The sequence below is a fragment of the Reichenbachiella sp. genome, assembly GCF_039969095.1.
Lineage (GTDB): Bacteria > Bacteroidota > Bacteroidia > Cytophagales > Cyclobacteriaceae > Reichenbachiella.
Genome location: NZ_JBDVOL010000011.1, coordinates 1 through 230,686 on the forward strand (window position 1 = coordinate 1; position 230,686 = coordinate 230,686).

Annotated in this window: 195 protein-coding genes and 1 other RNA gene (1 of these 196 cut by a window edge); 81 read left to right on the top strand and 115 right to left on the bottom strand. The window is 37.6% G+C overall.

Annotated features, from left to right (window positions below; translation table 11 throughout):
• The 3 genes from ABJH98_RS08570 to ABJH98_RS08580 all read left to right on the top strand — a co-directional run.
• Window positions 1-3,415, top strand: a 3,415-nt coding sequence (locus ABJH98_RS08570) for a gliding motility-associated C-terminal domain-containing protein (RefSeq protein ID WP_348307249.1), incomplete at its 5' end; no start/stop codon positions are given.
• A 6-nt stretch (window positions 3,416-3,421) separates the two neighbouring features.
• Window positions 3,422-4,351 (top strand): type IX secretion system membrane protein PorP/SprF, encoded by a 930-nt coding sequence (locus tag ABJH98_RS08575; RefSeq protein WP_348307250.1) that lies wholly within the window; start codon window positions 3,422-3,424, stop codon window positions 4,349-4,351.
• Window positions 4,352-4,464: 113 nt separating this feature from the next.
• Window positions 4,465-5,721 (top strand): Xaa-Pro peptidase family protein, encoded by a 1,257-nt coding sequence (locus tag ABJH98_RS08580; protein ID WP_348307251.1) that lies wholly within the window; start codon window positions 4,465-4,467, stop codon window positions 5,719-5,721.
• 4 nt (window positions 5,722-5,725) lie between these two features.
• On the opposite strand, the gene ABJH98_RS08585 is transcribed toward ABJH98_RS08580, so the two are convergent.
• Complete coding sequence (locus ABJH98_RS08585; RefSeq protein WP_348307252.1) at window positions 5,726-6,097, bottom strand: DUF6768 family protein; 372 nt, start codon at window positions 6,095-6,097, stop codon at window positions 5,726-5,728.
• Window positions 6,081-6,668, bottom strand: a complete 588-nt coding sequence (locus ABJH98_RS08590; protein WP_348307253.1) for a sigma-70 family RNA polymerase sigma factor — start codon at window positions 6,666-6,668, stop codon at window positions 6,081-6,083. The genes ABJH98_RS08585 and ABJH98_RS08590 overlap by 17 nt, the downstream gene beginning before the upstream one ends.
• 165 nt (window positions 6,669-6,833) lie before the next feature.
• Between ABJH98_RS08590 and ssrA the strand changes: the two genes are divergently transcribed.
• Window positions 6,834-7,229: a transfer-messenger RNA gene (gene ssrA / locus ABJH98_RS08595) on the top strand.
• Window positions 7,230-7,389: 160 nt separating this feature from the next.
• A complete protein-coding gene (locus ABJH98_RS08600) occupies window positions 7,390-7,641 on the top strand; it encodes a GIY-YIG nuclease family protein (RefSeq protein WP_348307254.1) in 252 nt (83 codons plus the stop codon).
• Window positions 7,642-7,731: 90 nt separating this feature from the next.
• On the opposite strand, the gene ABJH98_RS08605 is transcribed toward ABJH98_RS08600, so the two are convergent.
• A complete protein-coding gene (locus tag ABJH98_RS08605; protein ID WP_348307255.1) occupies window positions 7,732-9,528 on the bottom strand; it encodes a M2 family metallopeptidase in 1,797 nt (598 codons plus the stop codon).
• Between the two features lie 80 nt (window positions 9,529-9,608).
• Window positions 9,609-10,589, bottom strand: coding sequence for an SDR family oxidoreductase (locus tag ABJH98_RS08610; protein ID WP_348307256.1), 981 nt, complete (start codon window positions 10,587-10,589; stop codon window positions 9,609-9,611).
• Window positions 10,590-10,910: 321 nt separating this feature from the next.
• Here ABJH98_RS08610 and ABJH98_RS08615 point away from each other — a divergent pair, with 321 nt between their 5' ends.
• Both ABJH98_RS08615 and ABJH98_RS08620 read left to right on the top strand, forming a co-directional pair.
• Window positions 10,911-11,360 carry a hypothetical protein gene (locus tag ABJH98_RS08615; RefSeq protein ID WP_348307257.1) on the top strand — a complete coding sequence of 150 codons (450 nt, stop codon included), beginning with the start codon at window positions 10,911-10,913 and terminating at the stop codon, window positions 11,358-11,360.
• 100 nt (window positions 11,361-11,460) lie between these two features.
• Window positions 11,461-13,665, top strand: coding sequence for a radical SAM protein (locus tag ABJH98_RS08620; RefSeq protein ID WP_348307258.1), 2,205 nt, complete (start codon window positions 11,461-11,463; stop codon window positions 13,663-13,665).
• Between the two features lie 55 nt (window positions 13,666-13,720).
• Here ABJH98_RS08620 and ABJH98_RS08625 read toward each other — a convergent pair whose 3' ends face one another.
• Window positions 13,721-13,897, bottom strand: a complete 177-nt coding sequence (locus ABJH98_RS08625; protein WP_348307259.1) for a hypothetical protein — start codon at window positions 13,895-13,897, stop codon at window positions 13,721-13,723.
• A 216-nt stretch (window positions 13,898-14,113) separates the two neighbouring features.
• On the bottom strand, window positions 14,114-14,731 hold the full coding sequence (locus tag ABJH98_RS08630) for a histidine phosphatase family protein (protein WP_348307260.1): 618 nt from the start codon (window positions 14,729-14,731) through the stop codon (window positions 14,114-14,116).
• Window positions 14,732-14,841: 110 nt separating this feature from the next.
• Between ABJH98_RS08630 and ABJH98_RS08635 the strand changes: the two genes are divergently transcribed.
• Genes ABJH98_RS08635 through ABJH98_RS08650 form a run of 4 tightly spaced genes read left to right on the top strand, consistent with a single transcriptional unit; the run spans window position 14,842 to window position 18,687 of the window.
• The gene (locus ABJH98_RS08635; protein ID WP_348307261.1) at window positions 14,842-15,207 is read left to right on the top strand and encodes a hotdog fold thioesterase; all 366 of its coding nucleotides are present in this window, start codon (window positions 14,842-14,844) and stop codon (window positions 15,205-15,207) included.
• The gene (locus ABJH98_RS08640; RefSeq protein ID WP_348307262.1) at window positions 15,207-16,424 is read left to right on the top strand and encodes a chorismate-binding protein; all 1,218 of its coding nucleotides are present in this window, start codon (window positions 15,207-15,209) and stop codon (window positions 16,422-16,424) included. Before ABJH98_RS08635 ends, ABJH98_RS08640 begins: the two co-directional genes overlap by 1 nt.
• A gap of 3 nt (window positions 16,425-16,427) precedes the next feature.
• Entirely contained in the window at window positions 16,428-18,101 is a 1,674-nt protein-coding gene (gene menD / locus ABJH98_RS08645) for a 2-succinyl-5-enolpyruvyl-6-hydroxy-3-cyclohexene-1-carboxylic-acid synthase (protein WP_348307263.1), read from the top strand.
• 43 nt (window positions 18,102-18,144) lie between these two features.
• Window positions 18,145-18,687 carry a DUF4136 domain-containing protein gene (locus ABJH98_RS08650; RefSeq protein WP_348307264.1) on the top strand — a complete coding sequence of 181 codons (543 nt, stop codon included), beginning with the start codon at window positions 18,145-18,147 and terminating at the stop codon, window positions 18,685-18,687.
• On the opposite strand, the gene ABJH98_RS08655 is transcribed toward ABJH98_RS08650, so the two are convergent.
• Complete coding sequence (locus tag ABJH98_RS08655) at window positions 18,671-19,849, bottom strand: C40 family peptidase (RefSeq protein WP_348307265.1); 1,179 nt, start codon at window positions 19,847-19,849, stop codon at window positions 18,671-18,673. The two genes, ABJH98_RS08650 and ABJH98_RS08655, sit on opposite strands and share 17 nt — an antisense overlap.
• A 147-nt stretch (window positions 19,850-19,996) precedes the next feature.
• Between ABJH98_RS08655 and hisS the strand changes: the two genes are divergently transcribed.
• The 5 genes from hisS (at window position 19,997) to ABJH98_RS08680 (ending at window position 25,698) form a co-directional block, all read left to right on the top strand.
• Window positions 19,997-21,373 carry a histidine--tRNA ligase gene (gene hisS, locus ABJH98_RS08660; RefSeq protein ID WP_348307947.1) on the top strand — a complete coding sequence of 459 codons (1,377 nt, stop codon included), beginning with the start codon at window positions 19,997-19,999 and terminating at the stop codon, window positions 21,371-21,373.
• Window positions 21,374-21,482: 109 nt separating this feature from the next.
• The gene (locus ABJH98_RS08665; RefSeq protein ID WP_348307266.1) at window positions 21,483-23,330 is read left to right on the top strand and encodes a gliding motility-associated C-terminal domain-containing protein; all 1,848 of its coding nucleotides are present in this window, start codon (window positions 21,483-21,485) and stop codon (window positions 23,328-23,330) included.
• 4 nt (window positions 23,331-23,334) lie between these two features.
• Window positions 23,335-23,673: a YbaB/EbfC family nucleoid-associated protein gene (locus tag ABJH98_RS08670; protein ID WP_348307267.1), complete on the top strand. Its 339-nt coding sequence runs from the start codon at window positions 23,335-23,337 to the stop codon at window positions 23,671-23,673.
• Window positions 23,666-24,682, top strand: coding sequence for a glycosyltransferase family 2 protein (locus tag ABJH98_RS08675; RefSeq protein ID WP_348307268.1), 1,017 nt, complete (start codon window positions 23,666-23,668; stop codon window positions 24,680-24,682). Before ABJH98_RS08670 ends, ABJH98_RS08675 begins: the two co-directional genes overlap by 8 nt.
• Window positions 24,683-24,684: 2 nt before the next feature.
• Window positions 24,685-25,698: a DNA repair exonuclease gene (locus ABJH98_RS08680; RefSeq protein ID WP_348307269.1), complete on the top strand. Its 1,014-nt coding sequence runs from the start codon at window positions 24,685-24,687 to the stop codon at window positions 25,696-25,698.
• On the opposite strand, the gene ABJH98_RS08685 is transcribed toward ABJH98_RS08680, so the two are convergent.
• The 10 genes from ABJH98_RS08685 to ABJH98_RS08730 all read right to left on the bottom strand — a co-directional run bounded on the left by ABJH98_RS08685 (window position 25,695) and on the right by ABJH98_RS08730 (window position 39,296).
• Entirely contained in the window at window positions 25,695-27,155 is a 1,461-nt protein-coding gene (locus ABJH98_RS08685; protein WP_348307270.1) for a DUF5723 family protein, read from the bottom strand. The genes ABJH98_RS08680 and ABJH98_RS08685 overlap by 4 nt on opposite strands.
• On the bottom strand, window positions 27,148-28,752 hold the full coding sequence (locus ABJH98_RS08690; RefSeq protein WP_348307271.1) for a hypothetical protein: 1,605 nt from the start codon (window positions 28,750-28,752) through the stop codon (window positions 27,148-27,150). The genes ABJH98_RS08685 and ABJH98_RS08690 overlap by 8 nt, the downstream gene beginning before the upstream one ends.
• A 465-nt stretch (window positions 28,753-29,217) precedes the next feature.
• On the bottom strand, window positions 29,218-30,192 hold the full coding sequence (locus ABJH98_RS08695) for an NADPH:quinone oxidoreductase family protein (RefSeq protein ID WP_348307272.1): 975 nt from the start codon (window positions 30,190-30,192) through the stop codon (window positions 29,218-29,220).
• Window positions 30,193-30,208: 16 nt separating this feature from the next.
• On the bottom strand, window positions 30,209-33,325 hold the full coding sequence (locus ABJH98_RS08700) for a UvrD-helicase domain-containing protein (protein WP_348307948.1): 3,117 nt from the start codon (window positions 33,323-33,325) through the stop codon (window positions 30,209-30,211).
• A 105-nt stretch (window positions 33,326-33,430) separates the two neighbouring features.
• Complete coding sequence (locus tag ABJH98_RS08705) at window positions 33,431-34,774, bottom strand: efflux RND transporter periplasmic adaptor subunit (RefSeq protein WP_348307273.1); 1,344 nt, start codon at window positions 34,772-34,774, stop codon at window positions 33,431-33,433.
• A gap of 4 nt (window positions 34,775-34,778) precedes the next feature.
• Window positions 34,779-36,227, bottom strand: a complete 1,449-nt coding sequence (locus tag ABJH98_RS08710; protein WP_348307274.1) for a TolC family protein — start codon at window positions 36,225-36,227, stop codon at window positions 34,779-34,781.
• A gap of 6 nt (window positions 36,228-36,233) precedes the next feature.
• Complete coding sequence (sdaAB, locus tag ABJH98_RS08715) at window positions 36,234-36,908, bottom strand: L-serine ammonia-lyase, iron-sulfur-dependent subunit beta (RefSeq protein ID WP_348307275.1); 675 nt, start codon at window positions 36,906-36,908, stop codon at window positions 36,234-36,236.
• A 168-nt stretch (window positions 36,909-37,076) separates the two neighbouring features.
• On the bottom strand, window positions 37,077-37,871 hold the full coding sequence (locus tag ABJH98_RS08720) for a thymidylate synthase (RefSeq protein WP_348307276.1): 795 nt from the start codon (window positions 37,869-37,871) through the stop codon (window positions 37,077-37,079).
• 141 nt (window positions 37,872-38,012) lie between these two features.
• A complete protein-coding gene (locus ABJH98_RS08725) occupies window positions 38,013-39,005 on the bottom strand; it encodes an SMP-30/gluconolactonase/LRE family protein (protein WP_348307277.1) in 993 nt (330 codons plus the stop codon).
• Window positions 39,006-39,095: 90 nt separating this feature from the next.
• A complete protein-coding gene (locus ABJH98_RS08730) occupies window positions 39,096-39,296 on the bottom strand; it encodes a hypothetical protein (RefSeq protein ID WP_348307278.1) in 201 nt (66 codons plus the stop codon).
• A gap of 77 nt (window positions 39,297-39,373) precedes the next feature.
• On the opposite strand from ABJH98_RS08730, the gene ABJH98_RS08735 reads away from it, so the two are divergent.
• Together ABJH98_RS08735 and ABJH98_RS08740 are read left to right on the top strand one after the other, a co-directional pair.
• Window positions 39,374-40,189, top strand: a complete 816-nt coding sequence (locus tag ABJH98_RS08735; RefSeq protein ID WP_348307279.1) for a hypothetical protein — start codon at window positions 39,374-39,376, stop codon at window positions 40,187-40,189.
• A 53-nt stretch (window positions 40,190-40,242) separates the two neighbouring features.
• Window positions 40,243-42,261: a helix-hairpin-helix domain-containing protein gene (locus ABJH98_RS08740; RefSeq protein ID WP_348307280.1), complete on the top strand. Its 2,019-nt coding sequence runs from the start codon at window positions 40,243-40,245 to the stop codon at window positions 42,259-42,261.
• A 51-nt stretch (window positions 42,262-42,312) separates the two neighbouring features.
• Here ABJH98_RS08740 and ABJH98_RS08745 read toward each other — a convergent pair whose 3' ends face one another.
• A complete protein-coding gene (locus ABJH98_RS08745; protein WP_348307281.1) occupies window positions 42,313-42,546 on the bottom strand; it encodes a hypothetical protein in 234 nt (77 codons plus the stop codon).
• A 221-nt stretch (window positions 42,547-42,767) separates the two neighbouring features.
• Between ABJH98_RS08745 and ABJH98_RS08750 the strand changes: the two genes are divergently transcribed.
• Window positions 42,768-43,154 (top strand): hypothetical protein, encoded by a 387-nt coding sequence (locus tag ABJH98_RS08750; RefSeq protein WP_348307282.1) that lies wholly within the window; start codon window positions 42,768-42,770, stop codon window positions 43,152-43,154.
• 5 nt (window positions 43,155-43,159) lie between these two features.
• Here the strand turns inward: ABJH98_RS08750 and ABJH98_RS08755 are convergent, their stop codons facing one another.
• From ABJH98_RS08755 to ABJH98_RS08775, 5 genes are all read right to left on the bottom strand, one after another.
• Complete coding sequence (locus tag ABJH98_RS08755; RefSeq protein ID WP_348307283.1) at window positions 43,160-44,476, bottom strand: tetratricopeptide repeat protein; 1,317 nt, start codon at window positions 44,474-44,476, stop codon at window positions 43,160-43,162.
• Between the two features lie 63 nt (window positions 44,477-44,539).
• Window positions 44,540-44,698 carry a hypothetical protein gene (locus ABJH98_RS08760; protein WP_348307284.1) on the bottom strand — a complete coding sequence of 53 codons (159 nt, stop codon included), beginning with the start codon at window positions 44,696-44,698 and terminating at the stop codon, window positions 44,540-44,542.
• A 190-nt stretch (window positions 44,699-44,888) separates the two neighbouring features.
• Window positions 44,889-45,353, bottom strand: a complete 465-nt coding sequence (locus tag ABJH98_RS08765) for a DUF1987 domain-containing protein (protein WP_348307285.1) — start codon at window positions 45,351-45,353, stop codon at window positions 44,889-44,891.
• Window positions 45,354-45,502: 149 nt separating this feature from the next.
• Window positions 45,503-46,144 (bottom strand): response regulator transcription factor, encoded by a 642-nt coding sequence (locus tag ABJH98_RS08770; RefSeq protein WP_348307286.1) that lies wholly within the window; start codon window positions 46,142-46,144, stop codon window positions 45,503-45,505.
• Between the two features lie 2 nt (window positions 46,145-46,146).
• Entirely contained in the window at window positions 46,147-47,571 is a 1,425-nt protein-coding gene (locus ABJH98_RS08775) for a PAS domain-containing sensor histidine kinase (protein ID WP_348307287.1), read from the bottom strand.
• 260 nt (window positions 47,572-47,831) lie between these two features.
• Here ABJH98_RS08775 and hrpB point away from each other — a divergent pair, with 260 nt between their 5' ends.
• On the top strand, window positions 47,832-50,330 hold the full coding sequence (gene hrpB, locus ABJH98_RS08780) for an ATP-dependent helicase HrpB (protein ID WP_348307288.1): 2,499 nt from the start codon (window positions 47,832-47,834) through the stop codon (window positions 50,328-50,330).
• 45 nt (window positions 50,331-50,375) lie between these two features.
• Here hrpB and moeB read toward each other — a convergent pair whose 3' ends face one another.
• The 11 genes from moeB to ABJH98_RS08835 all read right to left on the bottom strand — a co-directional run bounded on the left by moeB (window position 50,376) and on the right by ABJH98_RS08835 (window position 61,559).
• Complete coding sequence (gene moeB / locus ABJH98_RS08785; protein WP_348307289.1) at window positions 50,376-51,515, bottom strand: molybdopterin-synthase adenylyltransferase MoeB; 1,140 nt, start codon at window positions 51,513-51,515, stop codon at window positions 50,376-50,378.
• Window positions 51,516-51,525: 10 nt separating this feature from the next.
• On the bottom strand, window positions 51,526-51,804 hold the full coding sequence (locus ABJH98_RS08790) for a MoaD/ThiS family protein (protein ID WP_348307290.1): 279 nt from the start codon (window positions 51,802-51,804) through the stop codon (window positions 51,526-51,528).
• A gap of 4 nt (window positions 51,805-51,808) precedes the next feature.
• Window positions 51,809-52,237, bottom strand: coding sequence for a M67 family metallopeptidase (locus tag ABJH98_RS08795; RefSeq protein ID WP_348307291.1), 429 nt, complete (start codon window positions 52,235-52,237; stop codon window positions 51,809-51,811).
• Between the two features lies 1 nt (window position 52,238).
• A complete protein-coding gene (locus tag ABJH98_RS08800) occupies window positions 52,239-53,168 on the bottom strand; it encodes a cysteine synthase family protein (RefSeq protein ID WP_348307292.1) in 930 nt (309 codons plus the stop codon).
• Between the two features lie 316 nt (window positions 53,169-53,484).
• Window positions 53,485-54,678 carry an L-2-hydroxyglutarate oxidase gene (lhgO, locus tag ABJH98_RS08805; RefSeq protein WP_348307293.1) on the bottom strand — a complete coding sequence of 398 codons (1,194 nt, stop codon included), beginning with the start codon at window positions 54,676-54,678 and terminating at the stop codon, window positions 53,485-53,487.
• Window positions 54,679-54,737: 59 nt separating this feature from the next.
• Entirely contained in the window at window positions 54,738-55,121 is a 384-nt protein-coding gene (gene msrB / locus ABJH98_RS08810) for a peptide-methionine (R)-S-oxide reductase MsrB (RefSeq protein ID WP_348307294.1), read from the bottom strand.
• A 2-nt stretch (window positions 55,122-55,123) separates the two neighbouring features.
• Complete coding sequence (locus tag ABJH98_RS08815; RefSeq protein WP_348307295.1) at window positions 55,124-55,999, bottom strand: hypothetical protein; 876 nt, start codon at window positions 55,997-55,999, stop codon at window positions 55,124-55,126.
• 6 nt (window positions 56,000-56,005) lie between these two features.
• Window positions 56,006-56,575, bottom strand: coding sequence for a hypothetical protein (locus ABJH98_RS08820; protein WP_348307296.1), 570 nt, complete (start codon window positions 56,573-56,575; stop codon window positions 56,006-56,008).
• Window positions 56,576-56,732: 157 nt separating this feature from the next.
• Entirely contained in the window at window positions 56,733-57,527 is a 795-nt protein-coding gene (locus ABJH98_RS08825) for a hypothetical protein (RefSeq protein ID WP_348307297.1), read from the bottom strand.
• 155 nt (window positions 57,528-57,682) lie between these two features.
• Complete coding sequence (locus ABJH98_RS08830) at window positions 57,683-58,819, bottom strand: response regulator (RefSeq protein WP_348307298.1); 1,137 nt, start codon at window positions 58,817-58,819, stop codon at window positions 57,683-57,685.
• 1 nt (window position 58,820) lies between these two features.
• A complete protein-coding gene (locus ABJH98_RS08835) occupies window positions 58,821-61,559 on the bottom strand; it encodes an ATP-binding protein (protein WP_348307299.1) in 2,739 nt (912 codons plus the stop codon).
• A 365-nt stretch (window positions 61,560-61,924) separates the two neighbouring features.
• On the opposite strand from ABJH98_RS08835, the gene ABJH98_RS08840 reads away from it, so the two are divergent.
• Complete coding sequence (locus ABJH98_RS08840; protein ID WP_348307300.1) at window positions 61,925-62,449, top strand: hypothetical protein; 525 nt, start codon at window positions 61,925-61,927, stop codon at window positions 62,447-62,449.
• 12 nt (window positions 62,450-62,461) lie between these two features.
• On the opposite strand, the gene ABJH98_RS08845 is transcribed toward ABJH98_RS08840, so the two are convergent.
• The 3 genes from ABJH98_RS08845 to pafA form a co-directional block, all read right to left on the bottom strand.
• On the bottom strand, window positions 62,462-62,833 hold the full coding sequence (locus ABJH98_RS08845; RefSeq protein WP_348307301.1) for a hypothetical protein: 372 nt from the start codon (window positions 62,831-62,833) through the stop codon (window positions 62,462-62,464).
• The gene (locus ABJH98_RS08850) at window positions 62,833-65,256 is read right to left on the bottom strand and encodes a penicillin acylase family protein (protein ID WP_348307302.1); all 2,424 of its coding nucleotides are present in this window, start codon (window positions 65,254-65,256) and stop codon (window positions 62,833-62,835) included. Before ABJH98_RS08850 ends, ABJH98_RS08845 begins: the two co-directional genes overlap by 1 nt.
• 164 nt (window positions 65,257-65,420) lie before the next feature.
• On the bottom strand, window positions 65,421-67,055 hold the full coding sequence (gene pafA / locus ABJH98_RS08855) for an alkaline phosphatase PafA (RefSeq protein ID WP_348307303.1): 1,635 nt from the start codon (window positions 67,053-67,055) through the stop codon (window positions 65,421-65,423).
• Window positions 67,056-67,169: 114 nt separating this feature from the next.
• On the opposite strand from pafA, the gene ABJH98_RS08860 reads away from it, so the two are divergent.
• The 3 genes from ABJH98_RS08860 (at window position 67,170) to ABJH98_RS08870 (ending at window position 71,898) form a co-directional block, all read left to right on the top strand.
• A complete protein-coding gene (locus ABJH98_RS08860; protein ID WP_348307304.1) occupies window positions 67,170-68,579 on the top strand; it encodes an HD domain-containing protein in 1,410 nt (469 codons plus the stop codon).
• Window positions 68,580-68,617: 38 nt separating this feature from the next.
• Window positions 68,618-69,322, top strand: a complete 705-nt coding sequence (locus ABJH98_RS08865) for a hypothetical protein (protein WP_348307305.1) — start codon at window positions 68,618-68,620, stop codon at window positions 69,320-69,322.
• Window positions 69,323-69,513: 191 nt separating this feature from the next.
• On the top strand, window positions 69,514-71,898 hold the full coding sequence (locus ABJH98_RS08870) for an ABC transporter permease (protein ID WP_348307306.1): 2,385 nt from the start codon (window positions 69,514-69,516) through the stop codon (window positions 71,896-71,898).
• A gap of 49 nt (window positions 71,899-71,947) precedes the next feature.
• Here the strand turns inward: ABJH98_RS08870 and ABJH98_RS08875 are convergent, their stop codons facing one another.
• The 4 genes from ABJH98_RS08875 to ABJH98_RS08890 form a co-directional block, all read right to left on the bottom strand.
• Entirely contained in the window at window positions 71,948-73,090 is a 1,143-nt protein-coding gene (locus ABJH98_RS08875; protein WP_348307307.1) for a hypothetical protein, read from the bottom strand.
• An 85-nt stretch (window positions 73,091-73,175) separates the two neighbouring features.
• A complete protein-coding gene (locus ABJH98_RS08880; RefSeq protein WP_348307308.1) occupies window positions 73,176-73,961 on the bottom strand; it encodes an outer membrane lipoprotein-sorting protein in 786 nt (261 codons plus the stop codon).
• Between the two features lie 56 nt (window positions 73,962-74,017).
• Entirely contained in the window at window positions 74,018-76,414 is a 2,397-nt protein-coding gene (locus ABJH98_RS08885; RefSeq protein WP_348307309.1) for an MMPL family transporter, read from the bottom strand.
• Window positions 76,415-76,548: 134 nt separating this feature from the next.
• On the bottom strand, window positions 76,549-77,010 hold the full coding sequence (locus ABJH98_RS08890; RefSeq protein ID WP_348307310.1) for a MarR family transcriptional regulator: 462 nt from the start codon (window positions 77,008-77,010) through the stop codon (window positions 76,549-76,551).
• Window positions 77,011-77,325: 315 nt separating this feature from the next.
• On the opposite strand from ABJH98_RS08890, the gene ABJH98_RS08895 reads away from it, so the two are divergent.
• Complete coding sequence (locus tag ABJH98_RS08895) at window positions 77,326-77,484, top strand: hypothetical protein (RefSeq protein ID WP_348307311.1); 159 nt, start codon at window positions 77,326-77,328, stop codon at window positions 77,482-77,484.
• A gap of 170 nt (window positions 77,485-77,654) precedes the next feature.
• Here ABJH98_RS08895 and ABJH98_RS08900 read toward each other — a convergent pair whose 3' ends face one another.
• Window positions 77,655-80,420 (bottom strand): phosphoenolpyruvate carboxylase, encoded by a 2,766-nt coding sequence (locus ABJH98_RS08900; RefSeq protein WP_348307312.1) that lies wholly within the window; start codon window positions 80,418-80,420, stop codon window positions 77,655-77,657.
• 243 nt (window positions 80,421-80,663) lie between these two features.
• Between ABJH98_RS08900 and ABJH98_RS08905 the strand changes: the two genes are divergently transcribed.
• Window positions 80,664-81,023 carry a response regulator gene (locus tag ABJH98_RS08905; RefSeq protein ID WP_348307313.1) on the top strand — a complete coding sequence of 120 codons (360 nt, stop codon included), beginning with the start codon at window positions 80,664-80,666 and terminating at the stop codon, window positions 81,021-81,023.
• A gap of 25 nt (window positions 81,024-81,048) precedes the next feature.
• On the opposite strand, the gene bglX is transcribed toward ABJH98_RS08905, so the two are convergent.
• The gene (gene bglX / locus ABJH98_RS08910) at window positions 81,049-83,301 is read right to left on the bottom strand and encodes a beta-glucosidase BglX (protein ID WP_348307314.1); all 2,253 of its coding nucleotides are present in this window, start codon (window positions 83,299-83,301) and stop codon (window positions 81,049-81,051) included.
• A 117-nt stretch (window positions 83,302-83,418) separates the two neighbouring features.
• A complete protein-coding gene (locus ABJH98_RS08915; protein ID WP_348307315.1) occupies window positions 83,419-84,108 on the bottom strand; it encodes a head GIN domain-containing protein in 690 nt (229 codons plus the stop codon).
• 113 nt (window positions 84,109-84,221) lie between these two features.
• Here ABJH98_RS08915 and ABJH98_RS08920 point away from each other — a divergent pair, with 113 nt between their 5' ends.
• A complete protein-coding gene (locus ABJH98_RS08920; RefSeq protein ID WP_348307316.1) occupies window positions 84,222-84,947 on the top strand; it encodes a pseudouridine synthase in 726 nt (241 codons plus the stop codon).
• Here ABJH98_RS08920 and ABJH98_RS08925 read toward each other — a convergent pair.
• The gene (locus ABJH98_RS08925; RefSeq protein WP_348307317.1) at window positions 84,936-86,153 is read right to left on the bottom strand and encodes an NAD(P)/FAD-dependent oxidoreductase; all 1,218 of its coding nucleotides are present in this window, start codon (window positions 86,151-86,153) and stop codon (window positions 84,936-84,938) included. The two genes, ABJH98_RS08920 and ABJH98_RS08925, sit on opposite strands and share 12 nt — an antisense overlap.
• Window positions 86,154-86,253: 100 nt before the next feature.
• Here ABJH98_RS08925 and ABJH98_RS08930 point away from each other — a divergent pair, with 100 nt between their 5' ends.
• From ABJH98_RS08930 to ABJH98_RS08945, 4 genes are all read left to right on the top strand, one after another.
• On the top strand, window positions 86,254-87,849 hold the full coding sequence (locus tag ABJH98_RS08930) for an ATP-binding cassette domain-containing protein (protein WP_348307318.1): 1,596 nt from the start codon (window positions 86,254-86,256) through the stop codon (window positions 87,847-87,849).
• Between the two features lie 112 nt (window positions 87,850-87,961).
• Window positions 87,962-90,199: a DUF5916 domain-containing protein gene (locus ABJH98_RS08935; protein WP_348307319.1), complete on the top strand. Its 2,238-nt coding sequence runs from the start codon at window positions 87,962-87,964 to the stop codon at window positions 90,197-90,199.
• Window positions 90,200-90,414: 215 nt separating this feature from the next.
• A complete protein-coding gene (locus ABJH98_RS08940; protein WP_348307320.1) occupies window positions 90,415-92,391 on the top strand; it encodes an OmpA family protein in 1,977 nt (658 codons plus the stop codon).
• Between the two features lie 85 nt (window positions 92,392-92,476).
• On the top strand, window positions 92,477-93,499 hold the full coding sequence (locus tag ABJH98_RS08945; protein ID WP_348307321.1) for a DUF481 domain-containing protein: 1,023 nt from the start codon (window positions 92,477-92,479) through the stop codon (window positions 93,497-93,499).
• Between the two features lie 4 nt (window positions 93,500-93,503).
• Here ABJH98_RS08945 and ABJH98_RS08950 read toward each other — a convergent pair whose 3' ends face one another.
• Window positions 93,504-94,199, bottom strand: coding sequence for a hypothetical protein (locus tag ABJH98_RS08950; protein WP_348307322.1), 696 nt, complete (start codon window positions 94,197-94,199; stop codon window positions 93,504-93,506).
• Window positions 94,200-94,459: 260 nt separating this feature from the next.
• Here ABJH98_RS08950 and ABJH98_RS08955 point away from each other — a divergent pair, with 260 nt between their 5' ends.
• On the top strand, window positions 94,460-95,317 hold the full coding sequence (locus ABJH98_RS08955) for a hypothetical protein (RefSeq protein WP_348307323.1): 858 nt from the start codon (window positions 94,460-94,462) through the stop codon (window positions 95,315-95,317).
• Between the two features lie 58 nt (window positions 95,318-95,375).
• Window positions 95,376-96,209 (top strand): hypothetical protein, encoded by an 834-nt coding sequence (locus tag ABJH98_RS08960; protein WP_348307324.1) that lies wholly within the window; start codon window positions 95,376-95,378, stop codon window positions 96,207-96,209.
• A 1-nt stretch (window position 96,210) separates the two neighbouring features.
• On the opposite strand, the gene ABJH98_RS08965 is transcribed toward ABJH98_RS08960, so the two are convergent.
• The 6 genes from ABJH98_RS08965 to ABJH98_RS08990 form a co-directional block, all read right to left on the bottom strand.
• Window positions 96,211-98,460 (bottom strand): tetratricopeptide repeat-containing sensor histidine kinase, encoded by a 2,250-nt coding sequence (locus ABJH98_RS08965; protein WP_348307325.1) that lies wholly within the window; start codon window positions 98,458-98,460, stop codon window positions 96,211-96,213.
• Between the two features lie 37 nt (window positions 98,461-98,497).
• Entirely contained in the window at window positions 98,498-98,671 is a 174-nt protein-coding gene (locus ABJH98_RS08970; RefSeq protein WP_348307326.1) for a hypothetical protein, read from the bottom strand.
• 42 nt (window positions 98,672-98,713) lie between these two features.
• A complete protein-coding gene (locus tag ABJH98_RS08975) occupies window positions 98,714-100,522 on the bottom strand; it encodes a tetratricopeptide repeat protein (RefSeq protein WP_348307327.1) in 1,809 nt (602 codons plus the stop codon).
• Between the two features lie 206 nt (window positions 100,523-100,728).
• Window positions 100,729-102,465: a DEAD/DEAH box helicase gene (locus ABJH98_RS08980; protein ID WP_348307328.1), complete on the bottom strand. Its 1,737-nt coding sequence runs from the start codon at window positions 102,463-102,465 to the stop codon at window positions 100,729-100,731.
• An 87-nt stretch (window positions 102,466-102,552) separates the two neighbouring features.
• Window positions 102,553-103,692, bottom strand: coding sequence for a saccharopine dehydrogenase C-terminal domain-containing protein (locus ABJH98_RS08985; RefSeq protein WP_348307329.1), 1,140 nt, complete (start codon window positions 103,690-103,692; stop codon window positions 102,553-102,555).
• Between the two features lie 261 nt (window positions 103,693-103,953).
• On the bottom strand, window positions 103,954-105,909 hold the full coding sequence (locus ABJH98_RS08990) for a sulfatase-like hydrolase/transferase (RefSeq protein ID WP_348307330.1): 1,956 nt from the start codon (window positions 105,907-105,909) through the stop codon (window positions 103,954-103,956).
• 288 nt (window positions 105,910-106,197) lie between these two features.
• Between ABJH98_RS08990 and ABJH98_RS08995 the strand changes: the two genes are divergently transcribed.
• Genes ABJH98_RS08995 through ABJH98_RS09010 form a run of 4 tightly spaced genes read left to right on the top strand, consistent with a single transcriptional unit; the run spans window position 106,198 to window position 110,686 of the window.
• Entirely contained in the window at window positions 106,198-106,929 is a 732-nt protein-coding gene (locus ABJH98_RS08995) for a glycosyltransferase family A protein (RefSeq protein WP_348307331.1), read from the top strand.
• Window positions 106,930-106,971: 42 nt separating this feature from the next.
• Window positions 106,972-107,433, top strand: a complete 462-nt coding sequence (locus ABJH98_RS09000; protein WP_348307332.1) for a hypothetical protein — start codon at window positions 106,972-106,974, stop codon at window positions 107,431-107,433.
• A gap of 23 nt (window positions 107,434-107,456) precedes the next feature.
• On the top strand, window positions 107,457-109,100 hold the full coding sequence (locus ABJH98_RS09005; RefSeq protein ID WP_348307333.1) for a cyclic peptide export ABC transporter: 1,644 nt from the start codon (window positions 107,457-107,459) through the stop codon (window positions 109,098-109,100).
• Between the two features lie 23 nt (window positions 109,101-109,123).
• A complete protein-coding gene (locus tag ABJH98_RS09010; protein ID WP_348307334.1) occupies window positions 109,124-110,686 on the top strand; it encodes a hypothetical protein in 1,563 nt (520 codons plus the stop codon).
• A 23-nt stretch (window positions 110,687-110,709) separates the two neighbouring features.
• Here ABJH98_RS09010 and ABJH98_RS09015 read toward each other — a convergent pair whose 3' ends face one another.
• The gene (locus ABJH98_RS09015) at window positions 110,710-111,342 is read right to left on the bottom strand and encodes an FkbM family methyltransferase (protein ID WP_348307335.1); all 633 of its coding nucleotides are present in this window, start codon (window positions 111,340-111,342) and stop codon (window positions 110,710-110,712) included.
• A 233-nt stretch (window positions 111,343-111,575) separates the two neighbouring features.
• Here ABJH98_RS09015 and ABJH98_RS09020 point away from each other — a divergent pair, with 233 nt between their 5' ends.
• The 3 genes from ABJH98_RS09020 to ABJH98_RS09030 all read left to right on the top strand — a co-directional run bounded on the left by ABJH98_RS09020 (window position 111,576) and on the right by ABJH98_RS09030 (window position 114,536).
• Window positions 111,576-112,304 (top strand): hypothetical protein, encoded by a 729-nt coding sequence (locus tag ABJH98_RS09020; protein WP_348307336.1) that lies wholly within the window; start codon window positions 111,576-111,578, stop codon window positions 112,302-112,304.
• A gap of 104 nt (window positions 112,305-112,408) precedes the next feature.
• Window positions 112,409-112,819, top strand: a complete 411-nt coding sequence (locus ABJH98_RS09025; RefSeq protein WP_348307337.1) for a hypothetical protein — start codon at window positions 112,409-112,411, stop codon at window positions 112,817-112,819.
• 124 nt (window positions 112,820-112,943) lie between these two features.
• The gene (locus ABJH98_RS09030; protein WP_348307338.1) at window positions 112,944-114,536 is read left to right on the top strand and encodes a capsule assembly Wzi family protein; all 1,593 of its coding nucleotides are present in this window, start codon (window positions 112,944-112,946) and stop codon (window positions 114,534-114,536) included.
• A gap of 58 nt (window positions 114,537-114,594) precedes the next feature.
• Here the strand turns inward: ABJH98_RS09030 and ABJH98_RS09035 are convergent, their stop codons facing one another.
• From ABJH98_RS09035 to ABJH98_RS09060, 6 genes are all read right to left on the bottom strand, one after another.
• Window positions 114,595-116,187 carry an NAD(P)/FAD-dependent oxidoreductase gene (locus ABJH98_RS09035; RefSeq protein WP_348307339.1) on the bottom strand — a complete coding sequence of 531 codons (1,593 nt, stop codon included), beginning with the start codon at window positions 116,185-116,187 and terminating at the stop codon, window positions 114,595-114,597.
• Between the two features lie 394 nt (window positions 116,188-116,581).
• Window positions 116,582-117,958 (bottom strand): glycosyltransferase family 39 protein, encoded by a 1,377-nt coding sequence (locus ABJH98_RS09040; protein ID WP_348307340.1) that lies wholly within the window; start codon window positions 117,956-117,958, stop codon window positions 116,582-116,584.
• The gene (locus ABJH98_RS09045; protein ID WP_348307341.1) at window positions 117,959-118,909 is read right to left on the bottom strand and encodes a hypothetical protein; all 951 of its coding nucleotides are present in this window, start codon (window positions 118,907-118,909) and stop codon (window positions 117,959-117,961) included.
• The gene (locus tag ABJH98_RS09050; protein ID WP_348307342.1) at window positions 118,906-119,730 is read right to left on the bottom strand and encodes a DUF1647 domain-containing protein; all 825 of its coding nucleotides are present in this window, start codon (window positions 119,728-119,730) and stop codon (window positions 118,906-118,908) included. The genes ABJH98_RS09045 and ABJH98_RS09050 overlap by 4 nt, the downstream gene beginning before the upstream one ends.
• Before the next feature lie 9 nt (window positions 119,731-119,739).
• A complete protein-coding gene (locus ABJH98_RS09055) occupies window positions 119,740-121,347 on the bottom strand; it encodes a cyclic peptide export ABC transporter (RefSeq protein WP_348307343.1) in 1,608 nt (535 codons plus the stop codon).
• A 33-nt stretch (window positions 121,348-121,380) separates the two neighbouring features.
• Window positions 121,381-122,307, bottom strand: a complete 927-nt coding sequence (locus tag ABJH98_RS09060) for a Stealth CR1 domain-containing protein (protein ID WP_348307344.1) — start codon at window positions 122,305-122,307, stop codon at window positions 121,381-121,383.
• 38 nt (window positions 122,308-122,345) lie between these two features.
• On the opposite strand from ABJH98_RS09060, the gene ABJH98_RS09065 reads away from it, so the two are divergent.
• Complete coding sequence (locus ABJH98_RS09065) at window positions 122,346-122,954, top strand: LicD family protein (RefSeq protein ID WP_348307345.1); 609 nt, start codon at window positions 122,346-122,348, stop codon at window positions 122,952-122,954.
• Here ABJH98_RS09065 and ABJH98_RS09070 read toward each other — a convergent pair.
• Complete coding sequence (locus tag ABJH98_RS09070; protein WP_348307346.1) at window positions 122,951-123,667, bottom strand: phosphocholine cytidylyltransferase family protein; 717 nt, start codon at window positions 123,665-123,667, stop codon at window positions 122,951-122,953. The two genes, ABJH98_RS09065 and ABJH98_RS09070, sit on opposite strands and share 4 nt — an antisense overlap.
• A 173-nt stretch (window positions 123,668-123,840) precedes the next feature.
• Between ABJH98_RS09070 and aepX the strand changes: the two genes are divergently transcribed.
• From aepX to ABJH98_RS09090, 4 genes are all read left to right on the top strand, one after another.
• Window positions 123,841-125,133 carry a phosphoenolpyruvate mutase gene (gene aepX / locus ABJH98_RS09075; RefSeq protein WP_348307347.1) on the top strand — a complete coding sequence of 431 codons (1,293 nt, stop codon included), beginning with the start codon at window positions 123,841-123,843 and terminating at the stop codon, window positions 125,131-125,133.
• Between the two features lie 4 nt (window positions 125,134-125,137).
• On the top strand, window positions 125,138-126,256 hold the full coding sequence (aepY, locus tag ABJH98_RS09080) for a phosphonopyruvate decarboxylase (RefSeq protein WP_348307348.1): 1,119 nt from the start codon (window positions 125,138-125,140) through the stop codon (window positions 126,254-126,256).
• An 84-nt stretch (window positions 126,257-126,340) separates the two neighbouring features.
• Window positions 126,341-127,420 (top strand): 2-aminoethylphosphonate aminotransferase, encoded by a 1,080-nt coding sequence (locus tag ABJH98_RS09085; protein WP_348307349.1) that lies wholly within the window; start codon window positions 126,341-126,343, stop codon window positions 127,418-127,420.
• Between the two features lie 135 nt (window positions 127,421-127,555).
• Window positions 127,556-128,362 carry a phytanoyl-CoA dioxygenase family protein gene (locus ABJH98_RS09090; RefSeq protein WP_348307350.1) on the top strand — a complete coding sequence of 269 codons (807 nt, stop codon included), beginning with the start codon at window positions 127,556-127,558 and terminating at the stop codon, window positions 128,360-128,362.
• Between the two features lie 56 nt (window positions 128,363-128,418).
• Here ABJH98_RS09090 and ABJH98_RS09095 read toward each other — a convergent pair whose 3' ends face one another.
• Complete coding sequence (locus tag ABJH98_RS09095; RefSeq protein WP_348307351.1) at window positions 128,419-130,149, bottom strand: hypothetical protein; 1,731 nt, start codon at window positions 130,147-130,149, stop codon at window positions 128,419-128,421.
• Window positions 130,150-130,340: 191 nt separating this feature from the next.
• On the opposite strand from ABJH98_RS09095, the gene ABJH98_RS09100 reads away from it, so the two are divergent.
• Both ABJH98_RS09100 and ABJH98_RS09105 read left to right on the top strand, forming a co-directional pair.
• Entirely contained in the window at window positions 130,341-131,684 is a 1,344-nt protein-coding gene (locus ABJH98_RS09100; protein WP_348307352.1) for an LPP20 family lipoprotein, read from the top strand.
• Window positions 131,685-131,700: 16 nt separating this feature from the next.
• On the top strand, window positions 131,701-132,273 hold the full coding sequence (locus tag ABJH98_RS09105; protein WP_348307353.1) for a hypothetical protein: 573 nt from the start codon (window positions 131,701-131,703) through the stop codon (window positions 132,271-132,273).
• A gap of 77 nt (window positions 132,274-132,350) precedes the next feature.
• Here the strand turns inward: ABJH98_RS09105 and ABJH98_RS09110 are convergent, their stop codons facing one another.
• The 4 genes from ABJH98_RS09110 to ABJH98_RS09125 all read right to left on the bottom strand — a co-directional run bounded on the left by ABJH98_RS09110 (window position 132,351) and on the right by ABJH98_RS09125 (window position 135,932).
• Window positions 132,351-133,322, bottom strand: coding sequence for a hypothetical protein (locus ABJH98_RS09110; protein WP_348307354.1), 972 nt, complete (start codon window positions 133,320-133,322; stop codon window positions 132,351-132,353).
• Window positions 133,323-133,429: 107 nt separating this feature from the next.
• On the bottom strand, window positions 133,430-133,882 hold the full coding sequence (locus ABJH98_RS09115; protein WP_348307355.1) for a DUF4440 domain-containing protein: 453 nt from the start codon (window positions 133,880-133,882) through the stop codon (window positions 133,430-133,432).
• 80 nt (window positions 133,883-133,962) lie between these two features.
• Window positions 133,963-135,297 (bottom strand): leucine-rich repeat domain-containing protein, encoded by a 1,335-nt coding sequence (locus ABJH98_RS09120; RefSeq protein ID WP_348307356.1) that lies wholly within the window; start codon window positions 135,295-135,297, stop codon window positions 133,963-133,965.
• Window positions 135,298-135,326: 29 nt separating this feature from the next.
• Window positions 135,327-135,932: a DNA-3-methyladenine glycosylase gene (locus ABJH98_RS09125; RefSeq protein WP_348307357.1), complete on the bottom strand. Its 606-nt coding sequence runs from the start codon at window positions 135,930-135,932 to the stop codon at window positions 135,327-135,329.
• A gap of 157 nt (window positions 135,933-136,089) precedes the next feature.
• On the opposite strand from ABJH98_RS09125, the gene ABJH98_RS09130 reads away from it, so the two are divergent.
• From ABJH98_RS09130 to ABJH98_RS09140, 3 genes are all read left to right on the top strand, one after another.
• Window positions 136,090-136,965: a DUF2911 domain-containing protein gene (locus tag ABJH98_RS09130; RefSeq protein WP_348307358.1), complete on the top strand. Its 876-nt coding sequence runs from the start codon at window positions 136,090-136,092 to the stop codon at window positions 136,963-136,965.
• Window positions 136,966-137,090: 125 nt separating this feature from the next.
• The gene (locus ABJH98_RS09135) at window positions 137,091-138,971 is read left to right on the top strand and encodes a hypothetical protein (protein ID WP_348307359.1); all 1,881 of its coding nucleotides are present in this window, start codon (window positions 137,091-137,093) and stop codon (window positions 138,969-138,971) included.
• A gap of 19 nt (window positions 138,972-138,990) precedes the next feature.
• Window positions 138,991-139,572, top strand: coding sequence for an FISUMP domain-containing protein (locus ABJH98_RS09140; RefSeq protein WP_348307360.1), 582 nt, complete (start codon window positions 138,991-138,993; stop codon window positions 139,570-139,572).
• Here the strand turns inward: ABJH98_RS09140 and ABJH98_RS09145 are convergent.
• Both ABJH98_RS09145 and ABJH98_RS09150 read right to left on the bottom strand, forming a co-directional pair.
• Entirely contained in the window at window positions 139,569-140,399 is an 831-nt protein-coding gene (locus ABJH98_RS09145) for a tetratricopeptide repeat protein (protein ID WP_348307361.1), read from the bottom strand. The genes ABJH98_RS09140 and ABJH98_RS09145 overlap by 4 nt on opposite strands.
• A 115-nt stretch (window positions 140,400-140,514) precedes the next feature.
• Window positions 140,515-142,680: a glutamine synthetase III gene (locus ABJH98_RS09150; protein ID WP_348307362.1), complete on the bottom strand. Its 2,166-nt coding sequence runs from the start codon at window positions 142,678-142,680 to the stop codon at window positions 140,515-140,517.
• Between the two features lie 233 nt (window positions 142,681-142,913).
• Here ABJH98_RS09150 and ABJH98_RS09155 point away from each other — a divergent pair, with 233 nt between their 5' ends.
• Window positions 142,914-143,627 (top strand): 16S rRNA (uracil(1498)-N(3))-methyltransferase, encoded by a 714-nt coding sequence (locus ABJH98_RS09155; RefSeq protein WP_348307363.1) that lies wholly within the window; start codon window positions 142,914-142,916, stop codon window positions 143,625-143,627.
• On the opposite strand, the gene ABJH98_RS09160 is transcribed toward ABJH98_RS09155, so the two are convergent.
• From ABJH98_RS09160 to ABJH98_RS09180, 5 genes are all read right to left on the bottom strand, one after another.
• Window positions 143,614-144,144, bottom strand: coding sequence for an acyl-CoA thioesterase (locus ABJH98_RS09160; protein WP_348307364.1), 531 nt, complete (start codon window positions 144,142-144,144; stop codon window positions 143,614-143,616). The two genes, ABJH98_RS09155 and ABJH98_RS09160, sit on opposite strands and share 14 nt — an antisense overlap.
• Window positions 144,137-144,664, bottom strand: a complete 528-nt coding sequence (locus ABJH98_RS09165) for a DinB family protein (protein WP_348307365.1) — start codon at window positions 144,662-144,664, stop codon at window positions 144,137-144,139. The genes ABJH98_RS09160 and ABJH98_RS09165 overlap by 8 nt, the downstream gene beginning before the upstream one ends.
• A 2-nt stretch (window positions 144,665-144,666) precedes the next feature.
• Complete coding sequence (locus tag ABJH98_RS09170) at window positions 144,667-145,080, bottom strand: hypothetical protein (protein WP_348307366.1); 414 nt, start codon at window positions 145,078-145,080, stop codon at window positions 144,667-144,669.
• A gap of 69 nt (window positions 145,081-145,149) precedes the next feature.
• Complete coding sequence (locus tag ABJH98_RS09175; protein WP_348307367.1) at window positions 145,150-145,662, bottom strand: gamma carbonic anhydrase family protein; 513 nt, start codon at window positions 145,660-145,662, stop codon at window positions 145,150-145,152.
• A 24-nt stretch (window positions 145,663-145,686) separates the two neighbouring features.
• Window positions 145,687-146,349, bottom strand: a complete 663-nt coding sequence (locus ABJH98_RS09180) for a pyridoxamine 5'-phosphate oxidase family protein (protein WP_348307368.1) — start codon at window positions 146,347-146,349, stop codon at window positions 145,687-145,689.
• A gap of 87 nt (window positions 146,350-146,436) precedes the next feature.
• Here ABJH98_RS09180 and ABJH98_RS09185 point away from each other — a divergent pair, with 87 nt between their 5' ends.
• The 10 genes from ABJH98_RS09185 (at window position 146,437) to ABJH98_RS09230 (ending at window position 157,614) form a co-directional block, all read left to right on the top strand.
• Window positions 146,437-147,876 (top strand): PLP-dependent aminotransferase family protein, encoded by a 1,440-nt coding sequence (locus ABJH98_RS09185; protein WP_348307369.1) that lies wholly within the window; start codon window positions 146,437-146,439, stop codon window positions 147,874-147,876.
• Between the two features lie 137 nt (window positions 147,877-148,013).
• Window positions 148,014-149,156, top strand: coding sequence for an FIST N-terminal domain-containing protein (locus tag ABJH98_RS09190; RefSeq protein ID WP_348307370.1), 1,143 nt, complete (start codon window positions 148,014-148,016; stop codon window positions 149,154-149,156).
• A complete protein-coding gene (locus ABJH98_RS09195) occupies window positions 149,153-150,034 on the top strand; it encodes a HAMP domain-containing sensor histidine kinase (protein ID WP_348307371.1) in 882 nt (293 codons plus the stop codon). The genes ABJH98_RS09190 and ABJH98_RS09195 overlap by 4 nt, the downstream gene beginning before the upstream one ends.
• Before the next feature lie 2 nt (window positions 150,035-150,036).
• Window positions 150,037-150,513 (top strand): VOC family protein, encoded by a 477-nt coding sequence (locus ABJH98_RS09200; protein ID WP_348307372.1) that lies wholly within the window; start codon window positions 150,037-150,039, stop codon window positions 150,511-150,513.
• 89 nt (window positions 150,514-150,602) lie between these two features.
• Window positions 150,603-152,312 (top strand): sulfatase-like hydrolase/transferase, encoded by a 1,710-nt coding sequence (locus tag ABJH98_RS09205; RefSeq protein ID WP_348307373.1) that lies wholly within the window; start codon window positions 150,603-150,605, stop codon window positions 152,310-152,312.
• 88 nt (window positions 152,313-152,400) lie between these two features.
• Entirely contained in the window at window positions 152,401-152,847 is a 447-nt protein-coding gene (locus ABJH98_RS09210; protein WP_348307374.1) for a KTSC domain-containing protein, read from the top strand.
• Between the two features lie 270 nt (window positions 152,848-153,117).
• Window positions 153,118-154,923 carry a helix-turn-helix domain-containing protein gene (locus tag ABJH98_RS09215; protein ID WP_348307375.1) on the top strand — a complete coding sequence of 602 codons (1,806 nt, stop codon included), beginning with the start codon at window positions 153,118-153,120 and terminating at the stop codon, window positions 154,921-154,923.
• Between the two features lie 199 nt (window positions 154,924-155,122).
• A complete protein-coding gene (locus ABJH98_RS09220; RefSeq protein ID WP_348307376.1) occupies window positions 155,123-155,689 on the top strand; it encodes a hypothetical protein in 567 nt (188 codons plus the stop codon).
• A gap of 66 nt (window positions 155,690-155,755) precedes the next feature.
• Window positions 155,756-156,406, top strand: a complete 651-nt coding sequence (locus tag ABJH98_RS09225) for a hypothetical protein (protein ID WP_348307377.1) — start codon at window positions 155,756-155,758, stop codon at window positions 156,404-156,406.
• Between the two features lie 509 nt (window positions 156,407-156,915).
• Entirely contained in the window at window positions 156,916-157,614 is a 699-nt protein-coding gene (locus tag ABJH98_RS09230) for a hypothetical protein (RefSeq protein ID WP_348307378.1), read from the top strand.
• 116 nt (window positions 157,615-157,730) lie between these two features.
• Here ABJH98_RS09230 and ABJH98_RS09235 read toward each other — a convergent pair whose 3' ends face one another.
• Window positions 157,731-158,900: a DKNYY domain-containing protein gene (locus ABJH98_RS09235; RefSeq protein ID WP_348307379.1), complete on the bottom strand. Its 1,170-nt coding sequence runs from the start codon at window positions 158,898-158,900 to the stop codon at window positions 157,731-157,733.
• Window positions 158,901-159,071: 171 nt separating this feature from the next.
• Here ABJH98_RS09235 and ABJH98_RS09240 point away from each other — a divergent pair, with 171 nt between their 5' ends.
• The 4 genes from ABJH98_RS09240 (at window position 159,072) to ABJH98_RS09255 (ending at window position 163,011) form a co-directional block, all read left to right on the top strand.
• On the top strand, window positions 159,072-160,619 hold the full coding sequence (locus tag ABJH98_RS09240; RefSeq protein WP_348307380.1) for a phospholipase D family protein: 1,548 nt from the start codon (window positions 159,072-159,074) through the stop codon (window positions 160,617-160,619).
• 100 nt (window positions 160,620-160,719) lie between these two features.
• Complete coding sequence (locus ABJH98_RS09245; protein WP_348307381.1) at window positions 160,720-161,373, top strand: hypothetical protein; 654 nt, start codon at window positions 160,720-160,722, stop codon at window positions 161,371-161,373.
• A 204-nt stretch (window positions 161,374-161,577) separates the two neighbouring features.
• Complete coding sequence (locus ABJH98_RS09250) at window positions 161,578-162,348, top strand: hypothetical protein (RefSeq protein WP_348307382.1); 771 nt, start codon at window positions 161,578-161,580, stop codon at window positions 162,346-162,348.
• Window positions 162,349-162,540: 192 nt separating this feature from the next.
• A complete protein-coding gene (locus ABJH98_RS09255; RefSeq protein WP_348307383.1) occupies window positions 162,541-163,011 on the top strand; it encodes a DUF4375 domain-containing protein in 471 nt (156 codons plus the stop codon).
• Window positions 163,012-163,065: 54 nt separating this feature from the next.
• On the opposite strand, the gene ABJH98_RS09260 is transcribed toward ABJH98_RS09255, so the two are convergent.
• Both ABJH98_RS09260 and ABJH98_RS09265 read right to left on the bottom strand, forming a co-directional pair.
• Window positions 163,066-163,362, bottom strand: a complete 297-nt coding sequence (locus ABJH98_RS09260) for a hypothetical protein (RefSeq protein ID WP_348307384.1) — start codon at window positions 163,360-163,362, stop codon at window positions 163,066-163,068.
• Between the two features lie 47 nt (window positions 163,363-163,409).
• Entirely contained in the window at window positions 163,410-164,240 is an 831-nt protein-coding gene (locus ABJH98_RS09265; RefSeq protein WP_348307385.1) for a hypothetical protein, read from the bottom strand.
• Between the two features lie 349 nt (window positions 164,241-164,589).
• On the opposite strand from ABJH98_RS09265, the gene ABJH98_RS09270 reads away from it, so the two are divergent.
• A complete protein-coding gene (locus ABJH98_RS09270; RefSeq protein ID WP_348307386.1) occupies window positions 164,590-165,156 on the top strand; it encodes a dTDP-4-dehydrorhamnose 3,5-epimerase family protein in 567 nt (188 codons plus the stop codon).
• On the opposite strand, the gene ABJH98_RS09275 is transcribed toward ABJH98_RS09270, so the two are convergent.
• Both ABJH98_RS09275 and ABJH98_RS09280 read right to left on the bottom strand, forming a co-directional pair.
• Entirely contained in the window at window positions 165,139-166,020 is an 882-nt protein-coding gene (locus tag ABJH98_RS09275; RefSeq protein WP_348307387.1) for a glycosyltransferase family A protein, read from the bottom strand. The genes ABJH98_RS09270 and ABJH98_RS09275 overlap by 18 nt on opposite strands.
• On the bottom strand, window positions 166,013-166,921 hold the full coding sequence (locus ABJH98_RS09280; RefSeq protein ID WP_348307388.1) for a Gfo/Idh/MocA family oxidoreductase: 909 nt from the start codon (window positions 166,919-166,921) through the stop codon (window positions 166,013-166,015). Before ABJH98_RS09280 ends, ABJH98_RS09275 begins: the two co-directional genes overlap by 8 nt.
• A 145-nt stretch (window positions 166,922-167,066) precedes the next feature.
• Here ABJH98_RS09280 and ABJH98_RS09285 point away from each other — a divergent pair, with 145 nt between their 5' ends.
• Window positions 167,067-167,528: a hypothetical protein gene (locus tag ABJH98_RS09285; RefSeq protein WP_348307389.1), complete on the top strand. Its 462-nt coding sequence runs from the start codon at window positions 167,067-167,069 to the stop codon at window positions 167,526-167,528.
• Here ABJH98_RS09285 and ABJH98_RS09290 read toward each other — a convergent pair.
• The 17 genes from ABJH98_RS09290 to ABJH98_RS09370 all read right to left on the bottom strand — a co-directional run bounded on the left by ABJH98_RS09290 (window position 167,525) and on the right by ABJH98_RS09370 (window position 187,532).
• The gene (locus ABJH98_RS09290; RefSeq protein WP_348307390.1) at window positions 167,525-168,835 is read right to left on the bottom strand and encodes a flippase; all 1,311 of its coding nucleotides are present in this window, start codon (window positions 168,833-168,835) and stop codon (window positions 167,525-167,527) included. The genes ABJH98_RS09285 and ABJH98_RS09290 overlap by 4 nt on opposite strands.
• A 352-nt stretch (window positions 168,836-169,187) precedes the next feature.
• Window positions 169,188-170,522, bottom strand: a complete 1,335-nt coding sequence (argH, locus tag ABJH98_RS09295) for an argininosuccinate lyase (protein ID WP_348307391.1) — start codon at window positions 170,520-170,522, stop codon at window positions 169,188-169,190.
• Between the two features lie 111 nt (window positions 170,523-170,633).
• Window positions 170,634-171,713 carry a M20 family metallo-hydrolase gene (locus ABJH98_RS09300; RefSeq protein WP_348307392.1) on the bottom strand — a complete coding sequence of 360 codons (1,080 nt, stop codon included), beginning with the start codon at window positions 171,711-171,713 and terminating at the stop codon, window positions 170,634-170,636.
• Window positions 171,701-172,483: an acetylglutamate kinase gene (gene argB, locus ABJH98_RS09305; RefSeq protein ID WP_348307393.1), complete on the bottom strand. Its 783-nt coding sequence runs from the start codon at window positions 172,481-172,483 to the stop codon at window positions 171,701-171,703. The genes ABJH98_RS09300 and argB overlap by 13 nt, the downstream gene beginning before the upstream one ends.
• On the bottom strand, window positions 172,483-173,424 hold the full coding sequence (locus ABJH98_RS09310) for an N-acetylornithine carbamoyltransferase (protein WP_348307394.1): 942 nt from the start codon (window positions 173,422-173,424) through the stop codon (window positions 172,483-172,485). The genes argB and ABJH98_RS09310 overlap by 1 nt, the downstream gene beginning before the upstream one ends.
• A complete protein-coding gene (locus ABJH98_RS09315) occupies window positions 173,421-174,548 on the bottom strand; it encodes an aminotransferase class III-fold pyridoxal phosphate-dependent enzyme (RefSeq protein WP_348307395.1) in 1,128 nt (375 codons plus the stop codon). Before ABJH98_RS09315 ends, ABJH98_RS09310 begins: the two co-directional genes overlap by 4 nt.
• 2 nt (window positions 174,549-174,550) lie before the next feature.
• Window positions 174,551-175,357 (bottom strand): pyrroline-5-carboxylate reductase, encoded by an 807-nt coding sequence (proC, locus tag ABJH98_RS09320; RefSeq protein ID WP_348307396.1) that lies wholly within the window; start codon window positions 175,355-175,357, stop codon window positions 174,551-174,553.
• 37 nt (window positions 175,358-175,394) lie between these two features.
• Entirely contained in the window at window positions 175,395-176,360 is a 966-nt protein-coding gene (gene argC / locus ABJH98_RS09325) for an N-acetyl-gamma-glutamyl-phosphate reductase (protein ID WP_348307397.1), read from the bottom strand.
• Window positions 176,357-177,541, bottom strand: a complete 1,185-nt coding sequence (gene argG, locus ABJH98_RS09330) for an argininosuccinate synthase (protein WP_348307398.1) — start codon at window positions 177,539-177,541, stop codon at window positions 176,357-176,359. Before argG ends, argC begins: the two co-directional genes overlap by 4 nt.
• The gene (locus ABJH98_RS09335; RefSeq protein WP_348307399.1) at window positions 177,538-178,164 is read right to left on the bottom strand and encodes a GNAT family N-acetyltransferase; all 627 of its coding nucleotides are present in this window, start codon (window positions 178,162-178,164) and stop codon (window positions 177,538-177,540) included. Before ABJH98_RS09335 ends, argG begins: the two co-directional genes overlap by 4 nt.
• Window positions 178,165-178,455: 291 nt before the next feature.
• On the bottom strand, window positions 178,456-179,433 hold the full coding sequence (locus tag ABJH98_RS09340) for a GSCFA domain-containing protein (protein ID WP_348307400.1): 978 nt from the start codon (window positions 179,431-179,433) through the stop codon (window positions 178,456-178,458).
• A gap of 89 nt (window positions 179,434-179,522) precedes the next feature.
• Window positions 179,523-184,229: a glycosyl hydrolase family 18 protein gene (locus ABJH98_RS09345; protein WP_348307401.1), complete on the bottom strand. Its 4,707-nt coding sequence runs from the start codon at window positions 184,227-184,229 to the stop codon at window positions 179,523-179,525.
• Between the two features lie 302 nt (window positions 184,230-184,531).
• Entirely contained in the window at window positions 184,532-184,975 is a 444-nt protein-coding gene (gene rplI, locus ABJH98_RS09350) for a 50S ribosomal protein L9 (RefSeq protein ID WP_348307402.1), read from the bottom strand.
• A 9-nt stretch (window positions 184,976-184,984) separates the two neighbouring features.
• Complete coding sequence (gene rpsR / locus ABJH98_RS09355; RefSeq protein ID WP_263050496.1) at window positions 184,985-185,236, bottom strand: 30S ribosomal protein S18; 252 nt, start codon at window positions 185,234-185,236, stop codon at window positions 184,985-184,987.
• A complete protein-coding gene (gene rpsF, locus ABJH98_RS09360) occupies window positions 185,233-185,589 on the bottom strand; it encodes a 30S ribosomal protein S6 (RefSeq protein WP_084370701.1) in 357 nt (118 codons plus the stop codon). Before rpsF ends, rpsR begins: the two co-directional genes overlap by 4 nt.
• Before the next feature lie 452 nt (window positions 185,590-186,041).
• Window positions 186,042-186,812, bottom strand: coding sequence for a 5'/3'-nucleotidase SurE (gene surE / locus ABJH98_RS09365; protein ID WP_348307403.1), 771 nt, complete (start codon window positions 186,810-186,812; stop codon window positions 186,042-186,044).
• Between the two features lie 93 nt (window positions 186,813-186,905).
• A complete protein-coding gene (locus ABJH98_RS09370; protein WP_348307404.1) occupies window positions 186,906-187,532 on the bottom strand; it encodes a DUF4136 domain-containing protein in 627 nt (208 codons plus the stop codon).
• Between the two features lie 175 nt (window positions 187,533-187,707).
• On the opposite strand from ABJH98_RS09370, the gene ABJH98_RS09375 reads away from it, so the two are divergent.
• The gene (locus ABJH98_RS09375) at window positions 187,708-188,913 is read left to right on the top strand and encodes a saccharopine dehydrogenase family protein (protein WP_348307405.1); all 1,206 of its coding nucleotides are present in this window, start codon (window positions 187,708-187,710) and stop codon (window positions 188,911-188,913) included.
• Window positions 188,914-190,041, top strand: coding sequence for a carboxynorspermidine decarboxylase (gene nspC / locus ABJH98_RS09380; RefSeq protein WP_348307406.1), 1,128 nt, complete (start codon window positions 188,914-188,916; stop codon window positions 190,039-190,041).
• On the opposite strand, the gene ABJH98_RS09385 is transcribed toward nspC, so the two are convergent.
• Together ABJH98_RS09385 and ABJH98_RS09390 are read right to left on the bottom strand one after the other, a co-directional pair.
• Window positions 190,042-191,934, bottom strand: coding sequence for a T9SS type A sorting domain-containing protein (locus tag ABJH98_RS09385; protein ID WP_348307407.1), 1,893 nt, complete (start codon window positions 191,932-191,934; stop codon window positions 190,042-190,044).
• Window positions 191,935-191,977: 43 nt separating this feature from the next.
• Window positions 191,978-192,835 (bottom strand): PASTA domain-containing protein, encoded by an 858-nt coding sequence (locus tag ABJH98_RS09390; protein WP_348307408.1) that lies wholly within the window; start codon window positions 192,833-192,835, stop codon window positions 191,978-191,980.
• A gap of 129 nt (window positions 192,836-192,964) precedes the next feature.
• Between ABJH98_RS09390 and ddlA the strand changes: the two genes are divergently transcribed.
• A complete protein-coding gene (gene ddlA / locus ABJH98_RS09395) occupies window positions 192,965-194,041 on the top strand; it encodes a D-alanine--D-alanine ligase (protein ID WP_348307409.1) in 1,077 nt (358 codons plus the stop codon).
• Between the two features lies 1 nt (window position 194,042).
• On the opposite strand, the gene ABJH98_RS09400 is transcribed toward ddlA, so the two are convergent.
• The 3 genes from ABJH98_RS09400 to ABJH98_RS09410 are packed head-to-tail and all read right to left on the bottom strand — an operon-like array spanning window position 194,043 to window position 198,503.
• The gene (locus tag ABJH98_RS09400; protein WP_348307410.1) at window positions 194,043-197,087 is read right to left on the bottom strand and encodes a choice-of-anchor J domain-containing protein; all 3,045 of its coding nucleotides are present in this window, start codon (window positions 197,085-197,087) and stop codon (window positions 194,043-194,045) included.
• Window positions 197,088-197,124: 37 nt separating this feature from the next.
• Complete coding sequence (locus ABJH98_RS09405; RefSeq protein ID WP_348307411.1) at window positions 197,125-197,388, bottom strand: NifU family protein; 264 nt, start codon at window positions 197,386-197,388, stop codon at window positions 197,125-197,127.
• A gap of 26 nt (window positions 197,389-197,414) precedes the next feature.
• Complete coding sequence (locus ABJH98_RS09410) at window positions 197,415-198,503, bottom strand: Mrp/NBP35 family ATP-binding protein (RefSeq protein ID WP_348307412.1); 1,089 nt, start codon at window positions 198,501-198,503, stop codon at window positions 197,415-197,417.
• Between the two features lie 130 nt (window positions 198,504-198,633).
• On the opposite strand from ABJH98_RS09410, the gene dnaG reads away from it, so the two are divergent.
• The 4 genes from dnaG to ABJH98_RS09430 all read left to right on the top strand — a co-directional run bounded on the left by dnaG (window position 198,634) and on the right by ABJH98_RS09430 (window position 203,008).
• Window positions 198,634-200,553 carry a DNA primase gene (dnaG, locus tag ABJH98_RS09415; RefSeq protein WP_348307413.1) on the top strand — a complete coding sequence of 640 codons (1,920 nt, stop codon included), beginning with the start codon at window positions 198,634-198,636 and terminating at the stop codon, window positions 200,551-200,553.
• Between the two features lie 11 nt (window positions 200,554-200,564).
• The gene (locus tag ABJH98_RS09420) at window positions 200,565-201,770 is read left to right on the top strand and encodes a bifunctional 3,4-dihydroxy-2-butanone-4-phosphate synthase/GTP cyclohydrolase II (RefSeq protein ID WP_348307414.1); all 1,206 of its coding nucleotides are present in this window, start codon (window positions 200,565-200,567) and stop codon (window positions 201,768-201,770) included.
• The gene (locus tag ABJH98_RS09425; protein WP_348307415.1) at window positions 201,763-202,374 is read left to right on the top strand and encodes a hypothetical protein; all 612 of its coding nucleotides are present in this window, start codon (window positions 201,763-201,765) and stop codon (window positions 202,372-202,374) included. Before ABJH98_RS09420 ends, ABJH98_RS09425 begins: the two co-directional genes overlap by 8 nt.
• A 121-nt stretch (window positions 202,375-202,495) precedes the next feature.
• Entirely contained in the window at window positions 202,496-203,008 is a 513-nt protein-coding gene (locus ABJH98_RS09430) for a hypothetical protein (RefSeq protein WP_348307416.1), read from the top strand.
• Between the two features lie 69 nt (window positions 203,009-203,077).
• Here the strand turns inward: ABJH98_RS09430 and ABJH98_RS09435 are convergent, their stop codons facing one another.
• A complete protein-coding gene (locus ABJH98_RS09435) occupies window positions 203,078-204,148 on the bottom strand; it encodes a hypothetical protein (RefSeq protein WP_348307417.1) in 1,071 nt (356 codons plus the stop codon).
• Between the two features lie 102 nt (window positions 204,149-204,250).
• On the opposite strand from ABJH98_RS09435, the gene ABJH98_RS09440 reads away from it, so the two are divergent.
• Genes ABJH98_RS09440 through ABJH98_RS09450 form a run of 3 tightly spaced genes read left to right on the top strand, consistent with a single transcriptional unit; the run spans window position 204,251 to window position 207,112 of the window.
• Window positions 204,251-204,865, top strand: a complete 615-nt coding sequence (locus ABJH98_RS09440) for an RNA polymerase sigma factor (protein WP_348307418.1) — start codon at window positions 204,251-204,253, stop codon at window positions 204,863-204,865.
• Window positions 204,852-205,676 (top strand): hypothetical protein, encoded by an 825-nt coding sequence (locus ABJH98_RS09445; RefSeq protein WP_348307419.1) that lies wholly within the window; start codon window positions 204,852-204,854, stop codon window positions 205,674-205,676. The genes ABJH98_RS09440 and ABJH98_RS09445 overlap by 14 nt, the downstream gene beginning before the upstream one ends.
• An 8-nt stretch (window positions 205,677-205,684) precedes the next feature.
• Window positions 205,685-207,112 (top strand): hypothetical protein, encoded by a 1,428-nt coding sequence (locus ABJH98_RS09450; RefSeq protein WP_348307420.1) that lies wholly within the window; start codon window positions 205,685-205,687, stop codon window positions 207,110-207,112.
• A 58-nt stretch (window positions 207,113-207,170) separates the two neighbouring features.
• Here the strand turns inward: ABJH98_RS09450 and ABJH98_RS09455 are convergent, their stop codons facing one another.
• Window positions 207,171-208,616 carry an aminotransferase class V-fold PLP-dependent enzyme gene (locus ABJH98_RS09455; protein WP_348307421.1) on the bottom strand — a complete coding sequence of 482 codons (1,446 nt, stop codon included), beginning with the start codon at window positions 208,614-208,616 and terminating at the stop codon, window positions 207,171-207,173.
• Window positions 208,617-208,787: 171 nt separating this feature from the next.
• Between ABJH98_RS09455 and ABJH98_RS09460 the strand changes: the two genes are divergently transcribed.
• The gene (locus ABJH98_RS09460; protein ID WP_348307422.1) at window positions 208,788-210,704 is read left to right on the top strand and encodes an ATP-binding protein; all 1,917 of its coding nucleotides are present in this window, start codon (window positions 208,788-208,790) and stop codon (window positions 210,702-210,704) included.
• Between the two features lie 3 nt (window positions 210,705-210,707).
• Here ABJH98_RS09460 and ABJH98_RS09465 read toward each other — a convergent pair whose 3' ends face one another.
• Genes ABJH98_RS09465 through ABJH98_RS09485 form a run of 5 tightly spaced genes read right to left on the bottom strand, consistent with a single transcriptional unit; the run spans window position 210,708 to window position 218,434 of the window.
• Entirely contained in the window at window positions 210,708-212,126 is a 1,419-nt protein-coding gene (locus ABJH98_RS09465) for a DUF4302 domain-containing protein (RefSeq protein ID WP_348307423.1), read from the bottom strand.
• 5 nt (window positions 212,127-212,131) lie between these two features.
• Window positions 212,132-213,025, bottom strand: coding sequence for a substrate import-associated zinc metallohydrolase lipoprotein (locus ABJH98_RS09470; RefSeq protein ID WP_348307424.1), 894 nt, complete (start codon window positions 213,023-213,025; stop codon window positions 212,132-212,134).
• Between the two features lies 1 nt (window position 213,026).
• On the bottom strand, window positions 213,027-214,535 hold the full coding sequence (locus ABJH98_RS09475; protein ID WP_348307425.1) for a RagB/SusD family nutrient uptake outer membrane protein: 1,509 nt from the start codon (window positions 214,533-214,535) through the stop codon (window positions 213,027-213,029).
• Between the two features lie 4 nt (window positions 214,536-214,539).
• Window positions 214,540-217,857, bottom strand: a complete 3,318-nt coding sequence (locus ABJH98_RS09480; protein ID WP_348307426.1) for a SusC/RagA family TonB-linked outer membrane protein — start codon at window positions 217,855-217,857, stop codon at window positions 214,540-214,542.
• A gap of 43 nt (window positions 217,858-217,900) precedes the next feature.
• Entirely contained in the window at window positions 217,901-218,434 is a 534-nt protein-coding gene (locus ABJH98_RS09485; RefSeq protein WP_348307427.1) for a lipocalin family protein, read from the bottom strand.
• A gap of 286 nt (window positions 218,435-218,720) precedes the next feature.
• Between ABJH98_RS09485 and ABJH98_RS09490 the strand changes: the two genes are divergently transcribed.
• Window positions 218,721-221,552, top strand: coding sequence for a PD-(D/E)XK nuclease family protein (locus ABJH98_RS09490; RefSeq protein ID WP_348307428.1), 2,832 nt, complete (start codon window positions 218,721-218,723; stop codon window positions 221,550-221,552).
• Between the two features lie 68 nt (window positions 221,553-221,620).
• On the top strand, window positions 221,621-222,160 hold the full coding sequence (locus tag ABJH98_RS09495; RefSeq protein WP_348307429.1) for a DUF2911 domain-containing protein: 540 nt from the start codon (window positions 221,621-221,623) through the stop codon (window positions 222,158-222,160).
• 63 nt (window positions 222,161-222,223) lie between these two features.
• Here ABJH98_RS09495 and trxA read toward each other — a convergent pair whose 3' ends face one another.
• From trxA to rlmD, 9 genes are all read right to left on the bottom strand, one after another.
• Window positions 222,224-222,547, bottom strand: coding sequence for a thioredoxin (gene trxA, locus ABJH98_RS09500; protein WP_348307430.1), 324 nt, complete (start codon window positions 222,545-222,547; stop codon window positions 222,224-222,226).
• Window positions 222,548-222,653: 106 nt separating this feature from the next.
• Window positions 222,654-223,235 (bottom strand): hypothetical protein, encoded by a 582-nt coding sequence (locus ABJH98_RS09505; RefSeq protein ID WP_348307431.1) that lies wholly within the window; start codon window positions 223,233-223,235, stop codon window positions 222,654-222,656.
• Between the two features lie 38 nt (window positions 223,236-223,273).
• Window positions 223,274-223,864, bottom strand: coding sequence for a TIGR04282 family arsenosugar biosynthesis glycosyltransferase (locus tag ABJH98_RS09510; protein WP_348307432.1), 591 nt, complete (start codon window positions 223,862-223,864; stop codon window positions 223,274-223,276).
• Entirely contained in the window at window positions 223,857-225,155 is a 1,299-nt protein-coding gene (locus ABJH98_RS09515) for a glycosyltransferase 87 family protein (RefSeq protein ID WP_348307433.1), read from the bottom strand. The genes ABJH98_RS09510 and ABJH98_RS09515 overlap by 8 nt, the downstream gene beginning before the upstream one ends.
• Window positions 225,148-226,602: a cellulose synthase family protein gene (locus ABJH98_RS09520; protein WP_348307434.1), complete on the bottom strand. Its 1,455-nt coding sequence runs from the start codon at window positions 226,600-226,602 to the stop codon at window positions 225,148-225,150. The genes ABJH98_RS09515 and ABJH98_RS09520 overlap by 8 nt, the downstream gene beginning before the upstream one ends.
• Window positions 226,603-227,301 (bottom strand): glycosyltransferase family 2 protein, encoded by a 699-nt coding sequence (locus ABJH98_RS09525; protein WP_348307435.1) that lies wholly within the window; start codon window positions 227,299-227,301, stop codon window positions 226,603-226,605.
• Entirely contained in the window at window positions 227,301-227,669 is a 369-nt protein-coding gene (locus ABJH98_RS09530) for a hypothetical protein (protein ID WP_348307436.1), read from the bottom strand. The genes ABJH98_RS09525 and ABJH98_RS09530 overlap by 1 nt, the downstream gene beginning before the upstream one ends.
• A gap of 118 nt (window positions 227,670-227,787) precedes the next feature.
• Window positions 227,788-228,498: a hypothetical protein gene (locus ABJH98_RS09535; RefSeq protein ID WP_348307437.1), complete on the bottom strand. Its 711-nt coding sequence runs from the start codon at window positions 228,496-228,498 to the stop codon at window positions 227,788-227,790.
• A 72-nt stretch (window positions 228,499-228,570) separates the two neighbouring features.
• The gene (gene rlmD / locus ABJH98_RS09540) at window positions 228,571-229,977 is read right to left on the bottom strand and encodes a 23S rRNA (uracil(1939)-C(5))-methyltransferase RlmD (RefSeq protein WP_348307438.1); all 1,407 of its coding nucleotides are present in this window, start codon (window positions 229,975-229,977) and stop codon (window positions 228,571-228,573) included.
• A 144-nt stretch (window positions 229,978-230,121) separates the two neighbouring features.
• On the opposite strand from rlmD, the gene ABJH98_RS09545 reads away from it, so the two are divergent.
• A protein-coding gene (locus tag ABJH98_RS09545; RefSeq protein ID WP_348307439.1) for a gliding motility-associated C-terminal domain-containing protein crosses the window boundary here: on the top strand, window positions 230,122-230,686 show its beginning. 2,009 nt of this gene lie beyond the right edge of the window; only the first 565 of its 2,574 coding nucleotides appear in the window; its start codon is at window positions 230,122-230,124; its stop codon lies off the right edge, out of view.

Here is a 230,686-nt window from a genome sequence, read left to right on the forward strand (position 1 = left end):
GGGTACCAATATCGGTAACGGTGACTTGACCGTACAAATCACTGGTGGAGCTGCTGTAAGTGACTATGCCTTCAGATGGTTCAGAGGTACCGATGTAACTGATACCGATAGTGAAATCACTGGAGCTGCATTCACTAACACCGACCAAGGGTCGGCTGTGATTACTGGTGGGGATGATGAAACTATCTCTGACCTCTCGCCTGGACAATACACCGTATTGGTCACTGACAACGATGGTAATGATACCGATGATGGATGTTTCTCTACTACTACATTCACTATCACTAATAATCCTTCATCACCTACTCTAGATGAGGCGAATATTGAATTAAACATCACGCATGTGGATGATTGTGGAGGAAGTAATGGATCTATAGTAATCTTAGATGCTGACGTGCCAACTGGAGATGTTACTGATTACGACTTCACTTGGTATTCTAACAGTCCACTAACAGACTTAGGAGTTGCTAGTACAACTACAACATTGAACAGTCTTGAACCAGGACTATATTATGTCAAAGCAACTAATCAATCTACTGGCTGTAGCACAGGTCAAGTTCCATTTGAAGTTGAAGATCAATCAGTAGCACCTGAAGTTACTGTCACTGTCAATACTATTGACACAAGTTGTGACTCTGATGCGAATGAAGGAAACGGTGCTTTGGATTGGGTAATTACTAATGACGACGGTGGTAACTACTCGTATCAGTGGTATGCAGGTACAACAGTAGCTACCGGAACTATGCTAACTGATGGAGGAAGTATTACGGGAGCGTCAGGTGCTGCAAGTACCACAACTAGCGGTACTCTATCTGGAATTGATGGAGGAGCATACATCATAGTTGTAACTGATGAAAGTAATCCAAGCAATACCTGTAGTACTGAAGCTACTCTATTGAATGGAGGTGAAGCGGATCTATTAGATGAAGATATAGCTGAATATGAAATTGTAGATGCTACCATAATGGCAAATACATTCTGTGGAAGTGGAAGCGGTTCATATGAAGTAACTGATATTGAAATTGATGGGGTTTCATCTGGTGTGGCTGGCTTCGATTTTAGCTATTCAAAAGCAGATGGAAGTGCACATGGAGGAACGCAGACAGGAACTGATCCATTGATTGAAGATTTAGAACCAGGCATTTACCAGGTAACTTTTACAAATACTGCTACGCAGTGCGAAGGAAATACAATTGACTTTGAGATTGAGGATGACTCGACAACACCTACGATAGTATTTACTCTCGATCGAGCTGATGAATATTGCACAGGTGGTAATGGTGAATTAACAATTGCTGCAACAGATGCAACCAGCATTGCCAATGGGGTTACCTATCTCTGGGGTGATGGCGAGACTACTGCACAAATCACCGGTCTGGATGAAGATACCTATACAGTCACGGTCACTGATGCTGTAACTGGATGTGCCACTACAGATAGCTATGTAGTACCATTTGATCCAATAGATATATTAATAGATGTCACGAATGATGTGGTAATTACACCTACAACAGAGTGTAGTACCAACGTCAACGGTAGTATTGAAATCACAGCTATATCGCCTGATAATGTAACTGATTACAATTACACATTACATACAGGTACTTATGTTTCTGGAGGAGGTTCTGCCGCAGGAAATACTGGATTGTTTGAAAATCTAGCAGCAGATACTTATTACGTAGAAGCTACAAGTACGCTATCTGGATGTATCTCTGATGTCTTTGAATTCATTGTTGAAGATGAGAGTACTCCTCCTGTAGTGGCTCAGACCGCATTTAGCCTTCAAAGCAATTGTGATCCAGACACTCCAAATGGTTCATTAACTGTAACCGCAGATGGTTCTTCTAGTTTAACAGATTATAGTTTCAATTGGAGCAGTGCATCTGGAACACCTGGACCAGTAAATAATCCTACTTATTCTGGATTAGCGGAAGGAACATATACTGTAGAAGTACAAGACTTAAACACCTTGTGTATCACCACAGAAGAATATGGAATGTCTGATGATCCTACCAACATTTTGATACTTAACAATACACTTACAGGTAATGAAAATTGTGATCCTGTAACTGCCAATGGTTCTGTAACTATTGATGTTGTCATTCCAGAATCAGGAACATTTGAGTATTACTTATTTGAAGGAGAAATCTCCAACCCAGATTTAGATGCAAGTAATCAACTTACTAGCAATAGAAGTAATACACTTGACGAAGGTGACTATACAGTTGTTGTTTTCAATTTGGACAACAATTGTGAATCTGATCCGCATTATGTGGAGATTGAATCTGATAAAGACGTCATGGAATTGTCTTTAATTGAAGACCATGCCTTAACTAAGTGTGACTTTGTAAATGTTCAAGCTGATGGACAAGCTACGGCCATACCAGGTCCATTGAGTGCTTCACGTTACTTCATCACATGGCATGATGGACCAAGTATCACTGATGCTGTTCTTGACTCTGCTTATACTGTGCATAATTTAATGGCCGAAACTTTTGCAGTGCAATTGACAGATAAAATCACTGGGTGTACGATTGATGATCAAATCACGATTAGCACAGATATCGAATTGGTTCCAGAACCATTGATCGAGTTGATTAATGATCTTACCAACTGTATCACTCCAAATGGTGCATTGTCTGCTTCAATCAATGAAGAAGTGTCAGGTTACACCTTTGAATGGCAAGATGGAAGTGGCACTGTGGTAAGTTCACAGTATAGTGTAGCAGGGCTTGATTTAGGAACTTACACTGTACGAGCGACAGATCTTACTTCTGAATGTGTGTCTGAAGGGATAAGTATGGAAATCCAGGACGGAAGAGTAATTCCAGAGTTTACCGTAACAACAACTGAATCAACTTGTTCTGAGCTCGCGTTTGGTTCTGAATCTGAATATGCAGGAAATGGTGAAGCAAGGCTAGTCTTCACTACAAATTCATCTATAGAAAACCAATATTGGGCCTTTGACACTGGTAGTCCTATTGACCCTGCAGATGAATCAAGTATTATCAGCACCAATGAAAGCATGAGTGGATTGAGCCCTGGAGATTACAGAGTAATGGTCATAGATGATCAGGACTGTTCTTCCGATGCAACATTCGAAGTGGATACTGATATTGAAATATTTAATGGAGTGTCTGACAATGGTGATGGTAAGAATGACTATTTTAGAATCTCTTGTGCAGATAGATTCGAGAACAACAGTTTGAAAATTTACACAAGATCAGGTACTTTGGTTTACCAAACTTCAAGATATGAAGATGATGTCAATGGAAATGTCTTTACTGGTAAGAGAAACACTGGAACAGGTGGAGGAAGTAATGGCTTGCCATCTGGAACTTATTTCTATATTTTTGACAAAGGTGAAGGCAACGACGGAGATGTTTACCAAGGATATTTAGAATTGGTCAGATAACAATAAATGAAACTGATAAAAGGAATTTTTGTAGGTGTATTGATGAGTATGAGTCTGCTGTCTTCAGCACAGCAGCGACCAGTATTTTCAACCTACCCATATAATGGTCTCGCACTGAACCCTGCTTATGCTGGGAGCTTAAATCTATTTTCAGCCATTCTTACCAATAGGAATCAATGGGTGAATATTGATGGAGCACCCGTGTACCAATCACTTACTGCTCACACCACACTTCGAGAAAAGAACGTGGGTGTTGGATTGAATGTGGTTAGAGACGTAGTGGGTGTGCATGAACAATACAGTGTGTATGGAAGTTTTGCTTATAAAATAAGAATGAGCAAAGGAATTTTAGCCATGGGATTGCAAGGAGGATTCGATCAAAGAACGTCCAATCTTGATCAAATCAATTGGTTTGAACAAGATGATCCGCTTTCTGTTTACACAAAATCGTTCAATCCAAATTTTGGGATGGGCATCTATTTTGCCAACAGAGATTATTTTATTGGAGCTTCTATTCCTTATTTTCTTACACCTGACGTAATTGATGGAGGTGGTGACAATGCTGTTCCATCTGAAGGTAAAGCTTCTAGATATTATTATGTTACAGCTGGATTTGTAAAGGATATCAATAGAAATCTTAAAATTAGTCCGTCCGTCTTATTAAGACTACAAGATGATTCTCCTGTCGCATTTGACATCAATTTGAATTTCATTCTCAACGAAATTATTTATGCTGGGGTATCCTATCGTTATCAGGATTCCTTTTCATTAATGACACAATTGGTTCTGAATGAAAATTTTAGAATTGGATATGCCTATGATATCCCCATAGGGAGTCTAGGGACATATACGGCTGGATCACATGAAATCTTCCTTAATTATCGAATTCCACTCAAATTCAGTAAAAAAGATGGCCTTTGTCCCGTATATTTTTAAAAATATCCAATCCCGCTTACTGCGGGATTTTTTATGACCATTCGTCACTTTTTCTATTTCCTTAAATCTTAATTTCACTAAATTGTTGATGAAAGAAACATTAACAACGAAAAGTGAATAGAAGAAAATTTATTGAAAACAGTGCATTAGCAGGGTCAGGTTTAGCAATCATAGGAGCTGCATCTTGCACAACAAAAAGCTCTACCGAAAATAAAATCAATATCCAGTCTATCATGGATGATGTTGAGTTCATTGATTCCGAAGACAGAAAAAAAAGAATAGAAAAAGCAGCATTGCTTATGCAGCAAAATAGCATAGATGCTGTTTTTATAGAATCAGGTACTTCGTTAGACTACTTCACTGGCATCAAATGGTGGCCAAGTGAACGGCTCACTGGCGTCTTAATTTTCTCTGACGGCACACTACAATACATTGGACCTGCGTTTGAAAAAGAGCGATTAGAAGAAATGATTACCATAAAGGGTGACGTGGCCAGCTGGGAGGAACATGAGAACCCTTTTGAATTAGTAGCAAAATTATTCAAAGCTAAAAGTAGTGCTACAGCCACTCTGGGAATGGAAGAAAACGTTCGGTTCTTTCAATCGAATGGTATCTCCTTTTACCTGCCTCAAGCTACTATTACTAATGCAAAACCAGTTACAGCTGGGTGTAGAATGATAAAGTCGCCTAAGGAGCTCGCGCTGATGAAAAAAGCAAATGAGATTACTTTAGAAGCCTATCGTATTGGGTTTTCACAATTAAAAGAAGGTATGTCTCAATATGATTTAAGTAGTATTGTCGCAGAAGCTAGTACAGCCCTTGGTGCTACAGAGGCAGGATGGGCAGGTGCTATGTTTGGAGCATATACAGCCTTCCCACATGGCAGTAAAACAGCACAACAATTACGAGAAGGTGATCTGGTGCTAATAGACGGGGGCTGCAAATTAGGTGGCTATCAAGCGGATATTACACGAACTACAATCTTCGGACAACCTACACAGCGACAACAAGATGTTTGGAATATTGTGAAAGAGGCTCAAACGGCAGTATTTGAGCAAGCCAAAGCTGGTGTTCCCTGCGAACTACTCGATGCCACAGCAAGAGCTGTTGTGAACAAACACGGTTTAGGCAACGGATACGAAAACTTCTTTCATCGGGTTGGACATGGAATAGGCATGGATTTTCACGAATGGGAATATTTAGTCAAAGGTAACTCCACTCCTATGCAACCTGGTATGTGTTTTTCCAATGAACCCGGTATCTATATCTATGGCGAATTTGGCGTGCGGTTAGAAGACTGTTTTTATATCACTGAAAATGGATATGAAGCCTTCACCCCGCAAAGCCCATCTATTGAAAGTCCCATTTAATCATTTAGTCATGATGCGCGATCAACAACTGCAACCGCTTCAATTCTCGCATCATGGCATTTTTGTTCATTTGACTCCAATTCCAAAGTTTTAACATGGTAGGCACAGACATGGCACCTATCAGCCCCAGACTCCAGCGAATCAATGAGTTAGTATTTTCTACTTCCAATACTTTAAATAAACAAAAAACAGACAGTGCGATAAAAGAAATTGAAACCAAGACATTTCCAATCGTCCACCATTTCATTTTCCCTTCAAATAATCCGCCAATCATTTCAAAAGGAGATTGCTCCTTTAAATCTTCATAGAAAGCAGCTTCCTCATTAGAAAGTGCGGTTTTAATCATCTCATCAATTTCATTACTTTGATTTTTCATAACTCTTTTGTTTTAAAATTTTTTTCAACTTTTCACGGGCATGGAATAAACGAGATTTGACTGTTCCTTTCGGAATGCACAGAATACTGGCAATGGATTCAATAGAGTTTGATTCTAAATAATACAGTACCAGAATTAGTTTACTCTCAGCATTCAATTGATTCAGGCTCATCTCCAATGCGTTCATCTCAGACCCATCATCATCAGTAGCACCATCAGTATAATTTGTAGCGCTAGTGTTATCAATTTGATCATTTCCATACGCGAATTTGTCTTGGTTTACTCTCTCCTTTTGATGTTTTCGTACCCAATCTATAGACCGTCGGTCTACAATGGTACGTATCCAAGAGCTGAATTTATTTACATCTTCTAGCCGACTAAGGTTAGTTACTAGCCACTGCCAAACATCCTGAACTATGTCTTCCGACTGTTCCCAATCTTTGGTTCTGATGTGAGACTGGTACAAGAGCTTCTTGTGCCATTTGACCACCAAGTGTTCGAAAGCTTCACGATCACCATTTTGAGATTGGAGTACCAGTAATTCGTCTAATATTTGTGACTTTTCATTCATTTCTCACTAGACAGTCGTAAAAAATTGGGATCGGTTCAATGTTATGAAAAAAAATTTACTTTCATCAATTTATAAAATCTAACATCCAGCATTCATATATTCTCGTATTATCAACTAAGTTTGCGCACGCAAAAAGCCAAGTCTTTTTGCCGTTCATTGATTTATGGGGTCGACCGGTTTTGACAGTAAGTGTGGATATTGTACTTGCATGTCGGGTGTTGAGTAAGCACACGTGATCAATTTACTCATATTCTATTTGGCGAATCTAATTACGCCATGGCTGCTTAATTTTTTGCGATAGCAAAAATTATTAATCTTGGCTAAGAGTCAAGACAGACACATCCCTCCAGGCTTTTGTCTTATGAGCAGGATCAAGGGGTGTCACCCAGTAAGACTAGCCTGAGGCAAAGTTGCTAACCGATGGCGAAGCTAAAGTAACTGGTAGGAAAAGTGGGTTGTTGAACGCCAGCTCTCCTATGAGATCCTAAGTTTCAACTATGCATGTAGACGGTCCAATATGACCTTATCTGGACGAGGGTTCGATTCCCTCCGACTCCACCTTCGCCCGCCGAAGCTCGACCAAAGGAAGAGCGCAGGCGGGCTATTTTAAAACCCTCTGAAGTAAATTATGCATAACTTGGCTCCGGCGGAGAATCTCCACTTTTCATATTAAGTTTGATGAAATCCAACTATTTTTAGTTCCATAACCTAACTCACAATCATGGATACTTGGACAGTTTACATGCTCAAATGTGCTGATGATACACATTATACGGGGTGTACTATGAACTTAGAGAAAAGACTGATCAGGCATAGGCGTGGTGAAGTAAAATACACATCAACCAGACTTCCTATTGAGGTGGAAACATACATCGTATTTACAGATAAGTACAAAGCCTTTTACTTTGAAAAGTATCTCAAATCTGGATCAGGAAGAGCATTTGCACTCAAAAGATTAATCGTCAAGAAATAAGTTGTTCCGACTCCACCTTCGCTCACCAAAGCTCCTTCCGTTCAATCGCAATTATATTGAGATTGTATCACATCAAGCTGTATTACAAATCTACATTGGCTTGTCGCCAAGGGTATGCTCTCTGCCTTCGTTTTGTTCTTGTAAATAACTCATCAAAGGCTCAAAGTATTTGAGCATGGCTTTTGCGCTGATTTCTTCACCAGTGTTTTCTTTCATCAACACTCTCCAATCTTCTGTAGCTCCTTTTGACAATATGCCTTGGAGGAATTCGCCAGCTTCTTTTGAACCAAAATAATTGGTGGCTCTAGGATCCTGTTTTAGGATATTTTCAGCAATATGGTTGTGCAATTGAAACAAGATGACAGTTGATAAGCTATAGTCATAGTATTGTGCTGGATCGTTATTGATGTGAGTTTTTGATGCTGCATCACAATACTCCTCACCTCTTTCTGTAGGTGGGACAATTCCTTGATATTTTTTCTTTAATTCCCACCACTTTTTATTGTATTGATCCATTGGCAGTGACTCAGCATAGAGACTGTTTTCAAATTGTGTCATCACACCAGAACCCCAAGGCATCACGACGACCATATCAAGTGCTTCCTTCAGCAACACCTGCATGTCATCCGTCTCCACCCCTTCATCTATCAGCCCAAGACCCTCTAAGAATGGCTTCTGCATAGCCGCTAATCCCATTTGTGATCCAACACCTTCATGAAAAGCACGGTTAGCGCCTCCTCTTAGAAGTGGTGGCACATCAGGATTTGTATATTCCATATAGTAGTAGATATGTCCTAATTCGTGATGTGTAGTTTCATACCACCTGGCATTGGGTGTCACGCTCATCAAACTTCTGACATCCTGTTGCAAGTCCATATGCCAGGCCGAGGCGTGATTATTCTTTTTGTAATCCGCTTCCTCTGGTAAAGGATATAGACTGGACTTATCATAAAAACTCTGTGGCAGTGGTTCAAACCCCATACTCACATAAAACAGTTCAGCTTGTTTCACCAACCATTCTGGACCTTTTTTTTCAAGAATAGCATCCAAATCAATGCCTTCTACTTCAACCATTGAGGACCAGCTCTGTCCCCACCTATTAGGCAGCCAGTGTGCAGGCAACATTTCTGGTACTTCTTGTTCATACTTGGTAGCTAATTCATAACGCGCATAGGTGTGTAGTTCTCTATACAGTGGCCAAATATCCTGAATCAACTGCTCACACAAAGCCAGCATTTCTTCTCTCGACATTCCATAGTCTGATACCTGATAGCTGAAGTAATCGTTATAATCCAAAGCCTGAACGGTTTGATTTCTAAGGTTGACTAAATTTCCTAAGCCATCTTTCAAACCAACTCCAACTTCTTTACTTGTATTCCATGCGGCAAGTCTTTCGTCTAGATTATCACTGGTTTTTAATATTTCATCAATTTCGTTGGTACTTACAGATTTTCCATCAATTTGGAAATCAAAACCAAACAAAGCTGCATTTTGCGCTGCATCAGCTTTAATTTTTTCTTCTACCAAATTTGAAACTGTCCCTGGATTAGATGCGGCTGCATATAGAATGGCCTCCAATTGTTTGATCTGGATATTTGAGAGTGATGTTTTATTCTGAAGAAATTTGGTGGCTTGTTCGATGTTTTCAGCGCTGCCAGTAAAAGAGGCATAGGCACCGCCTGCCTGAGTTACATTATATGAAGCTAAAGTGTCTCCTTCAATTATCTTGGTGTTGGCTTGCCATTCGGCCTCACTATATTCTTTGTACAAAGCAAGAAATTGCTCAGTATAAGAATTGAGAAATTGATCTACATCTGAAACCTTTGTTTCGGTTTTAGGATTACAGCCTACTGAGGCTATTAGTAACAAGAAAGCTAGCTTTTTCATAATTTTTTGGATCAATGGACAACTAAAATAGTGAAGTATGAATCAAGTTCCTAATAGAACTGTGTTGCGAAATTTATGTTCTAACGATTCTCCCAAAACCATTTCACAGTTTCCTCCAATCCTTTCTTGAAATCAAATTTTGGGTCATAACCCAACAATCGCTTCGCCTTATCAATACTCGCCAATGAATGCGGGATATCGCCTTGTCTGTTTGGGCCGTGTTTAATTTCAATACCATTGATTGCAGCATCGTATTCGCTGAGGTATTTCTGTAGCCAGTTTGTTAAATCGTTCAACGTATTTCGCTCACCGTACGCCGTATTGTATACTTGGTTCAATGCGTTAGGATCAGATGTGGACAAGGCCAACAAGTTCATTTGAACAACATTGTCTATGTATGTAAAATCACGAGAATGAAGTCCATCGCCATTAATTATAGGCGACTCATGATTAATCAGAGTTTTAATAAATTTCGGAATTACTGCTGCATAGCCACCATCTGGATCCTGCTTTCGTCCAAAAACATTGAAGTATCGCAAACCAATCGTATTTAACCCATAAGTTTTGTTGAAAATATCTGCATACAGTTCATTCACGTACTTGGTAATGGCATACGGTGACAGCGGCTTCCCGATCTTTTCTTCGACTTTTGGGAGCGCTTCTGAATCACCATAGGTAGAAGAACTAGCTGCATAAATAAATCGATCTACTCTTTCTTCTTTAGCTGCTACCAGCATATTGAGAAAACCTGAGACATTCACGTCGTTAGTAGTGACTGGATCATTGATAGATCTAGGTACAGAACCCAATGCCGCTTGATGCAATATAATATCAACTCCCGATACAGCAGCATGGCACACTGAAATATCCCTGATATCATTTTCTATTAATGAAAACTTCGAATCCTTGAGAAGGGATTCAATATTGCTTCTTTTTCCAGTTGAGAAATTATCCAAACAAACAACTGAGTTATCAAGGTCTAATAGCTTTTCGCAAAGGTTAGAACCAATAAAACCAGCTCCACCTGTGACTAATATTTTTTTTCCTCTCACAAATTCCATGATTGCAAATTAAGAAGATTATTCAGAGATAATCTTAAATAGAAAATATTCTAATCATAGGATAAATATCGAAGTTGATCGAAAAAAATTGAAGTATGAGTATAATTTTCTTCTATTAGCAAAAGAATCATTTACGTTTTGAATAATTCCCCAAACATATGAGGGTAAACAAATGATTTGTTGTTCTAAAAATATCCTGCTCAAAACATAATAATGGTATCATTATTGAGTTTTTAAAATGTGTTATGAAAAGATCTCATTTGAGATCAGTTAGTCAATCGATCGGTGGGTCGGTTTTTTGAAATAAAAAATGTTAAGCAGATGAAAAAATTAGTAGCCATGCTATTGGTCGGTGCTCTAGGAGCTACAGCGACCGCTCAGGAGATCTCCTCCTATTCCCAATACAAAATCAACGAAGGAGTAAGTGTTGATGTAAAAAAAATAAAACGTGTAGAACAATACGGATGGGACAACTTCGAAGTGACCTATCGCTTGAAAAACAATACAGAATTTGATTTATTCAAAGTAGATATCACTTTATATCTTGTCGATAAAAATGACAGAGAAGTAGGCATAGTAGAAATTCATGATTTTAAAGTACCTAAAAATTCTGACGAAGAATATCACTACGTGGATCTACAGTCACCATACGTCAATGAAAAGTACAATAAGATCGTAGTGGTGAAAAACAACATTGAAGTACTAGTTGATAAACCAGAAGCAATCAGCATCGCCAAAATTAATTGTGAGCCTAATTTCAGTATGAAATAAAAAAAATTAAACAGGTAATAAAGAGGGTGACTCATTTGAGTTTCCCTCTTTTTGTTTTAAGTCATGGATATTCAGTGACAATTGCGAACTTTACGCTTAGATGACTCCGACAATTAAAACATTACTTCTCACTCCTCCTTTCACTCAACTCAATACGCCATATCCTGCTACTGCCTATCTCAAAGGATTTTTAAACAGCATAAAAAAACCAGCAGCCCAAGCGGACTTAGGCATAGAAGTCATTCATTCTTTATTCAGTCAAAAAGGACTTTCAAAGTTGTTTAACTCGGTTTCAGCATCAGACAACTTACACACTCCCAATGAGCAAAGGATTTTCAGTTTGCGAAACGAATACTTAGCTACTATTACGCCTGTCATTGCATTTTTACAGAATAAGAATCCAACACTGGCCTATTCAATTGCCGAGCGAGATTACCTGCCAGAAGCGTCCAGATTCCAACAATTAGATAATCTTGAATGGGCTTTTGGACAGTTAGGCATTCAAGACAAAGCCAGGCACTTATCCACCCTTTATTTGGAGGATTTAGCTGATTTTATTAAAAATACTACAGACCCATTTTTTGGTTTTAGTCGATATGCCGAACGATTGAGTTTATCTGTTCAATCTTTTGATCCCTTGTATGAATCACTAAATAACACTCCAACATTTACTGATGAATTACTTTTTGAATGTTTGCATCATAAGATTAAAACCGAACAATCCGATTTAGTTTGTCTGTCAGTTCCATTTCCTGGAAACTTGTATGGAGCCTTACGATGTGGCCAATATATTAAAACTCATTTTCCAGATATAAAAGTGGCTATGGGAGGCGGATATCCCAACACAGAATTGCGATCATTGAAAGACTCGCGACTTTTTGAATTCGTGGATTACATCACGCTAGATGACGGAGAAAAGCCCATTGAACTGATATTAGATCATTTGGAAGGAAAGATTGACGCTTCTAACCTCAAGAGAACGCTATTACTTGACGGAAATTCAGTCAAATATATCAATGGATCTAAACATCAGGACATTCCTTTCAGTCAAACTGGAACTCCAGATTACGATGGACTTGAGTTGGATAAATATCTTTCAGTCATTGAAATCACGAATCCGATGCATCGGCTTTGGAGTGATGGACGCTGGAATAAACTCACCATGGCCCATGGATGCTATTGGAAAAAATGTACGTTTTGTGATATCTCATTGGATTATATCAAAAACTATGAGCCCATTAGTGCATCAATCATTTGTGATAGAATGGAAAATCAGATCCGACAAACTGGTGAGACAGGGTTCCATTTTGTAGATGAAGCTGCCCCGCCGGCTCTCATGCGGGAGGTTGCTATAGAAATTCTTAAACGTAACCTTAAAGTAACTTGGTGGACCAATATCAGATTCGAAAAAAGGTTCACACCAGATCTCTGTCGGTTATTAAAAGCTTCAGGTTGCATTGCAGTTTCTGGTGGTCTTGAAGTTGCTTCAGATCGACTGCTAGAAAAAATACAAAAAGGCGTAACAGTTGCTCAGGTTGCCCAAGTCGCTGATAATTTCACGGCAAGTGGTATAATGGTCCATGCCTATCTCATGTATGGGTTTCCAACTCAGACCGCACAAGAAACGGTAGACTCTTTAGAAATGGTTCGCCAACTATTCGAACTCGGAGTTATTCAATCCGGATTTTGGCATCAATTCGCCATGACAGCTCATAGTCCTGTTGGTATGACGCCAGAAGTATTTGGCGCCAAAGCACTATTAACTAAAGCTGGTGATTTTGCGCATAACGATATTCCTCATGAAGACGCTGAGGGAGCTGATCATGCTCTTTTCAGTGAAGGGCTGAAGAAATCCTTGTTTAACTATATGCACGGCACCTGCTTTGATTTCCACTTGCAAGAATGGTTTGATTTTGAAATTCCAACCACAACAGTTTCTGAATTTGAAATAGAAATGTCTATTCAAAACAATCCTGGTACGCCAATTTTAAAAAGTACGAAATTAGTGTGGATCCGTACCCAACCATCGGTTTCATATTATACTAAGAAACAAAAAGGGGAAAAACAGACAAAGTGCAAATTTGAAATACATACCAATCAGCAAATTGACATTGCCGTATTCTCTGAAAACCAAGGCAAAATTTTAAATCAACTCTTTGATGAATTAATGCCTAATTCCAATGCATTGTTGACCATTGATGAATTTTGCAAATCATATGAATCAAGAGGAATTGAGAGTTTTGAAAAACTAATGAAAAGCCAAGGTTGGCAAACTCTTAGAAAGTCTGGCTTACTTTACATATAGTTTCTTGATTAAAGGTCTAAGAATTGAATTGAGAATTTGAAAAATGTACCCAACGTTAGTATCGCTCTATGATTTTTAATATTTCAAAAATGTGTTTATCGACATCATGAAGATTTTTGACAGAAAACTTACGGATATCTTCATCTGACATATCTCGCACGGCCATGACTAGGGAGTCAGTTTTATGTTTGATCACCTCGTACTTTTCCTTTTTCTCTTTAAAATCAGGCATAAATCTATCAGTTTAGGTTGTGAGTTTCAGGGCATTTGGACAGGTGGGCTATAATAAACCAAAACCCGGCTTCACCGGGTTTTGGGCTGAGTCGGCTTTTTTAAAGATGGATTAAATCTCGCCTACTAACCATTCCAACCGTTCAAGGACGGCTTCGGTGAATGAAGTTAATCAATATTCAGAAGAAGATCAATGTAGATAATGATTATAAATTCATCATTTTTCTAAATGTTCAATATCTCCATGTTTTATTATTCTATACTGATTGTTGATATGCTTAAATTGATACAAACAAAGATTGGCATGTTCAAATGCATCCATTTTCTCCAGTGGGTAATTGAGCATCCAACAAACCATCATACGCAGGGCTCTACCATGAGTAGCGATCAGTATATTTTCTTCTGATTCATTGGACATGATGTGCTTGATCGCTTCTTTTTGTCTGCTCACCACTTCTATCGGAGTTTCGCCCTCTCCTACAGCCAACTCCAAGTTACCCTGTGCCCAGCCAGCTATAGTGTCCAAATAGATCTGATGCATTTCTGGATCAAATGGCTGACCTTCATGTTTTCCCCAACTAATTTCATCCAGCCCTCCATGGCTTTCAAATGGAATCCCTTGATCTATAAATTGCTGAACAGTCTCCTTGGTTCTCTGTAATTCCGATACGTAAATTTTATCAAACTTTATGTGATTATAATTTTCATAAAATCCATTCGCTTGTTTCTTACCCGTATCATTGATCGAGGAATCTATGCCTCTGCCTTGCACTTTATTTTGCAGATTGAAATCAGTCTGTCCATGTCGGATGATGTATATATTTTTGGTTTTCAAGCGAATTGTCTTTTTGTTTGTATCAGGTGAATATAACCCACGAATTGAAAGAAAGAATGTTCCTCCCATCATTTACCCTCGAAGGTATAAATGCCTTCTCAAAAAACACTATGACTGACCATATTGGTATAGAATTTACCGAAATTGGTGAAGACTACGTAAAGGCCACTATGCCAGTAGACAGTAGAACTGTTCAGCCACTCAGAATGTTGCATGGAGGGGCTTCAGTAGTTTTGGCTGAGACGTTGGGAAGTGTAGCAGCTACGATGACTGTAAATCCAAATGAGCAATATTGCGTTGGACTAGATATCAATGCAAACCACATTAAAGCGGTAAAGAAAGGGAAAGTGGAAGGTATTGCCAGACCACTTCATATAGGTAAAAAGACTCAAGTTTGGGAAATAAAAATTACCAATAAAGAGGATCAACTGGTGTGTATTAGTCGAATAACGATGGCCGTGTTAGATAAAAAATAATGGATTCAATTAAGCAAACTACTCACACAACCCCCAGTACTGCTTTTCTTGAAAAGCTAGAAATTTTCTTCAATACAGGAATAAAAATGGATCTTCCTTTTGCCATATGGAGGAATCCCAGGGAAACGGTTATTCATTCCACTTTGCAACTTGATCAGGATAATAGCGTACCTGAAGAAATTGAAAATGCACCTACAGGCTTTATGATGAGCCCTTTTGAAGTTTCTGAAAATCATCAAAGTCAATTTATCAAATCAGACGTTCTTTTTGATAGTGATCTAAACGAGATATTGCTTGCTCCAGGATTTAAAGACAATGAAGGGAGGTTTGACAAATTCATTGGCCAGTTTTCAGCACTAATAGAAGACAAACAATTTGACTACAGAGATTTCTTAGAAGCGCCAGTTGCTTTCAAAGCTACAAAAGATGCTTATCTCTCTTTAGTTCAAAAATGCAAAGAATCGATTGCTGAAGGATACTATCAAAAAATAGTACCCTCGCGAAGAGAGAAATTTAGAACGGAAAAAAACTTCCATCCGGTCAAAGAACTAATTAAACTTTGCGAAGCCTATGAAAACGCCTTTGTTTCATTGGTATACATACCTAATCAAGGGCTCTGGCTGGGTGCGACACCTGAGCTTTTGATATCCGTTGACGCTAACCAGAATTTTGAAACCATATCACTAGCAGGTACACAAGAAATTAGACCTGGGTTTGAATTGGCTCAAGTGAGCTGGACTCAAAAAGAAATTGAAGAGCAGGCACTTGTGAGTCGATATATTATCAATTGCTTCAAAAAAATCCGACTCAGAGAATTTGACGAATATGGTCCCAAGACAGTAAAAGCAGGGAACTTAATTCACCTAAAAACTACCTTCAAAGTAAATATGGAAGCTTTGAACTTCCCTCAATTGGGAAGTGTCATGCTAAAATTGCTTCACCCGACATCAGCTGTTTGTGGAATGCCTATGATTCCAGCGGCAAAATTCCTACAGGAAAACGAAGCCTATGATAGAGCATATTATAGTGGCTACTTGGGACCTGTGAATTACGATGGAAATACCGCTTTGTTTGTCAATTTACGCTGTGCAAAAATTTACAAAAACGATATGATATTGTTTGCTGGTGCAGGAATTACAGAAGATAGTGACCCTGAAAAAGAATGGACAGAAACTGAAATTAAATTTCAAACGCTACTTAATGTCATTCAATCCTAATACATGAATCTTCAATCTGTATTTGATCTCACTCAAATTTGCCACTTAAAAGGCATCAAACATGCTGTAATTTCTCCTGGGTCTCGCAATGCAGCCTTGACCATTGCTTTTGCCAGACATCCTGAGATTAAATGTTTTAGCGTTCCAGATGAACGATCTGCCGCATTTATTGCATTAGGCATGAGTTTGAAAACTCAAATTCCAACCGTTTTAATTTGTACTTCTGGCTCTGCCGCTTTGAATTATGCGCCAGCGGTTGCGGAAGCCTATTTCAATCAAATACCACTACTCATCTTATCTGCAGATCGACCACCTGAATGGATAGGTCAACGTGATGGTCAGACCATTTTTCAGGAAAATCTTTTTGGCAAGCATGTTAAACAAGCCTTCGTTTTTCCTTCTCTCTTGGATGACAAAAATTCAGTCAAACTAGGACACCAGAGTATTAGTAGTGCTATTGATATTTCGCTGACTGATGAGCCAGGACCAGTACATATCAACGTCCCCTTCAGAGAACCATTTTATCCTACAACTGCTGATGAATATAAATTCGACACGAGTTTATCCACCACAGAAAGAAAACCAGAATCTTTAATTGATTGGAAACAGGAACTTGACGTATTAAACCAATACAAGAAGGTTTTGATTGTTGCAGGACAGGAACGAAAGGATGTTGAAATAAATCAATTATTGAGTCAAACATCAGCTGAATATCAGATTCCAATAGTGGCTGACATTATCTCAAATGCTCATGAAGTTGATCGTGTGATTACGAGTCAGGATGTATTCTTAAAAAACCTTGAAAATACCGATTTGCAGCCAGACTTACTTATCACACTAGGTATGTCTGTCATAAGTAAGAATCTAAAGCTCTATTTACGCCAGCAAAAACCAAAGGCTCACTGGCATATTAGAAATGAGACCTATGCCCCAAATACTTACTTATCGCTTACCAAACACTTCAAAATAAATTCACGACATTTTTTAACTGAAATCAAGAATCGATGCTCTGTCAGTAATGATCAGAAAAACTATTATCAAGCATGGCAGCATATTGATACCACCACTAAAAGTCATATTCAACAATTTAACAACTCAACTTTCTCTGATCTCATTGCATACAAAAAAGTCCTCAATTCTTTGCCCTCTGGGTCTGATCTGCATTTAGCCAATAGTATGGCTGTCAGATATGCCAATGTCATTGGGTTGAATCACAATCAAGACATAGAAGTTTATTGCAATAGAGGCACTAGTGGTATTGATGGATCCAATAGCACGGCCATTGGCACGGCGCTGATGACCGATAAAACTACCTTTCTGTTGACTGGTGACATGGCATTTCTTTACGATCGTAACGCCTTTTGGCACAATCATCTACCAGAAAATCTGAGTATTGTGGTTTTCAACAATCATGGTGGTGGCATTTTCAGAATGATCGAAGGACCTTCGCAACAGCCAGAGCTCGAAGAATTTTTTGAAACCCGACAGCAGAAAGATGCCAAATTTTTGGCCAAAGAGTTTGGGTATGAATATTTGCCCTGCCATTCAATTCAAGATTTGGAACACCATTTGATGGTTTTTGTAAAAGGTGAAAAGAGAAGAATATTAGAAATTTTTACAGACGCAGAAGAAAGTAAGCAGACTTTCAAAGAATTATTTAGGAATTTACCTAAATGAACCGTTAACATTAATTCAAATACCTGAACCAGACACAGCTTTAATGTATAAAATATTTACTTGGATAGTTGTTTTGATACTTTTTCAAACTTGCGCACCACCCAAGGTGATCAAGTTTTTGAATGATGATCTGGACTATAGTAAGTACCTAACGTATCGCCTTATCTATTACAAAAGTGATGACAAGTCATTTTCATCCGAAGGAATGGCCTTTTATTCAGAAATAGAAATGGCGATTGATCAAAATATGATAGCCAAAGGTTACAAACCAGCTGATCGGCCTGACTTGATTGCTAGATATGAAATCATATCAACTACCGTTACTGAAACCAATACTCGAAATTATGATCCCTACGGATACAATAGCTACTACATACCTCAAAATGCAAAAAAGCATACCGAAGGTATTGTGCTCATTGAGCTAAGAGATCGCAGGCAAAAGAAGCTTGTTTGGCAAGGAAGTTTGGATTTGAAATCCACTATGAAGGGAGAAGTCAATCAAACCATATTACAATCGATCAACCGAATATTTGAGACCTACCCTTATCAAGCGGGTTCTAATGAGCGTATTATTTCTGAGAAGTAATACTGGACTTCAGATTCACAATATTTCCTTCCACCTTATCAAGGTATCTCCTACTCCCTAAGTAGCGGTTTTTGTTAAACTCATCGTAATTTGGAGAAGAAGGATCGATGGAGCTGATTCGGACTCTTTTTGAGGCGTGAATAAATTCATTGTTTTCTAACCAAATACCAACATGAGTGGTTCGCTGTTTGGTTGAGTCTGTTGCAGGCTTACCGAAAAATAGCAAATCACCTTTCTGTAACCCTTCAAATTTCAATTCAGTGTCTATTTCGAGACCAGCATTTATTTGTTGAGAAGCATCTCTTGGTATTACCAATCCATTCATAAAATAAACCGTTTTGGTGAACCCACTACAATCCATCCCTTTAGAAGATGTGCCTCCCCATAAATATGGAACACCCATTAACAACCGTGCATATGTTTCAATCAATACTCCAGAGGGTTCCATCATCGCCAACCATTCTCCATAATTCATCGCTTGGTTTTTATTGACTTCCCCAATCCTACCATCAGGAAAACGTACAACGAATGAAGTATCACTTTCACTCACCAATTCTAAAACATTTCCAAGAATCAAATCAGAAACTACATAGCGCTTGTCATCCGATACAACTGCATTGACATTAGTGATGATAACCTTATCTGAGTTTTCCCAATCTGCTAACCCTTCTGCTGACTTCAATTCTACCCCACCATGATCAACCCATGCGATATAATCATCTGGCGTTTGTACCAGATACCATTCTTGAGTTATTTTGAGCACCTTCAATACAGTACCCAAAGTAGCTTGTGTAGCTAGTTCAGATGAGTGCCTAGGCTTAGATCTCAAATTGGCTACAGAATTGTTTACTATGGCAAACCGATAAGGGTTAGTGGACTCGTCTGGCAATAGATTGATTTTATTATCAAAATCCTTAACCGAGAGTTTATTAATTAAAATTTCTAAAGCCTCTGGCTGATCAGTCTCTCCAGTTAGAACCAATCTGTCATTTTCGATCCCAGCTTCGACCTTAAATATCGCTACCCGACCATCTGGTGCATATTGTGTTTTCAGGCTATCAATTAGTGCAACAACCTCGTTGGGTATTATTGTTCGTGTATTTTGCTGACAAGCACATAGGATTAAAACAAGAATGGCTGGGATGAGTAGTCGATTAATCATAATTTTTAAAAGAATTGGATAGCTGCTAATCTATAAAACTATTATTTCTTGATCTGACAAATTCTGTTTTATCGAAATAATTCAATTAAATAGATTATTACATTGTTTTGAAGAGGGTCGATTCATAGTTTTGCTTCAAATAATAAAATTCAAATGCAGAAGCCTTCCATCCCTAGAGGAACACGTGATTTTGGTCCATTACAAATGGCCAAAAGAAACTACATTTTCAATACCATTCGTGAAGTATACGAACGCTACGGCTTTGCTCAGTTGGAAACCCCAACCATGGAAAATCTATCTGTGCTTACAGGTAAATATGGAGATGAAGGTGATCAACTGCTTTTTAAAGTATTGAACTCTGGTGATTTTTTATCAAAAACTCAAGAAGAAGATTATGCAGCAGGAAGCAAAACTATGCTTCCTAAGATTTCAGAAAAAGGTCTTAGATATGATTTGACGGTGCCTTTTGCCAGATATGTCGTGATGCATCGAAATGAAATATCATTCCCTTTCAAAAGATATCAGATTCAGCCAGTATGGAGAGCAGATCGGCCACAAAGAGGCAGGTATAGAGAATTTTATCAGTGCGATGCAGATGTAGTAGGTACAGACTCCTTGCTATGTGAGGCGGAAATTATAGCAATGATCAATGAAGTATTCACCGGATTGAAGCTTCCTGATTTCACCATCAAACTTAACAATAGAAAAATATTGGTGGGTATTACTGAAGTGATCGGTGCTGAAGGCAAAGAAGCTGACTTCTGCGTAGCGATAGACAAGTTGGATAAAATTGGGCTCGAAAAAGTCAATGAGGAGTTGATACAAAGAGGGTTTACCCAAGAAAATATCGACCTATTGAAACCTGTGTTTGAATTTGAAGGCTCAATCGGTGAGAAATTGGTTTTCTTGAAGGATTATTTTGGCGCAAGCGAAACTGGCATGCAAGGTGTGAACGAAACTGAAGAAATTTTAAGCTACTTAGATTCTTATCAACTAAAAAACGATCATCTAGAATTGGATCTGACTCTAGCACGTGGTCTCTCCTACTATACCGGATCTATCTTCGAAGTGAAAGCTAATGGAGTGCAAATAGGTAGCATAACTGGTGGAGGTCGCTATGATAACCTGACAGGTGTATTTGGACTAAAGGATGTCTCAGGCGTAGGAATATCATTTGGTGTGGATAGAATCTATGATGTGCTTGAAGAATTGAACTTATACCCTGAGTCTACAGCTACTCAAGTACAAGTCATGATTGTCAATTTTGGGGAAGAAATGATGGGCAAAGGAATAGCCTTGTTGCAAGAGTTGAGAAAAGAAGGAATTAGAGCTGAATCGTATCCTGACTCAGCTAAGATGAAGAAACAAATGTCTTATGCTAATAATCTTAATATTCCATTCGTTGTGCTCATAGGCGAAGATGAAATCGCCGCTGGTAACTATACCCTGAAAAATATGGTCGACGGAGAACAAGCTTCTTACAAAATCAATGATCTTATTTCTAAAATCAAGAATAGTCACTAGATTGATAACTTTTAATTGACAGTTCGTCATACCCAACAAGTAGACAATCAAATTGAAACCTCTCCACCATATATTAATCCTCATTTTGTGCCTGTACAGCCAGTTCGCTATGGCACAACATACGAGTATAAAAGGCAGGTTTGATATAGATTATATCAAAGGGTGTACAGGTATGACCATCAATGTAACCCCCAATATCACTTCTGCCGTTCAGTTTTTCTATGAAGGGTTCGATGGTAGTGGTGGTGATAATACTGACTTTACTTACACTTATACAACTGCTGGTGACTACTACGTAACCATGGGGTCTAATGACTTTGACGCAGAGGATAGACTAGATTCAATTTTAGTAGAAGTAAAAGAACCACAACTTCCGGAATTCACTATCCATAACTGTGCCTCTCACAATGTCCGAGTAGAAATTGAAGATGAGTACTATGACAGCTATTTCGTAGAATTCACTACAACTGACAATGAAGAAGTGGATCCTCTATCTTTTTCATCTGCCTATAACTACGGTACACAAAACACTTATAGAATTGACGTTTCAGGCAGATTCACTGACGCAAATAATTCAACCTGTGGTACAGATAACGAGGCTTTCAACAGTATCAATTCTATCACGAATCCTGTATTAACTTCAGTGGAAACAACCAACGAAGCCTCAGATGGTGAAATTCAACTTGGTTTTACCTTAGGAGATGATATTATTTATAATCTAGAGAGCTCAACAAATGGAACCGAGAACTTTGAGTTTGGGTCTATTATCACAGGTGCTACTGCAGTCATATCAGAAATAAATACTCAAGATGATTTTTACTGCTACCAAATCAACACTTATGATGCCTGCAACGAAGTGGCTATACTTTCAGATATTATTTGTTCGGTTTATTTTGATGTAAATGGCACTGATCAGGCCAATACCATCAGTTGGCAGACTGATACAGTAGAAGCTGAATCCTATAATATTATTAGAGACGGAGATTTATTAGTGAATATTACCAATTCATCTATTGTAAGTTACGATGATAGCCAAGTGATATGCAACAAAGAATATGTGTATAATGTTCAGCCCATTTTCGCATCTGGTTCTTCAGTTTCTGTAGATACAGCAGTTATTGCCAATAAATCTGCTGAACTCCCGGCAGTAAGCTATCCCGCATCTACAGTCAATATTGAGAATGATGTAGAACTCACCTGGGGGCCACCTGACACGGGCGAAATACCTTTTAGAAGGTATATCATTGAGAGAAATATAAGAGATCGATCCTGGAGGTATTATGATTCTTCGGAAGACACCACTTTTGTTGACACCGAAGCAAACTTCATTGGACAACATGCCTACAGAATAAGGTATGATGACGACTGTGGCAACCTCTCTACTCCTTCACCTTCTACCATCCCCATGATTATTCAGCAAGGAGGAACAAGAGGAAAAGAAGTGGATTATAGTTGGAGTAAATATGAAACTTGGATTGATGGCATTAGAAATTACACTATTGAGCGACTTGACGAGGCTGGTACAGTGATTGAAGAATTTCCAGTTTTTAGCGGTCGGGAAAAAGCTGTGACTTTTTCTACCAATGATTCTGAAAACAAGTACATAAGAGTACGTGCTGAATCGTTGAATGTAATTCCGGAATTTTCTTATTCGAATATTATCTTGACAGAGCTAAACACTACTATGTTTTTGCCCAATGTTTTCACGCCAGACAATGATGGACTGAACGATCGATTTGTAGCCAAAGGCCCAAAAGTCTTTAATTTTGAGCTGGAAGTCTATAGCAGGTGGGGCGCTCTGATTTTTACGACAACGGATAATTTTAATGGCTGGGATGGCAGAATAAATGATAAAGAAGCACCAGAAGGTACTTATATCTATAAAATATATTTTGAAGATGCTGAAGGTCGAAAATATGACCAATCAGGATCGATGTTACTCATGAGAAAAGGATAGTGATATGTTTGATATGATGAAAATGATGGGAAAAGTGAAAGAGGTTCAAGAAAAAATGAAAGAAGCTCAAAGCACACTATCTCAAATAGAAGTAGAAGGTGAATCAGGTGCCGGTTTAATAAAGGCCACTGTAAATGGACAAAAGAAGGTGATCAAAGTCACAATAGATGATTCTCTGGTCAATTCTGCTGATAAGGAAATCGTACAAGATTTGATAGTTGCAGCCATAAATAAAGCAATGGAAGAAGCTGACCTATTGGCCAAAGAGCATATTCAAAAGCAGACGGAAGGCATGATGCCCAATATCCCAGGATTCGATCTAGGCAATATGTTTAATGGCTAAAACAGCCATAGTCATATTAAACTATAATGGCGCTCAGTTTTTAGAGCAATTCTTGCCATCAGTTATTCAATACAGTAAAGAGGCAGAAGTGATTCTTGTAGACAATGCTTCTACAGATGAATCCCTTTTATTTTTAAGAAAGAACTATCCAGCTCTTAGAGTCATAGTATTTGAAGAAAACTTAGGATATACTGGAGGGTACAACGAAGCCATCAATAAACTTGACTATGAATACTGTATTCTACTCAATTCTGATATAGAAGTAACTCCCAACTGGATAGTACCTATAATAAACTTCATGGATGAGCATCCAGCAGTTGCTGCTTGTCAGCCAAAGGTTCTCGATTTTAATCAAAAGCAATATTTTGAATATGCAGGGGCGGCTGGTGGATATTTGGATTTTATGGGTTTCCCCTATTGCCGTGGTCGAATTTTCGAAACGCTCGAAGAAGATCAGAATCAGTATAATACTATTCAAAAAGTGGATTGGGCGACAGGTGCTTGCTTGTTTGTAAGAACGGCAGACTTCAAAGCAGCTGGAGGGTTTGATACAGATTTTTTTGCCCACATGGAAGAAATCGATTTATGCTGGCGCTTTCGCTCCATGGGCAAATCACTTTATTGTATTCCTGATAGCACAGTGTATCATGTAGGTGGTGGAACGCTTAACAAAATCAACCCTAGAAAAACATATCTTAACTTCAGGAATAATCTCTCTCTTTTGTGTAAAAATGAAAGAGTTATTAGCTTGTTCTGGAAATTACCTTTTAAACTAACACTAGATTGGGCTGCTGCACTAAAATTTGGGATGGATCAATCTTGGAATCACAGCTGGGCTATCTGCAAGGCACATCTTGATTTCATTCTTCTACTACCCAAAAACATTAGAAAACGAAGAATTATAAGAAAGCATGCCGTCAACAAAGTTCGGAACTCTCCATTCCTTTTACCGTATCAATACTTCGTCAAGGGACGAAAAACCTTTGATAATCTTCATCAAAACAAATAAATGTGACAGCTGAAAACATCAGCATTTTACTTTTCTCTGACACTCATATTGGGTTCGATCATCCGTCTTCCAATAAGCCCACTAAAAATCGAAGAAGAGGTTTTGATTTTTTCGAAAATTTAAAATTAGTCATAGACCAAGCCATAAATCAGAAAGTTGATTATGTCATTCACTGTGGAGATGTCTTTGAAAAGCAAAAAGTTCCCGCATTTTTAGTTGATCAGACTTATGAGCAATTTCTTAGATTAGCAACTGCGGAGATCAAACTTTTTATCGTACCTGGCAACCACGAAAAGTCAGTACTCCCGTCTTCAATTTTCCTAAACCACCCCAACATCCATGTTTTTGATCATGCATCAACATACAATTTACCACAGCTATCCATTTCGGGTTTTCCATATTACAAAGGAGACATCAGATCACTTTTCCCCAAATACAGGAACACACTAGAAAAAAGTATACATAAAAATGACTTTAATATTTTATGCGTCCATCATGCTATAGATGGAGTAAAAGCGGGAATTAATCATTTTGAATTTGCGAATAGAAAGGACACCCTTAATATAGATGACTTGCCTGGGAAGTTCGATTTGATCTTGGCTGGGCATATACATAAGCATCAAGTGATGTATGCTCAATCATCTGAAAATAAAAGGGTGCCTATTATTTATAGCGGTTCTACCGAACGGACCATGTTCGATGAAATAAATGAAGTAAAAGGATATCACACCTTCAAAATAAGTGGTAAGACCTTTGAGCATAATTTTCATAAGATTGAAACTCGACCCATGTATAGCATTGATTTGAGTACAGAATCTTTAACGGCAGATGATCTAATCATTTTTTTGACTGACCATATGAAATCCTATGAAAAGGATGCAATTGTTCAATTAATCTCCAAAGACGAAAACCTGCTCTACAATCTATCCAACTTGAGAACAAAAGGTTTTTTTCCTGAAACCATGAATATATCCATATCTGGTTTTTCGAGCTTGCACAAACGAAAATGGGATTAGTCTATCTCTTCTAAATGATCTAAATCATATTCATCAGGAAACGGACTGAACTTTTTCTTGGATTTCTTTTCTTTCGGTTGATAATCTATCTCATTACTCAAATCATCTTTCTGGATTTTCTTCTCAGAACGGCGACCAAACAATAGATTTATTCCGACTCGGACATTAAGATTTTGCATATTCCGAACATCATTAAACCCTATGGTATTATCTACAGAGGTGTACAATTGAACAATGCCCAACCTTGCAGCAAACCCTCCCCCTACAGCAATACCCTGCTTTGGTTTTCTAGATACTGTCGTAGAAACAGTCAATAAGCGGCTCACTTTATGCGTGTAACCTATTCCATACGTAAAGCTTTGACTACCTAAGTCATTTCTTGTCATTATTGTTCCCGTCACCGTGCCTTTTGGAATTACTTGATATGAACCAGATACAAATACTCTTGTATTCAGTTTAGATTTAAAACTACCTTCTCGGATTTCATTATAATCAAATAACTGCGTCAGTGTATCTTTTAATGATTCGCCAATATCATCAAAATCACTTAAATCCAATCCACCAAAAGTTGCCTCGGACTCCATCAATTCGTAATTCACCACCTCTTCTTTCCAAGTGATACTACCAATATCATTTACCGCTAGCGCGACATTTAACTTAGGAGAAATCTGAAAATCTGCTCCTATATCCATGCCATACCCAGTGTTATCATTGGACATCAGGTAGCTGGCATTATCCATTGATTCAATTCCGGCAGTTCTTAATACTGCTTGATTTGAACTAACAGTTACGGAATAATTGTCCTCATCCGTCATTAATCTAATTGAAGCATCTTCATCCACTTCGGCCTGAACAAACCCTTGAAGATATTTTAATTTCATACCTATTCGAAGCTTTTTACTTCCACCGATCATTAACTGATGCGTGTATCCAACACCATACTCTCGATAGTAAGTTCCTTGCCCTCTTAGGTTATTTTCTTCCACTTCTTGCCCTAAATATTCACCGTTTCCGTTGAGTAAATACTCCATTAACTGCTTCGGATAATACAACCTACTCTTCACTCTTTCATTCACAAAAACCTGCAATGCACTCGTCCTCCCAATATGAAACCCAACTTGTAATAAAGTAACAGATCCATCAAATGACATTCGATCTCCATCTTTTAAGTTAGACAGCAGCTTGTTTGAACTAAATTCAACAGAATCAGTACCGTCAATAGATGCAAAAACATCATCGTAAGAAATACTATTATTAAAATTGGTACTCACTCCAGAGATCACGGGTAATGAAATATAAAAATCTGCGTCTGGAAAAAAAACAGGGTTGTAGATACTACTTTGAGGAGTGATTTCACCCAAATGATAAAAAGTCAGATCACTTTGTCCTTTTGCCGAATGTACCAATCCTAAAATTGTGATCAACAATATCGATAGTCGTTGTTTAATTTTATTCATCAAGATCAATAGTTAATTCACCCTCAATTGACAATTCGATATTCAATTTATAATCAGCATATAGTTTTACATAGCGGTCTTTACTCGATTCGAAAGTGGTGAGGTTTGCAATTGCGAATATTGTATTTGCATTTAACAAAGCATCGATGGCCTCGGCGTCTAAATTTATTTCCGAGGTAGAAACTTCTGGTGTTGCTGTTTTACCACTTGCGTCTAGTTCAGGTGATTCTATAATTGCAGCATCCGTCATTGTATATAAAACATCACCGCCTTTATCAACAAACTCAAGATCAATACTTCCTGTAAAGGGTATCTCATTTGTAGCTACGATATTGAATATAATTTTCTCCGCCTGCTTGATATCTGACAAGTTCATTTCAAAATCAAAATCAACTGCGAATCCATCCATTTGAAATTGTAATGGAATTTCGATTACACTTATAACCTCGATTTGACTTTCACTCAATAAGAAATTGTTATCTCGCGTACTACTTATTGGATTTGGCACACCAGAAATATCAAAATCAATCTTGATAGGCGTGGAATTAAGTAATTCGTTGATGTTACTATTTTGTTTATTAAGTTCAACAGTATCACTTTTCACTTCACCTTCTTCACTTGGAGAAGAAACAAAGCCATCAATACCGGGAGAAGTATTTTCACTAAAAATAACCACACTGTTATCTGATGAAACTGCCTTTATTTCATCAAAAGACAACTCAAAATCCATCCCAAATGAATTATTGGTTATGAGCAATATTTTTGGATCTTCAAATTTTAAACCATCCCCAGAAAATTCTTCAAATGCAGAAATGCCAATCGATTGACTTTGAAGTTCAATTGGATCATTCCCAAAATAACCGTAGATTTTTGAAAAGGTAGGATCATTGAATGCCAAATTGAAAGTCATTTTATGACTAGGTAAGATCTCTGTTCCTTCTTCAAATGAGATTGTTCCTGTCACATGCACAGCAAATTCATTTTCATCAAGTGCATTCTTATAAAATTTTGATTTTAAACCATTAAGTGGTCTTGAGTAAGTATCAGTCACAGCTCCACCTGCGAATACTAATTCTTGAGTTTGAGTTAAGTCTTCGTTGGTTTCTACAATTCGGGTACCTTCAATCACCCATGTATAATCTATATCTCCTTTGAAAGAAGACTCCATAAAAAAATCCAGAGTACCAGAACTATAAAATAATGAATCAATCTCTTCTCCATTGTTAGCAGGAAAAGAAAAAACAAAAGTCTCTTCTATATTTATTTTGTAATCTATTGGAGTGGATGGAACATCCTCCGCTGGAGCAAATTCTTCTACATTGCTGACAGAACTAATGGCTATTAAAGATTCGGTATCATCATATATTGTACTGTCTCTAAAGAGAATGGACATGGATTGGTCGCTATCATCTACATCTAAAGATTCTTGATCTAAGTCTTCTAGTAATTCCAATACTGTGTATTCAGCATTGCCTAGGTTCAATACAAGGTGTGTGGAATGAGTGCCTAGTTTTTCTTTACCTAACTCGTCTATTTGACAAGAGGACAAAAGGCACATGTAGGACAAGACGGATGCCCCTAAAAAATACTTTCTCATAGTCTTAAAAAGGTCGAGCGCAATATTACCCTACCATTGATTAAGAAGTCATATTTTTAATTCAAAAAACTAACTGCAATTGAACTTTTTCGATGAATGATTGTATTCATAGGATAATTCAGGCGGTTTTATAGGATTAAAACATGAATTTACAAAATTGAATTATTATCTAGTTATTCAAATATTGTTTGAGAATTGTTGATTTAAAATTGGTGTGGTTGATTTTGCCTCTCGAATTGATTATTTTAGTTAAATCAAAATTTCAAATGCAACCAACTTAACATTTGAATTAATCCGTTTTTCAAATTCCATTCTGCTTTCAAGGTTGATGAAAAATTAGCTTTGGAACATCAATCTGAAGAAGTAGAACAAGAAAAAAAGAGTCGCTCATTGAGTGGCTCTTTTGCTATTAGATTTCATCTGATTAGCATTGATCACCTCCTTTTTCCAAAACTATTGTTTTTATTAAGGCTCAAAAATGATCTTGCCTTTCACTTTTTTACTTGTCAATTCAGCCATAGCCTCGGCCACTTTTTCCAAAGGATATTTTTTATGAATTTGAGCTTCTACTTTACCTTCTTCCAACCACTGAACAATGGTTTTAAAATTCTCAGCATTCACATGAGGTTCATTTCTAAAAAAACCTCCCCAGAACACACCAACTATTGAACAACCCTTGAGCAAAGGCAAATTGAGAGGAATTTTCGGAATATCACCTGCTGCAAAACCAACCACAAGATGTCTGCCCTTCCAAGCGATAGCTCGAAGTGCCTGTTCAGTATATTTATCGCCTATTGGGTCATAAATCACATCTACTCCCTTACCATCTGTCAACGCTTTGGCTTGAGCCTTTAAGTCTTCAGTGCTATAGTTGATAGTCAAGTCTGCTCCTATGGATTTGCAGTACGTTAATTTTTCATCCGTACTAGCCGCTGCAATCACCTTGGCACCCAGTGCTTTCCCTATCTGAATAGCCGCTGTTCCAACACCACCTGCTGCTCCTAACACCAGCAAGGTCTCTCCAGCTTTCAATTCTGCACGATTCACAAGAGCATGGTACGAGGTACCAAAAGTCATCATGGTAGATGCCGCTTGATCAAAACTAATACTATCAGGCAATGGGAAAACATTAGTCGCTTTGCCTCTAACTTCTTCTGCAAAACCACCCCAGCCAGTACCTGCCATAACCCGGTCCCCAATTTTTAAATGAGTAACACCTTCTCCTAGACTTTTAACAACACCGGCTACCTCACCACCAGGTGAAAATGGCATGTCGGGCTGAAATTGATACTTTCCTTCAATAATTAGCGTGTCTGGAAAATTTAAACCACTGGCCTTCACCACTATAATTACCTCTCCTTTATCTGGGATAAGAGCATCTATTTCTTTGATGACTAAATTTTGAGGAGGTCCATAAGACTCACAAAGCACTGCTTTCATAACATTTGAATTTAGTTTATACGGCTAAAACATCAGGTTCAGAAAGATAAATCAAGAATCCATCTACCCTTTCATACCCCATCTGTCCCAGTATGTTTTTGTATTCGTCCACTTGTCGTAAGTGACTATTAGATCGAGCACCTGTTTTATAATCTATTACAATGGCTTTGTTGTCCTTTACTATTACCCGATCTGGTCTTCTCAACTTACCATTAGTTAAAAGTATTGAGGATTCATTTTTCACCTCCCAACTCACATCAAACCAACTGGCTATTAGGGGTTTGTCCCATATTTCTCGCAATTTGAGTTTAATTTCTATCATTTCGTGATCAGATAGTCCAAATTTTATCTGAGCTTTATCTAAGGCAACTGTAAAGTCTTTTCGAGAATGAATCTTTGAAAAAATCCAATGAATAATTTCGCCATAATTGATCGACTCTAATACAGTTTCTTCAAGTATCCGAGCTTTTTGCCTGAGTTGCACCCTGTCAGCCGGTGGTGTGAAGTTCATAGCAGATAGAGTCATTGGACTGCTTAATTCCTTTTCATAGACGCTATATGGTGGAAGTTTGCCCAACGCTATAGCATTCAATTCGCCTTCCAGCAATGACTTATCTCTGGCATAATTCAAAAGGATATCTCCCACATTTGAAATTCCTTTCGAACTTAATTTTACATCAGATAGTATGAATAAAGCTTCTTCAGCACGAGTCAAGGCCACGTAAAGCAAATTCAAATTATCTAAATAAACATCTGATTTTTCCAAATAGAAATTCTTGGCAAAAATCGTTTGAGCCAGGTCATTTTTGTATCGCACGGGCAAATAAGGCACCTGCCCTAATACGGTCGATCCATCTGTTTCACACCAAAGCAATTGCTCGTTGGTTCCAGAATGGTCTAGTTTCCAATGACAATACGGTAGAATCACAGCTTTGAACTGGAGTCCTTTAGACTTATGAATCGTCATCAGTCGCATTGCATCCTGATCTTCTGACACTTGTATAGACCTATTATCATGATCGCTCCACCATACCTTAAAATCTATCAGACTGTCTTTTTCATATTTTAAATAATCCAAAATCAGATCTTGAAAAGCAAGCAGATAAGCATGGTCTGCCGCGTAATTAAATAATTTGAAATGGTGAATCACAGATTCTACCAAATAAGACATATTCATCTTACTCCAATTATCCCATTTCTCCATGAACGCAGCTGCTAGATTCGCTGTGCCCGTCCTTTCATGGTACTGTTCACTTGCGAATTTCAGCTGAGCTATGGTCAAGGACTGTTCTGGATTTGCAATCCAATCTAAGCATTGTAAAATGAGATGAACAGCTGAATTATTTTTAATGAAAAGTGATTCATTAGAAATGACATCGTATCGGTAGCCATCATCTCCCACTTCCAACTGATGCTGCATCAAACCTTGTGTAATTTTCCTTCCTTGAGGATTGGTTCTCACTAATATGGCAATATCATTCAGTTGATAATTGGCATCTTGAAGCTGCTGGATATATTTTACCAATTCGGAAATGACATAATCATCTGGCTCTTCCAGCTCCTCATTCTTTTCATAAAATTGAATGTTGATCAATCCATCCCCAGACTCATCATACAATTGCTGAGCACTTCCATCATATGCTGCATTCATATTTAAATTAGCCTGAATGGACTCTCCCAAATTAGAATCCAAATGGCTTTCCAGCATTTCAGGAGCGCTATTAAACAAGTCGTTGTTGAATTCTACAATATTCTGTTTACTACGTCTATTGGTACTCAGACCTTCATCTTTGATATGGCTTTCGCCAATGTCTTTTCTGATCTGCTCGAGAAGTATTTTCCAATTACCTCCACGCCAGCGATAGATGGATTGTTTGATATCACCTACCACCATCGAAAAGTTGCCAGCACTTAGCGTGTCTTGAATCAATGGTTTGAAATTGTTCCACTGCAATCCACTGGTATCTTGAAATTCATCAATCAGATAGTGCTTATACCTTGTGCCTACTTTTTCATAAATATATGGGGCATCACTATCATTGATGATGTCATTTAGAAAAACAGGAAAGTCAGAAATAAGCAACAAATCATTCGCCTCACGATAATCATTAATCTCCTCTGAAATTCTAGATAGCAACCCGAAAGTATAGATGTATTTAATGACCTGCTTTAAGGATTCGTATTCTTTGTTATGGTTGAAATAATAATCAATAGCGGATGACAGATGATCTGCCAGGCCATCTGCTATAGCGTTATCTATGGCTATATCTTTATCGGAACCTTTGCTGTACCACTTTCCTTGTTCTAGTGCATCATAGACTCGCTTGCCAGGCTCTACAAATTCACCAAGAATCAACTTGTCCATATAGCCACCTACACCAGCTGCTTTGTAGGTGAAATCATCTTTTGTCAATTGATGCGCTACCAATACGGTATTGATACACTGACCTAGAGCAATCATGCCCTGCTCTAATTGCTCTCGTCTTTGATTTAGTTTTTGAATAAAATCATTAATAAAGTTGGGTTTATTCAATTGATCAAATACTTTGTGCTTATTCAGCACAAGGAATTCACTGAACAATTCGCCAGATAGACTCTTTATGTCATTTCGAGTGTCCCAAGATTTACCTTGATTGATTTGATAAATAGCAAAATCAGTTAACCAGCGAATCAATTGTGGGTCTTCCGCCATTTCCATCAACATGTGATCAATGACTTCTGCAATAACTTTAGGCTGATCTAGCTCAATTTTAAAACCCGTCTGGATACCTATTTCGCGAGCAAACGACCTTACAATTTTTTGAAAAAACGCGTCTATAGTCGTTACTGCAAAAAAAGAATAATTGTGAAGAATGCTTCTCAGCAAAGCATCAGACCGTGACGACAGCTGTTGCTCATTAATATTCAGTTCTTTCACTAGATCAGAAGACATCGCATGCTCACCTTTGGCCAACTGCTCCAATGTCTCTAGGATTCGGGACTTCATTTCTTCAGTCGCTTTATTAGTAAAAGTGACCGCTAATACAGTTTTGAAGTAATCTGGGTACTGTAGTGCTAGACGAATATAATTATAGGTCAGAATGTATGTTTTCCCTGATCCGGCTGAAGCGCGATATATACTGAAGTTTTTGATAGAGTGAGACTGTTAATTCTACTCTAAGAAACAGTAAATGCAAGTGGCATACAAAAAAGGCGAAGAATAATTTCTTCGCCTTTTACAAATATCTAATCACAACATTTATTCTCTTCCTTTTCTATCTTCTTTATCCTCTTTTTCTTCAGCCTTTACCAAATCCCCTTCCTCTAGATTTTTAGATACCGCCAAATACGGACCACTTATTACTTGCTCAGATTCTGAGACTCCTTCTATAATTTCAATGTTGTCGAAGTCGCTTATTCCAGTTTTTACTACTCTCAATTCAGCTTTACCGTCTACATTAATGAAGACAACTTCCTTCAGGTCGTCATTACGATTTTTTTGAGCTGAATTCTCAGACTCCTCTTCGTCTTCACTTTTAGGGATTCTAGTAGTCACCGCCCCTAATGGAACAGATAAGATGCCTCGTTTTGTATTCGTTACAATATCTACACTCGCAGTCATTCCTGGACGAAATGGCACTTTATTACTTGCTACCAAATCCTTATACGAATCATTTAAAATTCTGATCTTCACTTCAAATTCAGTGACAGCATCTGACGAAGCTTTGGCGTTGGCAGTGTTGGCAATAGCAGTTACTCTTCCTTTGAATTTTTTATCCATATATGAATAGGCATCTACATCAATCTCAACTTCATTGCCTACCGCCACACGTACTATGTCATTTTCATTCACATCTACGCGTACTTCCATATTACCCAAGTCGGCAATGCGCATCATTTCCGTACCGGCCATCTGAGATGTCCCTACCACTCGCTCCCCTTTCTCTACGTCGAGTTTGGATACAATCCCACCCATAGGTGCTGTGATGGTAGTAAACATTAAATTTTCGTTGGCCTCTTTTACTGATGCTAAAGCACTCTGAACAATGTACTTTGAAGCTTCTACATTCTTTTCTGCTGATTTCAAATCTTGTTCCGCAATTTTAAAATTGGCTTCCGCTAATTCCATATCAGCTTTAGAAATAGCCTTTGATTCATAAAGTTGGTTCTGTCTGTTGTATTCTAATTCGGAACGCTTGAATGATGCCTTAGCCGAGGCAAGCCTCGCTTCTGCATCTGCCAAATTAGCTCTTTGCTGATTGAGAGATGCTCTGGTTCGATCCAGAGCAGATTTTAAGTTGTCAGGTTTCAGTTTGATCAACACATCACCGATAGTCACAGAATCTCCTTCCTCAACATTCAGTTCGATAATTTCAGCCGATACCTCAGGGCTAATTTTTACTTCTACAATAGGTTGAATCATTCCTGAAGCACTTACTTTCTCTGTGATGTCCACTTTCTTTACTTCTCCAAAAGTCACTTCCGTTCTTTCACGCTCTCCAATCCATCCTTTCTTCTTTCCGACAATTAGAAATATGATCAATAGTATTGCTCCACCAATCAATCCATAGATTAATTTATTGTTGTTTCTTTTCTTAGCCATGAGTTTATAATGTAATTGGTTTGCCCAAATAAAAATCAAGAATAACCTGTCTTAGCACGTAATCGAATTTTGTTCTGACCAGATCTGATTTTGCCATGTACAAGTTATTGTTAGCCACTTGATAATCCACAAAATTAACAGCCCCCAGGTTATATTGGTTTTCGATTACTCTAAAAGCTTCTTCCAAAGCTTCAACCTGTCTTTGATTGGCAGCATGTAGTTTGGAGGCTGCCTTCATATCATTGTAAGCTGTCTCAATATTCTGACGTAGTTGGTTCTTCACTTCCACAGATGTTACCTCGGCTCGTTGTTTAGTGAGCATAGATCGCTGAACATCAGATCTTGTTCGCATTTTATTGAATATGGGAATGCTTAAGTTGACGCCAACATATTTACTTATGTTTTCTTTAAACTGCTCTCCGACACCAATCCCAGGTTCTGTCCCAATCGGTGTTGGGACATCTCTATTCACGATGTTTGTTCGATCTGCCCCCACATATCCAATGGGCGCAGGACTCAATAGATTTTCGTCATATATGATCTGTTCCTGATCACGTAAGTAACTTGAATAATTCGAGTTAAATCCAGCAGAAACAGTTAAGACTGGCGAATAGGCAGCTTTTGATATTTTATAGTTCAGGTCTGCCTCTTCTATTCTTAAGTCTGCACTTTTTACTTCCGGCATGATAGATTCAGCTGTTTGATAAATTTGATTCGGAGTCAGTACATCTACTTCTTCAGGCTGCAAATCAAGTTCGGGCACCTCAATTTCAAATGGATCTTCTGCAGGAATTAACAGCGCTTGTTTCAAATCTAAAATTGAAAGGTTGTAACTATTCTCTGCATTAATCACATTCACCTCATTGCTAGCGGATTGAGCCTGAAGGTCAAGCAAATTGGTCACTGGTAACGCACCCGCATCTACCAGTTTTTTTGTTCTTTCAAGTTGTTGATTTGATGTATTCAGCTGATAGTTCGCATTGGATAATAGCTCTTTATTAAAAATAATATTGAGGTATGTGCTTGCAACCATCAATACAACGTCATTTTTAGTTGATTCCAACTCAGCTTTTGATGCTGCATAATTCACATTGGCTTGTTTGATTCCATTGTGAATCTGCATGCCGTTAAACACGGTCAAATTACTTCTTCCATTGATATTAGATGAATTGTTTTGCTGGGTTATAAAACTATTGGTGGTTGGGTCAATAGATCGTCCCCAGTTATTAGTAAAATTAGCACCCATGTTGAAATCAGGCAATCGTTCCAATTTTGACTGGTTCTTGCTAATCTCACTTACTTTAAGATCTAACTCACTTCGCTGAATGGTTAGGTTCTTCTCATAAGCCATGTTGATACACTCCTCCAAGGAATATATATGATCCTGAGCTTGAACTACGCTGGAGAGGCTAAATACAAAAACAAAAATGAGTTTAAATTGAAGTTTGTACATTATTTATTATTTATCAATGTCTGGGATATAAATGACATTTTTTATCCATTTTAGATTTCTTAAATATTCAAGTGTGATCTCATTGAGTCCAGAGTCCATTTCTAAAATCTGACAGGCCAAATCATTCTTCCCTTTTCTTGAAACTGTCATAGTAGCAATATTACAATCATCGTGCGCTATCACGCTGGTAATGAAAGTGATACTTCCTCTCCGATCATCTGCTTCAATAATGACAGTGTGTAAATTGGCAGAGAAACCAGCGTCAAATCCATTGACTTCCACGATCTTAACTACACCTCCGCCTCGGCTTTCGCCTTCCATGGTAACCGTCTTCTCTCCTTTTTTCAATTTGAGGTGAATGGTATTAGGATGCTTAGTTGATGCATTTCCAACAGACTTGAAACTGTATTTTAATCCAGCCTTTTTGGCTTCATCGAATGAAGTCTTGATCCGTTTATCATCAGTTTTATAATCCAATAGCCCGGCTATAATAGCTCGGTCACTTCCATGGCCTTCGTATGTACGCGCGAATGAATTATAAAAAATCACTTCAGCTTCATCAGGAATTCCTCCGAGCAATCTTACGCCTACTCTAGCAATCCTCACTACACCGGCGGTGTGTGAACTTGAAGGTCCTATCATTACTGGCCCTATCATATCAAATACACTGCTTTTTTCCACTAGATTTTAGATTGTATCATCTTTCGGTATAGATTCTCACAAATACTCATTAGACTGAGTTTATGAGATAATCGTTACATCAGGTGATTAGTTGTCTGAATATTATTTTTATTACAGCAATTTAGAAATTATTGTATTGAATTATTGAATAGCATTGAATTAGAGAATTCAAACTGCAACAGCACCCTTTATATGCGGATGAGGATCATAATTTTCTAATGCAAAGTCCTCATAGGTAAATCCAAAGATGTCTTTCACTTGGGGATTGATTTTCATCTGAGGTAATGGCCTAAACGCTCTGCTTAACTGCAATTCTGTTTGTTCCATATGATTAGAATACAAATGTGCATCACCAAGGGTATGCACAAAATCACCTGGCTCTAATTCGCATACTTGAGCAACCATCATCGTGAGCAAAGCATAAGAGGCTATATTGAACGGGACTCCTAAAAAAACGTCTGCACTACGCTGATACAATTGGCAACTCAACTTGCCATCAGCGACATAAAACTGAAAAAATGCATGGCATGGAGGTAAAGCCATATTCGCTACTTCTGCTACGTTCCAAGCATTGACTATCAATCTTCTGGAATTTGGATTGTTCTTGATATCGTGGATCAATTGACTGATTTGATCAATGGTCTCACCACTCTGCGTAGGCCAGCTTCTCCACTGAACGCCATATACAGGTCCCAATTCTCCATTTTCATCTGCCCATTCATCCCAAATGGACACACCATTTTCTTTCAAGTATTTGATGTTACTATCTCCTTTTAGAAACCAAAGCAATTCATGAATAATAGATCTTAGATGTAATTTTTTGGTCGTAACGACAGGAAAACCTTCAGATAAATCAAAACGCATTTGGTGGCCAAATACACTTTTTGTTCCTGTTCCTGTCCGGTCTCCTTTCTGAACACCTTCATCCAGAATTCTTTGCATCAATTCGTGATATTGCTTCATGGGTAGCTAAGATTTTTAAGATTGTTACTTGAAGCGATAAAGGTAATTGATACCTTTGAAATGCACGAATTTCCCAAATACTTCTATGCAAAAAAGGCCCACTCATAGAGCAGGCCTTTCACTTAGCATACAATTATATTTTTATTGGGCTCTTGGACCTGTTTGGTAAAAAGTACTTTCTACACCTGTTACGCCAGGCATTACCACAAACAAGCTACCAGCTAAAGGAAAATTCTCCAACTCATCCTCACTCATATCTACCCTTGCCGTGGTAATAATCAAAGAGTCAAGTTGAGCACCCACAAATGCACAAGATGTAATGTTATGAGCTGGCACATCTACTTTACCTATCAATTCACCACTCTGAGGATTCCATCTCCCGACCATATTACCGTTCCATAGTGCTATCCACAGCATGTCTTCCGAGTCGATAGCCATACCATCAGGGTATCCTAAGCCTCCTATTTCAATGACTATTCTTTCATTTGAAATTTTACCTGTAACTACGTCATAGTCATATGCTTTTACATTCTCATCTGGTGTATCGATATAATACATCGTTTTTTGATCTTTGGCCCAAACAATTCCATTAGATATGGTAATACTATCTAATTGTTGTTGAGCCTTACCTTGGTCCAAGCTATAAAGAGATGCTCTATAGGCTTCTTGCTCTAACCCCATAGAACCAACCCAAAGTCTTCCGGCTGGATCGCATTTCCCATCGTTAAATCTAATGTTGGATAAAGAATCCAGTGGATTAACTATTAAATCTTGAGTATTTGATTCAAAATCATAAGTAAAAAGACCATTTTGAAGAGCGACTACGGCCTGACCCAAATTATTCGGAACTATCGTACCTATTCTTTGCCCTACATCGAAAGACTTCTGTTCCTGAGTTTGAATATTGGTTGTAAAAAACTTTTTACCTTCAATATCAATATGCCAAAATTCATTGGTTTCATGATTCCAAATGGCACCTTCTCCTAATTGATTTTGCATTTCAAGATACACTGTTGCATTCCATTCTTGGATAGGGCTATCTGGAATGTTTGAATCAGAAGATTCACTTTTCGCTTGGCATGCTACAAGCGCGAAACTTAAGCTTAAAATGCCTAAAGCATTCAATAAATTCATTATTCTCTTACTTTTAAAATTCAAAAGTAAAATTGAATAGAAATGGCTTTATTCGAGATGGGCAAATATCACAAATAGGTAGGTCAAAGATTACTTTTCCCAAATACTGAAGTCTTTTCCTTTGCCATATCCTATCAATTCGGACATATTGTAAAACTCTAGTGTATTTAGGTCTTTGAGTAAAAATTCATTTGCAGATTTTATTTCAACTACTGTAAATTCGAATTGCTCGCCATAATTGGTGAGCACATAACTCTTGTTTGTCCGGATATTATCTAAGGCGATACTCATAGTTGAAATTCTATAGGCAATATTACATTATTGCAAAATGCCATGAATTGAAAATAAGAATTATTAGTTTGCATCTAATGAAAAAACTCATCTTACTTGGGCTTATTTATATTTTCATACAGCCTGAATCTCAGGCTCAAAATGGCAACTATGCCATGGGTGCAAGATCAGCCGCAATTGGAGGCACTTCAGTCACGCTGGGAGACGAATGGTCCTTGTTCAATAATATCGGTGGATTAGCAAATTTTCAAGAGAAAGCTATCTTTACTTCTTTCAAAAACAAGTACGGAATATCGGAGTTTACCAGTTTAGCCCTTGGTGCTGCCTATCCTATTTTAGGTGGAACAGCAGGACTAGGTATGTTTCGTTTTGGAGATGATTTGTACAATGAGCAACGACTCAATCTAGGCTTTAGCAACCAGTTTGGCATTGTTAGCCTAGGGTTAAATGTGAGTTATTATCAGCTCAATATCGAAGGTGCCGGCAGTAGAAAAACAGCGATGATTGATTTCGGAGGAAGAGCCGAGCTGACCGAACAACTCTATTTTGGCGCTCATGTATCTAACCTTAATCAGGCTAAACTTTCCACAGTTACAGATGAGCGAATTCCAACCATCATGAAAACAGGATTGAGTTACCGACCGAGTATGGATCTCATGCTCAATGCTGAAGTAGAAAAAGAAGTTGACAAAGATGCTGTACTCAGATTGGGTCTTGAATATAAAATTCTTGAAAATTTAAGTCTCAGAACTGGATTCAAAACCAAACCATTCGAAAGCAGCTTTGGCTTAGGTTTTTATCCTGGGAAGTTGAAAGCTGACTATAGCTACAACAACAATCCAGATTTGGGAGGAATTCATGAAATTTCAATTGGCTATATTTTAAGTGATTGAAAAAGCTTCTCACCATAGCGTTGTTAATGAGCTTTATGAATTTGCCATATCTCATGGCACAGCAGAACGACCGAAATGACATTGACATTCAAGAGTTTATCGAGGATTTGTTTCAAGTACCTGATGAAGACATCAACTACGAAGATCTATACGAGACTTTATATCAACTCTATTCAAATCCTATAAATCTTAATGAAACCACCAAAAACGAGCTCAACACCTTATTTCAGCTCAACATAAATCAGATAAATAATCTGATGGATTATTTGGAAACCAATGGTCCTCTTCTTTCTATATATGAGCTTCAGGTGATCGAAGGGTTTGATCGAACTACGATTAACAACCTTTTGCCATTTGTCGAAGTAAGGTCTCCAGGAGACCACTCCACTCGAGGGCATCTATTAAAAAGAATTGCATCAGAAAAGAACAACTACTTGATTGTCAGAACCGAAAGAATTCTAGAAAAACAAGAAGGATATAGAAGGTCTGACTCCTCTCGATACTTAGGTTCTCCACATAAAATTTACGGACGATTTCGATCCAGCCATTCAAAGGATTTTAGTATCGGTCTTACTTTTGAAAAGGATCCTGGAGAACAATTGGTTTTTGATCATGATGCCAAGCAATATGGCTTTGATTATTATTCATTTCATATGTTTTTATATGAAAAAGGCTCATTCAAAAGCGTAGCCTTGGGTGATTATCAAATGCAGTTTGGTCAAGGGTTAGTTCTCGGTTCAGGATTCAACCCTGGCAAAGGAGCAGAAACCATCACAACCGTCAAACGGGGCAATTCTGGATTGCGACCATACACCTCTGCCCTAGAAACCAGTTTTATGCGTGGAGCGGCTTTTACCTACACCATAAAGAACATTGAAATCACGCCATTTTATTCTAGACTCAATCAAGATGGCGTAATTCGGTCCCGAGACTATGAAGGAGATTACGAAGAATATATCACCGGCATACAAGATATTGGTATGCATAGAACATACAGCGAATTAGACTCTCGAAAGGGAATCCAAGAGCAATCTGCTGGTATGAATGTTACATATAATGATTTAAAAAACAGAAATTTACAGTTCGGTGCCACTTTCTTACACAACAGTTTTTCAATACCAATTCAAAAAACGCCGAACAACTACAACCAATTTGAATTCAAAGGAGACAACAATTATAATGCGAGTGTTTTTGCAAACTACAATTGGCACAACTTCTTACTATTCTCAGAGGTAGCTCGATCAAAATCCGGAGGAACAGCAATCGTAGGTGGGTTTATGGGCAGCCTTTCTCCCATTATTTCAATGAGTTTCATCTATAGAAATTATGCTAAAAATTACCACTCATTCTATGGCAACTCATTTGGTGAGGGCTCTAGGAATATTAATGAAGAAGGATTGTATTGGGGGATTAAAGTAACGCCTAGTAAACGAACTTCATTTTCGGCCTATTATGACAGATTTAAATTCCCCTGGCTGAGATTCGGAGTCAATTCCCCTTCTCAAGGTTATGAATATTTGATTCGAGCTGAATACAAGCCAACCAGAAAAATCAAACTCTATGCTCAACTTAGAGAGCAAGCCAAAGAAGTGTCAGTATCTACCGAAGATGGAAATTTGCACCTGCTCGAAAATGGTGTGAAACGAAATTATGCGGGTAATTTGGATTTTACAGCCAATGAAATCTTTACACTAAAGTCAAGAGTACAATTCAGCACATACGATCTATCCGGCAGTCAAACCAAAGGCATTGCTGTCATTCAGGATTTCAATATCAAAATCAGCAAATTTACTATTAGCACCAGATTCGCATTGTTTGACACAGAAGATTACGAAAATCGACAATACGTATTTGAAAAGGATCTGCTCTATGTATTTTCAATTCCTGCGTATGCAAATCAGGGCACTCGTAGCTATGTGATGCTACAATACAAGCCCACTAAAAAAATGACCGTTTGGGCAAGATATGGAAGATACGATTATAGGGATTTGTCCAGCATAGGTTCTGGACTAAATGAAATAGAAGGCCAAACCAGAAGTGATGTAAAATTTCAAATCAGATATAAATTTTAAATCCCCGTCTAAAATCTGACGAGGATTCAATCAATTATAGTCCAATTCATATCAACCGCACATTTCTCTTACAATAGACAATTCATTTCTATCCAACAGATCACCTTTGGCGTCTATCATCAAGGCTAACAACTCAGCTGGTTTATCTATAGGCACCAATTCTTCTTCAGCGTCTATCTGATTGAACCATTGCAATACGTTTTTTGTAGCTTTTTTTCTTGCTACTTCTGCTGTCAAGGCATCTTCAATAACCTTCAGTGACACATTAGGATTTTCAATATTCATGATTATTCAGTTTTAGTTAGAAATATGAACTCTAATCCAATTTCTATTCCATAACCACTAAAAAATCACTTAATTCAATTAAATGGGTATTATACCTAAGCGCTTATATCAGACACTTGTTAAAATTTAGACAGGTTAAAAATTAATATTTTCAATTCTGTTGATCTAATATATATAGCTTTTTAGGTAATTTCACTTCTCCAACTTCAGCCTATGAGAAAATGAAAATCATCCATCGAATTTTAAAATTTATCCAAAAGGAATCGATCAGTTCTGATCAATTAGATCAAACAATAGGTGTTGGACAAGAAGTACTTAAATCAGAAGTAGCTAAAGATGGGTCCGTTAGCACAGATATTTTAGAGCAAATTTGTGCTCGTTATCCTGAACTCAATCCCATATGGTTGATTACTGGAAAAGGTGAAATGCTGATAGATGACTATCATGAAGTAGGAAAAGCTATAGAAAATGTAGAATCCCAAGAAGGCATTTACAATGTGATTGCTGGAAAGGATATAGAGATTCAACTCTTGAAAGAGCACATAGAAGGACTCAACGAACTCATCAGAGTCAAGAATAAACTAATTGATGAGTATAAAAATGCATAAGAAAATCAGATACCTATTTTCTGATCCATCACTTTCTTCATCTCGTCTTTTTCCTTTTTGAACATATCGAGAAGGTAAACCATTTCGCTAGAATTTTTAATCAGTGCATGTCCCTTTTGAGATGATTTGTAATTGTAGATCTTCCACAGACGCATAGAAAGTACTCCTGAGACAAAAATGAACGTCATGATAAATGCCATCAACCAAGAGGTCTTCGCATATTGCTCCCTTTCGGACTTTTCCCTCTCGTAGTCCTGATATTTGGTCAGCAGGGCGATCTTCTCTTCTTCATCTTTTAACCAAGATTTGGTCTGTATCATAGGTAGAGCCATATCATTGATCAGCATGGTATAATGCATTAAACTATCTGGTTGATTCAATTTTTCAAAGGTTTTCTTTAAAGCATTATTGGTTATGGCCAATTCATTCATTTCACCCTTTTTGCTATTGTAAGCCAAACTTTGTTTAAAACAATTCCAAGCCTTTTGGTATTCTCCATTAGTATTATACAATTTACCCAAGTTATTATAGGTTACCCAAAGTTGGGTTTCATTACTGTTATATTCTAGCGCTCGTTTTAAGTGTTTTTCTGATTTGTCCAGTTGGTTTGTTTCAAGAGCCATATTTCCTATATTGTTGTTTGCCAACCATAAATACTTATTAGGATTATTGGTTATTGGTGCTAAAACAATAACGGCTTCAAAGTGGTTATATGCCAAATTAAAATTCCCAACTCTTCTCTGTAACTTTCCTAACTCGATATAGTCACCCGCGAGTGCATCATTGTTTCGCAATTGCTTATTAATTTCAATTGCATCAATTAAATAGTCCATGGCTTCGTCAAATCGATTGAGTTGTACAAGAGATTTCCCAACCCCAAAATTGTAATAAGCTCTATCTTGATACGTAGCTCTATCCGATTGTTCTAATGCCAACTTAAAATAGGTCAAACTTTGACCATAGAGTTCCCTTTCATAAAATATCTGTCCAATTTCATTATTAAGACGTGAAACCATTTTATTCTCGCCAAATGCATCTGCAATGTCTATGGCATCCAAATAATCCGAGTAAGCTTTTTTGGAATCGTTGCTTAAATAACTTATAAAACCTCTTAAATAGAATGCTTTTGAAACAAGCATAGTTCGATCCAAATCTTCATTGTTCAATATGAAATCTAGCTTTTCTACTGATTTTTCGTATTGCTTATTTTTGTACATCTCAGCTGCTTCCAAGTATAACTCTTCAGCATCGCGTTCGATAGAATCGTTGCAAGAAACAATTAGAATAGTTAAGAATATATATATGAACAGCTTCAACTTCATTGTTCAAAAATAAAAAGGGTTAGATTGGTTTAGGGAATTGTTATAAACATTTTAGGTCAATAATTACAACGGCCCTGAAGTTTGATGATCCGTTCCATCACCATCCTGGGTTTTTTCTGGCACTACATTATCATACACTTCATCTGCTTGTGCATCTACACAACTAGTTACTATTGTACTTAAAAATAAAACGACTAGTAAAAGTGAAATTAATTTTCTCATGACTTTGATTTTTTTGTATAACTGATTTGATTAAATTCTAGAGAAAGCCAAAACCAATTAGAAATATTTGAAATAGTGGTTGAAAAAATCCTGGAAGGTAGGTTAGAAAGACGGTTAGGTTGGTTTACCTTGAATTTCTTCTTTCAATATTTCCTCATGGTTTTGGTTCTAATTCATTATTTTTTCTTAATTAATATTTCATAGGTGAAGTTGGTATTAGCTTTAAATCTAACTGCGTATAGCTGCTAAAATTCTTGCCTGACAACAACATATCCTCATCGTTTATTTTATAATACCAGTTCACACTTACCTCCATCCCACTTTCTCGATGCTCCTTCAACTGAGTCATCAATAGGTACAAACTGCGAGCTGAACCAGTATTGAAATAATCTAAACTAAAATTTACTGTCAATGAGTTTCGTCCTTCAGCAATAAAGTATGCCAATAACTTATCTACTTTTTCATAAAACTCTTCTGGGTTTTCAGGACTTGAATTTCCTTTAATCAGCAGTGAACGATTGGCCATTTCTAGCGCAACAAAAGGTGTATGCCCTGTAGCTTTGATGATGTAATTCCTAAATCTTCTATGATCTAATGTTGTATTCAGATTCTCATTTCTTGGAATTGCAATTATACCATCCATAGCTAAACTCATAAATTCTAAAGGTTAAGTCAGTAACAAACTTTTAAATGTTTATTATAGATCAAAAGTAGATTGCTAAAAGGATGGTTGCAATAGGTACTGATACCCAAATTTAATCTAGGCAAATCACTTAGATAAACTCTATGGCTGTACCTATTGGCCTATATACCATGTTTGAGGGCAAATTTGGTAAGTCCAACAGCATTCTTCACACCTGTTTTCTGAAGCAAATTTCGCCTATGGGCATCGACAGTTCGGATGCTAATATGTAGCTGTTCGGCTATTTCATAATTGGATTTTTCTTCTACGATGAGCTTCAATACGTCGAGTTCACGGCTAGTTAAAAAATCAAGGGGGTTTTCCTTCATTTTTTCTTCCTTCGTTTTCGAAAACTCAGACATTATTACCTTTGTAATTTCTTTTCCATGATAGGCCTCACCCTTACGAATAGTGTCCAAAGCCTCCAGAAGTACTTTTTTTCCTGCGTCTTTAGATATATAACCATTAGCTCCAGCTTTTAGCATATTCACTATGTGTTGTTCATCCACATACATACTCATGGCCAGAACCAATGTAGATTCATTATTACTTTTAATTGCCTTCGTACATGCTACACCATCAAGGTTTGGCATATTGATGTCGATGACAACGATATCCACTTTATTATTAGCCAGATATTCTAATGCTTCTACCCCATCTGAGGCTTCTGCAACTACCTTATAGTCAGGAGATTCGGTAATAATAGCTTTAATTCCATCTCTCATGATCTTATGATCATCTACTAGCAAAATTTTTGTATTCATGGTTAAATTGATATTTCTATGGTTATGATTGATCCGTTATTTGACTCGAAGTCTATTTTACCTCCTAAATAGGCTACTCTGTTTGCCATATTCCTTAATCCTAATCCAGATACGTTTTCATTTTCTCCTTTTTGAGAAAACCCAATTCCATCATCTTCAATACTAACGTAAACATATTTTGGATGCCGAATGACCTGAACTGTTGCATTTTTTGCTTGGGAATGTTTCAAAATGTTATTGACACCTTCTTGGCAAATTCTATAAACATTGGTTTCAAAATCTTCTTCAAAACGCTCTTCAATGTTGTTATGAAAAAATGTAAAATTCACTTTTGAAGATCTATCCAGCTGACTAATCATGGTCTCCAAGGCTGGAATAAGTCCGTAATCAACCAATGCGGGAGGCATTAGATCATGAGAAATAGCTCGACTTTCTTGTATGGCACCTGCGATTAAACCTGAAACACTTTTGACCTTTTTCGAAAATAAATCGTCCTTTAAAAGCTCTGATAAGGAATCTAATTCCAAACGAGCCACAGATAGTGTTTGACCTAAGCTATCATGAATTTCAGAAGCTATCCTTTTTCTTTCATCATCTTTAGCTTTGATCATTGCTCTAATTTTTAGCATATCGGCCATTTTTTCCTGATGCACACTCTTCACTACTCCGATAACTCTTTCAGGTTTTCCAGCCTTATCATTATGCATCATACCTTCTATCCGCAACCAGTTAAATTTTTCAGCCAAATTCTCAAATTGAAAATCAACAAAAAACTTTTCATCAGACTTTTGATTCATGATCAATTTATCCTCAAGAACCACTCTATCTGATGGATGAACCTTACTTAGAAAAAAACTAAGTGACGTGCCCAAAACTTCTTTATGATATCCAAATACTTTAAATATTGCTCCAAACCAAAGAATTCGCTTTTTTTTAATTGAATAATCCCATGTCACTTCATCTAAAGATTCTAAAATAGTAGCGTTGAATTCACTTAAACTTTCACGCTCCTCAATGACTCTACTTTTTTCAAGTTCTACAGACAATCGTTGGCCTACTACATGTACCAATGAATAATTTTCATCCTTGAATTCCTTTAGTTTGACAATAGGAAGCAAGATTAATGCAATCATGTTGGAATGACTATCCATACATGGGAAAGCATAATAATGCGTCCCATCAACAATTTTAATTATATCTGTATCTTTAAAAACACTAGAAGAAATCAATGCAGGCTCTTTCAAATCAATGATAGCCTTATCTAATTCATCGGAATTTTGCATCGATTTTACTTTTCCTTTGGACAAGAATCGTTCGATTTTCAACCCCTTCTCTCCCACACTCAATATAGCAGCACTCTTCACATGGAGTAAATCCATGATAACTTTAAGAGTCTTGTCATATATGAGATTTATGCTTCCGCTCACTTGTTCTTAGTTACAGCACCATTGATAATATAGGAAATAGTTGACTGATAAAGATTTCGATAAGCATGAATGGGTTGAAAGCTGGTCATTCTAGTTGAACGGGGGATTTTGGTTTAGGAGCAGAAATTAGCAAAAACCAAAATATTATTTACCCGATCATCTAATTTTATTTGTAATGAAATTCTGGTTAAGTTTTTAAAAAACACAAATAATCAGTCTTGATTCTCCTAATTTCGCAATGTTTCAAAAAAGATCAAAGATTGACATTTGCATATAAAAACATAGACTTACCTATTACCGAATCCGTAGAGGAAATTCGAAATAATTTCACCGAACACAATACTCAAATCGTAAATGCTCCTCCTGGTGCTGGAAAGAGCACATTGCTACCCCTCACTTTTCTAGGACAAGATTGGCTCAATGGCCAAAAAATATTAATGCTAGAACCTAGGCGCTTAGCTGCAAGAACTGTGGCTATTAGGATGGCAGAATTGCTAGGAGAAAAGGTCGGACAAAGAGTAGGATATCGGATTCGATTCGAAAACAAAGTCTCTGACCAAACTCAAATAGAAGTACTCACAGAGGGTATTTTGACCCGTATGATTCACAGCGATAACTCGCTGGAGCGAGTTGGCGTGGTGATATTTGATGAATTTCATGAGCGTAGCATTCATGCCGATGTCGCACTTGCGTTGTGCAGGGAAGCTCAACAGGTACTGAGGCCTGATTTAAAAATACTCATCATGTCTGCGACACTTGATATGCCGCAGTTGAGCAGTATGCTTCAGTGTCCTGTGGTTAAAAGTGAAGGACGGCAATATCCAGTGGACATCAAATACGTTGGAGATACGGACATGACTTTACTTCCTGAATTGACTGCAAGAGTGATCAAACAGGCAGTCAAAGAGAATGAGGGTGACGTGTTGGCTTTTTTTCCAGGACAGGGAGAAATTAGAAAATGCGAAGAAATACTAAGAAGTAGATTAAAAGGTTTTGCCATTCATCCACTTTATGGACAATTGCCACACGGCAAGCAAATGGCAGCCATTATGCCTGACAGAAATGGCAAGCGGAAAGTGGTACTTGCTACATCAATCGCTGAAACAAGTTTAACCATAGAAGGAATCAAAATAGTAGTGGATACAGGATTTGGACGAACGTCGAAATTTGACCCTAAATCTGGACTTTCACGACTGCACACCATCCAAATATCAAAAGACTCCGCTGATCAAAGAGCTGGACGAGCCGGACGTCTAAGCGCCGGTGCCTGCTATCGCATGTGGTCTAAAGCCACTCAAGACAGACTGGAATTGCATGCCTCACCTGAGATTTTAGAGGTAGACCTTTCCGCTTTGGCTCTTGATTTAGCCAAGTGGGGTATTCTTGATCCTAATCAACTGACATGGCTTACTCCACCTCCTTCTGGAACCATGCAAAGAGCCCAAGCTTCTCTACACGAGCTCCATGCGTTAAATAATGGCAAAATCACTTCGCACGGCGAACGCATGCATTCGCTTCCGTGCCATCCCAGAATTGCTCACATGCTGATAGAAGCAGAAGATCAAGTGCTTTTGCCTTTGGCTACCGATATAGCCGCTCTTATTGAAGAAAGAGATCCTCTGGGACCTGAATCAGGAATAGACATCAACGAACGGATTATTGTACTTCGCCGACTCAGAGGAGAAAGTAGGCTCAGTAGAAAGTTCAGTCGAATTGAAAAAATAGCGGAGTCTTATCGCAGGATGTTTCAAATGGCGGAAGTGGATAATTCACCAGTAGATCCTTACGAAACAGGGCTTTTATTGGCTCAGGCCTACCCTGAACGAATCGCATTTGCCAGACCAGGTAACAATGCACAATTCAAACTATCTAATGGCAAGATTGCTATGGCAGGACATCGTGATGACCTAGCACATGAATCATGGTTAGCCATAGCACACATGGATGCCAGAGATGGTATGGGTAAAATATTTATGGCTTCACCTTTAAACCCCAAAGACTTGGCACCTATGGTCAAAAGCATGGAAGTGATAAAATGGGATACCAAGGATGGAGGCTTAATCGCCAATAAGGAATTGAGAATTGGAAGTATTGTCTTGCAATCAGTGCCTCTCCCCGACCCTGACCCAGAACATTTGGAACAAGCCATTTGTGATGCCGTGAAATCAGAAGGACAACACCTACTCAATTGGGACAAAGAAGTGATACAATGGCAAAACAGAATACTCAGCCTGAGGCGATGGAGTCCACAAGCAAACTGGCCAGATGTAAGTCAGGCTTACTTATTGTCTACAAATGAAGAATGGTTGAAGCCTTACCTGAATAAAATCAAAAAGCCAGAAGACCTAAAGAAAATAGATTTGAAGGAAGTACTTCACTATCACCTCCCAATCGAACAGCAAGGTTTATTAGATCAATTAGCACCCGAAAAAGTAGAAGTACCCAGTGGGTCAAATATTAAAATAGAATACTTTCAAGACGGTGCACCACCTGTACTCGCGGTCAGACTGCAGGAACTATTTGGTTTATTAGAAACTCCAAAGGTGAACAATGGAACCACTTCCTTGTTGATGCATTTGCTATCGCCTGGCTTCAAACCAGTTCAGGTTACATCAGATTTAAAAAGTTTTTGGTCTGATGCCTATTTTGAAGTTCGCAAAGAATTGAAAAGACGATATCCAAAGCACGCCTGGCCAGAGAATCCATTGGAAGCAAAAGCCATCAGTGGTGTCGATCGATCAAAAAAGAAAAAACCCTGACTACTGTCAGGGTTTCACTTGTTTAATATTTACTAGGAATACAATTTAGTACTTTGCCATTTCAGGGTCTAGTTCCTCAGCCCATGCTAAGATTCCTCCCTTCAGATTATAAAGGTTTTTGAAACCTGTTTTCTCCAATTGAACGATGGCATCTGCACTTCGTTTGCCACTTCGGCAATGTACCACCACATCTACGTCTGAGCGAATATCATTGACATGGTCTGCGATTTCACCCAGTGGAATCAACTCTCCTTCTAGGTTTGCGATTTCATATTCGTAACCTTCTCGCACATCAATCAACTGAAAGTCTTTCTTAGTTGCTTTCCACTGACTTAATTCTTCTACTGTGATTTCTTTTACTGTCTGTTCTTCTTCCTTTTCGCCTAATCCACAGAAGATTTCGTAGTCAATCAACTCGGTCACTGCTGGTGTGTTCTTGTTTTTATGAATTTTCATCACGCGCGTCTCAAAAGACAGTGCGTCAAACAAGAACAATCTACCTGCTAATGGATCTCCCACTCCACTTACAACCTTCAATACTTCATTGGCTTGCAAAGAGCCTATGATTCCGGGAAGTACCCCAATCACACCTCCTTCAGCACAACTTGGCACGAGCCCTGGAGGTGGTGGAGTTGGGAATAGATCGCGATAATGCGGACCATACTCACCATCTTCTTTTTTGTAATTAAAAACTGAAACCTGTCCTTCAAACCTAAAGATAGAAGCATACACATTCACTTTGTCCAAGATCACACAAGCGTCATTCACTAAATATCTGGTTGGAAAGTTATCGGTTCCATCAGCTACCACGTCGTAGTCTTTCACAATATCCAATGCGTTTTCAGAAGTCAGCATGGTATTATGCACGGTGAAATTCACATGAGGATTTAGTTTTTCCAATCTAGCTTTTGCCGCCACAGATTTTGGTTTACCTACATCGTCAACAGTAAATAACACCTGTCGCTGCAAGTTGCTATCATCGACTACATCAAAATCAAGGATACCAATATTCCCAACGCCCGCGGCTGTTAAATAGAGGAGCAAAGGACTTCCTAAACCACCTGTACCAACCACAAGCACTTTGGCTTCTTTAAGCCTTCTCTGGCCTTCTATATTAAACTCTGGAATAATCAAATGGCGACTATATCGTTCGAGTTCTTCTTTTGAAAAATTCACTTCTGCCATGGTTATGGGGTTATTGGGTTCCTCCTGCTATTGCGGGAATGATACTAATCACTGAACTGCTATCCACTTTGGTATTCTCTTTTTCCAATGCGTTAATATCCTCATCACCAACATAGATTCTGATGAATTGGCGGATTCTTCCTTCGGTATCAAAAATGTGTTTGTTCAAATCTGGAAATTGCTTAGCCAAATCTTCCACTGACTGTTGTACTGTAGACCCGTTAGATTCTACAGAGGCCTGATTGTTGGTAAATTTTCTTAATGGTGTAGGTATAATAATATTTGCCATGATGCTATTTATTGCTCTTTAATAATTCTTCTTCAAATTGATTTTCTTCATTCAGTTGCCAAGAAGTTGTCTTCTCAACTTTTGTTTCATTTACCGAAGCGATGATGTACGAAAAAAATGGTACTGCTTGCTTCAGGTCATGCTCTGACGGAATGGCCGGATGCAAAGGATGAGAATGATAAATTCCCAAAAGTTCCAGCTGATTCGACAAGGCATATTTTTCAGCTTTCATATAATCCAGTGGATTGACTTCAAATCGTCTGCGCTGATCCCCTTCCTTGCTATTTTCTAACGGTCCGTACTCCTTTACTGTTTTGGTATCACCTTCAGATTTTCCATAGAAAAATCCGACACATTCATTAGGGAAATCCGACAAAGCGTGTCTATGCATTTCTTCTAAGATTTCTTCAGATACTTGAATTTGTTTTTTCATTTTAAAACAATGACTTGATCACTTCACTGTATTTTTCTGCATTATCAGGGAATAAGGTCACAATTACTCCCTCGTCTAATTCTTCAGCCAATTGCAATGAACCTTTTAGGTTTGCCGCAGCTGAAGGACTAATCATCAAGCCTTCCTTCTTAGCTGCAAGCTTCAAGGTTTCGTAAGCATCAAAAGTATCCACATTCATGAACCGATCTGCAAGCGAAGGGTCATAGATACCTGGAACTTTAGCAGTTTCCATGTCTTTCCAGCCTTCCAGTCCGTGCAGTGCACCATCTGGCTGTAATGCGATGGTGGTGATGCCCTCATTTACTTCTTTCAGCCTTTTGCTGATTCCCGTAAACGATCCTGTCGTTCCCAAGCCCGTCACAAAATGAGTCAAGCTTCCATTTACTTTAGAGATGATCTCTTCACTGGTCGTATCATAATGCGCCTTCCAATTGTTCTCATTACCATATTGATCAGCCAAAAAATATTTGTTAGGTTCATTTTGAAAAAGCTCTAAAGCTTTCTCTTGTGCTTCATCCGTAGAGCCAAACTTGGATGTATAAACAATGGAAACGCCGAGGCCTTTCAATAGCATCTTACGTTCCCATGAAGCATTTTCTGGCAAACAGATTGTCACTGGTATGCCGAGACGTGCTCCAATAGTGGCATAAGCAATCGCTGTGTTTCCACTTGAAGCATCCAAGAGGATTTTACCATTTCCTAACTCGCCATTGAGTATTGCTTGTTTGATGATATTATAAGCAGGTCTCGCTTTCACACTTCCACCAAACTGCATCCATTCCAACTTAGCAAAAATTCGTACTGATTTCTTGGGCGAAATGTGTTGCAACTCATACAAAGGAGTATTTCCAATGTGATTTCCTAGAGCTAAAACACTTTCAACAATTTCTGATTCTTGACTGATTACCATTGTAGATATTGAGATTTTAAACGAAAAAGGCCTTACTCGATTTGAGAAAGGCCTTTTTTATATTTTTATCGTATGATATTTCTATAAATTATAAACTTTCCCATAAACACCAATTAGATGCACAACAGCAACAACATGCCATCATCGCGTTTTGAATTGTGTTTATGGTACTTTTAATTTTCAATGTCTGAATTTTGAATTCTTCAACGCAAGTCTCTGGGATAAGTTTATGAATTCATAATTTTTGATTAAAAAAATTATGCAATTGCTAATTATTTAACGTTTTGGTAATCAAACCCAACAGTTATTAACAATATTAGAATCTTTTGACCACTCGGCTAGCTATCTCATCACCGATTGCTAATGAGGAAGTCGCTGCTGGTGATGGTGCGTTACAGACATTCACGAAATGATCGTTTTCCAAAATATGAAAATCATCTAAGAGTCCGCCGGATCGATCACAGGCCTGAGCACGAACTCCTGCGCCCCCAGTTTCCAAATCAGATTCTCTGATATCTGGAATTAATTTTTGTAGAGCCTTAGTGAAGGCAGCCTTTGAAAATGATCTGTACATTTCACCAAATCCAGTTTTCCAATATTTCATAGCCACCTTTTGAAATCCTGGCCATGCAAGGGTTTCAAATAACTCACTAAGATTGATATCAGACTTACTGTACCCTTCACGAGCAAAAGCAAGGACAGCATTGGGACCTGCTTCAATACCTCCATTCATCATCCGAGTAAAATGAACACCTAGGAATGGAAAATTAGGATCTGGCACTGGGTAAATAAGATTCTTCACTAAATGCTTGCTAGATTCTTTGAGCTGGTAGTACTCACCTCTAAAAGGAACGATTTTCAAATCTGGTTTTAGTGGTGTCATTTTGGAAACCTTGTCGGAATAGAGTCCTGCACAGTTTACGATCAATTTGGCTTCGTATGCTTCGTTATCCGTTACCACTTCGCTTGAAGCACCTTGGTGATTGATTTTTCTTGCTTTTTCGTTGTAGAAGATCGCCACGCCTTCTTCGATCAGTTTACTTTCAAGCTTTTTACAAACTTCCTTGTAATCAATAATTCCAGTCTGGGGCACATAGATGCCTTTGACTCCAGTGACATATGGTTCATGCTCTTTGATTTCCTCAGGAGTTAGCCATTGCATATTGGTCAAACCATTCTGTTCTCCTCGCGCAAACAATGTTTCCAAATATGGAATTTCATGATCGTCAGTAGCTACTACTACTTTCCCACACAGATCAAAATCAACGCCTTCCTTTCTACAAAAATCTAGCATCAAATCATAACCTTTGATACAGTTGGTCGCTTTGAGACTTCCAGGCTTATAATAAAGTCCAGAGTGAATGACTCCACTATTGTTTCCTGTCTGGTGATGAGCAGTACCGGATTCCTTTTCTAGTATGGTTATGGTAAGATTAGGAGATTGCTGTTTGATTTGCCAGGCTGTAGCCAGTCCTACAATTCCCCCTCCTATTACAATGACATCTTTCATAGTAGCTTGCTAATGAGTGGCGAAAATAATTAATGAAAGACGGAATTCTTAGTAGGTTTCTACTTTTTGGTAAAATTCAAAGCCGCCGAGTTGATACAGTATCGCTGGCCTGTTTTTGTTGGCCCATCATAGAATACATGTCCTAAATGACCCCCACAATTTGAGCACGTGATTTCCGTACGCATCATCCCATGTGATTTGTCGAAAGACTCTTTGACGGCAGTTTTGCCAATAGATTGATCAAAACTCGGCCAACCACAGCCTGAGTCGAACTTGGCATCTGACTCAAACAATGCTTGCTTGCATCCCGCACAGATATACATTCCGATATCTTTATGGTCATTGAACTTTCCGGTAAATGGTCGTTCTGTTCCTTTTTGTCTTAGAATAAAGTACTCCTCTTCAGAAAGAATTTCCTTCCATTCTTGGTCTGATTTTTCCATGATTATAAATTAAAATAAACACCAACTTCGTAAGAAGGATTTGCAAAAATCAATTTGGCAGAATACACAGCTCCATAATTAACTGTAGCCCCAATTTTATTCGTGATATTATATGCTATCTCATAAGTATAACCTACATACTCCGCATTGTTCGAAAATATACTTGCGCCATTTTCAACCGTTGAATCTCCATTCTGCAACGAATTAAGCCATCGCAATTTGTAAACCAATATGAGTTTTTCCTTTATGACCGCTCCAAGTTCAAAGTTGACTCTAGTCTCATCTGAAAATCCGTTGGTTCGATTATTAAATTCCACACCCAAACTGGTGAAAGCATTGATATTACCGAAAGATTTAGCTGTGCTTGCCGTGAGACCAATAATTTGATTGAACTCACCATCTCCGGTAAGCAAAGGAACTGTATTGACATCGTTCGGATCAAAGTCACTTTTGCCCAAAGGAAGACCTAGCCATAAGTGAGCGCTAAGTACTACTGGTTTCCCAACGATCAACCCATATTTTAAACCAATATTAGTATCTCCAATGGAGTTGACTGCTCGACCAGCTATGCTCACAGCTCCAGTAGTACCAGAAACTACTTCATTATGATAAGATCGACTAAAGAACGGAAAATAGATTTGACCATTTAAACGATCTGTAATCCCGTACTCTCCGTAAATACTTGTATTGAAAGTGCCCATCGTCACGTTTGGATCTGTCTCTCCTGTATCTGTGTAGTGCTTATCTGCAACTACCCACCACTGGCTCAGCTTAAAATAACCTCGACCTTTGGAGTGAACCCATCCGCCACCAGCAATTGATTGATTTACAAAAAGTCCAACCAAGGCTATGGTCATTAATACTTTCAAAAATTTCATATAGGATCAGTCTAGGATTTCGCCATGTCCAACTTTCACATTGAATGGCTTACAAAAGTACAGGAGATAAGCGTAAGTATCTACTGTTAGGTTTTCTTCAGTGACTGTATAACCATGTGCTCCAGAGAATACTGTCACTTCTCCAATTTCAAGGGCTCCACTCACTGTACTTGGGTTATTGGAAAGATAAACATACAAGCCTGGTAAAGCTTCAGATGCTTCATAGTTGTTCGAAATCAATATTTCAACTCCACCTTCAGCATTATTGATCAGGAAATCTCCACTTAACTTGTAGCTGCTTGTACTGGCTATAGTGCCTGACTTATCTCCTGAAGAAAGTACAACAGTTTCATTTGAAACTTCGACAATTATTTTGTCCATTACTTCATCATTACTCACTAATACAACTGCAATTTCTGATTGACCCATTTGGTATGCCATAAGTGCACCATCGTTGTCAACTCCTAAAACAGCTGGATCACTTGTCTCCCATCGAACTTCAGTACCTTCGGGCATTCCTACATTATTCAAATATCTGAACATGAGATCATAAGATTCACCTACTTTAAGACTCATGAGTGGATTAGTTATTTCAATTTTCTCAGGCACTAGATCATCAATTGTATCTGTACCAACGCACCCTTGAAATAGAAAAGAAATGGAAATTATACAAAAACAAACTTTCATATCGATGGAAACAAAAATCAAATCAAATAGTTCCTTGAGCCTAGAATTATTCCTTCTCGAAATGATGACGTCTAAAAATATTATTTGGTGTCACCTTAAAACTGGAAGTTCCACGAACATTTTTGCATTTGACCTCTAAATCATCAAATCCAAATACGTAAACGTTCATTTCAACATTTAGGTCAATATTATGCGTAAATGCCTTTTTCAATAGACCCCAATGACTTTGAAAATCATCTTTTTCCCTTCGAGTCATTTCACCTACATTTTCATGAATTGTATTTGTAGAAATGAAGGTCTCATCAAGTTCAAGCTTAACTTCTCCCATAGAAGTCTTGGTTTCACTCAATGCCTGATCATAAATGTGTTCAGCGAGAAGGGCGTGATTTTTAATTGAGAGTAAACTTGATTTAATAGAATCATTTTTGAAATCATCATAAGGAAATTCCCTTTCGAGCCATACATTACTTACTTCCAAAACTGAAAACAATATGGTATCATAAACTGCTAGACTATAGATACTTATAGGAACCAAAATCATTGTGAAATTTTGGTGTTCGGTGAAATGTTTTACAAAAATATCAACATCTCCACCTATACTAATATCTCCTTTTTTTAGTCCCTCTACATCTGCATGAAGATGTCTTTCTTTTTCTAAGAATTGGTTCAAAAATTCCTTAGAATAAGCCAGTTTGTGAACGATATTTTCAACTTGTTCTAAGTGGTTCTCTCTAATATATTCTTCCATGGACTCACCCACTTCTTCATAGGCATGCTGTGCTTGAACATAAGTACAGCAAAATAAAAACACAATCAGAAGCTTAGTAAAATGATAGGCCATCGGTCAAATTATTTCCATCTATTCACGATTCAACTAAAGGAAGTAGATTTCCTATGGTTTGAAAAATGAATTCGTGAAAATAAACAAATAATCATCCTTAAAGCCAAAGCTTTAGATGAATATCTAAGATTGATAGATCGATGTATAATTCAAAGCTATGAAAGCTTAACAGCTACCATACATTTGGAGTTGTCGCCACTCAATTTTTCGTCAATACTAGTTGATTGATCTTTTAATGGCTTGGTGGAGTTACCCTTTAATAATTGAAGGAAGTTCTTGCCTTCCACTTTAGGATCATCAGATGGAACGATTTGATTAATCATATCTTTTGAAACCAAATAGATGATTGATACCTTTTCAAAGGTTTTTTGTTCGATATTTCCATCAAAATCATTTAGGTCAATGGCCTCGCTTGCTCCTTTTACAGATTTGAGTTCTCCATCTCCTTGTGCGCAATATATGTCCTGATTTGCACCGGCATAAGACACTCTATTGGATTTGTTGTCAACAGATACAACGGCAATATCAAAGGAGCCTATATCTCCATGTGCACCAAAACGGTTTTTAATGTTGTTGGCTAATTGTTTAATTATCTCTGTACTTTTAGTGAGGCCATCCTTGTAGATAATCTCCGTTAAGCTCATGTTAATATAGGAATTGAGTGCGATGGCATTCATTTTGGAATTAGCTCCATTGTAAAAAGCAGCGATGGCCTTATCTCCAATGTTACCAAACCAATAACCGTGTTTGTTAGCTTTGTTTTTATCATAAATCACAAAACCATCAACAAATATTTTCTTTAGATCGCTTGCATCAGGAAGAAAGGAAAAAGCCAAATCTTCAGCACCAAGACCTTCTTTCCCTGCTTTTGATTTATTTTCAAGATGCTTCTTTTCTAGTGCTTTATCGAATTCTACTTTTAGTTGATCTCTATCCCATGGTTTTACCAAATATTTATCAAGACCGAATTCGTTAACTGCCCTTATAATCGCACCAATATCACTAAAACCTGTCATTATCATCCTCACGATACTAGGATGCTTAGGAACTATTTTAGCCAATAAATCTACACCAGACATTCGAGGCATTTGTTGATCTGTAATAATTAGGTCAACTTTTTTATCATTTAGAATTTCCAAAGCATCAAAGCCATTCAGCGCGGTGAAAACGTTGTAATCTCTTTTGAATGCATGCTGAAAAATCCTAAGATTTACAGGCTCGTCGTCCACATACAGTATGCTGTATTTTTTTACGCTTTCTTTACGTTGCGGACGTTGTAATACTAATTCCATACTAACCTAATTTCAAGTTTTCTTCTTCTAAAATTTTATCGTCTAATTCTAGTTTTTTAGGGAGATTAATGATAAAAGTGGTTCCCACACCCATTTTACTTTCTACCCTAATTTTTCCTCTATGTTTTTCAATAATACCATGAGAGATCGATAACCCCAGCCCTGTACCTTTCCCAATTTCTTTAGTTGTAAAGAACGGATCAAAAATCTTGGCTTTTACATCTTCAGGCATCCCAGTACCATTATCTGAAATCCTTATTTCCACTTGTTCATCATCCAAATTAGTGGTTTTAATTTTAATCTCTCCACCCTCATCAATGGCGTCAATGGCATTATTTATCAAATTAACAAAGACTTGATTAAGCTGTCCTGGAAAGCATTGAATTTGAGGCAATGTCTCATCCATTTCTTTAACAATCTCTGTTTTATTTTTGTACTTGTTTTTAAGAATCAAAAGTGCAGAATCAAAACTTTCATTAAGATCAGTTTCTTTCACTTCCGCTTCATCATGTCTTGAGAAGCTTCTCAGACCATTCACAATCTCAGTAATTCTCAATATACCGTAGCGAACGTCTTCTAACAGCTCTTTGCTTGAGTCTTGAGTTTCTTTAAGGAAATCTTCATCTTCCTGCAAAACTGACGCGTACTTTTTGATCTCATTTAAATCGTCTAACGCTAAAACTTTTTGATAATTTTCAAGGAAACTTTCTATTTCACCAAAATTCTTGGTCAATGATTGAACTCCACTAGAAACAAAATTAATAGGGTTATTAATTTCATGTGCAATACCAGCTGTCAAAAGGCCTAGAGAAGACATTTTTTCAGCTTGCACTAAATGCACTTGCGTATTTTTTAAATCTAGATTTATTTTCTCCAACTGTTCTTTAGTCGCCTGCTCTTTTTTCAACAACACTTTCAAATTAACGTGTGCTTTTTTCAACTTATTGTTCATAGCCAACATGGCTTCTGAACTTTTCTTTAGTTGGATATTTCTGTTCAGAATTGTTTTTTGTTGTTCTGCTAGGTTTTGATTTTGTTCCCGGATCGTTTTACTGTTATTATAAGTTCTATAAAATGCCACCATCAAAATGGCTAAAATTAAAATCGTAGCTCCAATAGCCATAAAATAGAGCATCCGTGCTTGTCGGTCACTTTCAATTTTCTGTGCTTGAAGTTCAGTTTGTTGTCTCAGAATTTCACGTTCTTTTTCAATTAACTCTAGTCTTTTTTCTCGCTCTTCCTCACTGAGTTTTTGCAATTCTGCATCCAATTGAAGTCGTTCCAACTCAGCCTCTCTACTACTAGCCTCATTCGTTTTTTCAGTAATTAGTAGATCTTGTTTTGCTCTTTCGGCTTCTAATTTTTTCTTTTGTAATTCCTGAGCTTGTAGTCTAGCCTGCTGCTCAATTATTTCAATATCTTGGAGCTTTTGTTGTGCTTTTAATTTTTCTCGTTCTTGAGCAAGCTTTCGATTTTCTGTGGTTGATATTCTAGCTCTAGCTTCTTGTTCATAACTCTCCGCTAAATTCTCTTTTGCACGTGAAAGCTTATATTCAATTTTGTCGGGATCTCCAATTTGAAGTTTTACAGCTTCATGCATGGATCTATACTTAGCCTCCTGATCTTCATTTCCTTTCTCCTGATTGACTAAGGCCAACATCCTATAAGTATCTAACAATGTAATTCTGGTATTTCTCTCTATCCCGATGCTTTCCGCTTTAGCCAAATTATTACTTGCCACTCTTAAATCACCTCGATCAATTGCCAGTTCAGCCATCTGATTATAATTTCGAGCCATACCTTCTGGGTTTCGCTTTCTTTCATTTGACTCAAGCGCTTTTTCGAAACTTTCAATGGCTTTACTATTGTTGTCATTTGCAGCATATGCTTTTGCTAATGTTTCAAGCGACATAGAATTTTGCCCATCTATACTTACAGATATATTTGCAAATTTTAATGCATTCTTGTTATCGCCAGTTTTAATAAACTGAAGAGCCAAATTTCGAGTGGTATTGGATAGTGTGGCGCTATTGCCTTTGTCCTTTATTCTTTCATAATAAGACAAACCATATTTGGTAGCTTGAGCTGCATTATTAACTTTTATATTATCAAGAAAAAGCTGTTCTTGAGCAGAACTAATATAGGAGTATAAACTTTCTGAAATGGCTAACTTTAGAAGTGTCTCAAAGGTTGAAATAGATTTACTAAACTGATTAGAATTACTATAATTATAGCCCAGTGCCTGAATGGCGTTAGCTTTTTCTCGTTTTTTTCCTAGGGCTTCAAAGTTATCAATGGCTCTTTGGTAATAGTCGCTTGCTTTTTCATAAGCTCCCATATCGGAGAATGTATTCGCCAAAGCCAAATTTCCTTTACCCAAATTTTCTTGATCATCTTGGCGTTCAGCAGCAAGTATGATAGCTAAAAAAGATGAAACAGCATTTTTGTAATCATTTTTTGAAAGGTAAATTTCTCCTATAACTTCCTTGAACTGAATAATTAATTCTTGATTATTCAGCGTTTCGGCTTGATCCAAGCCTAATCTGGCGTGGCCTATGGCTCCTTCTAAATTTCCTCTTTTTTGATTGTATTTTGTTTTTTCTAGAAGTGACACAGCTTCATTGTAGCTTGCTTGCTGTGCTATTGATGGCATGCTGAAAGACATGACTAGCAATGTAATGATGACTGCCGAAATTCTCATAACTTCATTTTGCTTCTTAACTCTTTCATATTGAGTCAACCTCTTCAATCAATTTATAAATGAGCTGAATATCAATTTTCCAATATTTAGCCATACTTCTATTGACGATACAAGTATGATCTTTTTACTGACATATCAAAAAAATTATAGATAATATCTCATCAATATTCGACCAATATAACAAATACTTCTACGAATAAATTGGATACACGAAAGATTAAAACTCCCGATATATTTACTTTGATATATTAACTTGTATTATTCTAATATAATGAATAAAACTAAAAAGAAATCAATGACCTCTAGCCATATTGTATACCATATTTATGACATGCTATTTATTGTACATTTTTGATTTCTTACATATTCGGATTATGTTTAATTCTCAGAACTAACTTAAAATTATGAAACGTCTACTAATTCTTACGCTTGTATTACTAAGTACTCAATCTCTTCTCAAAGCCCAAGAAGAATCAGAAAACATAACGAACATCATAGATGAGTTAACAGCAAAATGGGATGGGGAGGCTGTTAAGTTAGGAAAATATGACGGACTAGCTGAGTATTGTCAAAATAGATCTTATAGAGTAGAAATGGTGAGGTTGCTAAACAAAATACATCACTATGACACAGTGCTATATCAAACCGTAAAGGCAAAATTTGATGAAAATAGTGACCAAGAAGCTAAAGCAACTTTAGCGGACATTGAACATGTTGAAGAAAAGTATACCACCAAAAACTTCCTTGACTTTCTTCACAAAGAATGCAACAAATTCAATGATGTTGAGAAAAACTACGGAAAGAAAGGTGGAAATAAATACATCAAAGAAACACAATCCTTAGAAAAAGAAGCAGGGAAGTATATAGAAGTTATTACCCAGAGAATAGACTTAATAGATGAACATGTCCATCATCTTACTGGTCTATAGTAACCTTTACCTTTATGCATAAAAGCTTTTTTCCTTCTTTTTAATGAAAATTTGGCGAAAGCTATTGCCACTGAAGGCTCCGAGTGCTCCAGCTAATCCTCCGATAACACCAGAAATAATGATTAGCATATTCACTTCATCAACTGGAAAGAGTTCGACCATTTTCTGAGACATAATAGAGTTGGTTTCTACATCTACCTTCCACGCCATAACCATCCAAATCAACCCCACTCCCATAAAACCACTCAGAAAAGCATTAAAATTATTCCCTGGTAGAAAAAATGTAATTACCGCCGCACACAAGATAGCTGACCACCAAGGTGCTACCAATGCTAAAAGGTATGTGACTACAGATATGAGTATAAGTCTGAATAAAAATAACATTAGTTCTCTTTTTGAATGGTTTGTGTAAATATTACTCTCTCAGAATTTTCTGATGACGAATTCAAGAAAAGCAGCGGAGAATAGTTTCCATCAGCCCAATTTTCTATCATATCTCCATAAGATGGATTACCCGGGTTACCAGTTTGACTTCCTGGATATACCCCCCAAGCTTTTGGCCCAGCTTGATCCAGTTCCACCACCATGCGCCAACTTGGGCCATGTCGACCACTCGCCGCGTTTACTATATTTTTATAGCCTCCTATTTTCACTTGCTCAAAAGAAAATGGATCCAAGCCAAGTAAATGTTTTATTCTAGTGTTTTTGTACTTATACCAAACATATTCTGACTCATTTTTGCTTTTCCAATTTTCCAACTTTTCCAAGGACGAATCAAATGAAGTGTTGATTAGATCTACGATGGTTTCATTTATTGGAGTAGATTGAATATCAAAATACTTATTCAAAGAGTCATTGGACATTAAGTGAATGGTATTAAAGACATGCGGTTTACTTAGTGCTAATGGTTGGTTGTCAAATTCATCCCAAATTAGATCGTACAGCTCATCCCACCAAACTTGATAGATTGTAGGCGCTATCCACTCAGCCTCGGCAAAATAATCCCATTGCTTGAGCAAATGGAAAGCTTTTCGTTTTTCATCAGTGAAACTAGCTGTATCCAAGCTAGCCAACATCAATGGTAAACTTTCGGAAGCCCTGTAATTATAATTATCATTTTGCAATCGGATCATGTCCTTCACTGTAACTCTATTCAACAAATTCAACCGATCATTGATTCTTCTGTTTCGATAGAATTCATAATTATAGTCATAAACATAGTATGGATAAGTAGAATCGACAGGATGTTGATTAGCGGAACTAACAAAGCCTCTTTCAGGATTTTTTATAGTGGCGTTTTGATCATAAGGAATAATGTCCGCCCACTCATTTCGAGAATCCCTGCCATCTAATAAGAACTTCCCTTGCCCCTGCCACTTTGCCGGAAATTTTCCTTGTATAGTCAGTGCGATATCTCCATGGGCACTTGCAAAAGCAAAATTTTGTGGTGGTCCTGTATAATATTTGAATGCCTCTATAAAGGCATCGTAATTCTCAGCTCTATTAACTTCGTACAAAGTTTTTAGGTCTTTTGAGCCTTCATGAGCGGTCCACTTCATGGCAAGGTTTACTTTGTTACTATCCCCAAGGAAGTTTCTATCATACGCCACTGGCCCATAGTGGGTGTAAACAATTGTATCACTGAAATTTTCCGCATCTCTGATTTCAAATCGTTCTATAATTTTTTCGGTCTTCAACCATTTGTCATCATATTGATACTCTTCCCTTTTTTCATTTCTGAATTTAATATGGTACCAATCAACAACATCTCTCTTTGCATTCGTCAATCCCCAGGCAATAGAATCATTGAACCCGATCACAACGTTTGGTGCACCTGGCAGCGATGCACCCATTGTATTTATACCAGGCGCATTGAGTTGAACTACATACCAAATGGATGGTAAATTTAAACTCAAATCTGGCTCGTTGGCCAATAATACTTTCCCGTTTGCCGTTCGATCAGCTGATACTACGAAATTATTTGAGCCGTTTCTTGGATCTGGCTTTTCTATAATCTCCTTGGTAAATATTTGAGGGAAATCAACATCCGGTTGTTCTATCGTCTTAACATCAAAATTCCATTGGGTCCCAACAGGAATTACAGGATCAATCTCATCAAAAGATTCTGGAAACAGTTTATTAAAATCTTCTAATCCAAAGACTTTCAAAGCGTTTGTATTCTCCAAATCATTTTCACCACGAGATAACATGTCAGCCATATTTTTCAATAATAACATGACCTTTAAATTCGACCATTGTTCTGGAGCGTAATCCAGTAATTTGTATTCTATAGGATAATCTGCATAGTCTAATTGATTGATCCAAAAGTTAATCCCATCGCTATAGGCTTGGATCATTTGCATTATTTCGGGATCCTTTTGAGCTACTTCCAAAGACCTCTTAGCTCCATAAACCAATCCCTTCCTTCTTTGAATTCTATCAAACCTTAATTGACTTTCTCCTACAACTTCAGCTGTACGACCAGCAGCCGCTAGCACTTGAAATTCCATTTGCCATAATCGATGATAAGCTGTCACATAGCCCTGAGCGAAATACAGATCATAATTGTTTTCTGCGAAAATATGAGGAATGAATTGATCATCGAATTTAATGATTACTGGAGCACTTAGCTGATCAGATTCCAATGTTGGAGGAATATTGAGCCCTTCTGCTTCTCCATTTTGCCAGAACCCTGTAAATGGGCTTAAGAAACTTCCCAACGCAGGAATTTTTCCTTGGTTAAAATTGAAATAAAAAAAGAAGGTAAGAGTGAGCCCTAGGGCGAAAATGAATCTGAATAGTTTCATATGATGTTATTACCAAAATGCTGGGTTGAAAAAGTCACTAATATAAAACACATCAGATAAGCAAGCAATTAAAATCTTAGGTGAAAGTAAAATTTCAAATAATTGATCATTTTCCAACATTCGAGTCAAATAACTAGCATGATGGCAAATTTTCATTTCCGAATTTAATCTAAAAGCTCAGGAGCTGGTTGTCCAGTGCAACCAGATGGCATCTTGATATTGAGTAAAGTTGAAATCGTTGGTGCTATATCTGTAATGGGGTGATAATTCACGGTGCTCCCCTTTTTTATGCCCCACCCATAAAAAATCATGGGGACATGAGTATCGTAAGAATAGCCAGATCCATGTGTCGTTCCTCCATTTTTCAAGTGCCATTCCCCTAACCAACCGGCTTGATGCGTGTATATAATATCTCCAGACATATGTGCATTCAGACCAGCTGCAATCATTTTGACATCCAAATCATGTCCTCCATAATTTGAAACATAAGCAGCATCAAAAACAGCACTCATGCCTATCATTTGGTTCATTTCTGAGATTATAAAAGACTTAACTTCTCTAAAGTCTAAATTCTTTTCTTCAATCAATTTTTTATTCAGAAAGATTTGTTGATTACTCACATTCTCTATTAAATCAGATGTTCCGAAGCGATCTTCAAGTTTTTGTAAAATAAAGTCTTTTTGTTCTCCGGACTTCAAATAATCCGTACTGTGTCCCAATTCCATTAAGTAGGCTGGAATATCAGCTACGGCATGATCTGCAGTCAGGAATAGAGTCCAATTACCTTCTCCAACCTTTTCGTCCAACGTCTGCATAAGTCTTGCTAATTCCAAATCCAATCTGATATAAGTATCCTGAATCTCTTTTGAGTAAGGACCGAATGCATGTCCTACATAATCTGGGCTTGAATAACTAATAGCTAAAAAATCAGTAACCTCATCTACCCCAAGTTGCTCCCCAACAATTGTAGCCAAAGCCATATCCGTTGTTATTGTGTTACCATGAGGAGTAACTTTCAACATTTCATTCAAATTGATTGATGAATCAAGACTATTAAAGTCATACGGGAATACTGGTGGAATACCGCCTAACTCTTTTCCCTCATAAGGCCTGTCGTCTCTTGCACTTTCTATATAAGTCTCTATCGGTTTGTACGTCTCCCACCCCATACTCATATATTTTTTAGCCAAATTCTGTTTGTTAAATTTCACCAACCATTTAGGAAGAGATTTCTTATAGAAAGTACTTGTGATAAAATTACCTGATATATCATCAAACCAATAGGCACCACTTGGTTGATGTCCAGCTGGTAAAATTGCTCCTCTATCCTTCAATGCAATACCAATTACTTTTGATCGATTTTGATAGAACAACCTCAATTCATCTGTGATACTAGTTGACTTCAAATTCTTTGGGGAGCGTCGACCTACCTTGCCTTTTCCTCCTACTGCTTCAACGTCATTGTCTTCTACGCAGTACATCGACTTTTTGTCATATTTATCATACCAATCATTGCCAATAATACCATGTACACGTGGCGTGGTACCAGTATATACTGAAGCATGACCTGGACCAGTATAGGTAGGGATATAGTTATAATGTGCGTTTTTGAATGAAAAACCATCTGAAAGCACCCTTTTGAATCCATCATCTCCATAATGATTCTCAAATCGATATAGATATTCATATCTCATTTGATCTACTACAATCCCAACTACTAACTTGGGTTTTTCAGAGTTTTGAGCGGAGAGAAAATAGGTCGGAATGGTTAGAAGAATAGAGAATAAGAATTTAATCATTATGTGTTTCTGTTTTGGCTTTGCTTTACAAGCTCGAAATTAATTCAACAATGACAAATCGTATTATCTCATTATTAAGAAATTAAAATTAATTTTGAAGCAAAGCTTTACGCATTGAATTTAAAATCACACCTTTTACCAGAAGAAATTTTCTCCTCAGTAGCCAAGTGCGCCACTAAAGTCAACCTTGATGCCTATGTAATTGGCGGATTTGTTCGAGACATCATTCTCAAAAGACCATCCAAAGATATAGATTTTGTTTGTGTTGGTAGTGGTATTCAATTGGCAAAACTTGTAGCCGAAGATCTAAAGAGTAACAATTTGTCTGTCTTTAAGAATTTTGGAACAGCTATGGTCAGGCATGAAACTTACGAATTAGAGTTTGTAGGTGCTCGAAAAGAGTCTTATCAGCGAGACTCACGCAAGCCAATCGTTGAAGATGGTTCATTAGAAGACGATCAAAACAGGCGCGATTTTACCATCAACGCTATGGCTATCAAACTCAGTAGTGAAGACTATGGAGAATTGATTGATCCATTCGATGGCATCAATGATCTGAAGAAAAAAATCATTAGGACTCCTCTAGATCCATCAATTACATTCTCAGATGATCCGCTTCGGATGATGAGAGCTATTCGATTTGCCAGTCAACTCTCATTTGACATAGAAGCTGACACCTTTGACTCAATCATCAAACAGGCGGAGCGTATCAATATAGTTTCCAAAGAAAGAATCATTGATGAATTAAACAAAATCATCTTATCTCCTACCCCGAGTTATGGGTTCAAACTACTTTTTCAAAGCGGCTTGCTTCACCATATTTTCCCTGAAATGGTATCCCTACATGGAGTAGATACTAGAGATGGGAAATCTCACAAAGACAACTTCTATCACACCTTACAAGTATTGGACAATATCTCAAAGAACACCAATTATTTGTATTTGAGATGGGCAGCCATTCTACACGATATTGCCAAACCACCAACTAAAAGATTTCACAAAAAAGCAGGTTGGACGTTCCATGGACATGAGGACAAAGGAGCCAGAATGGTACCTGGAATTTTCAAAAGAATGAAACTACCTATGAACGATAAAATGAAATACGTTCAAAAATTGGTCAAACTCCATTTGAGACCCATTGCTTTGGTAAGAGATGAAATTACAGATTCGGCAATCAGACGGCTTTTATTTGAGGCAGGAAATGATGTGGATGATTTGATGACCTTGTGCAATGCCGACATTACTACCAAGAATCCAACGAAAGTGAAGCGATATTTGGCCAATTTCAAAACTGTAAAGAAGAAACTGATAGAACTCGAAGAGCGAGATAAATTGCGGAATTTTCAACCTCCAATTTCGGGAGAGGAAATAATGAAACGTTATAATTTAGAGCCTTCAAGAATTGTTGGTGATATCAAAAGTGAAATCAGAGAAGCCATTCTGGAGGGAAAAATAGAGAACAATAAAGAGCAGGCAGAGATTTTTATGCAAGAAATTGCTAAAGCCAGAGGATTGGAAAATTAAGGTTTAGCTCGTAGCTTGCGCACTTTCAAAATATGATTATGAAGAAGATATTATTTTTATTAGTTGTTTGGGGAGGAATCCTATCGAGCAATAAATCTGTAGCTCAGTCGGCAGATTCTCTAAACTTTATTGACATTGATGTTCAAAAGAACGTCACAATATATCAACTAGCCATGCAATTCAACGACCCTCCAGTGGCGCGAATGGCACTATATAATCTACTCTTTTATAGCAACAATCAAACAGCCGTATTAGATTCCTTGGCCTATATGTATTATGACTTAAATCAGATGCCTTCTGTCGCGTTGGTTACGAGAGAAAATCTCAAGATTAATCCTGACAATCAAGTAGCACTAGAATTAGGAGCCATTGCTTTCAATCAACTCGGAGCCAAAGATCAGGCATTAGAAAACTATGAAAAGCTTTTTCTCAAGAACAATGATAGTCGCACACTGTATCAAATTGCATCTATGCAATTTGAATTGAAAAGATTCACAGAATCTTCTACTTCTGCGGATATTCTGTTAAAAAGATCTGATATTGATGAGTTGAAAATGAGTTTTTCAAAATTGGATAAAACGAAACAAGAGGTACCGATGAGAGCTGCAATTCTTAACATAAAGGGATTATTGGCACAAGAAAAAGGAGAAATCCAAAAAGCAAAAGAACTGTTCCTGGAAGCATTAAATGTTGCGCCTGGTTTTGAACTCGCTCAAGCCAATCTAAGCAAGGCAGGAAAATAAACGCAATAAAAGACTAAAACAGAAGCCAATCGAGCATTCTCGATTGGCTTTTTTTATGATCGTTTCTGAACACCTGCTGTCTCAATCACGAACAAAGTACATACAACTGAAAAGTGTAATTAACTGACTCAATGGCACTTAAGCTTATGGCATATTAGTTGACTAATCCAGCTTGCTAAGAACTTCAAATCATGATCACAAACTATTTCAAAACAGCATTACGCTATTTATCCAAACAAAAAGGTTACACTACGCTAAACATTATTGGTCTTACACTGGGTATTTCATCCAGTCTAATCATAGTGCTTTATTTATACAATGAGCTCAGCTTCGACAATCACCATGAAAAAGCGGATCTCATATATAGAGTCAGCTCGGATATTAAAGAAACAGATGACGCATTCAAATGGGCCGTTACACAAAATCCACTAGGCAGAAAACTAACTACTGAATTTGCTGAAGTAGATCAATATGTTCGTTTCTCAGATAATGGCAGAACAGAATTGGAAATTAATGACATCAGTTACTTCGAGGAACAAGTCTTTAATGTAGACTCAACGGTATTTGATGTATTCACATTTGAATTCATATTAGGTAATCAGGAAACTGCTCTTGATGCACCTAAATCCATTGTAATTAACAAAACAATTTCTGACAAAATATTTAAAGGAGCCAATCCCATAGGTCAATCCCTTCGGGTTGATGGTGGAGATCTTTTTCAAGTCACAGGTGTATATAAAGACATGCCCAAAAACTCTCATATTATTGCTGACGCGCTCATATCAGTTGATAATAGACCGAACATGGCCAATGAAAATTGGGGAGGCTTTAATATTTACACTTATGTGTTATTAAACCCAACAACCGATCCCATTCGATTCGAAACCAAACTTGATGAAATAATTCAGGAACATGTGGCTCCAATATTTGAGCAGTTTAATATTAAAATCAAATATGAACTGATAAACATAAAAGATATCCATTTGTATTCTGATTTTCAGGGCGAACCACAGCCTTTAGGAGATATCACATACATATACATTTTCTCTGCCGTTTGTATTTTCATGGTCTTTATAGCTTGTATAAACTATATGAACTTGGCTACTGCAAGGTCTGTAAAAAGAGCCACAGAAGTGGGCATAAGAAAAGTGATGGGTGCCGGACGCAAACTTCTCATCGGGCAATTTTTAACAGAGTCAATTCTAATTACACTTAGTGCATTTCTACTAAGTCTGGTCATCGTATTAATTTCAATTCCAATCATCAATGATGCTTTGAGTACATCCATGCAACTTTCAATGTTGGGTAATCCCGTCATCTTAATAATCATGCTTTCTATTTTAATCGTAGCAGGAATATTTGGAGGAAGCTACCCGGCATTTTATTTGTCAGCCTTCCTCCCTGCAGAAGTATTGAAAGGAGGCAAATCCAAACGTTCAGGTAATGCGTTTCTAAGAAAAACGTTAGTTGTGGTTCAATTCTCTATTTCCATATTCATGTTAATAGGCACGGGAATCATTTATGATCAAATGCAGTTTGTCAGCAATAAGGATTTGGGATTTGATAAGGATCAAATAGTTACATTCAACTTCACCAATGGTGATCAGCGAAGAAAATGGGATGTACTAAGAAGTAGTATTTTACAAGATCCTAATATAAAAAATGCTGCAACTACTGGATCAATTCCAGGTAATGGCTTTAGCAAAAATTTAATGAGAGCTGAGCTCGAAGAAGGTGGGTTTGACGAAAAAGGAATCAATATGTATTCTGTCGATTACGACTACTTCCCGACTCTAAGCATTCCATTTATTGAAGGGCGTAATTTCTCTCGTGAGTTCCCTTCAGATACTGCCACTTCAGTGATTATCAATGAAGCTATGGCCAAAAGGTTCAATTGGTCCGAGCCTATGGGCAAAAGATTTCAATCTATGGGTGGGCCAGACACGACTTCCTATTTCAAAGTTATTGGTGTAGTTCGAGACTTCCACCAACAGTCACTATACAATCCAATTGAGCCTTTGCTGTTTTTTCCAAATTTGAACAATGGTAATGTCGTTGTCAAAATTGATAAAAACGCTCAGGGTTCCATAGCGACTATCGAGAATAGCTGGCAAGAGGTTTTTCCTAATTTACCTTTTGAATATGCTTATCTAGATGAAGACTTTCAAGAGCAATACGAAACTGACCAATTGAGAGGTAATCTATTTTTAGGATTTTCTCTGATGACTATTGTGATCTCGTGTATGGGACTTCTTGGTTTGGCATCATTTACTGCCGAACAAAGAACTAAAGAAATCAGCATCCGAAAAGTATTGGGCGCCAATGTTTCAGGTTTGATTTCCTTACTTGTCAGAGATTTCTTAATTCTAGTTGGAATAGCTGCACTGCCTGCTTTTGGCGTAGCTTGGTATTTCGCTCAAAACTGGTTAGAAAATTTTGAATATAGTGTAGAAATCAACTTCTTGATATTTACAGCTGTACTATTCATTACGATGGTCATAACTATACTTTCAACTGGATTTTTTGCACTCAGAGCCGCCACATCTAATCCTGCCGAAAACTTGAAATACGAATAACCATTTGATTAAAGCGATATTCAATTCAGAATATCGCTTTAATCATTTTTTAGAAGTACCAATCTAATTCCAATTTCAGAAAATCATCTGCTCTGAATAAGTAAATAAATTCTTCGTCACTTACCTTACGAAATAAACGCATTTCTAGATTGGCTTTAAGCGACTCTCCAAATCGACGACTGCCTTCTAAACTAATTAGCTGAGTACTTCTGTTAACATCCAGTATAGTTCCAAACAAAATTTCTGTACTTTGGACATCATTAAAAGCTAATCTACTTCCAATGAAAACATCGCTTTGTAAGCTACTCAGAGCCAAATCTCCACGATCGTCATATAAGTATTCTCCCAAGAGTCCTAGGTCAATTCCACTTCCTCCAATGTTACCAAAAGTGTATTCGAATCCGACATCGAGCGCTTTCATATCTTGAATATCACTTCGTCTAATAATGGACTCAAACTTCCATAAAATAGGTCCGGTGGTAGCTTGCAAATCAATGCCAGCTTGCTTAATCACAGGATAAACACCAAACAAACTACCATCATCATTTATACCTACAATTGGTTCTCTACCATTGCCATAGAAATAAGAAAACCCAATATCCACCGGACCAAAATAATGCGACCAACGTATAGCTCCTTCTGGTCTGGTTTCATTCATTCCACTTTCAAAATCTAGTTGGCTGTCTGTAATCGGGTCTGGTGTTCGAAGTCTACCATCAACTCCTGGAAACTGCCTTTTACGAAAAAATGACATAGCAAACAGATCAAACGTTCCGAAGTTGGTCATATATGAATAATGCAGCATAAACTGCCCCAATTTCTGTTCGCCATCAAATGACTCTAGGTTATCCGTTTGATTGATAATATCTACCAAGTGTGCAGCTTCAGTAACTCCCCAATAGATTTTTTTTAGTCCAACACTCAATTCCCATTTGTTGTTAACCGTCTGCCAATAGAGTTCTCGTATATCCAAATGATTACGCTCAGGATCAGTGAAGTCCACACGACCGAATCCTGTGAAATTCAGGATATACTTTCCTCCTTGCCATTCTACATAATACTCAGGCTGAATACTAAAAGCAGGAAAATGATCCTTTTGCCCTGAGTACAGTCCTTCATTCATAAAGTACCTATACTCAAAACCCACATTTCCAGAAAATTCCGTATAAACCTCCTTTGATTGGGCTCTCATTTGAAAATTAGAAAACACAATTACAGCGAGCATTATGGCTCGCTGTAAAGTAATAAACCAACCTAAACTCCTCGTACCGTTCATTTTATCTTCCGGCCCTGATCAGGCTATTTTGAGAAAAATCAGCTTCTGCCAATCCTACTTTGAATCGATAATCTTCAAATTTCAAAGTGGTTTCTTTACCTGTCTGGTGATTCACCATCAGAAATTCTCCAGCTCTCCAATGCTTGCCCAGATAGACTTTGTAGTTTGCATAGGACAAAGTCTTAAGCAATTCATCCTTACGATCATAGAATTCGATCTTCTCTGGTCTATAATTAGATTTGTTTAGCCAAACCAGCTGACGGGTGTATCCAGACTTAGGGTCTACCGGGTCTCTTTCTATGACATAGGCGTTTTCACCATTTATGTTATCGTCTTTTATATACTTATAGGTGTATTTTTCTACTTCCTGAGAAGATAAATCTTCATAGGCAAATTCACTTCCCATAAATGGCCCCGACTTATTGTCAGAAGATATTCTTTTGACTCTTTTTATAGAAGGTAAATAGAGCCACTGATCGTCAGACACTTCCTTATGTGTATAGGTCAAAGTCGCTGTACCTTTCACATCCCTTGGACTATTGAATACAATCAATGACTTATCACCATCTTCAATCAATTCCAAAGTCTGGTTGGATAGAAATCGGACACTTTCCTGACCATGTTTATTTTTCAAAGTCATGGTCAGATTGACTTCTGAACTCTCGAATCCTTCATCATATTTAGATGCATCCTGAGCTATTTTCAATCCCTTTTGTTCGGGAGTTTGGGCCCATGTCATAGATCCTCCGATCAACAACAAGGCTATTGTTTTAATTGTCTTTTTCATAATTAATTGATTAGTTGAACCAGAACTAAGTCCGGTCCATTTTGGAATTATTGTAATTAGGCTGGGCTTAGTTGGCCAGCATCTACAGCATTAGATTGAGCATCGGATTTTGAGTTGGTACTTTTACCAACGTTCAACAGCAACGCTGGCAGTAGTAAGAAATCCAAGGCCAATGCAAATGTGATGATCAATACCGTCACCTTGGCCATTCCACTATTCATTCCGAAACTGGACTGAGCAAGAATCGCAAACCCGGCTACCAACACGATTGTCGTTACAACTAAAGCTTTGCCTACCGTATCAAAAGCGAATCGCACTGCTTCTTCTTTGCTCTTGTTGAGCTCACGTCTGGCTCTGAGATACTTGGACAAGAAATGAACAGAATCATCTACGATTATTCCCAATGTCATCCCAAAGACAATCGAGATTCCTACATTGATAATACCACTAGTGACACCCCATACGCCAAAACCAACTGCGACTGGCAAGAGATTCGGAATTAAACTGATCAATCCGTGCCTAAAACTTCTCAATACAAACATCAGAATTACAGATATCAAAATCAAAGCGGCGATACTGCCATTCATCATACTATCCACCTGCCGTTTGGTCAAATGTGAAAACATAGTGGCCGTACTAGTAGCGTCAGAATACATTTCACTAGGTGCATGGGCTCGAAGCCAGTCTTCTGCTTCTCCTCCAAGAGCAATAAACTCCTTAGATGATAAGTTGGTAGTGGTCGCGATCAACCTAGTTTCTGATTTGTCTACATTGATTTGATTGTTCAAATCCAAGCCAAATGGCAATGACATTTCGTAGAGCAGCAAGAATTGAGCGGCCTCTTCCCTACTATCAGGAACGCGGTAATAGCTCAAACTATCACCATGCATGCTCTTGTTGATACGTCGAGCAATTTCAGAAAAGGCACTGACATGCACTACCTCAGGTTTAGCTTCCAACCAATACTCAAACTCTTCCAATTTCTTAAGGTACGCTGGGTCATTAATACCTCCTTCCTCTCCTGATCCCAAGGAAAATTCCAAAGTGTATATTCCAGTCAGGTTTTCAGAAATAAAATCAGTATCTCGTCTGAATTGAACTTCCTGATCAAAATATTTTATAAACTCTTCATTGAATTCATTTTTAGTAATCAATAAAGTGATCAACAATGAAGCTGCCACTGAACCCCACAGTACTTTTTTATCATTGCGGATTACAAATTCAGCTAAGCGACCAAAGAAAGAATTGATTTGACCCTCCGAACCACTCGTGTCTTTCACTTTAACTCTTACAGGCAAAATAGCCATCAGGGCAGGTAATGTGAAAATCGAATAAACAAAAGCACCTAACATCCCCACGGATGTAATATTCCCCAAATCATGAAATGGAGGTGAATCGCTAAAATTCATGGACAAAAAGCCAATTACTGTAGTGAGACTGGTAATCATAACAGGCACAAAATTGACCCGAATACTTTCTACCAGCGCTTCATGTTTGCCTAACCCTTTTCTCATGCCTTGCATGAAAGTGATCAACAAATGAATACTATCAGCGACAGCTAATGTCATGATAATAGTAGTGGCTGCAGATGATGGTGGCGTCAGCATAATTCCAAACCAGCCTGCAAACCCCATTCCTGTCATGATGGACATAATAATCACCAACAATGTGGCGAAAGTCCCACTCAAAGTTCTAGTAGTGAGATAAATGGTGAAAATGACCACTAAAAACATAAGCGGCACCAAAGATTGCATATCTCCATACGCCGACTCCTGAAATGCGCCTGAAAGCATAATCATACCTGACAAGTACGTCTTTAAGTTTGGATTTTCTTCTTCAAATTGGCTCGTAAGGTCACGCACATGAGCAATTATTTCAGAACCTTCCTCCATGTTTTTTCCTGGAAGTTGAACTGTTATATTGACTGCTGTGAGATTTGACTCTTCATTGATCAAACGATCTTTCAACAAAATCTCATCAATGGCGATTTGCTTGACAGCTTCTATTTGATCTGGCGCATACTCCGCTGAATGCTGAATCAAATCATCCACGTACAAATCATCTGCTACAGCTTTAGTATACTGAAAATTGGTAATGGCATCTACGCGAGTGGAATATGGCGTTTGCCAAGAATCTGCTGTGAGTTTTTCGACAGCCGCTAACGTTTCTCTAGTGAATACTTTCCCATCCTTAGGTTCTATTACTATAAAAACATTATCATCCTTAGTGTATTTGTTTTGCAAGGCATCGAATGCCAGCATTTGAGGATTATCATCACTAAAGAATACATGATAATCGCTATTGAAGCCAACATTACGGCCTCCGCTTCCTATTAATGCAGTGATTGCTAAACTCACTACTAGTACTAACCACCTCCACTTAATTATCCATTGAGCGAAGCTGATCACTTTTTTCTGTCCCTTTTCCTGGAACTCATTGATTGCTTTTGTCATTAGTATCTGGTTATTGAATGAGTGGGCTTCTACTCAATAAAGTCATAGATCACCCTGTTTGGATGACTATTACGACTACCAAATACTATGGTTTCAATATATTACGAATTTCGTAATATATATTTATGGAAATGTTATTTTGCAGTAGGCACGTAATTAACAAGATTAGTAGCTACACGCTCCATCAATTGTATAAGATTCTTTTGCTCATCTTCAGACAGACCCGCGAGCATAGCACTACCCATGTGGTGCAATGTACTTTGGAGCAAATTATAAGAATCCATGCCGTACTTACTAAGGCCAATTTTAATCGTGCGTCTATCTTCTTTTGAATGGTATCTTTTTAAATAACCTTTCTCAACCAATTTATCTATCACACCAGTAGTAGTACTTACAGGAATACCAAGATAGGTTGCGATATCCCGCATAATGACATCCTGATTTTTACCAATAAAAATCAAGACGGTAAAATCACGTTTACTGATATCTTTGGAAAGCTCGATACAGGTATTGTCTGCCTCCTGCATTTTCATCATTAGTGCTTCCAAGCAATTAGTAAACTTACAAATCTTATCATCAAACAATTCTTCTTTCATAATCACTTTTGACTCACCTTCAAAATTCCATAAACAAGTTACAAAGATAACAGAAATGAATGTTCAAATGATTCCATCGAGTTTAGTCAATCAAAGAATCTCATAAACATTCCGAAAAAAACTCGAAATAAATTCTTTCCTCAAAACTCTGTTTAAATCCATTTAATTGGACTTTATAGATTAATAAGAGAAATATTCACACATATTTTGTCTTCAATTGTACTTTTTCAACATTTTATTTTCATTATTCAATATGATTATTTACATTTGTTTTATAATAATTTATAGTTACCGAAATACTTAAACCAATTACCGATGTTACAGGCACTATTTTCTCGAACTAAAGAAACCAGCAGATCACTTAAATTGAAATTCAACAAGGAGGACAAATCTTGGGTTGTATTAAAAGGTCATAGCATCATGTTTATAGGTGGAGAAGATCAATGTAAGACCTACATCAACAATTTTTCCTAACAAAGACATAAAAAAAGGGATCTTTCGATCCCTCATAATATTTGCTTCAATTGTCTATTTTGAGTTGCTCACTAGCTCAAAATAGACTTCCCCTCTTCCCACCTATCCAATTGCCTGACTTAAGACACATTTAAATGAATGTGTTTTTTTATGCAAAAAACTTAAGGTGATTATCCAGTATTCCGCATGGCACTTGCAATTGCATTGATAGTCAACATCAACTCTCTTTGCAGTTCATCCACATTTTCACCACTAGCCTTTTTCCTTCTCCAATGTTTGAGCAAGTCAATTTGTTTTTCATGCAAATGAACCATCAATGGTGCTCTTAAATGGTTTGAATAATGATGATTGACTCTTCGCACTTCTATTTCTTCACCCAACAAGTCTAGCAATAACTCGCGTGTTAGCTGTAGTTCTGAAAGGAACAAGTCAAGGAATTCCTTTTTGACCTCATCGTCCTCCACTAACTGTGCATACGCCGTAATTATACTTTCATCTGTAGCTGCCAAGCTTGTGTCTACATTGGTCAAAACGTATCTGATAAAAGAATCCTTCTTGGTGGCCTTTTTGAATTTTTCATAATCTTCTGGATTCGAATCCTTAAGATTATTTAGCGAAGTACCTACCCCGTACCAGCTGGTCATATGATATCTTGCTTGACTCCACGAGAATACCCATGGAATAGCTCTTAAATCATCTAAAGAATTTGCCCCGGTTCTTTTGGCTGGCCTTGATCCTATTTTACTTGTTTCGATAGCATCAATTGGAGTTGCTTGTCTGAAAAATTGTATAAATCCTTTATGATGCGTCAAAGCTTCATAGTGCTCCTTGCTTCGTTTGGCTAAATGATCCAGAACATTAGCTAATGGATGATAGACTCGTTTGCTTTTTTCATCTAAAATTGTTTTGGACAAAGAATTCGCCACAAGCAATTCCAGATTGTATTCTGCATTTACTTTGTTTTCATACTTCTGAGCAATAGTTTCTCCCTGCTCGGTTAATCGCACATTCCCTTGTATGGCTTGATATGGAAGTGCTTTGATGAAATAATGAGTAGGTCCAGACCCTCTACTGATAGAGCCTCCTTTGCCATGAAAGAATGTAATCTTTACTCCATTCTTTTCACCAATCTCACTTAGTTTAAATTGTGCTTTATACAGATTCCACTGACTGGCAATGATCCCACCATCTTTGTTACTATCACTATAGCCGACCATTACTTGCTGGCGAAGGTTTTTATAATTTCTTACACTTCTAAAATGTTCAAGACTGCGTCGAGTAAAATCGTGATTCAAAAATCCTTCTAAAATTTCAGGTCCATTTTCCAGATCCTCTATCGTTTCCAATAGCGGAACAACCGGAATTTCACAGATCAAACCTTCAGAAACCTCTTTGGTCAATCCAGCCTCTCGTGCCAAAAGGTAAACGGCCAATAAATCAGACAAAGAACGGGTCATACTCACAATGAAAGAACCAATTCCTTCACCACCATATTTAGAAACATGTGATTCAACTACTCGATAGCAAGACAAAACCGCCTTTGCATTTTCTCCTATTTCAGCACTTTGATGTGTGAATGGTCGATTGGATTTTAACTCCTTATTCAAGAAATCCAATCTTTTTTCCTCATTCCATTCAGAGAAATTGGTCTCTTCAAATTGAGCTGCTTGTAAAAGCTGTTCAATGGCCTTATCATGAAAAGCACTATTTTGACGAATGTCCAATTTGGCTAAATGAAATCCAAATGTCTGTACATTTCGTATGGTAATATTTACATCATCAAATGCGATGGCTTTTGCACCAAAATCCAATAAGCTTTTCTTAAGCAAATCCAAATCCTCCAACATCTGATAGGCAAACCTATAGCTACCTGGTTGCTCAGATAGTTGAGTAGCATGCCCTCGCTGTGTATCTACCGGTAGTTTGGCTAAAATTAAATTAGTAAACTGCCTGAATACTTCGCCCTTATTTCTTTCCAACGCTTCTGTACCCAGGCTACCTAGCTCTTCTACTATTTCTTCTATTCTAATTTTTAGTTCTGGGCTGCATTCCTCGAGTTCACAGGCAAAACTCAATTGTTTAACTAAGGCAATGAGTTTTCTTCTAACCACCACAAATGCATTCAAACGAAGCATTTCAAGAGTTTCGGCTGTAACGGTATCTGTCACTAATGGGTGTCCATCTCTATCTCCTCCAACCCAGTTACCAAAACTGATCTTTGGGAAACTATGATGATCGAGTAAATTCTGCTTTGACAAACCACAGGCCTTCCATGCCTGAATCAATCTTCTATCAAGTACTGGGATCACCTCAGGGAAAACATTCACCAAATAGTGGATAATATTTCTTAGCTCAGAACTCAAGTCTGGCTTCTCCATATAAATCTCACCTGTCTTCCATAACCTGTACAATGTAAGTTTGACATTGTGACGAATGTTCATCAACTCTTTGTCAGAATACATCTTGTTTTCCAGACTGACGAGCAACAAATACAAATCTCTATGATGATCAAGTACAGTCGCACGCTTCGCTTCTGTAGGGTGAGCCGTAAGCACAGGTTCAATCTGCATTTGAGGCATTTTGTCCAGGATATCACGTTCTGTCACCCCAGCATCCAATAAATTTTTGATATTGTTGGCAAACAAGCCACTCACTGAAGAGAACTCCTGCTCATTTTCTACTGCACGACGATGCTGAACTGCACCATTGACCTCGGCCATATTGACCAACTGAAAAACAAGTGAGTACATCTGAATATGCTTATCAGACATCTGAACACCGTTTTCGAATGGATATTTATTGATAAAAGGAATTTCATTAGCGATAGCTTCTTCACCATTCTCTACTAATACCTCTTTCAAACACTCTAGTAAGAACTCAAAATCCTCGTAAGGTTTTCCAAGTCTTTCTTTTACTTCTGCTAATATTGAATTCATCCCAATTAAATTATGAATATTATATAAAATTGGGGTAATTGTTGTTAAATGTTATTGCAATTTAAAGAAATATTGCAAGAGCTCATAAAATAATTAGACTTTGTTAAAAATTAAACATATCAAGATTGTATTGAAAAAATTCAAGACGAAGAACTAATTTGTGAAAGTAAATTTCGAATAGTTAAATAAATTGGTTAAGATTGAATTGCGTTTTTAATTAACACTACACCACCAAAGTAATTCATGGAGAAATATAGATGCGTTGCGATAGATGATGACTTGGTCTATCTTGAAATTTTTAAAAAATTGGCTGAGAAAGTTGACTGCATCGACTTAGTCGGCACGTTTAGCAGCGCAATAGATGGAGCGGTAGGCGTATCTAAATTGAAACCTCAAATTTTATTTCTTGACATAGAAATGCCATATCTAGATGGCTACGAGACTATTTCGACTCTGGAAGAAAAACCAAAGATTGTAATCGTATCCTCTCACTTAGAGTATGAGACGGATGAATTGAAAATTGACGTCAAGAAATACGTCAGAAAGCCATTCGAAGGGCCCGAGCAATTGGAAGAGATTGTAAAAGAAGTGATGGAGGCTTAGTCCATCACTTTTAATCTTTATTTCCTTATTTAATCCAAAAATCTTTTTTCAGAGTAGTGTTTGCGTTGGCTCCAACAAAAACTGAGAATTGGCCTGGTTCTACCACCAGTTTGTTTTCTGCATTGTAATACTCCAAGTCTGATTTATCAATTGTCCATTCCACTTTGACCTTGTCCTTAGGTTTTAGAGCAACTCTTTTAAATTTTTTGAGCTCCTTTACAGGTCTGGTAATCGAGCCATAATGATCTCTTAAATATAATTGAGCTACTTCCACTCCTTCATTTTTACTCGAATTAGTGATTTCAAATGTCACTGTCAATTCGTCATGCTTGCCCAACGAATCACTGGATATATTCAGATCAGTATAAATGAATTTGGAATAGGACAAGCCAAAACCAAATGGATACAACGGTTCAAATCCGTCATCCAGATAATGGGACTCATTACCCAAGGAACTCTGCCACGCACCAATCGGAATATCATCAATACCGACAAAAGATTCTTGGCTGGCGGGTCTCCCGGTTTGCTTATGATTATAATAAATGGGTATCTGCCCCACTGATTTAGGCCAGGAAACAGGCAGCCTTCCTGAAGGATTGGCTTTGCCAGTCAATATGTCTGCAATAGCTGGCCCCGCCATTGTTCCTGGATGCCAAGCCATGAGTATGGCATCTACTTCTGATATGATATTCTCTAGTACAATAGGTCTTCCGGCTTGAATAACCAGTACAATAGGCTTTTTTGTTTTTTTCTTTAATTCTTTTAAAAGATCTTCTTGCACTCCTGGCAGATTAATATGTGCTCGACTATGTGCTTCACCGGATAAAATAGCTTCCTCTCCTCCGAAGAACAAAACAACATCACTTTGCTGAGCTGCCATGATGGCTTTATCAAAATTAGCCTTCGACCGATCCCTACTATAATCTAATCCTTGGGAAAAATTTATTTGACCATTACCGAAAATTTCATTGAGAGCAGTAAGCGACGTGACAGAATTTTCTTTGTCACCATCAAAAATCCAAGTTCCGAGCTGATCTAAAGGTGCCTCAGCCAATGGACCAATGACTGCAAATTTTTGAGTTGATTTTAAAGGCAATAAATCGTTCTCGTTTTTCAATAATACCATACTTTGAATGGCAGCATCTTGTGCTTTTCGCAAGTGATTTTCAGAAAGTATCAACTCTTCATTATCCACTCGATAAGGTTGATCGAATAATCCCATTCTGAATTTCACTCTAAGAATGGCACGTACCATTCGATTAAGCTGATTGATGTCTAGTTGCCCTTCGCTGATTAACTCTTGAAGGTAGTTTTCAAAAGATTGACTGGTCATCTCCATATCTACTCCAGCACGAGCCGCTTTGAAAGCTGCGTCTTTCTCATCCTTACAATAACCATGAGCAATCATTTCAGTCACTGAATTCCAATCACTCACCACAAACCCATCAAAACCCCATTCTTGTCTTAATACTTGGTCAAGCAAAAACTCACTCCCTGAAACAGGAATCCCATTCAGTTCATTAAAGCCAGACATAAAGGTCTGAACACCGGCTTCCACCGCTTTTTGAAAAGGAGGTAGATAAACATTTCTTAAAAGTGATTCATGAATAACAGCAGTATTATAATCTCGTCCTCCTTCTGCTGCACCATAGCCAACAAAGTGTTTAGCACATGCGACCATACTCGTGGGATCCGACAAATCCTCACTTTGAAAGCCTCGTACATAAGCGGCCGACAATGCAGAAGCTAAATATGGGTCTTCGCCGGGTGATTCTGCAATTCTTCCCCACCTAGGGTCTCGCGCAATATCCAACATAGGCGCAAAAGTCCATCTTACACCATAAGAACTCGCTTCTACTGCTGCTATTCGAGCGCCTTCTTCCACCAAAGTTGGATTCCATGTAGCTGCCTGTCCAAGCGGGATGGGAAATATGGTTTTGAATCCATGAATAACATCTCTTGCAAAAATCAATGGTATGCCATTTGGGCTTTCTTCAACAGCAATGCGCTGGAGTTCATCCACAAATTCCTTATTCATCACATTGATTAAGGAGCCAATTCTTCCTTCTCTCACAGCATTCTTAAGATCATCTGACAGTTTTCCTTTTACACGACTTGAGGTTCCTCGCTGAGCAGTTTGTCCAATTTTTTCAACCAATGTCATTTTAGACATTAACGAATCGATTTTTTTCTCCAAAGGGTCTTCAGCAACTGGCTGATTAGGTTCACAGCTAAACAAACCGAGGGTTACAACGAATGGTAAAACTAGTCTTCTCATAATTTCAATTTTCATCAAAGTTCCAAAAATCACGAACTAACCTACCATGAGATTTATAACATAAAAAGGGGGTAATTCTCTAGAACTACCCCCTTTCTTAATTACAATTAAAAATTTCTATCTTTTTTGTATTCTTCCTCCCAGATTACTATCCGCTAGTACTTTTTCTGGATCACCTTTGTAGTATAATGACCCACCAGTTCCGGCATCTACCTCCAGCCTATCTTTCACGGATACTCTACCTGATCCTCCAGAACTCATATCGGCTTTAATAGTACTGCACACTAAATCATATCCATCAAAGTTTCCTGCAGAACTAGCATCTAAATCCATCGAAGTACAGGTTCCTGACAGTTCGATACTTCCTGCGCTACTTACATCTACTTCCAAATCCGCAACTTCCAATTCTAGTTCCATAGTTCCTGCACTACTTGCGTTTACTTCAAATTCTTCAGCCTTTATTTTTGATTTAGAAAAGACAGATGCCGCTGAGTTTACAGAAATTTCATCAATGTTTTTGTAAGTCAACCTTATCACTACTTCACCTTTGTTGTTAGTATTGTTCTTTCCTCTTGAGTCTCTTTCAATATTCAATTCCGATCCTCTAATCTCTGTAATTACCTCATCCAGATCTACATTATCCACTTCCACGATGGCCTCATTTTTATCTCCTTGTGTGATAATGAGTTCAATTGCTTCTCCAACTTCTATTGAATTGAAAATCTCGAGATTCCTAGTTTCTTTATTTTGTGCTATTCCTAAAAGAGTACCCGATAGGAATGCCATAAGCATGATTATCTTTTTCATATTTTTGTACTTTGAGTTTAAAATTTATTCAAAGACTTCAATGATCAGGAAGGGTTGCATAAAATGGATTTTATATCCTGAAGCCTATTGTTTGTCTTTCCGTAATGAATCAAATGACAACTGAGATAGAAAAACAATCACAAGATTTAGAAATATTATTTCAGGATGAAAACTATGTGGCCATCAATAAGCCACATGGGCTATTGGTTCATCGTTCTAAAATTGCCACCAATACCGATCTATTCGCAGTTCAGCAATTGAGAAATCAACTGGGGCAACACGTGTATCCAGCACATCGACTGGATCGAAAAACAAGTGGAGTCCTACTATTTGCACTTAATAAATCCGCTTTATCTGCCATTCGAGAAATTTTCGAAAAGGAAGAAATGAAAAAGACCTATTGGGCAATCGTAAGAGGCTATACTGATGCAGATGGTTTGATCGATTATGCACTTACCAACGACAAGGGAAAATCTCAGGAAGCTCAAACAGCCTACACCACCTTAGATCGATCTGAAATTGAAGTTCCTCATGGCAAATTCACCACTTCCAGATACTCTTGGATAGAAGCCAAACCCAAAACAGGTCGAATGCATCAATTAAGGAAGCACTTTGCACATATTTTTCATCCTATCATTGGAGATCGGCCGCATGGCTGCAACAAACAAAACAAACTCTTCTTAGAAAAATGGAAAATGGGAACCATGCTATTGCACGCGGTCGAATTGGGCTTTGTACACCCATATACCGAGCAGCAAATTACAATAAAAGCTAATGCACAGGCAGAGTTTGTCCGAATGGTAAATACATTAGGGTTTGATAGAAATTTACTGAGCTAATTTTCCTGCGACAAAACCAGTAGACCAAGCGGCCTGAAAATTAAAACCTCCAGTAATACCATCAATATCCAAGACCTCACCCGCAAAAAACAACCCTGGCAATTTTCTGCTTTGCATGGTGCTAAAATCTACTTCTGACAAATCCACCCCACCACAAGTCACAAACTCTTCTTTGAAAGTGGTCTTACCTGCCACAGTGTACTCGTCATTAAGCAAAGTATTGATCAAACGATTTTTGTCTTTTTTCTTCACTTCTGCCCAAATCGTATGGCCATCCAATTCGATCCTATCAAACAAATACTCCCACAACCGATTGGGTACATCCAAAGCCTTTGCATTTGAGATTTTCTTTTTTGATTCTGTTTCTGCGATTTTCATTACCTGTTGCCTCAGTTCTTCTTCGTTCATTCCTCCAGTCCAGTTGACCTGAGCTTTGAAATTATAATTCATATCAAACAACTGACGAGCTCCCCAAGCTGAAAGCTTGAGAATGGCTGGCCCACTCAGTCCCCAATGTGTGACTAAGACTGGTCCATCTTGCACCATTTTTGTTCCTTGAATTTTTACCACTGCACTCGGCACAGCTAATCCCATTAAAGCCTTGAGTTTCTTTTCTTCTGGAATATTGAATGTAAATAAAGAAGGTACTGGCTCTACAATCGAATGACCTAACTTTCTAAGCCAATCATATCCAGCATTTTTTGGACTTCCTCCAGTACCTACAATTACAAAATCAAAATAATCAGATATATCATTATCAAAAGTCATATCGAATCCACCATTCGCATGAGGCTTCAATTCTACAATTCCTTTTTTGTTGAACAAAGATATCCCCGAGCGTTCCACTTCATTTCTCAAACAATCTATGATCGTTTGAGAGTCGTCCGTGATTGGAAACATACGTCCATCAGCTTCTGCTTTAATCTTCACTCCTCTGCTTTCAAACCATTCCAAGGTATCATTTCTATTGAAATAGTTAAAGGTCTTCTTAAGCTGTTTTTGTCCCCTTGGGTAATGACGCAAAAAATCCGATTGCGGCTCGCAAACATTAGTCACATTGCAGCGTCCACCTCCAGACACTTTCACTTTTGCTAGTGTTTTGGATGATTTTTCAAAAATCGAAACATTGGCCTCAGGATGATGTTCTTTACATGAAATAGCCGCAAAAAAACCTGCAGCCCCACCACCTATAACTGCTACTTTCATATTCAGAGCGTATCTATATTGGAATAAAGCCAATATTAGAACTAATTTTTCTTTTGCCCATTAAAAGCAATAACTTTGCGCCTTCAAAATTTCAGTAGATATGATTTCAGTAAACAATATTTCCTTACAATACGGCAAACGAATTCTCTTCGACGAAGTAAATATTAAATTCACTCAGGGCAATTGCTATGGTGTAATTGGTGCTAACGGAGCTGGTAAGTCAACGTTCCTGAAAATTTTATCTGGTGAGATAGCTGCTAATTCTGGACAAGTAGTTCTTGACCCAGGAAAAAGAATGGCTGTTCTCTCTCAAAATCACTTTGCCTTTGATGAAGAAACTGTGATCCACACTGTAATGCAAGGCCATACGGAGCTTTGGGCGATCATGCAGGAAAAGGATGCACTTTATGCCAAGCCTGACTTTTCAGAAGAAGACGGCATCAGAACATCCGAGCTCGAAGAAAAATTCGCAGAGATGGATGGTTGGAATGCGGAACCAGATGCAGCTGCGTTACTCAGTGGCTTGGGGATCGTAGAAGATGATCATTTCCGATTGATGAAAGATCTTAATGGTAGTTTAAAAGTAAGAGTACTTTTAGCTCAAGCTTTATTTGGAAACCCTGATGTACTAATACTGGATGAGCCAACCAACGATTTGGATATCAATACCATTTCATGGTTGGAAGACTTTTTGTTGGAGTTCAAAAACACCGTTATTGTAGTTTCTCACGATAGACACTTCTTGGATACAGTTTGTACACATACAGCTGATATCGATTTTAATGCAATCAATGTATTCACAGGTAACTACAGCTTCTGGTACGAGTCGAGTCAATTGGCCTTAAACCAAAGAAGTTCAGCAAATAAAAAGGCGGAAGAAAAGAAAAAAGAACTTCAAGATTTTATCGCAAGATTTAGTGCCAATGCAGCCAAATCCAAGCAAGCTACCTCTAGGAAAAAGCTTCTGGAAAAAATCAACATCGAAGACATCAAACCTTCTTCCCGAAGGTACCCTGCCATCATTTTCAATCAAAATAGAGAAGCAGGCGATCAAATATTGGAAGTAAAAGGACTCTCCAAATCAGTAGATGGCAAATCGCTTTTTAGCAATTTGGATTTCTTTGTAAATAAAGGGGATAAGATTGCCTTTTTAGCCAAAGATGGGATGGCGACCACTGCCCTTTTCAAAATTCTGAACGAGGAACTCAAAGCAGATAGTGGTGAGTACAAATTTGGTCAGACCATTACTAAAGCCTATCTACCCAATGAGAACGAAGAATATTTTAAAGAGAAAGTAAACCTCATTGATTGGTTGAGACAATACTCAGATGGTGAAAAGGACGAAGTATACATCAGAGGGTTTTTAGGCAAAATGCTATTCTCAGGTGAGGAAACTTTCAAAATGTGTAATGTCTTATCTGGAGGAGAAAAAGTACGTTGTATGGTCTCAAAAATGATGCTAGCCGGTGGAAATGTCTTGATCTTAGATGAACCAACCAATCACTTAGACCTTGAATCTATCCAAGCATTCAACAATGCGTTGAAAGACTTTCCAGGAACTGTATTATTCACTTCTCATGACCACGAATTTGTACAAACTGTAGCAGATAGAATCATTGAATTGAAGCCTGATGGTTATGTAGACAAATTGAGCACTTTCGATGAATACATGAGCAGTATTGATCAAGCAAATTAATTTTTATCATCATTTAAGTTGACTCAAACCTGCAATCTACCGTTTACCAAATTGTCGCAATAAAAACTATCAACTCAGGTTTTATTTGCACCATAGGAAGAAACGCAGAACATTGACCAAAAAATTACTACTTACTCTATTATTAGCGTCGACGGTCTATAGTGTTATAGGACAGGACTTAGTCTATCTAATTCAAAAAACATCTTCCCCAATCAGGGTCGATGGCATTTTGGATGAGCCTATTTGGAATGAACTCAAAGCAGCCGAAAATTTCAACCAATATTTTCCAAATGACAGCTCAGAAGCAGACTCTAAGACCGAAATAAGACTCACCTATGATGATCAATTCCTGTACTTTTCTGCCAAAATGTACAATCAGTCAGAGGATAGAGAATATGTAGTTTCGTCACTTCGGAGAGACTACGAAGGTGATCAGGTTGATGGGATTTCACTTCTATTCGATACTTTTCAGGATCAAACCAATGCTTTCCAATTTGGTGTCAACTCTTTTGGGGCTCAGCGGGAAGGATTGATTGGAGGGGGATTTGGCGGTACTTCATGGTCTTGGGACAATAAATGGTACGCCGAAGCAAAACAATACCCGGGCTTTTGGATAGCAGAAGGCGCCATTCCATTTAAATCTCTGAGGTTTAAAGAAGGTAAAGATCAATGGAATATTAATTTTTATCGTCAAGACAGTGAGTTTGGAGAACAATCCACCTGGAACAAAATCCCCAGAAACTACAGTATTACTTCCCTAGCTTTTACTGGGGTTTTACAATGGGATGAGCCACTTAAAAAACCTGGTTCCAACATCTCCATCATTCCCTATACTGCGGCTGAAGTCAGTAGAGATTATCAAAACTCTGAACAAAAAGAACCAGAGTCTAAAATTAATGTTGGTGGTGACGCCAAAATAGCCATTGGATCAGGGTTAAATTTAGATCTAACTGTTAATCCGGATTTCTCACAAGTAGAAGTGGATCAACAAGTAACCAATCTGGATCGATTCGAATTGTTTTTTCCAGAAAAGAGACAATTCTTTTTGGAGAACGCAGACCTGTTTGCCAATTTCGGACATCCTTATTATGCCAAAACATTCTTTTCGAGACGCATAGGAATAGTGAATGATACAGTGAATGGTGGCATTAGACCCCACAAAATACTCTACGGTGCCAGACTCAGTGGCAAGCTTGATAATAACTGGAGAGTTGGTCTATTGAATATGCAGACCGAATCGATAGAGGATATTAATTTACCTGGATTCAACTATTCTGTAGCCGCCATTCAGCGAAAAGTATTTGCCCGATCCAATGTCGGAGCCATATTCGTAAACAAACAGAGCTTTGATGATCCAAATGACAATCCTGCTTTTGATCCTGATCATTTTAATCGTGTTTTAGGGTTTGATTATAACCTTGCAACCGCTGACAACAAGTGGGTTGGAAAAGCGATGTATCAGCAATCTTGGGATAGCGATAGTCTGGATTCTGAAGAATTTGCGCATTCCTTATGGATAGCCTACCAGGGTAGGAAATGGCGTGTAGATTGGGCGCATACCATTGTTGGTGAGAATTTCAATGCTGAGGTTGGATTCGTGCCAAGAAACGGACTATTCAGAATTGAAAACATTTTGGCTCGTAATTTTTATCCAAAATCTGGAAAAGTGAATTTTCACCAAAGCCAGCTATACCTCGAAACGCTTTGGGGTGTTACAGAAACATCAGGGGAAACTGTAAAATCTGATCAAGTAATGTCTTTTGATGAATATCTACAGTTCCAAAACACATCACAACTTAATGTATCTATCGGGAAAAGATACACCTATCTCTTCGAATCTTTCGATCCGACCAATACAAATGGCGAAAAATTACCAGCAGGTAGTTCTTATGATTATTACTTTGTTTGGGCACAATACAGCTCAGATTTAAGGAAGATATTCTCCTACTCTATTGTTGGTCAGGCTGGAGAATATTTTAATGGTAAACGTTATCGCATTGGTGGCGAATTGGGATATCGAATTCAGCCTTTTGCTGCCTTCAATATTAATTTTAATTACAACAAGCTCAATATGCCTGATCCGTATAACAGTGCTGATCTAGTATTGATCGGGTCCAGGATAGATTTGACCATGACTAAGAAGCTATTCCTTACTTCTTTTCTACAGTACAATACTCAAGCTGAAAACTTCAATATCAACACCAGATTACAATGGCGATTCAAGCCAGTATCTGATTTGTTTATTGTCTATACTGACAACTATGCTACAATGGATCACAATCAAGAATTTGTCTTTCAAGAAAAGAATCGAGCACTGGTAATAAAGCTCACTTATTGGCTAAACTTGTAGCAAAAAGTAGATTTAACTCCTTTATTGTTAATTGTTAATAATCAGTTAGATATGAACTTTTCTTTGTGTTTTTCCTAATCTGATAGTGGATTCTCATAATATCTCACTAAGAAATTCTCCTAAATCATATATAGCATACCCCTAAATCGACTATTCTGTCCAAAATTCAATGAATTTCTTACTAGGTTTGTTTACTTGATAAGTGATTAACCGGTATGAAAAGGTATTTAATATTTGCAATGGCACTTTGCCTAAGTCAATTGCTACATGGCCAAGCAGTTGATAAAAAATTGAACAAAAAACAGCTCATTGAACAGGCTGATTACTATTTCTTCAAAGAAAATTTCACCAAAGCATTGGAGTTGTACAATCAACTCATGGAGAATTATCCAAAAAATCATTATATCCAATACCATTCTTTTGTAGCCTACCACCTCTCTTCTGGTCGAGCTAGCGACATGACAGCATTAAAAGAATATGAAGAAAATGAAGGTGTAACTGACAAATTCTACAACTATTGGCTTGGACGAATGCATTATAGCAGATATGATTTCGAACTTGCTGAGAAACATTTTCAAGCATTCTTGGATATGGATATTTATAGAACCGTTGAGATCAAGAAAGAATCGGCAGACTTACTCAAACAAGCGCAACGTGCAAAAGCATTTTACAACAATACAAACGAATTTGAAGTAGAGTCGCTGGCCGCCCCTATCAATTCAGAATATGCCGATTTATCTCCGGCATTCTATGCAGGACACAACGAATTACTATTAGTATCCTCTCGACCAGCTGGATTAGTTACAGACAAGTTTCAGATCTTTTATAGCCTTAAATCAGATGATCGATTTAGCGACCCAAGACTATTAAGAAACTTGGGAGTTTTTGACCAAAACAATGCAAAAATAGAAGTGGTTAATAATGATGGTCGCTTATTTATGTACAATCAAGAAAATGGTGGTAACTTATATTTTTCTGAACCACTTTCTTCTGGATGGAGTAATCCACAAGAATTTAATGCTCAGCTCCACGAACATTTAGTAGAATCTCACTTCTTTATCAATGACGATGAAAATGTTATCTATTTTGTCTCTAAAAACACCAGTGGTCAATTAGATATTTTTCAGTCTATCTACAACCCATCCATTGATAGTTGGTCATCACCATTGCCTATTGCCGGGGAAATCAATTCTGAGTTCAACGAAGACCACCCATTTTTATCGCATGACGGTAAGACACTATATTTCAGTTCTGATAGACCAGAGTCAATTGGAGGGTACGATATTTTCAAATCTGAAATAGACCCAATCACTGGCCTGTGGAGTAGCCCTACTAATGTTGGTTTTCCAATTAATACCATTGACGATGAAATCAACTTTCAATTGAATGAAGATAACATTTCAGGGTTTTTAAGTTCAAATCGATTGCATGGACAAGGAGATTTTGACATTTATTATTTTCACAAACAAGGTAAGGTTCTAGCCTCTGGAAAAGTCTATGATCAACTCACACACGAACCAGTTCCACAAGCTCAAGTGGTTTTTCACCCTGTCAAATATCAGGATGAATCATTCTCGACATCTACTGATAACTTTGGAAGTTATAGTAAGGAAATATTCACAGAAGAAAGATTCTTGGTAGAGATTTTTGTTAATAATCAAAAACTCCATTCCACCAAAATCAAATCTTCACATGACGAACATCACAAGTCATTTGAACTAGATTTCTACATTAAAATACCTGATCAATTTGATCAAGAGACCAACTACACAACACTTTATCGTGGTGAAAATACTTCAAAGCCAAAATATGATAAGTTGGAAATGATGGGCAGTAAATTCAGATCTGGTGAAAAAGCCATTTTGAACAATATCTATTTTGACCTTGAGTCCACATCACTTAAAAATGAATCTTTGCCGACTTTGAAGAAAATTCAAGCTGTCATGGAAGACAACCCCAATCTGATTGTTGAAATTGGTGGTCATACTTGCAACATCGGTACGCATGAAATCAACATGCAAATCTCTGAAGCTCGTGCAGAAAGTGTAAAGTCTTACCTCACCTCACAAGGTGTAGCCCCAAATAGACTAATAGCAAAAGGCTATGGAGAGGCTCAGCCATTGGCTTCTAATGACGATGAGGAAAATGGCAGGAGTCTAAATCGCCGAATAGAGCTAAGAGTTCTCCAATAGTTTCTTTCAAAAATTTGGATAAAAATTAATTTCATTTGTTCTGAATTGAGTGGTTACTAACTTCGCAGTGTAACGCATCTCCTTTATGACAAGAAGTCTCTTACTTGGTTTATTATTGCTTATTTCTTTTCTTTCAGTAGGCCAGAATCAAGATACAGTCTACTTGAAAAATGGACATGTACTTATTGGGGAAATTAAAATTCTGGAAAATGGTGTTCTTAAAGTTGAAACTGAATACAGTGAAAATGATTTCACCATTGAATGGGAAAAAGTAAAATCCCTAAAAACTCAAACCAATTTTGTAATCATTCTTTCTCAAAAGCATAGATTTAATGGTACTTTATCCCCTGACCCAAACAATGAAGAAAACATCATTTTATATCCAAAGGAAGGCTCCAAGATGTTTGCCAAGACGTTGGATGTTGTATACCTTAAGTCTTTTGAAGACAAATTCTGGGATCGTGTTTCAGCTAATGTAGATGCCGGTGTTTCGATAACAAAAGCCAGCGACACCAAACAACTCAGTATTTCAGGAAGTGTATCCTATTTGTATACACAACTACAATCTGATCTGTATATCAATACCCTATACAATGTAGTGCAGGATACAATAGTGACTGAGCGTGACAATTATGGCACCAATTGGAAGCTATTCTTTACTCGAAGTTGGTATGTACTTGGAGCAGCAGATTTTCTAAAAAGTGACGAACAAAATCTTGATTTAAGAACCACTATTCAAACAGGAATTGGAAGAAATATCCTTAGAAACTACAAAATGTATATGGTCACAGCTGTGGGTGTAGCACTCAACTCTGAACAGTATACTATCAATGATGGCAATTCAAGTCAAAGCATTGAATCTTTCGGAGAGATAGAATATAAAATATATGGACACAAAGACATTACTTTGACAACCAAGGTTCAGTTTTTCAACAACCTTACTGAGACTGAAAGAAGAAGGCTTAATTTCACATTTGATGTGAAATTTGATCTGCCGATGGATTTTTATATTGGTGGAAACCTAACTTATAACTACGATACCAAAATGAATACGGAAGGATCCAATACTGACTACGTCATTAAGAGTAGTTTAGGGTGGAAATTTTGATCCTCTACAAAGAAACTTTAGAAACATCCCGATCCACTTTTTTATAGTGAAATTCTGTATTTCTAAATAAACTAAAATTTAAGGATAAGTAAAAAACGTTGCTATCAATATCTTGATATGGCATCACCTCTACTCCGTTTACAACTTCAGAATATGATTTATTATGAAAGTTGGTCAAGTAGTATTTGAACTTTAGACTAATTCCTGAATAAAATTGAATCCCTGCAAACAAAGCATGATAGAGAGATGGAACTCTGTCGCTGAAGTATACATTGAACTTGTCCTCTTTCTTTTCATTCACAAAAGTTTTTTCCTTGTAATTGAAAGGAATTTCCAATTCATAACCACCAAATAACATCATGCCATTTGAATCTCCTACCTTCAATCCTATAGGAATTCCCATATTGTAAGTCCTGAATTTTTTCCTGATTTGAGCACTGTCTGGATCGTCCCATATAAAGCCAACATTTCTAACGGCAAAGCCCGAATAAATACCAAAGTTATCACTTAGGTCTTTATTTACATTGATTTGAAAATTGACTACAGGACTAAACCTGATGGCTCCATCATTGTCAGTTCCACCAAACGAAAATATCCATTCACCTCCTGTGGTCACATAGGTATCTCCTGATTGAGCATGGATAGTTTGAACTAAAAATAATATTGGAATAATGAGCAGGTGTTTTAAAGTGAATTTCATGAATTGATTCTTGTGATACAATAGCAAATATATGAACAACAATTCCAGATACTAATCACTAAACAATAATTTATATCGCTATAAATCGCTCCAAAACATTGTAAAACATAGGAATTTCCCCTACTCTTCATCCGTTTAAACCCGTAATTTTCAGGCTTTTATCTTCTTATACGTTGCTATCCTATATTATAATTGGGAACTTTGCGCCTGTAATAATGAGGGCGCCCATTTTGCTGCTCTTCAGGAAAACAACTTTCGCTATGAATTATTCTACCTTAATCAAACTTACACTATTTCTTTTATTGCAATCTTCCATTGGCTATGCACAAACCGAAAACTTCGAAAAAGCCCTCGAGGCCATCGATGCCAATCGTTACCACGAAGCCATGTTGTGTTTTACGAAAGTGGTAGAAGATGAAAAGTATGAAGTATCCGGCAAAGATTTGTCTACCGCCTACGCATACTTAGCCATGATGCGAACTGCATATCTTAAAAAAGACTTGATAGATAGTGATTTCAACAATATTGTTAACAAACAAGGTCACATTAAATCTACGATACTCGAAATGGTTCGAGCAATCGAATTCCAGAGTAGCGGTACGAAAACCATGGTTGCCGACACCAAAAAAACATTAATTGAGATCTCAACAAGCGCGCTTCAAACCATTGGAGATTCTCTAATTACCTACGATGAAGATGAATCTAATCCCACAGCCACATATTTGGCGAATTTTGCTATTGGTCAATTTGGTGAACTAGAAAACATTGCAGTAGACAACTGGCAAATACACGACATATTGGGACTTGCTCATTATCACTTAGGGGAGAAAGAAAAAGCCATGGATGAATTTGACAAAGGCAGAGATCAGTTTTTTGCTTCAGGAGATCAACCTATGAGTCATTTGCACTTAAAAAACTACATATTAAGTGGCAGTTACTACTTCAAAGAAAAAAACGATACCAAAGAAGCTTACAAAATTTCGAAAGCAGGAAGCACCTATACATCAGCTATTATAAATGGATTGGGTGATGATCAAATGAATGAAATTCTTCGTTTAAATAAAATAGAAAATCGTTTCAGACAATACATTTCACAAATTGATGAATCTGGTAAATAACCAGAAACCAACCGTAACACAATATTTATTTTCGTTATACAATCCGAATCCCTAAAGAATGAGAATTCTCACTAAACTGCACTATTTTATCCTACTTTTTGGCTTATTATACTCCAAGTCTCTCCTAGCTCAGGATCAATATTATGAGAATGGCATGGCAGCTTATGAAAAAAAGGATTACGAAACTGCTCTTCTAAGCTTCACGCAAGCTTTGGATAATAAATACCTAATGAAAGGTAAGGACGTTCCTCGTGCTTATAATTATAGAGCTAAAACAGTTGCAGAATATTTTAGTGTAATGCTCAGCAACAACAATTCAGAATTTATCTCTAATAACCCTAACATATTGGTTAATGCCTTTGAAGATTTAGATCAAGCCATCCGATTTGATGACGGGAAATGCCAAGATTTGATAGCTGATACCAAAGGGGATTTACTAAATGTAACGTTCCAATTTGGTAAAACGATAGCTGATTCTTTAAGGATAGATCGAGGATCTAACGATCCAAAAACAGATAGTCTTGTGATTCTTGTAATCGATGAATTACTTATCCTTAAAGAACTCATAGGAGAATCATACGAAATCAACGACCTACTAGGACTTTTACAATACAAACAAGGAAACATAGAAGTTGCTACCAACTATTTTAAGGAATCTGAAAAGCTGTATCAACAAAATCCGCCAGCTTCAGCCGACTATAATCATGTCTACAATTACTACTATAGCGGATTGATTAACTACGCCAAATTACACGATTTTGATCAGGCTTTAGTAGATGTGAAAAAAGCCCGCAAATTCATCAGTGATAATTTTGATGGAAACGAAGAGGCATCAACCCTAGATGCAAAACTGGAAGCATTGGAATTTCAAATCAAGCTATTGAAGGAATAACTTAAACCACTTCTTGCTCTACTGCGGTTTTAAACCTAATGATAAAACTGGTTCCTTTCCCCACTTCACTTTCACATCTTATTTCTGCATCCATTGCATCTACAAACTTTTTAACGATTGAAAGTCCTAGACCTGTTGATTGTTCATTGTCTGTAGGTTTGGCACTCAATTTTTGAAATTTGGTAAACAGTCTCTTCTGATCTTCTTCGCTGATCCCAGGTCCCTCATCTCTGATGATCATAGTTTCATTTCCCTCCTCTTGAAAAACATTCAAAAATATATTTTTACCTGATTCTGAAAACTTAATTGCATTTGAAACCAAGTTTTCTATTACCTGTAGCAAGTAATTGTAATCGGCAAATATGAAGTGTTTCTCTGTTTCTATATTGCAATGAATTTTTATTGATTTTTTACTCGCCAATAGTTCGAAATTCCCACCTACAAAATTCATCGATTGACCTAAATCTACCTTCTTCAAATTGAGATTCACCTTCATGTCCTCGACTACACTGACATCTAACACTCTATCAATCATATCACGCATACGCTCCATGGTATCATCTACCAAATGGAAATAATGACTCTGCTCAGGCGAAAGGCTTGCATTTTCCATTTTCACCAGAGACATCAATCCCTTGATATTATTGAGTGGACTTCGAAGGTCATGAGCGACCACTCCCATCAATGTGTTTTTCTCCTCATTCAGCGCAGTCAATTTCTTGTTATGATTTTGCACCAAATAGTATGAACGCCCTAACGTAGCGGCAAGCAATAGTGTCAGTACCAGTACAACCAATATGCTATTTTGATAAGATTCTTTTTGCCGAAGTTGTTCATTGAGTCTCATTTCATCAGCCATTTGCTGGTATTCCAGTGACTCCACCTCTCTTCTAAAATCAAATTCAGCGGTCATTCTCGCAATTTTTTCTGTGGACTGAGAATTGAACAAAGAATCTTTCAAACTACTATAAAGCTGATGGTATTTCAATGCACTTTTATGATCACCGATCGTATTGTAAAAAATGTATAGCTCTTTAGTAGTCTCTTGCATTTCTGACAAATAACCAGCCTTTTCACCTAGTTTAAGTGATTTGTTTAACAGTGCGACCCCTTCTGTAGATTTTCTTAGCTTCAGAGCCAAAAGTCCCATATTTCGAAGAATGCTAGTCTGACTACCAGTCATTTCGCATTTATTTGCCCAGTTCATAGCTTTGCTATAATAGTACTTTGCTGAGTCGTATTTTTTTTGCCAAGTCATGACCTCGCCCAACCCCTCAAAAGAATAAGCTAAATCACAATTCAAACCTTCATTCATCTGAATTTCATGTGCCTTTCTTATAAGTTTCAAAGCACCTAGCGTATCTCCCTCTTCTGTATAAAGAATAGATAGGTTATTAAGAATCATGGCTTCATCTTGCTTGTAATTTGCTGCTCTTGCCATTTCCATACCTTGAGCAAAGTAATTCTTGGCTTCTTCATTTTTTCCTATCTCATGATAAATAGTACCGAGATTATTAGCCAAAATCATTTTCGCATCTTTATCGTCTTTGTTTTCTATGATTTCATAAGCTTTCAAATAATATCCTAACGCCTCTGGATAGAGTCCCATTTCATCATATACTATAGCTAAACTATTGTATGAAATCCAAGCACTATCTGCTCGTTCTGGAGCATTATAATACTCGTGAGCTATTTTCAGATGTTTTAATGCGCCTACGTTGTCTCCTTTTGTATTTAACAAATCCCCTAAATGCAGTCTATAATACGCTGAACTAGCATCGTCACCGATTGAATCTGAGAGTAGAATGGCCAAATGGTAACGACTGCGTGCGGAATCAAACAAATGTATTTGTTCGAATGCAATGGCCTGATAGTATAGGTTTTTAGCACTGTGCGTTGTGATTTCTAAACTATCAAAAATATCCTTTGATTGGGCAAGATAAATCAATGCTGAATCTGTTTGCTGTTCATTCACATAACTTCTTCCCAAACTTTGATATGCTTTTCCTTTTAGGAATAAGTCATCATTTTCATGAAGTTGATTGAAGGCAGATTGAGCATATTCAAGGGACACATCAGACTCATCAGCCACCAGAGATAGTTTTAGAAATATCTCTATTTTGCTTTCTCTGTCAACAGTATTGTTAAGTTCAAGTAGCAAACTATCTAGCTTTGGTTGGCTAAATCCTAAGAAATTACATAGCACAAAAAAAAGCACAAAAACTCTATGAAGCTGGTTCTCTTTTGTCATTTACTCAATATTGAATGATGGCTAAAAAGGGAAGAATCTATTTTTCATCCTTCTTCTTGCCTCTACTTTTGGTCCACTCAAGCGCTCCTTCATCAAATTCTTCAGCTACATTTCTGTCTAGCCCGCCAATTTTCGTAGGATCTACATTGGTGATTTCATTGTCATCCAAATTTTCCAGTGGATTTTCTATCTTATCTACTTTTTTACTCATAGTAATAGTATTTATCCAAATTGTTCATCAAGTATTTTCATATCAAATACCCAGATACTCCTTTTTCATATTGTCAAGGATAGGAAGTAAGATAACAAATTTAGTTCCCTTATTCACCTCACTGACAAGACTTACTTCCCCTTCTAATTTTTCAACTGCAGACTTCAAAATAAACATTCCCAAACCAGATCCTTGAACGTCGTCATTCGCCCTGTAAAACATATCAAAAACTTTTTCTTGATACTTTACATCTATACCTATCCCATTGTCTTCTACAATGACGCACATATAATCTTCAGCAGTTTGCTTAACAAATATTTTCACAAACGGATCATCTATATTTTGACGAGAATATTTAATACTATTTTCTATCAGGTTTTGAATGATCGTATTCATTAAGCTCCGGTCAGACTGAATTTTCAATTCATTATCGATCTCAATTTCAAAATTGATTTTTTCAAATCCAGGTATATAACTAAATGACTCAATACAGTCTGCTACCATTTCATCAAAATCAATCATAGTCTTGGATAACTGCCAATCTTTCACTTTTGACAATTCCAAAAGGTCTATTATCGTCTGATTAATTCGTGTTATCCGATGGTGGTATAGTTCAAAATATTTTAAAGCTACTTCATCTTCTATTTCAGATTTAACAACGTCATACAATCCCATCAACGAAGATATTGGTCCTCTAAGATCATGTGACACTCTAGATGAAAACTTATCTAGTTCCTCATTCTTTTTTTCTACAATTAGGTTATTTTCTCTTTGAATTCGAGCCTCAGATTCAAGTGACTCCATTTTCCACATGGACTCCAGACTTTTAATTTTACTTGTTGTCTCAGAATTGATTACCTCTTCTTTGTAATCATGGTATTTGATGTGATACGACAAGGCTTCAGATTCATTTTCTTCAGCCATTGCAATATTAAAAAGTTCAAAATAAGCTTTGTAAACAATCTGCTTATTATCAATTTCTCGACCTAATTCGATGGCTTGGTTTAAGTATTTTTTAGCTTCAGCTTTTCTGTTTGTGGTCATACAAACCTGTCCCAACTTTGTCAAACACATAGCTGCGCCCATTTTCTCACCAACTTCATTATGAATTTTCAAACTTCTTAAAAATAATTCAATGGCTTCTTTGTGTTCTTTAAGATGTAAATGAATCTTCCCTTTACCATACCATGAAAATGCCAACCCACGCTTGTCGCCTGTCTCCTTTTTTAAGCTAATACTTGTATTTATTGATTCCAGCGCATTTTTATAATCACCTTCTTTTAAATATAGGCCAGAAAGCGGATTGCAAGCATTAGATTCTCCATTTTTATCATTTATCAAATGGCTAAGTTCCCTGCATTTTACATAAGTTTCTTTAGCCTTTGCATATTCATTAAAAGCTTCATAAATGAACCCAATAGCTTTTAGGGATTTGGACTGACCTAATTTATCATCAATTTCTTCTTGCAATCTTAAGCATTCATATAAATGCTCTAAACCTTTATGATACTGCGTGGATTTATATTCGATGCTACTAATGTTATAAAGTGCATCTGCCATTCCTTGCTTATTACCTTGTTCAGTAAATGCTGCAAGCGACTCTTCTGAGTATTCGAGTGCTGCTACATGATCTCCCATAATCATATAAAATAACCCCAACTGACAAGCACATTGCGCTAAACCTTCAGCATAATCTAAAGCTTCACATTTTGCTTGAGCCTGCATAGTTAAATCCACAGAATCTCTGACACTACTTACTCTAGAGTCCATAGCATACTTGAGTGTAGATTCCACACTTTTTATTTGAGCCTTATAATCTGGGGATGGCTCCTTTTGGATGTTGGGTTGCATTATTTTATAATTTTGAAGATAATCTTCAATTTGTTATAATAAAATAATACAGATGGACTTTAAATATACATCTTAAAGCCCGTCCTATCAAACAGAAATTGAAATAAATATTGAAATATTTCAAGTCAATGTCCTAATTGTTCAATTATTGGCTAATTAAACCGTTGCGTGCAACAAGTTAGTGAAAATTGACCTGAAAAATAGAGCTATCTTCTACGACCGCCGCCTGATCTACCTTGACGACCACCTCCTGACGGTTTACCAGACCCAGACCTACCTTTTGAACTTCTTCTTTTTCTATCCTGATATCCTCTTTGAGAGGATCGTCCAGATTTAGGTGCTGAATCGTCTTGATTCACTCTGAGCTCCCTGCCTTCAAATTCGTATCCTTTGAACTTACCTATGACATCATTGGCTACGTCCTTTTCAACTTCAAAATAAGCTCTCTTCTGTTGAAGTTCAATTTTACCTATTTGACCTTTTTTTGCACCAGAAATATCACAAATCATGTGAAGTAATTCGGCATTGGAAATATCATCTATCTTACCCAAATTAATGAACAATCTAGCATGCTTTCCAGATTCACCTCCACGTTCGCGGCCTTCTTTTGAGCGACTATTTTCAGTCTGATTCAAGTCACCGCTATTGGATATACTTACCTTGGAGAGCTCTAATGCTAAAAGTTTATCAACTAGTTCTTCTTTTGACAAAGATTCAAACATATCCTGTGCTTGCTTCTTCAAGTCTTCTGGTAGTTCCTTCTTGATCTCATAGTCAGCAATCAATTTCAATGAATTATCCATTCGAGATGACATCACTTCATCTGCTGTCGGGATCAACTCTTTCTCAAATTTAATTTTGAGTCTTCTTTCGATCTCTCCAATTCGACGAACTTCTCCTTTGCTCACCAATGCAATTGAAATTCCCTTTTTACCTGCCCTAGCTGTTCTCCCACTTCTATGCGTGTAAAATTCCAATTCGTCAGGTAATCTGTGGTGAATCACATGAGTAACGTCATTTACATCAATACCTCGAGCTGCCACATCTGTAGCTACAAGCATTGACAAAGTACCATCTTTGAATTTTCTCATCACAGAATCACGCTGCTTTTGAGTAAGATCTCCATGCAAGGCTTCTGCTCTATAACCCGCTCTACTGATATCGTCAGCCAGATTTTGAGTATCAATCTTTGTACGACAAAACATCACTCCATAGAAATTAGGATTCACATCCAGCACTCTCTTGATAGCTTCTAATTTGTCACTCATTTTCACCACCAAGTACTGGTGAGAAATATTTTTGTTTACCTCTACCCCACTTTTCACCGAAACTTCCTTCGGATTATTCATGTAGGTATTTACTATATTTTTGATAGCAGAAGGCATAGTTGCTGAAAACAACCAAGTAGTTTTTTCTGCCGGAGTGTCTGCTAATATTTTATTCAGTTCTTCCTTGAACCCCATGTTTAGCATTTCATCTGCCTCATCCAATACCACATAATCGAGTGATTTCATACTAATAACCTTTCGGTTGATTAGATCTACCAATCGACCTGGAGTAGCCACTACCACTTGTGGTTTTGCCTTCAAGGCCTTGATTTGATTGGTGATAGCTGCACCACCAAAAACCACTTCAACTTTAAGTTTTGACTTGTTTTTGGAAAAATTCTTCAATTGTTCAGCGATCTGCTGAGCCAATTCCCTTGTAGGTGCGAGTACAACCGCCTGGCAAGTATTGGAGTCTTCGTTGACAGACTGAAGTAGCGGAAGACCAAAGGCGGCCGTTTTTCCAGTTCCCGTTTGCGCCAGGCCAATAAAATCCTGCATTGAGTCAAGTAAAATTGGAATGGCCTCCTGCTGAATCTGTGTAGGTTTAACAATGCCTAAATCGGTGAGCGCGTCAACCAAACGTGGTTCGAGCCCGAGTTCTGAAAAAGTATTCAATCTGAAAATATTATGATAAGATGCAAAGGTAGGCAATAAATAGCCCTGCGCTATCAATTGCCTATAAGATTCTTAGATTGACAGAAATTATCCCAAAATGGTCTCCTTTCGGTAAACCACTCCTCTTTCAGTCAAATACTTCAGAATGAAATCGAAACATCCTGCATGGTTGCTCACTAATTCTGGAGGAAATACGCCCGTATTATTGAATCTTTTTTCAAGAATCAAATTAACAGCTGCAGTCGCGGTATAGCCGGTTGTTCTTGCCATGGATGAAGTCTGTGTTTTCGGGTCATATGCATCATGGAGATGATAAATAATCGTTTCCTGATCGCCAGATTCATTTTTACCAGATACAGTTATGCGCATCACAGTGATTTCCTCTTCAGTTTCTCCTAGTTTCCATTCGTCAAACAAGACCTTACAGGTGAAGTCCAATGGGCTCACTGCTGTGCCTTTCACATCGATCGGTTGCTCATTAAAAAAACCACTCGATTTCAAGACCTGGATGTATTCTACATGCCCAGGATAGCGTAGCGTCTTCTCAATCATATTGGGAATATGTCCCATAGTAAATAATAATGAACGAAGACCATCAGAATTGAATGATTCCAAGGTACCTACTCCATCAAACTCCTCTTGCGCCACATCCGACAAAGCTGGCTTTATCAATATATGACTGTTCTCGACATACCTTGCTGGACGTGTGTACTCTTCTATCACGTCTATGGGTGAAAAAGGCGCTTTATAGGCAAAAGGCCACTTTTTTACTTTTGGCAAACCACCCACCAAGCACACGAAGTTTTCTATTTGCATGGATTCATTATGATAGCCTAGGACCAAATTACTCATCCCTGGTGCCACCCCACAATCCACAATAGCGGTAACTTCCATGGCTTGTGCTAATTCATTGAGCGCTAGAGCATCTTCTGGGAAAAACGAAATGTCTACCACGTCTTTTTTGGTTTCAATTATCCATTGCAATGTTTGATAACCAAGAAAGCCTGGTACCGCACACACCACTAAATCAAATGGTAATAGCAAATTCTTCAGTTCAGATTCTTTAGTGACGTCTAGCTGGGTGACTTCGATCTTGGGGGCTTTGTTTTTTAGTTTGTCTATTGCCGGTTGGTTGAAATCAGCAACAGTGACTTTATGATTTTTAGCGAGGTCAATAGCCATGGCACTTCCTACCATGCCACCGCCTAATACGATGATATTATTCATTTTTGATGTTTTGAGATTGTTATTAAATAAGAACCGTCATGTTCTGGATTATTCAGGACACCCGTTCGACAGATAGCAGAAGTAACTGCTAGCAGACACCCCGAACAAAACGGGGTATGGCGAGAAAATAAAGCTACAACCCAGGAATAAGCACCCAAGGCATTTGATTGGAAGAGGGTATGGAGATGTGTTTTCTCATTAAAAAGAGCAATTGGACTAAGCTAATTATTATTATTTAAATAGATCTAGACTCATAATCAATCACCTTTGATCTGGTGGCACCAATTTATCGGTCTCTGTCAAATAGGCACCATAATGCACTACATCAAAGACTTCTTTCGCTTTTTGAGACAAAGTTTCTGAGCGGAAATCATTACGATCATTAGATTCATCATAAAAGCTACTCGCCCAATAGTCATTTGGGTTATTTGAGTTTATGTAAAGTGAACTATCTCCCCAATTGTATCTCATAGTTCCTGGCCTTACCGAGATTGAAAATCGATCCTCTGCACGAGTCGTATCGAGCATACTTCTACCCCAGGAAGCATAACCAACTGGCAAATCAAGTAAATCAACTAAAGAAGGTAAGACATCTACCTGACTGGTAGGAAAATCTGCAACTCTAGGGTCTCCAATCAAACGTTCAGGTCCACTGATAATGGCAGTCGTTTGCATAAAAGCATTCATAGGGAAAAATCGAGTACCCGAATTAAATACCTCATCGGTTTCTTTGGCATGATCTCCAACCATCACGATAATCGTATTTGCTGCATTTTCACGTTGTGATAGAAATTTAAATAATTTAGCCAGTTGCAAATCTGTCCATTCTAAAGTTTCCCGGTAGAGAGGCCCTAACTTTTTATGGTTCATTGTGAATTCATTGTATTGATCCAATTGCTCTTTGCTTCCAAATCTATTATTAGCAGGGTCAAATGGATAATGTGTATCGTTATTCTGCAAATAAAATAGCAATGGCTGATCTGATTCACTTTCATCATATGCCTTAATTAGATTGATTGAATGATCAAAGAATTCAATATCACCACAATCACCACCAGACCCATACAACGATCGGCCCATTACGCTATCACATTGATAATGAAACTCCTCATACCATTTCGCAAACCATTTGCCCATATATTCTGATGGTCTCCCCGACCAATTGCCAAGGGCAAAATAGCCTTGACTTCTGAGTACATCTGGAATCGCAGTATACGTAGTATTATAATTGTCTCGGATATTTTTCTTAATGGTATGCGGTATTATAGAAGAATGCGTGGCAAACATCCCGTCGTCGGTTGGGTAGCCATTAGAAACGAATTCTGGAAACACAATGCCAGATGCCGCCAGACTATCAATATTTGGTGTATACACTGGATTCTTAGAATTACCTATTTTCAACTCCTTGCCTCTCAACGACTCTATCATTAAGAAAATCACATCCGGCTTCTTAAATATCGAATCTTGGGTATGTCCTTCATTTTTTTGGTATAAAGGGTAAGTTTCATCTTCGGCTATTTGCCGTCCTAAATAAGTTTGAAGCAACTTGTTACCTCGAGTTTTCAACTTCCCTCCATCTTCAATATTGTTTCCACCATAGGCATCAAAACTAAAAAAAGACAAATCAGAAGGCCTCGTTTGCAAGTAGTAATCAGATCTCAGATTTTGAAGCAACAACCATCCTACAACAAAAACCAAAACTAATAGAGACATTTTCTTCAATGAATATAGAAATGGAGAAGACCACTTCATGATGGGTCTATAGAGAAGAATCAAAATGACTAAAAACACCAAAATCCCTCCAAAAATCACAATTAGTATTGGGTTATGTTGAAAAGCCTTTCGCACATCTTCATGAATCATATACTCTAATCCATAGGTCCGTATTATAGATGGACCAAATCGCATGCCTGTTAGTTTTCCTAAAATAAGGTCAATTTGACAAAGCAAAATTGTAAATACGCCATATAAAAAGGACATAATCTCAAATAAAAATCTAAGGGGTTTGATCACTTGCCAAGCCATCAGAATTAGTATAAATATACCTCCTGTAAAAAAGGTATGATAAAGAATGGAGTACAACCAGCTATTAAATGCATCACCAATGGCTTCATCCGTCACATAATATTGAGTCAAACTTATCAACTTCACCAACAATGCCACTAAACCCATTCTCAAAATAGGGTTCTGATCTCTAAATCTATTTACTATATTCATAAGCACGCTTTCTGCGAAGTATTCTCATATTATTGAAATGCATATTGTTGAAAGATGACTTTTTTGGTACTCAACAAATACATATTTTTGCTGCGAAATTAATATAATTAAAATGAAAATTGGCATCTCAGATTGAGCATTGGACATTCAAAACCCATCCAATTTAAGTTCATATTAAAATCCCTATTCTGATTCACATACATGCTCTTCTTTAAAAGAAAATCAATTGCGCTCCCGCAATCATCTGACCTCACCGATGTCTCAAAAAAAAAGAAGGTTTCATTCTGTATGTCACACAAAAACAGGTTTGATTTCTTAAAAAGTACATTAGCCATCAACCTTTCTGACAACAAAAATTCCCAAGATATTATTGAATTTATTCTTGTAGACTTTGATAGTGATGACGACATCAAAGGCTGGGTGATAGAAAATTTCAAAGATGAAATCAAATCAGGGTATCTCAAATTCTATTCTTCCAATGAATTAAAAGAGTGGGATGCGTCGTTGGCTAAAAATACTTCTCATTATTTGGCTTCTGGTACAATAGTTGTAAACCTTGATTGTGATAATTATACAGGACAGCATGGCGGAAATTTTGTTCTGGACACGTTTTTAAAGAACGACAAAGACATTGTGCTGTGGCAATACTCAGGCAAAAAACTTGATGGCTCTTTTGGAAGAATTGCCTGCACTAAAAAGGCTTTCAATGAAGTTGGAGGATATGACCAAGAGTTTTTGCCCATGGGATTTCAAGATGGAGATCTAAGGGATCGTTTGAAAGCCAGTGGCCGACAACTTGTTCATGATAAAAACAGCAACTTTAACGGCGCCATTAAAAACGAAAAGTATATTCCTGCCAACATGACTTGGAAAAAAATGAACGAACATAACCAGAAGCTTTCTAAAGACAATATTAAAAATGGCAAGCTGATGGCAAATGATGGAATCTATGGTATCCGCCAAAACATTTATCAGCTATCTCCAATTTCTCTCGAAATGGAACCACACCAAAAACATTAAAAGTAGATTAATACCTACATCAAATAAGTAAGAAATTTACACATGAAGAAACTAGAAATTTTACGCCAATCGATAATTGTATTGTTTGCCATCCTATTGATTCAAGGTTGCGGCTCATCATCAAAAAGAAGTGAATTTGGAAAAAAGGAATTCCAATTAGAACCTATCGCAGATGGATACTCCATCATTTTTTACAAGTTGGATGATTTCGCAAGAGTTTACCTCAATGATGAAATGATCGTAGATACTGCAGAAAAATTCGGTATGGCACCAAAAAATGAAGTCCTTGTTGATTTAACTCCCTACTTAAAATCTGGCATTCAAAATCTAAAAGTTGAACTATACAATGGACAATGTGTGGATTGTAATTTAAATAGATGGGCCATCTTCTATGAAGTCTTTGTTGGAGATGAAAGTCTTGAATTTGTTTCAGAAGACTCTAATGATAAAAATGATGATCTTGGCCTAAAAGTGACCAATACTCATCAAATTGATGTTCCTTAGCCAATCGAAACTTTCAGATACACATGAAGCTCATTTACCTTCTCATTAGTTCATCTAAGAGATCATTTTTACTAGCAGTAATTTCTGGAACCATATCAGGCGCATCTTTGCCAATGATCATCAAATTAATCGGTGATGCAATAGAATATAAAATGCCTGACCAGAATCTATTCATTCTGCAATTCATCTGCCTTTGGTTGTGCTTCGGGATTTTCAATCAAATTTCTGTGTACACCTCTATTAAGCTTACAAATAATGCCATGTTTGAATTGCGAATGAGATTAGTGGATAGAGTCCTGAAATCATCTTTTCAGAAAATTGAACACGACATTCTCAAGGTAATTTCCGTATTTACGCATGATATAGTGACCATAACAATGACTATAAATAGAATGCCGGCATTATTGACTGCACTTGCAACCGTGCTTGGTTGTTTTGTCTATTTAATCATCCTTTCCTGGAAATTATCTATTCTAATTGGGCTATTGATTTTCGCCATTTACCTCACCATGAAAATCATATTACCAAAAGCCAAAATTTACGCAGACAAAACTAGAGGTGTTTGGGATCAGCTTTTTCATTACTTTGAAGGGCTGCTTTACGGCTTGAAAGAATTGATGCTCAACAGAGAGCTTAGACAATCATATTCTGGTGACTTTCTTCCAAATCTTTTCACTAAACAAAATAACTATAGCTTAAAGCAGAGTATGCTTTTTGCACTTTCAACAAGGTCTGTTGAATTGATTCTATTCCTTGGTATTGCAGCCATCCTAGTAGGAATCAACCAAACAGCATTTGTTGAGTTTGCCTTCTTTGGCAAGTTCCTAATGGTGATTTTATTTATTCTTTCTCCCCTAGCTACACTTTCCAATTTTATAAATGATTTCAAAAAAACTGAAGTTGCCATTACAAAAATTGAAAACATAGAGGACACATTGGCCAGTTCAATCTTCTTGGATGGCGAAATCAGGGAATTAGAAAAATCAAATGATGAATTGCCACTAATAGAATTGGTAGACATTAAACACAAGTATTACAATATAGAGGAAGATGAAAGCTTTGAACTTGGCCCAATCAATATGTCAATCAAGAAGAATGAAGTAGTTTTTCTAGTTGGTGGAAATGGAAGTGGGAAAACAACGTTGGCTAAAATTTTGGTAGGGCTTTATTTACCAGAAAGTGGAACTGTTCGATACAATGGGCAAACGCTTACCACTGACTTATACGATTCGTACAGAAGCAAAATTTCAGCAAACTTTACGGATCAATATCTCTTTCAAACGCTTTCACACATTTCTGATGAAGTTTTGAACGAACATGGTACCAAGTATCTTGAAAAGCTTGAGCTAACTAAAAAGTTGAAAATTGTAGACAAGAAGTTTTCAACTACTAGCCTATCGCAAGGCCAGAAAAAACGACTATCTCTTTTCGCTTCTCTGCTTGAAGACAAGGAAATATATCTTTTTGATGAATGGGCAGCCAACCAAGACCCTCACTTCAAAAATATATTCTACCACTATTTATTGCCTGATTTAAAACTGAGAGGAAAAACAATTTTGGTGATTTCTCATGATGAAAGTTATTTCGGCCATGGGGATAGAATCGTAGTTCTCGAAGATGGTCACGTCAAAGAAAAAATGCCTGTGAAGGAAAAGGCAAAGTCTTAAATTTTATTCATAGAGTCACAATTATGGCAAGAATAAGTATCATTATATTGACCATATTAATCACTTCATCGCTTGATGTAATTGGCCAGGTTCTTTATCCCGGTTCAGAATTGGTAGATTATTACAAGGTTCTTGAGCTGAAGAACAAAAAAATGGATCAGAGAATTAATATTTCTCCTGGTATATTATATTCCTATTCCAAAGACAGTTTGACATGGAATCCATGGACAATAGATTTTTCAAACTCAAATCAATCATCGTACTTTGAAGTTCTTCCTACCAGGCTAACCACTTCCTACAATTCTAAATATCCAAGAGGTTATAATGATGGTGCGCTTTGGCAAGGTAAAGGGCTTACATCCTCACTTCAAGGTGGAATAAGTGGAAAATATGGCAACCTAGAGTACACAATTGCTCCAATGGTTTATTTTTCTCAAAATGACAATTTCCAACTTTCTCCTGACAGGGACGAGAATTTCCCCTATAGATATGCCTACAATTCCAATATAGATTATGTGCAAAGATATGGAGAAGATTCATTCGTGAAATTCGATTGGGGTCAAATGGATATCAGAGCTGTTTTCAACTGGTTTACTATTGGAGCTTCAACTCAAAATATGGTCTGGGGGCCAGCTCAAGTTACTCCTATCATCATGGGCAATCAATCAGCCGGTATTCCACATGTTGACCTGGGCACACATAGACCTGTAGAAACTAAGATTGGAAATTTCGAAATGAAGGTATTCTGGGGCTTGTTGAAAGAGTCCGATTTTTTTGATGAGGATTCAGACAACAACAATCGATATTGGACAGGAGCTTCTCTGGGCTATAGTCCAAGTTTCATAAATGGACTTTATTTAGGCGTTAATAGAGCTTTTTACAAGCGAGGAAACGAATTTAGTGCAAAGGATCTTTTTGTAAGCGTATGGACATTTAAAAGTGTAGATGAAGAAGATAAAAACCCTAATACAGGTAATGATGAGTTCGATCAAATGGGTTCGTTAATGATTCGATGGTCTTTTGAAGAAGTTGGGTTTGAATCTTATTTCGAACTGGCTAAGAACGATTTTGGAGGAGGTTTTACAGGTTTAGAACCTGAGCATGCTAGAGCGTATACATTAGGTTTTATTAAATTAATTGACCTATCCAATGATAAACTAATCAAGCTTACTTATGAACATACTTCTCTGGATAGAGCTAAAACATCACTCTATCGAAATCATAATGAGTGGTTTACACATAATTATGTCAAACAGGGGTATACACATGATGGCCAATTGATCTCTGGCGGCATTGGACCTAGTTCTAATACAGATCATTTTGGGTTTCAGTATTATTCATCTAAAGGCAAGTTTAGTGCAACTGCACAAAGAATAAGGTTTGATGATGATTACTTCTTTAGCAATATAAATGTAAAAGAACTACATGATATGGAATGGGCAGGAGAATTAAACTACACCAGAATATATGACAACAATCGATTCAACTTACATTTTGGAATTGCCTACAGACAGAATATATATTACATTTTGGATGAAAATATTGTAAACCTCTCTGCAGGAATCAGCTGGACTCACCTATTTTAGAAGCCACCCACTACAATGATGCTCTAGATTTCGAAACAGTTATTACTTCTATAAAACACAGTAGTTGCATATCGTCTAAACCCAGTTGGTTTGAGTCCAGTGAAAATTAATTTCTTAAATCCTTTTTCTTTATAAAAGGAATATATTTCTTGATACCTTTCCCTATCACTATCATCCAGTATCAACACGCCATTATCGGATAGGAAATCGAAGGAATTCTTTGCACATTTCACTCGCTCTCTCCCATCGATTAATATAACATCATATTTACGTTCCTTTGCTTCACTACTTATAGCATTATCATATCCTTCTTGCAGCCCATAGTACTTTACCTCTGCATTTTTTTGCTCATTCAGTGTAGCGCCTATAAAATCAAACCAGCTGCTGTCATATTCAATTGAAGTTACTTCTTTCACCCGCTTTGCGAAGAAAAGTGTAGAATACCCCGAGCCATATTCAAACATCGATTGATTTGAATTTAATCGTTCATTTAGGAAATCGATTGCAGCATAGTTCATCCAAGGCACTGGCTCTCCATCTGTGCCTATTGGTTTTAAAGCTTTTGCTGATTTAGAAAAACCAGTCACTTTTAAATACGATTCTTCGTGAACTAAAAAATTGTAAAAGACTTCTAGAAGTCTGGTCCATTTAAACATAATCTATTGTTGATTTAACCTAGGCCTGAGTGAATTCTTCAATCAAACAGCTCGTAATTTCGCTTCTTTTTTTCTTTTAATTGATGTCATCGTAAAAAAAAACCAATTGTAATTGATCATCCGTACGAAGAAAACAAATCAATTACCGAATCGATAATCTCTAGCAATATTTCTCTTTTTTGATAACTTTCAAATATCTACTTTTGTCGCATATTAAATTTGACGAATAAGAGATGTTTATTGACTACGCAGCGTTAGTTACTACCCAAACTGATCCTACATTTTTAAAAAGTAAAACAGCCCACATTGAAAAGAACATGGGCTTTCCTGAAGGATTTGTAAAGGTTGTTCAGAATAAAAGAGATGCGGAAATTCCAAAGCGAGGACTATTCAACGCTCACCGTACTATTTATCAAACTGCAGTTGACAATAATTACAAGCACACGTTGCTTTTTCAGGACGATGTATATTTTCTTGAACCGATCAAAGAGGAAGAATACGCCAAATTCTTAAATGAAAGATCCCCAGAAGATTGGGATATCTTTTATTTAGGTCATAGGAGTGAATTGTGGGAACCACGGTATATAAAGAAAACAAACCACAAGAATGTAGTCAAAGTTATGACTAACGACCTACACGCCTATATCATCAGTCAACCCTGCGCGAAAAAAATGGCGGCACTGGAGTGGCAAGGAATATCAGCAGACTATACACTAAGATGGGCCACTGATAATAAAGCCTATGCATCATTTCCAATGAAGGCCATACAGGGAGGTAGAATAAGCAGCCCAGCTTTTATGAATGGGGTGTCTGAAAGGAATTCACAATACATCAGATACGTAACTAAAAAGCCTTTCAACTTTTTTGATTCAATATATTATACCTTCTACATGATTATCAATCAACCTTTATTTTTTCTTTCGAGTCTGTATATCGCATTTTTTCATAATAATGGAGAATGATAAAGCAAATACTCTTAGGAAAATGTATTATCAGGCAGGTATAAATAAATATACAATGTGTTAATTGGAATGATCTTTGTTATTAATCAATTTTCCTTAGAAGAATGAAATTTAGTATTCAAAAAATCATTTTAATATTAGTATTAATAATTGGTTACAATCAATTAATTATTGCTCAAACTAAACTTAGAAATTCAATTTTATTTTATGCAATTGATGATAGAATTGAAGTATATGTGGACGGAGAATTGGTTTTTGAAAAACTCGCATCCGCTGGGAATTTAGTAAATGAAGTGGAATTTGATTTAAATCCTCATGTATCAGATAAGATAGATCCTATTGTAGAAATAAGATTAATAAATTCAACATGTACAACATGTGAAAGTGGAAATGGGTGGCTGGTAGAATTTGAAATTTTTCAAGAAGGCAACTCTGTTGATTACATTATTGAGGAGGGAGATAGCTTAGGAGGCGACACAGTTTACACAATATCATACGAATGGGGATACATCTAAATTAAACTCAAAGGCGCACGAAATTTGAACGGGTATACTGATTGATTTTCCCAAAAAACGTCGAACTTTTAATTATATCAAATAACAATTAACTTCGACATCAAATCAATTAATGAGAGCTCAAATGAATAAAGTTAAGGCAGCCATATTTTTATTACATCTAAGTATTTCATCATTTGGCCAAGTACTTTATCCTGGAGATTACACTGAAGATTACTACAATTTATTAAAACTAAAGAACAGTAAAAATTTACCTTCCAATATTTCCTTTTTTCCATCAACTATTTATTCTTTACAACCTGACTCTGCTTTGAATTGGGATATTTGGAATGACAAGGTTAAAACGAGTTTTGCGAATGAAAAGCAAAAACTCAATTTTGAATTGCTGAATCCTCAAGTCAATTACATATACAATTCAACATACCCTAGAGGATACAATGATGGCCCTGTTTGGAATGGAAAAGGCAGTAACATGAATATTACTGCTGGTTTTTATGGAAATTACGGGATTTGGCACTTTACATTTTCTCCTATAATAGTTGGTTCAGAAAATAGAGATTTCCATATTCCAGAAAGCGAATATAACAAAAGTGAATATTCATTTCCATTCGAAAAAAATATAGATTGGGTAATGAGATATGGAAATGATCCATATTACAATTTTCATCTGGGACAAAGTGAAATTCGTATCATTCACAGAAACTTTACTTTTGCTGTATCCACAGCTAATTTTTCTACAGGGCCTGCAAGATATAATCCAATAATAGTTAGTAAGAATGCTGGTGGTTTTCCTCATATTGATTTGGGCACAAATCGACCCGCAAAAACAAAAATAGGAGAATTCGAATACCGAATGGTTTGGGGTGCATTTAATGAATCTGACTATTTCGATCAGAATAGCGATAATGACAGGAGGTATTTCACAGGTTTAACTATTGGATACAGACCCATTTTCATGAAAGGCTTAAATTTTGGTATCAACAGATATATGTATGCTACTTGGGGAAATGAAAATCTTTCGTTTGCTGATACTTTTGCAGCGTTTACTAAGAACTCGACTAAAATCGGAGCACAAAATGACATATATGATCAAATGGTATCTGTAACTATAGATTGGAAATTCCCATCCGTGGGCTTTGAAGCATATGTTGAATACGCCCGGAATGATTTTCCTACAAGTTTTTTTGAATTTATGGAACAGCCTGACCGTTCAAGAGCTCGTACAATTGGAATGATCAAAGACATTGACCTTAAGAATGGTGACCTTTTACAGTTTATTTATGAAAGTACAGTATTAGGAGCCAATCAAGTACAACTCATTACACCTGGTGGTAACCCAAATTATTACGCACATTCTGTAGTGACTAATGGCTACACAAATAATGGTCAAGTACTAGGTGCTGGAATCGGAACAGGATCACAATCTGATATTATTAAAATTTATTGGTATAAGCCCACTAGTAGATATGGACTTCATTTGTCTCGAATTCGTTTAGATGATGATTATTTTGTAAATGAATATGCTGGCGTTGGACTATTTGAGCCATATCCTACAGATTATGAGGTCAGTGGAGGACTTGATATTGTGAAGTTCTTAGGAAATTTCAGTATCGAGTCTAAGATACTTTATAGTGCACGAAGAAATTTTTTATACCAAGATGATCAAGAAATTCACAATCTTCAACTTTCATTTAAAACTACCTATTTAATTAAATAGTCCTAATTATATTTTTAGACTTTAGAAAAGTGACTTGATATTTTCATGTACAAAGAGGTTAACTATTGCCCTCTTCATGATATTCAACTTCTGTATTTACTGCCCAAATATTATCTTTTGCTATTTCTCCATTCACAATATTTTCAACTGCAACCATAGCAGTAAGCATCGAATGATCTTGGTTATTATACTTATGCATTCCATTTCTTCCAATTAGAAATAAATTAGATATTTGCTTAGTGAATTCAATTACTTTTTCAAAATCCTTATAAGAGCCAAAATAAGCCGGATATGTCTTTGGCATTCTAATAATAGTTGAATCCAGAACGTCTTCACTTTTTATAAAATCAATCTTCACAAGCTCTTCAATTCCGAATTGAATAAAATCTTTATCCTTCTTCGTCCATAATTCATCACCCTCATTGCAAAAATATTCTAGTCCAATCCAAACTTTATCTTTGGATTCAACCATATATGGACTCCAATTGTTAAATATTTGTAATCGACCAACCTTCACATCTGGCTCTTGTATGTAAATCCAATTATCCTTCACCATAGATTGAATATTCTTGCCTCTTCGAGTCTTTATATGCAATTTATCAAGTAATAGACCTACCGTAATAAAATCTCTATACTGCAACCCTTCTGCTACTTCCTGCACATCAGATGGAACAATATCTCTTTCAATAGAACCGATCAATTCTTTCACAGGCATGGTTGAAAAAAAATAATCTCCTTCGACAACCTCTTTTTCATTAGTCTTAATATTCAAAACAGTAACTGTTTTAACATTTTCACTTGAAATATTCATTGAAACAATCTGATGTCCTATATGTAATTCTCCTCCCATCTTTTTTATTTTCTCGGCGGTCAATTCCCACATTTGACCAGGACCATACTTTGGATAGAAAAATTTCTCTATCAAACTTGTTTCTGTACTTTTTTGATCAATTGAATTATCTTTTTGAATAATTGTTTTAATCGCATGGATTACAGTCTTTGTTATAGAAAGTCCTTTTATTCGTTGCGCACCCCATTCAGAAGAAATATTATCACATGGGGTTCCCCATACCTTTTCAGTATAATCCTTAAAAAAAGTGAGATATAATTCCTTTCCAAAACGATTAATCAAAAAATCTTCAAGAGTTTGCTCCGGTTTTATTGGTTTTAAAATTGCGATAACGTACCCAATCAATATTTTCACCATTCGAAATACACCAAGGTTTAAAACAGTATCAAATGATAAAGATATTGGATAGCTAAAAAAACTGCGTAGGTAAAATATTCTTGATAAGCGAGACCTAATCAACATGACCACATCTGATTGATGTGGATTAGGCCTATTGGTCTCAAGAACTACTTTTCTTTTCTTATTTTGATAAGATATTTCTATGTTTTCATCATTATTCTCTTCAACTGGCATCATATCTGTCCACCAGTTCATCACACGATCTGACTTCGAGAAAAACCTATGTCCTCCTATATCAATTCGATTACCTTTATAATTTACTGTCTTCGAAATACCACCAATATCAGAAGATGCTTCATAGACTATTGGAACTATATCAGTATTTTTAAGTAATTCGTAACCAGCAGTCAATCCAGCAGGGCCTGCCCCAATAATAATTGCTCTTTTTTTAGCAATATTCATTTTATCAGTAATTTAAATATTATTCATTCCTAACTATATATCCTTCGATAATAATTAGTTATACAATGCATTTTGAACAAGCACCTATTCCCAATTGAGTGATTCAAATAAATCTTTGCTAATTAATAAAGCTGAAATTAACATCAGACTATTTGATTAATCAAATTTCTTAACCAAATCAAGATTCTATTTAGCAGCATAGTTGAAAATTGTATTGAACCTAAATTCTAAAAATACACAATTAATTGCCATACTACGTCTAAGTATACTTTGGTTTATATTCAAAATCAATTTCAGCTCTTTTGGCCACTTGTTTCACCATTGGAATAGCATAGATTAACCTTTATAACCTTTCCTAAAATGTAACCTATCCATATTCATTTATGTATCCTTATTATTCATTTCTAATATACAAGTCAGGGTATTTCTTTGATTGAGTATAGTTACTTGATATAACTGGCTGAGTGATATTTTCTATAAAAAGGTCTGAAATTAGCTTTGGCTTCTTGTTTTCAATAATTTGATATATATCATAATCGTATTCTTGAAGGCTCATATACGTTTTTAATCCACCTTTATCAGGATCTGTACTATACCAAAAAAAATCAACATCGGCCCTGAAAACATTGAAATACACATCCCCATCATAAATCAAATCTCCATGGTTCGTTTTATTCAATACCCATTCAATCTTTTTTAACTGGGGCTGATTGGGATAAACTATTATAGTTCTCAAAAAATAAACCAAAGGAACTAACACAATCATTGTTACAAGGATATATCTCTGTTTTCGATATTGAATGGCCAAGAGTGCATAAGAAGATATTATACACATAAAAGGTATAAAAGGCATGAAATATTGCCTATATGGTGCTTTTACTAAGAATACTGACAGTAGGAGTAAAAAGCTTAAGAGCAAAACATCAAACTGTTTTTCTTTATAAAAACGTACCATTCCAAGAACAAAGAATATCCAAATGAAATGGTTATAACTAAATGATTCTACTAATGTGTTAAAAGCAGAAAACCCACCTTTAAAATTCATATTCAATGTCCAATTCCAAAAAAGGTAATTTTCAAATTGATTATAAGATATTAGATAAGCATAATACGGAGCAATAGTTAATACAAAAACGCACCAATAAATAAGTAATTCTTTAAACGAATATTTTTGTTGATAAACCCATAACAATTGAATTAGTCCTACGCTCGCGATGATGAAAATAGTTTTCTGCAAGAATAAAAATGACACTCCCAAACAAAACGCACTTAATGTAAGCCCGTTCAACCTATGATTTCTAATGTATCTAAATAATAGAAATATTGCAGTTAGACCCAGTAATGCTTGAGGAACATCTGGCCTAATCTCGATTGCCTTTTGGGTAAACATAGCCATAGAAGAAAGTAACACTATACATAACCAAGCAACAGATTTATCTTTAAATAAAGTGAGGGAAAATTTAAAAGTACCTGTCAAAAACAGAATAAACATAGAAAACATCAAAAACCTCAACACCAAAAGTGTAGCTGTAGAAGCTCCAAAGATATGGATAATAGGTATTAAGGAATAATAAAAAAGAGGGTGATGATGTTGAAAGAAATCAATATAAATCCGTTCACCATCAAGAATTTTCCATGCGCTATGTACAGCTTCAAGTTCATCGTGGTCAAAGTCCCTCAAGATAGAAGTAGCAATTCCAACAACAACCAATATGCTTAGTAGAAACTTGTAATAAAGAATTTCCTTAGACTGGTTTTTATATAAATGCATCTATTTCCATTTGTTTCGAAAATAATTCAACGCAATGGAGTTATTCCGATCTTCATCTCTCTCTTTCCCATGATTGTTGATCGATGCCAAGCTATTAGACTTGAAAAAATTTTCTGTCCAAAATGGAGTATAGCAAAATCTATTTGATGGGAAAACATACTTGGGTACTTTCGCATGAGCACTTACCCATACATCGTCGACATACTTTACTGCCTCAGGTTTGTCAGGATAATCCATTAATTCTTTCACATTAAAAAACTTCGGTCTTATCAGAAAACCTGAATAACCTTGTACAATATCAATTGGATAATAGTCTTTCACTCTAGTCGTAGGAATTGGAACAGGTGCTTGTTTAGTAATATTGGTCCAAAGTGTTGTGCTTCTATCAATCAAATCCGCTGGCACTCTCCATCCACTAGCTGCCATAATGCTATCAGGTTTTTCTCCAGAAGCTCTTACAAAAGCTTCGAGCATGCTGGAAGGATATATGTTATCATCATCTACTACGAGTATTTTTTGATCTGCGTCATGTGCTTCTATGGCTGGAATAAACTTTGTACTAGGCCCCCAATCCTTTTGAACACGTTTAACTTCAAAGCATTTCAGATCCAAAATTTCTTTTGGGATTTCATACTTCACCTTTTCTCTCATAGAAAAATCCGGTACATACAAATGTATTTTTTGCGGTGCGAGTTGCTGAGACAGCAAACTCTTCAAGGTCGGTACGATCTCCGTAATTCTACTCGGTATGGTAGAAAAGGAAACGATAATATTTGAGCGGTTAGGGTTGTTCGCACAATAATTATCCCAATAGTTCAGTGACTTTCTAGTAGTACTGAAGTAGTGATAATAATCTCTGATAAATTTCTTACCCGACAAGTAGTTATATATCTGAATTAATATGAATAAAAAAAATACAACAATTAGGAGAATGTAGTACAATACTGTCATAACCTTAATCGATTGACAAGGATATCAATCTTCCTTTGTAAGTTGAAATAAAAAACCGACAACCAATTCAAACTGTATGGAAATGTAGGCTTGAGTTTGTTTCTCACACTCAAATAATTTACAGGGTTAGGTGAACTTATATTCACTTCATCCTCTGTTAAATATACTCCCTTTTTCTCTTGAAACTGATAAAGCAATATTGTGAGTAGAGACTGATCATCTCGATGATTTTCTCGATTAGCACGGGCTGGCTTTATGCATTCATGAATAAGCGAATATCGCTCCCATTCTGAAACTAGTTCCTTCACGGCATCATTTTGGTAGCCAAAACCACACATGCAACCACATATATTCCTTTTCAAATAATAAGATGTGGGCACCTGCATATAATCCAAAGTTTCTTGAACCGTCCATTCTTTCAATGTACCAGATCCTCCAATAGGCGCATACAAACCATGCTCATCTATCTGGCCCCATACGTATTCCAATGATTTTAACAATATTGTAGCACTATCCAGCCACAATATATTTCCTTTCTTCTCTTCGAAAATCTCCTTCACTATTATAGGCTTGAATGAATAGGTTTTGAACTCGAGACCTACGAAAGGTGGATAATCAGAAAAGTCAAAAGTTCTAACAGACAGATAAGGGATAGCAGCAACAAGCTCAGCCAGATGCTGCTTTTGATCATCATTGAATCCTAAATCATAACATATCAGCTCGCTATTTTCATATTCTTTTTGAGATTTGAAAGTATGCACAAACTGACAAAATGTTCGGAAGTAAATTTCATCAGATGCCGTTAGAATTGTGTTTTTCATAGACATGGTTTAAACCAACTTTCCTTCCATCAGTTTAATCACACGATCGCCGTGGTCAAAATATTGTTCATCATGAGAAATGACAATGATAGTTTTTCCGGCCTTTTTCAAATCTTGCAAGATTATCTTATAAAATATTTCCTTGAAGTGTGGATCTTGATTTGCCGCCCACTCATCAAACATATAAATTCCTTTGTCCTCCAAAATAGAAACCATCAAGCCCAATCGTTTCTTCTGCCCTTCTGACAAACTCTTCGAACTAAATTTTTTGTTTTTAATCTTTACTTTCTTTGATAGCTCTAAAGTTTCAATCAGTCCTTGACCATATTTTTCCAACTTAGTATCTTCAATATGAACTAATTTATCAAACAAGAAAGAATCAACAAAAGTGGCTGCAAACTTATCTCTATAATTATCTACATAATCTATGTTTATGGTTTGTCCCTCATACTTAATATTTCCTTCTTTAGCTGGATATAATCCTAAAATAATTTTAGCCAAAGTAGTCTTACCGCTGCCATTTCCTCCCAACAGAAAAATGAGCTCTCCTTTTTTAATGGAAAGATTAATCGGCCCTAATTCAAAATGCTCATCCTCATCTGGATTATAATACTCATGTTTCACTCCTTCAAGCGTAATCAATTCATCCCCAGATTTCGCTTTATCATTTAGTGTTAGCTCCTTTTTATCGATTGGAACATCCAATGCTAGACCCACTTCATTGATTTTATCTAAGGCCACTTCTATCCGCTTTAAATTGGCCATAAAACCTGTAGCTGAAGACAAAGGCGCAATGGTCATCATAACTAAAATCAAGTATTGGCCGAACATCTCAGGACTTACAAAACCAGTATTGTATATCAATAAAATCAAAACACCAAACCCCAAAAGCAAAACCAAATCTGTAGATTTTGAAGCAATTGAAGTAGCCAGATTCTCTTTCACATTATATGAATTTTGCTTCTTGCTAGTAGGTACAATCAATTCATTTACATATATCTTTTTATAACCCTTATTCAACGTGAGCTCTTTTATACCAAATATCAATCCCTCAAAATGCTCGTACACATCATCCCAGAGCACTCTTGCATGCTCTGCATATTTCCTTACATAAGGCAGGGAAAATTTGGTAATTATCAATACTACTGAAAACAGTAAAATAGTACTAAGTGTAAGTATGGGTGAAAACCAGACCATATATCCTAATATTCCTATTACAGTGGCCAAACCAGTAGTTACGCTAGGCATTCTATCAATTGAATTAGCAATAGTTTTGATATCTTCTGTTAACACAGGGAGCAGCTTACTTTGGTTTCTTTCTATGGAAGAGAAGTTAGAACGTAAAATTCTTTCTGAAATATCCACTCTCAGTTTGTGAATAATGGATTGTGTAAGTAACGAGACGGAATAAGTGGATACTACAGCTAATACACCATATCCCACCCAAAAGACCACAAACATCACAATAAATTCAGATTGGTTGAATGCATCCGTACTTATAGCCTGGTGAACCTGTTTGATCACCATAGTTGAGCAGAAACCAGTCAATACACTTGAAATACTCGCAATCGTGAAATGCATTTTTGACGACTGAAGTAAGAGTTTTATTATTTTCATTTTACTAAACCCTAGAATGAATCTCCAAATTTTCTACTTCTCAAACGAAGATTTTATCGAATAATAATCTTTTAAAAAACCCTGTACCAATTTGACAACATCAGGGTCAGGGTTGTTTTTTTGATCATCATTAAAACAATAAAAGTTCGGTTTTTTTCTAGTAATTCGTGCCAATGCTTTTTGTTGCTTCTTTAAATTATTTGTGATCTTGTGAAAGATTTGCCACTTTTTTAATTCAAACACATTTACTGGACGGCAAATATGACGTTGGAATTTCAGCATATAATATTTATAGAGTTTATATGCCATGAAGTCATCATCTTGGCGGAACCTATGAAGCCTTTTTTCATGGGTTTTTTCAGGCCAAAGGTTATACATGGAATCCCAAAATTCTTTTTTGACTAAGATTGGACAATGCTCCACTAAGCCTAGACCCACAATGTCATTCTTAGCTTCGTAGATTCGCCAACTTGGATTCTCTCCCAGCAAAGTCCCGAAAATATTTATTTTACCCTCTTTTGATACAAAAGCTTCTAACGGTGTCTCTTTTCCAAATAGAAAATCATCATTCATGTATAAAAAATGCTCAGAAAGCCCAGGTATTTTATCTAAATAGCTTTCGATAACACTGGAACTGTAAGTCGGGAGATACTCTTTATCGAAAATATCTTCATGATGGACTATCTTGATTCTAGGATGATCAATGTCTAACCATTCTGGAACCTGAGGTTTTTGTGTTAGAATATAGATATTGCCCGCCCAGGGCACAAATTGCTCAATGGATCGTAAACTAAATTTGAGCATATCATAGACATCACGAAACCGCTCAGGGTTTACATCCTTTATATTTTCCGCAAATTTTTGACATTTTTTTATGTAAACTGGATCATCTCCATTCACCCAGGTGTAAACAATATCAATAGTCTGATTCGAAATAGCCAAAATTTGTTTGATTTGCACAATTAAAAAATGAGCGTAAAAATATGAATCTTTCCGTCATGGTACAAAATGTTTTGGACATCGCACAAAAAGTCCAGCGCTGGGTCATCGTGGCGTTTACCACTGTACCTTTTCAGTACAGAAAAAAGAGACTAAATATATTAAGACGCCTGTTTGTGGTTACGAATGAGTATATGAAAAGTACAGGTGCAACATATTGGATAGACTATGGTACTCTCCTTGGCCAATACAGAGAAAAAGACATTATTTCTCACGACATGGATATCGACTATGGAGTTCATGAAGATGAATTCGAAAAAATATGGAGTCAAAGACATAAACTCCCCAAAGGATTTAAACTATACAATACCTCCTTTCGTCATAGAGGACCAAAGTTGTATTTCAACTACAAAGGATTTGACGCCGACATCTACTTCTACGAAGCGAAAAATGGCACGCTCACTTCTTACGAGAATAGTAATTACCAAAGTGAAAAAACGCCTTATCCTAAAGATCTAGCCTTACCGACTCAAAAAGCTCAATTTTTAGGGGAGGAAACTTTCGTACCCGCACAACCCAAAGAATACCTGAAACACATATATCATTACCTAGGTCAAAATGGAAAGCGAGATTTATCTACTGGATACTGGTATGAAATAAAGAATTAACTGCTGAGTTTTGGTAATACTAGTGTGATTGCCCGATTTAAATGATGCTCATCATCGATCTCACACCAAACCAGATCTGACTGTTTTTCAACGTAAATATCTTCTTTAGGAGCAAGTACATTAAAAGCGTATTCGTATTTCATCTTTTTGATTGTAGACAATTCAATCATTTTTGAATAAAACTCTTGACTTAGTTTACAAATCCCAACTAATTCAGCATAGGAGTTAATTTTATCATTCCCATCCTGTGAAAGATACCGGAAATCTCCATTTTCAAATGCATGAAGATAAACTTCATCTCCTGAATTAGTAAACCCGCTTCCTAATATTACATCTTTATGATTTGACTTTAGGATGGTCTCCAGTGCAGAATTGTCATACAATAAATCCGATTCCAACAATAAAAAATTTCCTTTTATATGCGGAGCTGCGCACACTAAGGTGTACATACTTTCAGTTGTTGAATATTCATTATTATAAAAGATAGTAAGTCCATATTGTACGGCTATATCTTCATAGGCAGTTCCCTTGTGCCCTACTCCGACTATAATGTTATCAATTCCATTCCTTTTGAGCAATCGAATCGAGCGTTCTATCAACGTTTCTCCTCCTACTTCTAAGAAGCCTTTCGGCATTTCTTTCGTCCTATTTCCTAATCTAGTTCCACGTCCAGCTGCCAATATCACTGCCGTTTTGATGTTTTGATTACTCATTTTTTATTTTATGAATTTCGAATAGTTTTAATCGCGAAGATAGATAAAAATTGATTTGGGGGTTTGGGCAATATTATGAATCTTATTAGCTGATTGCAAGATTAATATTTTACTTTTGCCGTCCGGCCCAAAAATGAATTTCAATATAATTAAGACGTAAAATCAAGTTTAGCATGAAAAAAGTGTATGTCGGAATGGGTACTGATTTGGTACACCACGGCCACATCAACATCATTGAAAAAGCACGTGAATTAGGAGAAGTAACTATCGGATTATTGTCTGATGAAGCGGTTTCAAAATTCGCACGTGTACCTTTCCTTTCTTTCGATGAGAGAAAAACAATATTGGAAAACATCAAAGGCGTACACGAAGTGATTCCTCAGGAAGAACTTGACTACGAAAAAAATCTTAGAGGTTTGAAGCCTGACTATGTCGTCCATGGTGACGACTGGAAAACTGGACCTCAAAGACACATCCGAGACAAAGTAATCAAAACTTTAGCAGAATGGGGTGGTGAATTAGTAGAACCACAGTACACTTCTGGAATTTCATCTACAGGCTTGAGACAAGCTTTGAAAGAAATTGGCAATACACCAGACATCAGAAGAAGAATGTTGAGAAGAATGCTCGACAATAATCATTTGGTCAAAGTGATGGAAACACACAATGGTATCTCTGGTTTGATCGTAGAAGACACCAAAGTGGAATTAGATGGTGAAATTAGAGAATTCGATGCCATGTGGTTGAGTAGTTTGACCGACTCTACTGCTAAAGGCAAGCCTGATACCGAATATGTGGACAGAACTTCAAGGTTTGCCACTATTAACGACATTCTCGACGTCACAACTAAACCAATGATCTTGGATGGAGATACTGGTGGAGTAGCTGAGCACTTTGCTATGCTAGTTAGAAACATTGAGAGACTAGGTCTTTCTGCTGTTGTAATAGAAGATAAAGTTGGACTGAAACGAAATTCACTCTTTGGAACAGAAGTAGAACAAACTTTAGATACCATCGAAGGATTCTGTGAAAAGATACAAGCGGGTAAAAAAGCTCAGGTAACAGATGAGTTCATGATCTTCTCTCGATTGGAAAGCTTAATCGCAGACAAAGGGATGGAAGATGCCTTGACAAGAGCGAAAGCTTACATCGCGGCTGGTACAGACGGAATCATGATCCACTCACGTCACAAAGACGGAAAAGAAATCATGGAATTCATGAAAGAATATCAAAAATTCGAAGTGAAAGTTCCAGTTATCTCTGTGCCATCTTCATACAATCAGTTCACTGAAGACGAATTGAAAGCAGCAGGATTTAGTATTGTTATTTATGCGAATCACCTGTTGAGAACTGCATTCCCTGCTATGAAAAAGACGGCTGAGTCTATTCTGACTCATAAAAGATCGAAGGAAGTGGATGGGGATTGCATGTCTATTAAAGAGATTTTGACCATTTTACCGAACTAATCCTATGCTGAATACTGCAGAGTTTTTTGAGTTCATTACTGCAAAAGGCGTTGATTTTTCTACCGGAGTTCCTGACTCGTTGCTCAAGGATTTTTGTGCCTATGTGGCGGACAATAGCAATGACATCATTGCAGCCAATGAAGGAGCATGTATAGGAATAGCAGCTGGTTATCATTTGGCTACAGCTAAGATTCCATTGGTGTATATGCAGAATTCAGGTTTTGGTAACACGATCAATCCATTGACATCGTTGACAGACCCTGAAGTCTATTCAATCCCAATGCTTCTAATGGTAGGCTGGAGAGGTCGTCCTGGCGTTAAAGATGAGCCGCAGCACGTCAAAATGGGTAGAATCAATGAGGCCATGATCCAATCTTTGGAAATCCCTTATTGTATTTTATCGAAAGACATGACAGAAGCTCAAAAGCAGATTGATACAGCTTTTGAATTTATGCAAAAGGAGAAAGCTCCTTATATCCTATTGATAGAAAAGGAGACTTTTGAACCCTACAAATTGCTAAGTGCTAAGCCAGATACTTTCCCTATGTCCAGAGAAAGAGCCATCGAAGTATTGCTAGAAGAGTTGAATGATGATGACGTCATGGTTTCAACTACTGGTAAAACATCTCGTGAAGTTTTTGAAGTAAGAGAAGCTAGAAACGAACCACATTTCAGGGATTTTCTTTGCGTCGGTAATATGGGTCATACGTCACAAATTGCTCTAGGAATTGCACTAGGCAAACCTGAAAAACGAGTGATTTGTTTGGATGGTGATGGATCATTTTTGATGCACATGGGATCTGCTGCTATAGTTGGAGATCAATCTCCCGACAATCTAAAGTACATATTGGTTAATAATGGCGCTCATGAATCAGTGGGTGGTCAACCAACCGTAGGCTTTACGACCGATTTCAAGAAGATTGCGGAGGCTTGTAATTACAAGTCTACTTTTACTGCTTCTTCAGAAGACGAATTAAAAGAAATAATGCCTAAATTTTTAGCAAGTGCAGGGCCTTCCATGCTCGAGATCAATGTAAAAAAGGGGTCGAGAAAAGACCTCGGGAGACCAACGATCAAACCTGCTGACAATAAAGTAGATTTTATGAAGAATTTGGGCAATTAATTTATACCCAGATTTAATGAAAATATGTAAAGTCGTTCTGATCTCATCGGAATGACTTTATTTTTGCCTTAATAATCCAATACCATGACAAGAAAAATACTCCTCAACCCTGGCCCAGCCACTACCACCCAAAATGTTAAGGATGCATTAGTGGTAGACGATATTTGTCCTAGAGAAACAGAATTTGGCAATCTGATGCATGATATCTGCGATGGACTATTAGAGATTGGCAAGGGGCAAAACAACTACAATGTGGCGCTATTTGGAGCTAGCGGCACCGGTGCAATGGAAGCTACACTTACATCTGCCATAGGGAAAAATGACAAAGTGCTGATTTTAACCAATGGAGCTTATGGTATTCGTATGACTCAAATTTGTGACAACTATGGCATCAGTTATGGATCTTTATTTGAATACGGCGATTATACCGAACCCAACCAAGTAAAAGAAGCACTCGCTTCAGGTAGCTATTCTCACTTGGCTTTCATTCATCATGAAACTTCTACTGGCATGATGGATCCTGTGGAGGAATTGGTGGCTATTTGCAAAGAATTGAATGTAATCTCGATAGTAGATGCCATGAGTACGTTTGGAGCCTACCCATACAACTTGACTGAATTGGGCGTGGATTATATATTCAGCTCATCCAACAAGTGTATTCATGGCATGGCTGGTCTTTCTTTTGTTTTGTTTCACAACGGTCAAAAAGAAGCGTTAAAAGCCAACGGAAGAAGCTACTACTTTGACGTTTATAAGCAGTGGGATAATCTTCAAAAAAAGAATCAGCTTAGATTCACACCTCCTGTTCAAATCTGCTATTCATTCATGGCAGCCATCAGAGAGACACTTTCTGAAGGCATAGATGCTCGATGGGAACGATATAAAGCAAACTGGCAAATTCTTTATGACGGCCTGCTAGATTTAGGGTTCAAACCATTACTTCCCTTGGATCAGGAATCCAAGATTCTACTAGCACTTAAATTGGATGGAAAAGAAGGTTTTGACTTCGAACACTTTCATGATTATCTCTATAAAAGAAACATTACGATTTATCCTGGAGTTATGCCTGAAAAAGCAACTTTCAGAGTAGCTATCATAGGAGACCTATATCCAGATGATATGCATAAAGTAATGGAAGACATGACTAGCTACTTCAGCTCGTAAAACATAAAATTATGTATGGTATGACATCCGAAATCAAAAGGATATCGTAATACTACAGACTGCTTACTAAATCTATCAGCTGCATTTTGATCACAACATCATTTAAATAATGATGTATATTAATTACAAATTACCATGTCACAAGTAATTACCAAAACGCTATCCGAAGACCAACTCAATTTCTGGAAAGAGAATTCTTATATTCATATTCCAGGCCTATTTAAGCACAAGGCTATTGAAATGTCTGAATGGATCAATGAAATTTCAAATTGGAATCCAAGTATGGATCAATGGATGTGCTACTTCGAAATGGATAATCCCAATCAATTATCTCGTGTAGAGAACTTTATTCCTTATCACAAAGGGATGAAAGAAATTTTCACTGGAAGTGCTATTATTGATATGATTTCAGAATTGATGGGGGAGCCGGCTGTTCTATACAAGGAACGGATTAATTTCAAATCGCCAGGAGGTGGTCCACATGCTGCACATCAAGACGGGGTGGCTTATGAGCAAGGTGCCAATGCTTCTTTTGATCCCAATATCAAACCTTACTTATCTATATTGGTAAGCGTGGATGAAGCTACTGAACAAAATGGATGCTTGCAAGTTGCTCCTAATTGGCCTTTGGATAAGTTAGAGATTTTACCAATGGAAGCTCCTTACCCAGACAAACCCTCCTATATGAAAATCAGACAGGATGTGGAAAATAACTTGCCTTGGAAAAAACTACCTACACAACCTGGAGATGCATTGATTTTTACAGAAAGATTGCCTCACAGATCAGAACCGAATCATTCTGATAAAACCAGAAGAATCATATATGGTGTTTATAATCCATTGTCAGAAGGTGATAAAAGAGAAAAATACTATGCCGATAAACGTAACAATCCTAATGACGCTCGGTATATGGTAGGAAACCCTCATGCTCCCAGCATATAATATGTAATAAAAAAGGGTCTCTCTAGAGACCCTTTTTTATTACATATTTTCTATAATTATTCTTTCAAGATAGTAATACCCCAAAGTTCCTGATTGCTCGGAGGATCATCGTTCCACCTACGATAAGAATGAGAACCATCTGTTTCAAAATAGGCTCTATAAGTTCCTTTTTCAAGCATTAAAGTCTCGTTGAACTCTCGGTTTTTTCTAGCTCCTCCACCATGTTCTGAGTTACGGTAATCCATTTCCCAGACAATTTTACCGGTATCCATGTTTTTGATGAAACCATAATCATACATTTCTCCACCACTTCCCTCACCAAGTCCTAATACTCTTATTTTCGTATCAGAGTTGATTGAAAATGTTTTCTTCACTAAGGCACGGTCTCCTACCATTGTAATAACCGCCAGTTCATTTTTATTTTTGTATTCTTCTGGGTGAAAAGGAACCACATTTTTTATGTCAGACTCATTGGTCGCCCATACGGTAATGCCCCACATTTCAGGTTCATAAGGCTGGCTTGAATTCCAATCGCCATAAGCGTGCGAATCATCAGTAGCATAATAGACAATGTAGTCGCCAGGATCAAGTGTAATCACTTCTTCTACATATCGATTTTTATCTGCTCCACCACCATGTCTTGCTTTGTAGGGCTTCATTCGCCAAACCCTCTCTCGCGTACTGGCATCAACTATCCAACCAAAATCTGCCATATTATCTCCTCCAGCTATTTCTCCTAAGCAATAGATTCTTACATCCATTGACTTTTTAATTGAAATGCCTTTAGCTAACATTTCATCATCTCTTGCTCTGGTTAGAGCAACTATTGGCTTTACAGTTTTGGGTTCTTGATAAGCCACCACATTTTTCTTATTGCTGGCATCTGCCCAAACTGTAATTCCCCAAAATTGAATATCATCAGGAGGCAAGGCATTCCATTTTTCAAAAGAATGTGAATCATCTGAGCTATAATTCACTAAATAGCTGCCTGCTGGAAGTGTGATCTTTTCATTTACCATCAGATTTTTTCTAGCCCCACCTGCAAATCGAGCTTCTCTATAGTCCATTTCGAAAACTCGCTCTCTGGAATTAGCATCCATAATCCAGGCATAATCGAACATTTCTCCATCACTTCCTTCGCCTAATGCATAAACTTGCAACTCAGTAGAACCCATCAATGTAAAACCTTTTCTGAATCTTTCATTATCCCTAGATTTGACAATGGAAACAACGGCATCATTGGTTTTCTCGTCCAAGAAACTCCTTGCATCTTCAGACTTAATGCCTGAACCATCTAACTTAATAAACAGGTCATCCTGCGCACTTCTTCTATAGTTTTCTCTATCTCTCGATCCAAACAACCAGTCCATAGTATCACCTAAACCACTAAAGTACCAATCATTATTTCTATCTCTATTCCAATTTCTACTATCATACATGCCAGCAAAATAGAGTTCGTAATTGCCTTTTTTAAGATTGATTTTTGAATCAAATTCAAATGGCCCATCCATATCATCTTTATCCTCTTTCTTCATGTAATCAAAAAGATGCCAAACCACTTCCCTACTATCAGCGTCGATGATCCAACCATAGTAAATCAGAAGTTTCCAATCATCTTCGAAAACAGCACCTGTGCCAGTAATTTTAACATCACCGCTTTGTGCTACACTAAAGCCCTGGATTTTGACTTCTTTGGGATATACATCTCCAAGAGTCACGGATTGCGCCAAACTTGTGGAACACATGAGTATAGCCAGCGCAAGAGTATTTATTAATTTCTTATTCATAATGAGTTTTTTCTTTCACAACTAAGATGTAGGTCACTCAAGAAAAGTTTTAATATTCCCAAAAAAATTAATAAGTAAATGAATTAAACCAAAGTGATCAATATTTTTTGCTTGATTTATTTTCTTGGCAACAAATTTGTTAACTCTCTTAAAAAATGAATTAATTTTAAGCTTACTCTAAACCAAAGCCTATGCGAAACCTTGTCAATTTAGTTTTACTTCTCTTGCTTTTGAATATGGCTGGATGTGTAGCCGCCAGAACACCCAATTGGATCAAAAAGCGCCCGCTTTCTGATGAATACTATATTGGAATTTCCAGAGTGAGCACTTCAACACCTGATTTCAATCAAGTAGCAAAAAATAAAGCTTTGGCCGATATCATTTCTGAAATATCGGTAGAGCTTTCTTCCACCTCTGTTTTTCACCAATTAGAAGAAAATGATGTACTCAAAGACACTTACGAATCATGGACCAAAACAAAGATTGAGGATGATTTGGAAGGCTATGAGCTAGTAGATACTTATAATAAAAAAGGTGAATATTGGGTTTATTACAGACTAAATATTGCTGATTATAAAAGAATCAAAAGAGAGAAATTAGAGAAAGCTAAAAAACTCTCCATTTCCCTCTTAGAAAAAGCTCATGAAGAAAGAAATAAAGGAGAGATTGGAACGGCGCTACAACTTTACAGACAATCATTTGATGCCATCACTCCTCATTTAAAAGAAGATCTTTCGGCCTTTATTCATGAATATGGTAGGATTGATTTAGCCAATCACAACTATCAATCGATTGCTGAAACATTTGCGAATTTGTCATTTAAAGCAAGTACTGATCCAGTACTTTTTAAGCCTTTGAGTAATGGGGCTGCTCCTACAATTTTGGCAAAATATAAAGATCAGCCTGCCATGGATGTTCCTTTGTTGATTGGTGAATATGGAGAATCCATAGACACTTTCCAGGGAGCGAAAAGTGATGATAAGGGTACAGTGCAGTTACCTATAGTTGGTGCGGCTTTAAATAGTACAGCATCAATTGAAGTAGAACTTGATTTGTTTAAGATCTTTGGAAAGAAAACAACTGATAACATTATCGGAGCCATGTTTTCACAAAAGCACGACGCTCCTACAGATCGAGTAAATGTCAAAATAATTCCTCAATCTGCGAGTTTCAAAATAATAAAAAGGAAATCCGAAGAAGGTCAAGACTTGATTCTGAATAAAGCAGAGTCTATTCTAACCACTTACTTATTCAACAAAACAACAGATTCTGCTGCCTTTTCTGTAGAAATCGGTGGAAAGTGGCTGGAAAGTACACTAGATGAGAGATATAACCTCTATCGTGAAACGCTCAGTTACTCCATTAAAATAACTGACTTGACTTCTCAATCAGTCATATTTCAAACCTCAAAATCAGACTTGAAAGGGATGAAATCAGGCTCGCAAATGAAAGCTAGAGAAGAAGCACTTGACCAAATGGAATCTCAAATAAAGAATAAAATCATTCCTGAAATAAATCTCATTAAAATAGACTAATTAAAAACACACTATTATGAAAATCAATTATATCAATACAATAGCCATGGCAGGCATTGTTGGATTAATGATAGGATGTAAAGCAAATCCTAAACCAACTTATACAAAAGGGGAAAGCGACGTGGTGTTGCATTGTTCTGGCTCAGAATACAGAAGTGATAAGAAAAACTTCCGTGCCTACGCAACAGGAGAAAGTAGCGACTTAGAAATTGCTCGTAAAAAAGCTTCAAGTAATGCTAAGGCGGCATTAGCGGCACAAGTAGAAACTACTGTAAAGAGCACCACTGACAGTTATGTTAATTCAAGAGAATTCAACAATGTTGAGGAAATTGAAGAACGTTTCGAATCACTCAACCGAGAAGTTGTGGATCAACAACTTAATGATGTGAAAGTAATCTGTGAGAAATTAACGGAGAACAATAAAACGGGTAAATATAAATGCTACATGGCTGTAGAAATGAATGGAGATGCCGTGCAAAACGCAATTGAAACTCGTATTAAAAATGATGATCGATTAAAAATCGATTATGATTACGAAAAATTCAAAGAGACATTCGAAAAGGAAATGGAAAAAATGAGCAATAGATAAAAGTTAATTTTTCTAAAAGAAGGGCTGTTTTGATTTTATCAATTCAGCCCTTTTTTCTTTAACTAAATCTATAAACCTTACTGTTTTGGCAAGGCATCGAATGGAATGCTGTAGATATCGTCAAATCCATTTCCTGGACTATCCATCAAGCTTCTGAGTTCACCGATAGTAGCCGCTGCTTTTTTCGATTTTCTATTACTTGTAAAGTAGAAAGTCTTCCCGTCTGCTGAAACAAATGGGCAATAATCCAATTTTGATGAATTGATTTTTTCACCAAGAGGTATGGCAGGTTGCCATGTGCCATTGGACTGATAGGCGATATATAAGTCTCCCCCTCCTAAACCATCAGTTCTTTTATATGAACTAAAGACAATAAAACGTTCGTCAGGATCAATAAAAGCATTGAATTCGTATGTTTCCGAATTTACTGCGCTGTCCATAGAAATAGGTGATTCATACTTTCCTTCTTTCAACAAACTATAGTAGATATCCTCCTTTCCCTTGCTATCCGATCGAGTGGCTGTGAAGTATAAAGTGCCGCTATTAGAGACAGAAGGAAAAAACTCCTCTCCGTTCGTATTGATTAATGTATCTAAGGCTACTGGACTACCCCATCCAGTTTTCAATTTATCCACGTACCAAATATTGTAGTCTTTCGATTCATCTTCGATGTTCATTGGACGGTCAGAAGCAAAAAAGAGCCTTTTACCATCTGGCGAAAACATCGGTTCTATGTCTTTGTATTGACCAGAAAATGAAACCTCTTGTGCCTCACCCCATTTTTCTCCCTTTTTCATGATTTCTACAATGATTCGAGCATCATCATTGTAGCTATGAATAGAATAAAGCAAGTGATTACCATTGGGAGATATGGTCATGTCTCTTTCTTTGTATTGCGTAGATACTTTACCAGGCAAAAAAAGACTTGGATCTTGGGCTGCAAGATCAAGTGTAGAAAAAAGTAGGGCTAGCGACGCCAACCCATACTTCAGCCATTCTACCGAAGAATATTCAATTTTCATTCTGTATGTTGTTGTGGTAGATTTCATTTTAGTTTTTAATTATAAGTTTTATAATTCGTGTTTTTTATTATTTGAGGTGTTATTCTATAACTTCAATAACTGGAATCCAGACATTAAATGAAGGATTCCAAAAGTTACAATCCGTCATTACCAGCATCAAAAACGAATTTCCAGGATTGATCATTTTGTTGCTTCCAAATACTCACATAAGTGCCTACTCCAAGCGAATCACCTGTCATAGTCGAAACCAAATAAGTACCGTAAGTATACCCCAAATCACCAGATTTTGCTATATCAGCAAACATGGGCTCCCACGTCAATCTAAAAGTTGAATCGGGATTGCTAAAATGTCGACTGATCACTGAATCCTTTCCAACTATTGGCCACGAATTATTTCTTAATACCACTCCATCATTGGCGATATAGGTCTCAAAGGCATGATTCATCCCTTTTTCAAGTGATAGTTTTGAAAATGCTCTATCAATTTCTAGAAGTACATCAGGTTTTGTAACCTCACGGATTTCCTTGGATTGGCATGAAAATAAAATGAATGTGAGGATTAGAAAGTAAAATGGTGAATTGTTCATAGTTTGAATGTTTTTTGTGATCTAACAATCAATTTAAGAACATCACCTATCAGAAAAATACCGTTCATGTAATTATAGTACTATTCGGGATCTCCAAAATTCACATTCACCCCTTTTCCATAAAGAACAGTTAGTACCTCTTCATTTTGATCTGCATGAATTTTATCATCAATGCTATTTTCGAACTTATCAATACTCAAAATCTCAAGTTCATCCATTCCTTTCAGTTCAGCAGGAATTATTTTGATGTCATTATTACTCATATCTATGAACGTCAGCTGTTTTAATGACAACAACGATGGAGGGAATTCAGTGTACTGATTATAATTGAAACGAATCGTGTTTAAAGAATCTAAGAGACTTATGGAATTAGGCAAACTCGACAAATTGTTGTGATGGATATATATTTGATGGAGATTCATTTTGCCTAGCGACTCTGGCAAGTAGCTGATTTGATTAAAAGCTAAAAACAAGCTGTTCATTTGAGTTAAATTAGAAATTTCGTCAGGAATTTCTGTCAGCTGATTATAAAACAAATCCAGCTCTCTCAAGTCTTTTAGCTCAAACAATTCAACAGGCAGTTCACTCAATTCATTTTTATAAAATGAAAGCTCAGTTAGATTACTCAGTTGCGAAATACTTGGAGCAATATGTTTGATTTCATTCTCACGAACAATCAGCTTATTCAAATTTGTCATTTGATAGACATCATCCGGAATTTGTTCCCACCGCATACTTGAAGCATACAAAGCCTCTAGGTTTTTTAATTTCTTGGCAATTTTAAAATCAGATTTAAGTTCCTCATTCCTAGAAATATCTAAGGAATTAAGATGCTTAAATCGTTTAAAACGATTCGGTATGCGCTTGAAATCGTTATAACTCACATCTAATAATTTCAAATTCTTCAGTCGTTTTACTCTTCTCGGTACAGTTCGAAGCTCGTTGCTTTTTAGTGTTAACTCTGTGACATTCGTAAGTTTTGCAACTTTAATTTTATTTATTGACTGCACATTTTGATTCAATCTGATTTTTTTGAGCTTGGATAAATCATTCAATTCCTCTGGCAATTCTAAAATTGAATTCCCACTCAGATCTAAGGAGGTAATATTGATGCATTGATAGGCGAAAGAAGGAATCTCTGTTAGATGGCAATTGGATAAATCCAGTTCTTGAAGTGAATCCAACGTTTCTGAAGTGCGATAGGTCTCAAGTCTCTTTATTGCGCGTTGGTATCTGCGATAATCTATGAAGGCATCGTAAAATTTCCCTAATGAATCTTCACCATGTGTAGATCTTATTTCTTGAGTAATAGCTTCGATTTCTTCATTTGATTTTGAATATATACTGTCCTGAGCATATGATTCAAAGGCAGTAAACAATATTGAAAATCCTATTTTGAGAGTTTTATTAACCATGTCATTCATTTGATGTCAAATATACCTTTTCAAAATTTACTTACCCAAGAGTTGTCTTTGACATAGAATCGCCAAGGTAGTAACGCGTCTTCTTCTGCGTAGTCCACTCCTATTCTCGTAGTTGCAATGATTTGACTTTGGCTTACATTATTTCCATGCTCAATCCACAATAATTTTTCATCAAATGTGATACCTGTCAGTTGCGTTGTAATACCCATGGACTTTGCTAAAATCCCAGGGCCGTTTGTCAATTTTTTATTATTCGAGTTCAGTCGAGAAGCCATGATATCTAATCCCGCTAAAGGCTCAAGCGCTCGAATAAGAACAGCATCTGCAGACCCGCCCTGATTTGTAACTACATTAAACAAATGATGGATACCATAACACAAATAGACATAAGCTCTGCCTCCTTCCTGATACATGACTTCCGTTCGAGGTGTCCGCTTGCCATTATTAGCATGGCATGCCTTGTCATTCTTTCCACTATAAGCTTCCACTTCAACAATAATCCCTTTGCACAATTGTCCGTCTATAGTTGTACAAAGCACCTTCCCAAGCAAGTCTTTGGCTACTTCCAATACATTTGACCTTAAGTAAAAGTCGTTTGGCAAAATATTTAAACTATCTTTCTTCATTCGCAAACCTGAATTCAGGATGAACGTATAAAACCCCGTAATTTTACATGGAATCCATGAGACAATTTTCATTTGAAACGCTTTTAGTAGCCTTAATGCAAGTTATCGACATGGTAGTCCTAATAGATTTTATTTAACAATCAAAATGAACTTAATTATGTACAAAACCAAACTGTTCAAACTCAGTTTCGTAGCGGCACTTTTTGCCATCAGTTTTAACGGAACTGCTCAAATTAATACACCTGCACCAAGTCCCGCAGGTTCGGTATCGGCTACTGTAGGCCTCACCGAGATTGAAATCAACTACTCTAGACCTCAAATGAAAGGTAGAAAGATCTTCGGAGACGGCGATGTTTTAGTTCCAAATGGTCAGTTATGGAGAGCTGGCGCTAATGCTGGAACCACAGTGAAATTCAGTGACGATGTGAAAATCGCTGGAAAAGACTTAGCTGCTGGAGAGTATCTATTCTTAGCTACTCCAGGTGCATCTGAGTGGGAAGTAGTTTTTTATTCAGACATCTCACTAGGAGGAAATATGGCTGCTTATGATGACAGCAAAGCTGCCTTAAAAGCTAAAGTGAAGTCTTCTAAACTAACGGAAACTGTAGGAACATTGACCTACAACATTTCAGACATTAGTGAAGACAGTGAAAATGCGAACATTCAATTGGCGTGGGAAAACACAGCTGTTAATATACCTCTTCAGGTATCTTTCGATGAGGCTGTAATGAAGGCTATTGCCGAAAATACTGTTGTTGACCCTAGAAATTTAATGACTGCTGCCAGATATTATTTAGCAGCTGATAAAGATTTGGATCAGGCGTTAGCTTGGGTCAATACTTATTTGAGCACTGGAGACAACAGCACGCAATTCTGGAATGTGCATGTAAAAGCAAAAATCTTGGCTAAACAAGGCAACAAGAAAGAAGCTATCAAAATAGCGAAAGAATCAATGGAAGCTGCTAAGGCATTTGATGGTGGTGATTTTGGTTATATCAAAAGAAATGAGGACTTGATTGCCTCTTTGAAATAAGTCGTTCAGACAATTTTATGAAAGCCATCCCGATTGCCATCGGGATGGCTTTTTTATTCCTTTATAGTTGAAGCTAAGCTTTAGTTGATTGTATTATATTTACCAATCAAACAAACCTATCAGTATTGATCAAACTATACTTTTCTTCACTTGCACTTCTTATGAAAGCCGCTATATTTCTTTATTTCATTTTTCTATTACCGTATCTACCTAAGGCGCAATTGAGAATTGATAAAGTAATCCCACCTTCATTTGATGCGTCCGCACTGATCAAATATTGTGATCACCCAATAGGCTCAAAATATGGTATCCCAAAAGTGAAGTACCCAATCAAGACACTGGTAAATAAAGACTTGTACATTCCAATTTCACTAACCTATCACACCATTGGAATCAAAGTAGAAGAAGAAGCTACTTGGGTAGGTCTAGGCTGGCATCTAAATACAGGTGGTCTTATTACTAGAATAATCAGAGGAGAAAACGACTTTGCTGTCACAGAAGAGACTGATACCCAAAATGCTTTAGGGTACCCATTCGAGCATATCAAACCTTGCTTTGATGACTGCGAAGAAAACGAAAATGATAATTTTCATCAAAAAGTATGTGCAGGAGAAATCGATTCAGATCCTGATATATTCTTCTTTGATATCATGGGCATGAAAGGTAAATTTTTAATGACACCTGATCACGACCCAAACAAAGAATATATAGAGATTAATATGATCAAGCCCAGGAAAATTCAAGTTCGGTTTTATATAAAAGAGAACTTCTGGACGGCCACAGACAGTAGAGGTTTCTCCTATACATTCAAAGCCAGGGAGGTTACCAATTCCTTCGACAATTATTACGATTACCAAGTCGAATCACACAAACTGCACTTTTTAGAACATTTCAATCAAGCCACTACTTCCTGGTACCTCACAGAAGTAAAATCTCCTCAAGGAGCCACTGCTCAATTCGATTATGACATTACTTCAACTGGTAGTAGTCCATTTGTTAGTAATAGCACCAGCCATAAAATGAACATTAATGATGGGGATATTTGGGATCTACATTACTCTTCTTATTGTTTCCCATCAGGAGTAGAAAACGTACAAATTGTATCCGAAAACCAACATCGAGATGTTTATCTAAAATCCATTACAAATGGTGATTACACTGTGGTATTCAACAAATCTGAACAAGAAAATCAAAACGAGCTAAAAGTGAAAAAATCAGCTCTAGCTGATGGCAAATATTTAGCGCAAATACCTGAGGGATATGGTCGACAACAACTCGATGAAATTGTAGTTTCTAAATCTGGTGACATAATCACAACAAGTCAACTATTCTATTCCTACTTCAATGAGGAGTTATTTGGTAATGAAGCCTATTTATATAAAAGACTGAGGTTGGATAGCCTAAGTATGATAAATGACGAACAAGAAAAAGGGTACAAATTCACTTATGAAGAAGAAATAATGCTCCCTTCTAAAGAGAGCCATGCACGTGACTTGTGGGGATATTACAATGGTGAAGAAGATCTCTACAATATTACTCCTTCTGACTTTTACAACTACAGCCAACCAGAAAAACTACTGCAAGAAGAAGGTAAATCAAAACATTATTCATTGGAATACTTACAAGCTGGCATTCTGAAAAAAGTAGATCATGGGAATGGTCGCACGGTACAATTCGCATACGATCACCAGGAATTTGAAGAGATTGACGATGAGATATCAAATCACTTTTCTGAAAATATGAAGGACTCTAATTTCAAAGAACATCTAAACCCCTACTTATTTGGTGGGTTGAGAATCAGAGAAATCATCGATACCTATCCTACCGAACAAATTTATAAAGACTACAGATACGAAATAGAAGGCAAAGAATCAGGTAAACTTATCATTTCTCACTATAGTCATGACCATGACGGATATGGGCACAAAACCTCTGGAAATCATGGGGTGAAATACAGCAAAGTGAGGATAAAAACAGGAAAACTATTTCGAGGTAAAAAATTCTAAAAAAATTAACGATACTTAAATGAAAGCAATATTAGTCAGCATACTATCAGTAATTAGTCTTGGCATCGTTTCTGCTCAAGAGCTCACCGGAGTTTTTTACGACCCCAGAGATGGACAGGAATACGAAACGGTCATTCTGGAGTTTGAAATAAATGAAGCCACTATCAGCAGAGAATGGTTTACAAGTAATCTGAATTTTGAAAAAGAAGGCTCCTTCTGTTATAAAAATTACCAAGAATACTGTAATGCCTATGGCCGATTATATGCCTGGTCTGCAGCCATGGATGCTTGTCCTGCGGGTTGGCACTTATCCACCCAAGATGAATGGGATATGCTTACTACAGCCTATGGTGGAGTTAAATTCGCAGCTGCTGAAATCAAAGAAGGTGGTGAAAGTGGATTAAATATAATGATGGCAGGATTCGGAGAGCAAGATGGCTCTTTCATTGATATAGGTGTAAATGGATACTACTGGAATACTCCTGACCTAAAGGGTAAAGTACCAGGATTGATCACTTTTCACACAGGCGAAGAATATCTCAGTTCGGATCAAATCAATCAAACACATAGGAATAGCGTGCGTTGTGTAAGGGATTTCTAAATTTTAGATTTCAATAGTTCCAAATTCTCCTTCGCAGAAGTGTTGGTTGAGTCTAGTTGAAGACTTCGATCGATTAAAGAATCAGCTAACTCATAATTTCCTAACCTAATTTGAATCAACCCCTTATTATTCAAAAAGTACGGTTGATCCTTTATAAGCGAAATGGCAACATCTATCGTGGAGTCAGCTAATTCTAGCCTACCTTGTTCTAAGTATACTAGAGACAAAGGGTTCAATGCTTCAGGCGAATTTCCGCGAATACTCAAAGCCTTGGCAAACGCATGCTCGGCATCTTCATAAGCTTTTAAATGATAGTTCATAACACCTAGGTTCGTCCATGAATCAAATTGTTTGCCATCCTTCAATACAGCTTTCTCAAAGCTTTCCTTGGCTCGTTGATAATTTTCTTGCTGACCATAAACATAGCCTTGAATGCTATACACCAATGCCGTATCAGGGTACTGCTTTTTCAAAGTTTTCAAATCATCTAAAGCCATATCATATCTTGCCATAGCCAGATAAGTATAAGCTCGATTAAATAGTACATCATCGAAATCTGGGCGAGCTTGTCGGACTTCATTATAATCAGCCAAAGCCAGCGCATAGTGACCAGTTTCATAATAGGCTACGCCTCTATTCATATGCGCATCTATCACCTCGTGATCCATTTCCAATACCTTTGAATACAAAACAATGGCATCTTCATAATAGGCATCATTGAGCTTTTGAGTAGCTAGTTCGAAAGTTTTCTTAATTCGGTTCTGCTTGTTTATTGGGCTACAGGAAACGAAAAAGCAGATAGATACTAAAGTTAATAATGATCGCATGTCACTCGATTAGTTTAGTACAAAATTATCATAAGCCCAGAAACTTGAGTAGTACAAATAAAAAAAGCTTCGAAATGATTCGAAGCTTTTACTTAGTCCTGTTTATTTGATGTAATTATCTAATAAACAATAGTTCTCTATATTTTACAAGTGGCCAATCCTCATCATCCACAAATAACTCCAATTTGTCCACTGCATATCTGATCTTTTCGAAGAATTCGCCTTTTACATCATCGCAATAGGCAATAGCTCTTTCTCTACTTTCTTCAATGTCGTTAGCCTTCTTACGTGCCTCGATCATTGCCAAAGTATTAGATTTCACACTTGATGCGTATTCAGATATTTGCTTGATCGTTTCTACAACTTCTGTATTGTCCACACCTAGATCTTTCAACCCTTGTGCATTTTTGATCAACTTGTTTTGATAAGCAATTGTGGTAGGCAAGATATGATTCAATGCCAAATCACCCATCACACGAGATTCGATTTGAAGCTTCATGATATAGTTTTCCAACATAATTTCATGACGAGCATCAATCTCAATGTCAGTCATGATCTTATTGTTTTTGAATACCGCTTTGGCAGCATCACTCACATAAAAATCAAGAGCTCTCGCTGTATCTTTTACGTTTGACAATCCTCTTTTTTCAGCTTCATCTGCCCACTCTTGAGAATAACCATCACCTTCGAATCTAATCGCTTTAGATTGAAGAATGTACTCTCTCAACTCACCTATAATAGCTAATTTTTTGTCTACTCCTTCTTTGTCGATACGACTGGTTACCGTAGTGTAAAACTGGTTGAGTCTTTCTGCAACTATCGTATTTAGAACCGTCATTGGATTAGCCACGTTGGCATCTGAACCTACAGCTCTGAATTCAAATTTATTTCCTGTAAAGGCAAATGGAGAAGTTCTGTTTCTATCTGTGTTATCAAGAATGATTTCTGGAATTTTATCAATTCCCAATTTCATATATACGTTATCCCCTTTGTCTACCTGTACGTCTCTATTCTTTTCTAATTCATCAAGTACGCTAGTTAATTGCTCTCCGATAAATGCCGAAATAATAGCTGGAGGCGCTTCATTCGCTCCCAATCTATGATCATTTCCCGCAGAGGCAATACTTGCTCTAAGCAAATCGGCATGCTCATGTACCGCTTTCAGCGTACATACTAAGTATACCAAAAACTGTAAATTTTCTCTTGCGCTGCTGCTCGGCTGAAACAGGTTAATTCCAGTATCAGTAATTAAAGACCAGTTGTTGTGCTTACCACTTCCATTCAACCCTGCGAATGGTTTCTCATGGAAAAGCACTTTCAAGTCGTGCTTCAAAGCCACCTTATCCATCACATCCTTCAACAATTGGTTGTGATCAGTTCCTTTGTTTACTTCTTCGTACATAGGTGCACACTCAAACTGAGCAGGTGCCACCTCATTGTGTCGAGTCATCACAGGGATACCCAATCGCTGACATTCGTATTCGAATTCTTTCATAAATTCAAATACCCTTGGCGTAATAGTACCAAAATAGTGATCGTCCAACTGTTGGCCTCTTGCAGGGTTGTGACCGAATACTGTTCTTCCAGCCATCACTAAGTCAGGACGAGCTGCATACAATGCCTTGTCCACTACGAAATATTCTTGCTCCCATCCTAGCGATGCAGTTACCTGAGTCACATTTCGATCGAACAACTTACATACTTTAGTAGCCGCCTTATCTACTGCATCCATAGATTTCAACAACGGAGCTTTATAGTCAAGTGCTTCACCTGTGTAGGCCACAAAAATTGTAGGAATACAAAGTGTAGTATCAATAATAAAGATCGGCGAACTAGGATCCCATGCGGTATATCCTCTTGCCTCGAATGTACTTCTTATTCCACCGTTAGGGAATGAAGAAGCATCTGGCTCTTGTTGCACCAATGCACTTCCTTTGAATTGCTCCATGCCTTTAGATGGATCAAAGAAAGAATCATGTTTCTCTGCCGTAGCACCTGTCAATGGCTGAAACCAATGCGTATAGTGCGTAACTCCTTTGCTCATCGCCCAGGTTTTTACTGCAGCAGCTACTGCTTCTGCTGTCTCCGCATCTATTTTCTTACCTCTTTTGATGGCTTTATCTACTTTCTTAAAAACTTCCGAAGAAAGTGAAGCTCTCATTTGGTCTGAACCAAATGCCAACTCCCCGAAGAAATCAGAGATTTTTCCTTGAGGTAATTTGAATTCACTGTGTGCTCTGGATTGTACCGTATCGAGAGCTTTGAATCTTAAATGCGCCATATTATATATGTAGTTTATATTTCAATTTGAATGAACAAAAATAATTATTCCCTTCCGTTTTTAGTCTATACGGAGTGAGATTTCGTATTTTTTTATCTATACAGGTGTTTTTGACACCTGAATCGTAACTTTTTTCAGTTTTTTGAGCATTTTTTACATTATTACTAATTCTGAGCAAAGTGTAGCATTCATTAGCTTTCTACATTTTATTAATTTAGCCGAAAAGCAATCCTTTGAATTACTATTATCATCCCAATCCCAAAGAGTCCGCCGTTCTCAGCAATGAGGAATCAGCTCATATTGTCAAAGTACTCAGAGCAAAAAACGGAGATGAAATCGCTCTTATGGATGGAAAAGGAAACTCCTATTTGGCTAAAATCACTGAACCAAATCCTAGAAAGTGTGGATTCGAAATCCTGACTAAAACATCAAAAGCTCCAAAGGGCTTTCGTATTCATATTGCTATATCGCCCACAAAAAACATGGATCGTCTGGAATGGTTTGTTGAAAAGGCTTGTGAAATGGGAATAGATGAAATTTCATTAATTCAAACCCAAAGGTCTGAAAGAAAAAAAGTCAACTTAGAACGGCTCGAAAAGAAATCCATCAGTGCCATGAAGCAATCCAAGAACTTCTGGAAGTGCCAAATCAATGAATTGATGGACTTGAAGTCCTTCATAGCCAATAACAATCATGAGGGACAAAAATTTGCTGCCTATGTAGAGACAGGTCGTGAAGACTTACTGCAAAAAAAAGTTACACCGAATTCAGATTGTTTGATATTAATAGGGCCTGAAGGAGATTTTTCACCAGAAGAGGTAGAACTTCTCAACGCTTCAAATTTTGAATTGGTTAGCCTAGGTGCAAATGTACTACGTACTGAAACCGCAGGTATTGCTGCTGTACATACGGTCAACTTGATCAACCAAGGTTTTAAAAAATCTTAATGGCGGAATTTGCTACTTCATTTTTCAATTGACGAACTCGCATATCAAAATCAATGTCTTCATAATCAATATCGTCAAACGAAACTGAAGATAGAAACTCAACTAGTTTAGCTGGATGCGTGGTAGATTGCCCTTTTTCATTGACATAGCGTAGTTTGGTCCACATCATGGTCTTCAGCTCAGTTTCTTCATCATCAGTCATAAAGTACTCCACCACCATTGAATTATGATTGTGCCAAATGATTCTTGAGAATATCTTCACCCATTCGCCCATGCCTGCAGGTTTGATGTAGGCTATTTGATGATTGTACACCACCCAGATCGCGTCAAAAGCTTTATAAATTTCTGACATCTGCATGCCATATAGCTTAGGCACCTTGTCTTCTCTGGCATTAAAAAAATAATCGAAATACTTAGCGTTGTTCAAATGTTTCAAGGGGTCACAATCCTGAAAACGGATGACTGATCTTGATTTGGTGGTTTTTTGATACTTCTTAGAAGGGTCAAATTCAAACATGCTCTAAATATCTTTCGGTAATGATTTGTTTATGGTGGGCTAGATGCCCCGCAATTATAAATATAATTGCTCTAACCGAAATATCAGATCCATTGGCATTGCCAACACGCTCGTTAGCTTGGTTTGTGAAATTTGAAATCATCTGAATATGAGACGCTCTCAAAAACTCGAATTCAGCTAATAAGTCCTTCATTGTGTTTTTGGAATCATCTGCCATTTTTACGTACATCTGATCATCAAAACCAGGTAATTTAGACTGATCTCCCCTAGCGATTGACATAGCTCTAAAACCAAACATACGCTCTGCATCAATAATATGTCTTAGCAATTGTTTGATCGTCCATTTGTCTTCCGCATAGGCATAATTATATCGATCCTCTGGAATGGCACTAATGAAGGCTATAAATTCTTCTTTTTGTTGAGAGATCATCTGAATCACATCTCGATCACCCACTTGCTCTACATACCCTGCATAGAAATTATGGTATTCACTGGTTTCAGGTTTTGCAATTTGTATCATTGTTATTGTACTGTAAAAGCGTTTAGGAATGTGAAAATCTCATCATAGCTATAGGGTTTTAGTGCGCCATCCTTGTACGAAGCTTCAGTAAGTAATTGTTTCAGCACGTCAATTTGATCATCATCTACAAGCACAATCTGATTTTCATTTTTCAGTATATACAATGGTGTCTTTGCTTTTTTCACTTCAAGAACCACATACTCATTATTGACATACCAACGTCCTTTGGTTTTATTCGTTTTGGCTTGAAAGCCGTCAATTTCCTTTTTGAATTTTTTATTGGAATCGAAACTTATCTTGCTTTTACCCATGAGATCTATAGTTGCCCACTCAGTACCCATTAGTTCATTTTCTGTAAGAGTAGATTTGTGTTCAGCTAAAAATGTCTCCAAATAAACTGTCACCTGATCTTCCATAGTTTGACCAAATAAACTATGATTTATGATAAATAAGAATAGACAAATAGCGAATCGTGTCCTCATAACTTACTCTTGAAACCAACCGGCATATTTCACATAATTATCTGCAGTGCGCTCAATCATACCTAATCCCTTCTCTCCTATTTCTTTCACTTTTCGTGCAGGGTTACCCACATAGATCGAATTAGGCTCGATGATTGTATTTTCTAAAACAATGGCACCTGCTCCAATAATGGATCCGCTTTTTACCACCACATGATCCATCACAATAGCTCCCATACCAATAAGTACATTATCCTCTAGTGTACAACCATGAACAATGGCATTGTGCCCAATGGAAACACGGTTTCCAATAACTGTGGCCGCTTTTTGATAGGTACAATGAATAATAGCTCCGTCTTGGATATTCGTATAATCACCAATCGTAATGGAATTTACATCACCTCTTACCACAGCATTGTACCACACGGTACAATGATGACCCATGGTTACATCTCCAATCACAGCCGAGGTTTCTGCAAACCAACAATCGCTTCCATATTTAGGCGTTATGCCATTCAATTTTCTAATCAAACTCATTCTCAAGATTTGTTTATAACAAATCTATCCGTTTGAATTTTGCCATGCAAGTATCGCCGCGTCACTAACGACTATTCCATCGGCCAATTTTTGATCAGCTATCGGCTCATTAAATTTGTTATTGATAGGTAACACACCAGCCCAAACATCAAGATTATAATCATCTGCTTCGTCGACTGGATCTCCTGTTCTAATTTTAGCAGAAGCGGCATTTATCTTAAACTTCAGTACAGAAGTAATATCCAATTCCTTTTGACTCGGCACTCTGCATTCATCCCATCTGCCCTTCAGTATGTTTTCTGTTATGACAAACAAACCATGATTCTTATCCTCGTTAGATTCCACCTCTTCAGCAGTTCCAAACAGTACCACTGATCGATAATTGGCAGAATGATGAAATGCAGAACGAGCCAATACTAAACCATCTAAATGAGTAACAGCCATACAAACTGGAATCCCTTCTTTTACTGCTTTCATAGTCCTACTTTTCACCGACCCATGTACATATATAGTTTCGCCGTCGCGTCCGTAAGCTGTTGGAATAATAAAAGGTTCCCCATTCATTATAAAACTAATATGGCAGATACATCCCGCATCTAGAATGTCGAATACTTGATTTTTGTCATAGGTAGCTCTTTTAGCTCCTCTTACCACCTTGTTCTTGGCTGTCTTTTCGAATTGTTCCATTGTGATGAATTTTTATTCTTAATTCAAAAGTATAAACTTGCTGGATTATCATTGTAATCCATTTTACACAAAACAACTGGTCCAGTTATGTTACCTTGGAAATCCATTATCTCAATCAATCGAACGGATACTCGTCCTGTCTATTTGCAAATCTCTGATACCATCATCAGTGAAATAATGCAAGGAAGAATTCATAAAGGTTTTAAAATGCCTGGTAGTCGAACCTTGGCGGAGACTTTAGCATTAAACAGGAAAACCATACTACAAGCCTATGACGAGCTAATGGCACAAGGCTGGATGGAAATCATTCCCAAAAGAGGTGCATTCATCAAAGAATCGCTACCTGAAGTAAAGTCACAACCTTTAGGTGAATCCATCAAAGAAACAGTTCCTCTTTCCTCAGGAATCAAATCTAAATATGAAATACCTAGAAGTGAATGTGTGATAGATGATGGAACACCAGACTACAGACTCGCTCCTATCGATTCACTACTCAAAACCGCCAGATCAGTTTCGAAGGGTGCCATCGGCAAATCCGTACTATTAGGAAATCATTATTTTGGGGAAGGTACTTTAAGAAAAAACCTAGCTTCTTATCTTTCTACTACACGTGCTATCCATGGGACTATTGATAATATCCTAATCACACGAGGAAGTCAGATGGCCATCTATCTTGCTTTTGCAACCCTCCTCAAAAAAGGTGATCGTGTCATAGTTGGGCAATTGAATTACCATTCTGCAGACAAAGCCATCCAAAAAGCAGGAGGCACTTTAGTAAAAGTACCAGTCATTGATGTAGGACTCGATTTGGATAAGGTTGAAAAAGAGGCTCAAAGTAAATCTATTCGAGCGATGTACATTACTCCTCACCATCAATATCCAACAACTGTGACCATGCCAGTCGAAAACCGGATGCGCTTACTCGAATTGGCAGAGAAGTATGACTTCCACATCATTGAAGACGATTACGATTACGACTATCATTACAATCGCTCTCCTATATTACCTCTTGCCAGCATCGATCGAAATAATAGAATTATTTATATCGGGTCTTTCAGTAAAATTCTCGTTCCGTCTATTAGAATAGGTTATATGTATGCCAGTCCTTCCATTATTCAGAAATGTGGTGAACTGAGAATGATTATCGACAAACTGGGTGACCCTATTATGGAACGCGCTCTTGCCGAAATGCTTTCCAACAATGAGATTGATCGATTCCTAAAGAAAGCGGTAAACACGTATAAATCAAGAAGAGATTTGTTTTGTTCAATGCTAAAAGAGGAGCTGAAAGATGAAATACATTTTAAAATTCCTGAAGGTGGAATGGCTGTATGGGTAACTTTCAAAAATGTAAAAATCACCAAACTGATTGAATCAGCAAACAAACTGAAACTTGGTCTCAAAATAGATGTATATGAACATACTGAAAAGGCTTGTAGATTTGGGTTTGCCTCCATGTCTTTGGAAGAAATTGAGACCAACACCCGGCTACTGATTCAAGCCATTCAAGTCCTTTTAGCTAGATAAATTGCGCCATATAGAGAAATTAATTGGTTATTCGAATCAATCCTCGTTTGTTTAAATAACTTGTGATATATTTAGAATTACAACTGCCTTTCCAGCTAGCTATCTATAGTTTCTTACTTGAAGAAAAAGGTTATTGAATGCACGTAGAGCAACGAAAATGGAGTAATGGTAGTGGTTGGGAGATCCTTTCCGATCACAAATTGGGAGCAAAAGCACAGCTGGTATTTGTTTTTGGGTCTACAGATTTGGTTCAAGACCAAAAACTATTCGATGAAATACGATCTATTTACTCAAAGGCTGAGATAGTAGTGAGTTCTGCTTCTAGCGAAATCATGGCAGGAAAAGTAGCTCAAAACACCTTAAATGTGACAGCGCTACACTTCGAAAAAACCAAAATAAAAACTTTAGAAATTAATTTAGACGACGTTAAAGATAGTTTTGATGTCGGAGCACACATATCAGCTCATATAGATAAAGACGAGTTGTCCAATCTGATGATTTTTTCTAATGGAAATCAAATCAACGGCTCACACTTACTTACGGGCCTTCAATTCAACTTATCAGAAGCAGTACCCATTACAGGAGGGCTAGCGGGCGCTTACACCCCATTTTCATCTACCTATACTGGACTAAACAATATAGGCACAGATGGGAAAGTTATTGGCATTGGCTTTTATGGAGAACATCTTAAAATTGGTCATGCTTCGAAAGCTGGCTGGACGCCATTCGGGCCTGAAAGATTTATTACTAAATCGACCAACAATATACTCTTCGAACTTAATGATGAACCTATTCTGGATTTCTATAAAAAATACCTTGAAGGGCTCTTTGATAACATTGTCGAGGCTATTAGAATCTATCCATTAGGAATTAAAACTGAAAATGGTCAAGAACGATTGCTTAGGGCATTTTTAGATTACGACCCTAAAAATGGAGGCGCATTATTTGCAGGAGACATGCCTGAAGGAGCGAAAGTAAGAATGATGCGGTCGAATGTGAACTCTTTGATAGATGCTGCAGGAGAAGCAGCCGAATCCAGCTTACAACCCTATGAAATTGAAAATCCAGATTTAGCTATCTGTATTAGCTGTGTAGGTCGTCAGTTTGTATTACAAGATTGGATTAACGAAGAAATCGATAGTGTAACAGACATTTTTGGTTCAGATATTCCTATGACAGGCTTTTATTCGTATGGTGAAATTGCTCCTCAGGGACCCAGACAAAAAAGTGCACTTCATAATCACACCATGACTATCACTACATTTAAAGAGATTGTATGAAGCCAGAGTATAATAAAATATTGAATCGACAGATAAAAAAATACTCGAATGGCAGTGGTATTCCAGAAGAACTAAATCCACTTTTCAACAGTATCAGTAGGTTTTATGACAATTTTGAAAGAGATCAAAAACTAGTAGAAAGGGTTATGGATTTGAGTTCGGACGAATTGATGGATTCGAATGTAGAACTCAAAAAATTGAATGAAGAGATGGATCGTTTTGTATACAGTACCTCTCATGATCTGCGTGCTCCCCTCCTTTCTATTTTGGGGTTATTGAATATAATCGAAAGTGAAAATACCCAATACGATATCAAAGGCTATCTCAAATTGCTCAGAGACAGTACAGTCAAACTTGACCGATTCATCAGTGATATCATCGACTATTCGAGAAATACAAGATTAGAAGTCAATTGCGCTCAAGTAGACTTTACGTCACTTATCGACGATAGTTTTAAGCACCTAAATTATATGCCGGGCTGTTCTACACTTCTGAAATTGATCAATATTGACGACCATGCCAAACTATTTAGTGATGACCGAAGACTATCCATTATTTTCAACAACTTGATCTCAAATGCCATTAAATATCAAAAACCTGATATTGAAGATAGTTTTGTAAATATCGAAGCAGAAATTACCGCAACTGAGCTGAAAGTAGAAATAGAAGACAATGGTGTGGGCATCGACGAGCAATACCTGGATCATATTTTTGATATGTTTTATAGAGCATCGCCAGAAGCCAAGGGATCTGGGTTGGGTCTATATATTGTTCAAGAGACTTTGGATAAACTAAAAGGTCATATCGAAGTAGAATCGACCTTTGGGCAAGGCACTAAATTTACGGTGACCATTCCCAACATGATATTAGGTTCTTAATAGTGAAACACATCCTACCCATATTCTTCACGCTCCTTCTCACTTTTTCAAGCCATGCTCAAACTAGTTCACCTAAGGATTTAACCCCATATTTTACGGCTATCATTGTCAGCAATATGGACTCTTCTTTAGTCTGGTATCAACAAGTATTAGGATTTGACGTAGTGAACAACAAACAATTTCCAGAAATGGGCTTCAAGCAAGCCAATATGACTAGAGGATCAGCCAGTTTAGAATTGATAGAACTTAGCTCAGCTATAAATCCTCAAGAAGTCATCCCAAACTACAATGCTAAAACCAAAATTCAAGGCCTTTTCAAATTTGGATTTCAAGTAGATGATTTTGATAAATGGATTGAATATTTAGAAGAACAAAAAGTACCATTCAATGGTGGTGTAGTTACAGATGAATTAACAAACAAACGTATGGTAATCATTCTAGATCCAGACAACAATAGGATTCAGCTGTTTGAAAAGTAAACGATAATCCCGAACATTAGACCTCCCAAGTTGGGAATATTTTCAATCTAGAATTAATACCTAATACTTAATTTTCGGAAAAGATTATTATGACAAGGCATTTCTATTATTCTTTGATATTTCTCCTAGCAACTTTAGCTAATTGCGAATCTATTCAAAAGACAAGGGTCAAAGAACAGCCAAAAGACACATTTCCAAACCCAACCATAAGCGATCGCCCCAATATCCTCTGGATTGTTGCTGAAGATTTGAGTCCATTTATATCAGCCTTTGGTGACAGCACAGTAGTTACACCCAACCTCGACCGATTGGCCAAAGAAGGTGTATGCTACGATAAATTCTACTCTCCACATCCTGTATGTGCTCCTGCCAGAGCTTCTATCATCACAGGTATGTATGCCAACAGCATCGGTGCCAGCCATATGCGAACAGGCCCATGGTATGCAGGCCAAGCCTCTGAGGAATCAATAAAAAAGTACAATCAATTACAACCTGAAGGACTTGAGGCCTATGAAGCTGTTCCGCCAGCTGAGGTCAAAATGTTTACCGAATATCTTCGTGCCGCCGGATACTATTGCACCAACAACAGCAAAGAAGATTATCAATTCATTAAAACCCCTACTGCATGGGACGAATGCAGCAAACAAGGGCATTGGAGAAACCGCCCAGCAAATGCGCCTTTCTTTTCAGTTTTCAACCTTATGGTGACACATGAGTCCAAAATTTGGGATAAATCGAATGACTCCCTTTTGATTTCTGATGATTTGGAAGTACCCATCCCTCCCTACTTACCAGATGCTGAAGTCGCCAAATCAGACATCAGAAGAATGTATTCCAACATCATTGAAATGGATAATCAAGTGGGTGATATCCTAAGTCAATTAGAAGAAGATGGTCTATTGGATAAAACGATAGTCATCTGGTATACCGATCATGGAGGGCCTTTGCCCAGACAAAAGAGACTGCTATATGAATCGGGACTAGAAGTGCCGGCAATCATTCGATTTCCTAAGCAGCAATTTGCCGGGCAGCGCGACGATCGATTGATCAGCTTTGTTGACTTGGCTCCAACCATGCTTTCTATTGCAGGGATTGAACCGCCAGACTATATACAGGGACAAGCCTTCTTGGCCAATTATACTCGACAACAAGAACCTAAATATCTCTACGCAGCATCAGATCGATTCGATGAATACACCGACCGCATTCGCTCAGTTCGTGACCAACGATTCAAATACGTTCGCTATCTGATGCCTGAGCTTCCCATGTACGCAGATATTGCCTATCGCAATCAAATGCCAATCATGCGAGAACTAAAAAGACTTCGGGAATCAGATGAATTAACCCCAGAACAAGCCTTGTGGTTTAGGCTCACTAAACCAACTGAAGAGCTTTTCGATCTAGAAAACGACCCACATGAATTAAACAACCTAGCCGAAAACGTCAAATACGAACATAAACTAAACGAACTCAGAAAAGCTTGCGGCAAATGGATTACCGACATTAACGACACAGGCATTATTCCAGAAACAGAATTAATTGCTCAATTCAAACCCAATGGTACCCAACCTCAAACCATCAATCCAGTCATTCATAAAACCGATTCTTTAGTTATCATCACCTGTGATACGGAAGGCGCTTCTATAGGCTATAAGCGGATAAGTGAAGCTAACGTTCCAAATCAAATGAGTTGGTCAATTTATACTGAGCCTATCACAATTCCAGAAGGACATCAACTTCAGGTGATTGCGCATCGCATTGGGTATACGGCTAGTGAGGTTATTACCTTCTCTCATTAGCGTAATGGATAAAAATCGATTTCATACTGTACAGTACTTTTACTCAAATTAATCCCTAACTTTGCGCCTTCAAATAAAAGCACCCTCTATGAAGCGCGTCAAAGCATACAAAACACTATTTAATGTAGAAGCAGATACTGATTTGAAACAGTTGAAGTCTACTTATAGAAACTTGGTAAAAGAGTGGCACCCAGACAAGTTTCAGGACGAGGATAAAAAATCTCAGGCTGAAATCAAGAGTCAGGAAATCATCGATGCGTATCACTTCTTAGTGAGTATCGCACCAGAGACCAAAGCTGCCAACTTGCAAGACTATACGAAAACCACTACCGAATCAGGTATTGCCGATTTCAAACACAAAGGGTTGCTACTGGAAGTATCATTTACTGACGGTTCTACTTATGAGTATTTTGGGGTAAATAGAAACTTGTACCTCAAGTTTGTAAATGCTGAAAAACAATACCGCTTCGCCAAAAGAAATATCTTCAACTCGTTTCTTTATAGAAAGTCGAAGCGGGATTTGGAGACGGCTTAAGCAGCCACCTCTCAATTTTTTCTTTTTGGAATAGCACAACTGTGTTGTTTCCATCCCTATATTTAGCTATTCTTGTCCTAAGTCCATGCCTATGCAGCGGGTATCTCTAAACTTAAGCACAGCATTCCCAATAATAACCTATAAAAACTGATAAGGCGAATAAAATGCATTATGCACTTTATTCGTATGTTCGTTACCACGAGAAAGGAAAAGCCTAATTTGAAGTGATCAATATGATTTCATAGAAGCCCTAATAAGGTTTAGTAGAAAATGAGCAGCCATATTCCCATATCATCATCTAATAAGTCCATTGTGGTGCTCCCTTTCGTTAATATGAGTGCCGACGCTGAAAACGAATACTTTAGCGATGGCATTACTGAAGAAATAATCAACGCGCTTACCACGGTAAAAGGCCTGAAAGTCATTGCTCGTACATCGTCTTTTGCATTTAAGAATAAAAATATAGATGTGCGAGCCATTGGTGATCAGTTGGGTGTAAGTACTGTTTTGGAGGGGAGCGTCCGGAAAGTCAACAACAGGGTTCGCATTACAGCGCAGTTAATCAGTACTAATGACGGCACTCACTTCTGGTCAAAGAATTTCGATCGGAATTTGGAAGACATATTTGCAGTACAAGATGAAATAAGTTTACTCATTGCTGACCAGATCCGGGAAAATTTTGGTCACCTCAATATTCAGGAACATTTAATTGAAGCGCCTACACAAAATATGGAGGCCTACAACCTTTATCTTAAAGGTCGCTATCAGCATTTAATGTGGGATGGACCAGGAATCGCAAAAGCAACAGAACTCTATGAACAAAGCATAGCAAAAGACCCCTCATTTGCTTTGCCTTACTTTGGTTTGGCGTATTGTTATGCCATGTCCATATCATGGAGAAATAATAAAGGTTTATTGCAGATGACAAAAGAGAAACTCAGCAAAGGGTTTAACCTGGACAAACAATCCTTTGTAGGGTTTTTTAGTAAAGCGACTTTGTCTTTTTGGAGTCATTGGGATTTTATCAATGGGCATAAATATTTTCAAAAAGCAATAGAACTTAATCCATCCTATACGGAAGCAGAAGAAGGATTATGCGAATTGTATACAGCAGTAGGTTATTTCGAAAAAGCACTCTGGCATACTGATAATATTTTAAAAATCAATCCTTTTGCTACGAATCATTATTTTACCAAAGCAAATATTCATTATTTAAACGAGGACTACACCGAAGCTCTGGATTGTATAGAGATCTCCTTAAGCATCAATCCTGATTTCACACATTCTATCGCATTAAAACAAATCTGCTTAATTCTTACGAAAGATTACGAAAAACTAAATGACTTCTTAAGACAAACCCCTTTAGCCGAGAGACCAGAAGAATGCAGAGTATTGTATAAGCTGGTCAATGCAGAAGAAAAAATCGATATTGATATCAGCAGAGTGAGCTTAATGATAAAAGAGGATATTGGATCAGCACGATTTCCCTGGCCATTATTCTTGATGGTGCATATGGGTAAACACGAAATGGCATTGGACTTTTTGGAGGAAAAGATCAAAATGCGTACCGGTCAAATCATCAATTTCATGAATATTCCGCTGCTTCAACCTTTACACCAGTATCAGCGATTTCAGGATTTGGTACAAGCTGCTTTCCGAGTAGAACTATTGCCACCTAATCCCGAAATACAAATACAAATCACCCCGACTAAAGCTTTACTATCAGCTGCTGAAATTGATATAGCATTAGACATTATAGAAAAAGGAATGAAGGAAGAAAAGTGGTTTCAAAATCCTTCGTTATCCTTACGCGAACTAGCTAAAAACATGAATATTAGCAGCAACAAACTTTCCTGGTTGCTGAATGAACGAATTGGGCAAAACTTCAATGAATACATCAATGGTTTTCGGTTGGAGCGTTTTAAAAAAGATGCTTTAAATCCTGCCAATAGCCACCTTACCCTTTTAGCGCTAGCTTATGAAAGCGGTTTTAATTCTAAAACGGTTTTTAATGCCTTCTTTAAAAAAGTCGAAGGGATGACACCCAAAGCCTGGGTGAGAACTAGTCAAACTTAAGTCTGTATAAAAAGTACCAAATCTCACTATTAGGTACACAATTATAATTCAGTACGATTCACCTTCCTTTCGACTGCACCTTTGCATAATCAATCCGATCTGGAGTAGATGACCATTGGATGATGCTTTCTTTCCTTATCCTAAACGGACTAATAATAAGCGGAAGGTCTTTGTAAAAATTGAAATTCTAAAAATATACATGAAAAATTCATTATTAACCTTGACTTTGTGCGGACTAACTTTGATCGCCAAATCTCAAAACACAAGTGTTGAAAAATCAACATTCGGGCTACAAACTGGAGTTTTAGGAATCTGGGCATATAATGAAGCAAAACTGTCAAATACCATAGCACTAAGAACAGAGATTGGCTTTGATTTTGGTATTTGGGAAACTACTTATTATGATGATTATGATTCTCCGATTATCCTCACACCTGTTATAGTTGTTGAGCCAAGATTCTATTATAACCTCAAAAAACGCTCAGAGAATTCAAAAAGAATTGATGGAAATAGCGGCAATTTTATTGCTTTAAAAACTAGTTATCATCCAGAATTGGCTCTTTTCAATACTGACGATGCTCCGGTGGTAAGTGATTTCTCCATTATACCTACTTGGGGAATTAGAAGAAATATAGGGGATCATTTTAATTATGAAGCCGGTATTGGTGTAGGATACAGTTACACCTTTGCTAAACGCGCTGGTTATGCTGAGGACAAAGGTGAGATGGAATTAAATATGCACTTGAGAATAGGGTACAGATTTTAGCTTAAACAAAAACGATTCTCTACACTTTCTGATTAAAGCAGGAAGTAACTTTTAAATACTATTGTCATGAAAAATCTTTTTACAATTCTCTTATTTTCTTGCACGCTTAGTGCTTTTGCTCAAACTGATTCACTGGTGGATAATAAAACTGAAGTGGATTATAAGTGGAGGGTAAGTATGCCTTATTTTGTTCCTGAAGGACTTATCGTGGATTCCTGGAACGATCGAACCAGTACACAACACTTAGAGCTTCATATAAAACGTAACCTGGATAATAAGAACATCATAGGGTTGAAATTAGCCTCTTGGAGATTGTTTCAACCCATGGGAATCACATGGTGGGATGGTCTTTTAGATAAAATAGAGTCAGAAAGTGAATTCTACCCAGGGCATGTCCGAGAAACAGGAATAGGCATAACGTACCAACGTATGCTATGGAAAGGACTATTTGCAACTGTTGAAGTGCTACCTCAATTGCAAACCTATATGGATCTAGACGGAAATAAAATTGGAAATGATTTTAAACTTTATACGTCGTATCACTTGGGTTACCATATCGCATTTGGTAAGAAAAAGCATTTTTTCATAGAGCCACAGATCAATTGTATGTACTGGATGTTTGATAACAATGCTCCTGAAGGATTTAAGGAGTTGGACGATAAATGGAGAAATTACTTTCTTTTTGAGCCACAGATTTACTTAGGATGGAATTTTTAAACTTAGTCTGACAGGTCAGGATTTACAATTCTTAACTTGTCATACTATTTGAAGCTAATGGAGCTCACTCCCACCTTTGTTGGTCTTGTCCCGAAGGGATGCCTTTGGCGTGACCAACAAACTACCAATGCCAAATAATAGCCATCCATTTTTTTCGCCCGCAGATGATCCGCTTGGGATGTCTCGCGGTGCTTCGACATGACGGTAGGTTTTTCGGGTTTATTTCGCCAGTTTCGTTTTATTTACGGATGGTACGACGTACGATTATTTTGGGTAAATAGAAATCTGTACATCAAATTCGCAAACGCAGAAAAACAATACCGTTTTGCCAAACGAAACATGTTCAACTCCTTCCTTTAAAGAAAGTCGAAGCGGGATTTGGAAATGGTTTAAGATTTAGCCTCCAGTTTTCTTTTTTATTTGAATAGGTTAGATTAGCTCATATTATACTGGATATATGATAGACTAGTGGTTTATATCCAGATGTTTATCATAACATAATTTGAATAATGGAATTAATATGTACTAATTGTGATGCACCAATTAAGGTTGAGAATATAAATATTTCAGCGAATTTGGCCAAATGCGATCTCTGTAATTCAATAATGAAGGCGAGTGATCTTACTAATTCCAATTCAAAAGAGAGTTTGAAAAACCCTCCAAAAGGATCGAAAATTGAAATAAAAAAAAGCTTAAATGATTCAATTGAAATGCACTATCCTAAAAAAGGATTTTCAGCATCAGCAATTCCTCAACTAGCGTTTACTTGCTTCTGGCTAGGTTTCATAACTTTTTGGACATGGGGGGCATCTCAAGGAAGCATAATATTTGCATTATTTTCTATACCATTTTGGCTAGTTGGTTTTGGTATGTTATCAGGATTAATAAACTCCTTTTCTGAATCCCAGACTTTGAAAATTAACAGATCGTCGTTAACTCTTGATAAACAGAGGCCCATAAGACCGAAGTCAATCGCAATTCCCTTAGATGAGATTCAAGCAATTAGAATGAAAAACATGAAGATGAATGCATTTTCTATGTTCAACAATTTTCAATACATGTTAAAAGCTCAACGTTCTTTTGGAACAGGTCTAGAAATGCCAGCAATAATATCGGGAGTAAAGACAGAGTACTTTTTTGAAGATGCTAATGATGCAGAACAAGAATGGATTACTTCGACTCTTGACAATCTTATTAAAAGAATGTAATAAATAAGGATGCAATTCTATATGTCCACTACTCGTAGCATCTCGCTATGACCAAATCGCTCGACTAAAATACAATCGACAAATTGCTGACATTCCAAATAAGTAGCGACATAGGATCATGAGTCTTCACGTATTTCATCACCCACATAAGTATGGTTCTTGTCTCCATAGATCCAGCCATCATCATCTATAGGACCAAACGTAGCAAGATCCACACCTTCCATTCTTACACCCCAGTAATAAACGTAATTTTTATCTCTGGCATATTGAATATTGTCATAGAGCTCAAATGTTGCCCTATCTGCGCTATCAATTGTTCGACCATTACAAAACAGCTGATGCGCATCTTTGGCATAAGCATGAGCATCACCCTCAAATACTTCAAATGATTCTCGATCTGCACCTTCAATCAAGGCTCCATCATAGATCACTTGATTATCGAATAGTAGATAGTCCTCATGCAAAAAGTCAATGCTCTCAAATGATTCGTAGCTAAACTTATTGAGTTGGTTCACTTCTTCCCCATCGCTCCATGGTACAAAATCATAGATGAATTTCGCATCCGTCACGTATCTTTCATTGAGTGTTTTGAATCTTTGAGGATCTATCTCGCAGGGCACCAGTTCGAAGGATTTTCTGAGATAAACCTGATAATTATCCTTGCAGAATTTTTCATTGATGGGTGAAAAACTTTCGTAGTCCACGGCTATTTTTTTATACCCATAAAACCAGTTCTTGTCATCTTTGCCCCAAACCCAATCTTCGGTTTCTGAGTAGGTTTCGGGATCAGCACCTTCAATCACATACATCTTTTTTGAAGCATCCAGGGTATCCCTAATGGAATAGGCCATGAAATCTACAGGGACATACACGTGATCTTTATCAAACACCAACCTTTCCACCACGCTGAACGAGCTATAGTCCACTTCCTCGTCAATGATATGTTCTTTGAAGAAAATGTGATCCTTGTCCTTAGCAAACTCTCTGGCCACTGGCGTAAATGATGCAGCATCTGCCTCCACTTTCGTATTACCCAACTCAAACCAATTACCCATTGGACTGTAGCGGATCTGCTCGCCAGATTTTCCGTAGTAATAATTATCAGAAACTTCGGCATCAACCGCTCCTGAGAACGGACTACAAGCTTGTCCAATCAATGATACGATACTGGCAAGCATCCACCCGATAGGAGAGCTTTTTGATTTAGTAATTTCTTTAATGATAAAATTGAGCAACATAAGCGTAATGAATCCTGAAATATAAGGGTGGCTATAAATAAACTGCATGCTGCGAATATATATATCCTTTTCAAATACCTATCCCATTTGCACGTAGCCAGCTCCCATTATTTATCAACTTCACAATTGCTTTTGGAGAAAACTAGCTAGAAAATCAATGCAAAATTGAAATCTGATTATCTTGTTTCGGTTCTCGCTTTTTACAATTTATTCAACATTATGCGATCTATCCTCCTATTCAATACAGCCTTAGCCTACTCTATTTTCACAATCGCCCTTTTGCTATCGTCATGTGGTAAAAAAGTGGAATTGCTTTCATCCTCCTCAACTGACTATTGCGCCAAAAACCAACAAGCCGATACAATTAAAATGAGTGAGGTGCTAAATCCCATGCTGGATTTGATGAAAGATCAAACAGGTGTCTATGTGCTCGAAGATGGCGGCACTTCCCTCGCGGCTAGAGCATGGTTCACCTCCCATGCCGTACGCTCGATCGATATTCAATACTTTATTTTCTCTACCGATAATATAGGTTTGATCGGATGTGACTATCTCGTCCGAGCTGCGGATCGCGGCGTGAAAGTAAGAATCCTTATCGATGACATCATGGTGAATGCAGAATTGGATGACATTCTAAGAATAGATGCCCATGAAAACATCAATATCAAAGTATACAATCCAGGAACTAATTTAGGTAAATCCATTCTCAATAAAGTGACCAAACTCGCCACCGATTTCAGGTCGGCCAATCAACGCATGCACAACAAAACCTTCATTGTTGACGATCAAATAGTCATCACTGGCGGAAGAAATATTGCTGATGAGTATTTCGACTACGATCACGATTACAACTTCAGAGATCGCGATGTCCTAATGCTTGGGAAAGAATCCAAGAAGGTTGGTGCTTCATTCGATACCTTCTGGAATAATGAACTCAGCGTAGACTGCGAGTCTTTAAGTGACCAAACTATCGATACCACTGTCAGTTATGAATTGCTCCATCAATATGCCTGCAATCCTGAAAACTATTGGCCAAAGGTGAGAGCAAGTGTAAAAGCTTTTCCCACCATGCTCAAACACCTATATGACAGCAATCAAATAGTTTGGTTGGACAGCATTGAGTTTATATCCGATGATCCAGGTAAAAATGATGGGAAACAAGGATTGGCTGGTGGGGGTATCTCTACAAAAGCATTAATTGAATTGATTCAAAGTGCCCAATATTCCATCGACATCCAAACCCCTTATTTGATTACCACAGATTTGGGCAAAGGATTGTTCAAGTCAGCAGTAGAAAGAGGGGTGAAAATAAGAATTCTCACCAACAGCTTAGCCTCCACAGACAACGTGGAAGCATTTAGTAGCTATCAAACAGACAGAGAAGAATTGCTGAAAACTGGCCTTCGAATCTTTGAATGCAAACCAGATGCAGCGATTAGAAAGCAACTCATGTCTGGGGCGCTACAAAAGAAAATGGACTTCACTCCTATTTTTGGTCTACATGCCAAGTCGATGGTAGTCGATGGCAAAACCACAGTAATAGGCACTTTCAACCTAGACCCAAGAAGTGCCAATCTCAATACAGAATGTATCGTAGTGATGAAGGATGAAATCATCGCCAGTGGTGTGCTCGAAGGTATGGAAGCCGAGTACCAACCAGAAAACGCCTGGGAAACCACGCTCACCTTCAACCCTGACAAGGAGGTGAGCAGATCTAAGCGTGTCAAGACTTGGACAAGGAAGATATTGCCTAAGGCGATTCTTTAGATAGTATTTTCATTTCATTCAATTCTGTTAGATTTGGGAAAATATATAGTGGATAACACACATTATGTTAGCCACTTGTTAGATGCCATAAATACTTTCAATGAAGATATTACTAACTTTACTGTTTTGCCCATTACTTGGATTCGCTCAATCTGGTGAACTTGAAGTTATTAAGGCAGTCGCTAGCCTGAACTTTGCAAAGAATTTAGACCATGCACAGAACGGAGAACTTTGGGGATATCATTCTGGAAAAATTGGCATCCCAAGTGCATCAAGTACTTTGAAAGATCAAGGGGCTAACACTTATAATATTAGCAATACTCATGACTTAGACCTCAGAACAGCATGGATCGAAGGAAAGCGCGGTTATGGAATTGGCGAAACTATTTCTTTCAAAATGGATTATTCCTCCGATGCTGGATACGCTAAGGTTTACAATTTTGCAGGTGTTATTGAATTATTCAATGGTTACTGCAAGTCCGAAAAAGTTTGGAACGAAAATTCAAGAATCAAGACACTCATGCTTACCTTGAACGACACTCCCGTTTGTTTGATTGAATTAGTAGATACCTGGCAATACCAAAGTATAGATTTGCGCAAGTTATTTAAAGAGCCAAGAAAATTCCCTAATGCTGAGTTTGAAATAACACATAATGATGTTCTAAACTTTAAAATCATGGAGGTTTACGAAGGAACCAAGTATAAAGACACTGCTCTCTCAGAACTCGTATTCTCTAACATAATATCCAACTAAAACGGCATACAACATTCTGTAATCAATTCATGGCGGTTCAGTTGTAACTCAAGCTTCTTTGCTTTCTGGAAGCCCCGCCATATCTCAGATTAGCTCTATAGAATTGAAAAAGGGATAGACCAAATCAGAGATTTGGCTATCTTGTAGCCGAAACTTAAACTAAATCAAGCGCCACAAATGATACAGCGGCGTTACCTACCATAGATGGATAAAGAATCTCCCAATAATTTAAATAATCTAAAGAAACAACTGAAGGAGATAACTGAACAGTACAAACCTGTTTTTGAAAAATTTCGCAATCACAACCGTGAATTATTTGCAAGATTTAAGTTATCCAATACATTGTTTGATCCTTCAAACTTATTAACAGATACGACAAAACAATTGGCAGAATACGGATGGTTTATTCCAATGACGTTTTCAGTTAGACAAGTAAGTAATCTATCGAACGAACTTAATGCTAACAATATCAAGGAGGTTGACAAATTGATGATTGGTTATTACGACAAATATCTTAATGATGTAAAGGAATTAATTATAGAACGATTTCCATTAAGGAAAGAAGTACTTGAATCTGCCTTTATAGCACATAAAAAAAAAGAGTACAATTTGTCGATACCAGTTTTCCTTGCCCAGTCTGATGGTATTTGTAAAGAACTAACAAAAGTAGGTTTTTTCGAAAGTTTCAAGACTGGAGATAAAGAACATAAACCTCGAACATATAGATGGATTGCTGAATCTGAATTAGACTCCACTTATGATGTTATGCTCGAACCATTAAAACATAAAGGAGGATTTAGTAAGCACTTTTCAGTTGCAAACCCGATGGGAGTTTCAAGACACGAAATTCTTCATGGTGAATCGACTGACTATGGAACTCAATTAATAAGTTGCAAATCACTTTCGCTGCTAAACTTTGTTGGTGAATGGGTCTACAAAGCAATCGAAAGCACGAACAAACTAAAAGTCAGATAACATTCTGTGATCAAATCATTTCAGGCTAGCTGAATGTGAAAATTCTTTACTTTCTGAAGGATCCACCATTTCCACTAGAGCACATTACAACGTATTCCTTCAATTTAATCCTTGCCTTTGCCCTCATGATATAAGCATCCTAGACCATTCAGAAGTTTGGCTATTCAGCAATCGAAACACTAACTTCGCCCAATGGAGAATCTTTCGAATAGGGCTTTAATCAGCCGATTGTATAGCTCGGCTGATCAACAACTAGAGAACCTTGACTTTGATAGAGAGCGTTGGTCGCCATGGTACCAAGCAGTGCAAGGACTAGCGGGACCAGAAAAGCTGGTTTATGTGATCGTGAAATTAAATCAAACCGTAACGAATGGTGGCTTTTCCGAATTTTATGAATCCTCTCATGGTGTGTTTGCGCCAGAAATCATTCATGCACTCAACGAAATCAAAGCAGTAGCCAGTGCCGAAATTGTCACCGATTCTCTACCTATCGTAAATCCCACAGGGCTTTTGGATGAAGCTTACAAAGCGTTCGTCTTCAACATACAACTTTCAGAACAGCAACGCGAGCAACTCTACGCACTTGACGTCCGATACGACGGGTTACAAGACGAAGAGAACTTAGAGGATCTACTTGGAGGGTATTTGCAAGGGATGGTCTAGCACAGGATAGTATCGCAAAGAGCACAAACAAATACTTGCGCGAGTCGTGTTGAGTTAAGCAATTAACTTCCCAATCGCCTCCTCAGCCTTTTCAAACTCAAATCCTTTCAACACATTAGTCAGCTTTGTGTCTATTTCATCATTCGCGGGATTGCCTATGCTGCCGAGATGGGTGTGGTTGACGGATTTATTGAGGGCCTCTCCTCCTGCTTCGATGGCTTTGCCGACCTGGATGTAAGCATCACGGAAAGGCACTCCTTCATTCACCAGTCGATTGACTTCCTCTACACTGAATAGGTCATTGTACTTTGGGTCGTCGATGATGTCAGATTTCACTTCGATGTTTTTCATGGCGAAAGTGCAAACTTCTAGTGTAGACTTTATTCGTTTTTTACGCTTTACATATCATTCATTAAGATATAAAATTCCAATATTTTATTTCGGAAATTCCAAACCGTCAAACTAACAAACCAAAAATAAATCAGAAATTGACTCAATGGTTGCCTCAAAGAATTAGTTATGTACTTATCTCTAATCATGATCAAATAAGTCGCAGACATGATAAACATAAATAGAACGGACAATTTTCCATTGGTCAATATCAGCATTCCCAAATGAAACATTAAACCCAGAGCAAAGGCAATTTTTTTTCTCATCAAAAAAAGCACTCCTAGGGTTAGTTCAATAAACATACTAGAGATACTGAATACCTGAGCGACGATAAGTCCATTGAAATACTGGCTAGAAAATTCAAATAGTGGCATGGGGTGTCTAAGCGTTGCCAATGTATCAAAAAACCTTCCATTCCACCAATCAACATCGAGAGCTTTGTTGATGAAGGCGCCGATATATAAAAAAGAAACCTGAATATTGATTATATAACTTGATTTCAACGACAGACCTGAAAGTATTATAACTAGGCATGTAAAAGTTAATGAGTTAGAAAACACATTAATACTTGACATTATTAGAAAAAAAAGGATAAGGCCAAAAGTGGTTAGAGATATTGAAACATACTTCCCTAACAATACCAACAATGCCGAAACAAGGAAAGTCGGTAACAACATATATACATAAATCCAAGACGGGACAAAGTCTATGACGCCAATAAAAGGTGCAAATGGTAGTTCGAAGATGGTTTTTCTCCAGAGACCATTTGAAAACACTAGGACATACAATACAAGTGCTTTTAAACCAATCCCTTGATTATTTGACACAAATCCATTCATAATCAGGTGATTCTAATATCCAGAATTCTTCGTTTCGCTTATTCGTAGAGTAAATCAGTTCAACCCTTAGATCTTCATTACAAATTGTTGATTTCTCAACTGCAATAAGAAGGAATTTTAAATTATCGATATTTCTATTCTCAAACCCATTTGGGTTTTTTCGATACCTGTTATATATTTCGGCTTTACTTAACTTACCTCCATTGATGAAAACATTGATTTTATACTGTGAAATCTGATCATAGGGAGCCCAACAAAAAAATTTCTCGTCAGCGAATCGTGCGTATACGACAAAAAAAATCTGCAAAGCAAAAATTATACTAATAGCCAATCTTTTTATCATAATCAAATGTCAGTGTTTGTAAAAACAAAAGTTAACGAATCATCCCTTATTCAGGGTAAAACTATACATGAAAGCCGATTGGTTAAAATTGAAGAGCACTCAGATTATCGTGGATCATTTTCTGAAATATTTCAAAAATACTGGGGAACAGTTCTTGACCCTGTACAATGGAGTTTGGTAAAGTCTGAACCGGGTGTACTCAGAGGAATGCATTATCATCGCAGGCATGATGAATATTTTTGTTTGATTCAAGGCTCCTGCTATTTAGGGTTAAAGGATATGCGCCCAGACTCGCCCACGTACATGGAGAGTAACCTCTATTACCTTACAGAATCTGACTTGGCTGCATTGGTCTTCCCAAAAGGCATTGTACATGGTTGGTACTTTATTGAAAAATCCGTGCATGTTCAGTCAGTTTCAGAATCCTATCTTGATTATGGTTCTGAAGATAATTTTGGCTGTCGTTGGAATGATCCAGATTTGAACATTGAATGGCCATTCAATGAGGCCATTATTTCTAACAGGGCAGGTGAGCAGTTTCATGGAGTAAAAGATCTACCACTTTTTAAATAGTTTTTCCTTGAACTTTTTCAATATTCGGATCGGAACTGTTGACACACTCTGACCCTTTATGAGAATTGGTTCAACTAATAATTTTTCATACTCTATAATTAAATTTACAAAGGCCTTATTAGTCAAATCATTTATCTTTTTTTGATCGGAAAGGCAATTAAAATAGGCCGCTAATTCTTTCGCTCGTTGATGTGCCGATAGACCTGGATGATTCCCTCTTTTGAAGTATAAAATGGTAGAATCATGCGATGCAATCATTTCAATTTTCTTATCGTAGGAAATAAACTGTTCCCACATATAAATATCTGTTCTGTACTTACTTGGCGTGGTTCTCCATCCAAAAGGCAAATTCCTATATGACTCCAATGTATGCGACACAGGACTAAATAAAAAAAAGCCTCGAACCGATTCATCTTGTAACTTTTTAAAGTCATATTTCCCGCTAACCATTCTTCGGCAAAAAATCACTTTTCCTTGTTCGTCTAGATTAAGTCCTCTTCCCACATAAAAGCTGTGGTTTTTATTAATCAAATACTCAAAAGCGGTCTCCACATGATTGGACAAGTATAAATCTCTATCTAACAAGTAACAAACAATTTCACCTTTCGCATGATTCATTAAGGCATCATGCCGATATATCTCTCCTCTTCTGGGTCCTTTTGGGTGGTCAAAAAAAGTTATTCTGGTATCTTTCTTCTGTAGGTCATGAATCACTTTCCGAGTTGAATCATCTACCCCGTCTCCAATGATGAAAATTTCAATCTCTTTAACAGTTTGATTCAGCACACTCCCTACAGAATAGGGTAAAACTGGACCTCTACCCTTTGTGGTTGGGATGAGTATGGTCGCTTTCACATCATTCATTAGCTAAGCTTTCTATCTCAAAAAGATGCTCGATAAGCCTAAAACCTTCCTCTAATGAACACATAGGTTTTGATCCTCCTTTTAAATAGTTGATAAATTCATTTAACTCAATATCTAATGGCGGGGTGTTATCGAAAGCTATTCGATTTTCTGACAAAGATTTCAAATTAGAATGATCATCACCACGATAAACTGAGATATAGTCAACTTTTTCATCTTTTAGGGTAGCCACGCCATCAGTAAAGAAAAGCCGTATGTCCCTGTTTTTCTCAGGATACCTATTGGAAACTTCAAATGAGTAATAAGGATTTTTACCCATTAGCACTGTCGCTCCTCTTATTATACCATTGTGTTTTTCTGAAATCACCATTTTTCTTTTAGGGATTTCTCCTAAAATACTCTCACAAATTGATAAATCATGGATCCCTAGATTCCATAAACTGTTGGTATCGGTTCTCGGACTGGTCCAATTTGTTCTTCTTGACTTTACTCCCAGCAATTGACCCAGTTGACCATTTTTAGCAAAATCAGCTAACATTTGTACACCAGGATGGTATTTCCAGATGTGCATCATAAATACTTTTTTAAGGTTATACGATTTTAGTATAGAGATATCATTAAATAAATTTGTCAAAGGTTTTTCAACAAAAACAGGTTTCCCTAAAGGTGCTAAAGCATGCAGAATTTCTGTGTGACTGGAAGTGCTTGACGCCACTATATACCCATCAACATCGATACTCAAAAATTCATCAATGTTATTTATTAGCTTAGAATAGAGTACTGATAATTCAACTTCTTTAGAAAAAAGATCAAACACAACCGTATCTACTCCGATCCTGGACAAGGATTCAAGAATTTTTTTTCCCCATATTCCATTTCCGATTAAACCAATCCTTTTCATTAATACATTTAGATGATTAAAATCAAATCTAAAGAAATAAAAAATACTATTGTAAAACTTAAATTAGAGTTCATCTCGTCCTAATCATTAGTGTATGATCATTCATCTGTAAAAAGTACTTTGAGTTTTTCGCTATTTTTATCCAATGATAAAATCCAAACTTAAAAAAAGCCTAAAAAGAATTATAAAGAGATACACAAATCTTTATCAAGGTGAGAACATAAGAAAGGATTTGATAAAAATTGAAATTGATGGGAATTTAGAATTTTTGGTTTATTGGAAAATTCTTTCAATTGGTAAAGGGCCTGCTGTTGTCCTGAGCGCATTAGGGCAAGAACTATTGAAATTCGATTGTTTTGGAGAAAATCGAGGACATTATCATGTTATGCCAACCTATTCACAAAGAATTTTTTTCTATGAAAACACCAGAATGTCACAAATCCAGCGTACTATAAAGGAATTACGGCATAATACAGTAAAGTATCTCAAAATTCACCCTAAAGAGTCTATCAGAAAACTTACGATAAATCAAAAATTGTTGGAACGCGGGCTATTAAAAGTAGAACATCTTTTAATACAATATGAAAGTAAATTTACCGAAGACTAGTTTAGTCGTTTTTGTAGTAACTGGATTGGGTATATCACTCCTTTCACTTGAAGCAAAAAGAGGTCTCTTGTAGATTTGAACATTAAATACCCCCAGGTTGAGGAGAATGAATAGGAAATAATCGTTGCAATCGCAGCCCCATTCAATCCGTAGGATGTAATTAAAAACATATTCAGAAACACATTGAGCATAGCTCCTGAAAATTTCACTAGAAGTAGTTCTTTAAGTAAATTTTTCAAAACAATGATCTTAGCAGTTGGGACTCCAATGAAAATAAAAAGAATGGAAAATGCATGAATCTTCATGATATCAACCGCTCCGTAGAACTTATTACTGAACAAAATAGGTAGAATAATGGGTGCAAGAAAAAACACCCCTAAAGTGAGCATTAGTCCTAAATAAAAGAATAATGCATTATATGCTATTATATGACCCTTTATATTCTCTTTTCTATAATAATCCTTAATAATAGAGGGGAAAACAGTTCCAAAAATAACCCCTGGAATAAAAACTAATAATTCAGTATATTGAGCCGAGACCGCATAGATGCCCAATGATTCAAAGCCAATAAGTTCGGTTATGAATATTTGATCAATTTTAGAATTGATTAGATTAAAGCCATTTTTTAGTGCCAGTACAAGTGAGGCTATAGCAATCGTCTTGGTAATCGAAAAATCCACTCTCCACTGTAAAATACTTTGATTCTTAAGTCTGGAGTATATCATTACACTTATACATGCAGCAATTACCACCCCCAATAAATAGTTGAAAGCAAACCAATACAATGATTTTGTGAAATAAATCAGTACCAGGATTCCAATTGAAGAAATCAACCTACCAATTAGATTGCCTATAACGTTATATTTGGTCGATACCTTGGATTCAAAATAAGTATTAATCCCTGAAAAAACATTAGAGAAAACTGTAAGGCCAAGAATGGCTACAAGGAAAAAAATCTCCGTATCAAAAAGAAAATGACCGACAGCACAAATTATTGTATATATAATTAAGCTACCAAAAGTGTTTAACAAAAAGCCTGAGCCCAACACGTGGAACTTGCTTTTTGAGTCACCAATTAATTCTCTAAGTAATATGGTGGAATAACCTAATTGGGCAAATGGTGCCAGAAGAAGAACGAAGCTCATAGCGAAACTCCAACGTCCAAATAATTCAGGGCCAAGGTAATTGATGAAATATACCCCTATTGTGATTGAAAGGATGAAATACATCCCTTTTTCACCAATCAATGAAACATAATTCACTATTGATCTTTTTTTACCTAGTTGATCAAATATTTTCTCTCCCAAGATTTAAATAAATTGAACTATTCATAAATACTCAGAGTACTTTCTTGATGACGACAACAAGATTAAACAAACATTATCAAGTTTAACCGCAAGCATTCTGAATTTCAAAAAACAAAAATTTTCCATGATATCATGGACATTTAATTTTTGAACCGAAAATTAATAAAACTGATAGGAATATTTGAGGTTCAGAATACCTACCAAGGCATAACCATGACTTCTAACAAAAAAAACTCGGACATGATAATTTGTTGAAATTGGCACACATTTTCATCTATCAATCCAAACCTGCCACAGATGATCTACATCGAATGGTCTTGCGATGCCTCGAAATGACGCCTGTTTTTTTGGCTTATTTCACCAACTTCCCAATCGCCTCATTAGCCTTTTCAAACTCAAATCCTTTCAACACATTAGTCAGCTTTGCTTCTATCTCATCATTCGCGGGATTGCCGATACTGCCTAGGTGTGTGTGATGGACAGATTTGTTGAGGGTACTTCCCCCTGCCTCGATGGCCTTACCTACTTGGATGTAAGCATCACGGAAAGGTACGCCTTTGTTCACCAGTCGATTGACTTCCTCTACACTGAATAGGTCATTGTACTTTGGGTCGTCGATGATGTCAGATTTCACTTCGATGTTTTTCATGGCGAAAGTGCATACTTCGAGCGTAGATTTCAGTTCAGCGAAAGCCGGTAAGAAAGTCTCTTTGATGGTCTGCATGTCGCGGTGATAGCCTGAGGGCAAGTTCGTCGTGATGAGCGTTACTTCGTTAGAAAGTGACTGTAGTTTGTTCATCTTGGCACGAATCAGCTCAAACACGTCAGGATTCTTCTTATGCGGCATGATGCTCGAGCCAGTGGTCATTTCTACCGGCAGCTTGAGGAAACCGAAGTTTTGTGAGTTGTATAGACAGATATCCATGCTCATGCGCGAAAGCGTGGCAGCGAAACTGCTCATCGCAAAAGCTACAGACTTCTCTACCTTGCCCCGGCTCATTTGTGCATAGACCACATTATAGCTCAAGTCTTCAAAACCTAAGAGCTCAGTAGTCATCTTACGATCCAAAGGAAAGGAAGAACCGTAACCCGCACCAGAACCTAAAGGATTCTGGTTAGCGATCTTATAAGCCGCTAAGAGCAACTGTAAATCGTCTGTTAGGCTTTCAGCATACGCACCAAACCAAAGCCCAAAGGAAGACGGCATAGCGACCTGTAAGTGCGTATAGCCTGGGATGAGAATATCCTTGTGCTTCTTGCTCAGGCCGTTGAGGGTCTGAAATAGTTCTTCTACCAACTCAGAAATAGTTTGAATCTCGTTACGGATAAACAATCGCAAATCCACCAAAACCTGATCATTACGCGAGCGCCCACTATGGATCTTCTTGCCTACATCTCCTAGTTTTCTGGTCAAGAGCAGTTCTACCTGAGAATGCACATCTTCAATGCCGTCTTCTATAACGAAATCACCCGCTTTGATCACACCCAAAATGTTCTTGAGTTCAGCCAACAACTGCTCTAGCTCAGGCTTCGTCAACAGTCCAATGCTCTCGAGCATCGTAGCATGCGCCATCGAGCCATACACATCAAACGGCGCGAGAAGCAAGTCCAGTTCGCGATCACGGCCTACGGTGTAAGTTTCTATTTCTTTCGATACTTCGTTCGTTCCTTTATCCCAGAGTTTCATGTTTATTCACTTTGTTATTTGTCATTTCGACCTAAAGGGAGAAATCTAATCATCAATTGGAGATAAGATTTCTCCGCTTCGGCGGACCGCTACGTCGAAATGACAATAAAATTACAATTTCAAATCCTTCAGCAATTCTATATACCCCTTTATCCCAGCTTCAATCTCGTCGATCCCAATATACTCATCTGCGGTATGCGATCGAGCGGAATCACCCGGACCGATCTTGATGGTATCAAACGGCATCAATGCCTGATCCGACAAGGTAGGTGAACCGTACTTCTTCATACCCAAAGACTCACCACGCTTTACGACAGGATGGTCTTGAGACAAACCAGAAGAATTCAATCGAATCGATCGAGGCGTCACTGTTACATCCATCAGGTCATCTATAATTTTTACCGTTTCCGTATTAGAATAGGCATCGGTTGTTCGGACATCCACTACAAATTTGCAGCTATCAGGTACAACGTTGTGCTGCGTCCCAGCCTCTATGAGCGTAACTGTTTTCTTGATTGGGCCCAGGTAAGCAGATTCTTTTTCGAATTGAAAATTCTTCAATTTATCAATTTCGATGAGTGCTTTGTAGATGGCATTTTCGCCTTCATCTCGAGCCGCATGGCCACTTACCCCTTTGGCTTCGCAGTCCAATACCACTAACCCTTTTTCAGCAACAGCCATATCCATCAGCGTAGGTTCACCTACGATGGCCAGGTCTATTTTTCCTAAATCCTTTAGGATGGAAGCCACACCATTGGCACCGGAAATTTCTTCTTCGGAAGTTGCCGCCATAATCAGATTGTATGGTAAGTCCTCTTGATCCTGATAATGCAAGAAAGCCTGCATCAAACAAACCAAAGGCCCGCCTGCATCATTGCTTCCCAAGCCATACAGCTTTCCATCGATCACTTGCGCCTTGAAAGGATCAAGAGTATATGATGAAGCTGGCTTTACGGTATCAATGTGTGAATTCAGCAAAATGGTGGGCTTGGCTTCATCCCAATGTTTGGATTTGAGCCACAGGTTATTGCCGGAGCGAAAAGGGTTCAGGCCTTTATTAGTGAAAAATAAATCAACTACAGCCGCCACCTCATCTTCTTCTCTGCTGAAGGATTGGGTCTCAATCAAAGCAGAAAGAAGCGCCACCGCTTCTTGCGTTTTTGGGCTGTATGAATCATCTATTTTTGACATATCACAGTACCGGAATAGGCTTCAGATTGAATCGTATCAATGGCGTCAAAATGACAGATTTTCACTTGTCCAACGCCAGCGCGAATCGCATCAAAAGCATTGTCAATTTTCGGGATCATACCATCGCTGATGGTGCCATTTTTCTTCAACCCCTCATAGTCCTTTTTTACAATCAATGGAATAACCTTTTTGCTTTCAAAGTCACTCAATACTCCGGGCTGTTCAAAGCAGTAGACTAAGTCCACCTCATGGGTTTCGCTCATGCCCGTAGCCAAAGCAGATGCAATGGTATCTGCATTGGTATTGAGCAATTGCCCCTTGTTATCATGCGTTAGTGCACAGACCACAGGCGTGATATTAAGATTGATTAATGAGTTTAATATATCATCATTAACTTCCTCAATATCACCAACATAACCATAATCAATTACAACATTCATTCGCTTGTGTGATTTGATCAGGTTTAAGTCTGCACCAGACATACCCAAAGCCTGAGAGTTAAGCTTTTGTAGCTTGGCAACAATCTTTTTATTCAACCCTGAAAAAATCATGGTCACTACGTCGATCGCATCCCTATCTGTAATGCGTCGGCCTTCGATCATCTTGGGTTCTATCCCTAACTTTCGTTGCCATTCGGAGGCGATATTTCCACCGCCATGCACGAGGATTTTTTTCCCTTTTATTTGGGCAAATTTCTTCAAGAAACCGTCTAAAGCAACTTCCTCATTAATGACCTTTCCTCCAATTTTTACTACAGTTAGTTTATCCATTATCCAATCAATTTTCGTAGTACTAAATTCGCTGAAGTCACTCGGTGTGCTGCCTGTTGCATCACGATTGAGTTTTCACTGTCGATCACCTCATCGGATACAACTACGTTTCTACGAACCGGCAAGCAGTGCATAAACTTCGCATTGTTGGTCAGGTTCATTTTCATTTTATCGATCATCCATTTTTTGTCTTGCGACAAAATCTGTCCATACTCTTCATAAGACGACCAGTTCTTGGCGTAGATAAAGTCCGCCCCTTCAAATGCCTTTTTTTGATCATATTCCAAGGTAGCTCCTTGCATAAACTCTGGTGCCAGTTCATATCCTTCAGGGTGAGTCACAACAAAATCATAGTCCATCTGACCTGCCCACTGTGAAAAAGAATTGGCAACGGCCTGAGGTAATGCCTTTGGGTGTGGTGCCCAAGAAAGCACCACCTTTGGTTTTTTCACTTGAGCAAACTCCTTGATCGTAATCATGTCCGCCAATGACTGTAATGGATGCAAAGTCGCGGACTCCATATTAATCACAGGAATTGTGCAATGTTTTACAAATTGGTTGAATACCTTTTCTGTATAATCTTCTTCTTTATTGCTCAGGGAGGCAAAAGATCGCACGCCAATGGCGTCGAAGTAGCTACTCAATACGCCGGCAGCTTCTTTGATATGCTCGCTCGTGTAACCGTTCATGACGGTGCCATCCTCAAATTCCAACTGCCAACCTTCTTGATTCAAGTTGAAAATAAACGATTGGATGCCTAAATTAAAAGCGGCCTTTTGCATGCTCAATCTCGTCCTCAAACTTGGGTTGAAAAACAACAAACAAATCGACTTGCCTGTGTGCAATTTAGGACCGTAAGTCGCTATTTCCTTTTTTAATTCTAATGCTTCCTCGACCCACCCTTTGGGGTCATCCACATCATTTATTGAGCAAAAGTTCATGATAATATTTCTTTTAAAGCCTTCACAAATGTGTCTGCTTCTTGTTTTCCAATTCCCATCGGGGGTAATAATCGTAATACATTCGGGCTGGTGGCTGCTCCTGTAAATATTTTATATTCGGTTAGTAATTGGCTTCTTATGTCCTTTACAGGGTAATCAAACTCCAACCCTAAAAGCAACCCCTTGCCTCTAATTTCTTTGATAGCTTCTATTCCATCCAATTGCGACTTGATATATTCACCTATTTCTGCTGCATTGTGAATCAAGCCTTCCTCTTTGATCACATCCAATACTGCTAAAGCGGCAGCACAAGCCAAGTGATTACCACCAAAGGTAGTTCCCAGTTGTCCGTAATTGGCTTCAAATCTTGGCGCAATCAGCACGCCTCCAATCGGGAAGCCATTGCCCATTCCTTTGGCAACTGTCACCAAATCCGGCTGAATGCCCGCATATTGGAACGCAAAGAATTTCCCGGAGCGACCATAGCCTGATTGAATTTCATCCAAAATCAGCATGGTACCAGTCTTTTTGCAAATTTGCTCCAATGCAATTAAGAACTCATTGGTAGGTTTGTATATCCCACCAATACCTTGAATGCCTTCAATGATAACTGCAGCATATTCCTTGCTCTTCAAGGCTTTAGTCACTGCTTCTAGATCATTCAGTTCAAACAAGTCGATATAGTCTGTTGGATTAACAGGTGCCTGAATTTTTACATTATCAGTTATAGCTACAGCCAAGGATGTTCGTCCGTGAAATCCTTTTTTAAATCCCAACACCTTCTTTCTTCCTGTCTCGAATGAAGCCAGTTTCAAGGCATTCTCATTAGCTTCAGCACCAGAGTTACAGAGAAATAAATTATAATCTGGCATGCCAGATAATTCGCCTAGTTCGAGTGCCAATTCATCCTGAATTGGAATCTTGATGGAGTTAGAATAAAAGCCAATCTCCTGAACCTGTTTTGTGATGTTAGACACATATTTTGGATGAGAGTGGCCTATAGAAATCACTGCGTGCCCACCATACATATCCAGATACTTGGTACCATGATCGTCCCATACATAAGCACCTTTGGCTTTTACGACGTGAATATCGAATACAGGATAAACTTTGTAATTTTCCATGTTTATTTCTCTGAGATAATGTCTGAAATTTTATCGTAAGACTTCATCAAGCCTTTGATCAAAGCTGAACTCATACCCTCATGTTCCATCTCGTTCAAACCAGAAATGGTACAACCACGAGGCGTTGTTACTTTATCAATCTCTTCTTCTGGGTGACTATTTGAATTGAGTAAAAGGCTGGCTGCTCCCATACAAGCTTGTGTCGCCATATTTTTAGCCTCTGGGGCATCAAACCCTAACTGAATGGCACCTTGTGTGGTTGCTCGGATCAGACGCAACCAAAAAGCAATGCCGCTGGCGCAAATTACGGTAGCTGCCTGCATCATATTCTCTTCAATCACCAAAGACTGACCTAATGCGTCGAAAATTTGTTGGGCAATTTTCATTTGCTCCTTGCCTTGCTCATTGGCACTCAAACAAGTCATTGACTGCCCTACAGATATAGCTGTATTCGGCATGCTGCGAATGACAGCGATATCTTTCTTGATTACGGCCTCTATGTCTGCAATGGCACGACCTGTTACGGTAGAAATCAATACGTGCCGACCTTCCAACAACACCCCTTTGATCTCATTAAGGACGCTACTGATCTGACCTGGTTGAACACACAGAATGATAATATTTGACTGCTGAACGGCCTCGATATTACTTGAAGTCACTTTGACCTTGTTGCTGTCGAATTTTTCAGCCAAACCTGTGACGTTGCGTTTGGTAAGCGTCAGCTGGTCTACATGAAATCCCGCTTGCTCGGCAATGCCTTGAGCTATGGAGAATCCCAAATTTCCTACGCCAATGAGTGCTATTTTCATAATGCTTTATTCAAAAATTTTAATTCAAGGTTCAAGATTAAAAGCCACTGCTTTTTAGCCTCAGGCCTTCTTTTTGGTCCAATCTAAACATCAGATTCATGTTTTGGACTGCTTGTCCGGATGCCCCTTTGATTAGGTTGTCAATCACAGACGTGACCAAAACTGTATCACCATGCTTTTCAACCTGAATCAAGCATTTGTTCGTATTGACCACCTGTTTCATGTCAGGTGCTTCGTCCAATACATAAACAAATGCAGCATCTTTATAAAATTCTTTGTACCAGCTTACCACTTCTTCTTGACTGGCTTTGACTGTAGTGTACAAACTGGCAAAGATCCCTTTAGGAAAATTGCCTCGTACGGGCAAGAATTTAATATCGTGCGTAAAATCATTTTGCAACTGCTTCACCGACTGATTGATTTCACCCAAATGTTGATGGTTAAATGCCTTGTAGATCGACACGTTATTGTTTCTCCAGCTAAAGTGTGTAGTGCGACTAGGGTTTTGACCAGCTCCAGTAGAACCTGTTACTGCATTGACATGTACATCTTCAGTCAACACACCTTGAGCCGCCAAAGGCAAAATCCCTAACTGGATCGCTGTGGCGAAACAACCAGGGTTTGCCAGGTACTTCGCAGACTTGATGGCTTCTAAATTCAGTTCTGGCAATCCATAAACAAAGTCATTGCCTGCAGCCTCCAATCGGAAGTCATTACTTAAATCTATAATCTTGACATGAGCAGGCACGTCATGAGCATCCAAAAATTCCTGGGTCTTTCCATGCCCAGAGCAGATGAAAATTACATCCACATTTAGATCCAACTCTGGGGCAAATGTGCCATCCAGATCACCAATTAGATCTTGATGTACCGCATGGTATGGTTTACCTGCATTGCTACTACTCTGCACACAAGTCACCTCCACTTCTGGATGATTGGCTAGAATTCTCAACAGTTCACCAGCTGTATATCCAGCTCCTCCAACTACACCTACCTTGATCATGAGTTGATTGAGTTATATATTTTAGATTGATTCGCCAATATTTTTGTGAAGCCTTTTACATCTTCCCCAGACCAACCATTATTCATTTCGCCATACTGGCCAAACTCTGATTTCATCAGGTCTTTATCAGACGTAATTCCAACTACCTCAAATCGATAAGGGGCCAATTTCACAGTTACAGTTCCATACACATTTTTCTGAGTATTTTCTAAAAAAACTTCAATATCGCGCATCACGGGGTCCAAAAATTGTCCCTCATGCAAAAGCATACCGTACCAATTAGCCAACTGCTCTTTCCAGTGCTGCTGCCATTTGGTGAGTACATGCTTTTCGAGCGTATGATGCGACTTGAGGATAATCACTGGTGCTGCAGCTTCAAAACCTACTCGGCCTTTGATCCCGATGATGGTATCACCTACATGTACGTCACGGCCAATACCATATTTAGAAGCCATGTCATTCAACTTGAAAATTGCTGCTACGGAATCTAGCTTCTCACCATTCAATCCTACAAATTCACCCTTTTCAAACTGTAACTCAACTACTTCGCTTCCGTCCTTTTCCACCTGACTAGGAAATGCGCTTTCTGGTAGGCCAAGATTAGATGTCAAAGTCTCATCGCCTCCAACCGAGGTCCCCCATAGCCCTTTGTTTATTGAATATTTCGCTTTCTCCCAAGAAATATTTACGCCTTTTGTTGCCAAATAATCAATCTCTTCCTGACGTGATAATTTGTTGTCACGAATAGGTGTGATGATTTCAATATCTGGACAAATGATTTGGAAGATCAAATCAAAACGTACCTGATCATTACCTGCTCCTGTGCTTCCATGAGCGATATAGTGTGCATCCACTGATTTAGCATATTTGGCAATAGCTAAGGCCTGGAAGGCTCTTTCTGCACTTACTGACAATGGATAGGTATTGTTTTTCAACACATTACCATAAATCAAATACTTCAAACACTTCTCATAGAAATTTGAAGTCTCTTCAAGGCACTTATGAGAATCTACTCCATAAGACATGGCTCTTTTTTCTGTTTCCTTCAATTCCTCTTTCGAAAAACCACCTGTATTTACAATAACCGTATGGACATCTAGTCCTTTATCTTTGAGATAGAATGCACAATAGGTAGTGTCCAATCCTCCACTAAATGCCAATACTACTTTCTTATCACTCATTTCTTCTTATTCAATTTTCGTTTGTTTTTGAAATTAGTCAAGCGCTGAAATCGCTTGGCAATTACTCCCATAGGCTTTTCAACTTCTTTTACTTGTGATTTCTCATCGAACAACATGCCTGTACATAGGCAGTTGGCTCGATTGTTTCGCTCCAAAATATCGTGATTTGGACAGCTTTTACAGCCGTTCCAGAACGCATCATCTGTGGTCAACTCAGAAAAAGTGACCGGACGATAACCCAACTCATAATTGATTTTGAGTACGGCCAGGCTAGTCGTAATTCCAAATAGTTTGGTTCCAGGAAATTTCTCTCTTGAGAGTTCTAGGATTTTCTTTTTGATCGTTTTAGCTAGACCGAGGTTTCGGAATTTTTCGCTTACTACTAATCCAGAGTTAGCTACATACTGCTTATCCTGCCAAGTTTCGATATAGCAAAACCCGGCCAGCTCACCAGCGTAAGAAGCGATCACAGCCTGACCAGATTCGATTTTTTTTCGAATGTATTCGGGCTCTCTTTTTGCGATACCAGTTCCACGCGCCTTAGCGGCAGACTCTATAAGATCACAAATATCATGAGCATACTTGATATGCTCTATGGTTGCGTATTGCACATCCACGTTCATAACCAATGAACTTTAATGGTTTAAATAAATATTTTGAATAATGTTGGAATTGAGGTTACCGCATAGGTAACCCAGTACTATCAGACCCCTACGGGCCTGTTGTTCCTCCTTGGTGCAGGAGTAGCAGCGATGAATGCGATATGTACTTGCTTGTTGTTCATCTTAGTGACACAAAGAAAGTCAAAGGATTGACAATCACGCAAGTTTTTATGTTGATTTTTAACAAAACAGAGAATAATTAGAGATCATTCAATATTTCAGTTATTTATTGAATGAATTGCAACGTATAAATTAGATTAACTGCTGTTGAATGATCATCTTCTCACCTTCGACATTAAAATATTCAGAAAAGAGATCGAGCTTCTTGAATTGATTTTGCAGGAATTTTTGGTGACCATCAGATTCTGGATTGAATGGTCTGTGTGACAATGACGATTGTATCTTACTCCACTCTTTCACTACTTTTCTGGTTTGTTCTGAGAAATAAGTGTGTTGGAATTTGTCCCAAATGTAGTCTTCTGCCATCTCCGTTGGATGAATCATATCCGTCTTGTAAAATCGATAATCTCTAAGATCATCCATCATCATTTCATAAGCTGGAAAATAATCCACTTGATTTTCCTTGGCCAATTCATAGCAAAGCACTCGAAGTAGTGATTTACTCAATTGATTTTCTACAATACCATCTTTGATATGACGAACAGGGCTAACAGTAAAAATATATTGGATTTGTGGATTGATTTGACCCAATTTAGCTTTTAACTCATAGAAGGAAGTTGTCATTTCCTCTAAGCTTAATAATCTCTTTTTGAACTTTTTCTGAGGTATTTTATGACAATTGGCTACCACTTCACCACTTTCGATCCATTCATAAACAAAAGCACTTCCTAGCGTAATAAAAACTATTTGAGTTTCATTCAGGTAGTTGGTCAACTCCTTACATTTTAGATTCAACACAGTTTCCAAAGTCTTTTGATCTCTTCCAGTAAACTGGGAATGAAAATCTAAATGATAGAACTGACTTCCTACTTCTACAAATTTAGATTGATCCAATTTGGCTTGACCTAAAAGCTTAAAAATAGAAATAGGGTTGTAAACAGTACCTAAAGGATTGGCCAATATGGAAAATTTACTTTCTTGTAGTTTTTGGCCAATATTTTCTGAAAAGCATGAACCAATAGTTAATAGCTTAGTGGCAAACCCAATTTGATATTTAGAAGGCTTCGGATGATACTCTGTTCTGAAATTGTTTGCATTGTGAATGACCATAGACCAAAGATAAGGCAATAAAAAAACCAGAAACACCATTATCGGCATTTCTGGTTTTTATAAAGGACATTTGCCCAAGTATTATATTCCTAATGTTTGACCACTCTGTATGTGGTGACTTCGTCTCCAATTCCTAATCTAAACAGATACAATCCTTTTGGCATCTGGTTTGAGTCCCAAGTCACATCATGACTACCAAGGCTAAATAGTTCACCTTTGACTAAATCCATCACTTTTGCTCCAACTTGATTGTAGACAGCCAAAGTTACCTTTTCTTCTTCTCTCAACGTGAAAGACAGGTTTACTACATTACTGAAAGGATTAGGGTAAAATACCAAGGCGTCCATCTCTTCTTCGATCAAATCCTCACTTGAGTCATCGGACTGATTTGAACTTCTGGCACTTGTAGCACCTAACGCATCTAAATAAGGTCTGTGATTATTAGAGAATTCAAAGTTGTTGTATTCATCCCAATTAATCGACCACGTCATCAATCCTCTGAAATTCGGATACCCGTCTGGATTTACCATGGTATAATTGCCTCCGTAGGAAATACCCTTCACCAAATAATCGAGTGCTTGATGAACAGTTGCAGGAGTAGTATATCCACCACCCGCGGCTTGCGTAGAAGCGGGTAGACCAATAGCCACCTGATCTTGTCTCAAAGCAGGAAAATCGGTAGCATGTCCGGGTACAGGAAATCCCTGTAGTAACATCTCTGCCATCGCCACTTGAAAGTCAGCTGTACCCTGCTGATAGCAAGGGCTATTTTGACCTAATCCCAACATACAACCTGTATTGTAATGTTGTACATGAATATAATTCAAGCGATCCTTAAATGCATAAATTACTGGCAAATAAGCACCGGCTCCTCCTCCATAATTATTGAGTCCACCCTGAACATAGAGTGTTTCAGGTGCCGCAGTTAGAATCAACCCTGAGCCAAAATGGCTAAGAATGGTTTGTGTTCCATTGATAAAATTAACTATCTTAGGACTGGTTGGATTTCGAAAATCGCTATCTCCAGCGTCAAGCGAGAGGGAACTTCCTTCCAAGTCAATGTCCAATCCATCAAAACCATATTCTGTAATAATATCAATCATAGAACTGCTGTAATTTTGTGCATCAGAGGCATCATCTAAGTGAATAGCACCATTCGCTCCTCCTAATGAGATCAACACTTTTTTACCCTGACTCTGCAGTGCAGCCACATCATTTTTGAATTCTTGTACCGTAGGGTAGATAGCATTATCAGGTGTGAATACCATCGTGGAACCTAACTGTGTAGATGGCTCAGCAAATGATACATTGATCACATCCCACTTATCGGATACTTCGCTCAACTTCATCCCTCCTGCGCCATTGATAAAGTTGTGCCAGTACCCCACCAAGATCCGATCTGGTAAGTCTCCTGCTGGTGGCGTTACTGTGCCCACAGTAATAGTTACAACCGTAGATTCAGTTGATTCATTTAAATCATCTGTAGCTTTGGCCATGAGTTGATGACTACCATCTATCGAAGTCCATGAAAAGTTATAAGGCGCTGACAAATCCTCACCCACTTTTACCGCATTCACATAAAATTCTACTTTAGTTACCGTACCGTCAGCATCCGATGCTGAAGCATCGATACTTACCGTTGAACCTGAGTTGAAGTTGGTACCGCTTGAAGGCGAGGTAATAGACACTTCTGGAAGTTGATTTCCAGGAGGGTTAGTGCCACAGTCACCCAAATCATTCCAAGCATCTTGCCAATGAGCACCTACGCCAGGCTCATACGCCCATGCGCTACCGTCGCACCAGCCACTGTACGGATAGTCTTTACACTGATATTTTTTGCCTGCATTTTGTACTTCACTACCGGCTGAATATCCTCCATTTTCCTGATACTGAGGGACATTGCATGAGCCTCCTTCTGCCGTTACAGTAATATTAATGACGCTTGATGTGCTTGTCGCACTCTCGTCATCTGTAGCTATAGCAGTTAATGCATGATTTCCTTCAGTGCTCACCCAATTCAAACTATATGGAGAGGATAGATCTTCTCCTAGTTTAGTAGTTCCTGTAAAAAACTCTACTTTAGTTACACTTCCATCTGAGTCATTGGCATCTGCTGCGATCGTCACAGTAGTACCTTCAACAAAGCTTACGCCCTCACTAGGTGAGGTAATGCTCACAGTAGGTGGAACATTAGCCCCTGCCTCAGTCACTGTTATATTTACCGCAGAAGAGGTGGTGGTAGCACCTTCATCGTCAGTAGCGACAGTTGTTAACACGTAACTACCGGCAGTATATGCCTGTGCATAGCTATATGGGAAGGAACTATCCTCACCAACCTTGCTTCCATCTACAAAGAATTCAACTAATATCACTGAACCATCTGAGTCACTTGCAGAAGCATCGATTGTAATTGAACCTTCTTCAAATGAATCATTATCTGAAGGACTGGTGATAGAAACGCTTGGTGCTATATTACCCGGGTCTCCACATGGGCCTAGATTTATCCAAACATCATATTGTCTTGAATGGGTAGATGGATCGTCATTTTGCGTCCACCATTTAGCTTCATACAAAGTACCAAGATGCGATACTTGATCCTCCCCATTATAGACAGATGCGGCATCCCATGCCGGTACAGTACAACTACTAGGCGTAGTTGAAGATACTGTTATCTGATCGCTTGCAGTAAGAGCATCGTAATCAATAGCTGTAGCAACGATGGTATAATTGCCATCAGAAGTAGGTGTCCAGTCTACCGTATACTCACCTCCATTTAGCACAGCATTATAGTTTTGACCATTCACATCAAACACAACAGATGCAATGGTTCCATCACTATCTGACGCTGTGGCTGAGAGCGTGATGGTATTGCCAGTCGTAAGCTCAGCTCCTGAAGTTGGGTTAGAAATGGTCACTTGAGGATTTGCGTTTACAGTACTGTCAGACACAGTCACCGCTACGGCTATAGAACTTGCTGTAGCTCCTTGATCATCTATTGCTTTTGCGCTTAAATTATAATTTCCAATAGCAGGGTTGGTCCATGTATATGAATACGGTGAAGTAATATCTTCACCCAGTTTGTTACCTCCTTCAAAAAACTCAACTTTACTCACTATACCATCAGTATCAGATGCCGTCACATCCATAATTATTGGCTCCCCTACTTGATAGGTAGTTCCATCTTGTGGTGCGGTCAAGCTGACATTCGGAGATTGATTTGAGGGATCACTTCCTTCAGCAAATACCTCATTCACCGTATTGATCAAAACTGAATTTACATTAGACCAACGTTTAAGTTTAGACCCGAATGCCTGCATTGAACCGCTAATCTCTAAATCACCATACACAGTCCACACGATGGTTCCTGCAAGATTATTATCAATTACATATTGTGCTTTCAATGCTATAGATTGTTCATTATCGTAGCTCAAGAAATAGTTTCCTTTGGTAAGGTATGGGACTTTAGCTTGATCATCCCAATGCTCAGTCCAATCGCTTCCACTACCCAAAGCCTGCTGCTTGATATAATAGAAATTAGGTGTGCCGTCATATACATCTTTGGGCCAGTTGGTAAAATCTGCACAAGTAACAATTGGCCCGTCTGGCTGAACAGTTTCGTTGCGTTTCAAAGTAGTGGTATTTAGCGAAGCGGAACCATCAGTCACTACGCCTCTGCCATAGAAAGCAGATCCCATATTGATCTTATTGGCAGGAACACCTAAACCGATCAACCCGGTAAATGTATCATGCCAGTTGGATTCGGGTGCTTCAGCACCATCATACGCATAAAGGGGTGAATTGTGTCCCGCTTTATTGGACCATCCTCCATTATAGTCATAGGACATCATATTGAAGAAATCCATGGTTTGTGATAAGGCAGGCCAATCGAATCCTTGCAGTTTCTGAACAGATGCAGAAAAAGCGGCAGTAATTAGTTTGTCAGCTCCAATTGCATCTCTGATTTCTTGTACCAATGTTGTATAATTGGCATAATCTGCATTTGAACCTGTAAAATTCATTCCGGCAAAAGGTCCAGGGTACTCCCAATCTAAATCAATCCCATCAAATCCCATATTAATAAGTTTTTCACAATCGGCAATGAATGTGGCTCGTTTCACAGGATCAGCTGCCATTTCTGGAAAATGCTTACACATACTCCATCCGCCTATAGATGCCATCACTTTCACACCGTTGGCATGTGCCATATCCAACAATCCTGCTACACCGCCTTCCTTGGGTAGTGGCAAAGGCAAATTACCATCGAGTCCCCAACCAGGGTGACTCCATGAGTTACCTCCAACTTCTACAACATAACCGTAAGATTCGGCTCGTTGTTTGGTCTCTTCATTGATGTATTGCACAGCTTCTATTTCACCGAACAGTATATGAAAATCCCAGCTACTATATATATCAGTAAATAATATATCACTAGGTGCCTGAGTCTGACCTTCCTGATAGATATTTTTATTTCGGTGATCCCCACTATGCAAAGAACCATCTTCTGCTACTCCAAAAAAGGAATAGTTGAGAATCGTATACTTGGAGTAATCAATATTTAAGTGAGTCAATGCTCCCTGGGCAGGCAACCCCGCATTTTGAGCTTTCCATGCATCCCACTGCGTGATATAACCAATAATTTCTTTTGAATGATCAGCAGTTGTAGCAATTCCTCCGGTATTAACTTGGGCATTGATTACCGAAATGAAGAAAAATTGTAATAAAAAATACAAAAATAATTGATGCAGTCGACGATGGACACACCACTTCCAACTCATCTTTTGATATGAGTGTTTCATAGCTTTTTAGTTTAGGTAAATAATTAATTGAACTTTGGTATGCGCTTACCAATTTAGAATGTAGAAATTCTGTTAGAAGTTCAGTAATTATTTAGCTCAATGGGACGAAGCTGTAGCGGAATTACAAAAAACACCATGTGAGGCATGTTGCTCACCATAATTCAAATTTAGGTGGGGACTTGCCAGGAAAGGATTCTGTCAAGAACTATATTTTTTCTTTTAAAAATTCAATTTATGAAATGCTAAACAAAAAAAGCGACACTATCGCTAGCATCGCTTTTAATATTTTAAAGTTGAGTAACTTATTCAGCTACCACACTAATGTTTACATCGTGCTGAACTTCTTTGTGCAAATCCAAAGACACCTTGTAATCACCCACGTTCTTCACTTGTGTATCAAAACTGATTTTCTTTCTGTCGATTTCAAAACCTTTAGCAGCTAAAGCGTCAGAAACTTGCAATGCAGTAATTGCACCGAAAATTTTACCACTTTCTCCAGCTTTAGTTTTGATCTCCAATACTACCTCACCGATAGATTTAGCCAAATCTTCAGCATCTTGTCTAAGCTTCTCTGCTTTATGAGCTGCTTGTCTGATGTTTTCTGAAATCATTTTCTTGTTAGAAACGCTTGCAATGATCGCAAATCCCTGAGGGATCAAATAGTTTCTACCATACCCTGGCTTTACATCTACTGTATCGTTCTTATATCCAAGGCCTTTGATATCTTCTTTCAATATAATTTCCATGTCCTTGTCTTATTTAAGTGAATCAGTAACGTAAGGCAACAAAGCAATGTGTCTAGCTCTTTTGATAGCTTGAGAAACTTTACCTTGAAATTTCTGGCTAGTACCAGTCAATCTTCTTGGCAAAATTTTACCTTGTTCGTTTACGAATTTCAAAAGGAAGTTGGCGTCTTTGTAATCAATATACTTGATACCATTCTTCTTGAACCTACAGTATTTCTTCTTCTGATCGGCTCTGTTTATTGGCTCGTTTACTAATGTCATGATTTTGCCTCCTCTTTCTTTTTGTTAAATGCACCGCTTTTTCTCTTCACATTGTAAGCCAATGCATGCTTGTCCAATGCAGTCGTTAAGAATCTCAAGATCTTCTCGTCTCTTCTGTATTCAGTCTCAAGCGCGTCCACGATTGTTTCCTCTGCTTCAAACTCGAACAATTGATAAAACCCTGTTTTTTTGTGCTGTATCGGATAAGCTAATTTCTTAAGGCCCCAGTTTTCTTCATTGATGATTTTCGCACCATTGTCTACTAGTACCTTCTTAAACTTTCCGACAGCATCCTTCATCTGATCATCAGACAAAACGGGAGTTAAAATGAATACCGTCTCGTAATTTTTCATTATGAAATATTTAGTTTAAAAATTTTGAAGTGCAAAAGTAGAGTAATTGAATCCAAATGACAACTATCATCTAAGAATTATCCTTGTAGACAATTTTTATTTCATACTGAATTTTTACCCGACATCCATATTGATTAACTCGTTCTTCATCTTGATACCCGTCACAGGTTTCCTGGTGTTTAAAGCTCTCTTCGTTCCTTAATAGCATATCGCGAAGTTTGTTGGTAAAATCTATATAACCCTTTGTGCAGGTAGGGTTAATACAATCAAAATAGCAAATTACACTACTATCTGGACTAAGTATTCGCTCTTTTGGTTTTGATGCATATTCATCATTATCAGTATAACTCAGATTCACTTTAACGGATGAAATATTTTCATTTATCTCAGCAAGTGACTTATTCCTATGAATTCTATACAGATATTCTAATTTGTTCATTTTTCATCTCATATTACAAATCCCACTTTTCATTCAAATGACTGAAGGCGTGATGGCCTGTCAGATCAAACTGGCAAGGAACGATAGAGATGTAGTTATTGGCAATCGCCCATTCATCATTATCTTCTCCTTTATCATGATTCACAAAATTTCCAATCATCCAGTAGTAATCTCTTCCATGCGGGTCTCTTCTTTTATCAAACTCCTCTTCCCACCTGGCATTGGCCTGACGTGCTACTTTTATTCCTTTTATTGTCTCATTTTGTTTAGGAGGGATATTGACATTTAAAGCTATTCCTTCAGGCAATCCATTTTTCAACGCCTCATTGGCAATTTTCAAAATATATTCATCCACATGAGAGAAGTCCGCATGCCAGCTAAAATCACAAAGTGAGAACCCTATTGCTGGTGTACCCTCAATAGCTCCTTCGATAGCTGCAGACATAGTGCCTGAATACAGCACGCTAATACTGGTGTTTGATCCATGATTGATACCACTAACGACTAAGTCTACTTTTCTCCCTTTCAATACTTCATGTTTGGCCAATTTGATACAATCTGCTGGTGTACCTGAACATTTATACGCCTGAATGTCACCGAAAATATCTGTTTTGGACAAACGCAGTGTATCTCCAACTGTAATGGCATGCCCCATACCTGACTGAGGTCCATCTGGTGCAACTACGACCACTTCACCAATTTTTGACATCAAGTCAACCAATTTTCTTATTCCCTTAGAAGTTACTCCGTCGTCGTTTGATATTAAAATGAGAGGTTTTGACATAAATTTTTATTCTTTCGTTTAGACCAACAAATAAAGCAAAAAAAAGACCCAACATTCATTGGGTCTTGATCATTTCTCAAAGCTTATTAAAAATCAACCACCTTTGATTACATATCCATCAGCGATCAATCTAAATTCATTAAATATTTTTGAAGTAGCTACTTTAATATTCTTTTTGGCGTCTCTATTGTCTTTTGTGAATACACCGGAAGCATATCCTTGCCATACCGTTTGTTTCTTTTTTCTATCAAAGAAGACTACAAGAAGCGTCCCATCATTCATTTCGTAATTACTTACATTGTATTCTTCACCTTCCGCTGCGTCATCCTTAAAAAATTCATCCAGCTCTTCCTCATCCTCATCTTCAGCAACAATTTCATTATTCACCCAACTTTCAAAATGTGGCTGATTATACCCTCTGAGTGAAAAATTCTCATAGAATATTTTGTACATCACTAACAAGTCTGGCTTCTTCACATCCTTGAAATATCCTTGCGCCCCCATTCTTGAGGCTATCGTTTTTTCAAGAATTTCACGATGGAATAAGGTGTCATTTTCTGGACTAGTCATAAAACTATATGTTCTATACTTTTTAAATTTTCCACCGTAACTATAATCTGAATCTGTAATAAAATCCTTTTGAGAGAGGCAACTACCTAGCAGCACAATTGTGGCAAAAAGTAAGTAATTAGGGATTGATGTTGAAAATGCTTTTTTCATTGGTTTTTTGATTTACAATTGAAGCATCAATGCAATTACAAAAATGATTGAACTCTACAATTTATATAAAATTTATCTATTCTTAATACTAACACATATTAGAATTAATAAATTCTATTATAGACAAATAGATCGTAACGTTATATAAATTTGGACTAACAAAAACCTTATTACGATGTCTAGAATTTTAATCATTGGTGCTGGAGGAGTCGGCCGAGTAGTTGCTTTCAAATGTGCACAAAACGCAGCTGTTTTTTCTGATATATGGATGGCTAGCCGAACAAAATCTAAATGCGATCAAATCGCACAGGATGTTGAAAAGGATATAAAAGTAAAAATCAATACAGCTCAAGTAGATGCCGACAATGTCCCAGAATTAGTAGCATTGATCAACAAAATAAAACCAAAGCTAATTATCAATGTGGCCTTGCCTTATCAAGATCTTACTATTATGGACGCTTGTCTTGAGACTGGCGTCCATTATCTCGATACAGCCAACTACGAACCGAAAGATGAAGCCAAATTCGAATACAAATGGCAATGGGCTTATCAGGATAAATTCAAAAATGCTGGACTTACAGCCGTTCTCGGATGTGGTTTTGATCCTGGTGTCACTAGTATATATACAGCCTATGCGGCCAAACATCATTTTGATGAAATTCAATACTTGGATATTGTAGACTGCAATGGCGGAGATCATGGAAAAGCATTTGCTACTAATTTCAATCCTGAAATCAACATTAGAGAAATAACTCAGAATGGTAAATATTGGGAAAATGGAGATTGGGTAGAAACTGAACCATTTGAAATCAAACAGGAATTAAACTATCCAAATATTGGAAAGAGAGATTCATATGTCCTCTATCATGAAGAGCTCGAGTCATTAACAAAAAACTTCCCTAGCTTGAAGAGAGCTAGATTTTGGATGACTTTTGGTCAGGAGTATTTGACGCATTTGAGAGTGATTCAGAACATAGGGATGGCGTCCATTGTGCCTATAAAATATAAGGGTGTAGAAATTATTCCATTGCAATTTTTGAAAGAAACTCTACCTGATCCAGGCAGCTTGGGTGACAACTATGAAGGAGAAACTTCTATTGGTTGTAGAATCAAGGGTATCAAAGATGGAGAAGAGAAGACCTATTATGTCTACAACAATTGTAAGCATCAAGACGCCTTCAACGAAACTGGGGCTCAAGGTGTATCATACACCACAGGAGTACCTGCCATGATTGGTGCTATGATGGTTCTGACTGAACAATGGTCAGGAGCTGGCGTATTCAATGTTGAGGAGTTCAACCCTGATCCTTTCATGGACAAGTTGAACACCGAAGGATTGCCATGGCATGAGCAGCATGATGTTGATTTAGAGGTCAAGTAAATGAATAACACGGCCCCTTCTCCTTGTTTTGTACTAGATGAACAAAAGCTAGAGAACAATCTAAGTCTCATCAAGCGGGTAGCAGACCAAGCGCAAGTTGAAATCATCTTGGCCTTCAAAGGCTTTGCCATGTGGAGCGCTTTTCCAATCGTTCGTAAGTACATCACTGGCGCTACAGCTAGCTCTGTGCATGAAATGATGCTATGCAATGAACACATGAAAACTAAATCGCATACTTATGCGGTGGCGTATAAAGACGATGATATTGACCAAATACTTGAAGGTTCCAGTCACATTACATTCAATTCATTGAGCCAATTAGAGCGATTTGGAGAAAAAGCAAATGATTTAGGCGTATCTGTAGGCTTACGTGTAAACCCAGAATACTCTGATGTAGAGACGGATTTGTACAACCCATCCTCTCCTACTTCAAGACTAGGTGTGAAGTCAGAGAATATCATTAACGATCTTCCTGACTATGTTGAAGGTTTGCACTTTCACGTATTGTGCGAATCTAATTCTTACGCTCTGGAAAAAACATTAGCTTCATTCGAGGATAAATTTGGACACTTACTTCCAAACATTAAATGGCTCAATATGGGAGGTGGACATCTGATGACAAGAAAAGATTATGATACAGGTCATTTGATTCAAGTATTAAAAGCATTCAAAGCCAAACACAAACTACATTTAATTCTAGAACCCGGAAGCGCATTTGCCTGGGAAACTGGAACACTCAAAACCACAGTCATAGATTTAGTAGAAAATGGAGGCGTGAAGACTGCCATCATAGACGGCTCCTTTACATGCCATATGCCTGATTGTTTAGAAATGCCTTACCGGCCTAAATTAGCCAATGGATATCCTGAAGTTGATAAAGGACAATATAAATACCGATTGGGCGGAGTAAGCTGCTTGGCTGGAGATTTTCTTGAAGCTTATTCATTTGACAAGCCCCTAAATGTAGGTGATGAAATCGAATTTCTGGATATGATTCATTACACCATGGTGAAAACAAGCACATTCAATGGTGTACAACATCCGGCAATAGGGCTAAAAAAGAAAAATGGAGATTTTGAACTGATTAGAACATTCGACTATTCAGATTACAAAAAGCGCCTTTCTTAGTTAGTGGCGCACCACGATTTTTCTAGTTAATTGAGCTCCTTTACCTTTGATCTTCAGGAAGTATATTCCATTTTTTAGATCAGAGATGGTCAAATAATTTGAATTTCCTGATTTCAGTGTTTTACCAGACAAATCTAGTAATTCATAACTTTCAAACTCACCTTGAATATTGAGTTTATCATTGGCAGGGTTTGGAAATACCATCAACTGATCATCCAACTCATCAACAGAAGAAACCACAAAATCTGAGTCTTCGAATATGGCACGTACCATCACCATTCCTTCGACTTTATTGTTTGGGGTCCATTCATCTTCGGTATTGACAAATATCTTTTGAGTACCAATAAGATTATTGTTATCTAATCCTATACCAATATACTCATCGGTAAACTGCTGAAAGCTTAAGTAAAACTCTCCAGAAAGGATGGCCGGTAGATCAAAAGTAAAACGGTCAAATGCATTTAATTGTGCACTCCCAGGAATAATAAACTCTTGAGATCGAATAACGGAGTTTGGCGAACCAGACAGATCTTTCAGTACACTAAGAAGAATTTGTTTACCTGTTGGTGAAACTGGGTCAACATCAGACCTAGAGAATTGCGGGAAATGAATATCTATAGCCGTCAAAGTGTCTTCACTTGGAATGTTAAAATATATAGCCAACTGAGAATCATTTTTATTGAGTCCTGCAGCATACTCTGCGCCTCCATCATCGTAAGCCAGCGTGTGATGTACTTCATGGTAAGTTCTCACTGTGTCATTCAGTCTGTAGTTGTATTCATCATCCACAAGAAACTCTAGTCCACTATCGGTTACTTCCGAAACAAAATACTCGTCTTTAGAATTGAAAATCATTTCTAACTCTAAGTACAATGAGTCTGTTGACTCTGAACTCAACTGAGAAGCAGGAATTGGATCTGCCTCAAAAGTATTTCTTCCAAATGGAGTTAAAGAATTTCCACTAGTGGGTGGTGGATTGTAAATAACATTATCCAATAAAGTATCTCGAAGTATTAATGCTACCTCCACAACGTAGATACCCTGTACCAAACTAGATAACTCTACTTCAATTGGACTATATATCGTATCAGGAAAATTAAAAAGCACATCATAAGGAATCATGGTGTATTCACTGAAAATCGATGTCGGAATGCTTGCAATAGCCCCATCTCTTAATGACTCGCTATCCTCATGACGATCAATATTCAAATAGACATAGTCTATGTGCCAGGCATCATACGGTCCGAGACTATTTCCTGCAGCCCTGAAGCGAAACTGGAAACCAGAGTGGAAATACTTCTCTAAATCTATTTGCTCATATGCTTTGGTAAATGTATCATGCAAATTGTCTTTATGACCTATAAGTGTTAATTCTGTGATTTCGTTCCATACACTATCTACATCTAAGAACTCAACTTTCAAGGAATCACGTTGCTCGGGAGCCTCCGCTAAGCCACCCATTTGCCAATAAAACGAAAAATATACCGAGTCTCGTTTATCATTTGGAATGACTGACAAGTCAATAGGACTAGAAGTCAAAACGTCTACTGTTTCACTATTTACACCTGTGGGATTATGTGGATTTCCATAAATATCACTCCCATCAAAAGATACCACATTAAGCGTTGGCGATGACTTTCCCAAAGTTCCATTAATCAATGCACCAGTATTCGATTCCCATAACCTACTATCAGGGGTTACTGAAGAAAATGAAAAATCATCCCAAAAGGGTAACAAGATGGTATCACCAACCGCCTTTAATCTAGCATTTTCATGAACAGACTGTTGATTCGTAATTCGATTGATCGATCTCACTTGCAATTGTGCATAGCTAGTTTGTACAATTAGGGTTAACCCTATAATCAAACCCACACGACAAAAAATCAATTGCATATAACTATCAACGAATAATCGAACTATTATTTTAAAGCACCTGTTATTCTGAATCTAAATCCAAAGTAGGTGTCTCTTCCAGAGCAGTTGAGTCTACTTCTACAATCCAGAGATCTATCTCTTGACCAATTTTGGCTGTATTTTTAGCATTTGGCGAATGCTTGAAGACTCTCCCTGGTCGAGCATCTTTTGTTTCTATAATGACGTCACCATCAGAACCATCCTTTTCTTTGGAAATTTTGCCTTTTTTCTCATAAAAGACATCACCCAATTTTAGACCATAACCTCGCATCACGAAAACGGCTTCATCTAAGCCCATATCCGTAAGGTTGAGCATCTGAAAGGTCTGATTGCCCAACCCATCTCCTACTTCGAAGTCAATCTTAGACCCTTTCGGGATTTCATCTCCTTCTCGGATCTTCTTTCCATTATAATATTGCTCTAAAATAGTATTTAACGCAAAATCAGGTCTGTATCTTATATCACCAAGAACAAGCCCTAAACTTCTCAATTCTAACTGCGCATTTTTCAAAGAACGTTGAATCAAAGAAGGCATTTTTACGACAGGTGGCTGTGAAGCATTCAATGTGATATAAATTTTCCGCCCTTCTTTCACTTTAGCATTCGCTAAAGGAAATTGCTTGAGCACTGCCAATGCAGGGAATTTTGGGGAGTAGCCAGAATCAGGCTCTACCTCAAATCTTAAATCTCTTTCTTCCAAAAATTCATCTAAGTCCTCTAATAATATTCCTTCCAAATTTGGTACAGTCATGCTTTCCCCATGATTTGTGGTAAACGGCAGATAGACATAGAAAACAAACAGAAGTATAAAAATGGAAGCCACTCCGGCTAGCACAATGTGAATCAACAAGTCCTTCTTAGAAGGTTCGGATTTACTCATTTCTTTCTTTCAATAGGTGACGCGGCAAATTACATGGAATCATTGAAAAAAATAAATAAAAAGCCTTGATAAAAAGTCAAATAGATTATTGTCAACTTAAAATTCTTCTTTTATACATTTGCCATCGATATGGAGAATAAAATCAAAGTAGGCATCTTGTTTGGCGGCAAATCCGCTGAACACGAAATATCATTAAGGTCAGCTAAGAATGTGATAGAGGCACTTGATAAAAACAAGTATGAGCCCATACTAATCGGAATTGATAAAAATGGGCAATGGCTTTATAATAGAGACACTGCATTAATTCTCCACTCAGATGACATTGAAAAAATCAGCCTTAATCCTGAAAGTGACAGCGTAGCCCTAATTCCTCAGAGTGAGGGGCAATTGTCTGGTACTTCTCAAAAAATTGACGTGGTCTTCCCCATCCTTCATGGCCCCATGGGTGAAGATGGAACAATTCAAGGACTACTCAAATTAGCAAACATTCCATTCGTAGGTGCGGGAGTTTTAGGTTCTGCTGTAGGGATGGATAAGGACATCATGAAGCGTCTCTTGAGAGATGCTGGAATTCCAATAGGTAAATACATCACCATTCGATCGCATGAAGAGCGTCCTAGTTTCGAAACCGTAACTGATCAACTAGGATTACCTTGCTTTGTGAAGCCAGCTAATCTTGGCTCATCCGTAGGAATAAACCGAGTAGATACCACCGAACAATATCAAAGTGCATTAGATGAAGCCTTTTCATTTGACCACAAGGTCATTATAGAAGAATTCATAGATGGTCGAGAAATAGAGTGCGCCATATTGGGAAACGAAAATCCCAAAGCATCTATTCCAGGTGAAATTTCATTCACGCATAGTTTTTATTCCTATGAGGCCAAATATTTGGATGATCAAGGTTATAAAATTGATATTCCAGCCAAAATAACCGATCAGCAAATTGCCGAAGTACAAAAAATGGCGAAAGACACTTTTAAAGTATTAGAATGTGAAGGATTTGCTCGTGTTGATGTTTTCCTAACCAATGACAACAGACTTTTGGTCAATGAAATCAATACCATTCCCGGGTTTACTCAAATCAGTATGTACCCTAAATTATGGGAAGCTTCGGGTATAGCTTACACAGATTTGATAGATCAATTATTGCAATTGGCGATAGCCAGATTTGAAAAAGAGAAGCAAATCAAAAGCTCAGTCTAAACTAATGATTGATCAATATTTTATCTGACAATTTTGTATTGTCGCCAAGTACTTGTAACAGGTACATACCATTAGGAACACTGCTGATCTGATTCAATCGATAGACTTGATTGAGTGTGTTTGGAAAAATTTTCTCAGCGATTACCTCTCCCTGCAGACTTACTATTCGTAGTAAAATTTCTTCTTTTATATTAAAATTGAATTTGACTTCCACATACTCTTTCGCGGGATTTGGAAAACTTTTCATGCTCTCGACAAACGCTAGAGGCGGTCCAGCAGATTCATAGAATTCTATATTGTCTAAATAAAGGTTGTTTCCATTTTGATTGGTGACTACAAAAGCCAATCGTACTTCGGACGTACCTACAAAATCACTGAGATGAACAAACTCTTCTCTCCAATCCGTAATAGTATCTGGCAACCAAGCCGTTTCACTTTGAGTGACAGCTAATTCCCCTCCTTTTTTATTGTAGATTTCGAAAGGATAAGACTCCCCACAATCGATAGAAACTAATATTTTCAATTCGTCATTTCGCCCTACTTTGTTCGCATAAGAAAGGTCAAATGACATAGAAGCCTCATCGGTCGAGGAAAAATCTAAAACTGGACTCACCAGCCAATTTTCAATTCCTAATTCGACTATTTCATATCCGTTTAAAGTAGCTGAATAGTCTTTTCTAAATTCATCTTCGAATGTGGTAATCATCCAATCTGTTGGGGCCTCTGGGCGAATAAAACTCCAGTCTGAAGACTCAATGGCGCTAGAGAATTTCTCCCGAATTGGAATGATATCCGAGTTTTGATTAACAGCGAAAAAACTAGTGGCTCTATTGTTAGTAAAATCTCCATCCTCGTTTCCATTTGGATCAATCAACTGTATGGAAATTTCATAATCACCTTCTTCTACCTCTATATCATCTATTTCAAAGCCAAGTGTCTTCCCAGGTTCAAGGTTAACTCCGTTCAATTCAACACTTCTACTAAAAGAATCAAGGGAATACTGAACGCTAAAACTATTAATCAATTGCTTGCCATAATTTCTAACATCAAAACTAATTGGAACACTCTGCTCACAGCTCACAATTGGCAATTCATTAATGCTTACGATCCCAATATCATAGTCATGAGCCGCCGTAGAAAAAATTTCAACATCATCTACATAAATATTATTACCCCCTCCATTGCTCCCAATAAACGCAATAACGACCTCTGATCCCGAAAATTCATTGAAGTTTATCTCAAGTTCTACCCAATCGCTTGGGCCGTCGGGAACGAACGATGAACTAGTGGATGAAGTCGTAACCAATTCCGCTCCAATTTCCCTAAACAAAACTTGTTCCTCAGGGAATGTAGCCCCACAATCTGTAGATACCACCACGGAAAGTGCGTCGCTATAATTATCAGGATAACCGGAATATGCGTATTTGAATTTAAGATCGGCAGTGGATAATTCAGACAAATCAAACACTGGACTAATGAGATAATCTAATTCACCAAATGAATCGCTGCTAGACCCATGATAGGCAAGCGAGGCTGCCGTATTTATTACAGTAACATTTGGGGCATCTGCCAAATTCCATGAAGAAGTATTAGAACCACTATTTCGTCTTTTCCAGTCATCTAAATCCCAAAAATCCTCAACAAACGGAACGGCTTCATGCTCGGGAAAAAAAGTGGTTATCCATTGACAATCATTTTCATCATTTCCATCGGCGCCACCATTCACTTGGTTTACCTTAAAAGAAAAAGATTCAACATCAGTTGAAATGGTTATGGAAGAGAAATCTACAAACAACGTTTGCAGGGGTGTTAAAGTCTCCGTAAAGGTAAGTGTCTCCAGTAGCTCCTCATCTGCCAACAGATCAATGCTAAACTCATCAATATCATTTGTTCCATAGTTGCGCACCTCAATTTCCGGCTCGATCACCAAGTCGCAATTACCAAAACTTGGCGTTTCAATCGATTTTATACCCAAATCATTACTTACTTGATTGGGTTCTATCGCTCCTTTACTTTCCAGCAACTCTTTTCTTCTAGGGCTATTTTCTAGCACTATTCGCATTCTATCACTTTGGCAATCAGTAAAAAGATTCATGCATACATCATCCGTATAGTCCATGTAGTTTTGAAACATGTCAATTGTCGAGCAAGATTCTTGATCCTCAGAGGGACATCCAGAATTACTACCGCCTTGTGTTGGCGTATCATCACAAAAATCATCCACACTACATCCTCCATCTCCCCAGATGTGTCTCAACCCTAGCCAATGCCCTACCTCATGGGTCATGGTTCTACCTTTAGAAAAGGAAACAGCATTATAACCTGTCCCGAAATATTCAAAATCCATATAGACCCCATCTATCATTCGGTTGAGGTTAGGATCATCGTCCATTCCTGGTTCATTTGAAATTGGAAACTTAGCAAATCCCAATAGACCATCACCAGAGCCATATTTGAGGTCTGCAACCCAAACATTAAAATACTCTTCGGCTGGCCAATAACTATTGGACGCTAAGGCTTCAGCTTCATCAATAGTAAATCCAGTTTGATTTCCTTCGACTCTTACGATACCATTCGTGGCCAGTCCTTCTGGGTCACGTTTGGCCATCACGAATTCTATCTCCACATCAGCCGCCACATCCAAAAAATCCGCTGGTGTATCAGACTGATCTGCATTCATTCTTCTAAAATCTTCGTTGAGTGTGGTAATTTGAGATTCGATCTGCTCATCAGGAATATTGCCTTTACTGCCGTAGGCTTCTCCATTGTGGACGATGTGAACTACAACTGGGATTTGATAAACGGTTGCAGCTAAATGACCAGAAACTTTCATCTGGGAGGGAGTATTGTGTTTATTCTCGATGAGCCAACGCTCAAATCGATTTTTAATTTCCTCTGATTGCTGACCAACTGAGGTTTTATTAAATATTGTAGTACCACATTTTTCTTGCCCGAAGGATAAGAAATTTAGTCCTAGAAAAAACAAACAGCATATAAGTTTCAAAGCAAATCGTTTTCTATCAAATGACTTTGACAAAACGTTCATGATCTGAAATAATTGAGGAATTGGATTAGTTTTTAATTCAGCTAACTGATGCAATGTTGATCGCATTAATTGCTTTGACTTCTGGCGCCACTCTTTTTACAGCCTCTTCAATTCCGGCTTTCATAGTCATTGGAGACATAGGACAGGCTTCACATGCACCCAAAAGTTCAACCTTGACCACAAAGTCATCATCAATATCAACCAGCCTCACATCTCCCCCATCTGCCTCAAGATAAGGTCTGATGTTATTAATGGCCTGATCAATTTTTGCTAAAAGGTCTTTCTTTTTTTCTGCGTCCATATCGTCAATGACTTGATCCTGTAAATTTAGTTCATTTGAACAATCTTTGTCTTTTCTTTTGATGCATTTCTTATAGCCACTTGACGCGCTACTGTTTGTGCCAACTCGTTGAAAGCTTCTTCTGTCACTCCTTCTTTCATTACAGCAGGATAACCACTGTCTCCACTCTCACGAATGGACTGCACCAAAGGAATTTCACCTAGAAACGGTATCTCATACTTTTCGGCCATTTTCTTTCCTCCTTCTTTACCAAACAAATAATACTTACTGTCAGGCAATTCTTCTGGAGTAAAATACGCCATATTTTCAATTACACCCAAAAGCGGCACGTTAATCTGTGGCTGCTTGAACATCGACAAGCCTTTTTGTGCATCGGCAATGGCCACCTTTTGTGGAGTTGTCACAATAACTGCGCCAGTCACAGGTACTGATTGTACCAACGTCAAATGAATATCACTAGTTCCTGGCGGTAAATCAATCAACAAATAATCTAATTCCCCCCATTTCACATCACTGATAAATTGCTTTAAAGCAGAGCTTGCCATAGGCCCTCTCCAAATAATTGCATTGTCTTTTGGTGTAAGAAAACCGATGGACAAAATTTTCACTCCATACTTCTCAATCGGAATGAGCAAGTTCTTACCATTTTCCTCTACCATATTCGGTTGCTCATGCTCGCAATCGAACATGGTCGGCATGGAAGGCCCAAAGATATCGGCATCTATTATACCTACGCTAGCACCAGTTTTAGCCAAAGCCACAGCCAGATTTGCTGTCACGGTTGATTTACCCACACCACCTTTTCCAGAAGCCACGGCTATGATATTCTTTACATTTGGTAAGATCATCGACTTACTTCTAATACTCGTTACATTCGATGTCATGTCAATTTTTATACTCAAGCCCTTTGATATTGGCTCTAGCGCTTTCAAACAATCGTTTTTAATCACTTCCTTCAACGGGCACGCTGGAGTAGTAAGTACCACAGAAAAACTCAATTCGTCCTCAGTGATTTTAATATTTTCTATCATACCCAGCGTAACCAAATCTTTTTTAAGATCTGGATCCTGAACCTTACTCAATGCCTGCAATACTTCCTTTTCTGTGATTTTCAAGATTAAAAATGGCTTGTTCTACAATTTTTTGGCAAGTTAAGTGATATCCCTGTTTTTGTATCAAATAATCAAGCAAATTCGTTTTAGATTTGCACCCCCATACGGGCAAAATCAAAATCCTTAGAGTTAGTTGATCAAAAGTCAAACCATAGAAGAAATCAAAAGCAGGATGGACATCTATGAGGTAGTGAGTGACTTTGTTGCCCTAAAAAAATCAGGATCAAGCTACAAGGCACTAAGTCCTTTCACAAATGAGAAGACGCCCTCGTTTATGGTATCTCCGGCTAAAGGAATATTCAAATGCTTCAGTACTGGAAAAGGTGGAGATGCGATTTCTTTTTTAATGGAAGTGGATGGGCTGAGTTACATAGAGGCACTAAAATTCTTAGCCCAGAAATATGCCATAACGATTGAAGAAGACGAAGCAGATCCTAATTATTTAGCAGAACAGAGTATAAGAGAAAGCCTTTTCATTACGCTCAACTTTGCTAAAGAGCATTTTATTGAAAATCTCTGGAAAACGGACGAAGGGAAAAGTATTGGACTTTCTTATTACAAAGAAAGAGGATTTAGTGAAGAAACTATCAAAAGATTTGACTTGGGTTATGCCCTTGACCAATGGCAGGGATTGATTGATGCTGCAAAAGCTGCTGGACATAAAGACGAGTTCTTAGAGCAGACCGGACTTAAAATTGTAAAAGAAGACAAATCATACGATCGATTTAGAGGAAGAGTAGTATTCCCCATTCACAACATTACTGGAAAGGTAATCGCCTTCGGCGCTCGCACGCTGAAGAGCAATGAAAAAGGTCCTAAGTATATCAATAGCCCAGAAACTGAGCTTTACACGAAAAGTAAAATCCTCTACGGCATATTCCAGGCAAAAAACGAAATACGAAATCAAGAAAACTGCTACTTGGTTGAAGGTTATACCGATGTAGTATCACTGAGTCAAGCTGGCATTACCAATGTGGTTGCCTCTTCAGGTACTTCTCTGACCGAAGATCAAATCAAACTAATACAGAGGTATACCAAAAATGTCACTGTTTTATTTGATGGAGACAAGGCTGGCATCAAAGCTTCTATGCGCGGTATAGATATGATGCTTTCTGGCGGACTCAATGTGAAGGCGGTTCCATTTCCTGAAGGAGAAGATCCAGATAGTTACTCCAAACAACTCGGCGGTACGGCTTTCAAGGAATACTTAGATGAAAACGCTCAAGATTTCATTGCGTTTAAAACTGGTATTTTCTTAAAAGATGGCGGTGACGACCCCATCAAAAAAGCAGAAAGCATTCGTGAGATTGTACAAAGTATTTCTTTGATTCCAGATCCTATTCAAAGGACTGTATATATTCAAGAGTGTAGTCGACTCCTGCATGTAGATGAAGAAACGCTAATCAGTGAAACCAATAAACTTCTCCTAAAAAGCAGCAAGGAAAAATGGGAAGCCCCTATTCAAGAATTACCTCCTGAAGCTTATGAACTTGAAAAGACTGAAACTAAAATCAGTCGAGACGACATCATCAAAGTTCAGGAAAGAGAAAGTATTCGAATGCTCATCAACTATGGGTCCGAATTGATCGAAGGCATGGAAGAAGGAGAAATGCATTTGGCTGACTATTTCATGGTAGAATCAGAAGATATTACTTTTGAAACGCCCATTTACAACAAGATACTTGAGATCTTTAAAGCAAACCTAGCTAATGGACAAATTAGCACTATACAACAATTTCTCGATCATGAAGATCATGCTGTGAAGCAAGCTGCTGTAGATTTGTCAACTGAGCGTTATGAAATCAGTACCAATTGGTCAGAAAAATTTCAGATCAATGTGGCCCATGAATCACAAACTTTAAAAAATTCAACTTATACTAATATCTTGCGGCTCAAATTCCGTATCATTCAAAAGATGATTGCTGAAAATATGGAAAACATAAAATTAGCAAGTGAAGAAGAGCAGATTAATAAATTTTTGAGCATCCAAGGAGACTTAAAAAGCATGGAAATGACCATCGCTAAAACTCTTGGAAATGTAACCGTGAAGTAAACCCAGAAAATATGCTAGACCCTGTATCAGAAGCTATAGAGGCCATAAAAAATGGAGAAGTCATCATTGTAGTTGATGATGAAGATAGAGAGAATGAAGGAGATTTTATTTGTGCAGCAGAAAGCATCACACCTGAAATTGTAAATTTCATGGCAACTCATGGCCGTGGTTTGATTTGCACTCCTCTTGTAGAAGAAAGATGTGATGAATTGGGGCTTGAGCTAATGGTAGGCAAAAACACTGTCCTACATGAAACTCCATTTACTGTATCAGTAGACCTTATCGGAAACGGCTGTACCACGGGTATTTCTGCTAGTGACAGAGCAAAAACCATCCAAGCACTAGTCAATCCAAACACTAAACCCGAGGAACTAGGGAGGCCAGGGCATATATTCCCATTGAAGGCAAAAAAGGGTGGCGTACTTCGAAGAGCTGGACACACGGAAGCTGCAATTGATCTTGCCAGATTGGCTGGTAAATTTCCAGCTGGCGTTTTGGTAGAAATTCTCAATGAAGATGGCACCATGGCTCGATTACCACAACTTAGAATAGTAGCTGACAAATTCAAATTAAAGCTTATTTCTATCAAAGATTTGATTGCTTATCGAATGGAGAAGGAATCTTTGATAGAAAAAGAAATCAAAGTCGATATGCCTACAGAATGGGGCAACTTTAAGTTGACAGCTTATAAGCAAATCAGCACAGGAGAACATCATTTAGCACTTGTGAAAGGTAATTGGGAACCTAAAGAACCAGTGATGGTTAGGGTTCACTCTTCTTGTTTGACCGGCGACATCTTCGGATCTTGCAGATGCGATTGTGGTGAGCAGCTTCACAATGCCATGAAAATGGTGGAAAAGGAAGGTAAGGGAGTAATTGTATATATGAATCAAGAAGGCCGTGGCATTGGATTGCTGAATAAACTCAAAGCCTACAAACTACAAGAAGAAGGATTAGACACAGTAGAAGCCAACGAAAAATTAGGTTTCCAGGGAGATCATAGAGACTATGGTGTAGGCGCACAAATATTGCATGACTTGGGAGTTGAAAAAATTAAGTTGATTACTAATAATCCTACAAAAAGAGTTGGATTAATGGGATATGGCTTGGAAATTGTAGAGAATATCCCAATTGAAGTAGACCCAAACGAGCATAATAAAAAATATCTCGAAACTAAGAGAGATAAAATGGGTCATAGCATATTAAAGAATGGCTAAAAAAGTTTTTGCATTTTATTTATTTGTTTTACTTGGGCTACCCACCATGGCTCAAGAATTCTCTTCTCGTATGTTTCACAAGGGTTGGTTGGTCACAGAAGATCAGGATACCGTAAGAGGGGATTTGAAGTACGATATGGAAACCAACGCCGTACAAATAGTCATTGAAAAAGAAAAAATAAATACATATAGCAGTAAAAAAATCCTGTTTTTTGAGATTTATGATAACATACTAAAAACATATCGTCAATTTTATGCGATCCCATACCAAGTAGAATCCAACTATAAAATCCCAATTCTTTTTGAGGTTTTGTATGAGGGAAAAACTTCGCTTCTGGTAAGAGAAAAAATTGTCATGTCATCAGACCCCTATAATCAGTCCTATTTTTATGGGCCTTCTTCAACTTCAGAAAAGCTTGCTTTCTCCTATTATTTTGTAGACACACAAGGGAATATGACTCTTTACAATGGCAAGAAAAATCATTTATTTGAAATTCTAAATGAAAACTCAGATCAAGTCAAGAAGTATGTAAAATCAAACAAGCTCAAAACTGACAACATGAGAGATATTGTAAGAATCACAGCTTTCTACAATTCCCTTTAACGTACTTAATTCTAAGTATTTTCAAACTATTATCAGATTTGTTTGAGTATTTAAGTTTTAAAATTTCATAGCTTTAGTAGTTGGTTTGATTAAACCAATTGTAAACTCTTAAATTCTAGTTATGAAATTCAACATATTATTTTCAATCCTAACCCTTTCTTTTCTCATTTTTAGCTGTGGAGATGATGATGACAATGATGATCCATTTGCTGGTGTTCCAAGTAGTGAGATTGTAGATGTAGACCTTAGAGATGTTACATTATCTGGCTCGACTAGCACTTCAGGTGGCAAAACATTAGGAGTGGGACAAAAATGGTGGAAGCAAAAGGTAAGTAAAATCGAACTATCAGGAGAATGTGGAGACAATGAAGATCAGGAAATCACTGATGGATATTATTATGGCTTCTACTCTTCAGGAGAATATTATGCCAAAAGCGGCCAAGACGGAACTGCTACAAGAGTTGGCAGCTGGCAGTGGGTAGATTCAGATACCAAAGATGCTATATTCATTCAAAGTGTTGAATTCACTCTTAGAGGGCTCAACAGTGATGAACTCATTATTGCAAGTGACCAAAGCCAAGCATCCTGCACAGCAATTACCTGGGAGCAATTTGATCAACCTTATACAGAATAAGTTATTCGAAAGAAAATAAAAAAAGGAGAATCCAATGACTCTCCTTTTTTTATGATTTAGTAATTTTCACTACTTCAAAAATTCAATAGACAAATTTGCAATATCATTCGGCACATAAGGTGACAGGTCTGATAAGTCTATAAAATCGGAAGTAAACCCATCATTGGATGGAACGTTTTCTCCAGCTCCTAAAAATCCAGTAGACTTATCGAAATAAGCGGGTGGTACAGCATTAGCCAAATAAGCATCTATTTGATCCTGGTTTGTAAGACCAACGTATTTTATTTCCGCATCAATGACAGTAAAGAGTGAATAATCATCCATAACATCATTCGTTTCTACACTTGAAGGTGGCAAAGCCACTTCTGCCACTGCTATATCATTAGTCTCATTTGCTCTTGCTATAAATGCATAATTTCTATCCTGAATCAAATCGTCACTAATGATTTTAGCGTTCGGGTGATTTGAGTTTCCAAACACCTCTACCACATCACCCGTTTTAATCACAGTCATTTTCATGTTATCCAAACCTTCTTCCAAAGGAATACCAACTATGGTTACCGTCATTTCTTGTGTATTACCATCTGATGATTCATCATATTCCAATTGATAGAAAGTGTCAATCAACTCCTCTCCTTCTGTTCTATCCAAATAATATGGATTAAGTATAGCCTTACCACTTACTGGGTTGGTATTCCAAACGACTTGAAGTGCGGTGTCTCCGTCTTCATCAGTTACCAACATTTCGTTGGCGTAAGCTATTGAGGAGTAAGTGACATTTTGATTAAATGTAAATGTCTTGGACGTTCCATCGTCTTCACTGTCGATGGTAAATTCATCAAGCCCAGATACTTTTACTACGGCTGCTACCTTTATTATTTCCTCTAAGGCCATTGCTGCATTCTCCCCCACATAAATAAACTCCCTAAGTGCTCCATAAATCTCAGTAGCAGAGAGTTCATCACTGGTTTTGCTTATTCTTCCGGCATTCAACCCTGAAGGATTGCTCAATGTACTTGGTATATCAACTGTGAATTTTTCTGGTAAATCAGTGGATTGCGCTTGATCTAATTGATCTTTCTCATCAGAGCAAGCCAAGAAAAAAAACACGCTTAAAGTGAGTATATATAGCTTTTTCATAGTTATTAGAATTTAATACTTATCTTTTTTAAAATTATTAAAACTTTTCTGATGTCGCCTTCATCATAATACCGAAACGCATAATTAACCGATTAAGTATTTATGAGTACCGCGACATTGCTAGACATTGCGATGAATCATTCGGAGAACATCATTGATCGTGCCAAACTTGGAGACAAGGGAGCATTTAATAAGCTGGTGAGTCTCTGGCACAAGAGGATTTATAATTTTTCTCTTAAATATTTCAATGACCATGATCTGGCAACAGAGGCAACACAAAAGACCTTCATCAAGGTATTCGATCATCTGGGACAACTTAAAGAAATTGAAAAATTCAAATCCTGGATTTATGTGATTGCTTTAAATCAATGCCGTGAAGAAGACCGCAAGTTTGGTCGTTTGTCTAAAATGTTTGTTTCTTCTGATGAAGTCAATGAGGTCAAATACAAACAAGAACAAACAAGCAGTCCTGAATCTGATTACGTAAAGACAGAAATGAGCGATATAGTAACAGCAGCAATTAATGAATTGGGTGAAGAACAAAAAGCTGTTCTAATTATGAAAGAATATGAAGGGTTGAAGTTTAGAGAAATTGCGGAAGTATTGAACATTTCAGAAAATACGGTAAAGTCCAGATTGTATTACGGACTAAACCATTTGAAAAAAATATTAGAAAAAAGTAGAGCATTTAATGAGTCATACCATGATGGAAAATAAAATAGATGAGGCAAAAATCATCGACTATTTGTATGGTGAATTGCCTGATGAGGAAATCAGAAAAATAGAAGCCCTTTTAAAGGAAAATCCGGAATTACAGCTGGAAATGAAAGGCATGCAAGCCACTCGTCATGCACTGGATACGCTTGAAGACAAAGAGATGATCCCTCCTACTTTTGTATTTAACCAAAAGAATGAGGCCATTTCATTTTTTAGATCTGATGCTTTCCGGTGGGTTGGATCAATAGCAGCAGGACTAGCGTTATTACTGATTTCAGCTGCTGTTTTGAATTTCAACATCAATCAAACGGATAAAGGAATCCAAATTGGTTTTGGTGAACTCACACCTTTACCAGATGAAGATTTGAATAAAGAGAATGTAAAGGCATGGATGGCTGAAGCCATGAATGAATATGAAGCTTCGACTGATCAAAAAATAGCTGCAGTTCAATCACAATTGACTTCAGATATGGAATCTCAGGATCAAAAAAACATTGCACTGATGACTGGTATGATGAAAAGCCATACGGCTGGCACAGGTCAGTTGATGCAGCAATATGTGGCTCAACTTAATGATGAGAATAAGGAAATTATCCAGAATTTCTTTACAGTATCTTCTCAGAAACAAAAGAAATATGTAAAAACAGTCATGGCGGATTTCAATGAATTCTATCAGAATCAAAGAAACTACGACATGCGATTGATAGAGACTAGCTTAAGCAAAATACAGAACAATCAGGATGTGAAACAATTGGAACAAGACCAATTGCTTGCCAGCCTGTATGACATGGTCAAAACTCAAAGTAAATAAGAACACGCATGAAAATTAAGTATTTGTTTATTGCACTGACATTCTCCATCCAAAGTACCGTACTTTGGGCGCAGGACATCGATCAAGCTAAGATGGATCGAGATCTCAAAATTGCTGAGGATGTAGTTTCATCACTGGTTAAAGGAGAATCGAATGATGGTAGGTTTTATTCAGCCAGCCCCAAGGCTAGCTACATACCAGGTTTTGGAGTAATGATAGAATTGAACAGTTCAGGTAAATTCTATTCCAACAACTTCGACGATTCCTACAATTTCACATTCATTTTAGATGATGAAGATTTTATAATAAATATAGATGAGATGGTTGAGCTTGAAATGCAAGCAGAGATGCTAGAAAGACAAGCGGAAGAAATCGAACGCCAATCAGAAATAATCGAACGAGAAAATGAGCGTATGCTTCGAGAGCAACAGCGTGCTTTGGAGGAAAGAGAACGGGCAATCGAAAGGCAAATGGAACAACTGGAACGACAGCGTGAACGTGAAGAAGAAAGAGCAGAGTACGAGAGAGAAAGAGAAAGAGATCTATTGGACAGAAAAGAAGTGAATAGAACAGTAGCTGTCGAAGATGATGAGTACACTTATCGCTATTCATATAGTCATTCCGATGACAGTGATACTGACGACAAAGGCCATCTTTATGTAACCAGAGGATACCAAAAAGACTTCGAAGATTTGATGCCTTTGTATCGCAATGTTATGGTTACTTTTTTATCAGAATATGCTGATCTGATTGGTCAATTGGCTAATGATGAACAAGTAATGCTGATTTCTAAAGGTGGTCCTCAAGGATTTGGAGCTGTCTATAGCCTGTCTAATGATCAAATAGGTAAATTCAGCGCTTCTACCACAAGAAGAAATATTGCTGAATTCAAAGCTGGTAGAATATCTAGAGATTCTTTTGAAAGCAACATCAATTTCATAGAGAGCAAAGGAGAAGAAAAATTGGCCGCTGATTTAGAACTGTTCTCAAGCATATTTCAAAGGCTGTATAAAACTGATCTTGCAACTACGTATTACACCTCGACTCCAATCTCATATGAAAGGTTGAAAAATTTTGGTGTGATATATAGAATGAAAATGTATTCGTCTGTATCCACAGGTAGAGACAGCTATCGTATGCCAACACAGCAAAAAAGTAACCTTAGTCGTGAAGAGAGAAATAAGGAAGTCATGAATTTGTATCCGCAATTTATCGGCGAGTTCAAAAAGAATATCTTGGACTACGGAAAAACAATTAAAAGCCTGGATTCGGATGAATCTATTCTATTTCAAATAAGACTAACTGAATGTAATAGCTGTGATATTCCAAACGATATCAATATTTTGATAAAGAATCAAACACTTTTGGATTTAGAGTCAGGCAGGATCAATGAAAGTCAAGCCACCGATCAAATCCAGATCAAAATCGCTAATTAATAAAGAACTTATAATTTTAAGTATAGTCTGGGGACGCCTTAAGCAAGCGTCCCTTTTTTTATATTTCGAACATAGCTGCAGCCTGATCGTCATTATTATCTATGGCTGCCTTTTGAAGAGTAAAATCGTTGGTTTTGACATCATAAACATAATCCTCCTTCAGTTCCTGCTTGTTTTTGGCAATATATTCGATGGCATCTAGCGCATAGTCCAACTGCTTATCGGTCATGGTAGGATGCAGAGACATTCTAGCCCAACCCGGTTTTCCCGTCAAGTTTTGACTGTCTATTCCATCCGTCAATCGTTTGGATTGAGACTGATTCAATTCAAATAAATAGTGACAGTACGTACTTGCACAAGCCCATCCACCTCTCACCTGCACACCAAACCTATCATTCATAATCCTAACAACCGCATTGTAATGAATGTCATCAATATTGAATGAAACCACACCAATCCGCTTAGACTCTTGCTCCCCAACGATACGTACACCTTCTATTTTGTTCATTCTTGCGAATGTCTTGGATACCAGTTCCTCCTCTCGTTTCTCTATTTGAGTAGTACCCATTTTTTCTTTTAGTCGAATCGCCATAGCAGCACGAATAGCTTGTAAAAAACCTGGTGTTCCTCCATCTTCTTTAGCTTCATCGTTCGATGTAAACCCGTATTCTCCCCATGGGTTGGTCCATGTCACATTGCCTCCTCCTGGCACGCATGATTTTCCTTGATAGATTTTTTTATCAAAAAGCATAACACCACAAGCCCCAGGTCCACCTAAAAACTTGTGTGGAGAAAAATAAATGGCATCCAAAGATTGTAAGTCATTTGCAGGATGCATGTCTATAGGTACATAGGGAGCTGTAGCGGCATAGTCAACAAAACAATAACCCCCGTTCTTGTGCATCACTTCAGCCATTTCATGAATTGGAGTAATCACTCCTGTGACGTTCGAGCCAGCAGTGAAAGCACCTATTTTTAACTTTCTGTCTGCATACTTATCAATTTCAGTTTGCAGCAGATCAAGATCAATTTTTAAATCCTTTCCAGGAGGTACAATTACCACATCAGCAACCGTTTCCATCCAGGACACGTGATGAGAATGATGTTCCATATGAGTAATGAATACAATGGGTCGATCCTCTATTATTAGCTCAGGAGTATGGCTCTGAACACACAAACCCAGAATTTGTTGTAAACGCACTACCCCTCCTGTCATCCCTGAACCAGTAAGCACCAGCATGTCTGACTCTGAGGCATTGACATGTTCCCTAATAATTTGTTTCGCTTGATTATAAGCCGTAGTCATTAGGCTACCGGTCTTATTTGAATATGAGTGTGTATTGGCCACCCAAGGGCCAAATTTATTAGTGATGGCATCTTCTATAGGGCCATACAATCTACCACTTGCTACCCAGTCTGCATATAGCATTTCAAAACTACCAAAAGGTGTATCGAAATTTTGGCTAGAGCCGACGATGTTTTCCCTTATCTCATCGAAATTCATTGGATCATTGTTGTTTGGATTGCAAATTTACAAATCTAAATGAATGAACAAATTAATTGTTAGACTTAGTCATTTGCATAAAATTAGACACAGTCTTATCATCTATAATTGTTTATTTTGTCCCATCTTAGTATCCCTTATTTAGTATTATTCATTGATTAATAACCTGAAATGAGATTTCTGATCTTACTGTCTTTAGTAATATGGGTAAGTATTTCATCCAGCACAGCACAGTCAAAACAATCAATTTCAAATATTGATAGTTTAAAATCTCTAGTGCAAAATTCATCCGATAGCTTATTGGTGGATGTATATAATGAAATCAGCTGGAGTTACAGAAATATAGCTATTGATTCTTCGATATTTTATGCCGAACTAGGCTTAAAGCTTTCGAAGGAAATAAATTATCTGAATGGTATAAATCATAGTTTAAACTACTTGGGCATTGCATACAGAAACCGTAGTAATTATTCCAAAGCATTGGCCTTATTTTTCGAAGCGCTCAAGTCTTCAGAATACTCAAAAGACTTAGAAGAAATAAGCTATACGCTTATCAACATTGGGAATATTTACATCTTTCAAACCAATTTCAATGGAGCCATAGATTACTTTCAACGTGCATTAGAAAATGCAAAAATGATTGACAATAAAAGTATCATGGCCTATTGCTATCTCAATATTGGGCGTTCATTGGTTGGATTAGAGCAATTTGAACTGGCTGAAGAAAATTACATCAAAGCTCAGGAAATACGACTAAATATGAATGACTTGGAGGGAATTGTCATTTCCAATGTAGACATGGCCGAACTCTATATCAAACAAAACTTACCTAATAAAGCTTTGAAATTATTGAAGGACAATTTGGTGAATGTTGAAAAGTTGAATCACACCAGCACATTAAGCATAAGCTATATTAATATAGCACGAACTTACTTAATGAAGAGTGACCTCAAGGAAGCGAAAGAATATATTCGTAAAAGCATGATTCTCAACAAAGCTCATGGTCTGAAGAATAACGAATCGAAAGCACTCCAACTACTTTCTGAAATACTAGAAAAGTCTCAAGATTACGATCAAGCATTATTCTATTTCAAACAGTATGTCGAAACCAAAGATTCAATATTCAATGAAGAAAACACCAGAAAAATAGAGTCTTTACATGCACAATATCAAAGTGAAAAAGCCGAAGTCGAGACTAAATTCCTCAGAGAACAAACTCGACTGAATGAAGTCATCATCAAACGACAACGAGCAATTATTGCACTTGCGATAATCGCATGTGTACTTTTCCTGACAGTGGCTATCGTTGCGTTTTGGTCTAGCAATGAACGTAAAAAACTAAATGCCCAAATTGAAGAGCAAAAGGAAAAAACTTTTAAACACAACAACGATTTGATCGATATCAACAATGAAAAAAACAACTTAATCCGAATTCTGTCTCACGATCTTCGAGCGCCTATCAATAATATCAAAGGTCTCACTGAAATTCATCAATCTGAGCATAAAGAATTTGGAGCAAAAGAAAATCAAACACTAAACCTTATAAAAAGTGAATCGGATCGAATTCTTTCAATGATTAGTAAAATTTTGAATGTAGAAGCCCTCAATGTTGAATCCAAAAATGAAAACTTAGAAAAAGTAGGCGTTGTGCAAGTATTAGATGAAACAATAGCAAGTTTCAGCACAGCTGCCAAAGCTAAAAATATTACTGTTGAAGGTAATTATCCAAAGGAAGAATTGATCATATCAGGAGACAAAGTGCACCTTCATCAAGTGCTAGAAAATCTCGTATCTAACGCACTTAAATTTTCTCAACCAAACACTACAATTGTACTTGGATTAGAGCAAGTGGGGCAAACTGTTCAAATATCCATTCAAGACGAAGGGCCTGGGCTTACTGAAGACGACAAAGCAAAGATTTTTAAGAAATTTCAAACTCTAAGTGCCAAACCTACGGCCAACGAAGTTTCAACTGGATTGGGATTATCTATAGTGAAAAAGTACGTTGAGCAGATGAAAGGGAAAATTTGGTATGAAAGTGAACTAGGCAAAGGCACCAAATTCATTGTGCAATTTGCAATAGCCTAAACTTTATTGGACTAACAAGAACTCATAGTTATTACAGGCATTGTAAAGGGTGAATATTGTGAGGTCAGGTTGACTTTCTATAGTGTAATTTAAAGCATGGATAATTCCACCATCATCTCCAAAAATTTCATCTACAACAATTTCTAAATTACTTATCTCTTCCGCTGTAATATCATTAGGCCAATAATTATCAGTTGGAACAACACTTACCGTATTATTCACTGTAATAGTCGGTACAAACTCTCTCAAAATAGTTCGATCACCTGCATCAGTGCTCCTCTCTAAACCAACTGCGTAGGCCGGTTGTGGATCTAAAGGATCACTCGGATTATCATCATCAAACCCGTAGTTGAATAAAAACCAATTGGCCGTAGGAAACAACTCTTCAATCGACCCTCTTTGTGATATCGATATTCCGGTAGAATCAGCCACATAAAAAACATTAATGCTATAGGGGCTCTCTGATTGTGGTTGAAAATCCATTCCTTTTACATCAAACAGTGTCTTGTACATTATGGTATTCCCAAGTCCAGACACCGATCCTGAATACACAGGCGTAGCTATTGGGTTGTCTGTGCACATGGGTGGTCCAGTCTCAGAATAGCTATTTAAACTCATTTCTGAAATTGTAATATTTTCTCCTCCAAAGCTAAAGTTGAGCGGATCGCTTAGGACAAGTTTTCCATCAGAAAAACCATATCCAGTCTGGTGATTCAATATTTTAGTATTGTTGATTGTTGCTACTTCAGAAACAGAAAGGCCTTCTCCTACGCTACTCACAGAAATATTTCTTTCGTCCAAATTGATACTCCAAAAAATTGATAAATTCTCTTCTGTTAAGGAGATATGTTGCATTGGGCCTACGAACAATGAACTGATAGTATCATAAGCAAATAAATTTTCTGGTAGCTCTCTGGAAAAGACATCTGCTGCATCTGCACTTGCTGGCTCTAGCGTAATCACGGTATTCTCACCCAAATTATCCGATTTACTTGCAAACATGAGATTATCGCCATCTTTCTCTAAATAATAAAACTCAAACTCTGCGCCGAATGTGGACGCATTTTGTTCAAATAAATAGTGTAATACAGCGTAAGTTTCGAAAATCAATTCCAAACTTAATCTGGTATCGATGCGATATGGAATGGTTTGATCATAGAAATAATCTTCATCGCCGGGTACATCAGACTGTATTCTTACTGTCCCATCATCATTAAATTTTAAAAGCAAATAGAATATTCCAGATTCAGGTGTTGGTTGATAATTAAGCACCCATCCATTGGCTGGCTCCTCCAAATCATCACGAAGATTACTGATGGCTTCAGCACTTCTTTCTGCCGGTGGAGTGATTTTATCCAGCCCATTGTCACACGAAGAAATGAGAAAGAATAAAAACACATAAAAAAGTATATTTTTAGTCATACCTATCATAATCTTGATTGAACTGATGCTCTCAAGTCATCCAAATCTACACCTGTGGATTTCAGGTAATGCTCCTTAATGGCATTCAATTTTTCTAAAATAAGCACTCTGCCTTCATTGCGATCCTCACAAGCAGCAGTAGTACAATCCTCCTCTAACGTGATGTAATCTTCAAAAAAATCGGCTTCAGCCATATAAAAAGCAATCGTTTCCGCAAAATCTTCATTAGGGCTACTGGTAGCATAAGGTGAAACAAATCCTCTCATGAGTGCCTCCTCATCTGTCAAATTAAACCAGGAGCCAGCACTGCTGTATCCAGCAGCGGCAATTTCCTCAAATGCAGGAGGCAACTTGTCATTTTGATGTACAATATGTGCAAACTCATGATAGACGGTATGCAATTGTCTTAATAGCCATTCGTCGTCATCAAAGTCAATGGAATTCACGTCTGTAAAGGTAATTCGTGCTCCAGCGTCGGCTGTACCTAACGTAACAGTACCATCGCCATTGTAAATCAACCCACCCAAAAAAACCAACTCTCCTGGTACATATCTTCGGAAATACTGCTCTCCCCCATCTACATCTTCATAAACATCAATCCAATACTCATCTACCAAATCAAGCATCGGTCGAACTACTTCTAATTTTGGTGGAGCAACTCTCTGTCCTGGGTTTACAAAATTATCGACATACTTGTAGCGAATTGCAATTCCATATTCCTCAGTAAAATTTGAATCTATATACTTATCAAGTGCTGTTGTTGGTTCTTCTACATCTCCAACCGGTACATCTAGTTTATCCTCTTCAAAGCATGAAGTAACTACTAGTATCACAGCACCAAATAATAGACAACTGCCTAAGTAGCCTCCAAGCTTTATGATATAAAATAAATTTTTCATACTATCTATCATTGGGTTCTAAACCACCTACCTCTATCGCGGACGTTGGTATTTGTAATACTTTTCTTTTATCGTCGCTTTCTAATCTTGCTACCACAGTTCCATCAGCACCTAAGTGATTGACTGAGAATCCATATCGTTTAATATCAAACCACCGCATCCCTTGACCAATAAACTCTTTCCTTCTTTCTAATAAAAGATAATTTAATAAGATGAGTTCATCGGTAAAGCTGGGATCATCATCTGCACCAAAAAAAGACCTTAAGATTTCCATGCTCAATGTCAAATCCCCACCAGTAAATCTTCTATTTGTCAAGACTTGCAAGTCAGAAATAGCCTGATCATGTTGATTATTATAAATACTAGTTTCTACTCGATTAAGTAGTACTTCTTCACCTCTAAAGGCCAGGGCAATATGGTAAGGAGTTCCCACATTAGAATTGATACTACTTCTTTCAAACAAGCTTTCATAGCGAACTGGAAAAATTGCATTTTGTCCTTTTACCCAAGCTGGATTTTCTCGTTCATCAGTAGCATCAGCAAAAGGATGGGTGGCAAAGAGAGATCGATAGTTGTTTCGATCAATTCCATAGGCAAAATCCGTACGTTGAAACAAAGAAATTTTTCGCATCAACATTAGATTACTTCTTAAATCAGGAGAAGAATACAACTGCGGATAACCCGAGGTTGAAGCTTTGGCAGTTCTGAATTCGTTCGACGTCATGTCCCTGACAAATGATTCTGGATTAGAACCAAGCAACTCATTGCTGTATTGTTCACTCCTAATAAAATCACCTTTGTATAAATAAAACCTAGAAGCAAATGCCAATGCCGCGTTTCTATTAAAATGATACTTTCCACTATTTGAATAGTAAGAATCATCTAACAACTCCAATCCATCCTTCAAATCATCATCTATGTCTTCATAAACGCTGCGAACAGAAGCTCTCTCATATTCAACAAGAAATTCAGTCTCTGGTTCAATAATATAAGGGACACCAGGGCCTGCTCCATTATTTCTGAAATTAAACTCCTCACCGAATAAGTTGACCAGCATGAAATGACCATAGGCTCTTGTCAATAATGCCTCTGCTTTGATCGCATCTCTACGGCCTCGATCTTCTTGGTCTACCTCAAGACCATCTATAATACTCAACACTTCATTGGCATGAGAAATAGCCGTATAGGTTTGATACCAAAAGAACCCAGGCGTATCTTGTTCGGTAGGATCCGAAGTTGGATCATCCCAAACGTACATTTGCTGATGTGCTGGTCTCAATGTAGTACCGATAGTATATGTAAAATCGTCAGACATCCAGTCTGTAAAGGCATAACTAGCATCAGAATAAGCATTGGTAAGCAACTGTGCCGCTTTGTCTAAATCATCTAGAGAGACTCGGTTGTCAGGCACTTCATCCAAAAAGTCATCACAAGATGAAAGTAACACCATCAAAATGATTGGCACCATTCGAATCGGTATCCAGCTATATAATTGAATTGAATTTTTCATATTTCTAGATGCCAACGTTCAATGTAAATGTTACTAATCTAGGTTGCGGCAACGAAACCCCTCCAGAGCTAAAAAATTCTGGATCCTGACCATTCAAAGCATCATCTGAATAAATCAGCCAAAGATTTTGACCTTCCACACTCAGGCTCATATTGTTCAAGCCAATTTTCTGCACGACTGGAAATGGCAGTTGATAAGATAACCTCACATTTTTCAATCTGATGTAATCACCATTTGCGACTCTAACATTACTTTGATTGTAAAGTGCATAACTATCTAAATCTGCACCACCTGCTGTGACAATTCTTTGATCTAAGATGGCAGGAACTATGGTAATCTCCTCATCACCAGGAACGACCCAGCGATTGGCCAACTCCTCTGGTAAAGCATCGAAATCTGTATAGCTGGATTGCACTACGTCATTCAATCTGATTTTATAGTCGAATTTGTATGACAGTAAGAAACTGAATGACAATCCTTTCCAAGCAAAAGTGTTTGTTAATCCACCAGCTCCTCTAGGCTCAGTGGACCCTTCAAACTCCAAAGTCTCCGTGAGATTATCTCTACTCTGCAAATCGTACTGAAAAACGATTTCGTTGTTTTCGTCATAGAAGGTCGGAAATCCAGTGGAATTAAGACCCGCAAACTTGGATGAGAACAATCCTCGTCTAGGGCCACCAAGTACAGCTGCACCATTCTGGCTAAGTGCATCCACTAGTCTCGGCCCAAAATCCAATCGGGTAATTCTATCCTTTGTATATCCAATATTGAAATTGGTTCTCCAAGAAAAATTCCCTCTCGTGAGGTTAACTGTATTGATGGTAAATTCGAAACCATCCGACTCCATATCTGCAAAGTTTCCCGTTTTGACACTCTGCCCTCCTACACCACTGGTAAGCACTTGGCCGATCAAGTCAAACGATTGACGCTTGTACCAATCTGCCGAAATACTCACTCTATTATCAAATAAGCCAATGTCCATTCCGACATTCAATTCTCTTAATTTTTCCCAAGTCAGTTCAGAATTAGTTAAATCTTCAATATATAGATAAGGCTCCTGATCGGTTGGCCGAACAGTTACGTCAGCTTGTAAATTGAGCAATGCACTGGCGTCTGGAGGAAGATTTCCAGAAATTCCGTAAGTAGCCCTAACTTTAAGCAAATCAATAAAGCTCAAATTGGACATAAAATTTTCGCTATGCGCATTCCAAGCCCCACTCACATTCCATGTAGGCAAATATCTGGCACTTTTGCTCTCTCCCAGCTGATTAGATCCGTCGTATCTCACTGTAAAGTTGGCGATGTATTTTCCTTTATAGGCATATCCACCATTTAAGAAAACACCAATAAATCTATCCCTGAGCTGATTTTGTGAATAAATATCTATATTCTGAGAATTAAAAAACTCAATGATGTTGGGGTCTGTCACGGCAATTCCTCCACTTTCGTAAACTACTCCCAGTCCAGTAGTACTTTTCTCATTTCTATTCGTAAATCTAATTTCCTGACCGCCTAACAAGTTTACTTGATGTATCTCACGATAGGTTTTGGACCATTCTGCACTTACTCGACTAAAGAAATTGAGCATATCACTTTTGTCCAAATAGTTGAATCCACCAATGGGTAAAACTACCACTGGATTCAACCCCGGATTATCTGGATCTCGATACAATAGATTATTGGAGTCCTGAATAAACTGAGTATCGTTTGCTCGATACGCTTCCGCTTGATTTGAATTTTCGTGTACGGTATGATCTCGCTGAGTAGATGCATATCTCAGTTGCATCACTCCTTTCAGTGAAATATTTTTAGTTGGGTTTAATTCAAAGTCTGTCTGAGTGGATACATCGGCAACAGTAATGTCTATAAAATTGTATTTTAGCTCTTCTAAAATATTAAAATCGGTATAGTTTCGTCTGAAATATTCTAACTCACCATCCGTATCATACGGCCGTATGGATCTACTGGTGTTGAGTGCATAGCTCAAAGGGTTGATATCGAAACTCCGGCTATACTTTCCAGTAATGGGATCGAATTCTCTATTTCGAGTACCAGGGACAGTTTGATCTCTATAACTGGCAGATAGTTTGAGTCCAAAAGTGAATTTATCTGATAAGAAGTAGGTGTTTCTTGAACTTGCAGTTAATCGTTGAACCTGGTCAGCAATGGTTTGCCCGGCATCGTTGAGATAACTTATCGAGTAATAGCTATTCGATTTATCTGTTCCTGATGTAAAGCTTAAAGAATGCTGTTGTTGCAAACCATAATCTCTGAATAGCACATCAAACCAATCCGTATTTGCATTTTCGTATTGATTCAAATAAGATTCATTTAGTCCGCCTCCCGGACCCCATGGAATTTGATGTTGGGCAATTTGTGTGTACATTTTTCCAATCGCTCCATAATTTTGAGCACGTACAGATGTAGTGATGTCAATCAAACCTTTTTGTGCCATCTCACGATAGACTGACATCTCCTCCGCTGAATTGAGTAAACTGAATTGACTATAAGTAGGCCTTAGTTTTACAGAATAGTTCCCTGAATAGCTGATTCTCAGGGCTCCACTTTTTCCTCTTTTGGTGGTGATGACAATGACACCATTGGCTGCTCTGGCACCATAAATGGCCGTTGCTGAAGCGTCTTTAAGGATTTGAAATGACTCAATATCATCAGGATTAATATTCGCAATGGATGAGCTAATCAGCGTATTGGCATTCCCAGATATAAAATCGTCTGTATTGACATTAGATAAGTCTTCTAGGATTACGCCATCAACTACAAATAGTGGTTGATTATTCCCATTGATAGAAGCATTGCCGCGAATTCTAATTTTCGGAGAGGAGCCGAACGTGCCAGATACATTGTCCACATTGACCCCAGCCACTCTTCCTTCGAGTACACGGCTGACATCAACTATGCCCTCGGCTTTAATGTCCGCCATTTTAAGATTCTCAGAGGCACCTGTAAACAGTTTTCTATCTACTTCTTGAAATCCATTGACTACCACTTCTTGAAGTGCCAATGCTTCTTCTTCTAACTTAATTTGAAATTTTTGATTTGGATTGGTAACTTTCAATCTTTGCTCTTTCATACCGAGCATTTTCACAATAAGTACGTCCCCACTATTCGCTTGAAGACTAAAGTTTCCGTCCAAATCAGTAATCGAGCCAATGCTTGTGTTTTCTATCACCACAGAAACACCAACCATTGGCTCGTTTTTATTATCTACTACAGTTCCGGAGATATTTGTAACCTGAGAGTAAAGAGCTGTACTGCTCATTATCCAAAAGCATACACTAATCCATCTACTGATATATTTCATAGAGTAGTATCTATTAAAAAAAGAAAATTCTTGTATTTACTATTTATTCTCTGTCAAAATAATATGTAAGATCTAGAGTAATCACTACTCCTCTCTCTTCCAAAACCGCAAAATATTGCGCATTTGTAGTGACAGTATCCTGAAATTCTTTATCATTCAAAATAGCATCAGACAAAGCTGTAATTTGTGTAGAAGTAATGATGTCTAAATTTTTATCTGTGATATCGCCGACAACATCAAATTCTAAGTCTAATCCAGTTGTACCTTTTTCATAGTCCAGTTCGAGCTTATCTCCAGTTTGTGAATAAGTGCCTTCATCTTCAAAGGAACCGCCATTTCCAGTGACATCTCGCTCATAAGTCATATCATCAAAAAATCTGATTTTGTATTCGCTTTCTCCATAAATACTTTCGACGTCACCAGCTTGAAGACTGTATGCTGCTGGAGGATTAGAATATGTTCCATTATCTAATATCCATGTACCTATTATTTTATCTGGCTCAGGATCATCGCTGCTACATGAAGCAATAAAAAGCAGAGAGCAGGCTAATAATGTAGTTTGTAATAATTTTTTCATAAGATTTATTTTATTGGTTGACAGTGTATTGATCATTTTAAATATATCAACTTAAAAACCAAAGACCCTTGTTCTAAGAATAAAATTTTGCCAATTGATTTTATACCATTGATAATTAGGGATTACTTAAAAGTTACAATAAAACAGCAAATAATTCACTGCTAATGATTTCAAAGTATATTTTAACAATTGCTAATTAAACAAAAAACTTCAGAATTAGCAGGAGAGCTATGTTGAATTATAAATCGTTGTTAATTTACAGTTCAGCAAATTCACTAAAATTCAGTTGAAAGCAGATAACAATTTCCTACAATCCTTAGCGCAAAAATGTCAGGCACAATTCGGGCTTCAATGTGATCAACTGACGGTGATATTTCCGAATAAACGAGCGGGAGTTTACTTCGCAGACTATCTGGCTCAGATGTATGACCAGCCCATCTGGTCTCCAGTAATTACGAGCTTTGAGGAATTTGTTGAGCAAAAACAAAACAAGAATTTTGCCGACGATCTTCAGATGATTTTTCTGCTTTATAAAGCCTATCAAGAAATCGTCAAACATCCAGAAGATTTCGATGCATTCTTTCCTTGGGGAGAAATGATACTGAAGGACTACAATGACATAGATAATTATCTGGTCGATGTCCAACATATTTTTCGAGTCATCAAATCACAAAAGGAATTGGATGAAGCCTTTAGACACTTATCAGAGAAAGATCAACTCACCATTCAGAGTTTTTGGAAGGGTTTTCTTCCTTCACCAAATAAAAAGCAGAATGAATTCCTAGAAACCTGGTCTATTTTGGCGGAGCTCTACCATCGATTTAATGAATTGCTTAATGATAGTGGACTGCTATATAAAGGGCGAATGTTCCGAAACTATTCGGATCAAGTCGAGCCATTGGCACCCTCAGAGACCTTATGGTTTGCGGGATTCAATGCCTTAACCAAAGCAGAAGAATCAATTATAAAAACCTATTTAGATCAAGGGAAAACCAATATATTTTGGGATGTAGACACCTACTATTTCAAGGATCAAAATCAAGAATCAGGAACCTTCTTTCGAGAATATGCACAGGATCCATATTTCAAACCTTCTATTGAAAGAGACCTAAAAAAGCATATTAATCACGAGGAGCTGAATATTGAAATCCTATCTGCTCCATTCAGCATGGGTCAGATCAAGGGAGCTGCTCAAAAGATTGAAGATCTGTCACTAAATGAAGAAGAACAGTCTGACCTTTTGATCATTCTTACAGACGAATCTTTACTACAGAACACTTTACATGCGTTGCCGGATCAAATTGAAAATACGAATGTAACCATGGGTTGGCCCATCGCACAATCTAGGTTGTATCTTTTCCTTTCCAAAACCCTTGCATTGCATGATAAATACCAATCAAATCAGCTAAGGAAAATTCAGCACAAAGAAATTTTAGCCTTACTAGAGTACAATGATCTGCTAGGCATAGAATCGGAACGAGTAAAAGTATTCAATGACGCCGCGCTGGAAGCTAATCATGTCTATCAGGTTACTGAAAACATACATCAGATTTTTCCAGAAATATCTACGCTTCTTTCTCCAGCTGAATCTGTTCAGGAATTGATTACTCATCTGATTTCATTTGTCAAGGAATTAAAACCAAATCTTCTACCCGAAATAGATCGATCTGTGCTGGTTTTAGTGCATAGCACACTGAAAAGAATAAGCACAGCCATGTCGCATCACAGCGTGCAATTAAAATTCAATTCCTTTTATAAATTATTTCTAAAACTGGGGAGTACCTTGAAACTTCCCTTGTCTGGTGATCACAAAGAAGGCATTCAAATCATGGGAATTTTGGAAACCAGAAACCTGTCCTTTAAACATGTATTGATTGTAGGCATGAATGAAGGCAGTTGGCCAAAAGACAGCTCCAACACTTCTTTTATTCCCTATAATATTAGAAAGGCTTTTGATCTCCCCACTGTGGAGCATCAAGATGCTATGCAGTCTTATTTGTTTTATAGGCTCCTTCACAGTGCAGAAAACCTTTGGGTATCGTACAATAATATTTCAGAGTTCAATCACAATGGCGAACTCAGTCGATACGTACGACAAATACAATATGAGTCTGATTTAACATTTAAAACTGCAAGTCTAGTCAATCCCATTACCGCTGAAGTTGCACCAACGATTGCGATCGAAAAGAAAGGAGAGGTATTAGATCAGCTCCAAAGTTTTCTTGTCAATGAAAATGAAAACAATAAACGTCTGTCTCCCTCTGCACTCAACACTTATATAGATTGTAAACTCAAATTCTATTTCCAACATATTGAAAAAATCAGAGAGCCAGATGAGTTGCTAGAAGATATGGACCCTTCCCTTTTCGGGAATTTATTGCATGGTGCCATGGAATATCTCTATACTGGAAAACAAACTTGGAATAGTGAAGATTTTTTGGAAGCAAAACAAGGGCTTGATCCTGCCATCCAACAATCTTTTGCAGATCAAAAACTCACTGACAACAACGAGACCACTGGGCGTCAGCTGATTGCTTATGAAGTGATTAAAGCCTACATGGAACGTATCTTGGCATTTGATCAAAAAAATGCTCCTTTTACTATTCTTGGACTAGAGGCTAAAGATTATTTTGTGGATTTCCCTATCGAAACCATGGACGGAAGTGTCAAAGTTGGCTTGAAAGGAATCATTGACAGAATAGACGAATTCGGAGAAGTCATTAGAGTCTTGGATTACAAATCTGGACGAGATGATAGAAAATTCGGATTGATGTTCGACCTCATTGACGGAAAGTCTACTAAAAGAAACAAAGCAGTCTTTCAGCTTTTTTATTATTGTTTGCTTTACAAAGAAAACCATCCGAACCTTAAAAGACCCATTCAGCCTGGTTTATTTAATAGCAAAGATTTGTTTGATGACAAGTTCGATGCCTTGCTCACACAAACTGTCGACAAGAAGAATAGAACCGTTGTGAACTACGCGGATTTTGAAGAAGAATTCAAAGAGGTCATGCTTTATTTACTCACAGAAATGTTCAATCCAAACGTGCCTTTCACTCAAACAGAGGATGAACAAAAATGTCAGTATTGTGCGTATAGCAATATATGCAATAAATGATACCGCTCACTTCCTCTTAATATTCGAATTAAATAAGTAGCTTTCAGCACAAAAAAACACCTAATATTATGATTAAGAAAATAATAATAGTCATTGTCGTAGCTGTAATCGGATATTTCGGCTATGGTTTTATGACACATCGATCGCATAGTCCGTTGACATCAGCAGAAGGAAATCTAGGAGAATTGTCCGTATCAGTGGATTATTGTCAACCGTCTAAAAAAGGCAGATTGATATTCGGCGAAGAAAGTGAAGATGCTCTTGTTCCAAATGGTCAGTATTGGAGATTGGGCGCCAATGATGCCACAGAAATCACCTTTAACAAGGATGTAAACTTTGCTGGTAAAAACGTGGCTGCTGGTCGCTATCGATTTTATGCAGTACCAGATGCTACTCAATGGGAATTGTCTCTAAATAGCCAAATTGGTGAATTTGGATTTTTTGAACCAGACTACACATTGGATGTGGTGAAAGTAAATGTGCCCGTGCAGTCTAATTCTGAGGAGTTAGAACTTTTTACGATGACATTCGATAGTGACTCTACCGGATTGCAGTTGAATATGGCATGGGATCAAACGCTTGTATCGGTCCCAATTTCACAACAATAAAAAGCACAAAAAAACCCATTCCGATAATCGGGATGGGTTTTTTATAAAACTTAAAATGAAATCTTAAGCTATCTGAGCATCTAGTTTGCCAGCCAATACATTTTTCGGCACTGCTCCTACTTGCTTATCTACTACTTCACCGTTTTTGAAAACAAGCAAAGTTGGGATACTTCTTACACCATACTTAGCAGACATTTCTGGATTAGAATCTACATCTACTTTTCCTACAACTGCCTTCCCTTCGTAATCTCCAGCAAGCTCTTCCACTACAGGTCCAATCATCTTACAAGGTCCGCACCATTCTGCCCAAAAATCCACCAATACTGGTTGATCTGTTGCCAATACGTCATTGAAGTTGCTGTCTGTAATTTCTACTGCTTTATTCATGTCTATAATTATTTAAATATTGTTTTGCATCGAAAAACGCAAATATAGATTAAAAAGTTGATGCTAAAAGATTGATTTTGGCAATGAGCGAATAAACAAAAACTATTTACTCCTTAAGTAAAACGCCTTGCTTGTATTCGTATTCTAAAGTGACATTGCCTTTTTGATCATACCAAGTGGCTTTGCCATGCATTTTTCCATCCAGCCAATGACTTTCCTCCATGATCTTTCCATTATCATAATACTGAGAGCGCTTTCCAGCATACTCACCTGCTAAGTAATTCCTCTTCTCCGTTACGACACCATTACTATAGTATATGAATTCTCCTTCCTCTACGCCATTCACATAATACCCTTTTAATGTTAGACTACCACTATTATCTAATTCCAAATGCGTCCCGTGCATGGTGCCATTTACATAGGTGGATATAGATTTCACCAATTGATTGGGATAATAAGTAACCCAAGAGCCATTCCTGAGGTCATTTAGATATTCTCCTTGTTGCTCTACATTCCCTCCAAACATCACAGAAGCCGTTACAAGTTCAGGCATGTGATCAAATTCAATTTGCTCAGCATAACTTGGTAAATTATCCAAACTTTCCGCGCCGCCAGAAGTCACTTCTCCAGAATCACAAGCATTTAAGACAATAAGAACTCCAATTAGATAGTAAATACTGTTTTTCATTTCATATGATTTTGATTTAAAAACTCAAAACTAATTTTTTACTCGAAATTTTGCTTCACTTTTTCCCAGTCTTCGATGGTGTCCACATCAATCAGTTGAGGTAACAAAGCATAACTTTTGTTGAGTGCGTTAATAGCTCCCACTGTTTGATTGAGCACCTTCTCCGTGCTCCAATCTATACCCTCAAACAAGGAAGCCTCGAATTGCTTCATTCCTAGCAAATAATACCCCCCATCATTGGCAGGACCTAGAACAACGTCATGGCTGTTTAGCTGTGCAAATGCATCCGTAATAAATTCACCTGTCAACTGTGCACAATCCGTTCCGATGATACAGACTTTATCATAATTGGCTAATTCAGATTTTAATGCATCCGACATTCTAATTCCTAAATCACCAGAGGATTGGAGTTTCTTATCAACGGCACCCCAACCGTCTTTTTGGGGGATTTTTGGCGTGAAATAGACGATCACATCCGCTTTAGTTTTAGCAGATTCTACCTGTGTAAATGCTAATAGTTTCTCGTAAATCGCTAAAGCTTCAGCATCTCCTACCTTCTTGGCCAATCGAGTTTTCACTTGGCCTATCTCTGGGTTTTTAGCAAAAATGATCAAAGCCTCGTTAGACATGTTTCAACATTGGTTTGTTCTGGTATAACTCTAAGACAGCAACAAAAATGACTAAGATATATTCAACAGCAATCCACTCCATGGGGTGATGATACCCGGCATTTGAATATCCCAAATAAGACACAAAAACTAACCCTGACCATACGACAGGAAAAATCAATCCCGTGATACAACTAAACGCGACCAACGGAATGACATACCATGGATGCACGGTAGTTGCTAACATTAATTGAATAAATAATACAATAGTAAATACCCAAGACCATTCTGTTTCCTTCTTCACTATAAATGAAACGAATACCAAAATAAGTCCCAAAGCCAAAACTGAAAGCCAAGGACCCATGGTTTGCACGACATCATAACCTTTGAACCAATATCCTATTTCACGAACAAAGAAGAATATCCCTGCATTAAATTCGAATTTTCTAAAGAATAAATCTATACCACTTCCGAATCCACTTAAAACTTGTAAATCAAAAAAAGGAATAGAGACTACTACAATACTTACAGCTATTATCAAAAAGCTTAGGCTTGATTTTTTCCATCCCAATTTCCTAATCAACACGGGTAAAAACATCAATGGAGTCAATTTGGTTAAAACTCCAAATGAAAGAGCCAAAGCTGCCCTTTTCCAATATCCCTTTTTATATAACCACATGGCCAACAGCACGAAGAATATCACAACTCCTTCGAAGTGCAAACTGCCTACCAACTCCAAAATAACCAACGGATTGAGCGCATAAATCATTACTCTGGAAGCATTAGCGGTGAGTTGAAAAAGTAGCCAAATCACTCCTATTTCAAATATTAACAACAAACTTCTAATCACTGTCATTGACCAAAACTGTGATTGATTACCAACCAATGTAGCAGTATAAAAAATATATTGACTGACAGGCGGATAAGTAGAATGATATCCCGAAGAATTAAGGCCTGTATATAATGTATCAAATGAGTCTGGTAACTGGTCTATCAAATCACTCGGAGTATCTTGATAGGGGTTTATTCCCTCAGTCATCAATTGGCCGTCCCAAAGAAATCTAAAGTAGTCGTCAGATAAGGTTGGAGCTCCAAAAAACAAAGTGAGTCTAATCACAACGGCTAAAATGAAAATCTGTTTGAAATTAAATTCAACTTTAAAAATCAAGAATATATAAGTGACAAAAGCAATTCCAAAGAATAACAGCAGCCAAGAGCTGTCTCTACTTACACCATATTGAATCCAAAGCATTGGTAAAACCAATCCTAAAATAAGCCAAGCGGTACGTATACCGAATCGCCATTTAGACATGTTTGATGTACTTAAGCGAATGATAAAACACAATCCCGAATCCAATGGCTAACATGACATGGAAAATAATCAGACCAAAATCATGAAGCAACCACGCCGAAACAATGCCCCAAATAAAGTAGCCACATAACAGCCCTTCTACCATCGTTCCCCAAGTGAGCTTCGGTTTTATGTATTGATTACCAACCCAACTTTCTGTTTTTTGTGTAATGTTGAATTTTGGTGTGCGAATAAAAGGTGTTTTAAAGCCTAAAAAACCTTCCATAACGGCAACAGCGTTGTGCAAAGCCAACCCCATGGAAAATGATAGGAAAAGCGGAAATCTCTTCAAAAACAAAGATTTCGTTTTCACTTTTTCTACCTGCTTCAATCCCACATAATAAAAGGCTGAAATCGAAAAGAATCCAATCAAAAACACACTCCCCAAATTGAATAACCATTCTAAGCTAGGATTGGAACTTTTGATATAGAGCATTGGAATACTCAATATGGATGCAGCAAGGAGCAGCACAAACACACTACTATTGAGCAAGTGCATGGCAGCATGTACTTTGGTTTTGATACTCTGATTTGACTTAAAAACATTAAACAAGTTTTTCTTGGCTGTTTCGGCAGCTCCTTTATTCCAGCGATACTGTTGTGACTTGATCGCAGACATAATTACTGGCAATTCTGCAGGTGACTCTATACTTTCATCAAATTGGAATTGCCAGCCTTTGAGTTGAGCTCGATAGCTGAGGTCCAGATCCTCGGTCAGCGTATCGGCAGACCACCCTCCTGCATCCAGCACACAACTCTTTCGCCAAATACCGGCCGTACCATTGAAGTTTATAAAACTTCCCGAGCGATTACGACCACCCTGCTCTACCGTAAAGTGTGCATCCAGACCAAACGCTTGCATTTCGGTCAATATGGAATAGTTTTTATTTACATGCCCCCAACGGGTTTGCACCATTCCAATTTTGTCATTCACAAAATAGCCAACGGTGTTTTTCAAGAAACCCTCGTTTGGTAAAAAATCCGAGTCAAAAATAGCAGTGAATTCACCTTTGCAAAAACTGGTACCATAAGCTAAAGCACCCGCTTTAAAACCCTTTCTATCCTTTCTTTGAATGTGGTGAATGTCAAATCCTTGAGATTGGTATAAACTCACTTTCTTTTTTATGATTTCGACAGTTTCATCAATAGAATCATCCAAGACCTGTATTTCGAGTTTATCTATAGGGTAATCCAATTTAACAATACAATCAATCAAGCGTTCTGCTACATACTTTTCATTGAAAATTGGCAACTGAATAGTTACAACCGGTAAGAAATTGTGATCAAAGAAAGTAGCTTCTTGGGATCGAGGACGTGTATATATCCAAGTGAGATGCAGCTGCCCCAGACTGAACAAAAATATAGCCAACAAAGCCGTACAATAAACGACTACTATGATCCATTCCATCTACAAATATCTAAATATCGTTTGAATGATTTTGTATCCGGCCAAAATGGTTCCTTTAATAGTTCCGGATATCTTTGATACACCAATTCGGTTACGATAGTTCACAGGAATCTCAGCAATTTTCATATTGAGCTTAGCTGCTTTTAGTTGCATCTCTACAGTCCAACCATAAGTTTTGTCTTGCATGTCCATAGCCAACAGACTCTCATAGCTGACTGCCCGAAACGGCCCTAAATCTGTGTATTGAATTTTATAAAGAATTTTCAAAAGAAAAGTGGCCAGCCAATTACCAAACAACTGCTGTGGTGTCATTGAACCAACCTCTCTTCTGCCCAAAGCACGTGAGCCAATCACCAAATCAGCATTTCCTACTCGTATGGGTTCCAATAAAGCATGTATATGTTCTGGATAGTCCGAATGATCTCCATCAAGAAATACAATAGCATCTGGCCTTGGATCAAAATGATTGGCGATGTGTGACATACCTTTTAAACAAGCATTACCATATCCACGAGCAGGTTCTTCGAGAACCACTGCCCCTCGAGATTTGGCCACTTCTATGGTATCGTCCGTAGAGCCATTGTCCACCACGATGATGTTTCTAACACGTTCCTTCGGAATTTCATCAATGACCATGCCCACAGCGTTCTGCTCATTGAGCACAGGAATAATCACATCTACAATTTGAGGTTTGGGCATCAATCCTCTGGATAAGGAATGAATATGAAATTGGTGAATTTCTCATCCACCACGAACAAACAACAAAATTCATCTGGATCCTTATAGGCTTCTTTGAAGATATCAACGTTCTTTTCTTTGACTAAATCCCGCTGAACAAATTCATCCAAATAGGAAGCTGAATAATTCCATTCCGCATCCAGCTCTTTTTGTTTGATCAGAATCTGCCCTACACCCACGTCCGTTTTGGCTATTGGAAATATAGGAAAGTCAGAAAACCCTCTACTTCTGATTTGGTAAGATGCTTCTTTCAAGTTGTCTGACACTTTGATAAAGTCTTGGGTAATCGTCCCCAAGTACTTGCCGCTTAATTCTGGATCGTTGTTCATTGTAAACTCAATATTTGAAAATCAAGATTCAAAATTAGCTAGGATCAAGACTCTATCAAAACAATATGTCTTACAAGGTGAAGGTGTGTAAGTTAAATTTTTGCGCTTTGATAATCCATTAGTGCATAATTCCCTTTTCTTTTAAAAGTTTATATTTTTCACCACAATTCATACTAGTGAGTTCAGAACCTTTGGCTCCTTTGCCTTTTTTATACTGCGCTCTATTTTCAGCTACGTATGAATCATAAAAGGCTTGGGCTTCTTCCCTAAAAACATCAATAACATGACCATCTACCTCCTGATTGTGGGCATCATTATCGGGATAAGTTTCTATGAGTTTAGCCAATTCATCGTCGATCTGGTTTAAGTCGTTGATATCCAATTCTCCATGATTAAATCTGGGAACCCCCAACACAAATTTGGTGATGTAGTGGACTGCATATATGTCATCAGCTTCAAGAGAAGAACCTTTCACTTCTAGCTCTTTTTGCATAGGTAACGCAAAACTTTCTGCTATGAACGAGCGCTCCGTACCGTCTAAGAAAATAAGCTCATCGTAGTTTTCCTGCATCTTCTTGGTTCCTGACAATGGATCTTTACCTTTTTGTCTGTTTTCCTTCTTTTTAGCGGCAATAGCTTTCTCTGCAGGTTTCAATTGAGGAGCCGTTGTATTCCATGTGCTCAAAAATTCATAAAGTGGTTTTCTGATTTTGCTTTTTTCTGAATGGTGAAGTGAAGCTACTTTATCTGATATACTCTCTTGAGCAGTAGCAGGTAGAAAAAGAAAGACAAGTATTACAATCATTACTGGGGCTTTGGAGATATTCATGACTTAAGTACGTTTAAAATCGTATTCTAAATTTAGAAAGAATTAAAAAGCATTCCTATCCTAAATTCACATCTACCCCCTTTTCTCCAACAACACAATATTCTCCACATGATGCGTATGCGGAAACATATCTACTGGCTGGATTTTGGTCACTTGATAATGTTCATCCATCAAGGCGATGTCACGAGCTTGTGTCGCCGGATTACAACTCACGTAGACAACTTTCTTTGGAGATAGCTTCAATATCATATTCACCACATTTTCGTGCATACCTGCTCTTGGGGGATCTGTGATGATCACATCCGGTTGACCATGCTCAGCAACAAATTCGTCATTCAACAAGTCTTTCATGTCTCCTGCAAAGAAATCTGTATTGGTGATGCCATTCACTTCTGCATTGACGAAAGCATCTTGAATGGCAGCCTCTACATATTCGATCCCCACCACTTTCTTGGCCTGTTTTGCACAATAGTTCGCGATAGTGCCTGTACCTGTATAAAGGTCATAGACTAGTTCATCTCCTTGTAAGTCAGCAAATTCAAGCGTTTTGTCATACAGCACTTTCGCTTGTGCTGAATTGGTTTGATAAAAAGACTTAGGGCCAATTTTAAATTCTAAATCACCCATTTTTTCTACGATATGATCTTTTCCTGAAAAGGTAATGATCTCTTGATCGTAGATGGTGTCGTTTTTCTTTTGGTTGATCACGTAAAGCAAAGAGGTAATTTCTGGGAATTTGGCTTTGACATGATTCAATAATTTTTCAATCTTCTCTTCGTCATTTTCAAAAAACTGGATCAGTACCATCAACTCGCCTGCATCTGTATAACGAATCATCAAAATCCGTAGCAATCCCACTTGCTCTCTAATATCAAAGAAGGAATAGTTGTTGGCAATGGCAAAAGAGCGAATTTCGTTTTTGATCGCATTGGCTGGTTCAGCCATCAGATGACAAGTGTCTATATCTACGATCTTGTCGAACAAACGAGGTATATGAAACCCAAGGGCATTTCGTTCGATGACTTCCTCGGAATCAATTTGTTCTTTGGTCAACCATTTTTTATTAGAAAAAGTAAACTCCAGTTTGTTTCTGTATCGCTCAGTATTTGCTGATCCAATAATAGCAGCTGGTACTGGTAATTCTACCTTACCAATTCTAGTCAAGTGATCCATCACCTGCTGCTGCTTAAAAGCAAGTTGAGAATCATAAGCCAAATTCTGCCACTTACAGCCTCCGCAAGCTCCAAAATGCTCACAAATAGGTGAAATTCTTAAGTCCGAATATTTATGAAATTTAATAGGATAGCCTTCTGAGTAAGCTTTACGTTTTTTCCTAATCTGTACATCGACTACATCACCTGGAACGGTTCTTTCAATGAAAATTACCTGTCCATCTTGTCTCGCTAAACTTTTGCCTTCTGCTGCTACAGCCTCAACTGTCAGGTTTTCTAATACAATATTCTTTTTCTTTCTTGCCATGAGCTGCAAAACTAGATAATCCAAGGATTGGAAATTCAATTTTTAAATCTCATTTTTTCATTTTAAATGACATATTCTGACAGACTATTTCAAAATTGATGGATTGATTACGTAAAATGAATTCATGTCATTATCTTGTATGCCATGAAAAAAGTAATTTTACTTTTTATTCTTTGCATGGCCACTCAAGTCAAGGTTTTAGCCTGGCATATTGTGGGGGGAGAAATGGAACTCATTCATTTGCAAGACTTCACCTATCAACTAAATCTTATTCAATATTTTGATCGAGCTCAAAACAATAATCCTGGTCCCGATTTTTCTGTCACCATTTACTTTTTTAGAAATAGTGATGATGCTTTGATAAGTACAGCTACACTGTTTCAAACCGATGACCAAACTGTACCTTATACAAATCCTGAATGTGCAATAGGTGAGTTAGAAACTGGAAGAGTTATTTACTCCGAAGAAATATATCTTGATCCCGAAATTTTTAATGAAGAAGAAGGTTATTATGCTACTTGGGAGAGATGCTGTAGAAATGCTTCTATTTCAAACATCACCAACCCTTCTGGTCAAGGCATGACTTATGTCATTGAATTTCCTCCTGTAGTCAAAAATGGAGTACCATTTATTAACTCTTCTCCACAACTTTTTCCACCTTTAAGCGATTATGCCTGTGTAAATCAAACTTATTATGCTGATTTTTCTG

What these genes read in the sequence shown, in the direction of transcription:
- ABJH98_RS08875 (WP_348307307.1), bottom strand. Translation starts at nt 73,090, where the DNA reads ATGAGAGCCCAATCAAAGGAGGTTTATACGGAATTTTCTGGAAATGTG.
- ABJH98_RS08960 (WP_348307324.1), top strand. Translation starts at nt 95,376, where the DNA reads ATGAGAATTCTCACTAAACTGCACTATTTTATCCTACTTTTTGGCTTA.
- ABJH98_RS09250 (WP_348307382.1), top strand. Translation starts at nt 161,578, where the DNA reads ATGGATAAAGAATCTCCCAATAATTTAAATAATCTAAAGAAACAACTG.
- ABJH98_RS08930 (WP_348307318.1), top strand. Translation starts at nt 86,254, where the DNA reads ATGATTTCAGTAAACAATATTTCCTTACAATACGGCAAACGAATTCTC.
- ABJH98_RS09220 (WP_348307376.1), top strand. Translation starts at nt 155,123, where the DNA reads ATGAAAAATTCATTATTAACCTTGACTTTGTGCGGACTAACTTTGATC.
- ABJH98_RS09300 (WP_348307392.1), bottom strand. Translation starts at nt 171,713, where the DNA reads ATGTCAAAAATAGATGATTCATACAGCCCAAAAACGCAAGAAGCGGTG.
- ABJH98_RS08740 (WP_348307280.1), top strand. Translation starts at nt 40,243, where the DNA reads ATGGCACAGCAGAACGACCGAAATGACATTGACATTCAAGAGTTTATC.
- ABJH98_RS08675 (WP_348307268.1), top strand. Translation starts at nt 23,666, where the DNA reads ATGGCTAAAACAGCCATAGTCATATTAAACTATAATGGCGCTCAGTTT.
- ABJH98_RS09125 (WP_348307357.1), bottom strand. Translation starts at nt 135,932, where the DNA reads ATGAAGAAAGATAGTTTAAATATTTTGCCAAACGACTTTTACTTAAGG.
- ABJH98_RS09180 (WP_348307368.1), bottom strand. Translation starts at nt 146,349, where the DNA reads ATGGAACAATTCGAAAAGACAGCCAAGAACAAGGTGGTAAGAGGAGCT.
- ABJH98_RS08575 (WP_348307250.1), top strand. Translation starts at nt 3,422, where the DNA reads ATGAAACTGATAAAAGGAATTTTTGTAGGTGTATTGATGAGTATGAGT.
- ABJH98_RS08920 (WP_348307316.1), top strand. Translation starts at nt 84,222, where the DNA reads ATGACAACTGAGATAGAAAAACAATCACAAGATTTAGAAATATTATTT.
- ABJH98_RS09260 (WP_348307384.1), bottom strand. Translation starts at nt 163,362, where the DNA reads ATGAAAAACATCGAAGTGAAATCTGACATCATCGACGACCCAAAGTAC.
- ABJH98_RS09520 (WP_348307434.1), bottom strand. Translation starts at nt 226,602, where the DNA reads ATGGAATGGATCATAGTAGTCGTTTATTGTACGGCTTTGTTGGCTATA.
- ABJH98_RS09230 (WP_348307378.1), top strand. Translation starts at nt 156,916, where the DNA reads ATGGAATTAATATGTACTAATTGTGATGCACCAATTAAGGTTGAGAAT.
- ABJH98_RS08965 (WP_348307325.1), bottom strand. Translation starts at nt 98,460, where the DNA reads ATGACAAAAGAGAACCAGCTTCATAGAGTTTTTGTGCTTTTTTTTGTG.
- ABJH98_RS09035 (WP_348307339.1), bottom strand. Translation starts at nt 116,187, where the DNA reads ATGAATATTGCTAAAAAAAGAGCAATTATTATTGGGGCAGGCCCTGCT.
- ABJH98_RS09055 (WP_348307343.1), bottom strand. Translation starts at nt 121,347, where the DNA reads ATGAAAATAATAAAACTCTTACTTCAGTCGTCAAAAATGCATTTCACG.
- ABJH98_RS09505 (WP_348307431.1), bottom strand. Translation starts at nt 223,235, where the DNA reads ATGAAAAACAGTATTTACTATCTAATTGGAGTTCTTATTGTCTTAAAT.
- ABJH98_RS09070 (WP_348307346.1), bottom strand. Translation starts at nt 123,667, where the DNA reads ATGAGTAATCAAAACATCAAAACGGCAGTGATATTGGCAGCTGGACGT.
- trxA (WP_348307430.1), bottom strand. Translation starts at nt 222,547, where the DNA reads ATGAATAAAGCAGTAGAAATTACAGACAGCAACTTCAATGACGTATTG.
- ABJH98_RS09375 (WP_348307405.1), top strand. Translation starts at nt 187,708, where the DNA reads ATGTCTAGAATTTTAATCATTGGTGCTGGAGGAGTCGGCCGAGTAGTT.
- ABJH98_RS09385 (WP_348307407.1), bottom strand. Translation starts at nt 191,934, where the DNA reads ATGCAATTGATTTTTTGTCGTGTGGGTTTGATTATAGGGTTAACCCTA.
- ABJH98_RS09170 (WP_348307366.1), bottom strand. Translation starts at nt 145,080, where the DNA reads ATGGAAGATCAGGTGACAGTTTATTTGGAGACATTTTTAGCTGAACAC.
- ABJH98_RS08970 (WP_348307326.1), bottom strand. Translation starts at nt 98,671, where the DNA reads ATGAGTAAAAAAGTAGATAAGATAGAAAATCCACTGGAAAATTTGGAT.
- ABJH98_RS09090 (WP_348307350.1), top strand. Translation starts at nt 127,556, where the DNA reads ATGTCACAAGTAATTACCAAAACGCTATCCGAAGACCAACTCAATTTC.
- ABJH98_RS09525 (WP_348307435.1), bottom strand. Translation starts at nt 227,301, where the DNA reads ATGCCCAAACCTCAAATTGTAGATGTGATTATTCCTGTGCTCAATGAG.
- ABJH98_RS08950 (WP_348307322.1), bottom strand. Translation starts at nt 94,199, where the DNA reads ATGAAATTCACTTTAAAACACCTGCTCATTATTCCAATATTATTTTTA.
- bglX (WP_348307314.1), bottom strand. Translation starts at nt 83,301, where the DNA reads ATGAGAAGACTAGTTTTACCATTCGTTGTAACCCTCGGTTTGTTTAGC.
- lhgO (WP_348307293.1), bottom strand. Translation starts at nt 54,678, where the DNA reads ATGAAAGATGTCATTGTAATAGGAGGGGGAATTGTAGGACTGGCTACA.
- ABJH98_RS08895 (WP_348307311.1), top strand. Translation starts at nt 77,326, where the DNA reads ATGTTACAGGCACTATTTTCTCGAACTAAAGAAACCAGCAGATCACTT.
- ABJH98_RS08765 (WP_348307285.1), bottom strand. Translation starts at nt 45,353, where the DNA reads ATGAGTTTAGCTATGGATGGTATAATTGCAATTCCAAGAAATGAGAAT.
- ABJH98_RS09085 (WP_348307349.1), top strand. Translation starts at nt 126,341, where the DNA reads ATGACAAGAAAAATACTCCTCAACCCTGGCCCAGCCACTACCACCCAA.
- ABJH98_RS09160 (WP_348307364.1), bottom strand. Translation starts at nt 144,144, where the DNA reads ATGTTTGAATTTGACCCTTCTAAGAAGTATCAAAAAACCACCAAATCA.
- ABJH98_RS08995 (WP_348307331.1), top strand. Translation starts at nt 106,198, where the DNA reads ATGTCACACAAAAACAGGTTTGATTTCTTAAAAAGTACATTAGCCATC.
- ABJH98_RS09440 (WP_348307418.1), top strand. Translation starts at nt 204,251, where the DNA reads ATGAGTACCGCGACATTGCTAGACATTGCGATGAATCATTCGGAGAAC.
- ABJH98_RS08615 (WP_348307257.1), top strand. Translation starts at nt 10,911, where the DNA reads ATGAAAAAATTAGTAGCCATGCTATTGGTCGGTGCTCTAGGAGCTACA.
- ABJH98_RS09245 (WP_348307381.1), top strand. Translation starts at nt 160,720, where the DNA reads ATGAAGATATTACTAACTTTACTGTTTTGCCCATTACTTGGATTCGCT.
- ABJH98_RS09240 (WP_348307380.1), top strand. Translation starts at nt 159,072, where the DNA reads ATGCGATCTATCCTCCTATTCAATACAGCCTTAGCCTACTCTATTTTC.
- ABJH98_RS09100 (WP_348307352.1), top strand. Translation starts at nt 130,341, where the DNA reads ATGCGAAACCTTGTCAATTTAGTTTTACTTCTCTTGCTTTTGAATATG.
- rlmD (WP_348307438.1), bottom strand. Translation starts at nt 229,977, where the DNA reads ATGGCAAGAAAGAAAAAGAATATTGTATTAGAAAACCTGACAGTTGAG.
- ABJH98_RS08750 (WP_348307282.1), top strand. Translation starts at nt 42,768, where the DNA reads ATGAAAATCATCCATCGAATTTTAAAATTTATCCAAAAGGAATCGATC.
- ABJH98_RS09370 (WP_348307404.1), bottom strand. Translation starts at nt 187,532, where the DNA reads ATGAAAAAAGCATTTTCAACATCAATCCCTAATTACTTACTTTTTGCC.
- moeB (WP_348307289.1), bottom strand. Translation starts at nt 51,515, where the DNA reads ATGGCAGAAGTGAATTTTTCAAAAGAAGAACTCGAACGATATAGTCGC.
- nspC (WP_348307406.1), top strand. Translation starts at nt 188,914, where the DNA reads ATGAATAACACGGCCCCTTCTCCTTGTTTTGTACTAGATGAACAAAAG.
- ABJH98_RS08590 (WP_348307253.1), bottom strand. Translation starts at nt 6,668, where the DNA reads ATGAATGAAAAGTCACAAATATTAGACGAATTACTGGTACTCCAATCT.
- ABJH98_RS08745 (WP_348307281.1), bottom strand. Translation starts at nt 42,546, where the DNA reads ATGAATATTGAAAATCCTAATGTGTCACTGAAGGTTATTGAAGATGCC.
- ddlA (WP_348307409.1), top strand. Translation starts at nt 192,965, where the DNA reads ATGGAGAATAAAATCAAAGTAGGCATCTTGTTTGGCGGCAAATCCGCT.
- ABJH98_RS08610 (WP_348307256.1), bottom strand. Translation starts at nt 10,589, where the DNA reads ATGGAATTTGTGAGAGGAAAAAAAATATTAGTCACAGGTGGAGCTGGT.
- ABJH98_RS08900 (WP_348307312.1), bottom strand. Translation starts at nt 80,420, where the DNA reads ATGAATTCAATATTAGCAGAAGTAAAAGAAAGACTTGGAAAACCTTAC.
- ABJH98_RS08890 (WP_348307310.1), bottom strand. Translation starts at nt 77,010, where the DNA reads ATGAAAGAAGAATTGTTTGATGATAAGATTTGTAAGTTTACTAATTGC.
- ABJH98_RS09275 (WP_348307387.1), bottom strand. Translation starts at nt 166,020, where the DNA reads ATGAATGATGTGAAAGCGACCATACTCATCCCAACCACAAAGGGTAGA.
- ABJH98_RS08790 (WP_348307290.1), bottom strand. Translation starts at nt 51,804, where the DNA reads ATGGCAAATATTATTATACCTACACCATTAAGAAAATTTACCAACAAT.
- ABJH98_RS09190 (WP_348307370.1), top strand. Translation starts at nt 148,014, where the DNA reads ATGCACGTAGAGCAACGAAAATGGAGTAATGGTAGTGGTTGGGAGATC.
- ABJH98_RS08865 (WP_348307305.1), top strand. Translation starts at nt 68,618, where the DNA reads ATGAAGAAGATATTATTTTTATTAGTTGTTTGGGGAGGAATCCTATCG.
- ABJH98_RS09315 (WP_348307395.1), bottom strand. Translation starts at nt 174,548, where the DNA reads ATGGAAAATTACAAAGTTTATCCTGTATTCGATATTCACGTCGTAAAA.
- proC (WP_348307396.1), bottom strand. Translation starts at nt 175,357, where the DNA reads ATGAAAATAGCACTCATTGGCGTAGGAAATTTGGGATTCTCCATAGCT.
- ABJH98_RS08985 (WP_348307329.1), bottom strand. Translation starts at nt 103,692, where the DNA reads ATGAATAATATCATCGTATTAGGCGGTGGCATGGTAGGAAGTGCCATG.
- ABJH98_RS08730 (WP_348307278.1), bottom strand. Translation starts at nt 39,296, where the DNA reads ATGAGTATCGCCTTAGATAATATCCGGACAAACAAGAGTTATGTGCTC.
- ABJH98_RS08840 (WP_348307300.1), top strand. Translation starts at nt 61,925, where the DNA reads ATGAAACGTCTACTAATTCTTACGCTTGTATTACTAAGTACTCAATCT.
- ABJH98_RS09400 (WP_348307410.1), bottom strand. Translation starts at nt 197,087, where the DNA reads ATGAACGTTTTGTCAAAGTCATTTGATAGAAAACGATTTGCTTTGAAA.
- ABJH98_RS09450 (WP_348307420.1), top strand. Translation starts at nt 205,685, where the DNA reads ATGAAAATTAAGTATTTGTTTATTGCACTGACATTCTCCATCCAAAGT.
- ABJH98_RS09285 (WP_348307389.1), top strand. Translation starts at nt 167,067, where the DNA reads ATGATAAAATCCAAACTTAAAAAAAGCCTAAAAAGAATTATAAAGAGA.
- ABJH98_RS09005 (WP_348307333.1), top strand. Translation starts at nt 107,457, where the DNA reads ATGAAGCTCATTTACCTTCTCATTAGTTCATCTAAGAGATCATTTTTA.
- ABJH98_RS09345 (WP_348307401.1), bottom strand. Translation starts at nt 184,229, where the DNA reads ATGAAACACTCATATCAAAAGATGAGTTGGAAGTGGTGTGTCCATCGT.
- ABJH98_RS08925 (WP_348307317.1), bottom strand. Translation starts at nt 86,153, where the DNA reads ATGAAAGTAGCAGTTATAGGTGGTGGGGCTGCAGGTTTTTTTGCGGCT.
- ABJH98_RS09480 (WP_348307426.1), bottom strand. Translation starts at nt 217,857, where the DNA reads ATGAAATATATCAGTAGATGGATTAGTGTATGCTTTTGGATAATGAGC.
- ABJH98_RS08690 (WP_348307271.1), bottom strand. Translation starts at nt 28,752, where the DNA reads ATGAGAAAGTATTTTTTAGGGGCATCCGTCTTGTCCTACATGTGCCTT.
- ABJH98_RS08635 (WP_348307261.1), top strand. Translation starts at nt 14,842, where the DNA reads ATGACTGACCATATTGGTATAGAATTTACCGAAATTGGTGAAGACTAC.
- aepY (WP_348307348.1), top strand. Translation starts at nt 125,138, where the DNA reads ATGCTGAATACTGCAGAGTTTTTTGAGTTCATTACTGCAAAAGGCGTT.
- ABJH98_RS09145 (WP_348307361.1), bottom strand. Translation starts at nt 140,399, where the DNA reads ATGCGATCATTATTAACTTTAGTATCTATCTGCTTTTTCGTTTCCTGT.
- ABJH98_RS08695 (WP_348307272.1), bottom strand. Translation starts at nt 30,192, where the DNA reads ATGAAAGCAGTGCTTTGTGAGTCTTATGGACCTCCTCAAAATTTAGTC.
- ABJH98_RS08705 (WP_348307273.1), bottom strand. Translation starts at nt 34,774, where the DNA reads ATGGCTAAGAAAAGAAACAACAATAAATTAATCTATGGATTGATTGGT.
- ABJH98_RS08880 (WP_348307308.1), bottom strand. Translation starts at nt 73,961, where the DNA reads ATGAAAAAGACAATTAAAACAATAGCCTTGTTGTTGATCGGAGGATCT.
- ABJH98_RS09475 (WP_348307425.1), bottom strand. Translation starts at nt 214,535, where the DNA reads ATGAAAAATTCAATTCAATTATATAGCTGGATACCGATTCGAATGGTG.
- ABJH98_RS08685 (WP_348307270.1), bottom strand. Translation starts at nt 27,155, where the DNA reads ATGAATAAAATTAAACAACGACTATCGATATTGTTGATCACAATTTTA.
- argG (WP_348307398.1), bottom strand. Translation starts at nt 177,541, where the DNA reads ATGAGTGATAAGAAAGTAGTATTGGCATTTAGTGGAGGATTGGACACT.
- pafA (WP_348307303.1), bottom strand. Translation starts at nt 67,055, where the DNA reads ATGATTAAATTCTTATTCTCTATTCTTCTAACCATTCCGACCTATTTT.
- ABJH98_RS09150 (WP_348307362.1), bottom strand. Translation starts at nt 142,680, where the DNA reads ATGGCGCATTTAAGATTCAAAGCTCTCGATACGGTACAATCCAGAGCA.
- ABJH98_RS08885 (WP_348307309.1), bottom strand. Translation starts at nt 76,414, where the DNA reads ATGACAAAAGCAATCAATGAGTTCCAGGAAAAGGGACAGAAAAAAGTG.
- ABJH98_RS08655 (WP_348307265.1), bottom strand. Translation starts at nt 19,849, where the DNA reads ATGATTAATCGACTACTCATCCCAGCCATTCTTGTTTTAATCCTATGT.
- ABJH98_RS09420 (WP_348307414.1), top strand. Translation starts at nt 200,565, where the DNA reads ATGCTAGACCCTGTATCAGAAGCTATAGAGGCCATAAAAAATGGAGAA.
- ABJH98_RS09270 (WP_348307386.1), top strand. Translation starts at nt 164,590, where the DNA reads ATGTCAGTGTTTGTAAAAACAAAAGTTAACGAATCATCCCTTATTCAG.
- ABJH98_RS09405 (WP_348307411.1), bottom strand. Translation starts at nt 197,388, where the DNA reads ATGGACGCAGAAAAAAAGAAAGACCTTTTAGCAAAAATTGATCAGGCC.
- ABJH98_RS09310 (WP_348307394.1), bottom strand. Translation starts at nt 173,424, where the DNA reads ATGAACTTTTGCTCAATAAATGATGTGGATGACCCCAAAGGGTGGGTC.
- ABJH98_RS09025 (WP_348307337.1), top strand. Translation starts at nt 112,409, where the DNA reads ATGAAATTTAGTATTCAAAAAATCATTTTAATATTAGTATTAATAATT.
- rpsR (WP_263050496.1), bottom strand. Translation starts at nt 185,236, where the DNA reads ATGACATTAGTAAACGAGCCAATAAACAGAGCCGATCAGAAGAAGAAA.
- ABJH98_RS09215 (WP_348307375.1), top strand. Translation starts at nt 153,118, where the DNA reads ATGAGCAGCCATATTCCCATATCATCATCTAATAAGTCCATTGTGGTG.
- ABJH98_RS08825 (WP_348307297.1), bottom strand. Translation starts at nt 57,527, where the DNA reads ATGGCCTATCATTTTACTAAGCTTCTGATTGTGTTTTTATTTTGCTGT.
- ABJH98_RS08945 (WP_348307321.1), top strand. Translation starts at nt 92,477, where the DNA reads ATGACAAGAAGTCTCTTACTTGGTTTATTATTGCTTATTTCTTTTCTT.
- ABJH98_RS09340 (WP_348307400.1), bottom strand. Translation starts at nt 179,433, where the DNA reads ATGGTCATTCACAATGCAAACAATTTCAGAACAGAGTATCATCCGAAG.
- ABJH98_RS09205 (WP_348307373.1), top strand. Translation starts at nt 150,603, where the DNA reads ATGACAAGGCATTTCTATTATTCTTTGATATTTCTCCTAGCAACTTTA.
- ABJH98_RS08710 (WP_348307274.1), bottom strand. Translation starts at nt 36,227, where the DNA reads ATGTACAAACTTCAATTTAAACTCATTTTTGTTTTTGTATTTAGCCTC.
- ABJH98_RS08800 (WP_348307292.1), bottom strand. Translation starts at nt 53,168, where the DNA reads ATGGTAATCAGTCAAGAATCAGAAATTGTTGAAAGTGTTTTAGCTCTA.
- ABJH98_RS08870 (WP_348307306.1), top strand. Translation starts at nt 69,514, where the DNA reads ATGATCACAAACTATTTCAAAACAGCATTACGCTATTTATCCAAACAA.
- msrB (WP_348307294.1), bottom strand. Translation starts at nt 55,121, where the DNA reads ATGGAAAAATCAGACCAAGAATGGAAGGAAATTCTTTCTGAAGAGGAG.
- ABJH98_RS09045 (WP_348307341.1), bottom strand. Translation starts at nt 118,909, where the DNA reads ATGACAGTATTGTACTACATTCTCCTAATTGTTGTATTTTTTTTATTC.
- menD (WP_348307263.1), top strand. Translation starts at nt 16,428, where the DNA reads ATGAATCTTCAATCTGTATTTGATCTCACTCAAATTTGCCACTTAAAA.
- ABJH98_RS08845 (WP_348307301.1), bottom strand. Translation starts at nt 62,833, where the DNA reads ATGTTATTTTTATTCAGACTTATACTCATATCTGTAGTCACATACCTT.
- ABJH98_RS08625 (WP_348307259.1), bottom strand. Translation starts at nt 13,897, where the DNA reads ATGCCTGATTTTAAAGAGAAAAAGGAAAAGTACGAGGTGATCAAACAT.
- ABJH98_RS08850 (WP_348307302.1), bottom strand. Translation starts at nt 65,256, where the DNA reads ATGAAACTATTCAGATTCATTTTCGCCCTAGGGCTCACTCTTACCTTC.
- ABJH98_RS09020 (WP_348307336.1), top strand. Translation starts at nt 111,576, where the DNA reads ATGTTTATTGACTACGCAGCGTTAGTTACTACCCAAACTGATCCTACA.
- ABJH98_RS08650 (WP_348307264.1), top strand. Translation starts at nt 18,145, where the DNA reads ATGTATAAAATATTTACTTGGATAGTTGTTTTGATACTTTTTCAAACT.
- ABJH98_RS09425 (WP_348307415.1), top strand. Translation starts at nt 201,763, where the DNA reads ATGGCTAAAAAAGTTTTTGCATTTTATTTATTTGTTTTACTTGGGCTA.
- ABJH98_RS09495 (WP_348307429.1), top strand. Translation starts at nt 221,621, where the DNA reads ATGATTAAGAAAATAATAATAGTCATTGTCGTAGCTGTAATCGGATAT.
- ABJH98_RS09130 (WP_348307358.1), top strand. Translation starts at nt 136,090, where the DNA reads ATGTACAAAACCAAACTGTTCAAACTCAGTTTCGTAGCGGCACTTTTT.
- ABJH98_RS08815 (WP_348307295.1), bottom strand. Translation starts at nt 55,999, where the DNA reads ATGAAATTTTTGAAAGTATTAATGACCATAGCCTTGGTTGGACTTTTT.
- ABJH98_RS09065 (WP_348307345.1), top strand. Translation starts at nt 122,346, where the DNA reads ATGGTACAAAATGTTTTGGACATCGCACAAAAAGTCCAGCGCTGGGTC.
- ABJH98_RS08665 (WP_348307266.1), top strand. Translation starts at nt 21,483, where the DNA reads ATGGCACAACATACGAGTATAAAAGGCAGGTTTGATATAGATTATATC.
- ABJH98_RS09015 (WP_348307335.1), bottom strand. Translation starts at nt 111,342, where the DNA reads ATGTTTAAATGGACCAGACTTCTAGAAGTCTTTTACAATTTTTTAGTT.
- ABJH98_RS08830 (WP_348307298.1), bottom strand. Translation starts at nt 58,819, where the DNA reads ATGGAATTAGTATTACAACGTCCGCAACGTAAAGAAAGCGTAAAAAAA.
- ABJH98_RS08820 (WP_348307296.1), bottom strand. Translation starts at nt 56,575, where the DNA reads ATGAGTCTTAAAGTAGGTGAATCTTATGATCTCATGTTCAGATATTTG.
- ABJH98_RS09195 (WP_348307371.1), top strand. Translation starts at nt 149,153, where the DNA reads ATGAAGCCAGAGTATAATAAAATATTGAATCGACAGATAAAAAAATAC.
- ABJH98_RS09225 (WP_348307377.1), top strand. Translation starts at nt 155,756, where the DNA reads ATGAAAAATCTTTTTACAATTCTCTTATTTTCTTGCACGCTTAGTGCT.
- ABJH98_RS08720 (WP_348307276.1), bottom strand. Translation starts at nt 37,871, where the DNA reads ATGAAGCAATATCACGAATTGATGCAAAGAATTCTGGATGAAGGTGTT.
- ABJH98_RS09430 (WP_348307416.1), top strand. Translation starts at nt 202,496, where the DNA reads ATGAAATTCAACATATTATTTTCAATCCTAACCCTTTCTTTTCTCATT.
- ABJH98_RS09210 (WP_348307374.1), top strand. Translation starts at nt 152,401, where the DNA reads ATGAAGCGCGTCAAAGCATACAAAACACTATTTAATGTAGAAGCAGAT.
- ABJH98_RS09105 (WP_348307353.1), top strand. Translation starts at nt 131,701, where the DNA reads ATGAAAATCAATTATATCAATACAATAGCCATGGCAGGCATTGTTGGA.
- ABJH98_RS09110 (WP_348307354.1), bottom strand. Translation starts at nt 133,322, where the DNA reads ATGAAATCTACCACAACAACATACAGAATGAAAATTGAATATTCTTCG.
- ABJH98_RS09485 (WP_348307427.1), bottom strand. Translation starts at nt 218,434, where the DNA reads ATGAAAAAATTATTACAAACTACATTATTAGCCTGCTCTCTGCTTTTT.
- ABJH98_RS09050 (WP_348307342.1), bottom strand. Translation starts at nt 119,730, where the DNA reads ATGAAAAACACAATTCTAACGGCATCTGATGAAATTTACTTCCGAACA.
- ABJH98_RS09030 (WP_348307338.1), top strand. Translation starts at nt 112,944, where the DNA reads ATGAATAAAGTTAAGGCAGCCATATTTTTATTACATCTAAGTATTTCA.
- ABJH98_RS08770 (WP_348307286.1), bottom strand. Translation starts at nt 46,144, where the DNA reads ATGAATACAAAAATTTTGCTAGTAGATGATCATAAGATCATGAGAGAT.
- ABJH98_RS08600 (WP_348307254.1), top strand. Translation starts at nt 7,390, where the DNA reads ATGGATACTTGGACAGTTTACATGCTCAAATGTGCTGATGATACACAT.
- ABJH98_RS09185 (WP_348307369.1), top strand. Translation starts at nt 146,437, where the DNA reads ATGTTACCTTGGAAATCCATTATCTCAATCAATCGAACGGATACTCGT.
- ABJH98_RS08975 (WP_348307327.1), bottom strand. Translation starts at nt 100,522, where the DNA reads ATGCAACCCAACATCCAAAAGGAGCCATCCCCAGATTATAAGGCTCAA.
- ABJH98_RS08915 (WP_348307315.1), bottom strand. Translation starts at nt 84,108, where the DNA reads ATGAAAAAGATAATCATGCTTATGGCATTCCTATCGGGTACTCTTTTA.
- ABJH98_RS09465 (WP_348307423.1), bottom strand. Translation starts at nt 212,126, where the DNA reads ATGACTAAAAATATACTTTTTTATGTGTTTTTATTCTTTCTCATTTCT.
- ABJH98_RS08585 (WP_348307252.1), bottom strand. Translation starts at nt 6,097, where the DNA reads ATGAAAAATCAAAGTAATGAAATTGATGAGATGATTAAAACCGCACTT.
- ABJH98_RS09165 (WP_348307365.1), bottom strand. Translation starts at nt 144,664, where the DNA reads ATGATACAAATTGCAAAACCTGAAACCAGTGAATACCATAATTTCTAT.
- ABJH98_RS09530 (WP_348307436.1), bottom strand. Translation starts at nt 227,669, where the DNA reads ATGAACAACGATCCAGAATTAAGCGGCAAGTACTTGGGGACGATTACC.
- ABJH98_RS09515 (WP_348307433.1), bottom strand. Translation starts at nt 225,155, where the DNA reads ATGTCTAAATGGCGATTCGGTATACGTACCGCTTGGCTTATTTTAGGA.
- ABJH98_RS09335 (WP_348307399.1), bottom strand. Translation starts at nt 178,164, where the DNA reads ATGAACGTGGATGTGCAATACGCAACCATAGAGCATATCAAGTATGCT.
- ABJH98_RS08725 (WP_348307277.1), bottom strand. Translation starts at nt 39,005, where the DNA reads ATGAATTTATTGAATGCTTTAGGCATTTTAAGCTTAAGTTTCGCGCTT.
- ABJH98_RS08760 (WP_348307284.1), bottom strand. Translation starts at nt 44,698, where the DNA reads ATGAGAAAATTAATTTCACTTTTACTAGTCGTTTTATTTTTAAGTACA.
- ABJH98_RS09510 (WP_348307432.1), bottom strand. Translation starts at nt 223,864, where the DNA reads ATGTCTAACGAGGCTTTGATCATTTTTGCTAAAAACCCAGAGATAGGC.
- ABJH98_RS08955 (WP_348307323.1), top strand. Translation starts at nt 94,460, where the DNA reads ATGAATTATTCTACCTTAATCAAACTTACACTATTTCTTTTATTGCAA.
- ABJH98_RS08940 (WP_348307320.1), top strand. Translation starts at nt 90,415, where the DNA reads ATGAAAAGGTATTTAATATTTGCAATGGCACTTTGCCTAAGTCAATTG.
- ABJH98_RS09470 (WP_348307424.1), bottom strand. Translation starts at nt 213,025, where the DNA reads ATGAAAAATTTATTTTATATCATAAAGCTTGGAGGCTACTTAGGCAGT.
- ABJH98_RS08620 (WP_348307258.1), top strand. Translation starts at nt 11,461, where the DNA reads ATGACTCCGACAATTAAAACATTACTTCTCACTCCTCCTTTCACTCAA.
- ABJH98_RS09040 (WP_348307340.1), bottom strand. Translation starts at nt 117,958, where the DNA reads ATGCATTTATATAAAAACCAGTCTAAGGAAATTCTTTATTACAAGTTT.
- ABJH98_RS08640 (WP_348307262.1), top strand. Translation starts at nt 15,207, where the DNA reads ATGGATTCAATTAAGCAAACTACTCACACAACCCCCAGTACTGCTTTT.
- argC (WP_348307397.1), bottom strand. Translation starts at nt 176,360, where the DNA reads ATGATCAAGGTAGGTGTAGTTGGAGGAGCTGGATATACAGCTGGTGAA.
- ABJH98_RS09435 (WP_348307417.1), bottom strand. Translation starts at nt 204,148, where the DNA reads ATGAAAAAGCTATATATACTCACTTTAAGCGTGTTTTTTTTCTTGGCT.
- surE (WP_348307403.1), bottom strand. Translation starts at nt 186,812, where the DNA reads ATGTCAAAACCTCTCATTTTAATATCAAACGACGACGGAGTAACTTCT.
- ABJH98_RS09120 (WP_348307356.1), bottom strand. Translation starts at nt 135,297, where the DNA reads ATGGTTAATAAAACTCTCAAAATAGGATTTTCAATATTGTTTACTGCC.
- argH (WP_348307391.1), bottom strand. Translation starts at nt 170,522, where the DNA reads ATGAAACTCTGGGATAAAGGAACGAACGAAGTATCGAAAGAAATAGAA.
- ABJH98_RS08905 (WP_348307313.1), top strand. Translation starts at nt 80,664, where the DNA reads ATGGAGAAATATAGATGCGTTGCGATAGATGATGACTTGGTCTATCTT.
- ABJH98_RS09390 (WP_348307408.1), bottom strand. Translation starts at nt 192,835, where the DNA reads ATGAGTAAATCCGAACCTTCTAAGAAGGACTTGTTGATTCACATTGTG.
- rpsF (WP_084370701.1), bottom strand. Translation starts at nt 185,589, where the DNA reads ATGAAAAATTACGAGACGGTATTCATTTTAACTCCCGTTTTGTCTGAT.
- ABJH98_RS09235 (WP_348307379.1), bottom strand. Translation starts at nt 158,900, where the DNA reads ATGCAGTTTATTTATAGCCACCCTTATATTTCAGGATTCATTACGCTT.
- aepX (WP_348307347.1), top strand. Translation starts at nt 123,841, where the DNA reads ATGAAAAAAGTGTATGTCGGAATGGGTACTGATTTGGTACACCACGGC.
- ABJH98_RS09280 (WP_348307388.1), bottom strand. Translation starts at nt 166,921, where the DNA reads ATGAAAAGGATTGGTTTAATCGGAAATGGAATATGGGGAAAAAAAATT.
- ABJH98_RS08990 (WP_348307330.1), bottom strand. Translation starts at nt 105,909, where the DNA reads ATGAATATAGTAAATAGATTTAGAGATCAGAACCCTATTTTGAGAATG.
- ABJH98_RS09175 (WP_348307367.1), bottom strand. Translation starts at nt 145,662, where the DNA reads ATGAGTTTGATTAGAAAATTGAATGGCATAACGCCTAAATATGGAAGC.
- ABJH98_RS09000 (WP_348307332.1), top strand. Translation starts at nt 106,972, where the DNA reads ATGAAGAAACTAGAAATTTTACGCCAATCGATAATTGTATTGTTTGCC.
- ABJH98_RS08670 (WP_348307267.1), top strand. Translation starts at nt 23,335, where the DNA reads ATGTTTGATATGATGAAAATGATGGGAAAAGTGAAAGAGGTTCAAGAA.
- ABJH98_RS09445 (WP_348307419.1), top strand. Translation starts at nt 204,852, where the DNA reads ATGATGGAAAATAAAATAGATGAGGCAAAAATCATCGACTATTTGTAT.
- ABJH98_RS09460 (WP_348307422.1), top strand. Translation starts at nt 208,788, where the DNA reads ATGAGATTTCTGATCTTACTGTCTTTAGTAATATGGGTAAGTATTTCA.
- ABJH98_RS08605 (WP_348307255.1), bottom strand. Translation starts at nt 9,528, where the DNA reads ATGAAAAAGCTAGCTTTCTTGTTACTAATAGCCTCAGTAGGCTGTAAT.
- ABJH98_RS08755 (WP_348307283.1), bottom strand. Translation starts at nt 44,476, where the DNA reads ATGAAGTTGAAGCTGTTCATATATATATTCTTAACTATTCTAATTGTT.
- ABJH98_RS09255 (WP_348307383.1), top strand. Translation starts at nt 162,541, where the DNA reads ATGGAGAATCTTTCGAATAGGGCTTTAATCAGCCGATTGTATAGCTCG.
- ABJH98_RS09265 (WP_348307385.1), bottom strand. Translation starts at nt 164,240, where the DNA reads ATGAATGGATTTGTGTCAAATAATCAAGGGATTGGTTTAAAAGCACTT.
- ABJH98_RS09095 (WP_348307351.1), bottom strand. Translation starts at nt 130,149, where the DNA reads ATGAATAAGAAATTAATAAATACTCTTGCGCTGGCTATACTCATGTGT.
- ABJH98_RS09535 (WP_348307437.1), bottom strand. Translation starts at nt 228,498, where the DNA reads ATGAATATCTCCAAAGCCCCAGTAATGATTGTAATACTTGTCTTTCTT.
- argB (WP_348307393.1), bottom strand. Translation starts at nt 172,483, where the DNA reads ATGGATAAACTAACTGTAGTAAAAATTGGAGGAAAGGTCATTAATGAG.
- rplI (WP_348307402.1), bottom strand. Translation starts at nt 184,975, where the DNA reads ATGGAAATTATATTGAAAGAAGATATCAAAGGCCTTGGATATAAGAAC.
- ABJH98_RS09115 (WP_348307355.1), bottom strand. Translation starts at nt 133,882, where the DNA reads ATGAACAATTCACCATTTTACTTTCTAATCCTCACATTCATTTTATTT.
- ABJH98_RS09010 (WP_348307334.1), top strand. Translation starts at nt 109,124, where the DNA reads ATGGCAAGAATAAGTATCATTATATTGACCATATTAATCACTTCATCG.
- ABJH98_RS08735 (WP_348307279.1), top strand. Translation starts at nt 39,374, where the DNA reads ATGAAAAAACTCATCTTACTTGGGCTTATTTATATTTTCATACAGCCT.
- ABJH98_RS08795 (WP_348307291.1), bottom strand. Translation starts at nt 52,237, where the DNA reads ATGAAAAAACAAATTCAAGTATCTGAAGAAATCTTAGAAGAAATGCAT.
- ABJH98_RS09140 (WP_348307360.1), top strand. Translation starts at nt 138,991, where the DNA reads ATGAAAGCAATATTAGTCAGCATACTATCAGTAATTAGTCTTGGCATC.
- ABJH98_RS09455 (WP_348307421.1), bottom strand. Translation starts at nt 208,616, where the DNA reads ATGAATTTCGATGAGATAAGGGAAAACATCGTCGGCTCTAGCCAAAAT.